Below are 167222 nucleotides of genomic sequence, written 5' to 3'. Positions count from 1 at the left end.
TGTGCTTTTCCGATTTGGGCGGCCGGCAACCAGCCGGCCGCCCGCCGTCGCGTGGTTAACTCCGGGTTCACTGAAGGCGTAGCGGCAGCCGGATTAAACCGGGCCATTCTGCGGTTCCATAGTGAGCAAGCAAAGCTCCCGGAGGTGGGCCGTGAACACGATCCCGGAACCGCATGCCGACCCGCAGGCGGCGCACGCCGCCCAGGACCCGCTGGACTCGTATTCGGCGTCCGTGGTGCGCATAGCGGAGACCGTCACGCCGCACGTGGCGGGCATTCAGATGGACGTGCGACGCCGGGACAGGAGCTTCCCGTCCGGCGGCTCGGCCGTGGTGTTCACCGAGGACGGCTACCTGCTCACCAACGCGCACGTCGTGGCGAACTCCGACGGCGGCCACGCGGCCTTCGCGGACGGGTCACGCACGGACGTTGACGTGGTCGGCGCGGATCCGCTCTCCGACCTCGCCGTTCTGCGCGGCCGGCTCACGGTGCCGCGCCCGGTCGAGCTGGGCGATGCGTCCAAACTGCGCGTAGGCCAACTGGTCGTCGCCGTCGGCAGCCCGCTGGGCCTCTCCGGCTCGGTGACGGCCGGGGTGGTCAGCGCGCTGGGCCGCTCCATCCCCGTGGCCGCGGGCAGGAACCGGAGGGTGATTGAGGACGTCATCCAGACGGACGCCGCACTGAACCCGGGCAGTTCCGGCGGCGCCTTGGCCGACGCCTCCGGACGGGTGGTCGGGATCAACACGGCCGTCGCCGGGATCGGGCTCGGCCTGGCCGTGCCGATCAACGCCACGACCCGCCGGATCATCTCCGCGCTGCTGGCCGACGGACGCGTGAGGCGCGCCTACCTCGGCCTGGTGAGTACGCCGCTGCCGTTGTCCCCGCGGGATATCATGCGGACCGGCGAGCGGAACGCGCTGCGGGTGGTCGAGGTGCTGCCCGGCTCCCCCGCCGAGCAGGCCGGACTGCGGCCGGGCGACCTCGTGATCCGGGCCGCCGGGCAGCCGGTGGCCAGTGCGCAGAGCCTGCAGCGGCTGCTTTTCGCGGATGCCATCGGCGTGGAGTTCCCGCTGGCCGTGCTGCGCGGCGGGTCCGTGGTGGAGCTGACCGCCTGGCCGGTGGAAATGTCAGCCGGTTAAAACGCGAGCCGCGGCCTTTGGCCCGCCGTGCGCGGCGCCCGTGCCTCGGATGCGGAATCGCAGGTGGCCGGGACACCGCCGTCGTCGTTGTGTCTGAACGGTCCACGTCCTACCGTTGGAGGAAGCACGCCTAACCAGCCGGCCCCCACTTCGGCCGGCGGACCAGGAGGGCAACCATGGCGATCACGGACGGCCTCGCCGGCTCACTCGAGCGGGAGCTGGGCTGGCAACGGGACCTGTACAAGGACCTGCACCGGAACCCCGAGCTCAGCATGGAAGAACACCACACCGCCGACCTGATCGCGCGGGAGCTGACCGGCTTCGGCTACGAGGTCCAGCGGATCGGCGGGACGGGCGTCGTCGGGGTCCTCAACAACGGTTCCGGCAGCACGGTGCTGGCACGGGCGGACATCGATGCGCTGCCGGTCGCCGAGGCCACCGGCCTGGACTACGCCGCAGAGACCACCGCGAAGCTTCCCGGAGGCGGGACCACCGGCGTCATGCACGCCTGCGGCCACGACATGCACATCGTGTCCCTGCTGGGTGCGGCAAAGCTGATGGCCGGACACAGGGACCGCTGGGCGGGCACCTACGTGGCGCTCTTCCAGCCGGGAGAGGAGACTGCCGCCGGAGCCCGGGCAATGGTCGACGACGGCCTGGCCGCCAGGATTCCTACACCGGACGTCGCCTTCGCCCAGCATGTGATGCCCACCGAGGCCGGGAAGATCGGCACCACGGCCGGCCCCATCCTCTCGGCCGGCGACTCCCTGAAAATTACGGTCTACGGGCGCGGCGCCCACGGCTCCATGCCGCACAACTCCGTGGACCCCGTGGTGCTGGCCGCATCGATCGTGCTGCGGCTGCAGACCATCGTTTCCCGCGAGACCAAGCCGGGCGAATTCGCGGTGGTGACTGTCGGCGCCTCCAACGCGGGCACCAAGTCCAACATCATCCCGGACCGTGCCGAGCTGCTGCTGAACCTGCGCACGTACGACCTGGGCCTGCGGGAACGGATCATGGCATCGATCGAACGGATTGTCCGCGGCGAGTGTGCGGCCGCCGGATCGCCCCGCGACCCTGAGTTCGAGTACTACGACCAGTTCCCGTTGACCAGCAACGACGCCGAAACGACCGAGCGCATCACGGCCGCCTTCAGCCGGCATTTTGGGGGCGATCAGGTCTACCGTGCCGAACCCGTCACGGCCTCCGAGGACTTCAGCCGGATTCCGGATGCCCTCGGGGTGCCCTACACCTATTGGACGGTCGGCTCCGTTCCGGCCGACGTCTACCGGGAAGCCGTGGAGAACGGCACTGTCTCCGAAGACATTCCGGCCAACCACTCACCGTTCTTCGCTCCCGCCATCGACCCGACGCTCTCCGTTGCCACCCAGGCGCAGGCCGTTGCAGCTCTGGAGTACCTGGCAAAGTAAGGCAAAGTAAGGGGTCGTTTGCCATGACCGAATCCACCACGACCACAGTCCGCACGGACTGGAAACCTACCGACAAGTGGCTGCTGGGCATCGTCCTGGCCGTCATCAATTTCTGGCTCTTCGCGCAGACTTTGCTCAACGTCATCCCGGGGATCCGGGACCAGCTTGGGGTCGAACAGACGCTGGCCAACCTGGCCGTCTCCATCACGTCGCTGTTTTCCGGGATCTTCATCGTCGTCGCGGGCGGACTCGCCGACCGGATCGGCCGGGCCAAGATCATGTACGCCGGGATCTACCTCAGCATTCTCGGCTCCCTGCTCATCGCGCTGACACCGGAAAACCTCGGCGGCCTCACCGACTTCATGCTGCTGGGCGGCCGCGCGATCCAAGGCCTGTCCGCCGCGTGCATCATGCCTTCGACCATGGCGCTGATCAAGAGCTACTACGAGGGCAAGGACCGGCAGCGGGCACTCTCGTATTGGTCCATCGGCTCCTGGGGCGGCTCGGGCTTCTGCGCCCTGTTCGGCGGCCTGATGGCCACCTCCTTCCTGGGCTGGCGGTCCATCTTCTGGATTTCGATCGTGCTGTCGGTGCTGGCGCTGTTCCTGCTGCGGGGCACGCCCGAGTCGCGGGCGGCCGCCGATCCGGAGGCCGCCGGGCACCGCTTCGACTGGGGCGGGCTGGCCTGCTTCATCGTCATGCTGGTGGCCATCAACGTGTACATCTCCCAGGGGCCGGCCATCGGCTGGTTCAGTTGGCCGGGGGTCGCGCTGGTGGCCGCTTTCGTGGTGTTCGGCCTGCTGTTCCTGCAGATCGAAAGCCGCCGCCACTTCGCGTTCGTGGACCTGAAGCTGTTCAGAAACGGCACCTTCACCGGCGCGACGCTGTCCAACTTCCTGCTCAACGGAGCCGCGGGCACGCTGATCGTTTCGCTGGGACTGGTGCAGGTGGCCGCCGGATTGAGCTCGCTGCAATCGGGCCTGCTGACGCTCGGCTACCTGATCGCCATCCTCGCCACCATCCGGGTGGGCGAGAAACTGCTGCAGCGCTTCGGCCCGAAGAAGCCGATGCTGTGGGGCAGCATGATCACCGGCGTCGGCATCCTGCTGTGCTCCACCACGTTCCTGCACATCGAAGAGTACATAGTGCTCACTGTCATCGGGTTCACCCTGTTCGGCGTCGGCCTGGGGTTCTACGCCACCCCGTCCACCGACGCCGCCCTGTCCAACGTCCCGGACGCCCAGGTCGGCGCGGCATCCGGCATCTACAAGATGGCGTCCTCGCTGGGCAATGCCATCGGCGTGGCCATCTCCGCGGCACTGTATGTGGCCGCGCAGGCGGTGAACCCGGAACTCATCCAGTCCTGGGGCCTGTTCATCGGCCGCCAGGACAACGTGGCGCTGCGCTTCGGCGGGGCGGTCGGCCTCCTGTTCAACGTGTTCATGGTCGTGGTCGCCATCGCCTCGATTATCGTCACGGTCCCCGCCACCAGGAGCAAGGAGGAGGAAGAGGCCCGGCCGGACGTGGTCCCGCCGCCGGCCTTCGGCAACTAGGCATCGTTGACCCCACCGGCGTCGCGGAGTATAAATGGCCGTTCAAGGCGCCGGTCCCACACCTTCCAGCGGAGGCACTGCCATGTCGGTCCATGCATCCAGCGGTTCAGACATCCCCGGCTACGAGTACGGCACGGTGGCGCATTCACCGGTCACGTTGGCCGAGCTCGATGAGCTCAAGGCCAGCGCCATGTTTGGCGACGAGGACGCCGCCCTGCTGCACCGGGCCGGCGAGATCCTTGACGGCCAGGTGGAGGACGTGCTCGACGTCTGGTACGGATTCGTCGGCGGCCAACCCCAGCTGGTCGCGCACTTCTCCCGGCCCGACGGCCCGCCCATTGAGGACTACCTGAATGCGGTCCGCCGCCGGTTCGGCCAGTGGATCAGGGATACCTGTACCAAGCCCTACGACCAGGAGTGGCTGGACTACCAAAACGAAATCGCCCTGCGGCACACCCCCGAACACAAGAACGAAACCGACCACGTGGGGTCTACTCAGGTCGTCCCGTTGCGCCACCTCATCGCGCTGATCGGGCCGGTGGTCACCACGATGCGGCCGTTCCTGGCCAGCGGCGGGGATCCCGTCGAGAAGGTCGACGCCATGATGCAGGCATGGCTGAAGGCAGTGGTCCTGCAGATCGCGCTCTGGTCCCGGCCCTACACGCTGCCGGGCGAGTGGTGACGGCGACCGGCGGAAGGATCAACGCCAGGGCAACTCCGGTTCTGCCCCGGCCGATACCCAGCCCCAGCGGAATGGTGATGCAGGGCGCCTGAAACTTCAGCGGCGCCTCGATCACCGACATGCCGACAATCAGGCCCAGAGGGCCCGGCAGCACCAGCCGCGCCGCCATGCGCAGGCAAACCGTGTTGTGCCTCCCAGTCCACGCTCCGTCCTACGTTTCCGCGGGAGCGGCACGGCCAACCGCGCACGTTCCTCAAGATTTGCTCAGGGATGTTTGCTCACGACGGATTGCTATCGACACGGACCCGTGGTGTCCATACACTCCAAACTCTAGTGACTTACTAGGGTTTCGGGGGAAAGGCACTCACATGCGCAATCTGTTCCTCATGGCCATCGTCGGCCTCCTCGCCCAGATGGTCGACGGCTCGCTCGGCATGGGATACGGCGTGACCTCGTCCAGCCTCATGATTGCCGTGGGCATCGCTCCCGCTGCGGCCAGCGCAGCAGTCCACCTCTCCGAGGTCGGCACGGCGCTGATCTCCGGCTTCGCCCACCACAAGTTCGGCAACGTCGACTGGCGCATCGTCGGGATCATGGCGGTCCCGGGGGGCATCGGCGCCTTCATGGGAGCCAACTTCCTGGTCAGCCTGCCGGCCGACGTCGCCAAGCCGTGGGTTGCCCTGCTGCTTTTCCTGCTCGGCGCCTACGTCCTGTTCCGGTTCCTGATCCTGTCCGGCCGCCGGCCGCAGTTCAAGGGCCAGGTCAAGGCCGTCGTCCTGATGCCGCTTGGCCTCGTCGCCGGCACGATGGACGCCATCGGCGGCGGCGGCTGGGGGCCGATCGGCACCACCTCGCTGCTGTCCACCGGCAAGATCGAACCCCGCAAGGTCATCGGCTCGATCTCCGCCACCGAGTTCATCGTTGCGGTCAGTGCCTCGCTGGGCTTCCTGCTCGCGCTCGGACGGGAGGGCATTAACTTCGCCTGGGTTCTGGCCCTGCTCGCCGGCGGCGTCATCGCGGCCCCCGTCTCGGCGTGGCTGGTTCGGCACCTGGCCGCGGCGGTCCTCGGCGTAGCAGCCGGAAGCCTCATCATCCTGACCAACGCCAAGACCATGATGGAGACGTGGGGCGGGGCGGAAAAGAACTCCGCCCCGGTGTGGCTCACGCTGGCAGTCCTGGCGGTCGCGGCCGGCCTGTTGATCACGCAGGCCGTCCGCAGGGAGTTGCGCCGACGCCGCGAGGAGGAGCCCGAGCTGGAGCTCGCCGGCGCCTGAGACAATGGGCGGGTGCACATCACCGCCAAATCCGACTACGCCCTGCGCGCGCTGATCGTCATCGCCCGGTCGTCCGAAGCGCAGACCGGGACGCTGGCGGCCGAGGCCATAGCGGCCGCCCAGGACATCCCGCACAACTACTTGCTGTCGATTCTCGCCGACCTGCGGCGCAGCGGCATTGTGCGCAGCCGCCGCGGCCAGGGCGGCGGTTGGCACCTGGCCCGCACCGCGGTGGAGATCACCGTCGCCGACATCATCCGCGCGGTCGACGGGCCGCTGGTGAGCGTGCACGGGGTGCGGCCCGAAGCGGTTCAATACGAGGACCCGGCAGCGGTTCTCCAGCCGGTCTGGATTGCCGCGCGCAGCAGCCTGCGCGAAGTTCTGGAGTCGGTTACCCTGGACCAGCTTGCCTCCGGTCAGCTGCCCGCAGAAGTCACCGGGCGCAGTTCGCGCGACGATGCGTGGGAGCCCAGGTAGACATGCCTCATCGCCTTGCCTTCCCGCGGCGGGCGACGATCAGTGGCCCGGCCTGAGCCGGGCCCGGCGAAGGCGGCCGCCCTCTAGCCTGCCCGCCCTGTTCCCCCATTGCCGGCCGACGCAGCCTTCGAGGGCACCCTGCCGTCCACGCGGTAGCGCGGGTTCCTGCGCCGGCCGCCGACCACGGGCGGGTCTTCGATGTTCCTGGGCCCGTTGATCATGACGGCGCCGACCAGCATCACCACGATGCAGGCGCCCAGCATGGCGAACGAAGCGGTCCAGGAGCCGGTGGCCTCGTGCACCACGCCGAACAGCAGCGGGGCGACGCCCGCGCCGGCGTAGCCGATGCCCTGGCTGAAGCCGGACAGCACCGCCGAGCCGTGCGTGGTGCGCGAGCGCAGGTTCACCATCAGCAGCGCGGTGGCGAAGGTGCCCTGGCCCAGCCCGGAGAGGGTCATCCACCACCAGGTGCCGCTCTCCGGCGAGAGCAGCAGGCCCAGATGCCCGCCCACCCAGCAGGCGGTGAACACCAGGATGGCGGCGATGGGGTGCCTCAGCCGCGGCACGATCAATGGCACCAGCAGGCTGGCAGGCAGCCCCAGGATGGCGAAGTACGCCAGCGCCGACCCCGCCGTCGCGGCGTCAATGCCGTGTTCGGTCAGGTACGGCGGCAGCCACGCGAAGTACACATACGTCTGCGCGGAGTTGCCGGCCAGGAAGATGGCCAGGCCCCAGGCCACCGGCGAACGCCACGGATTCAGCTTCACCGGCCCCGCCGCGGCTTCGAAGGCGCGAACGGCAGGCCGCCCGCCGGCGCCGTCCATCCGTCGCTTGCGGCGGTCCCGTGCCGCCTGCACCGCCCACGGGATGAGCACCACGGCGCTGACCGAGGCCCAGAGCGCGATCGATGTCCGCCAGCCCGCGGCGTCCGCCACCGGGACCGCCAGCTGCGGGCTCATCGCGGTGCTAACCGCCAGCAGGGTCACATAGCCCGCGGTCACCACGCCCACCCGGTCCGGGAAGTATTTCCGGACCAGCGGCGGCAGCACGACGTTGCCGATTCCGTACCCCGCCATCACCACCGCGCTCAGGGAAAGGAACGGCCACACGCCGTCGACGGCGGCGCGGCCTAACTGGCCGGCGACCGCCAGCAGCACGGCGGCCACCAGCACCTTTTCCAGCCCGAGCCAGCGGATCAGCGCCGGGGTGCCCAGGCCGGCGGCGGCGAACACCAGCGGCGGCAGCATCGCCAACACGCCGATGCTGGTGGCGTCGAAGCCGAGTTCGGGGCCAAGCCGGCCCAGCAGCGGACCGACCGCGGAGACCGCGGCGCGCAGGCTCAGCGCCATCAGCAGGATGCCCAGCAGCGCGCCGATCCGCCCGGTCCACGGCCTGCGGAGGAAGTAGTTCACCCGCCTACCCTAGCCGCGGCCCGCCCCTTACCCGGCCGGATACGGTTTGCGGCGCAACAGCCGGGCCAGATGAACGGCATTGCGCGCCGCGGTGGCCGTCGTTGCCACGGTCACGTCCGGGGTTTCCGGCAAATCCTGGAAGTCGGTACCGTGCATCGCCTCCCCCACCCAATACGTGGACCCCTGCGCCGGCAGGCTGAACCCGATATCGCCCAGGCCCTGGTACAACTCGGCGGTCACGTGATGGGCGCCGTCCTCATTGCCGACGACGGCCACCAGCGCGACCTTGTTGAACATGCTGGGCCGGCCCTGCTCGTCGGTTTCGGACAGCTCCGCGTCCAGGCGTTCGAGCACGAGTTGCGCCTGGCTCGCGGCGTGGCCCAGCCAAATCGGTGTCGCCAGCACCAGGATGTCGGCGGCCAGGACTTTGGCGCGGATGGATGGCCAGGCGTCGCCGTTGCCCATGTCGGTCTGCACGCCGGGTTTGACGTCGTGGTCCACAACCCGCAAGAGGTCACACGTGACGCCGTGTCCCGATAATTGCGTGAGCACCTGCCGGGCCAGCAGTTCGCTGCTCGACGGCTTAGGCGACGGTGTCAGGGTGCAGACCAGTGCCAGTGCGTTAAGTTTTGTATCCTCCATAGCGCCATTCTGCGGCTTCGGGCAGTTAATGGACAGGCCGCCGGCCGCACCACCGGCCGTCGACGATCTTCCAAAACCCGTTCCGGGCCGCCACCGTCCGCTCCCCCTGTAACCAACTTCCGGGCGGTGACAGGCGCCGCCGTAAGATGGTGCTGGCGCCCTTCCCGTGCGGCGCCGCGGACTGCCGAACGCCCGCCCCGGGCGGCTGCGGCCTGCGAAGAACTAGGAAGTGGTGCCAAGGATGCTTGACCCGTCAACGATCGAGTCCATCGCCGACGAGCTGGTGGAGGCCGGCCGGACACGGACGCCGGTGAAACGGCTGACCGCCCGCTACCCGGAGATGACCATTGAGGACTCCTACAAGGTGCAGAACCTGTGGCGCGAGCGCAGCGAGGCCGCCGGCCGTACGCTGGCGGGCCGGAAGATCGGCCTGACGTCCAAGGCCATGCAGTACGCCACCGGCATCAGCGAGCCGGACTACGGGATTATCTTCGATGACATGATCCTGGAGAACGGCTGCACGGTGAAGTGGGACCAGTACACCCACCCACGCATCGAAGTGGAACTGGCCTTCGTGCTCAACCGCGACGTCAAGGGCCCCAACGCCACCATTTTCGACGTTTTGAACGCCACCGAGTACGTGGTTCCCGCGCTCGAGATCCTGGACTCGCGGATCGAGATGGAGGGCCGCACCATCGTTGACACCATCTCCGACAACGCCGCCATGGGCGCCATGGTCATCGGCGGCAACCCGGTCCGCCCGCAGGACGTGGACCTGCGCTGGATCTCCGCCATCCTGTACAAGAACCAGACCGTGGAGGAGACCGGCGTCGCCGCCGGCGTGCTCAACCATCCGGCCGCCGGCGTCTACTGGCTGGCCAACAAGATTGCCCCGCACGGCGACCACCTCAAGGCCGGTGAAACCATCCTCGCCGGCTCGTTCACCCGCCCCATGTGGGTACACAAGGGGGACACCGTCTTCGCCGACTACGGGCAGTTGGGAACCATCACGTGCCGTTTCGAGTAGAGCCCGATCCGTCCTTCAAGGACGCCCTGTCCACCGCCGACCGGCCGCTGGCCGGCATCTGGGTCTGCTCCGGCTCGCCCCTGGTGGCCGAACTCTGCGCCGGGGCCGGCTTCGACTGGATCTTCATCGACGCCGAACACTCCCCCAACGGGCTGGAGTCTGTGCTGGCGCAGTTGCAGGCCGTGCGCGGCTACCCCGGCATTCCCGTGGTTCGCCCGCCCGTCAACGACACCGTGCTGATCAAGCAGTACCTGGACCTGGGCGCGCAGTCACTGATCATTCCGATGGTGCACACGGCCGAACAGGCCCGCGCCGCCGTCGCGGCCACCCGCTACCCGCCGGCCGGCGTGCGCGGCGTCGGTTCCGCGCTGGCCCGCTCGGCCCGCTGGAACCGCATCCCGGACTATCTCACCCGCGCGGAGGAGACGCTCACGGTCATTGTCCAGATCGAGTCCGCCGAGGCCGTGGAGAACGCTGCGGAGATTGCCGCGGTGGACGGCGTGGACGGCGTGTTCATCGGCCCGTCCGACCTGGCCGCCTCGATGGGCGTGATTGGCCAGCAGGAGCACGCGGACGTGGTCGCCGGCGTGGAGAAGGCGCTGAAGGCCGCCAAGGCGGCCGGCAAGTTCGTGGGGGTCAACGCCTTCGCCGAAGCCTCCGCCCGCCGCTACATGGAGTGGGGCGCCGATTTCGTCGGCGTCGGGGCGGACGTGGCGCTGCTGGCCCGCGGCTCCGAGACCCTCGCGGCCAAGTACATCCCCTCCGACGGGGACGGCACGGCCGGCACCCCGGCCAGCTACTGATCCTCCGCAGAACGACGGCGGTGCTTGGGCGGGTTTCGCAGCCCACCTAAAGCGCCGCCGTCCTACGCGGCGAGGTGCAGCAACTGCTGGTTGGGGAAGCGTCCTTCGGCTAAAAATGCTAAGACTTGAGCATGGCTGCTTCATTCAAGGTTGGGGATAGAGTGCGCTGGAATTCAGAGGCCGGCGAAATCCACGGCAGAGTCACCAAGGTCCACACCAAGGACTTTGAATTCCGGGGCCGCACGAGGCGCTGCTCCGAGGATGAGCCACAGTACGAAGTCCAGAGCGACAAGACGGACCACTTGGCTGTCCACAAGGGCTCGGCGCTGCGCAGAACGGACTAACCGGCGACGCCGCCAAAGGCTCTTAGGCCTGAAACTGCACGGCCGTTTGAGGCTCCACCGAAGTTCAAGGAAACAAGACGTGGCAACTGTCTCCAGCAATCTTTCCGGCCGGCAACCAACCGTTCGGGCGCTGGCGCGGATTTCCCACACGCACGGGGGCGTCGGGCTGATCGACCACCCGCTGCGGGCGCCGACAGCGGACGAGGTGGAACTGCGGGTCAGCCTCTGCGGGCTGTGCGGCTCGGACGTAATTGTCTACCGCGCCGACGCGGCAGCAGCGCCGGTTCCGCTGGGCATGGTGCTCGGGCATGAGTCGGTCGGCACGGTGGTCCGCACCGGGCTGCTGGTTCCCGAATGGCTCGCGCCGGGCACCCGGGTAGTGCCCATTTCCACCGTGGGCTGCGGCCGCTGCGAGGCGTGCCGGGCGGACCAGCCGCATCTTTGCGCCGAGCGCTCCGGTCTGGGGCTGACCCAGCATGGCCAAGCCACTTCACGGGCTCTCGTTCCGTGGCGCAATCTGGTGCCGGTGCCGGAGTCGGTTCCGGACGCCACGGCAGTTCTAGCAGAGCCCGCGTCCATCGCCTGGCGCGCGGTCTCTACTGTCGCCCGCATCCAGCCCGGCGAGCGCGTGGCAGTCTCGACCACCCGCAGCATCGGCCTGCTCGCCGGCCTGATGGCGCAGCGCGCCGGCGCCGAGGTGACGATGATCGGCCGCGAAGGTCCCGGCCACGCGGCTCGGGTTGAGTTGGCCCAGGGCCTTGGCTTGCGCAGCACCACCGAGCAGCAACCCAACACCTACGATGTGTGGGTTGAAGCGACCGGTGCTGGTATCAACCTGGCACGTGCCGTTCAGGAACTGCGGCCCTTGGGCCGCCTGGTCATGGTGGCGATGTACGCCACCGGGACCGCCCCGGCGCCCGTGGTCCGGACCAGCAAGAACCTTGCGGTCCGGAACAGCTTCATCTCCACCCGGCCGGATTTCGAGCAGGCCCTGGCGTTCCTTGCCACCAGTCCGGATTTGGGCGAGCGCCTCATCACGACCTACCCCATGGGCCGGGCCGTCGAAGCGCTACGGCTGACAGCCGGAGCCGGCACCGACGCCGCCGGGCGGCCGCTGGTCAAAGCGGTCCTCATCCCCGATGCCTGAGCGGACCCTCTCGACATGTGACTAAACAGTCACCTATTATGGGCGCATGGATGCCGTGTTCAAGGCCCTGGCGGATCCCACCCGGCGCGGGCTGCTGGACGAACTGTTCCGCGAGGACGGGCAGACCCTCACCGCACTCGAAGCGCGGTTCGGCATCACGCGCTTCGGCGTCATGAAGCACCTGAAGCAACTGGAAGAGGCCGGCCTGGTGGTGACCCGCCGCCGCGGCCGGGAGAAACTGCACTTCCTAAATCCGGTGCCCATCCGGCTCATCCACGACCGCTGGGTGAGCAAGTATGCACAACCATGGGCCGCTGCCCTCAGCGACCTCAAATCCCGATTGGAAAGTCCCATGGAGAAAATCTTCGAGATCTATATCCGCACCACCCCGGAACAGCTCTGGGAAGCCATCACGGACAGCGAGACCAGAAGCAAGTACCAGTTCGGCAACCGGATCGAGACGGACTGGACGCCAGGGTCCGGGTACGCGGTGACCAACCCGCGGGCCGATGCGCCGCTGAGCGAAGGCGAGAACCTGGAAGTCGATCCGCCGCGCCGGCTGGTCCAGACGATGCGCGCACTGTGGGGCGAGGACGTCGCGGCCGAAGGCACGTCCCGGGTGACGTGGGAGATCGAACAGGTGGAGGACTCCTGCCGCCTCACCGTGACGCACGATCAGCTGCGCGAGGGGGCCAACGAGCAGGTGTACGGCGGCTGGCCGATGGTCCTGTCCGGCCTCAAGACGTGGCTGGAGACCGGCGAGAAACTCACCACACCCGGCTCGCTGATGTACACCTGATACCGGCTAGAGAGCACTTCGGACATCAGAGCGCCCCGGAAGTTCTGGCTGGCCGGCGCTCTCACCCCCTAGTCCCATCAAAGAATCAGCAGGCGCCCTTTTCACGACTGGAAAGGGCGCCTGCTGAATAGTCAGTCCGGAGTCAGTGTCCGGGAGCGGGATCGGAGCGGAATCAGGAGAGCTTGGACGCCACCAGCGAGGTCAGGTCCACCAGGCGGTTGGAGTAGCCCCATTCGTTGTCGTACCAGCCCACGACCTTGACCTGGTTGCCCATGACCTTGGTGAGGCCGGAGTCGAAGATGGCCGAGGCCGGGTCGGTGACAATATCCGAGGAGACGATGGGGTCCTCGGTGTAGGTCAGGATGCCGGCCAGGCGGGGATCCGCGGCTGCCGCCTTGAACGCGTCGTTGACTTCCTTCACCGTTACCTCGCGGCCGACCGTGACGGTGAGGTCCGTGGCGGAACCGGTGGGCACCGGCACGCGGATGGCGAAGCCGTCCAGCCGGCCCTTGAGCTCGGGCAGCACCTGCCCGATCGCCTTCGCTGCCCCGGTCGAGGTGGGAACCATGTTGATCGCGGCGGCCCGGGCCCGGCGCAGGTCGCGGTGCGGCCCGTCCTGCAGATTCTGATCCGCGGTGTAGGCGTGGATGGTGGTCATTAGGCCCTGCTCGATCCCGAAGTTCTCGTGCAGCACCTTCGCCAGCGGGGCCAGGCAGTTGGTGGTGCAGGAGGCGTTGGAGACGAGGTGGTGGGCACCGTCGTCGTACTCGCCGTCGTTGACGCCCATTACAACGCTGAGCACATCGCCCTTCGCGGGAGCGGAAATGAGGACCTTGCGGGCGCCGGCGACCAAATGCTTTTCGGCATCCGTGGAGCTGGTGAAGCGCCCGGTGGACTCGATCACGATGTCTACGCCGAGCTCGCGCCAAGGGAGGTTTCCGGGGTCGCGCTCGGCCAGCACCTTGATGGTCCGTCCGTCAACCACCAGGTCGCCGTCGGCGACCTTGACGTCCGCGCCCAGCCGGCCGACCACGGAGTCGTACTTGAGCAGGTGCGCCAGGGTTTCCGGCGAGCCGAGGTCATTGATCGCCACGATCTCGAGGTCTGCACCGATCTTGCCCTGCGCCATGGCCGCCCGGAAGTAGTTGCGGCCAATGCGCCCGAAACCGTTGATGCCAATCCGTACTGCCATGGGAACTCCTTTTATTTAGCCTCTAAATTTATGTTCCATTATTATTATCCTGATACTGCCGGACGAGGTCAAGGGGATCGATGTGAGCACCACCGCCACCACTCCGCAGGTCCTGCGGCTGACCAACCTGAAAGCCGTCCTGTCGGTGATGCGCGAGAACGGCGCAGTGACCGGGAGCGACCTGATCGAGGCGACCGGGCTGACGCGTGCCACGGTCATCGCGGTCTGCGACGACCTGGTGTCCCGGGGCTGGGCCCGCGAGGTGGCCGGCGAACGCGTGCTCGGCACGGCGAAGGGCAGGCCGGCCCGGCGGTTCCAGTTCAACCCCGGGGCGGGCTGCGTGCTGGGACTGGACGTCGGCATGGCCACCGCCACCGTGCTGGTGGCGGACCTGAACGGCCTGGTGCTGGCCCGCATCTCAGAGCGGTTCGAGAAGCCGCCGGCTCCGGCGGACTCGCGCCGCTCCACGATTAAGCGGGCAGTAGCCGCCGCCCTGGCCGAGGCCGGACTGCCGCCGGAATCGGTGCTGGCGACGGCCATCGGGGTGTCCACCGTCGTCGATCGCCACGGCAACGTGGCACCCGGACATGAACTTTCCGAGCACTTCGACATTGGCCTGCAGACCGAGGTCTTTGCCCGCTACGGCTGGCCGGTGCTGCTGGAGAACGACGCGAACCTGGCGGCCCTGGCGGAGCGCTGGAGCGGCGCCGGCAAGGGCGTCGACGACTTGGCCGTCATGCTGGCCGGCGAGCGGCTGGGCACCGGCCTGATCGAATCGGGCCGGCTGCTGCACGGCTGCAACGGCGGCGCCGGCGAAGTGGGCACCCTGGAACTGGTGGACGGGGTGGGCAGCCAGGACGGCATCGCGCGGCTGGCCCGCTACTGGGGCAACGAGGCTTTGGCCTCCGGCAGGCCCACCTTGATCCGCGAACTGGTGGGGCGGGGCACCACGCGCGTGTCGGCCCGTTTCGTCTTCGAGGCCGCGGCCCGGGGAGACGCGGTGGCGCAGGAAATCCTGGAGCGCATCGGCCAACGGATGGCCCGCGTGGTCGCGATACTGGGCACCTTCCTCAACCCGGAGCTCGTGGTGATCGGCGGTGCGGTGGCCGCCTCGGCGTCTGCCCTGCTGCCCACCATCAACCGGGAACTCCCCAAGCTCACCGCGACGCCGCCGCGGGTGGCGGTCTCCGGGTTCGGCGACGCGATTGTGGCCACCGGAGCCGTGCGGCTGGCCCTGGATTACGTGGAGGAGCACGCCATGGAACTTGTCCCGGCCGGCATGGCGGCGAGCTAGGCGCGATCCCGTCGGGGACCCACCGGACGCCCGGCGGAAACGACGGCCTCCCGCGTGCCGCCGCCGGTCAGGTGAGGACGTTTATGGGAGCCCCGTCGAGGTAGGCCAGGATGTCCTCGAGCATCTGCGTGTACCCCAGCCTGTGGGCCTCCTCGGTGACGAAGCCGACGTGCGGGCTGAGGATCAGGTTAGGCACGCCGCGCAGCGGGCTGTCCTGCCGCAGCGGCTCCACATCGTAGACGTCGAGCGCGGCGCCGGCGATCCGCCGTCCCGCCAGCGCAGCCACCAAGGCGTCCTCGTCCACCAGCGGTCCGCGCGAGGTGTTGACCAGCCGGCCGCCGGAACCGAGGAGGTCCAGCTCGGCGGCGCCGACAATCCCGCGGGTGGACTCCGCCAGCCTCAGGTGGACGCTGACGATGTCCGAGCGCCGGAACAGGTCCTGCTTGGACACCCACTCCGCCCCGTGGCCGGCCGCGCGCTCCCGGGTCAGGTGCGGGCTCCACGCCAGCACGTCCATCCCGAACGCCTGCGCGTAGCGGGCCATCAGCTGCCCCAGCCTGCCCAGGCCCAGCAGCCCGAGGGTGGACCCGGCCAGGTCGAGCCCCATCCGGGCCTGCCAGATCCCGGCCCGCACGTCCCTGTCGTTCTGTGGGATCTCCCGGGCCACAGCCATCACCAGCGCCCAGGCCAGCTCGGCCGGAGCCTGCGTCGTTTTCTGCGTTCCGCACACGGTCACCCCGCGGGCGCGCGCGGCGTCCAGGTCGATCGAGGCGTTGTGCATGCCGGTAGTGGTCACCAGCTTCAGGCCGGGCAGCAGGTCCATCAGCTCGGCGGTGATGGGCGTCCGCTCGCGCATGGTGACCACCACCTGCGACCCTTCCAAGCGCTCGGCGAGAGCGCCGACGTCGTCACAATGGTCCGTGAAGCGTTCGACGGCGATGCCCGCCGGCAGTTGCTCCCACGGGGCGCAGCCCAGTGCCACGTCCTGGTAGTCATCGAGGATGGCGATCTTCACGATGCCAGCGTATCCGCCCGGGGCCCGGGAGAGCCGGGGAGCCCCGGCTTGGCGGGCGCGGTGCCGGGTGCTTTAAGCTGCGCAGCCGGGCAAGCTCCGGATCAGCGCAGTTACGCCCAGGGCGTTAACGCAGCAGGCAGGGCCCGGAGCGGATCCGGGCCCTGCCTTTGGGTGTCGCGTGGGTTAGTTGGCCGGCAGCACGAAGGCCGAGTCAACCGTGATGGTGACCTTGTCGCCCACCAGCACGCCGCCGGCTTCCAGGGCGGCGTTCCAGGTGATGCCGAATTCCTTGCGGGAGATCTGCGTGGTGGCAGAGAAGCCGGCGCGGGTGGCGCCGAACGGGTCAACCGCCATGCCGCCGAATTCGACATCGAAGACCACCGGCTTGGTGGTGTCCTTGATGGTCAGCTCGCCGGCCAGCCGGAACTCTTCGGGAGTGCCTTCGACGCTGGTGGCCTTGAAGGTCATCTCCGGGTACTGCTCCACGTTGAAGAAGTCTTCGCCCTTGACGTGGGCGTCGCGGTTGTCATCGTTGGAGTCGAACGAGGCGGTCTTCACGACGGCTTCGACGGAGGAAGTGGCCAGGCTGTCGCCGACCACGAGGGTGGCGTCGGCGTCGGTGAATTGGCCGCGCACCTTGCTGATGCCGGCGTGGCGGACGGAGAAGCCGACCTCGGTGTGGGACTGGTCGAGATTCCAGGTTCCGGGGGTGAGCTGTACGGCCATTTAGTGCCTCCTGGTTGAAGTTAGGATGTGAAGCCCGGGTGAACTTCATGCTTATGCATCTACCGTAGCAGCTGATAGTTGAAGAGTCAACTAATGGCCGGTGAACGGCAGGCAACATTGCTTCGCCCGCCGCGGGAGGCCGCCCTGCCAACACCCACGGTGGTTGTCCTGCGCCCTGCTTCGGGTAGATGATCGGAGCAGGGCACGATGCCACCCGTTCGGAGACATCCGGCCCCGTCATCGAGCGAAGGACACGGCATGGCAGCACCGCCAGCCACGAAGGCCACGCTGACCGGGTGGTCGCCGGCCCTGCTGGCGGGCGTCGCGTCCGCGGCCGCGCTCTTTGGCACGGCTGAACTGGCGGCAGCTTTTTTCGGCCCGGCCGCCTCCCCCTTCGGCTCGGTGGGCGCCGCCGTCGTGGAACTCTCCCCGACCTGGCTGACCGAATTCGCCATTTCGACTTTCGGGACGGCGGACAAACTCGTGCTGTTCATTGCGATGGCGATCGTTGCGGTGCTGATCGCCGCCGCGGCCGGCCTGCTCGCAGCCCGGCGCTGGACCGCCGGCGCGCTGGTGGTGGTGATGCTCGCGGCGGGCATGGCGGCCTGCGTGCTCACCCGCGCCGGGGCTGTGCCGGCCGATGCCATTCCGACGGCGCTGGGAACCGCGGCTGGCCTGCTCTGCCTGCGCCGGCTGATCAGGCTCCTGCCCCGGCCCGCGCCCTTGTCCGTGGGCGACGCGGCCGTCATGCCGGAGGTTCCGGACCGCCGCCGCTTCCTGGCGAACGCTGCGGCGATGGCGGGTGTCGCCGTCGTCATGGGGATCGCGGCCGGCGCAGTTTCGGCGGCGCGGAACAGCGCACGGCAGGTGCGCCAGGCATTGGGGCTGCCGGTCCCCGCGCGGCCTGCCGGGCCATTGCCGGAGGATGTGCAGGCACCGGTGGACGGGGTGGTTCCCTTCGTAACCCCCAACGAGGAGTTCTATCGCATCGACACTGCGCTCATCGTCCCGTCGGTAGATCCGGGGCAATGGCAGCTGCGCGTTCACGGACTGGTTGAGGAAGAGTTCAGCATTAACTTCGAGGAGTTGCTGGAGGCCGACCTTGTGGAGAGCTACACCACGCTGACGTGCGTTTCGAATCAGGTGGGCGGGAACCTGGCCGGCAACGCCCGCTGGCTGGGGTATCCGCTGCGCGACTTGCTGGCGCGTGCGCGCCCCCTGCCGGAGGCGGACATGGTCCTGTCCACCAGCGTCGACGGCTTCACTGCTTCGACCCCCTTGGAAGTGCTCACCGACGGGAGGGACGCGCTGCTCGCGGTCGGGATGAACGGGGAGCCCCTGCCACTGCAGCACGGTTTCCCCGTGCGGATGGTGGTGCCGGGGTTGTACGGATACGTGTCCGCGACCAAGTGGGTGGTCGACCTGGAGCTCACGCGGTTTGCGGACAAGGCCGCCTACTGGACCACCCGCGGCTGGTCGGACCGCGGTCCGATCAAGACGGCCTCGAGAATCGAGGTGCCGCGGCCCGGAGCCCGCCTGCCGGCCGGGACGCTGGCCTTCGGGGGAACGGCCTGGGCCCAGCACCGGAGCCTGTCAAAGGTCCAGGTGCAGTTGGACGACGGCGACTGGGTGGACGCCCAACTGGCGGCGGAGGCTTCCGTGGACACCTGGCGCCAGTGGTACTCGGTGCAGGACGAGGTTCCGGCCGGGCCGCACCGGCTCCGGGTGCGCGCCTGGGAGGCCGACGGAACGCTCCAGACCGAGGCGGCGGCACCGCCTGCTCCGGATGGCGCCACCGGCTGGCACAGCGTTGATTTCACCGTTGCTTAACCGCCGGGTCATCTTCGTCACAGGACCCGCGCCCGATGCCCGGGATTCCGCCGCCGGTCTGCAGGAGGCGCCCAGCTTCGGTTGCTATGCTCAATAGCCGCCTCCCGTCGCCGCAGGCGGCTGCCCGTTCCCACGGCGGCACCGCCGTCGTTCCCCGGCGCACCGATTTCCTACCGTTCACCTTCCCTTCCCTCCAGGAGACCCGCACCCCGATGACCAGCCCGGCAGTATCCGATCAGCACAAGGACCTCATGGACCGCAGGTACGACTCTGGCGTCGCCGACATTAACCGTCTCTGCGACGAACTGCGGGACCTGAAGCCGGGTACCGAGGTCCCTTACGTGGATCCGATCCACGACGCCGATGAATGCCGGATCGTCTCGCTCTACTCGAACATCGGGCACGCCTCGGACACGGGTTTCATCTGGCCGGGAGACCAGGAGGCAACGACGCGGATGCTCGGGCTGCAGTGGCAGCTCGGCCTGCGGCCCCAATACGTGATGCCGTGGAACGTGCATCCGTGGTTCACCCCGGGCGAGGCCAACGGCAAGCTCACCCCCGACCAGATCAACGCCGGCCTCAAGCCGCTGCTGAAGATGCTGACGCTGGTGCCGCGGGCCTCGGTGCTCGTGGCACACGGAACCGAAGCCCAGCGGCTGGCCGGCTTGCTGCTGAAGACCGAGAACCCGCTGCTCTGGCGGCGCGGCTTCAAGACCTACAAGGTTCGGGCGCTCAGCGGCCGGGCCTTCGCGGGTTCGCCGGCCCGCCAGCAGGAATGGCTGGACGCGATGCACGAAGCCTATGCCGACGCCATGGCGCGCACCGGATTGGGCCGGCCCGCCAAGTAGCACTGCGACCCGGCTCGCCGGACCGCGGGCGCCCGGCCGTCCATCCCGCCCATCCGGCTGAACAATCCCTCTCCCGCCATGGCGGCTGCGCCTTCCCGCGGCTAGCCTGAGCCTGGACGGGAGGAACAGCCATGCCGTTGTGGATGACCGCGTTTTCCGTAGGGGCGATGGGCGGTGCCGCGCTGGTGCTCGGCTGTGCCGTCGCTTGGAAATGGGACATTCCCGTCAAGGTTGTCTCGACGGTCATGGCCTTCGGCGCCGGCGTCCTTATTTCGGCGCTCGCCTTCGAACTGGTCGACGAAGCGGTAACGACCGGCGGGATCGGCGCGACCATCGGAGGTTTCCTCGTCGGCGCCTGTCTCTTCGTGGCAACGAACGCCCTGCTGGCCACAAAAGGGGCCAGGCACCGCAAACGGTCCGGCAATCAGCAGCCCGCCGAAGGAGATACCCCGGGCAGCGGCCTGGCGATCGCCGCCGGCGCCCTGCTGGACGGTATCCCTGAATCCCTCGTGCTGGGCCTCGGCCTCGTCGCCGGGGGAACAGTCAGCCCCGCAATGTTGGGAGCCGTGTTCATTTCCAACATCCCCGAAGGGCTCTCCAGCAGCGCCGGCATGAAGAAGGCCGGGCGGGGTGCGGGCTATGTTTTTGGCGTGTGGGGCACCATCGCCGTGCTCTCCGGAGCCAGCGCACTGGTCGGCTACCTTGCGCTGCAAGACGCACCGGAAGAGCTCGTGGCGTTCATCAACGCGCTGGCGGCGGGCGCCATCCTGGCCATGGTCGCCGACACCATGATCCCCGAGGCCTTCGAAGAGCATCACATCCTCACCGGCCTCACGGCAGCGCTCGGGTTCGTCACGGCCCTGGGCCTCGATGCGCTGTAACCCGGCCCCTGCGGCCATCCCGGCCACGCTGCAACCAGGACCAATCACGGTGAGAATCAGCAGGTTCGCCATTGCGGGGAACCGGATGCGGAATCCACAAAATTTTCTCGTTCCCCGTCAATGACGGATCTATACTGTGGGAGCGCCCTGCGACAGGGCCCCGGGCAACGGGGCCCGCCCGGCCGGGGCGACAGGAGAAAATCGGTGCGCTGGTCGCTCGAACATACGGTCCCGGCTGTTGTCCCGAGGCCGGCTCCCCCGCCGCCGCTTCGCCGCGCGCTTAGCCGCTGGCTGTTGATGGACAAAGTTCCGCCGGTGGGCCGCGAAAGCGCAGCGCGCGGGACGCCCCATCCCTGGTGGAAGGTCGTGTGCCTGACCGGCGTTGACTACTTCTCCACGCTCTCCTACCTGCCCGGAATTGCCCTGATCGCTGCGGGACCGCTGTCGCCGCTGGCAACGCTGCTCATTGTGGGGCTCACCTTGCTGGGAATGCTCCCGCTCTACCGGCGCGTAGCGGCGGAGAGCCCGCACGGGGAAGGCTCGGTGGCCATGCTCGACCGGCTCCTGCCGTTTTGGAAGGGGAAAGTTGTTATCCTCGTCCTGCTCGGTTTCGTTGCCACATCGTGGATCATCACCATCACACTCTCGGCCGCCGACGCAACGGTGCATTTGCTCGAGAATCCCTACTCTCCCGGCTTCCTGCAGGGCCACCCGGTTCCAGTCACCGTCGTGCTGCTGTTGGTCCTCGGGGGCATCTTCCTGATCGGATTCGGCGAGGCTGTAGCCATTGCCGTGCCCCTGGTGACCGCGTTTGTGATCCTGAATGCGGCCGTCATCATGGCCGGCCTGTCGCTCATCGCGCAGGACCCCGGCCGCATCAGCGACTGGGCGCAGGCCATGGCCGTTGCCAGCCCCGGCCCCGGCAACCTAACCTTGTCCCTGCTACTGGCATTTCCTCTGCTGATCCTGGGCCTGTCTGGATTCGAGACCGGCGTGAGCATGATGCCGCTCGTGGCGTCCGAGGGGCACACTCCCGCACAACGCCTCGCCTCACGGGTCCGCAATACCCGGAAGATGCTGACGTGTGCTGCGGCTGTTATGAGCGGATTCCTGATGGGCAGCAGCTTCGTGACGGCCGTCCTCATCCCGCCCGAGGCCTACGCCGCAGGCGGCCCCGCGGATGGCCGGGCCCTCTCCTATCTTGCGCACGCACTGCTCGGCGAGGGGTTCGGCACGATCTATGACGCGGCAACGGTCTTGATCCTGTGGTTCGCCGGAGCCTCGGCGATGGCCGGGCTGATCAACATCGTCCCGCGTTACCTGCCGCGCTTCGGAATGGCCCCCGAATGGACCAGTGCGATCCGGCCCGTCGTCCTGGTTTACACCGGGGTCAGCATCCTGCTCACCGTGGGTTTCGGGGCGGATGTCAACGCCCAGGCCGGAGCCTACGCCACAGGCATCCTGGCCATGATGGTGTCGGCGGCCGTCGCTGTCGCCGTCACGACTGCACGCCGCCACAAACGCCGCACCGCTGCCGGGTACGGCGCCCTCAGTTTGGTGCTGCTCTACGCACTGCTGGCCAACGTCCTGGAAAAACCCGAGGGCATCGGCATCTGCGGGCTGTTCATCGTCGGCATGGTCGGCGTCTCGCTCGTCTCCCGCGTCGCCCGCACCATAGAACTCCGCGCCGAACGTATCGAATTCGACCAGACTGCCCGGCGGTTCATCAGCGATTCCTTGGACAACGACGGCTCGCTGAACATCATCGCCAAGCGCCGGCCCGGCAACCACGACGATTACAGTGCCAAGGAAGACGCGCAGCGGCACATGAATCCGGTCCCGGGGACGGCGGACGTCCTGTTCCTCGAAATCGACATCGTGGACCCTTCGGCCTTCGCCAAGGTGCTTCGCGTCCGCGGCATCGACGTCGGCGGGTACCGGGTGCTTCGTGCGGAAAGCCCCGCGGCCCCGAACGCTATTGCCGCCATCCTCCTGGCCGTGCGGGACGCAACGGGTGTTCGCCCCCATGCCTATTTCGAATGGTCTGAAGGCAATCCGCTCGGCCACCTCTTCCGCTATCTGCTCCTGGGAGAGGGAGACACGGCTCCCGTAGTGCGCGAAATCATCAGGCAGAATGAGCCTGACCCTGCCCACCGGCCCGGGATCCATGTGGGCGGATAGCGGCGGCGGAAGCCCGCCCTGACCGCTGAGATGCCGCACGCCGCCGTCGTCGTGGGCACGGCGGCCGGAGGGCGGTCACGCCCGGGCACGAGCATTGCGGTCGCTTTGGGTGGCGGCTAGATTATCTCCATGTCTCAGGAACCAGGGATGGGGGCGCCTGGAGCTCAGGGAACCGGGGGAATGTCCGGCGAACCGGAACGTCCCGCGCCACCGCGTCCGCAGATGTCCGATCTCACGCCGCCTCCGATCATCGGGACTTTGGTGCCGCCGCCTGCTGTCAAGAGGGTTCGCGCCTTGTGGATCCTCAGTTTTGTTTCGGGACTGATTGCGGGGATCTTCGCGTATTTCGCGCAGGAGGAGATCCTCAAGCACCTGCGCGGGCTCATCGACGGTTTGGAGCAGGGCGCCGACGAGGAGACCGTGGAAGCGCTCGCGGTGGTGGTTTTCTGGGGAACCCTGGGCGTGCTGGCGCTCGTCATGCTGATCGAGGCCGTGCTGCTGCGGGCCCTTATGCGCCGGCATGGCAAAGTGCGCTTCGTGCTGCTCGCCATGCTGTTCGTCCACGGGGCGGTGACCCTGCTGGCCGACGAATTCCTGGCCGCTCCCGGCGATCAGGAATTGGGCATCAGGATCATGCTGGTTCTGCAGCTGGTGCTAGCCGGCGCGGCGGTAATCGCCAGCGTCCTGAGCGGGGCCAACCAATGGTTCCGTGCCGAGCACCAGGGGCGGCGAGGCAGGCCGCCTGCCTGAAGCAGGCTGCATTCCGGCCAACAGTTCCTCGCAGCTGCGAATGACGGTCTGGCAGACCTCGGCGACGGCACGGCCGCGCAGCGGGTCGCCGGCCACGGCGTGCCAACGTCTCAGGCACGCCACGGCGTGCTCCCGCAGGACCTCGCCCGGGGCGTCACGCGGAAGCCCCAGGCGTTCGGGCGCCGAGACGCCTTCGCCGCCGATCATCCGTTCAGCTTCGGCGGCCAACTCCGGCTCCAGCGGCAGCCCGGTGGTGCGGGCGGCCGCCAGCAGACGCAGTTCACGGAAGGCGTGGGCGCTGGCGAGCAGCCGTTCCAAGCCGGCCGCGACTCCCGCGGCGCCCGGGCGGGGGTGATCGTTCAGCAGCTTTTCGACGCCGACCAGGGCCGTCCGGGCTTTCAACTGTCCGGCCCGGGCTTGGAACTGCCCGGTCATCACGGCCAGCAATTCGTCCAGCCCGCTGCGGCGGGCCAGTTCGTGGGCCAGCGCGGTCGGCTCCGAGATGCCTCCACGGAGCAGCGCGGCTGCCAGCCGGAGCCCGAAGAGCCCGAACCTGTCCAGCAACTTGGCCCGCGCTTCCGGCGTGGCGGACAGCGGGCCTCCCGGACGGACGAAGCGGTCGGCGGACAGCAGGAGCAGCTCCCGTTCCCGCCTGTCCAAGGAAGCGAGCTCGGCGAGGACGGCGTATTCCGCCTGCCGCAGGCTGCGCGCCGACTGGGCCAGCAGGCCGGCGATCGGCACTACCCCGAGGGCCAGTGAACGCAACGCCCCGTCACGGCGGTACCGCGCAGCGATGTCCCGGGCGGAGAGCATGGCGTCGATCCGGCCGGACCCAACCTCGTCCGCACGGGACAATACCGCCAGTGCGTTGACGGTACCGCTCTGGCCGGCCGCGGTATCACGGAAGGACTCCAAGAAACCCAGGTCGGACGCGTGCAGGTGCCGCAGCAGGTAGATGATCGCGTCGGCCTCCGAGGGCGCGTCGGCCGGCGTCAGGAAATCGGTGGAGCGGGCCGACACGTCCCGGGAGAGCGAGGCAATGCCCGGCGTGTCGATCAACGTCACGTCCCGCAGGGTTCGGGACGGCCAGTCCACCACGAGCCTGTCGACGTCCTCTGCCTGGACCCCGCCGAGCTCGAACACCAACCGGCCGTCGGTGCGCTTGGTCGGCAGGTCCCGGGGCGCTCCAGAACGCGGGTGCAGGGTAATCCGCGGAGTGTCGCCGAAGCGGTACCAGGTGACCACCCGGGTGCACTCTCCCGTGTCGGTCGGGGCAATCTCTTCGCCGATAATGGCGTTGAGCAGGGTTGACTTGCCCGCTTTGACCATGCCCGCAATGGCGATCCGCAGCGGCTCGTCGAGGCGGCGGGCATACTCCTCCAGCACCTGACGCACGGCCGGTTCGTCGCGGTAGGCTGCAATCGCTTCCTGGACCAGCCCGCGCGCCGCTTCGACATCCGCTCCGGCTGCCGCGGTATTCATGCCTGTCCAGCCACTTGCCGTGCAGCGTCCAGCGCCAACGCCTGCTTGCGCAGCGACTCCACGAGTGCGAGGGACGCCTTAAGCTCCTTGATCCGCAGGTCGCGTTCCTGGTGGAACCGGCTTGCCGCCTTCTGTGCCGCCAGTACCGAATCCGCCAGCGAGCGATGGTGCTCTTCGGCCAGTTCGGTGAAGTGGTCGCGGGTGGCCCGCTGGACGATCCTGAGCCGGTCCTTGAGCTGCTTGCCCACCTGGAACACGACCTCATCGACTTGTTTCCGGACCAGGGCCTTGGCCTCCGATTGGCGGCGCTTCAACCGGGCTTCCTTGTCTTCACGGTAGGCCTTGCCTCCCAGCAGCAGGCCGGCGCCGACCGAGATCGGGTTGATCAGCGCCATGCCCGCGATCCCGGTGAGGAGGCCGAACATCAACACACCGCCGTACGAACCCCGCATGCCGATCAGTATTTTCTGGACCGTTCCAAGGCGTCCTGCATCCAGATCCGGGATTTCCTCGACCGGGTCGAGCACGTTCTCCGTGGAATCGACCTGCAGCAACGGCAGGGTCACGTCGTCCTGGTTGAAGTGCTCGGCGACCTTTTCCGCCAGCCACAACGACCGTTCGTTCGTCCACACGAAGGTGTCGGACACGGCCGCGGCCACACGCTGTTCCAGCCAGTGCACAAACTGTTCCCACTGCGGACCGGGATCCCCGGCATCAATGGACTGCTCGGCGTCCCGCAAAATGCTGCGCAGCCGGTCTCGCAAGTCGTATTCCATATCGGCGATGAGATCGCTCATGCCGTCATTGAGCGTGACCTGCCAGCGGGAAGAACGACGGCGGAGCTCGTCGGCGCGTTCCTTGGCCGTTTCCAGCTCGGCCAGCATCTCCGGGGTGCCGTCCGGATTCTCCAGCGCGCTCAGTTCGGACTTCAGCGACAGCCGCAGATGGTCCATGGCGGAAATCAGGTCCTGCGCCACGGACCGCCGCTGGAGCCGCTCGGTCTGGCCCAGGATCTTTTGCCGGAGGTAGGCCACCAGCTCCGGAAATCCCGATTCGGCGTTCAGTTCGCTGTCACGCATTTCGGCCGCCCGGAGGCGAAGTTCCGAGGAGACCGGAATCAGCGGCACGTCTGCCCCGATCCGCTTCAAATGGCCCCTGTCCAGTTCGGCCACGCGGCGCCATTGCGGGTACAAATCCGTCTTGGACAGGACGCCGGCCACATTGGGGCAAATCCGTTGCGCCTGCCGCAGGAACCGGATCTCCGGTTCGGTGAACTCCTGGGATGCGTCCGAGACCAACAGCACGGCGTCCGCCGTCGGCAGTGCTGTCAGCGTGGTGAGGGTATGGGCCGAGTCCAATCCCCCGACCCCCGGCGAGTCCACCAGGGCGAGTCCGCCGTGCAGGACCTTCCGGGGCAGGGAAACTTCCGCTGCTGCCAGCCGGCGCTCGTTGCCCGGATTCCCCCGTTCCGAGACGTGCTCGGCGAGCTCGTCCAAGGCGACCGGGAGACGCTCCAGTTCAACGTCCCCGTCGCCGGAGTCGGTGCGTTCCTTCGGAACCAGGATCACGGCTGAGGCAGGCTCCCCGTGCTTTACCACCGTCGGCACCGAGGTGGCGACGTCGTCGTCGATGGGACAAACCGGCGCATTTACCAGGGCGTTAATGAGCTGGCTTTTGCCCTGCTTGAATTCACCGACGACGATCACCCGGGTGGCCGGATCCTGCAATCGCTTGCGGGTCTGTTCCAGGCGCCGCTGCAAGTCTGCGCGCTCACCCTTCTTGGCCAATTCCTGGCCCTGATCCACCAGCTTGACGAGCTCGACCACCGTATCCCCTTTTGACTTCCGGCCCCGCGGCCGGACCGTGACACTGTCCAGCAGGAGGTCCCCCGGCCTCCTGCTGGACAGCTGATCTGTCGTGATTCAGTTATCGGGTCGGTTAGAAGTCGACCTCTTCGGCAACAACGCTGTCTTCGATGTCCACTTCGTTGTCCGCGACGATGACGGAGTCGTTGACGGAGTTGTCGGTGAACTCGGCGTTGATGTCGTCCACCTGCACGTCCGTGTTCGTGGAGCTGTCGTTGAACGAATCCTCGACCTCGACCTCGTTGAACGAATCCTCGACCTCGACCTCGTTGAAGGAATCCTCCACGTTGATATCGGTGGTGGAATTGTCCTCGTTGAACGAGTCCTCGACCTCGATCTCGGTGGTATTGCCGTTGTACGAGTCCTCGATCTCCACGTTGGTGGAGTTGTCGGTCGAGTAATCCTTCGAATGGTCGGAGTTGTCGTTGAAGGAGTCTTCCACCTCGACGTCCAGGTCGACATCCGTGTTGTAGGAGTCCTCGTTGTAAGAGTCCTCGTTGTAGGAATCCTCATTGTAGGAATCCTCGACGTTGAAGGAGTCCTCGACGGAGATGTCGGTATCCCCGACGGTCACATCGCCCTCAATGTCACCGGTTGTCACGGTGGTGGAGTTGTCGGTCGAGTAATCCTTCGAGTAGTCGTTGGAGTTATCCGTCGAGTTATCCACGGTGGCGTCCCCGCCAGCCGCAACAGAGTCGTCGCCCGAGGCGATCACGGCGTCGTTGTCGAACCACTGATTCACGTCGCCGTCGGCCCAGATGTTTTGGTTGACGGACTGGTCCGTGATGGTGTCCCGATCGTCGATCGTAGAGGTGTACGAGTAGTTGTTTACGATGTGCGTCAGTTGCTGCACAGCGTGGGCGTGGTCATCATGGTCGTTGCCCCTGCCGCCGCCGTGACCGTGGTCATCGTCGTCATGGCCGCCACCCCCGTGGCCGCCTCCGCCGTGGCCCCCGCCACCGTGGCCGCCGCCGCCCCAGCCACCGCCATTGTTGCCGGAGTTGTCGCTGGACCAGTCGCCGGTGTCGCCGCCGGAGTGGTTGCCGCCGGTGTTGTACTCGCGGTCGAAGGACGAGCTGGCATCCACGGGAGCGTAGTCGAGGATGACCGGCATGATGGCGTCCACATCATCGGAGCACACGTCGCCCAGGCCGGCCTCGGCGAGGGCGGCCTCCGGGTCTGCCTGGAATTCTGCGGCTGCGCGCGGATCACGGAGCAGATTCATGATGAATTCGAGAAGAGAGCTTGCGAGCGTAGGCATTATGTGAATCCCCATTCTTATTCCTACTGGATCTGGCCAAAATTATGGATGGTGGCCCGCCGAGCTGAGTTGCTTGGCTTGGTTCAAAGCTACGGCCGGGCTGCTGTCGCCCGCATCGGGGCTTCCTCCCCCGCCGCCCGCCCCCTCCAGGGGGATCGCGGTGGACGGGGACTAGGTAGGGAGGGGCCCAGGCCCGGATATCCGCGGACTTACTGCGGGGAACTGTCTTCGCCGAGCGCAAGCCGCAACTGGGTCAGGAGTTCGGCGCGGTTCGAAGCCCCTAGCCGCCGTCGAATACGCGCTATGTGGTGCTCGGCGGTACGCGGCGAAATGAAAATCGCGGCCCCGATTTCCCGGTACGTCTTGCCCTCCAGCACCAACCGGGCGACTTCGCGCTCCCGTTCGCTCAAGACGGCGCTTTCTTGTCCCTGTGCTGCTCCGGCGGGGACCGCTGCCTGCCCGCCGGGCTCGGTGACGGTGACGTCGGCAGGCGCGTCCATGGTCCCGCGCGTGCCGGGATGCAGGTCTCTGGCGCAAGCCAAGAGGCGGCTCATGTCCTTGCGCTCGTCCGCGTGCGCTGCCGCGTGCCCGGCGAGGCGCGCCCCGTCCCAGGTGAGGCCGACGGTTGCGAGCGCGCGGGCGGACTCCTCCACCAACTTCGGATCGATCCTGCCGGCCAGCACCGTCACCCACGCCCGGCCGGCCGCCGCGAGCACGCCCGCCAGTCGGTACGTCCCCGAGGCCCGGACCAGCGCCGAGGCATGCGGGGCGAGCTCGCTGGGGCTGTCCGCCAAAAGGGCTGCCTGGACCGCAGACCAATGCAGCGAGGTAGACCACAGCACCGGTTCGCCCAATCTCCCCAGCAGCGCCCATGCCTCCGTCAAATGCGGCTGCAGCCTCGCGGAATCACGCAGGCGGGCAGCGGCCACTGCCAGTTCGCCCAGCGGCAAAAGGCTGTAGAGATCGACGGCGACGTGCAGCAGCCGGCCCCGCGCCCGCTCCCAGGCGCGCACCAAGGCAGCGGTGTCATCGGTTCGCCGCGCCAGCCCGACCTGCAGGGCGTCCAGCAACAATTCGTCGCGCGGGGTGGGACGGATTCCGCTGGCGGTCGCCTCTGCGATGGCAGCCCCGGCGCTGTCCGGGTGGTCCTGCAGCATGGCGACCCAGGCCCGCAGGAGCAGCAGCCTCAAGCGGGCGGCCGGGCCTCCCTGGCGGCCGCGCAGAGCGTCGTCGAGGACGGCTGCCGCTACGGGGAGCTCACCGCTGTGCAGGGCCACCAAGGCCGCGAGGGCCGCAGGGCTGTCCGGCAGCGGAATGGCGGCGCCGGAGGCCGTGAGCATGTCGGAAGCCCGCACCAGGGCCGGCAGCGCCTGCTCGGTGTGCTCGCCGATCGACGCGACGATGCCTTGTCCCATCAACGAGACGGCCACGTTCGTCAGGGTTGGCGAGTTGTCGGCGTGGTTGCCGGCAAGCAGGCTTCGAGCCCCGTCGGGGTCACCCGTACCGATCATGACGACGGCGGCCAGAGCCCTCGACGCCTCCGTGGCGGGTGATCCGAGCCACCGGTAGACCTGGGCGCTGCGCGCCAGCATGCCCCGCTGCGCCCACAGCGACGCCGCCACGTCCGCTCCGCGGAGCCTGTCCGGTGCCTCCGGCTGAGCCAGGAGACGGTCAAGGATGCGGCCGGCTGCTTCGAGGTCTCCGGAGGCCAGTGCCGCCTGGGCCCGGCGCGCCGCCGTTGCCGTTTCATCGGCGCCGGCTGCCGCCGCTTCACCGTACAGTGTCGCGGCCACCCGGGGCTCGGAAGCCAGGGCGCCGTCGCCGGCGTCTTCAAGGACGCGGGCCACGCGTGGATCCTGGAGTCCGCCCCGAACCAGTCCGCGGGCCACCTCCACGGACTCCGGTGCGGTGTTGTTGGCTAAACAGTCGGCCAGGGCCCGCTGGAAGGCCCGGACGTGGTGCTGCGGGGTGACATGAAGCAGGACGTTGCGCATGAGCGGAGCAAGGTTTCCCTCGGGCAGCACCAACCCTGCGGCCGTGGCCTGCGACATCAGCGGCCCGATTCCGTCGGGCAGCTCCCGCAGTCCGGAAGGCAGCGGCCCGGCTGGATCGAAACCGACGGCCAGGGCCAGCAGCAGCTCCCGAAGGTTGGGTTCCAGCCGGTCGAGTTCGTGGCCCACATGGTTGACCAACCCGCCGAACTTCACCGGATCTGACGGTATTGGGCGGGCATCGTCGATCGCTTCCAACACATGCTGGACCAGCCAAGGCAGGCCCCCGGTCAGCCGGAAGACCTGATCGAGGACGGGAGCAGGAAGCCGGTCAGAGCGGACAGCTGCTGCGTGCCGGGCAATATCGTTACGGGTCCAGGGGCCCAACAACACCGGCCGCCGGTGCGCCTCCATCACCGCCGTCAGCCGCTGCAGGGCGGGCAACTGCGGCCACGTCCGATACGCGACCACGAGGTTCACGTTCTGCCCGTCGGCCAATCGATGGACGCGCTCCAGTCCGGCGTCGTCCAACTGGTGGGCGTCGTCGATCAGTACCGTGGTGCCTTCGTCCACAGGGTCTTCCCCCAGTGCGGGCCTGCCCGAGCTGACGGGGACTCCTGCTTCCTCATAGGCCGCCGCCAAGTTTTCCAGCAGCAGGCTCTTGCCCGATCCTCCCGGACCGGACACGGTAGCCAGTAAACGCGACTCGGATTCCGTCGCGGCTTCCGTCAGCAGTTGCGCGGCATCCCGGTTCACCAAACGGCGTGCCGCCGGCTGCGCCGGTGTCGCACCTGTCATGCCGGCCCCGGAGCAGGCGCATCGGTGGGGTCACCCGACGGTGCCGGCGGCTGCGTCGGGTCCACCCAGGCTGGCGCGGTCGGCGGAGGATCGACAACCACAGTCTCTGACGGTGTTGATGAGGGCTCCGGCGCGGGTTCCGGGGCGGGTTCCGGCGCGGGGTCGGGGGCGGGAGGCGGCGCGGGGTCGGAGGCGGGAGGCGGCAGCACCGGGTCCGGTTCCGGTGCCGTTGTCGGCACAGCCGGAACACTCGGTTCCGGCTCAGGGGCGGGAGGTTGGGGAGTAGTGCCTGGCTGTGGAGCCGCGGGCGGCACGGGGGTTCCCGTCGGTCCCGGGGCAGGAGTGTTGGTGCCGTTGTCCGGCTTCGATCCCGGGCCCTGCCCGGAATCGCCGGCCGGCGTAGACACGCCTCCCGGACGGGTCGACGGTTGGCCGTTCGGCGTCGTTGCCCGGTCCTGCGCGTAGGTCGCCTGGTCCTGCGCGAAGCCCGCGGTGCCGCCATAGCCCGGCGAGCCTTCCGGGCTCGGAGCCGCTGCGCCGGAGGACGTTGCAGCTAAGTTCTCCCAAAAGACCACGGGACTCATGCCAGGCTGCGCCGGTTCAGCCGCCATCACGGAATTGGCCGGCCCGGCCCCTTCGCTTCCCTCCGGAGCTCCCCCGGGTACGTGGCCGTTCCGCTCCGCGGCGCTGCCTTGGGCGACGCCCGGTTGGGAACCGAACAGGCCGAATTCGTGAGGGCTCTGGGCGGCGGTTGCCGTCAACGCCGTGAGGGCCGCGACCGCCACTGTTACGGCAGCGGCGCGCATAGCCAGCACGGGTTTCCGTGCGTTGCCGGCGCCTTCCACCGCGGACGCGGCGTGGGCGTGGAAGTGTGGTTGCGGAAAGGCGCGGCCTTCGGCCGCGACGGCTTCCGGCACCGGCCGGGGCTCAGGCTCCGCAGCGTGTTCGGATGGCAGCGCGAGCCTGTTTCGGGCCGCGAAGTACGCGGCCCCCAGGCTGATGGCGGCCTTCGGGTCCGCATCCACGGCGAGGGGACGGTTCAGTTCGGCGGACAGCAATTGGGCAACCAAGGGGATGCGGGACGAGCCGCCGGTCAAGAGGACGGCGGTGAGGTCCTCGGCAGCCACTTGCGCTGTGTCGAGGGCCCGGCGCAGGGAGAGGAGCGTGTCCCGCACCAGATCCTCGATCATGCCCTCAAATTCGGACCGCACCAGGCGGACGCCTGTCTGCAGCTCCGGCAGCAACGCAGGGATCGTTGCCTCGGAATCGGCCGAAAGCGCTTCTTTGGCTTCCACGCATTCCCGCCGGATACGGTCCAGCGCCACGCGTGCTTGCGTCGAGGTGGGATCCACCGCGCTCAGCCCGCCGTCCAGGCTGGCGACGACGTGCGCGAAGACGACGTCGTCGACATCAGCTCCACCCACCCGCTCCAAACCTTCCGGTTTGCCCAGCAGCGTGAATGAGGCTGCGTCACCCTTGTGCAGGACTGCCGCGTCGAAGGTACCGCCGCCAAAGTCATAGACGGCGACCAGGCTCCCCGTGCCCACGCGGTTCTGGGAGGCGTAATGGAGCGCGGCTGCTTCCGGCTCGCTCAACAACATGACGTCGGCGAGCCCGACGCCGGCCAAGGCGTCACGGATCAGTCCGGTCTTGTAGTCACCCCAGCTGGCCGGATGCGACACCACTACCGCTTCCGGAGCTTCGCCTTCACGTTCCTGGGCGCGGTCTACGACCCACCGGACCACGGCGGCGAAAATGTCCTCAGGTGCGACAAACAGGTCTCCGACCATCATCGGCACCGAGTCGCCGATCCGCCTCTTGAATTCTCGAACCACCCGGTCAGGGGACGTCGTGCCCCGCCGTTCGGCTGCCTCTCCGACCAGAACTGCGCCGTCTTCGCCTACATAGATCACCGACGGCACGGCCGCCGCACGTGAACCCAAGTGGACAGCCTGCGGCTGCTGAGGCTTTCGGTCTCCGCTCCCGTATCGCGCTGTCGCTGCTGCCGTGAAACTTGTGCCGACATCGACACTCAGTACATAAGCCATGAATCCCCTCAGGTACGTCCAGCAAGGAACGTCCCCCACCGCTTCTTTATACTGTCTCCAGAGTCATGCTCTGATTCCCCCTAGGCGGGCGGTATCCATCCGCCCGTGTCCCCATGAAGCCGCTGCGGAATGACGCCCTCAGCCGCCGCCAACCGCAGTTCCCCACACTTGGATCCGGCGTCCTTCAGAAAGCCGTTCCGTTACATTCAGCCTAGGAGGGGTGACGTGCTTAGACAAGGGAATGGATCCCCCGTTTAACAAGCATGAGCAACACGAAAATTTGGTGAATGGTTTAGTCCTTCGACGGCCTATTTCCTCGATTTTGCGCCTCCCTGGTGATACATATGCGAAGTCGCGTACCTTGCTTCGCCTAGTCCCTCAATGGGTAGACCGTGAAGCGATCACGGCCGATGCATACAATGATTTCCTGTCCATCCGACCCCGGAGCACCATGAAAAATAAATACGGCGAATCCGGTTCCTTACGGACTTATGGCGTGTTTTTGCGCGGCATCAACGTTGGAGGCGTCCGGATTGCCATGAAGGACTTGCAGCGGGTCCTCACCGAAGCCGGTTTCGGGCAGGTGGAGACCGTCCTCGCCTCGGGCAACGTCGTGCTGCGCGCGGAGACCCAAGACCCCGGCGTGGTAAAGCAAAGAGTCGAAGCGAGCTTGCGGACGGCTTTCGGCTACGACGCCTGGGTCATAGTCAAGACTCCCAGCGAGCTGGCCGCCATCGTCGAGGGCTACCCGTTCACCCCGGCCGACGACGGCGTTCCCCGGCACGCTTACGCGGTGCTCACCACGGGTGAGGATGTTGTGGAACAACTGCTCGAGGACTGCCCGGAACTTTCGCCCGAAGAACGGGCGTCTCCGGGGGGCGACGTCCTGTACTGGGAGGTGCCCAAAGGCAACACTTTGGAGTCCAAACTGTCCAAGCAAATGGCCAAAACGATGTACAAGCCGGTGTCGACCACCAGGAACCTCAACACGTTGCACAAGATGCTGGCCAGGTTCCGCACGGAGGGCTGAGGCGGCCCCTGCTACCGGGGGAGGAGTGGAACCGCCCGAACTCATCCTCCCGGCGGATAGCCGCGGCGCCGGTGCAATTCTAGACTCGTGATTGTTGGGGCCTTTGTTATGGCCGGCGGCCGGGCACGGCCAAGGAAGGGGGATCCTATGCTGTTCGACTCGGTCACGTGGATATCGGCTGCCGTCTGTGCCGGTCCATTTGCCCTCTTCCTGGCGGTCGGAGCGCTGGTCAGCATCGGGCGGAGCAAACGGCAGCGGTCGGCGAAAGCCGGCTGGTCCCTGCTGGTGCTCGCGGTGCCCATCCTTGGCCCCCTGGCGTGGTTCCGGACGGCATCGCGCCGGGCCGCCGCTCATACGGCCCAGCCGGACACCGGGCCGGTGAAGCAGGCGACGGGGCCCCTTGTTCCCTAAAGGCCCGCCCGCGAAAACGGCCAGCGGTTCCGCGGGACGGATGGAACGTGTCCCGCCGGGTATCGGTCCATGCAGTATCCGTGTTGGACGCGCCTCCGCGAAGGTCCTTACTCTTCTGGCATGACTACCCGTACGGCCGTGCGCGCCGCTGCTTCCACACCCTCCAACGGCCGGCAGGTCCTTCAGATTGGACCGGTGAACCCCGTTGTCACCGCCGCCTTGGCGGATGAGTTCGGCGCACTGTTGCTCCCGGACGGCCCGGAACGCGGCGATTTCCTGCTGCGGCACGCCCCCGGCATCCGCGTGGCGGTGTGCTCCGGCCGCCATGGTGTCGGCTCCGACCTGATGCGCCGGCTGCCGAACCTCGAAGCCATCGTAAACTTCGGCGCCGGCTACGACGCCACCGACGTCGAGCAGGCAAACGAACGCGGCATCCACGTCAGCAACACCCCGGATGTGCTCACCGATTGCGTGGCCGACACCGCGCTGGCCCTCTATCTGGATGTACTGCGCCGAACCAGCGCCGCCGACCGGTTCGTCCGCCTCGGCGGATGGGCCTCAACCACGTCCTACCCACTGACCACGCGGGCCTCCGGCAGAAAGGTCGGCATCCTCGGCCTGGGCCGGATCGGCCAGGCCATCGCCAAGCGGCTGGAAGCGTTTAACTGCGAGATCCACTACCACAGCCGCCGCGCCGTCGAAGACTCGGGCTACGCGTTCCACTCCTCCCCCGCCAAACTGGCCGAGGCCGTCGAGGTGCTCGTCATCGCGGCTGCCGGAGGACCGGAGACGGTGAACCTGGTCGACGCCGGGGTGCTGGCCAAGCTCGGCGTGGGAGGCTACCTGATCAACATCGCCCGCGGCACCATTGTGGACGAACATGCCCTGGTCTCCGCCTTGGCCGGAGGACGCCTGGCGGGCGCAGGGCTGGACGTCTTTGCCGACGAACCGCATGTGCCGGCCGAACTGATGGAGCTGGAGAACGTGGTCCTGTTACCGCACATCGGCAGCGGCACCCGTGAGACCCGCGCCGACATGGCCGCTTTGACATTGGAGAACCTGCGCAGCTACCTGCGCGACGGCTCGTTGGTAACCCCGATCGGCTAACCCCGTGCCCGGCCCGGCGCCGGGAAATCCGGGGGGTCGACGCGGGGTAAAACCGGGGTTGGCTCTGGCAAGCGTCGCCCTGAAGCAATACTTGTATGACAAGTGCGCGACTTGTACAATCAGTCGCAGTAGCCATCCCCGCGTAAGGACCGCCATGCCCTACACCGCCGATGCCATCCGGCACGTCAAGCTCTCCACTGCCACGCTGCCGCTGGCCACGCCCATCTCTGACGCCAAGGTCTTTACCGGGCGCCAGAAGCCCATGACGGAAGTCGTCTTCCTCTTTGCCGAAATCACCACCGTGCAGGGACACGAGGGCCTGGGCTTCAGCTATTCGAAACGGGCCGGCGGCCCGGCGCAATACGCCCACGCGACGGAAGTCGCCGAGGCGATGCTCGGCGAGGACCCCAACGACATCGCCAAGCTCTACAACAAGCTGCTTTGGGCAGGCGCGTCGGTGGGCCGGTCCGGCGTCGCCACCCAGGCCCTGGCCGCGCTCGACATAGCGCTCTACGACCTCAAGGCCAAGCGGGCAGGGCTCCCGCTGGCCAAGTTCCTCGGCGCGCACCGGGACTCGGTCCGGACCTACAACACCTCCGGTGGCTTCCTCAACGCCTCCATCGACGAGGTCAAGGACCGCGCGAGCCGTTCCCTTGCCGACGGCATTGGCGGCATCAAGATCAAGGTCGGCCTGCCGGACTCGGCCGAGGACCTGCGCCGTGTCGCCGCGGTCCGCGACCACATCGGCGACGGCGTGCCGCTGATGGTGGACGCGAACCAGCAGTGGGACCGGGCCACCGCCCTCAGGATGGGCCGCCGCCTGGAGCAGTTCGACCTGGTCTGGATCGAGGAACCGTTGGATGCCTACGACGCCGAAGGCCATGCCGCGCTGGCCGCTGCCCTGGACACCCCGATTGCCACCGGCGAGATGCTGGCCTCGGTGGCCGAACACGAACGCCTGATCGCCGCCCGCGCGTGCGACATCATCCAGCCCGACGCTCCCCGGGTCGGCGGCATCACGCAGTTCCTGCGCCTGGCCACGCTGGCGGACCAGGCCGGGCTGGACCTCGCGCCGCACTTCGCGATGGAGATCCACCTCCACCTGGCCGCCGCCTACCCGCGCGAGCCCTGGGTGGAGCACTTCGACTGGCTGGACCCGCTGTTCAACGAGCGCCTCGAGACCCGCGACGGCCGGATGATCGTCCCGGACCGTCCGGGCCTCGGCTTCACCTTCAGCGAACAGGCGCGCGCCTGGACCACGGACAGCGTGGAGTTCGGCCGCGCCTAGCCTTATCCCATGACGACGACGGTGCCGCGCACCGTCGTCGTTCCCCTCTCACCCTGCCCTGGAGAAAACGGGAGCGATTGTTGAAACCGAACCTGACGGTCACCTTGGTTGACGACCTGCGTCGGCGCATTGTCGACGGCGATATCGCTCCCGGCGACAAGCTGCCCAGCGAGAACACGCTGATCGCAGAGCACGGCGTGAGCCGCACAGTGGTGCGCGAGGCCATCACCCGGCTGCAGGCGGAGGGACTTGTGCATACCCGGCGCGGCAGCGGGAGTTTCGCGCTGACGCCACCGGCGGAAGCGGAAGGCCCCCGCGGCCTCCGGCCCGTGCGGACTCTGGAGGACCGGAGGGCGCTGGTGGAGTTCCGCACCGGCGTGGAAAGCGAAGCCGCTGCCTTGGCCGCCGTCCGGCGGACCGACCAGCAGTTGGCGGCCCTGCGCGCCGCAAACGCTGACTTCTCTCGCTCCGGTTCCAACCCGGCCGCGGCCTTATCCCACGACTTCGAGTTTCACCGCACCGTCGCCGAGGCCAGCGGCAACCCCTACTTTCTGGATGCGATCGCGGCCCTCGGCCCGGCCATGATTGCCATGCCCCGCTACCGGCTGGAGGCCAGCGGATCCGAAGCCGAAACGTCCCGCCTCTCGGCCGTGGCGTCCGAACATGCGGCGGTGCTGGCCGCAGTGGAAGCCGGCGATGCACTGGCCGCGGCTGCCGCCATGCGCACCCACCTGGTCAATTCGCGGCTGCGGTTGGAGAGCGAATCCGGGCACTGATTACCCCGGGAACTGCACCCGCCGTAAGATCACTGGGTCCGGATACGGAAGCGGCAGCAGACAAAAGTCTGCTGCCGCTTCGCTGTTGCGAGGGTGAACCGGCTGTGGCTACTCGGCTGCCTTGACGGCCAACACCGGCCGGTCTGCCTGCAACAGGATGCGCTGAGCGTGCGAACCCATGATGAATTTGCCCACCTGCGTGCGCTGGCGCAGACCGATGACAATGAGCGAGACCTCGCGTTCGCTGGCGAGCTCAAGGATCTCGTCGGCCAGGTCGTCGCGGTGGGTGGGGCGAAGCACTTCTGCGGCCACGCCCGCCTCATTGGCTGCCGACTTCAGGCGGAGGAGGTCGTTCTCCGACGCCACGGTTTTATCCACCAGCACCCCTTCACGGGTGGAGTTGACGATCAGCAGGTCTTCACCGCGGAGCTTGGCTTCCGCGATGGCGGCGGACACGGCTGCCTCTCCCACGGGGGTGGGTACATAGCCGACGAGGATGCTCATGCGTTCTCCTTGGTTTCGGTGCGAGCTTGGGTACGGGAGTTTTTCCGGCGCTCTATGGCGGACTTGACCATCGGCCAGACAGCGACCAGCACGAACAGAACTACCAGCGTGCCGGAGATCGGCCGGCCCATGAATCCGGCGACGTCTCCGTCGAGCACCAACAGCGAACGCCGCAGGCTGGACTCGAGCAGCGCACCGAGCACGAAGGCCAACACCAGCGGTCCAGGCTCGAATCCGAATTTTTTCATCAGGTACCCGACGGCGCCGAAGAGGACCACCAGCAGCACGTCGAACATCGAGTTGCGGATGGTGTAGGCGCCAAGCAAGGTGATCAGTGCGGTGATCGGAGCGAGGATGGCGGCGCGCACCCGCAGGATGCGGACGAACAAGCCGACCAGCGGGATGGACATGATCAGCAGCAGGATGTTGCCGATGTACATCGAGTTGACCACACCCCAGAACAGATCCGGGTTCTCGACAATGAGCTGCGGGCCCGGGGTCACGCCCTGAATGAGCAGCGCGCCGAAGATGATCGCCATGGTGGCATTGGCGGGAATGCCCAGGGTCAGCAGCGGAATAAAGGAGCTTGTCGCCGCGGCGTTGTTGGCGGTCTCCGGACCGGCAACACCCTCCACGGCGCCCTTGCCGAAGCGTTCCGGGTTCTTGGCGCGCTTCTTCTCCACGGCGTAGGCGGCGAGCGAGGAGATCGTGGCGCCGCCGCCAGGCAGGATGCCCAGGAAGAAGCCGAGCACAGAGCCGCGCCCGATAGCCCCGGCCGACTGCTTGAGGTCCTTCTTGGACGGCCAAACGTTTGCCACTGTTGCCGGCGCTTGGGCCGCGCGGTGGCGTTCTTCCAGGTTGTAGAGAATCTCGCCGACGCCGAACAGGCCCATGGCCACCGGGACAAAGTCGATGCCGTCGGCCAGACTCAGGTTGCCAAACGTGAAGCGTTCGGCACCGGTGAAAATGTCGCGGCCCACGGTGGCCAGCAGAAGTCCGAAGGCGGCGGCGATCAATGCCTTGATTTTGGCGCCGTTGCTGATCGTGGCGACCAGCAGGATGCCGACCATGGCCAAGGCTGCGTACTCGGGCGGGCCGAAGTCCAATGCGAAGCCTGCCACCAGCGGGGCGAGGAAGGTCAAACCGATGATGGCCACCGTGCCGCCGATGAAGGAGCCGATGGCGGCGATGCCCAGCGCCGTTCCGGCTTTGCCCTTTCTGGCGAGCTGGTAGCCGTCGAAGACGGTGACGACGGAGCTGGCTTCGCCCGGAAGTCGCAACAGCACCGAGGTGATAGTGCCGCCGTATTGTGCGCCGTAGAAGATGCCCGCCAACATGATGATGGCCGTGACGGGCTCGATCCCGTAGGTCAGCGGCAGCAGGATTGCGATGGTGGCTGCCGGACCGAGGCCAGGCAGTACGCCGATCAGCATGCCGATAACAACGCCCAGCAGGCAGTACAGCAAGTTGGAGGGCTCTAGGACGACGCCGAAGCCGTCCATGACCGGTTGCAGGAAATCCATGCGAGAACCTTTGGATCAGTGGGCGAGGGTGGGGCGCGAGGGTCCCACGTTGGCGGCAAAGCCGACACCGTGGGAGTGCACAACCCGCTAGAACAGGTGGGGAATCGACGTTCCCAGGGCAAGGATGAAGATGGCGTAGAACGCGGCAACAATCAGCAGCGAGTAGATGATGGCGCCACGCCAGGATTCACCGCCGAGGAACTTCATCCAGACCAGGCAGAGGAGCAGTGCAGGGACCTCGAAGCCGATCAGCGGCATCAGCAACACCATGATCAGCAGGGTCACAAACCCAATGGCCGCAAGCCAGGACAGTTTGGAGAATTTTTCCCCGTCGCGGCCCCCACGCCGCCCAACAACCAGTTGGGCGAGCGCGAGGACAGCGATGATCAGGCTGACCACGAACGGCCACATGCCGGGCCGGGGCTGGGAGGGCGTTCCCAGCCCCAGACCGAGCGACATGACGAGCCCCGCCACGCCCAGCGCGAGCACCACGAGGGATGATGCGAGGTTGGCAATGGGTCCTGCCGGCGGTGCGGCCTCGGCTTCCCATTGGGCAGCCAGTTCCTCCGGTGTCAGGTCATCGTCGACGACGTCGACTGACTCAGTGCCTTCTGCTGGCGTCTCGCGGTGGGGCGTCATGGTTTAACTCGATTCGCTGTGGAGGCCGGACGGCCTCACGTGGGTGTTGCTACTCGCCGGCCAGCGAGATGTCGTACTTCTCGGTGAGCTCCTTGTACTTGGCAGCCAAGTCGTTCCACTGCTGGACGACTTCCTCGCCGGAGATTTCCTTGGGGGTCAGCATGTTCTTCTCGTTGAAGGCCTTGTACGTGTCGGTGGCCTGGGCGGCCTCGACCGACTCGACCAGCTTGGCCTTCACATCCTCGGGCAGTCCCTTCGGGGCAGCCAGGGCGCGGTACTGGGAGACCGGGACTTCGTAGCCTTCTTCGATGGCGGTGGGGACGTCCGGCAGGAAGGTGTTGCGCTCGTCGGAGAAGACAACGATCGGCTTGACTTTGCCGGCGTCGATCTGCGGCTTGGCTTCGCCCAGCTGGATGGTGGCCAGCTGGACCTGGTTGCCCATGACAGCGGTCAGCGCGGGGGAACCCGAATCGAACGGCACCGCGGTGCCCTTGATCTCGGCCTGGGCGAACAGGATGGCTTGGGACAGCTGCGAGCCGGTGCCCACGCCGGTGGTGCCGAAGGTCAGCTTCTTGGAGCTGTTCTTGATATCGTCCAGGTTTTCAAAACCGGATTCGGCGCTGGCAACCAACACGTAGTCGTCCTGCGAGAGGCCCTTGATGACATCCAGGTCGTCAAGGCTGACGGCTTCGTCTTCAGATACTGCCAGCGGAGTGATCGTGATCAGCGAGGCATTCAGCAGGACGAGGTTCTGTCCGTCGGGCTCCATTGCCGCGACTTCCTGCGTTGCCAGGGCGCCGTTGGCACCGGGCTTGTTCACCACCGGAACAGCGACGCCGAGCTCGTCGGCCATGCCTTCGGCCGCGGTGCGCGCGATCAGGTCCGTCGACCCGCCCGGAGCCTGGCCGACGGTCAGAGTAATGGGGCCGTTGGGGAAGCTGTCCCCCTCGGCGGCAGTGCCGCCCCCAACGTTGCCGCCGCAAGCGGTCAACGCCAGCGCAGCAGAGGCAGCGGTCAGACCTAGAACGGTCCGGCGGATGGAGAGTGCTTTCACTTCGGGCTCCTTGCTCGATGAACAGCGATGTTCGAACGGGTCTCGGCCGTGACCCGACTCATATGAGACAGGTCACTAGTGGCTCGGACATCGAGCTTAGAAAGAGACTATGATGCATGTCCAAGCCCATTAGTGCATTGAATGATACTTGAAAGGCATCATGTTCACCTTGGACCAGGCCCGAAGTTTCATCGCTGTCGCCGAAGAGTTGCATTTCGGCCGCGCCGCCGAACGGCTGAGCATGACCCAGCCCCCGCTCAGCAGGCAGATCCAGAAACTGGAGCGCAGCATCGGCGTCGAACTCTTGGAGCGGGACAACCGCAAGGTGGCATTGACCGCCGCCGGACACGCCTTTCTCTCCGAGGCGCGGAAGCTGGTGGTGTCGGCAGACCGGGCGCCCCGAACGGCACGCCGCATCGCCGCCGGCCGGGCGGGTGAGATCCGGATCGGCTTCACTGCCGCCACCGCCTTCAGCGTACTCGGACCCCTGCTCGCCGAGATTGCACTGGAACTGCCCGATGTCGACGTCGAACTCGAGGAACTGGTGACCGGGGAGCAGGTCCAGGCCATTATGGACGGCGACCTTGACCTGGGGCTGGCCCGCCCGCCCTTCGACACAGACCTCTTCGAATCGCACCTGATGCTGTCGGAAAACCTGATGCTCGCAGTTCCCAGCGGGCACCCGCTGGATCAACTGGCACGTCCGCTGGCCGTGGCCGACCTCAAAGACGTGCCGCTCATCATGCATTCACCGATCAAGGCGCGCTATTTCTACGATCTGGTGGTGCGCCAAATCCCGATCGAGCACGGCAACGTCGTGCACACCGTCAGCCAGATCCTGACCATGGTGGCGCTGGTGGCGGCCGGCCGAGGTGTGGCCTTCGTGCCCGAATCGGCACAACTGCTGGGAGTCGATGGCGTCAGCTACTTGCATCTGCCCGAACTCGCGCCGGACTCGGTGGAACTGCATGCCATTTGGAACCGGAACTCGCACAACCCCGCGCTACGCAGGATGCTGGAGAGCGTGTGGGCCAAAGCCTCCTAGCTGCCAGCCGACCACCACCGCGTCTCCAAACGTCAATACTCTTAGTGCATCAATCCATACAAAAGAGGGCTTGGACAGGCATCACGTTGTCTTCCTAGGGTGGAGCCAACGCATTCAACCCGCCGCCCGCGGCACCATCGCAAAGGAAGATGCACGTGGCCCAGTACACGCCCCATGAACTCGCAGACAAGCTCAAGGACGGGCTGTTGTCATTCCCAGTGACGGCGTTTGATGCAGAGTTGAATATCGACGAAGCCGCCTACCGCAACCACCTGGACTGGCAGTCCAGCTTCGATGTCGCAGGCCTGTTTGCCGCCGGCGGCACCGGCGAAGGCTTCAGCCTGACTCCGGCCGAGTCCGCCCGCGTGGTCCGGATGGCCGTTGAGGAAGCCGGCAGCCGGGTTCCGGTGCTTGCTTCGGCCGGCGGCTCCACCGCCCAAGCCATCCAGAACGCCAAGGACGCAGAGGCCGCGGGAGCCGAGGGCCTGCTGCTGCTGCCGCCGTACCTGACCGAATGCGACCAGGCCGGCCTGCTGGCGCACGTTTCGGCCGTATGCGCCGCCACCAACATCGGCGTCATCGTCTACAACAGGGCGAACGCCATCTACGCCGCGGACACCGTGGCGGCCCTGGCCGACCGGCACGCGAACTTCATCGGCTTCAAGGACGCCCTGGGCGACATCGAGCACCTCACCAAGGTCTACGCCAAGAACGGCGACCGGCTGTTCTACCTGGGCGGGCTGCCGACGGCGGAGACCTTTGCCCTGCCGCTGCTGCAGCTGGGCATGAGCACCTACTCCTCGGCGATGTACAACTTCGTGCCGGAGTTCGCCCTGCATTTCTACCGCGACGTCCGCAACCAAGACCGCGATGCCGTGACCGAGAAGCTCAACCGCTTCGTGCTCCCCTACCTGGACATCCGCGACCGGGTTAAGGGATACGGTGTTTCCATCGTCAAGGGCGGCCTGAAGGCCGTCGGCCGCGACGCAGGCTTCGTCCGCCCGCCGCTGCAGGACCTGACCGAGAAGGACATCGCCGACCTGTCGGCCCTGATTGAGGCCGCCGGCATCCGCCCGGCAGACGTCCGGCAGAACGCCTAGGTTCCGCGCCCGGGAAGCGGCCGCCCTGCACGGGGCGGCCGCTTTCCGCCCAGCAGCCACCGCAGACCATCCCCAGTCCAGAAGGAGCATCCGATGCCCAGCACGCAGACAACTCTGACAGGCCATTCGATCATCGCCGGCGAAGCCGTGACCGGTACCGGCGGCACTGTCAACGGCTTCGACCCTGCCACCAACGAAGTCCTCGAACCGGCCTACAGCCTGATCGACGCGGCCCAGCTGGCGACCGCCACTGCCGCGGCGGAGGAAGCTTTCGCCTCCTTCAGCACGCTGGAGCCGGAAACGCATGCCGCCTTCCTGGAGAAGATCGCCGAGAACATCGAAGCCGTCGGTGACGAGCTGGTGGCACGCGCGATGGCCGAAACCGGTCTCCCCGCCGCGCGGCTGAACGGGGAACGCGGCCGCACCACCGGCCAGCTGCGCCTGTTCGCCGCGGTAGTGCGCCAGGGCGACCACCGCGGCGTGCGCATTGATCCGGCCCAGCCGGACCGCCGGCCGATGCCGCGGGCCGACATCCGGCAGCGCAAGGTCCCGCTGGGCCCGGTCGCCGTGTTCGGTGCCAGCAACTTTCCGCTGGCCTTCTCCACCGCCGGCGGAGACACCGCCTCCGCCCTGGCCGCGGGCTGCCCGGTGGTGTTCAAGGCGCACAACGCCCACCCGGGCACCAGCGAAATCGTCGGGCACGCCATCGCCGACGCCGTGGCCGAGGCCGGCCTGCATCCGGGCGTGTTCTCCCTGGTCTACGGCCCCGGCGCCAGCATCGGTCAGGCGCTGGTCTCCGATCCGGTCATCAAGGCGGTCGGGTTCACCGGGTCCCGCTCCGGCGGCACCGCCCTGGTGGCCACCGCCGCGGCACGGCCGGAACCGATCCCCGTCTACGCGGAGATGAGCTCGATCAACCCGGTGTTCTTCTTCGACGGCGCGCTCAAGGGCGACCTGGACGCGCTGGCCGCGGCCTACGTCGGCTCGGTCACCGGTTCCAGCGGCCAGCTGTGCACCGCTCCCGGGCTTGCCTTCGTGCCCGCCGGGGAGGCCGGGGACGCGTTCGCGGCCGCGGTGGGACGGGCCCTGGCCCCGGCCGCCGGCCAGACCATGCTGACCCGCGGCATCGCCGACTCCTGGACCGCCGGCGTCGACTCCCTCGGCAAGCAGGACGGGGTGGACCTGGTGGCCCGCGGCCAGGAAGGCGCCACGCAGAACGCCCCCGCGCCGGCGGTCTTCGGCACCGACGTCCGCACCTTCCTGACCAATGAGGTGCTGCACGAGGAAATCTTCGGCGCGGCCTCGCTGCTGGTCCGCTACACCTCCACCGAGGACCTGCTGGCTGCGGCCAAGCGGCTCGAGGGGCAGCTGACCGCCACCCTGCACATGACCGACGAGGACCACGCCACGGTGGCCCCGCTGCTGCCGGTGCTGGAGCGCAAGGCCGGCCGCATCCTGGCCAACGGCTGGCCGACCGGCGTAGAGGTCGGGCACGCGATGGTCCACGGCGGCCCCTTCCCGGCCACCTCCGACACCCGCACCACCTCGGTGGGCACGCTGGCGATCGAGCGGTTCCTGCGCCCGGTGGCCTACCAGAACATTCCCGATGCCCTGCTGCCGGCACCGGTGCAGCAGGAGAACCCCTGGAAGCTGAACCGCCGGATCGACGGCGCGCTGGAACTGGCCGGAGGGCAGGCATGAGCAACCAACCCACCATTGCCGCCGTCGAGGTGGTCCCGGTCGCCGGGCACGACTCGATGCTGCTGAACCTCTCCGGCGCGCACGGGCCGTTCTTCACCCGCAACGTGGTCATCGTGACCGACTCCGACGGCCGCACCGGCCTGGGCGAAGTCCCTGGCGGGGAGAAAATCCGCACCACCATCGAAGACGCCGGCGCCCTGATCACCGGCCGCCCGGTGGCCCGCTTCCGCAGCCTGCTGCGGGAAATCGCCGCGGCCTTCGCGGACCGCGACGCCGGCGGCCGCGGGCTGCAGACCTTCGACCTGCGCACCACCGTGCACGCCGTGACCGCGATCGAATCCGCGCTGCTTGACCTGCACGGCCAGTTCCTGGGCGTTCCCGTGGCCGAACTGCTCGGCGACGGCCAACAGCGTGACGCGGTGCCGATGCTCGGCTACCTCTTCTACGTGGGCAACCCGGACGCCACCGACCTGCCGTACCTGCGCGAGCCCAACGGCGCGGACGACTGGGAACGGGTGCGCCGCGAAGAGGCCATGACCCCGCACGCCGTGGTCCGCCTGGCCGAAGCCGCGCAGGCCCGCTACGGCTTCCAGGACTTCAAGCTCAAGGGCGGCGTCCAAGCCGGGGACCTGGAAGTCGACGCGGTCACCGCCCTCAAACAGCGCTTCCCCGACGCGCGCATCACGCTGGACCCGAACGGCGGCTGGCTGCTGCAGGACGCCATCCGGCTGGGCAAGCGCATGCAGGCCGTGGTGGCGTACGCCGAGGACCCCTGCGGCGCCGAAGGCAAGTTCTCCGGCCGCGAAGTGATGGCCGAGTTCCGCCGCGCCACCGGACTGCAGACCGCCACGAATATGATCGCCACCGACTGGCGCGAAATGGCCCACGCGGTGCGCACCAACGCCGTCGACATTCCGCTGGCCGATCCGCACTTCTGGACCATGGCCGGCTCCGTCCGCGTGGCACAACTGTGCCACGAGTTCGGTCTGACCTGGGGCTCGCACTCGAACAACCACTTCGACATCTCGCTGGCCATGTTCACCCAGGTCGGCGCCGCGGCTCCCGGGCAGATCACCGCGCTGGACACGCACTGGATCTGGCAGGACGGCCAGGGCCTGACCAAGGAACCGTTGCTGATCCGCGACGGCGAGATCAAGGTCCCGCAGGCCCCCGGCCTCGGGATCGAACTGGACGGCGAACGCCTGGCCGAGGCCAACGCCCTGTACCTGGAACACGGCCTCGGCGCCCGCGACGATGCCGTCTCCATGCAGTACCTGGTGCCCGGCTGGGAGTTCGATCCCAAGCGCCCCTGCCTGGTCCGCTAGTACCCGCCGCCCGCTCCGCACCCCCGCGGGGCGGGCGGTCTTCTTGTGTCCCGCCGTTTGACCTCTGCCCGGCCGCGCGTTTTGCGCTGGCCCGGGCAGAGCCGTGAGTTCTGGAGGTTCCGTGGAAGGTGTGCTGCTCGGCTTCGGCGTGGTGCTGGTGATTGTTGCCGTCGGCTTTGCCGCCGCAGCCATCGTCCCGCAGAAGGCGCCGGAGATGCAGCGCGGACTGACGCCGGTGATCTACTACATCACCAATCCGGCGCTGATGCTGGTGCTGCTGTCCGAGGCGGATCTCGCGTCGGTCGTCGGCGTCTACACTCCGATCGCGCTGATGACCGCCGCCCTCGCGGGAGCGGTCTATGCGTTGTTCAGCCGCTTCCTGCTGCGGCGGTCGGCCGCACAAACGGCCGGCGGTGCCATGGCTTCCACCTACGTGAACGCCGGGAACATCGGCGTACCGATCGCCCTCTATGCAGTGGGCAGCGCAGATCCGGTGGTTTCGGTGCTGCTGGCCCAACTGCTGGTCATCGCGCCCGTGTACCTGACCGTCTTCGCCTGGTGCCAGCGGAAGGCGGCTGCGGGAAAGCTTTCACCGGACGACGGCGGTGCTGCCGCGGCTGTCCCGCTCTGGCGCACCGTGATCAAGTCCATCCTCAATCCGGTCACCGTCGCCACCGCCGTCGGGGCGCTCATCTCCGTGACCGGGCTGCGCCTGCCGGAAGTGCTCTGGACGCCGGTGGAAATGCTCGGCAACGCGTCCATTCCGTTGCTGCTGATGCTGTTCGGCATGAGCCTGCGCGGGCAAAAGCCGCTGACCCAGCGCGCCCTGCGGGCCGACGTCGCGCTGGGCTCCGTGGTCAAGCTGGCCCTGATGCCGGCCATCGCGTGGGCGCTGGCGCACTTCGTGTTCGATGTCGGCGGCGTCCCGCTGCTGGGCGTGGTCGTCATGGCGGCCTTGCCGACGGCGCAGAACGTCTTCCTGTTCACCAGCCAGTTCCGCATGCAGTCCACGCTGGTGCGGGACATCATCTTCCTGAGCTCCCTGCTCTCGCTGCCCGCCGTCCTGCTGGTCGCCCTGCTGCTGGGCTGAGCCCTCCGGCGGAACTCGGACGCTCGTGGACTCGGCGAGGCGTTGGAGGTTCAAGACCTGACGGGTCTGCATGACCCAAGGGGAGCCGGCGTGGCCGCACAACTGACGGGTAGCCGGCGGTGAAACCGGCTGCAGCCCGCGCTGCCCGTAGCGCTCCCTTCAGGCTGCGGTATGTCATCGCGCTTCCCCCCTCAGGCCAGGGTGCAGGCGTTCCTGGAAAAAGGCGAGGATGCGCCTGCGCGCGTCCTCGGCAGACGGCTCGTGATAGCCAGCGGCAACCAGCTTGGCGAGCACCTTGTCCCCGAATGTCAGCTCCGACGGGCCATGGTTGTTGAGGAAGCCGCGGCCGGCGCCGGGATAGACCTTGATGTCATGGTCTGGTCTATCCCGGCGTCGGCGAGCAGCGGCTCAAGGGGCGGAACCTTAGGCACTCCAGGCCAGCGGTCCCTACCTCAGCTGCGTCTGGTCTTTGCTCGCCAACGCCCGTGTAGCCTTCACCGTAGTCACAGCGGCCCACTTCTCGGCTTTCTCCTTTTCTTGGTTTGGGGCCTCCTTCATTGCGGCCGCGGAACCGGTTTTCCGGACAATTATCGGGACCGGTTTTCTGCAAGGTTGAGCGGTGGCGCCCACTGTCCGGTGGTCGAAACCAGACGGCGGCGCCGCGTCGTATTTGGCTGGCGGCTCAGCCCCAGGGGATGGCGCCCAGCAGGACACCGACGGCCAGCATCACCAGCGAAACGACGGTGGCACGCCACAGCACCTTCTTGTGGTGGTCGCCCAGTTCCACGCTGGCCAGCGACACCAGCAGCAGGATCGCAGGGACGAGCGGGCTCTGCATGTGTACGGGCTGGCCTGTGATGGAGGCCCGTGCCATCTCGGCGGGGGCGATGCCGAAGTGGGCGGCAGTTTCGCTCAGCACCGGCAGCACACCGAAGTAGAACGCGTCGTTGCTCATGAAGAAGGTCATGGGGATGCTGAGCACCCCGGTGATCACGGCCATGAACGGCCCCATCGAGTCCGGAATGATGTCCACCAGCCAGGCTGCCATGGCGTCGACCATGCCGGTGCCGTTCAGCACGCCGGTCAGGACCCCGGCTGCCATCACCATGGAGACGACGGCGACGATGCTCTTGCTGTGCGCGACCAACTGGTTGGCCTGTTCCTTGACGTTCGGGAAGTTGACCACCAAGGCAATGGCGGCCCCGACCATGAAGACGTAGGCCAGCGGAACGACGTCCAGCACCAGGATCACCATGACGGCCACGGTCAGGGCCAGATTGAACCAGAACAGATGCGGACGCAGGGTGGCCCGGTTGGGGTCCAGGGCGGAGTCGGTCAGGGATCCGCCCACCGGGCCTTCCTCTGCAGCCTCCAGAACAGCGACAGAGCCACCGGCCGGAGCGCCGACCGGCGAGGTACCCGGGACGGGCTTCCCGGACCCGGCTCCGCGCCTGCCGCGGCCCCTGCCAACGCCGGAGTTTCCAGCGGAGCTGCCGGCACCGCCGTCGTCGTCCCGGGCAGCATCCGTCCACAGATCGGGCTTGCCCTTGGCGGTGGCCTTGGGATTGCCGCCCGCCAACCGCTTGCGCTCGCTCAAACCGAGCGTCCAGGCGAAGACCATCACGACAAGGATGCCTGCCAGCAGGGATGGAATCATCGGCACAAACACGTCGGTCGGGGAGACATCCAGGGCGGCAGCAGCGCGTGCCGTCGGACCTCCCCATGGAACAATGTTCATGGTGCCGTTGGCTAGGCCGGCGACGCAGGTGAGCACCACCGGGCTCATGCCCAGCCGCAGGTAGATCGGCAGCATGGCCGCCGTCGTCAGAATGAAGGTGGTGGAACCATCGCCGTCCAGCGAGACGACGGCGGCCAGCACCGCGGTGCCGAGCACAACCTTGGCCGGGTCGTTGCCCAACGTGCGCAGGATGAAGCGCACCAGTGGGTCGAACAGTCCGACATCGATCATCAGGCCGAAGAAGATGATGGCGAACATCAGCAGCGCCGCTGTGGATGTCAACGACTTCATCGACTCGAGGATCATGTCGCCCAGGCCGAGGCCGGCCCCTGCGAAGAGGCCGAAAACAGTCGGCACAATGATCAGGGCTAAAACAGGCGTCAGTTTCTTGGTCATGATCAGCGCCATAAAGACCGCGATCATTGCGAAGCCGAGGAAAACCAGCACAGCAACTCCTTTGTCTAATGCAGCCGGTGTGACCGGCTTTACAGACATTAGGGTGGTCCGGGTCACGAATGGCGGTTAAACGCCCTTCAGGTGCATACTGCTTATTGAGCACGTTTTGCTCATTTAGCTCACAGGCCGAGGGCCGCACCCGGGAGGCACCATGGAGAACGGGGGCAGGCGACCGCCCCGGATGGGCTTTTCGGCCCGCATGCTGTTCCTCCAACTGGCCGTCGTGGCCGTGGTGCTCCTTCTCTCCGCCGCCGTTCTGGGCTGGCTGACCTACCAGCGGCTGGGCGAAGACGCCGAAGGCCAGGCCCTCGCCGCGGCACGGGCCGTCGCGGCGTCCGGCGACGTCCGCGCCGAGACCGCCGCGCTGGTCGATGCCGGGCCCGATCAGCTGTCCGCAAGGGCGCTGGAGAACGGACCGCTCCAAGCACTGGCCGAGGACGTCCGGCTCCGGACCGGAGCCCTGTTCGTTGTGATCACCGACGACACAGGCCTGCGGCTGGCCCACCCCAATCCGGCCGAGCTGGGCCGCATGGTCAGCACCGACCCATCGGAAGCACTGGCCGGCCGCGAGGTCACCGAACAGGAACAGGGCACGCTGGGGCATTCCGCGCGGGCCAAGGTTCCCGTGTACGCTCCCGGGTCCGCATCCGTGGTGGGCGAAGTCAGTGTGGGCTTCTCCAGCCAGGACGTGCTGCAGTCCCTGGCCCGGAGCATCCTGCCCATCGCGCTTACGACTGCCGGGGCTCTGGCGCTGGGGATGGCCGCTTCCCTGCTGCTGGGCCGCAGGCTCAAGCGCCTGACTCTCGGACTCGAACCGGAGGAGATCGCGGCGCTGGCCCAGGACCAGGAGGCGGTGCTTCGCGGCGTGGACGAGGGCGTCATCGGTGTTTCCGCGGACCGCAGGATCACCGTGTTCAACCGCGAGGCCAAACGGCTGCTGGGCTTTCCCATCGACGCGGACCTCGTCGGCCGGCCGCTGGCCGAGCTGGAGATCCCCGGCGCCGGGGCATCTGTGCTGCCCGATGCCTTGGCCGGGCTGCTGGACGCCGCCGATCCGCAATCGCCCACCGTGGAGCTGGTGGTTGGTTACCGGGTGCTGATCCTATCCGCGCGCGAAGTCCAGGCCAGCCGCACCCCGGGCAGGCGCGGCTACCGTCCCGGAACGGGCACCGGCGCCGTAGTTCCGCGTGCACCCGAACTGGGCTGGGTGATCATGCTGCGCGACCGCACGGCCGTCCAGTCGCTGACCCGCCAGCTGGACGCCGTGGGCGCGTTGAGCACCGCGCTGCGGGCACAGCGGCACGAATTCGCCAACCGGCTGCACACCATTTCCGGCCTGCTCGCCACGGGGCACCCGGACCGCGCCCAGGAATACCTCACGTCCATCATGCAGACCGGACCGCTGAACTACCCGGCCGAACAGGCCGACCTGCTGCGGGACGCCTACCTGCAGGCTTTCATCGGAGCGAAGAGCATGGAGGCGGCCGAGCGCGGCGTGGTGCTCCGGGTCGGTCCCGAGACGCTGGTGCGCGGCCGGGTCACCGACCCGCAGGATGTCACCACGGTGATCGGGAACCTGGTGGACAACGCCGTCCGGGCCGCTGTGCTCGGGAGCAACCCGGACCGCTGGGTGGAAGTCGAGGTCATGGACGAGTTAACGGAAGACGGTGGAACGCTGCACCTGGTGGTGGCAGATTCAGGAGACGGGCTGTCCGGCCTCGCCGCCGACCACCCGGCCGCCGGAGAAGCGGCCGCCGGCATTGACCAGATCTTCGCCGAGGGCTACTCGACGGCAGACCCTTCGAGAGACCACCCATCGATCAAGACCGCGCCGCCGGACGACGTGTCGGGCCTGCCCGACATCCACGGCCAAGGCTTCGGGCTGTCGTTGAGCCGCCGGCTGGCTCGGCGCCGCGGCGGGGACGTCTGGGTGGCAGATCCAGGGCGCACGTTCGGGCCGGGAGCCGTATTCTGCGCGAGGCTGCCGGGCACGGTCGAACCTGTACCACCAGGAGGGAACCATGACTGATCTACAGGTGCTGATTGTCGACGACGATTTTCACGTGGGGCGCCTGCATGCCGGATACGTTGATTCCGTCCCCGGGTTCAGCGCGCTGGCGCCTGTCGGAAGCGCCGAGCAGGCGCTGCGCTCGGCTCACGGCCAGGCACCGGACCTGATGCTGCTGGATGTGTACCTTCCCGATGCGTTGGGACTGGACCTGCTGCGGAAAGTCGACGTGGACACGATCATGCTGACCGCCGCAGCTGACGCGGCGTCCATCCGCAAAGCACTGCGCCGCGGCGCGCTCGGCTACCTGATCAAGCCGTTCACGTCGGAGCAGCTGGCGAGAAAACTGCGTGCCTACGCGCGCTACCGCCGCCTCTTGGCTGAGCAGCCGGCCGTGGACCAAGATACGGTGGACCGCGCGCTGCACGCCCTGCACCCGGCCGAGGCCGCCGTGGCGGCCCGGACCCGGTCGGCCACGGAGGCCGCCGTACTGGAGTCGTTGGCACCCGGGCTGCAGCGGTCCGCGGCGGAAGTAGCGCAGACCGTTGGCATCTCCCGGGCCACTGCCCAGCGGTACCTGTCTGCTTTGGCGGACGACGGCGCCGTCGAAATCCATTTGCGCTATGGCAGCACCGGGCGCCCAGAGCACCGTTACGGCCGGGCCGGGTGACTCAGGGCGGGGCCGTCGGCCGGTCCGGGGCACCACCGGACTGGTTTTTGTGGCCGCGCAACGGCGGGCAAAGGCAGGAACAGGGGCGGGCAATGATTGGATGGCAGGCATGACCGTTGGCTTGGTACTGGATCTTTTCGGCACCTTCTTTTTTGCCATGTCCGGTTGCCTGTTGGCGGCCCGCCGGAAATTCGACATCATCGGTTCCGTGTTCCTTGGCTCCCTGGCCGGTCTGGGCGGCGGCATCATCAGGGACGTAATTCTGGATACCGTCCCCAGTGCCTTCAACAATCCGCTGTACTTCGTCCCGCCGGTGGTGGCAGCGCTGGTGGTCTTCTTCCTGTTCCGCAGCGTGGAACGCATGCAGCGTCCATTGCTGATCTTCGACGCCGGCGGGCTGGCACTGTTCTGCATCACCGGGACGGTCAAGGCCCTGAGCCTGGGCATGAACCCTGTCGCCTCGGCGCTGCTGGGCCTGACCACTGCCGTGGGCGGCGGCATACTGCGTGACGTCGTGGCCAACCGGGTGCCCCAACTGTTCAGCCCGGACGATCTGTATGCCGTGCCCGCCATGTTGGGTTCGGCCTTGGTGGTGGTGCTGTGGTTTGCCGGGGTCTACGGAACGCTGGCCGCCGTGGGCGTGGCCGCGGTGGTGTTCGGGCTCCGTGTGGTCTCCCTGCACTATGGCTGGCACATTCCGCACGCGGCCCCGGTATCGCGCCTGCCGCAGGACGACGGCTGATCAGGGAACACCCGCGGCTGGGCGGAAGCCGCGGCTGGGCGGAAGCCGCGGCGGGGCGGAAGCCGCGGCGGGACGGCTGCGGCGGCTGGACGGAAGCGGCGGCGGGACGGCTGCGGCGGCTGGACGGAAGCGGCGGCCCTGGCCCCACGCGGCGGCCGGACGGAAGCCGCGGCTGGGGGCCCACGGACTGGGGCATCTTGTGTCGGCGCCGCTGCCCGCCCTTATGTCCAGTTTTGCCGGTGGATTTCCTCGATGATGCGGATGGCCGCCACGGCGTCCGCGGGCTCGACGGGAACCGGGGCGCCCTCGTGGATGGCCGCGGCCAGCTGCCGGTAGTACTCCGGGTAGGCGCCGGCGACGGAGCGAACCCTGCGGGTGTGGCCCGGCGTGCCGAGGGTTCCCCAGCGCTCTTCGGGCTCCTCGCCGTATCCGGCTGCCCCGGGAACCGCGCCCGCCGCCAGCGCGGCCTCCTGGCTGTCCAGCCCCCAGGAGGTGAAGGCGGCGGCCGAGCCGAGCACATGGAACCGCGGCGCGGGCAGCGCTGAGATGAGGTTTATCGACAACCGCGAGCGCACCCCAGATTCGTGCAGCAGGGAGACGAAGGCATCCTCGTCGGCGGCGGATGCTGCGGGGGCGGTGTGGCGCGCGATTTCGCCGTAGACCGTGGCGGCCGGCCCGAAGAGCGTGAGCGCCTGGTCGATCAGGTGGACGCCGAGGTCGAAGAGGATGCCGCCGCCACCGGCGACGCCGGCCGTTGCCTTCCAGGCCCGCAGACCCTCCGGCTTCCAGCGCTCAAAGCGGGACTCGAAGGTGTGGACCCGGCCGAGTTCGCCGTCGCCGATCAGCTGTTTCAGGGTCAGGAAATCCGAATCCCAGCGGCGGTTGTGGAAGACGGAGAGCACCACGCCGGCCCGTCCGGCCTTGGCCAGCAGGGCGTCGCCCTGGGCGGATGCGGGGACGAAGGGCTTGTCCACCACCACGTGCAGGCCGCGGTCCATCGCGGCGTCGGCGAGCGCGTAGTGGCTGGCCGGCGGGGTGGCCACCACCACGACGTCGAGCGGCTCCGGCGCGTTGAAGAGTTCTTCCGCCGTTGCCACGATCCGCGCGCGCGGGTGCCCGGCCGCCGCCTGTGCGGCCCGCTCGGGGTTGGCCGTGACGATCGCGTCCAGCGAGTACCCGCCCGCGGCCTCCAGCAACGGCGCGTGGAAGACCCTGCCGGAGAGTCCGTAGCCGATCACGGCGGTGCGCAGCGGGTGGTGCCCGGCCATCGTTGCTCCTAGGGTGTTCTGGTGCCGGCCGAAAGTGCCCGGCTGCCTCGAGCCTAACGGCGGACCTGGGGCTGTTCACGCAACTGCTGCGTGAGGATGTGCGCCTCCTCCAGGAGCAGCTTGCCGAGGAACTCCTGCCGGTCGGACCGGAACCGTTGTTCGATGCCGGTCAGCGACAGCGCCCAGGCCGGCTGGCCGTGCCGGTCGAAGACGGCCGCGCCCATCCCCCAACTGCCCTCCAGGATCAGCCCCGGGTTGACGGTATAGCCCCGCTGCCGGGTTTCGGCCAGGTTCGCGCGGATCTTGTCCGGCGCATGCGCCGGGCCGAAGCGCTCAACCCGGGCACCGCCGTCGTCGAGCAGCCGGTCGATTTCCCCGTCCTCCAGAAAGGCCATGATGGCCAGCCCGGCCGAAGCGATGCCCAGCGGGAAGCGGACGCCTTCGTGCAGCACAAAGGAGCGGACCGGAAAGCTGCCTTCCACCCGGACCAGGCAGACGGTTTCGTCGCCCCGCCGGATGGACAGAAAGGCGCTCTCGCCCGTTTCGTCCGCCAACCGCTGCAGGCGCGGCCGGGCCAGGTCCTCGATCGCAAAGCGGCCAGCGGCCACCGACCCGAGCACATAAAGCTCCGGGCCCAGATGCCAGGTGCCGGTCTCCGCATGATGGTCCAGCAGGCCCTCGGCGGCGAGGGAGTTCAGCAGCCGGTAGACCGTGGGCCGGGTCAGGCCCGAGGCCCGGACGATGTCCGCCAGGGCCGCGCCGGTCTCCGGGGCGCGTCCGACGATCCGCAGCAGCCGGGCTACCCGGCCGACCACTTGGGCTCCTTGTACCTGCTTGTCCGGCAATTGTCCTCCTGGCGGTCTGGCGGCCGGGCCGGGTCGGTTATGCCGCCCCGCCGATCCACAATGTGGACAGTCTACCCGCCGCTGTCCACACTGTGAATGCAGTTCTTGGCCGCCCGTTGACGGTTGCGCCGCGGCACCACTAGTCTGCCGGATAACAGCTGTCCACAAGATGGACAAGTTCCGCGCCAGGTCAGGACGAGTGGCTGCGGACGGCACTCAACGAGGAGGAAGCAATGTCCAAACTGACGGCAGGACCGGCCGCCGCGCTGGCCGGCGTACTGCATGACGGGATGACGATCGCGGTGGGAGGATTCGGGCTCTCCGGCATCCCCGCGGACCTGATCGACGCGGTGCGCGATTCCGGCGTTAAGGACCTGACGGTGGTCTCCAACAACATGGGCGTCGATGGCAAGGGCCTGGGCGTGCTGATCGAGGCCGGGCAGGTCCGCAAGGTGCTGGCCTCCTACGTGGGCGAGAACAAGCTGTTCGCCCAGCAGTTCCTGGCCGGCACGCTGGAGGTCGAATTCAACCCGCAGGGCACGCTCGCCGAGCGCCTCCGCGCGGGCGGCGCGGGCATCGCGGCCTTCTACACCAAGACCGGGGTGGGCACGGTGATCGCCGAAGGCAAGCCGCACGAGGAGTTCGACGGCGAGCTTTACGTGCAGGAGCGCGGGATCGTGGCCGACCTGTCCCTCGTCCACGCCCACACCGCCGACACGGACGGCAACCTGGTCTACCGCTACACCGCCCGCAACTTCAACCCGGTGGTGGCCACGGCCGGCCGCGTCACCATCGCCGAGGCCGAGGTGATCGTGGAGCCGGGTGCGCTGGACCCGAACCACATCGTCACCCCGGGCGTGTATGTCCAGCGCCTCGTGCAGGCCTCGGACCGCACCAAGGACATCGAGCAGCGTACCGTCCGCCCCCGCCCCGCCGCCGTCGGCGCCTGAAATTTCAGACCAGAAGGAGCACATCATGGCTTGGACACGAGACGAGATGGCGGCCATCGCGGCCGCCGAACTGAACGACGGAGACTACGTCAACCTGGGCATCGGCATCCCCACGCTGGTGGCCAACAACCTGCCGGACGGCGTGCGGGTGGTGCTGCAGAGCGAAAACGGCCTGCTGGGGATGGGCCCGTTCCCGTACGAGGGCGACGAGGACGCGGATCTGATCAACGCCGGCAAGCAGACCGTGACGGTGCTGCCCGGCGGCTCCATCTTCGACTCGGCCACCAGTTTCGGCATGATCCGCGGCGGCCACGTGAAGACCGCTGTCCTGGGCGCCATGCAGGTCTCCGCCGCGGGCGACCTGGCCAACTGGACCATCCCCGGGAAGATGGTCAAGGGCATGGGCGGCGCCATGGACCTGGTCGCGGGCACCCCGCGCGTGGTGGTGCTCACCGAGCATGTGGCCAAGGACGGCACGCCCAAGATCGTCAACGAATGCTCGCTGCCGCTGACCGGAGTGAAGGTGGTCAACCGGATCATCACGGACCTCGCCGTCTTCGACATTGACGACGACGGCGGTGCCCTCCCGCTGCGGCTGGTCCGCCTGGCGCCGGGCGTCACCGTGGCCGAGGTGCGGGAGAAGACCGAGCCGGACTTCGCCGTCGCCCCTGAACTGGACGAAGCCGCCGCCGAACCGGCCGGCGCACGGGAAACAGCGCTGGAAGGAACTCACTGATGAGCCTGAAGCAACATTTCGGCCGGGACATCCTGCTGACCGGCTGGGGGCACTCCCCCTTCGGCAAGCTGGCCGACGAGACGCTGGAATCGCTGATTGTCGGGGTGGCCCGGGAGGCCATCGCCAACGCCGGGTTGGAGCCGGGGCAGATCGACGAGATCTACCTGGGCCAGTTCAACTCCGGCATGGTGCCGCTGGGCTTTGCGTCCTCGCTGGCCCTGCAGGTCTCCGACGATCTGGCGAACGTGCCGGCCACGCGGGTGGAGAACGCCTGCGCCTCCGGTTCGGCGGCCGTGCAGCAGGGTGCCAAGTCGCTGCTGGCCGGCACGGCGCACAACGTGCTGGTGATCGGCGCCGAGAAGATGACCCATGCCGGCGCCGACGTGGTGGGCGCTGCCCTGCTGGGCGCCGACTACGAGGCCGCCGGCAAGCCGAGCTCCACCGGGTTTGCCGGCCTCTTTGCCGAGACCGCCAAGCACTACCAGAAGCGCTACGGCGAGGTGGGCGACGTCCTCGGCTCGATTGCCGCGAAGAACCACCGCAACGGTGTGGCCAACCCCTACGCGCAGCTGCGCAAGGATCTGGGTGAGGAGTTCTGCCGGACGGTCTCGGACAAGAACCCCGTGGTCGCCGAGCCGCTGCGCCGCACGGATTGCTCGCCGGTCTCGGACGGTGCCGCCGCCGTGGTCCTCAGCACCGAGTCGCCGCGTTCCGGTGCCGCGGCCGCCGCAGTCCGGCTGGCAGGGTTCGGCCACGCGAACGACTTCATGCCGGCCGAAAAGCGCGATCCCACCGCCTTCGCCGGCAGCCGCGCCGCCTGGCAGCGCGCCCTGGAAATGGCCGGGGTGGGGCTGGAGGACCTTGACCTGGCGGAGGTGCACGACTGCTTCACCATCGCCGAGCTGATCATGTACGAAGTCATGGGGCTGACCCCGGCCGGCGAGGGCCGCCGCGCCATCGAGGAAGGCTGGGTATACCGGGACGGCAAGCTGCCGGTGAACCTGTCCGGCGGGCTGAAGGCCAAGGGCCACCCGGTCGGCGCCACCGGCGTCTCGCAGCACGTGGTGGCCGCCATGCAGCTGTCCGGCACTGCCGGCGACATGCAGTTGGCCGGCGCCCGGCGGGCGGCCGTGCACAACATGGGTGGCCTGGCGATCGCCAACTACGTCAGCGTGCTCGAGGCCGTCTAGCCCGACCGGCAGTCCCCCATCCATTGACTGCGCCGATCTGGCCCTTCCGGAAGCCCTGGATGGGCCAGATCGGCGCAGTCCTTTTGGTCGTCACCCGGGCGGCCGATTCATTGACCGCAGCGCCGGAGCGCCCGCAGAGCATCCGGGCCCGGAGCTGCCGACGGTGTCATTGGTTCCTCCGGATGACGCCGGTGTCCAGCAGGTCCTGCAGGCCTTGCCGGAACAGTTCCTTGCCGCCATGGGCGGGGTGGCGGATCTTGGGCACGTCCAACCCGCTGGCGGTCACGCTCCGGTGCCCGATGTTCCCCACTGCGACGACTGCGTCAATGCTGAACAGCCGGGCCAGATCCTGCCAGTAGAGCGTGCCGGCCGCGATCTCCGGCGCCGATGGGGTGCGGTTGGACTGCGGCCGCCCGGGCTGGTGCGGATGGAACGGGTAGGCACTCCACAGCAGCGGCAGGAAGTCCAGTTCAGCCAGCACGTTCCACATCACCGTTGCCGTCGGCTCCGCCGGCACGGTCAGGACCTCCGGCGGAACCACGTAACCGTTGCCCGGGCCGAACATGCCGAACGGGTCACGCCCTGAAATCAGCGCCTTGTTGGTGAAGGGGACTCCGGTCACCGTCATGCCGCGGTACCCGGGGGCCTCCCCGACCAGCAGGACCTTGGGCCGGCGTTCCAGCATCTGTTCCAAGTACCTGGCGATGTTGTGCCGGCGCGGTGCGTTCGCCGGCACCGATGCCGAGAAGAAGTTGCGGCTCGCCGGGCCCGTCTCGAACTCCCCCAGCCGCACCACAAAGTCCCTGATTTCCTGCTGCGCCGTCACCATCCCAACCTATGCGATCAGCGAGGCGACGGTGGAACCTGGACCCGCGAACCCGGATCGCTCACCATCCAGTGGCGGGAAGATGCAGCGAAACGGCCCGGTTCGCTGCATCTTCTCACCACTCGAGTGTGCAGGGAGAATAAGTGTCCCAGTGCGCGGGAATGCGTGTCGAGTGCGCATGGGAATCATGTCGGTGAACGCTGGTGGGACCAGGCGTGGGAGAGGGAAAACCGGTGTCACCCGGCCCGCCGGCCGACACCACAGACAACGACGCCGGTGCCCGGGCGAGGAAGAATCCCCACCCGGGCACCGGCGTCGCGCTGTGAAGTTGTCAGGCTGCAGCGCGCGAAAGCCCGCCGCCCGCCGCCCAGGCGCTTAGCCACCCAGCCGCTAGGCGCGGGCGGAGTCCTTGGGCAGTCGGGCCGCCAGCTTCCACGCTGCCGGCATGGCGGCTGCCGCGATCAACGACTTCACGATGCCGCCGATGATGAACGGGTACAGGCCCCACTCGAGCGTCTGCTGCAGGTCGGCGCCCAGGGAAATGGCCAGCCAGGCCATGCCGAAGACGAAGGTGATCACGGTGCCCGCCAAGAATGAAACGGTGGCGCCCAGGAACTTTTTGTCCCAGTTGCGCTTGGCCAGCCAGCCGGTCAGCCCCGCGGCGGCGATGAAGCCCACCAGGTAGCCGCCGGTCGGGCCAACGGCGGCGGCCAGGCCGGAGGATGCATCGCTGAACACCGGCATGCCGGCCACGCCGGCCACCCAGTACAGTGCCATCGACAGCATGCCGCGGACCGGGCCCAGCGTGCTGCCGACCAGCAGGACGGCCAGGGTCTGGCCGGTGATCGGGACCGGCCACAGCGGCACGGCCAGCTGCGCCATGACGGCGGTCAGGCCTGCCCCGGCGAAAACCAGCGCGGTGTTGGCCAAGGCGGTGCTCGGGACCAGGGCGTCGGCCAGGACACCCTGTCGCGCAACGGCGGCTGAACTCATGTTTGCTCCTTCTCGGGGACATTTCCTTGCGGAAACTGTGGTCCGGTTTCGGCACCACTGTACCGGCAGCCCTCCGCTGCAAAGCCGATTATGGCGATGATTACGCAGTTCCCTGCCGGCTGCGGGAGGACTACCCTGAAATGCAGGAGCGCTATGGAGCCAATCGAAACACTGCTGGCTACTGCACGCGATGCCTACGCGCGCGGTGAATGGCGCCCAGCCTATGACGGATTCGAGCAGGCCCGCAGCCTCTCGCCACTGGACGTGGAGGATCTGGCCCGGCTGGGCGACGCCGCCTGGTGGGTGGGGGATGTCCGCGAATCGGTAATGGACTCCGAGGAAGTCTTCCACCGCTACGAGAACGACGGCGAAAAACTCGCTGCCGCCATGAAGGCTCTGGATCTGGGTCTGCTGTGGACGCTGCGCGGGGACCTGATGATCGCCTCCGGCTGGATCAACCGCGCCAGGCGCATGCTGCTGGATGCCCCGCAGAGCCCCGTCCACGGCTACCTGCTGTATCTGGACACCGTCAACGCGCTGCTGTTTGCCGAAGACCCGGAGCCGGCCTTGGCCGCCGCCGAGGAGCTGCAACAGATGGGGCGGAGGTTCAACGCGCCCGTGCTGCATTCCTTCAGCCTCACCCTGACAGGTTTGGCCGATCTGCGGGCCGGGCGGACGGCCTCGGGCTTCGCGGCCTTGGACGAGGCGATGCTCCCGGTCCTCGCCGGGCAGGTGCCCCCAACCTGGTCGGGAGACATCTATTGCACGGTACTCCACGCCTGCTACCAGCTGGCCGACCTGCCGCGGATGCGGGCATGGACCGAAGCCACCGAGCGCTGGTGCGAGCAATTGGCGGGCGGCATGGTCTTTTCCGGCGTGTGCCACATCCACCGGCTCCAAATCCGCAGCATAGAAGGCAATTGGGACGGAGTGGAACGCGAGATTGCCCAAAGCAGCTCGGAACTGGCGGACCGAAACGTGTGGGCCGCCGGTGAAGGGTACTACCAACTCGGCGAGCTGCGGCGGCTGCGCGGTGACCTGCAGGGCGCCGCCGACTCCTACGCCAGGGCGCGGGACTTAGGTGTTGAGCCACAGCCCGGCGAGGCCAAACTGCTGGCCGCGCGCGGACATCTCGACGCCGCGTGGGCCGGCCTGTCGGCAGCACTGGAGTCCAACGATCGGCTGACCCGGGCACAAATGCTGCTCCCCGCGGTAGAACTCGCCGTGCAACTGAAGTTGACGGCGGAAGCCGAGGAATACTGCCGCGAACTGGAGCAATCTGCCGGTGACTTCAGCAGCCCCGGTTTCCTGGCCTGGGCACGGCATGCCCGCGGGGTCCTGCTGTTTTCCGGCGGCCAGGCCGCGCAGGCCCTCTCCGTGCTGAGGTCCGCGCTGCAGGGTTATCGTTCCCTGCATCACCGGCACGACACCGCGCGGGTGTACGAACTGCTCGCGGCCGTGCACCGCGAGCTGGGCCAGCCGGAGACCGCGGCGTCGGAAGAGGCGACGGCCCTGGCCATCTACCGGGAGCTCGGGGCGGAGCCGGATGTGCGCCGCCTGGACGGCCAAAGGTCCCCGGGCGGCCTGACGGATCGGGAAGCGGAGGTACTTGCCTGCATCGCCCGCGGTGCCACGAACAAGGAAACGGCAGCCGCACTGTTCATCAGCCAGAAGACGGTCGGCAGGCATCTGGCCAATATTTTCCTCAAGATCGGTGTCTCGTCCCGCACCGCGGCCGCCGCGTGGGCCCACGAGCACGACGTTACCGCTCCCTTGACGCGGCGCTGACGCCTGCATCGTTGGCTAGACCCTGACGCCTGCAACGGAGGCAGGCACTGACGCCCGCATGGCTGGCCCGAGCCTGACGCCTGCATCTTTTGCCCCATCCGCGCCGCCCGAGCCCACAGACCTTGCCCGATGTTCCCGGTGCCGCCGGCTCCCTACCGTGAGATTCAGCAGGCAACAGGTGCCTGCTTCCGGACCACGGGAGAAGCCATGACCACCATCCAGGAAGCTGCCGGGCAGTTCGACACCGAGGCCGCCGAAGCGTTCGCGCAGCGCTGCCTGACCATCCTGAACGACGGCGCGCTGGCCATGCTGGCCAGCATCGGTCACCAGACCGGGCTGTTCGACACCCTGGCGGCGTTGCCGCCGGCCACCAGCCAGCAGATCGCGGACGCCGCAGAACTGGACGAGCGCTACGTGCGCGAATGGCTCAACGGCCTGGCCGCGTCGCAAGTGGTGGCCTACGGCCCGGTTTCCCGCACCTACCGGCTGCCGGCCGAACACGCCGCCTCGCTGACCAGGGCCGCCGGCCCGGACAACCTGGCGCGGCTGCTTCAGTACATCCCGCTGCTCGGCGGCGTGGAGGAGGGGGTCGTCGCCGCATTCCGCCAGGGCGGCGGGCTGTCCTATGCCGACTATCCGCGCTTCCACCAGTTGATGTCGGAGGAAAGCTCGGCGGTTTTCGACGCCGGACTGATCGAGGAGATCCTGCCGCTGGCCGACGGGTTGGTCGAACGCCTGCGCCGGGGCATCGACGTGGCCGACGTCGGCTGCGGCAGCGGGCACGCCATCAACCTGATGGCGCAGGCGTTTCCCGCCAGCCGGTTCACCGGCTATGACTTCTCGCCGGAGGGAATCGCCCGGGCACGGCAGGAAGCGGCGCGCATGGGCCTGCACAATGCCTCGTTCGAGGTCCGGGACGTCGCCGAGCTGAATGAACCGGGACGGTTCGACCTGGTCACCGCCTTCGACACCATCCACGACCAGGCCCAGCCGGCGCGCGTGCTCGGCGAGATCCATGCGGCCCTGCGGCCCGGCGGAACCTTCCTCATGGTGGACATGAAGGCCTCCAGCAATGTGGAGGACAACTTGTCGCTGCCCTGGGCGGGCTTCCTCTACACCATTTCGGTGATGCACTGCATGAGTGTTTCGCTGGGCCAGGGTGGCGCGGGACTGGGCACCGCATGGGGCCGGCAGCTTGCCCTGTCCATGCTGGCGGATGCGGGCTTTTCCGGGACGGTCGTCAAGGACGTCGAGCAGGACCCGTTCAACGCCTACTACATCGCGGCCAAACGGTAACCCGACGACGGCGGCTCAGGCGGCCAGCCCGGCGGCCTGGGCCGTCAGTTCCAGCGCGCGCAGCCGCTGCGCGACGGTCGGCGCCTGGAACGCCACGATCAGCTCGTCGGCGCCGGCATGCTTGGCGAAGCCTTCCAGGTACTCCGCCACCGCCTCGCGCGTCCCGACGGCCGAGTACTTGACCATCTGCTCCACGTGCTGGCCCTGCGGCGAGTCCAGGATGAGATCCGCTTCCTCGTCGGTAAAGGTCCGGTCGCGGCCGAACAGCAGCGAGACGCGGCTGCGCCGGACAACCCGGAACTGCTCCTGCGCTTCCTCGTTGCTGTCCGCGGCGATGGCGTTCACACCGGCGATCACGTACGGTTCGGCGAGTTGCTCCGACGGCTGGAACTCGCGGCGGTAGACGGACACGGCGTCCTGCAGCGCGTTGGGCGCAAAATGCGAGGCAAACGAGTATGGCAGCCCCAGCGCCGCGGCCAGCTTCGCGCCGAACAGCGAGGAGCCCAGGATGTACAGCGGCACGTTGGTGCCCTTGCCCGGTGTCGCATCCACGCCCTTGATGCGCGACTTTCCGGTCAGGTAGCCCTGCAGCTCCAGCACGTCCTGCGGGAAGGATTCGGCGCTCATCGGATCGCGGCGCAGCGCCCGCAAGGTGTTCTGATCGCTGCCCGGTGCGCGGCCCAGGCCCAGATCGATCCGTCCCGGATGGAGCGCCTCCAGCGTGCCGAACTGCTCGGCGATGGTCAGCGGGGCATGGTTCGGAAGCATGATGCCGCCGGCGCCCAGGCGGATGCTGTTGGTGTGCGCCGCCACGTGGGCAATCAACACGCTGGTGGCCGAGGACGCGATCGACGCCATGTTGTGGTGTTCGGCGTACCACACCCGCCGGTAGCCCAGTTCCTCCGCCCGCTGCGCCAGGGACACACTGCCGGCCAGGCTTTCACCCACGGTTTCGTTCGTGCCGATGGTTGCCAGGTCAAGGATGGACAGAGGTACGTTCACGTCGGCGGGGCCTTTCGTCGCGGGACGCCCGGGGTGGTTGCCGCGGGCACACATCCTGCACAACGACGGCGGTGCCCGTCTTTATTTCTTCCCTCCCCGCCCGTGGGGGCCGGCTGCCGGGCCATCGCCGCCGTCACGTCGCGGGCGTAGAGTCTGCAGGCATGGAGCATCATCACGACCGCCGGGAAGAGCCCGACCAGTTCTGGGAGTCCTTTTACAGCCAACGGGACCAGGTGTGGAGCGGCCGGCCGAACGCCATGCTGGTCCGCGAGGTCTCCGGCCTGCCGCCCGGCACCGCCCTCGAGCTGGGTTGCGGCGAGGGCGCAGACGCCATCTGGCTCGCCGGCAAGGGCTGGACGGTCACCGGCCTCGACATGTCCGGGCTCGCGCTGCAACGGGCGGCCAAACACGCCGACGAAGCCGGCGTTGCGGACCGCATCCGGTGGCTCCGACAGGACCTGGCCCGCTGGGAACCGCAGGAAAGCTACGACCTGGTCTGCGCCCAATTCCTGCACTCGCCGGTCGAGCTGCCGCGGAACGCCATTCTCACCACGGCGGCCCGCGCGGTAGCACCCGGCGGCACGTTGCTGGTTGTCGGCCACGAGTCGTTTCCGCCGTGGTCGGGACATCCGGAACCCGAGGAACCGCTGCCCACGGCCGGGGAGCTGGCCGATGCACTGGGACTAGGTTCCCCGGGCTGGGCCCTCGACACGCTCGACTCCGTCCCCCGCGAGGTCACGGGCCCGGGCGGGCAGAGCGCCACGATCACGGACAGCGTCCTGCGCGCCCGCCGGCTGGCCGTTTAGCCGGCATCGGCCCTGGCCTGCATCCGGCTTCTGACCCGGCAGCGGCTTCTTACCCGGCGGCGTGCTCGATGCTGCAGTCCGTGCCGGGGAAGACGACACTCTCATGCCCGTCGTCGAACCTCACGTAGTAGGGCGGGGCTCCGCCGTCGCCCCTGACCTCGATGACTTCGCCGTGCCGGTCAGCCGAGTCCACCGTCCTGCCCCTGATGACGATGCGGTCTCCGGGTGCTGCGATCATGACCGCTCACCTCCTTTCCCATAGCCTAGGGGAACGGGCTGCGGCCGACCAGAGTCAGCGCACCCAGCGGTGCGGGGCGGGCCGGCGGGTGCTGGGCAGGGCGTTGTTCTCCCGCCACTCGTGCAGCCATTCGGGCAAAACCAGGTCCGCCGGCGGCCGCTGGCCGACGGCGGCGAAGATCTCCTCATTGGAGACCGGGCCCTGCTTGGAAACCAGCCGGGTGGCGATGTAGGCGCGGGCATGGATTTCGCCGTCGGCCACCATGCGCTGCTCGAAGAAGATGGCGCGGTCGTCAAATCCGATGATCCGGGTTTCGATGCTGTATTGCTGGCCGAGTGTGAGCGATTTACGGAAGGAAATGGTCTCCGCGCCGACCACCGGCGACCAGCCCTTGCGGCGGAAGGTGTCCCACACGCCGGCGCGCACCATCAGCTCGAAGCGGCCGAGGTCCATCAGCGAGAAATACATCCCGTTGTTGACGTGCATGGCGATGTCGATGTCGGTGGGCAGCACGCGCAGGGACAGCGTGGACGAATCCCATATGTCCAGGGCAGGACGGCGGCGGGCCGTCAGCAGCAGCAGGAGGGTGCGGAAGATCAGGTGCATGCCGCCATGTTACCCGGAGGTAACTTGCCGGGCGGGCGGGACCGGCTAAGCCGCGCCGGTCCCGCCACTTTCCAGCTAGTCCCGGCTACGCGTGGTGTCCGTGTTTTTTGCCGTCCCCGAGGTCCTCCGGCAGTCCCCCCGCGGGATGGTCGGGGCCGCCGGAGCCATTGATGCGCCCGGCTTGGCCAGGCTGGACGACCGGCGTCTCGGACGTCACCGGCACCGCGAACGGCACGGTGCTGGGGACGCTGACGGCTCCGCGCACCGGGCCCATGCGCCGCTGCCGCAGCGGATCCCGGCGCAAGTCCACGTACAGCGAGAGGCAAAGCCCCACCATGATCAGCACGAAGGGCGTTGACGCCAGGATGGTGAACGTCTGCAGCGCGTCGAGCCCGCCGACGAACAGCAGCACGGCCGCGACGGTACCGGTGAGAACGCCCCAGAGGATGACCAGCGGCTTCCACGGCTCCTTTCGGCCGCGGGAGGAAAGCGTTCCCAGCACGACGGCGCCGGCGTCGGCGCCGCTGACGAAAAACACCGCCGTCAGCACCATCACCACGATGGCCGCGCCGAAAAAGAACGGATAGTTCTGCAGGGTTGCGAAGAAACCGGCCGCCTCGTCTCCGGTCCCGGCAATATCTTCACCGCCCAGCTGGAGGTGGATGCCCGCACCGCCGAACACCGAGAACCAGACCACGCTCACGGCGGTGGGGACCAGCAGCACGCCCAGGACGAACTCCTTGATGGTCCGTCCGCGGGAGATCTTGGCGATGAACGTGCCCACGAAGGGGGTCCAGGAGATCCACCACGCCCAGTAGAAGATGGTCCAGTTGGCCAGCCACTCGGTGCCGCCGAAGACGGCCGAGTGGAAGCTCATGGGGACGATGTTGGCCAGGTAGTCGCCGATCGCGGCGGGGACCAGATCCAGGATGAAGACGGTGGGACCCACCACGAAGACGAACACCAGCAGCACCGCGGCCAGCACCATGTTCGTGTTGCTCAGCCACTTGATGCCGCGGGCAACGCCGCTGGCCGCCGAAATCACCACACCCACGGTCAGCACGCAGATGATCAGGATCGGAGCCACGACGCCGGGGTTCTCCTCGAACCGGCCGGTCCGCAGCAGTGCCAATCCGGCGGCAATCTGCAGCGCCCCCAGGCCCAGCGAGGTCGCTGAACCGAATTTCGTACAGATGATCGCCAGGATGTCGATCGGCTTGCCCCAGCCCTTTTCCTCAATCCGCTCCTTGCCGAAGATCGCCTGGAAGGGCGAACTCATCAGGTTGCCGCGGCCCATCCGGTACGTCGAATAGGCCAGGGCCAGGCCAACCACCGAGTAGATGGCCCACGGGTGCAGACCCCAGTGGAAGAGCGTGTAGGCCATCGCGCTGTTCGCGGCCTCGGGGGATCCCGGAGCGGCATCCACGAAGGGCGGCGGCGAGGCAAGATGAGTGACCGGTTCGTAGACGCCGAAGAACATCAGGCCGATGCCCATGCCGGCGCTGAACATCATGGCAATCCACGACAACGTGGAGAATTCGGTGGTTTCGCCCTCCTGCGCGAGCGGAATGTTGCCATACCGGCCGAAGGCCAGCACCAGCGAAAAGATTACGAAGCCGGTGGCGCCGAGGATGAACAACCAACCGAAGGAGTTGGTCACCCAGCCGAGAATTGATCCGGTTACTTCGGTCACCTGCTGGGTAAAGAAAACACCCAGCAGGCAGATGGCAACAATAATGCTGCCTGAAACGAAGAAAACCGTCTTGTCGACGGTATTCCAGCCCCGCTGCCCGTCATCACCCGTATCCCGGGAGACAGTCGGCAAGGGGCCGGTAAATTCGCTGCTCATCACTGATCCTCACTGTTGTCACCGGCTGTACGCGTGCGGCGCTCCGGGCTTGCTGCGGCTCTTCGATGTCAAACGTCCCGTCAGTATGATGGCAGGCATGAGTGGAGATGGCGACTTTCAAAGCGATGATCAGACCCGGATGGACCACTATGGCGACACCGGGTACACCGCCTTCGGCAGCCACGGCGAGGTGTCCAAGAACGACCCGAGGGTGGTCGCGCATGCCGAAGTGGATGCCGCCAACGCCGCTGTGGCCGTGGCCATGGCGAGCGGGGGTGTGTCCCCGGAGGTCAGCGCCATGCTGGTCAGCGTCCAAAACGACTTGTTCGACCTGATGGCCGACCTGCTGGTGCCGTATCGCGGCAATCAGGCGGCGGACGCCCGCATCATCCCCGAGCATGTGGAGCGGCTGGAACGCGCCATCGAACACTTCAGGCAGGAAGCCAAGGACCTCAGCGGCATGCTGCTGCCGGGCGGAACCCTCTCCGCTGCGCTGCTGTACCAGGCCCGCACGGCGGTGCGCCGCGCCGAACGCGCGGTCTGGGCGGCCCTGGATGAGTACGGCGACGTGGTGAATTCCGAGACCGGCCGCTACCTCAACCGGCTCTCCGGGCTGCTCTTCGTGATGGCCCGGGTGGCCAACGCCGAGCACGGGGACGTGATGTGGGTTCCCGAGTCCTCCGTCCGCGGCGTCCTCGAGGACCAGTCCGGCACCACCGAGTAGCGCTGCGCAGGCAACCGCCGTCACGATCCGGCGGCCTGCCGGGTATCCTCGACGGTGATGAGCATCACCTCCGACGCGCCCGCGACCAGGGCCTTGACAGAGCAGTCCGCGCGCACCCTGGCGCGCGGCCTCTCGGTGTTAAGCGTCTTCGACGACGGTCATCCGCAGATGCGGGCGGCCGAGGTTGCCGCCCGCGCCGGCCTGAACCGTGCGGCTACCGCGCGGGTGCTCCGGACGCTGGTCAGCCTTGGCTATGTGCGCTGCCGGGATGATCTGTTCTCGCTGGCCCATCAGGCCCTGGAGCTGGGCCACGGCTACGTCGCGGGCTCTCCGCTCGTCCGGGCCTCCCGCGGGGCGGTCCAGTGGCTGACCGGGGAATTCAACGAACCGTGCACGGCGGGCGTGCTGGCCGGCGGCGACGTCATCTGCATCGCGGCCACCCGCGTGCCGCGCATGATCCGCGCGGGGCTGACCGTCGGCGCCAAGATTCCGGCGCACGCCTCGTCGATGGGCAAGGTGCTGGTGGCCGGGCTGTCCGAGGACGGCCTCCGGTCCGCCGTCGACGGCGGCCTCAGCAGGCTGACCGAGCAGACCATCGACAGCACCTGGCGTTTCCGCCAGGAGATCGAGCAGGTCCGGCGGCAGGGCTACGCGGTCAGCAACAGCGAACTGCAGCAGGGCCACCGCACGCTGTCCGTGCCCGTGAGGGACAGCGGCGGCACGGTGCTCGCCGCCGTCGGCGTCAATATGCTGGCCACCCCCGACACGTTGGAGACGGCCATCGCCAGCCACCTCCCGCTGCTGCGCCGCGCGGCGGAGCGGATCGCCGAAAGCGCCTCGCGCTAAGAGCCCGACGGCGGTGCCTGCGCGCGGGGCCTGTGGGCGGGGCCTGTGGGCGGCGCTTGGCGGCGGTGCCTGCGCCTGAAACCTGGGGGCGGCGCCTCCGGGCGGGCCCGCACGCGGTGCGGGACCCGCCAAAGCGGGCGCCGCCCTCGTCGTCCTCCCGTTCAGGGGATCAGGACACCGGATCCGCGGCCGCCGCGAACTGCGACATGTAGAGCCGGAAGTACGGGCCTTCGGCCGCCAGCAGCTCCGTGTGGTTGCCCTGCTCCACGATCTTGCCGTCCTCCATCACCAGGATCACGTCGGCGTCCCGGATAGTGGAGAGCCGGTGCGCAATGACAAAGCTGGTGCGGTCCGTGCGCAGCGCTGCCATGGCGTGCTGGACGAGCAGTTCCGTGCGGGTGTCCACCGAGCTGGTCGCCTCATCCAGGATCAGGAGGGACGGGTTGGCCAGGAACGCGCGCGCGATGGTGATCAGCTGCTTCTCACCGGCGGAGACGTTGTTGCCCTCTTCGTCAATCACCGTGTCATAGCCGTCCGGAAGCGCCCGCACGAAGCGGTCCACGTAGGTGGCCTTGGCGGCCGCCATCACTTCTTCCTCGGTGGCGTTTAGGTTGCCGTAGCGGATGTTCTCGTAGATGGAGCCGCCGAACAACCAGGCGTCCTGCAGCACCATGCCCACCTTGGACCGCAGTTCGGCCCGGCTGAGGGCGGTGATGTCCACCCCGTCGAGGGTGATGCGGCCGGCATCCAGTTCGTAGAAGCGCATCACCAGGTTCACCAGGGTGGTCTTCCCCGCGCCCGTCGGCCCCACGATCGCCACCGTCTCGCCCGGCCGCGCGGCGAAGGAGAGGTCCTCGATCAGCGGCTTGTCGGGGCTGTAGCTGAAGCTGACGTTGTGGAACCGGACCTGCCCTTCGGTTTGGGCGGGCAGCGATTCGGTGGCGGTGTCCGGGGCCTGCTCGTCGGCGTCGAGCAGTTCGAAGACGCGCTCGGCCGAGGCGACGCCGGACTGCAGCATGTTGGCCATGCCCGCCATCTGGCCCAGCGGCTGGTTGAATTCACGCGAGTACTGGATGAACGCGGTGGCATCGCCCAGGGTCATGGAACCGGATGCCACGCGCAGGCCGCCCACCACGGCGATTCCGACGTAGCTCAGGTAGGAGATGAACTGCATGACCGGCATGATCATGCCGGAGACGAACTGCGCGCCGAACGAGGCCTTGTAGAGTTCCTCGTTCTTTTCGTCGAACTGTTCCACCGACTGCTGCTCGCGGCCGAAGGCGCGGACCAGATCATGGCCGCTGAACGATTCCTCGATGTGCCCGTTGAGCGCTCCGGTGTTCTTCCATTGCGCGGTGAACAACTTCTGGCTGCGGGTGCCGATGAGGCCGGCGCCCACGGCGGAAAGCGGCAGGGCGATCAAGGCGATCAGGGCCAGCTGCCAGGAGACGATGAACATCATGATGGTGATGCCCAGCAGGCTCAGCGCGGACATGATCAGCTGCGCGAACGCCTGCTGCAGCGCCTGCTGGATGTTGTCGACGTCGTTGGTCACCCGGGAGAGCATGTCGCCGCGCTGGCGGGTGTCGAAGTAGTTCAACGGCAGCCGGTTCAGCTTGGCTTCCACGTCGCGGCGCAGCCCGAAGACCACCCGCATGACGATTTGGTTCAGCAGCCAACCCTGCAGCCACATGAACAGCGACGCGACCACGTACATCCCCAGCACCAGCAGGATCAGGTTGCCCAGCAGTTGGAAGTCGATGCCGACCCCGGGAACCAGTTCCATGCCGCTGAGCATGTCGGCGAACTGGTCCTGGCCCTGGGCGCGGAGCCCGGCGATGACTTCTTCCTGGCTGGCGCCGGCGGGCAGGTTCGCGCCGATCGCGCCGCTGAAGATGACGTCCATGGCGTTGCCCAGCACCTTGGGCGCAATCACGTTAAGCACCACTGCCACCAGCACCATGGCCAGCACCAGGATGATCCCGGCCTTCTCCGGCTTCAGCAGCCCGAACAGGCGCTTGGCGGACGGCCAGAAGTGCTGGGCCTTGCGGACCGGCGTCCCGGTCATGAAGTCCTGGTCGGCCTCGCCCGGCTGGAACTGTTCGTCCAGCACCTCGGCCTCGGCTTCAGCGGCGGCTCCCGGCGTTGGCGCCGTCACGGGGTCCGGCCCGGTGGCCACCTCGGCCGGGGCTTCCTTGTCCGGCGTCATGCCGCTTCCTCCACCGCAGTCTGGGATTGAACAATTTCCTGGTAGGTCTCCGAGCTCTCCAGCAGCTGCCCGTGGGTGCCGCGGGCCACGATCTGTCCGTGCTCCATCACCAGGATCTGGTCCGCGTCGATGATGGTGGCGACGCGCTGGGCGACGATGATGACTGTCGCGTCGCCGGTGGTCCCCTTGAGGGCGGCCCGCAGCCTGGCGTCGGTTGCCACGTCCAGCGCGGAGAACGAGTCGTCGAACAGGAAGACCTTGGGCTTGGCCACCAGGGCGCGGGCGATGCACAGCCGCTGGCGCTGGCCGCCCGACACGTTGGTGCCGCCCTGCGAGAGCGCCGACTGAAGCCCCTTGTCCTTGGCACGGACGAAGTCCTCGCCCTGGGCCACGCGCAGCGCCTCCCAGAGTTCTTCATCCGTGGCGTCCGGATCGCCGAACCGCAGGTTGTGTGCCACCGTGCCGGAGAACAGGTACGGCCGCTGCGGCACCAGCGCCACGCGGTCCGTGATGTCGGTGCGCTCCATCCGGGTGACCGGAACGCCGTCGATGAGCACCTCGCCGCTGTCGGCGTCGAACAGCCGCGGGAGCATGCTGATCAAGGTGGTCTTGCCCGCGCCGGTGCTGCCGATGATCGCCGTCGTCTGCCCCGGCCGCGCCGTGAAACTGACGTTGCGCAGCACGGGTTCCTCGGCGCCGGGATAGGAGTAGGTGACGTCGCGGAACTCGACGACGCCGGCCGGTTCCCGGGCTTGCTGCGGCTCGGCGGGTTCATGCACGGAGGGCTCGACGTCGAGCACCTCGCCGATGCGTTCGGCACAGACCGAGGCCCGGGGAATCATCATCGCCATGAAGGTGCCCATCATCACCGCCATGAGGATCTGCAGCAGGTACTGGAGGAAGGCCGTCAGGGCACCGACCTGCATCTCGCCCGCGTCCACGCGAAGTCCGCCAAACCACAGCACCGCCGCCGTGGCCAGGTGAAGGATCATGCCGATCGAGGGGAACATCAAAACGAACAGGTTGCCGACCGAGACCGAGACATCGGTCAGTTCGCGGTTGGCCTTCTCGAAGCGCTTGGCCTCGTAGGGCTCGCGGACAAACGCCCGGACCACGCGGATGCCGGTAATCTGCTCACGGAGCACCCCGTTGATGTTGTCGATCTTCGTCTGCATCATGCGGAAGAGCGGCATCAGCTTCCAGACCAGCAAACCGACGACGACGAACAGCAGCGGCACCGATGCCCACACCAACCACGACAGTTGCAGGTCCTCGCGCAGTGCCATGATGATGCCGCCGACGCACATGATGGGTGCCATCACCATGAAGTTCAGGCCCATCAGCACGAGCATCTGCACCTGCTGGACGTCGTTGGTGCCGCGGGTGATGAGGCTCGGCGCGCCGAATCGTCCTACCTCCCGGGCGGAGAACCCGGTGACCTTGTGGAAAATGCCGCGGCGGAGGTCGCGGCCCATGGCCATCGCTGCCTTCGAGCCGAAATAAACCCCGGCGATCGCGGCCGCCACCTGGATAAAGCTGACCACCAGCATGAGGCCGCCGGTGCCCCAGATGTAGTCGGTGTCGCCGCGGGCCACGCCCTCGTCAATAATCTGGGCGTTCAGGCTGGGCAGGTACAGCGCGGCGATGGTCGCAATCAGCTGCAGCACCACCACGGCGAACACGTAGGGAAGATAGGGGCGGCCGTAATGGCGGATGAGGCGGAGCAGCATCGGGACGTGACGCAACTTTCGGCGAAAAGGTGGATTGAGGCCAGATAGAGGCTACACCTTGGCCCGAGCCGCTGTAACCCACGGCAGATGAACTTCTCCCCCGGCCTTCAGCGGCCCGCCGGTTCCCCCGCTGTTCTTCGTCCCGGGCGACACAAAGCGGCGGCAATTGGCCACGCCTGTACCCCGCTGGAAGACTGAGGCGCACCAAACCGAGACACGGCGGAGGAAACCTCGTGAACGACCAGATGTTCCAAATCATCGCCATGCTGATTTACATGGCAGGCATGCTGGCCATCGGCTGGTGGGCCTACCGGCGCACGACCGATTTGGACGACTACATGCTTGCCGGCCGCGGCCTCAAGCCCGGCGTCGCGGCACTGAGCGCCGGCGCCTCGGACATGTCGGGCTGGCTGCTGATGGGCCTGCCCGGGGCGCTCTACGTCGGCGGATTGTTCGAAGCCTGGATTGCCATCGGCCTGACGATTGGCGCCTGGCTCAATTGGAAGTTCGTGGCCCCGCGGCTGCGCTCCTACACGGAGGTATCCAATGACTCCATCACCGTTCCCAGCTTTCTGGAGAACCGGCTCAAGGACCGCTCGCGGCTGCTGCGGATAGTCTCCGGCGTGATCATCCTGGTCTTTTTCACCTTCTACGTCTCCTCCGGCATGGTGGCCGGAGGCGTCTTCTTCGAATCTTCCTTCGGCTCCACCTATGGGGTCGGCATGCTCGTGGTCGGCGGCGTCACCGTCCTGTACACGTTGTTCGGCGGCTTCCTCGGCGCCAGCTATACCGACGTGGCCCAAGGGCTGTTGATGTTCGCTGCCCTGCTGCTGGTTCCGATCGTCGGTGTGTTCGCCACCGGCGGCCTGGCTGCGACCGTCGAATCCATCCGTGAAGTGGATCCGAGCCACCTCAGCCTGTTCACCGGGGGTGCGGTCGCCGGCATTTCGGCTGCGGCCTGGGGACTGGGCTACTTCGGGCAGCCGCACATCATCGTCCGCTTCATGGCCTTGCGCACGCCCGGCGAGGCCAAGGCCGCCCGCCGGATCGGCATCGGCTGGATGCTCATGACGGTATTCGGCGCCGTTGCCACCGCGCTGGTGGGCGTGGCCTACTTCCAGCAGAACCCTGGCACCACCCTCACTGACGCCAAGTCTGCCGAATCGGTGTTCCTGGACCTCGCGCAGATCCTGTTCCACCCGTTCATCGCCGGCTTCGTGCTGGCCGCGGTACTGGCGGCGATCATGAGTACCATCTCCTCCCAGTTGATCGTGTGCTCGTCTGCCCTGGTGGAGGACCTGTACAAGATCTTCGCCCGCAAGGACGCCCCGGCGAAGACCCAGGTGATGCTTGGCCGCCTGGGCGTGCTGGTCGTCGCCCTCGTGGCGGGCCTCCTGGCCTGGAGCCGCAACGACACCATCCTGGGGCTCGTGGCCTTCGCCTGGGCCGGCTTCGGTGCATCGTTCGGGCCGACCATCATCCTGTCGCTGTTCTGGCGCAAGCTCACCGTCGCCGGCGCGCTCTCCGGCATGCTGGCCGGCGCGGTCACGGTGTTCATCTGGGGCACCTCGGCGCTCTCGGCCACCATGTACGAGATCGTTCCGGGCTTCATCCTCAACGTCGCCGTCGCCGTCGTCGTCAGCCTCTTCACGCACAAGCCGCAGCCGGACATCGAGACGGAGTTCGCCGAAGCGGTCAGCCGCGCAACCGCGGGGAAGCCGTTCGTGGCTGCCGGAGAGCGCTGACCCACCCGGTCAACGGACCGCAAAGGGTGCCCTTTCCGACGTCGGGAAGGGCACCCTTTCGCGTTGCACACCATGCGCTGCCCGGCAGGCTAAGCGCTCCGCCGCCCGCCCTCGTGATTTCCAGCGCCGGCGAGAACCAGCGGCCGGCCGGCAGCCGTCGAAGCTCCGCAAAAATCCCGCGTTAAACCGTCGACATAACTATCTCCATAGGTATAGAGTCGGAGTATCTTGGAAATGTGCAATGCGTCACACTCCGGCCCGCCATCGAGGAGGACAAGAACCCATGAGCGCCAAGAATCTTCAGGAAGTTTTGGACCAGTCCGGCAACACCGTCGAGATGCTGCGCAACTCGCAGATCGGCGCCTATATTTACCCCGTCGTCGCCCCGGAATTCACGAACTGGCGCAGCGAGCAGCGCGCCTGGCGCGAGTCCGCGGTCCTGTTCGACCAGTCGCACCACATGGACAACCTGTTCATCAGGGGCAAGGACGCCCTGAAGCTGATTTCGGACACCGCCATCAACTCGGTAGCCAACTTCCCCGTGAACAAGGCCAAGCAGTACGTACCCACCACGCCGGCCGGGCACGTCATCGGCGACGGCATCCTGTTCCACGAAACGGAGGACCAGTACGTCTACGTGGGCCGCTCCCCCGCCGCCAACTGGCTGATCTATCACGGTGAGACCGGCGGCTACGACGTGGACATCGAGGTGGACCGGCGCTCCCCGTCGCGGCCCATGGGACAGCCGGTGAAGCGCAAGTACTGGCGCTTCCAGATCCAGGGCCCGAACGCCTGGAAGATCATCGAAAAGGTCAACGGCGGCCAGGTTGAACAGCTGAAGTTCTTCAACATGGACCAGATGCAGGTCGCAGGCCGGCAGGTCCAGACCCTGCGCCACGGCATGGCCGGCGCACCGGGGCTGGAGATTTGGGGACCGTACGAGACGTACGACCAGGTCCGCGACACCATCCTGGAGGCCGGCCAGGAGTTCGGCCTGCTGGCCGTCGGTTCGCGCGCCTACCCGTCCAACACCCTGGAATCGGGCTGGATCCCCTCCCCGCTGCCCGCCATCTACACCGGCGAGGAGCTGCGCCCCTACCGCGAATGGCTCGGCGCCGACAGTTACGAGGCGGTCAACGCTGTCGCCGGCAGCTTCGTTTCGGACAAGATCGAGGACTACTACCTCAACCCGTGGGAGCTGGGGTACGGCCACATGGTGAAGTTCGACCACGACTTCATCGGCCGCGAGGCGTTGGAGAAGATCGACCCGGCCGACCAGCGCAAGAAGGTCACGCTCGAATGGAATGCCGAGGACATGGCGAAGATTTTCGCCTCGCTCTTCGACACCGAGGGCACGCCGTACAAGTACTTTGACCTGCCGCTGGCCAACTACGGTTCGTCCAATTACGACGCGGTGTTAGATGCCGCCGGCGAGACGATCGGCCTGTCCATGTTTACCGGCTACTCCGCCAACGAAAACCGGGGGCTGTCCCTGGCCACGGTGGACGCCGACGTGCCGGAGGGCACCGAGGTCACGGTGCTCTGGGGCGAGCCCGACGGCGGGACCCGCAAGACCACCGTGGAGCCGCACCAGCAGCTGAACGTGCGGGCCATTGTCAGTCCCGTGCCGTACTCCCAGGCGGTCCGCCAGGACTACCCCGGCGGCTGGCGCTCCGGCCGGAAGGCCTGAGCCAGGCTGCGTTAGGCCGCGACGGCGGACGGCGGGGAAGGTGCCAAGGGCACCTTCCCCGCCGTTTTGCCGCTCTCCTGGCGCCGCCGCCGCTCAGGCGGGACGCTCGTCAGGCGCCCTTGTCCTGGCCGCCGGTCTCTTCCACGTACCGCTCGCCCGACTCGGTCTCGCCGACGCGGAAATTCTGCTCCATGTGCTCGATCGCCGCGGCGTCTTCGGGGCCGGGCGCGCTGACTGGATCGTCAATAGCCGTCCGGTCGGCATCGCCGTAGACGTTGGCCAGGCCCTTCTTGGCATCCGCAGGCAACTCACCCGGCGGGAGCAATTCCTCGTCCCGGGAGGTTTCGCCGCCCTGGTTCTCTTCCCGCTCCGTACGGTCGTAGCGGTCCGGGTTGTTGATTTCCTCGCTCATGAATCTCCTTCCCTCAAGCGCTGGTGCGCCCTGTCTTCACCTAATCACAGAGCGGCGGCGCGCAACAGGGCCGGGAACCGCGCACCACGCCCTCAAGGGCTCCATCAGCCAACCTCGGCGGGGCCACGCCGGTGGCCCGATCCGGCTCTGACTCCGGCCGGCGAGCGCCGCTCAGGGGCGGCGCTGTCCAGGTATTAAAACCTGCTCACGCATCGTCCCTTGTCAGGGCGCCATGGCGCACCAAAAGATGGACATTTCCGTCTGAACGTGGACAGCGCAGCCGCCGGAAGCCGGCTGCCATGGCCGCGGCGCGGAGTCACCGTCCCCGATGAGCTTCCGTTCGTGCAGCGCTACCGTCCGGCGCGGAAGTCTTTGACCCAGTCGGCCGTGGCCTTCATTCCGCCGAACGTGTAGAAGTGAAGCTTCACCGTGCCGTGCACCGATGGGTCATAACGGCCGGCGAATTCCTCCAGGAACTTGTCCGGCCCGGCGGTCCCCAGCAGGTTGGTCAGGGAAAAGCCGTACTTGTGCACGATCCCGGCCGACGAGGCCACTCCGAACCGCTTGGCATAGTTCAGCAGCCTCTTGACCCCGGCCGGCCCGGGGATGCCGATGCGCACCGGCGCGTGGATTCCGCGGCGGCGGGCCTCGGCCAGCCAGTCGAAGACGGGATCCGTGTCGAAGCCGAACTGCGTGATGATGACCGCTTCAAGGTCTTGCCGCTGCAGTTCGGCATGCTTGTCTTCCAGCGCCTTCCACAACACCTCGCCGGAAATGTCCGGATGCCCCTCCGGGTAGCCACTGATGCCCACGCGGCGGATTCCGTACCGGGGCAGGAGCCCGCTGCGGATGACCTCGAGCGAGTCCGGATAAGGCCCCATCGGCTCGGCCGGGTCGCCGCCGACCACGAAGACGTCCTCCGGTGCCGCATCGGCGGACAACGCCTGCAGGAAGTCTTCCAACTCGGCCCGCGACGCCAACCGCCGGGCAGAGACATGGGGTACCGGCAAGAAGCCGTGCCGTTTGACGGCGGCCGCCGCCGCAACCCGCGTCGGCAGGTCCTCGTTCCCCAGGAAGGTGACGTTGATCCGCGTTCCCGCCGGAATCGTGCCGGCGGCATCTTCCAGCGCGGGAACATCCTTGCCGGTCATCTCGAGCGAGAAGTCGTCGAGCAATGTCCGGGCCGCCTGGGACGGCGCGTGCTTGGGGTCGGCCATAGTCGGAATTCCTTCCTCGTGTGGTGCCGGTCACCCTTGACCGACCTGCAGCGAGTCTAGCCGGAAAGCCACTACCAACATAGGGGGTGATAACTGGTTTGCATTTCTCAATCACTGGGTGGATACTATGTGAGCCTTTCCTTCTAATCCCAGGAACAACCATGTCCACGCCCCGCGCGCTGCGGCCCTTCGCCCATCGCAACTACCGCATCCTCATTTCGGCCCTGGCCATCTCGGTCTTCGGCGCCGGCATGTGGGCCGTGGCCATGGTGTATCAGGTCATCGCCCTAGGCGGCGGACCCATTCAGCTCTCGCTCGTCGCCACCTGCGCCAGCGTCGGCTTGTTGGCGTTCGTGCTGCTCGGCGGCATCGCGGCGGACCGTCTTCCGCGCCGCCGCCTGATTATCAGCGTGGAGGCGGCCAACCTGGTGGCCATCGGCGCGGTGGCCCTGCTGGCCATGACCGGGCTGCTGCAACTGTGGCACCTGGCCGCAGCCGCCTTCCTGCTGGGAGTCGGTGCCGCGTTCTTTTTTCCCGCCTACTCGGCCATCCTGCCGAGGATCCTGCCGGCCGAGGACCTGCTGGCGGCCAACGGCATGGAGGGCACCATGCGGCCGTTGCTGCAGCAGGCCGCCGGACCGGCGGCAGCTGGCATGATCGTCGCCTCCTTCTCCCCCGGGGCGGCCATCGGGTGGATCACGCTGTGCCATCTGTCCGCGTTGATCATCCTGAATTTCCTCGGACAGGAACTGGCTCCGGATGCAGGGACGACGGCGTCGGTCGCCGCTGCAGACGAGCCACCGGGCAAGCGCGGCTCCGTGCTGGCGGATCTGCGCGAGGGCGTGGCCTACACGCTAAAGACTCCCTGGCTGCTCTGGACGCTGCTGTGGGCCGTCGTGAGCGTGCTCATCTTCATTGGCCCCATTGAGGTACTGCTGCCGTTTGCGGTTGCAGACCAACTGGGCGGGGACTCGCGCACGTTTGGCTTCCTGCTTGGCATCTTCGGCATCGGCGGCGCCACCGGGGCGATGGCCACCGCCTCGTTGCGGCTGCCCCGGCGCTACCTGACCGTGATGCTGCTGTTCTGGGGCGCCGGCGCCCTGCCGATCGCCGTCATCGGCTTCACCGGCAGTTTTTGGTGGATGGCCGCAGCACTGTTCGTAGTCGGCGCGACCGGCAGCGCGGGCCAGGTCATCTGGGGCACGCTGCTGCAGCGCCGCGTGCCGCCGCACCTGCTCGGTCGGATCTCCAGCCTGGACTTCTTCGTCTCGCTGGCGTTGATGCCGGTCTCCATGGCGCTCGCCGGGCCGTTGGGCGAAGTCGTGCCCATCTGGCTGATTTTCCTGCTGATCGGCCTCGCCCTGCCGCTCCTGGCTGTGCTGGCGCTCATTTTCGGCGGAATGCTGAAGGACGAGCTTGAGCACCCGCTGGACCGGACTTTGGAACCGGTTGGGCCGGCGCGCACTTAGCGCGGCCGGGTGCCTGCGGAGGGGCAGGCGCGGAGCCGGCCGGGCGCGCCCGGCGGGGCACGGAGGTCGGGCGCCTGGCATCCCGTAAACGACGGCTTCGGGACCACGATCCTTGATCAACATCGATTTTCGCGTGGCCATCCGACTACCGATGGATATAGTGATTGGCAACACAACACTGAAAAGGAAGTTGAATCAGTGAGTCTCCGCTACGCCTTGCTGGCGCTGCTCAGCGTCGAACCCATGACCGGTTACGACCTCTACAAGGAATTCGAGTCGTCCGTCGGGAATGTGTGGCACGCGCCCGACTCCCAGATCTATCCGGAGCTGCGGCGGATGGAGCAGGAAGGGCTGCTCGACGGGGAGGAGGTCATCTGGGGCCAGCGCGGGAGGAAGCGCCGCTACCACATCACCGCCGCCGGACTACAGGCCTTCCGGGAGTGGATGAACACCACGCTCGACTACACCCGGGTGCGGGATCCAGCCCACCTGAAGGCGGCCTACCTTGAGTGGGCCGAACCGGACGCTGCGCGCGAACAGATGCGCGCGCACATTGAGCACCACACCGCGCTCCGGCAGCAGTGGGAGCAGCGGATCCGTGAGATCGACGACGACAGCAGCGAGATGCTCAATCGCCGGTTGGCTGGCACCCCGGCGAGCGAACGGACGCGGGTCAAGGCCTTCAAGCGCTTTACCTATGAAGGGCTCGTGGCCCGTGCGGAACAGGAGATTACCTGGGCCCGCCGCGGCCTCGCGCTCATCGACCGGCTTTCCGACCAGCCGGGCGTCCAGCAGCCGCAGTCGCCGCAGCCGGCCGGCGCCCGCAAGTAGCCCGGGCCCGCAGGCAGTTCGGCGCCCGCAAGTAGCCCGCGCCCGGGGGCAGCCCCGTCTAGTTCGAGTATTCCTTCCGCAGGTCGGCCTTGCGGATCTTTCCGCTGGCCGTCCGCGGCAGGTCCTCCACGAACACCACGGACTTGGGGATCTTGTAGCGGGCCAACCGCCCGTCCAGGTGCTGCTGGATCTCCTCGGCGGACACCGAGAAGCCCTCGCGGACCGTGACCACCGCGCGCGGCACCTCCCCCCATTTCTCGTCCGGGACGCCGATGACCGCGGCGCTGCTGACGGCCTCCAGCTCCAAAATGACCTGCTCCACCTCGGCCGGGTAGATGTTCTCGCCGCCGGAGATGATCATGTCCTTGAGCCGGTCGGAGATAAAGAGGAAGCCTTCGTCGTCCACGTAGCCCATGTCGCCGGACTTGAACCATACGCCGTCGGCATAGCTCTCGGCCGTGGCATCGGGCCGGTTCCAGTACTCGCGGATGACGTTGGGACCCGAAATCTGGATCTCACCGACCTCCCGCGGGGGCAGGACCTCGCCCAGCGGATCGGCGATCCGGATATCCGTGAAGAAGTGCGGGAGCCCGGCGGAACCGGCCTTCGGGCGGGACTTCTCCGCCGCCAGCGTGGTGGCTCCCGGCGCCGTTTCGGTCATCCCGTAGCCGTTGGTGAAGGACAGCCCGCGGGCCTCGTAGGCCTCCAGCACCCGCATGGGCACGGCCGATCCGCCGCAGGTCAGCTTGTTCAGGGAGCTGATGTCCGTCTTGTCCCAGTCCGGGTGCTCGCACAGCAGCTGGTAGGTGGTCGGCACGCCGCTGATGCTGGTGGCCTTGTACTTCTCGATCAGCATCAGGGTCCGCCCCGGATCGAACTTGGGCTCCAGCACCACGGTGGCCCCCTTGAGCAGGGCCGGCAGCACGCCCATGCCCAGGGATGCCACGTGGAACATCGGGGCGATCATCAGGGCCACATCGGTGCTGGCCATGTCGAAGTCCACGAGCACATTGATGCTGTTCCAGGTCATGTTGCCGTGCGTGAGCAGCGCCCCCTTGGGCCGGCCCGTGGTGCCGGATGTGTAGAGAATCATGGCCGGGTCATCCAGCGACACTGCCTCATCACGGCGTTCTGTGCCGCCGGAGGCAATGACTTCCTCCAAAAGTTCGACGACGGTGCCCGGCTCGGCCGCCTCGGCAACGGTTCCCGCCGGGGTATCTTCCACCACGATCCGCCGGTTTAGCCCCAGCAGCGCACTGCCGCGGTCAGCCAGCGTCTGCAGGCTGCGGGCGTGGACCAGGATGCGGCTGCCGGAGTCCTGCAGGGCGAACTGGACCTCGGGCGGGGCCAGCCGGGTGTTCAGCGGAACAAAGATGGCGCCCAGGGTCCCGCACGCAAAGAAGGTTTCCAGGAACGCCGGGTGGTTCTCCCCCAGGTAGGCCACCCGGTCACCGCGGCCGACGCCGCGGTCCGCCAGGGCGTTGGCCAGGCGGTCCACCCGCCCGGCGAACTCCCCGTAGCTCAGTTCACCCGCGCTGCTGATGACGGCGGTTTTCGCGGCGGACTTCATGCGGCGCTTGTGGATCCAGGCCCCAAGACCTTGATTGTGCATGGTGACATACCTTCCGACGTACCCGGCGAGCGGGTCTGGACAGCCCCGCGAGCGGCCCCGACCCTCAAGCCCGCGGGCTGGGGCCGGACTCACGGCTCAGCGGTGAATCAGATCACAGCGAACATCTCCAACCTAGGGCGTTTTAGTTGAGAAAGTCAATAGTTGAAGATATGGGTGTACCATCGGCCTTCACCGCACCACAACCGGCGGTGTCCCGCCACAAAAGGCAGCCGTTCGACCCGCCCGGGAACAGTGAAACGCCCCTCCGCGAGCGCGGAGAGGCGTTTCCGCCGACGGCCCGCCCCTAGCCGCACCGCCAGACCCTCAGCAACACGTCGGCCAACGCAGGCCGGTGGACGCCTATTGCCGCGGCAGGAGCGCCTCCATGTCCGGGATCTCCTCGATCAGGCCGTTCTTCAGGGAGATGTCGGCGATCTCCTGGATGGACTCGGCATTGACCTCCTGCGGGAATTTCGGCAGGGTCAGCTTTTCGATGACCGCGGGATCAAGCTGCGTGTACTCGGGCAGGATCTCGCGCACCCGGTCCGGATTCTCGTCGGCGAACGCCAACGACTTTTTCATCGCCCGAACAAAGGCCTGGGTGACGTCCGGTTTCTCCCCGGCAATGTCGTCCGAGGTGAAGTAGGTCGCGACCGTAAGGTTTTCCACCGGATAGGCATAGTTGGAGAACACCGGCACTGCACCATCGCCTTCGACAATGGTCACGAACGGCTCGACGGCGGCGATCGCGTCCACGTTGCCGTTGGCCAGCGCCGCGGGCATGTCCGGGAAGGGCATCTCGACGAAATTCAGGTCCGACGAGTCCGCGCCGGCCTGCTCCACCGCCTCACGGATCGTCGAGTCGCTGATGTTGTTCAGGGTATTCACGCCGATGCGCTTGCCGGTCAGGTCAGCAATCTCCTTGATCCCGCTGTCCGGCTTGACCATCACGGCCGCGAAATCCTCATCCTGGTTGCCGATGGTTGAAGCGCCGTTGGCCACCATCTGCATGTTCAGCCCCTTGGAGCGGGCAATCACCAGCGACGTGACATTGCTGAAGCCGAAATCCATCTGACCGCTGGTGATGGCCGGGATGATGGCCGCGCCGCCCTGTGCCGGGACGAGTTCGAGATCCAGCCCCTCTTCTTCGAAGAATCCCTCCTGGTCACCCAGATAGATGGGAGCCACGTCGACGATCGGGATGACCCCAACCTTGATGGGAGTCATTCCGCCGGCGGCTTCGGTGCCGCCAGTCGGGGCCGCATCACCGCCACCGGACGGGCTGCCCCCACCGCACCCCGTCACCGCCAGCACTGCCGCCAGCGCAACCGCCGTTCCAATTCTCTTCACGGGTCCCTCTCCCACTCACCGCCCCATGCAGCAAGAGTGTGCCTTAGGTCACAGTATCTACGGACATAGTGGAGGCCGTCAACGACGGGAACCCCTGCAACAGGCCGCAGGGCGGCTCCCGCATCCCGGGAACCGCCCCGCCGCCTGAGGCCAAGAACGAAGGCTACTGGACGGCCATGGCCGGCACGTCCGGAGCCTTGTCCACGTACCCGTACTTGACCATCAGCTCGCCCATGTCGCTGAGAACATCCACCGGGAGCTCGGCGTCGAACGTTTCCATCTTCAGGCCCTTCGCCACTTCTTCGGGCATGCCCATGAAGTCCGGCAGGACGGCACGGACGCCGGCCGGATCCGCTTCCGCGGCCGTCAGGGTTTCCGAAACGGCTGCCTTGAAGTCGGCCACGATCTCCGCGTTCTGGTCGGCGTAGCTGCCGCTGGTGAAGGTCACCATGGTGGGCAGGCCCGGCAAGGCCTTCTGGTTCGGGTAGCCCAGCAGCTTGTAGTCCTTGTTGGCCAACGCCTTCGACTGGAAGGGTTCAGGCACCCAAATGGCATCAACGTTTCCGCGCTCCAGCTGGGCTTCCATGTCCGGGAACGGCATTTCGCTGAACTTCAGCTTGGACGGGTCGCCCCCGTCGATCGCCGCCGATTCCATGATGGTGAGGTCGCCCTGGGTCTTGAGTGTGTTGACCGCGGTGGTCTTGCCCTCCAGATCGGCGAAGTCCTCGATCCCGGAATCAGCCTTGACGATCACGGCGTTGATATCCTCGCCCTCGGCCTTGGAGTTGCTGTAGCCCGTGACGATCTTCATATCCAGGCCCTTGTCCACCGCCGTCATCACCGACAGCGGATTGCCGACAGCGAAGTTCAGGGTGCCGGTGGAAACGGCAGGTAGCATGGCAGCGCCGCCCTGCCCGGCCTGCAACTCCAGTTCCAGGCCGTGCTTCTCGAAGATGCCCTCATCGATGCCGTACTGCATGGCTCCCGACGGGGCGATCGGCAGCACGCCTACGGTGAGCTTGGTGAGCCCGGAGCCGGCGGCGCCGGACTGTTCCGCCGGCGCTTCGTTCGACCCGGAGGGGGAACCGGAGCCGCAGCCGGTCAGTGCCATCGCGGCAATCGCGCCACCGGCCAACAACTTCGCCAAGTGCTTCTGCATGAAATGCTCCTCGCGGTCCTGGGCGCCGCCGCCCCCGCCGCCGGGAGACTGACTGTGATCGACGCCACACCTAATTACAATGTAGATACAATAGTTGAATAAATCAACAGTTAGGTTGGATTTGTGCAGCCGGCAGGACAAGGAGCGGCCCGGCGTCAGGCGTAAAAGCGGGCCAGGAACTCCGCGATGACCGCGGGGCGCTCCTCGCCTTCGATCTCGATGGTGTTGTTGGTCTTGATCTGGACCCCGCCCTTCACCTCGGTGACCTCGGAAATCACCGAATGCAGGCGCACCTTGGAGCCGACCTTCACCGGGCTGGTGAACCGCACGCGGTCCAGGCCGTAGTTGACCTTGGTCGTGACGCCTTCCACATCGAACAATTCGCTCCACAGCGGGATGACCAGCGACAGGGTCAGGAAGCCGTGGGCGATCGGCGCGCCGAACGGTCCTTCCTTGGCCTTTTCCGGGTCGGTGTGGATCCACTGGTGGTCATCGGTGGCATCAGCAAAGGTGTTGACCTGGTCCTGGGTAATTTCACGGTAGTCGGTGTAGCCCAGGTCCTTGCCGACCAGGTTGGGCAGTTCTTCGAGGTTGACGACGGTGTTGCTCATAGAGGGCTCCTTGGAAAGATGGATGCTTCTAGCGGAATGCGCCCGTGCCGGTGATTGCCCGGCCGACTATCAGGGCGTTGATCTCGTGGGTGCCTTCATAGGAATAGACGGCCTCGGCGTCGGCATGGAACCGCGCGACGTCGGTGTCCAGGGTGATGCCGTTGCCGCCCACAACTTCCCGGGCCAGGGCAACGGTCTCGCGCATGCGGGCGCTGCAGAACATCTTGGCCAACGCCGAGTTCTCGTCCTTGTAGATGCCGTCCTCCTGCTGCTGGGTCAGCCGCACCGCCATGCCGAGCGAGGCCGTGAGGTTGCCGAGCATGGTGGCCAGCTTCTCCTGAACCAGCTGGAATCCGGCCAGCGGCTTGCCGAACTGCCGCCGCTCCTTGACGTAGCGCAGCGCGGCCTCGTAGGCGCCGGCCTGGACGCCCGCGGCGATCCAGGCGACGTCGGAGCGCATGTTGCGCAGCAGCGAGGCCACGTCCGCGAACGAGTTGACGTTCTGCAGCCGCGCGGAGTCCGGTACGCGGACACCGGCCAGCGCGATGTCGGCGTTCTGCATCATGCGCAGCGAGGTCTTTCGCATGATCTTGGCGATGCCGACCCCGGGGGCATCGGTCGGGACGAGGAAGCACTTGACCTGTCCGTCCGCCTGGTCGCGGGCGAAGACGGCGAGCACGTCGGCAGCGGCGGCCCCGCCGATCCAGCGCTTGGCGCCGTCGATCACCCATTCGCCTCCCTCGCGGCGGGCGCTGGTCTCAAGCCCGCCGGCAATGTCCGATCCGTGTTCCGGTTCGGTCAGCGCAAAGACGCCCTTCAACTCGAAGCTGCGGATCTTCGGGTCCAGCTCGGCAGCCTGCCCGGCGCTGCCGCCCAGAGTCACGGCCGTGCGGAACAGTCCTGACTGGGCGTTGTAGAAGGTGGCGACGGAGGCGTCTGTTCGGGCGAGCTCGAAGTTGCGGAAGCCCTCGTAGAGTCCGGAGGGCTTCGCACCGCCGTCGGTCAGTTCGGCCGGCGCCATCAGGTTCAGGTCATACAGCGGCTGGGCAATCTGATACGGAAACTCACCCTGTTCCCAGTAGTCCGCCAGCAGCGGCTGAACCTGCTCCTCGAGCACGCCGCGCAGCCGGCCGAGCACGGTGCGTTCGGCGTCGGTCAGCAGCGCGGCGTAGCCGTACTGGTCGGAGGGATAGAAGGGTCCGGCCGCGGTGCCGGCCTTCTCCTGGGCCACCGTGCTCATGCCTGCCCACCGCCCAGCCCGAGCAGGCGCACCGCGTTGTCCTTGAGGATCTTCGGCCGGACCTCGTCCTTCATCGGCAGGTCCGCGAACGCGCCCAGCCACTTCTGCGGGGTGATCAGCGGGTAATCGGTGCCGAACAGCACCTTGTCCTGCAGGACGGAGTTGGAGAGTTTCACCAGGGATTCCGGGAAGTACTTTGGCGACCAGCCGGACAGGTCGATGAACACGTTCGACTTGTGCGTGGCAATCGAGTTGGCCTCGTCCTGCCAAGGCACCGAGGGGTGCGCCATGATGATGCGGAACCCCGGGAAGTCGGCCGCGATTTCGTCCAGCAGCAGCGGGTTCGAGTAGGCAAGTTTAATCCCGGAGCCGCCCGGGGTTCCGGCCCCCATGCCGTTCTGGCCGGTGTGGAACACCGCCGGCAGGCCAAGCGACTGCAGGGCTTCCCACAGGGGGTAGAACCGCTCGTGGGCCGGGTTGAAGCCCTGCAGGCTCGGGTGGAACTTGAAGCCCCGCACCCCGTAGTCCTCGGCGAGGGACTTGGCCCGGTCGATGGCCTCCGGACCCGTCAGCGGATCGACGGAGCCGAACGGGATCAGCACGTCGTTGTTGCGGGCGGCGCCCTCGGCGATGTCCTCGATGCTGTTCGGCTCGTGCTTCAGGCGGGTGCGGGCATCCACGGTGAACACCACGGCCGCCATCTTCAGTTCCCGGTACGTTTCGGCGATCGCATCCAGCGACGGCGTCCGCTCCTCCGCCTTGAAGTACGCGCTCGACGCGTCCATCAGCTCCTGCGGCAGCGAGAGATGTCCGTGGCCGTCGATCTCGATGTGAACATGCATGTCGATCGCCGCCAGCGACGCGACATCGAGCGCCGGTTCGTAACGCGTGGCAGGCATGGCTATTTCGCCGCCGACTCGGGCTGCAGGTCCGCCGGCAGCTCGGGGAACGTCTCGCCCACGCTCTGCAACCGGCCGCCGAACAGGTCCTGGAAGCGCTCGCTCAGCGCTTCGTAGTTCCAGCCGCCGTCCAGGAACTCGGTGGCGACGGGCTCCGGATGGGACCACAACTGCAGCCGGTCGCCGCCCACCCCGATCGCCTGGCCGGTCACGTTGGCTGCCGCATCGGAGGCGAGGTAGGCAACCAGCCCGGCAACGTCGTCGGCCGTTCCAAAGCCCAGCTCCTTGCGGAAAAAGTCGGGCATCGCCTCGCCGCGCTCGTCCGCCTCCACGGCCTTCTGGAAAAACGGCACGGTCTTCGTCATCGCGGTGGCTGCCACCGGAATCACGGCGTTGGCGGTGACGCCGGCCTTCTTCATCTCCAGCGCCCAGGTCCGGACCATGCCGACGATGCCGGCCTTTGCCGCGGCGTAATTGGTCTGGCCGAAGTTGCCGCGCTGGCCGGTAGGCGAACCGATCGTGATGATCCGTCCCGCGACAGCGTTATCCTTAAAGTAGGCGTAGGCCTCGCGCACGCAGGTGAAGGTGCCGCGCAGGTGCACGTTGATCACCAGGTCGAAGTCCTCGTCGGTCATCTTCAGCAGCGACTTGTCCCGCAGCACTCCGGCGTTGGTCACCAGGATGTCCAGGCGGCCGAAGGTCTCGACGGCGGCGGCCACCAGCTGGCGGGCAGTTTCGGTGGGCCCCACCGGGGCCACGACGGCCGTGGCCTGGCCGCCGGCGCCGGTAATACTGGCGACGGCTTCCTCCGCGACCTGCGCGTCCACGTCATTGACCACAACGAAGGCACCCTGGCGGGCAAGCTCCTGCGCGTAGGCCAGGCCGAGGCCCCGGCCGCTTCCGGTGACGATCGCTGTTTTTCCGGCCAAAGACATCTGCTGCTCCTTCGTCCCGCACGGTGGAGGTGCGTTGCGGTTTATGCTGGTCTAGAACCCATGACAACCCATATGATTGAAAAAGTCAATCATTTTGGGCAGCACCTACTTCTAGCGAGGAACCATGTCCGCAGCAACAACGGCCGTCCGCCCGTCGGCGACCGCCGGCCTTGAACGGCTGTACGGCACCGATCTGGCCAACGAAATCGAGTTCCTCACGGCGCGGGCGCGTTCGCTGGGGTCCGGCCTGGCCAACAACATGCTGGCCGAGCTTGACCTGAAAGTGCGGTCCTACTCGGTGCTGTCGCTGGCGTGCAGCGGGGAGAACCCGTCGCAGCGCGAACTCGCCGACTTCCTGAGCCTGGACCCCAGCCAGATCGTGGCCCTGGTGGACCAGTTGGAGCGGCGCGGCGCCGTCACCCGTGAAGCCGACCCGCGCGACCGCCGCTCCAAGGTCATCGTTGCGACGGCATCGGGCCGGAAGCTGTACAAGCAGGCCGAAGCGATCATCCGCGAGGCGTCGGACGAGTCCTTGGCCCGGCTGAACGAACAGGAACGGGAAACGCTGCGCGACCTGCTGCGCCGCATCGCCTTCTGACCGGCCGAGACGCGCGCCGCGTTCTGCGCGACCTGCTGCGCCGCATCACCTTCTAACCGGCCGCGAAGGGCGCCGCGCACCGGGCGCCGCAGGCCGGCTCTCCCCTCTCCCAAACCCCTCCCTCAACCCCACCCCAACCCCACCCAATCGGCTACTCAGATAAGGCCCTTTCAGCTGAGAAGGGCGTTATCTGAGCAGTCGATCTCGGAGGGCGGGCGGGACCGGGGAGCTGGTTGAGGATCGGAGCCGGCCGCACCCTTGGCCAGGATGCGTCCGGCGCCCCACAGCCTCCCGCTAGCCGGCGCCGGCCTGGGTGGCGGCGGCGGGGCGGTGGCCCTGCTTGGCAAGCTGGATCTGTTCGTAGACGTGGTGGCGCAGTTCGGTGAACCGCGGCAGTGCCCGGGTGTTTAGCTGGTCGCGCTCGTCGGGCAGGTCGATCTCGAGGTCTTCCTGGATCACGGTCGGCGAGGAGGACAGGATAATCACGCGCTGGCCCAGGTAGACCGATTCGTCGATGTCGTGGGTGACGAACAGGACGGTGACGCCCAGTTTCTTCCAGACCGTGCGGATCAGGTCCTCCAGGTCGGCCCGGGTCTGGGCGTCGACCGCGGCGAACGGCTCATCCATGAGCAGCACCTCGGGCTGGTAGGCCACTGCCCGGGCGATGGCCACGCGCTGCTGCATGCCGCCGGAGAGCTGCCACGGGTAGGACTGCGGCACGTGGTCCAGGCCCACGGCCTCGAGGGCGTCGTCCACGAGCTTGTCGCGCTCGGCCTTGCCCATGCCGGCGTTCTTCAGCGGCAGCTCCACGTTCTCGCGCACCCGCATCCAGGGGAACAGCGAGCGGCCGTACTCCTGGAACACCACGGCCATCTTCTTGGGCGGGCCGGTCACCCGGGCGCCGTCCAGCAGCACCTCACCCTCGGTTGGGGCCAGCAGGCCGGAGATGCACTTGAGCAAGGTGGTCTTGCCGGACCCGGACGGGCCGACCAGGCAGGCCAGCTCCCCCGCCCGCAGGTCGAAGGTAAGGTTGCGCACCGCCTCAATGTCGCCGCCGTCGGTGTGGTAGACCTTCTTGACGCCGCGCACCGAGAGCATGGCCTGGCCTTCGGGCAGGGTTTTGCCGGTCGGAACCGGGGTGGTTTCAGGCTGCATTTTCTACCTCTCGCAGGCCGTGGTACCAGCGCAGGATCTTGCGCTCGGTCCATTGGAAGATGAATGACATGGCAACACCGATCAGGCCCAGCACCACGATGCCGGACCACATTTCGGGGATCGCAAAGGAACGCTGGAACTGCACGATGGTAAAGCCCAGCCCCGAGGACGAGGCGAACATCTCGGAGATCACCATCAGGATCAGCCCGATCGACAGGCACTGGCGGACGCCGGCCATGATCTGCGGACCCGCAGAGGGCAGCACCAGGTGGCGCACGCGGGCCATGCCGCCGATGCCGTAGGTGTGCGCCGAGTCCGAAAGCACCGAGTCAATGGCGCGGACGCCTTCGATGGTGTTCAGCAACACCGGCCAGATGCAGCCGGAGATGATGACCACAATCTTCATCGTGTCGGTGATGCCCATCAGCAGCATCAGTACCGGAATCAGCACCGGCGGCGGGATGGCGCGGAAGAACTCCAGCACCGGCTCGGTGAAGTCGCGCAGCCACTTGATCGAGCCGATCAGCAGGCCGGCGACGATGCCCAGGATGATCGCCGCGGCCACCCCGATGATCAGCCGCCCGATCGAGGGCAGCACGTCGGACAAAAGCCGTTCTCCGAACCAGGTCTCGGCGAACGCGTCGACGAGCAGTGCCGGCGTGGGCACGAAGAAGTTCGTCGCGCCCAGCGTCAAGGCCCACCAGATCAGCACGAGGATGACCGGCAGCGCCAGCGCGTAGGCAATGCTTTTCAGGACTTTCACGCGATCACCTCGGAACGGATCGATTCATGCCACGACAGGGTCTTGCGCTCAATGAAGCGCATCACCAGGTTGACCAGCACGCCGATCAGCCCCGTGGCCAGCACCAACGCATACATGCCCGCGATCGCGCCGCCGGACTGCGCCAGCGCGATTTCCCGGCCCAGGCCCGGGGAACCGATCACCAGTTCGGCCGTGATGGCGAGGATCAGCGCCACCGCTGCGGCCAGGCGCACCCCGGTCATCAGGTACGGCAGGGCGGTAGGGAACACCACGTGGCGGACCCGGGCGAATCGGCCCAGGCCGTAGGACTTCGCCGTTTGCATCGCCACGTTGTCCACGTCGGCCACCCCGTACAGCACCTGGATGAAGACCTGCCAAAACGATGCGTAGACAATCAGCATCAGCGAGGACTCGATCTTCACGCCGAACAGCAGCACCGCCAGCGGAATCAACGCGACCGACGGGATGGGGCGCAAAAACTCCACCGTGGAGTTGGTGAACTTCCGCAGGAAGTTTGACGAACCGATGATGAAGCCAAGTACCACGGCCAGCAGCACCGCCATCAGCAGGCCAAGGAACCACGCGAGCATGGTCTCGCCCACCGCGAGCCAGAACGCCGCCAGGCCGAAATCGTTGAACAGCACGGCGAGCACCTCGGAGGCAGGAGGCAGGAAGCGGGCCTCAACAATCCCCACCCGCGGCACCAGTTCCCACACCAGCAGGAATGCAAGGATCCCGGCAAGGCCCAGCAACTGCTTGGTGGGACGCTTCTTCGACGGGCGCCGGCGTGACCGGCTGGCCGCCGGACCCTTGCTGTCAGTTGTCACCGCGGGCGCGCTCACGGGAGCATCCCGACGAGGTGCGGCGCCCTATACAGCGCACATTTCATTTCCACTCCTTCTGCCCCGAGGAGAACGGGGATACAGACCGCCCTGTTCGCTAGCCGAACATGCGTTCACTAGCTCAAGTGTGGTCGACGCCACTTGGTGACGTCAAACACTCTAGGCCATCGTTACGCAGGCAACACTGCGCGACGGTCTCTAACACCCCTGAATTGAATAGATCAACGGTTTGTGCAGAGGAGTTCAGCGCTTTCGCCCGAGCAGGAAGTAGGCCGCCGGGCCGATGAAGTTGAGGAAGGACGCGGCAAACCACACCGGCTTCGGCCCGTTGACCAGGGCGGCCGGGCGCTTCTTCAGGTCCTTCAGAGCGGCCGTCTGCAAGACAAGCTGCAGCCCGGCCATTGTGGCTACACGCAGCCGCTGCCCCCCGCTCAAATCCCTCAAGGACTTCTTCTTCATGGCTTTCTTCATGGCGGCCTCCCGGTCGGTTGTGGCAGCAGGTGCCTCAAGTGTAGGCGTGCCGGGCCGGCGGCGCAGGGGCCTAGCGATGCCTTTCGTACCGCCAGGGCAGCGAGGCGGTGGAGAGTCGGTGCCTGGCCCCGGCGGCCGCAGCCGGCCCGGGACCGGGGTAGGCAGCGTCGCCCGCCCACACGATGACCTGTCCGCTGGCCGGGTCATCAAGCACGTGGCTCTCATAGTTGAAAGGCTCCGTGTTCCGAGCGGCTTCCAGTGCGTCCGCAACGGTGTTGAAGCGGCCCAGTTCATGCAGGGTGACCCAGGTCGGCGGGACCAGCCGCATCAGCCCCGTCTCATGCCGGCGGAGCGCTTCGCCGGGCCGCATCCAGGCGAAGCCGGCCAGCTCGTCGTCGTTGAGCACGACCTCGCCGACCGGCGCCGCTGCCGCGAAAAACCATGTTTGGAAGCGGCGAACCAGGCTGTGGCGGGGTACCCAGTTGGATAGGTGTACCAGGTCCTGACCGGCGATCCGCAGGCCGGTCTCCTCGAAGGTCTCGCGCGCCCCTGCGATCCTTGCCGCCGCCAGCTGCCGACCCTGGTCACGTTCGACGGCGCCGCCGGCCTCTGTGCCGGTGCCCGCTTCGGCGTCGGCGTCGGGTTCGGGTTTGGCTTCGGCTTTGGCTTCGGCTTCGGCTTCGGCTTCGGCTTCGGCTTCGGCTTCGGCTTCGGCTTCGGCTTCGGCGTCGGCTTCGGCGGCACGGTAGTCCCCCGGGTCCACCTTGCCGCCGGGGAATACCCAGGCCCCCGCGAAGGATCCACCGCCGGGGCGTTCCAGCATCAGGACTTCCAGTCCCTCCGGGCCGTCGCGCAGCAGGATGACTGTTGCCGCCAGCTCTGCCTGGTCCGTTTGTCTGTCCACCGCTTTATCCACGCCCTTAGCTTAGGACGGCGGCGGAGGCGTCGCTTCGAGCCGCGGATAGATATGGCCAGCGGGGCGCGCCGGCGGCGTGTCGTGCCTACTTCCGGGACAGCAGCCGCTCAACCCGCGGCTTGACCTCGGTGGCCAGCAGCGTGATGGAGTCGATCAGGTGCTCGTGCGGCAGCCCGCCGATGTCGGTCTGCAGGAAGTGGCGCACATGTCCGAGGTATCCGTGCAGGTGGGCAATCCGCTCGGCCACGTCGTCCGGATCGCCGACGTAATAGGCGCCCGGGGCCTCGGCCTGGGCCAGGAAAGCGCGCTTGTCGGGCGCGGGCCAGCCGCGCAGCCGGCCCATTTCCACGTTGAGGTTATGCCAGCCGGGGTAGAACCGGTCGAGGGCCTCCTGCTTGCTCGGCGCCACCAGCCCGAGGGCGGCAACGGAAACCTTGATCTGCGGACCGCTGTGGCCGGCCTGGGCCGCGGTGCGCCGGTAAAGCTCGGCCAGTGGAGCGAACCGGTGCGGGGCTCCGCCGATAATCCCGTAGGAGACGGGCAGTCCGAGCTGCCCGGCCCGGGCGGAAGAACCGGCGTTGCCCCCGGTGGCCAGCCAGATGGGCAGCGGCCCGGCGGCAGGGCGCGGCACGACGGCCAGGTCCGCGATGGGCGGCCTCCGGGATCCGCTCCACGTCACTTCGGGGGTGCGGCTGTTGTTGATGGCCATCAGCAGATCCAGCTTCTGCGCATATAACTCGTCGTAGTCGCCCAGGTCGTAGCCGAACAGCGGAAATGTTTCCACCGAGGAACCGCGGCCCGCGGTGATCTCGACGCGGCCGCCCCCGGAAATCGCGTCCGCCGTGGAGAACTGCTGGAACACACGAACGGGGTCGTCCGTGGAGATGATGCTGGCGGCGCTCCCGAGCCGGATCTGTTGCGTGGCGGCCGCGGCCGCGGCGACGATCGCGCCCGGCGAGGACGCGGGCATGCTGGTGGTGTGGTGCTCGCCGATCCCGAAGTAATCCAAGCCAACCGTGTCGGCGTGGAGGATCGCCTCAAAGAGGTTACGGATGGCCTCCGACGTCTCCCGCTGGCTGCCGTCCGGATTGAGTTGCGTGTCGCCGAAGCTGTAGGCACCGATTTCCATGTCTTGTCCTGTTCTGCCTGTTGATGCCGTCATCGACACGCCGGTTCGGTGGCCTCCGCCAAGAGGCCTCGGAGCTCGTCGGCGGCATGGGCGGCGTTGAAAATGCGGGTCCCCGGCTGGAAAGCGCGGCCGGCCGAGAGCGGGCCGGCATCGACCGGGTCGTAACCCAGGCGATCGATGAAGGCCGCGACCAGGGATTTGGCGTCGTCGTGATCGCCGGCAAGAGCCAAGGCTCGGCGGTCGGCGGAACCCGGATCGCGGCCCTCCTCTTCGAGTTCCCGGTACCCGATGTGGTTCAGGGTTTTCACCAGTCGCGCTCCCGCCAGGAAATCCTGGACGACCTCGCTGCTGCCGCGCGGGTCGTTCTCGAAATCGCGGATCACGCCGTCGGTCGGTGCCCAGTAGTTCATCGCATCGATCACGGTCTTGCCGGCCAACCGGCCCGGATCCAGCGTGCGGTAACGGTGCAGCGGGATCGCGGCGAGAACCAGGTCCGCCTCCCCCACTTCTGCGGCGTCGACCGGCTCCGCCCCCGGCGTGATGATTTCGGTCAGCAAGGCGATCTCTGCGGCCGGCTTGGACGTCGCGATCTTCACCCGGTAGCCGGCTGTGAGCGCCTGCCGCGCGACGGCGGTGCCCACCCGGCCAGCCCCCAGGATGCCAACGGTGCCACGCTTCATTCCAACTCCAGTCTGCAAATATGCTGTCCGACAGACTATATTCATTGCAGATTATCTGTGCAACTTCGCATGATTCGTTATCATGAGAGTCATGACAGGAGAAGAACGAGCCGCCACAGCGGACAGGACGCACAGCCCGGTTCCCGGCGACTTCGGCTGGAACCTCGGCATGGTCCTGCGCGGGTACCAGTCAAAGTTCGAGGAGGCCGTCACCGGAATGCCGGAAGGCATCCGCGGCTACCAAATCCTCTCCGCCGTCGTTCATCGGGACCCGCCGAACCAGCAGGCCCTCGGGTCCCACTTGGCAATCGACCGCACTGTCCTGACCTACATTCTCGACAAGCTCGTGGCCGCCCGGCTGGTGGAGCGCGTCCCCGCCGCGAACGACCGGCGTGCACGGAAAATCGTTCCCACCGCGCAGGGACGCGCCGCACTCTCGGAGCTCGAGGTCCGCGTCGCACGTGCTGAGCAGGACCTGCTCTCCGGCCTCTCGCCGGAGGACGTGCGCACGCTTTCCGCCCTGGTCGAGGTGTTGGCCATGGGAATCCACCGCGCGCAGCCGAACTCCAGCCCGTGCGAGGCGATGGATCACCTGCCCTAGACTCGTCAGCATGTGGATCGGCTGGATTGAGTTCGACCTGCTCCTGGGCGACGTGCATTCGCTCAAGGAAAAGCGATCCGTGCTGCGGCCGATCATCGCCGAGGTGCGGAAGCGGTTCGATGTCTCAGTGGCGGAAGTCGGCCAACAGAACCTCTACCGGCGGGCCGAACTGGGCATCGGGCTGGTAGGCGGCGACCGGGCCCATGTGGTCCAGGTGCTGGACACGGCCGAGAACTACATTGCCTACCGCCCCGGCGTGGACCTGCTCAGCACGCGGCGGAAAATACACTCCAGCGACGACTGAGCCCGCACCGCGCCGCTGCAAACCGGTTTTGCAGCCCGCCGATGAGCATCGACCGGTGTGGATATTGGTAGCGTTGGTCACGCCCATGATCCGTGCCACATCCGGAGGCTCTGTTGACTACCCCCGCCACCGACGAGCAGTTTTCCACCGTCGAGGAGCTTGTCCGCCACCGCTATGCCTCAGACAAGGCGTCGCAGCACCTTGGCATCGAGGTGCTGGAGGCCGAAGAAGGCCGTGTAGTAATGTCCATGGGCGTCCAGGACTACATGCTGAACGGTCACCACATCCTGCACGGCGGCTACCTGTTTACGCTCGGCGATACGTGCTTCGCGTTCGTTTGCGAGTCGCTGGGCCGGCCGTCGGTCTCCCGTCAGGCGGAAATAACGTACATCGCGCCCGGCGCGGCCGAAGCCCGCCTGGTGGCCACCGGCGTCGAACGCACCCGCTATGGCCGCAACAACATCGTGGATATCTCCATTCACGACCATGACGGCCAGCATCTGGCCGAGATGCGCGTCTACGGCGTGCTGGTCCCGAAGAAGTAGTTCCGCCCCCCTGCACCGAAGGAGCATTCCCGATGGCCGTAGTGCCCGCGATCGATCTCAATAACGGCGTCAGCATCCCGCAGTTGGGCTTCGGCGTTTTCAAAGTGCCGCCGGCTGAAACGCAGCGGGCCGTTGAAGCTGCGCTGGAGGCCGGTTACCGCCACATCGACACCGCCGCCGCCTACCGCAACGAGTCCGGCGTGGGCGCGGCGATCAGATCCAGCGGGATCCCGCGCGAGGAACTGTTCATCACCACCAAGCTCCGCAACGGCGAACAGGCCGACGCCCGCCGGGCTTTTGATAACAGCCTGCGCGAACTCGGCTTGGACTTCGTGGACCTGTACTTGATCCACTGGCCGGTGCCCTCGCAGAACCTGTACGTGCAGGCATGGCAGGCGCTCGAAAAACTCTACGCCGAAGGCCTCAGCCGGGCCATCGGCGTCTCCAACTTCCTGTCCGAGCATCTACAGACCCTGCTGGCCGCCGGAGGCATGGTGCCGGCGGTCAACCAGATCGAGATCCACCCGACCTTCCAGCAGCGCGAAGTGGCGGCGCTCAGCCGCCGGCACGGCATCGCCGTCGAGGCCTACAGCCCTCTGGGCCAGGGCGCCGATTTGGAGAGCCGGACGGTCACCGCCATCGCGGCAAAGTATCTGGCGACACCGGCCCAAGTGGTGCTCGCCTGGCATCTGGCCAACGGCAACATCGTGATCCCCAAGTCCGCCAACCCGGGCCGGATAGCGAAAAACCTGACCGCGGCACGGCTCACGCTCGATGCGGAGGACCTGGCCGCGATCACAGCGCTTGACGCCGGCGGTCGCATCGGCGCGGACCCGGCCACGGCCGCCTTCACGCAGCTCTAGAAACGACGGTTGCCGGTGTCCGCGTTGGACACCGGCAACCGTTGGGAACCTGCTGAGCGCTAGAGCCGGCGGTACTGCGAGACCATCGGGCAGTCGAACGGGTCCCGCGCCGACAGGCCCACCTTGTTCAGGTACCGGACCACGATGCCGTAGGACTTGGGCAGCGACGTTTCGGTGTACGGGATGCTGTGGCTGGCGCAGTATTCGCGCACGATCCGGGCGGCCTTGGCCAGGTTGGGCCGCGGCATGCTCGGGAACAGGTGGTGCTCCACCTGGTAGTTGAGCCCGCCCATAAGCGCATTGATGGCGCCGCTTCCCCCGGGGGTGCGGCCAACGATGTTGCGGCTGGTCAGGACCTGGCGGCTGAGGAAGTCCACCTTCGAGTCCTTGGGGATCAGCGGCATGCCCTTGTGGTTCGGCGCGAAGGACGCACCCATGTAGACCCCGAAGACGGCCAGCTGCACTCCGAGGAATGCGAACGCGATGCCGGGCGGGAGGAAGAAGAAGATGGCCGCGACATAAAGAGTGAGCCGCGCGAACAGCACGGAAATTTCCCTCTTGCGGCCCTTGACGGGGCCGCGCGCAAACAGCGACCTGATGGAGGTGGCGTGCAGGTTGATGCCCTCGAGCATCAGCAGTGGGAAGAACAGGTAGCCCTGCCGGCGGGTGAACCAGGCCATCAGGCCGCGGCGTTCGGCAGCCTGTTCGGGCAGGAAGGAGACGGTGTCCTGCTCGATGTCCGGGTCTTTCCCGATGGTGTTCGGGTTGCCGTGGTGCCGGGTGTGTTTGTTCATCCACCACTGGTAGCTGATGCCCACGACGGCGTTGGCCAGGAACCTTCCGGCGCGGTCGTTGGCCGGACCGGTTTCGAAGACCTGCCGGTGGGCGGCCTCATGGGCCAGGAACGCCAACTGCGTGAACAGGATGCCCAGTGCGCCGGCAATCAACAGCTGGAACCAGCTGTCGCCAAGCAGTACGAATCCGGTGACCGCGCCCGCCAGCCCCAGCGCCAGTGCAACAAAGAGGCTGATGTAGAACCCCCTGCGCTTTCGCAGCAGACCTGCATCCCGCACGGTGCTCAACAGCTGGGAGTAGCCGCTGGCGGCGGAAGAACCGCGCTTGCTACGGGTAGAAGTTGTCGGTGGAGATACAGATATGCTCATGCAGCCTTCAGTGGTTCGGGTCCGACTTCCCAGCCGCGGAATAGGGCGAATGCCCCGTAGATGAAGATCACTTTACGATAACAACCTGAACGCGCCCTGAACAGGGGGTGCCGTGGTAGCGCCGTTCGGATTCCCGGCCAAAGTCCTGTACAGTAATTTTTGTAGTTGTTGTGTTGCGCATTTGATTTTGAGCAACAGGCCCTTCACCGAAGGGTTTGTGCTTCTCTGAACGGCGGACGAAAAACACCGCTGCAAGCGACCCGTGAAGTCCGCGGGCCGTGTAAATACTCGGAGGAGTACAAAATGGCAACTGGAACCGTCAAGTGGTTTAACTCTGAAAAGGGCTTCGGCTTCATCGCTCCGGACGACGGCTCGGCCGACGTCTTCGCTCACTACTCGGCTATCGAGAACAGTGGCGGATACCGCGAACTGCGTGAAGACCAGAAGGTCGAATTCGAAACCGTGCAGGGCCCCAAGGGCCTGCAGGCTGCCAACATCCGCGGCCTCTAAGACGGCAGCGGCAACGCCGCTCTAGTCTTTTCCAATGGAGCCGGTTCCCGTACGGGAACCGGCTCCATTGTTGTGCCCGGCTGTTTTGCCCCGCCGTTTTACCCGGCAATTCACTCCCACTGGCAGGAATCGCTCATCCGGGGGCAAACTTGAGGCATGCCCTTGACACCAGTGCCCGCCAGTACCGGAACCTTTTTGGCCGACATGGTCATGCAAATCCTGATGTTCACCGGCATCGCCGTGCTGTGCGTAGGGACGGCCGCGGCGGTGACCGTTTGGCTGGTGATCCGCAGGATCCGGCGCTCCCGCCGGTTGCGGAACGGGCTGCGCCGGGGGTCGCTCACCGTCCGCAGTTTCAGCAAGGATGCCGCCGGCCGCCGCCTGGCCCGCCAGCGGCTCGGATTGCAGCGCTCGGCGGAAGCGACGGAACGGACACTCGCCTCCGCCCGGGCGGAGGGCCGCCCCGTCGGGGAGCTGCCGCTGGTGGCCGCCAGGCTTGAAACGGCTTCCCGGTCCCTGGACGAACAGCTGAAGTTGGCGGAAGGCGAGCCGGTCCCGGAGGTCAAACGCTCCCTCGCCGCCAGCCTGGGCGGGCGGACCGAACAACTCACCCGGCTGTCGGGCCAACTGCGGCAACACCTGGTTGAAGCCGGGTACTCTGCCGACGCCGAACAGCTGGAACTGGCCGGCCGGCATTTGTCCCGGGAGATCGAGGCGCTGCACGCATGGTCCTCGGCCTACCGCGGTGTCCGCGACGGGCGCAGCCCCGCCGTCCCGCCCCACCCCCGGTCCGGCCCGCCGCGCCGCCAGCCCGCCCCGGCGCGGCGTCGGCCCGATCCCATGAGGAGCTAACGTGTCCATCAAGCACCGCCTTGGACGCATCATCCGCGCCAACCGCGCGGCCAGGGAGACTCCGGTCGATCCCCTGGCGGCCATAGAGGCCAGCCAGCAGCAGCAGTCCGAAGCGGTGGACCAAGCCCGCCGCAGCGTCGCGGACATCGCGGCCGACTGCCGCCGCATCGGGCTGCTGTTGGATGAGGCCAAAGCAGAGCAGGCGTACTGCGACCGCCAGGCCGAAGAGTGCGTGGCCCGCGGCGACGACGACGGGGCCCGCGAGTTCCTGCACCGGAGCATTACGGCGTCGAAGCGCGTGGAAACCCTCGCCCGGCAATATGAGCGCATGGCCGATCAGTGGCGCCGGTTGGACGGGGAGCTCGCCCGCCTGTCCTCGCGGATAGACGAGAGCCGCCTGCGGTACCAGACCCTCCAGGCACGCCACAACGTCGCTCAGGCCACGCTCGGCATGCAGCAGGCCGCCTCGGCGGCAGCCGGCAGCGCAACCGGGATGCAGTCCGCTGCCCGGGATGCCGAACGGGAGACCCGTCGCATCGAGGCCGAGGCATCCGCCCGCAACGAAATCGCATGGTCGAACCCGGACTCGCCGCAAGTGCAGGAGGCCTTCGAATGGCTGGAGGCCAGCACGGAAGTTGACGACCAGCTGGGCGCGCTGAAGTCGCGGCGCAACAAGGCGCCGGAAGCCTGATGGCCGCAGCCGCCAGGCCCGTCGTCACCGTCCTGTACAAAGACCACCTGCCGCCGGGCATGGAGGACGTGGAGGCCGCCGCGGAGGTGCGTTATGCCACCGCGGACGGCTTGGAGGAAGCCTTGAACGGCGCCCAGGTGCTGTTCCTCTGGGATTTTTTCTCCCCCGCCCTGGAGGATGCCTGGCATGCGGCCGGCTCGCTGGAGTGGATTCATGTGGCCGCCGCCGGCGTGGACAAGCTCCTGTTCCAGGAACTGCGGGATTCAGGCGTGGTGGTTACCAACGCCCGCGGCATCTTCGACCGGCCGATCGCCGAATTCGTCCTCGCCGGGATGCTCGCCTTCGCCAAGGACCTGCCCGGCCTGCTGTCTTTGCAGCGGGAGCGCACCTGGCGGCACCGTGAGACCGAACGACTGGAGTCCGGCCGCGCCCTCATCGTGGGCACCGGTGCCATCGGACGCGAGATCGCGCGTGTGCTCAAGGCCCTCGGCCTGCACGTTGCCGGGGCCGGGCGCACTGCCCGCAGCGATGACGCGGACTTCGGCGAGGTGTACGCGTCGTCGGAACTCGCCGCCGTCGTCGGAACCTTCGACTGGGTGGTGATGGTGGCACCGCTGACCGAAGAGACCCGGCACCTCGTCGACGCAGCCGTGCTGGAGGCCATGAAGCCCACGGCCCGGCTGGTGAACGTGGGCCGCGGGGCGTGCGTGGACACCGACGCCCTGGTGGCGGCGCTGCGATCCGGCGCCATCGCCGGAGCCGCCCTGGACGTGTTTGAAACCGAGCCGCTGCCGGCCGACCACGCGCTCTGGAAGATGGACAACGTGATCATTTCGCCGCACCTCAGCGGTGATGCCCGTGGCTGGCTGCCCCAGCTGGCCGGGCAGTTCGCGGACAATTTCGCCCGCTACACCCGGCAGCAGCCGTTGGAGAACATCATCGACAAGACGCTGGGTTTCGCGGCGCCCGCAGAATCCTGAACGAGCAGGGCGCTACACGGCTAAGCGGGCTTCAATGCCGTCAAGCAGCAGGTCCAGCGAGAATAGGAAGTTCTCGTCGTCGTCGATAGCTGACATGGAGGCTGCAGCAGCCGCAGCGTTCGGGAAGCGGCCGGCCGGAGCTTGGGCGTAGGCTTCTGCCCAAGCCCGAACGTCCGTTGCCGACTTCTCGCCCAGTAACTTCAGGGCAGCACTGAAACCTGTCCAGGCGAGCATAAAGTCGGCGCAAGCCCGGTAAATTTTGACAACGTCGTCACCCTCGAATCCTGCTTTTCGTAAGGTGGCGAGGATCGTCTCCACGAAGCGCATCTCGGACTCTTGCCGCGTCACACGCACGGCGGCGAGGGCAGCCACTTGGGGATGTGCCAGGTAGGCCCTGCGCCCGCGAATGAGCAACTCCCGGATGTCCTCTCGCCAGGATTGGGTTGGCTCAAAATCACGGAGGGCTTCGCCGATCAGACGGTCTGTCAGCGCCAGAAGCAGTTCGTCTTTGTCTTTAAAGTGTCTGTACAGTGCGGTGGGGTCCGCGCCCAGGGCTCGCCCGATGCGGCGGAACGTTAGTGCGGAAGCACCGGACTCGTCAGTCAGCTGCAGGCAGGCATCGATGATGATTTCGCGATTGAGCCCTTTTGCCCGCTGCCGGGGATTAGCGAGTTCCGCCTCTGCCCCCATTAGGTTTCCCGCCCCAAGATGTGCGCCACACCTGTAGCCTCGCACATCGGATGCCGTGGTGTCAGGTGGAGGAGGGCGGAGACGGATTCTCGCAATTCACTGTTCCCCAGCTACACGACTGCGTCCTGTTGGGTCCTCACTGACTCGACGATTTCACCACCACGCTCCGCAACACCGCTGGCGCGGGATACTGCGTACAGCAGCACTCCGAAAATGAGGCTGGGAATACCGATGGCCAGTCCCAAAGCATCCGTGCTGATGATACCGATCAGGCTGCCGCCGACGACCGGTCCCAGTGCAACGCCCACAATGTAGACGCCGGTGACCAGGGTTGCCACGCGGCCTGATAGATCCATCCGCGCGGCCAGCGCGAAGACCAGCGCCAGCACGGCGCCGTACATCGTTCCAGCCACGACAATGCCTGCCGACATTGTGGTTGCTTCGTCGGCTGTCAAGACCAGGTATTTGCAGATGGATCCGATGGTGATTATCAGTCCGATGGCCAGCGATCGGCCCAGGAGCTTCAGGGCAAGCGGGGAAAGCAGCGCGCCCGCGAGACCGCCGACAACGCTGAGCGAAAGGACGAGGGAAAGGTCCTCGAGTGTCATCCCGGCATATTCAGTGCCAATCACACCGGAGATGGCGTAGACGAGGTCTTCGGTCATGCTCCAAAGCCCAAAAACCAACGCCAAAATGATGGCCTTGCTCCCGAACTGGCGCCCCGAGACGGGTTTCTGGGCTACCTCGATGGGCACGTTGGGCAATCCTCCAGCGGCGAGCAGTCCGACCAGCCCTACTGCCGTCAGGATGAGCAGAATCGTGCGGAGGTCGCTGCCGAGGACCGGCACGATAGCCAGAAGTGCCGCCGCAGCCAGGCGGTTGACGATCATGACTATGTTGACCGTCTTGTCCGGATCACGGGTAGCAGCGGAAGCTGCGGTACCGGCAGCCACCACTGTGCCGGCGCCGATACCCGCAAGCACAATACCGATGCCAACGGCGGTCTCGTTCAGAGTCGCGGCGCCCACACCGAAACCGAGGGCCATAACCAGCAGGCCTATTCGCGCAACTCTGGGACGGTCTCCCTTAGCGACCAACTTGGTACAGGCGAAAATGCTTGCTGCGGTGCCCAGTGACATTGCCGTGGCCAGCGCAGAGGCCGCAGTGATGGACATGCCGAGGTCCGCAATGAGCGCCCCGATCAGCACGGGTACAAGGTTGGCCGCAAGCAGAGCCATTACCCAGGTACCAAGAAATCCAATGACTACCCTGGGCGTGAGAGGTGGGATGGAACTGGTCGGAAGCATGTGTTTCCCTTCGAGGGGCTAAGGCTAATGGAGCGATCGACACCTGTCGGTAAAGTCAACGGCGTTGTCAACGGCGCTGACTGAAGAGTGGCATAGTGGCCCACCTCACCACAACAGTCCCAGCTGTGATCTGGATCACAGTAGTGCCCCGGGGGCGCCGCGGGCCCGAAGAGTGTCACGCAAGCAAAGTCAACGATGTTGACTTTGCGGCTGATTGCCTGTCTCATGATGTGCACCTGCTCATCATTCGCACCTGACACCATCCCCGGCGGAGACGAGCAGCGGGTCGAGGAAAAGCCGCCGGCCCAGGAAAGGACCGCAAAGGAGCAGCATGACCGACTGGGTATTCCACTCCGGCAGGATCTTCGACGGGGTGCGCCTGCGACCGGACGTTACGGCAGTCGCCGTGACCGGCGGGCGGATCACGGACGTCGGCACGGACGATGAGGTGCGTGCCGCGGCCGGGAAAGCGGCGGAAACGGTAGATCTGCGCGGAAGGCTGCTGTGCCCGGGTTTTACCGACGCCCACGTACACGCCGTTTACGGCGGGATTGAACGACTCAGCTGTGACCTGTCGGAGGTCTCAGGGGCAAAGGCCGCGCTCGCGACTGTGCGGGAATACGCCGCAGCTAATCCCGACAAGGAGTGGATCACCGGTGGTGGTTGGTCCATGGCCGACTTCCACGGCGGCGCCCCTCGCAAGGAGCAGTTGGACGAGGTCGTTGCAGACCGGCCGGTGTTTCTCCTTAACCGAGACCACCACGGGGCCTGGGTCAATTCCCGGGCCCTTCAGCTGGCCGGCATCGATGCCCGAACACCGGACCCTGCTGATGGGCGGCTGGAGCGGGACAGCGACGGTAACCCCACCGGCACTCTGCATGAGGGCGCCATGGACCTTGTGGGCAAGCTGGTGCCGGAACCCACCGATGCGGAACTGGCCGAAGCACTGCTCGAGGCACAGCGATTCCTGCACGCGCAAGGCGTCACGGGCTGGCAGGAAGCGATCCTTGGGGACTATGCAGGCTACCCGGACGTCAGCCGGATATACCGGCAGCTGGCCGGAAACGGCACGCTCACCGCACGGGCCACAGGAGCTTTGTGGGTGCCGCGCACCACAACGTCGGGCAACCTCGCGGAGCTGGTGGAAGGATTCGAAGAACGGCGACGGGAGAACGGAGCTGCGGGCTTCACCACCACGAGCGCCAAGATCATGGTGGACGGGGTGGCTGAGAATCAGACAGCGGCGATGCTGGATCCCTACCTGCGCCCGTGCACCTGCACCGGAGGTTCCAACGACCACGGCGCAGCGGACTCCCGCGGCCTGACGTATATGCCCAGGGAAGTGCTCCTCGATGCGGTCGCAGCATTGGACGGTGCGGGCTTTGACCTGCACATGCACGTCATTGGAGACCGCGCGGTGCGCGACGGGCTCGATGCCATCGAGCACGCCCGCAACACCAACACAGGCGGCACCGCCAGACGGCACCATATGGCACACATCCAGATCGTCCACCCGCAGGATGTGCCGCGCTTCGCCAGGCTCGGAGTCACAGCCAACGCCCAGGCCTTCTGGGCGCAGAATGACGAGCAGATGACCGAGTTGACCTTGCCGATCCTCGGACTCGAGAGGGCTGGCTGGCAATACCCCTTCAACTCCCTCGTCTCCTCCGGCGCCGCTCTGGCAATGGGATCGGATTGGCCGGTCTCCACCCCCGACCCTTGGCAGGCTATCCATGTGGCCGTCAACCGCCGCGGCCCCGAAATGTCGGGGGAAGGGCCTCTCATACCAAGCGAGGCCCTGGCCTTGGAGATTGCCATGGCCGCCTATACTTCCGGTTCAGCAAGGCTGAACCGCCTTGATCAGGGCGGCCTGCTCCGGGTGGGCGCGTTGGCGGACCTGGTGGTACTGGACCGCCAGCCCTTCGATCTGGCTTCAGAAGACCTGCACACCGTGGCTGCCGCCATGACCATGGTGGGCGGACGCGCCGTGCACTACCGCCAGCAGGCATGGGCATAAGAGGTGGCCACCACTACAGATTCGGCCCCGGGTACAAGGAGCATCATTCCCGAGGGCAATGATGCACCCGAATGGCCTTCGAAAGGTTCGCCCTCTAGCGGATCTGCTCACCGGTGACGGCGTCGATCAACACGTCGGCGCTGGAGCCGTCTTCGCGGTCGATTTCGATCTCCCACACCGGGAGGCCGTCCTCATCCCCCAGCGTCACTTCGTCCACGTTCCCCGGTTCGGCTTCCGCGGCGGTGACAAGGGCCTCGGACATGGAAACCCTGGTTTGCTCCAACTCTCGGGCCTGCTCCGGTTCGGCACCCCCGGATTCCCGTTGCTCAAGCACCTCGCTGCCGTCCGGCGAGACCTGCACCTCGAGCTCGGCATCGACGTCGAAGACGTCCACCTCCCAGGCCTGAAGCCGGTCGCTGTAGTCGAGTTCGATCGCGGAACTGCCGCGGACGGCATTCACCGCGGTTTCGACCGCGGCCCGCGCATTGCGTTCACCGGGCATGGCAGATCCTGTGCCGCCAGGGCTCGGGTTGCCGGCCCCGGCCGGGGTTTCGGCCGGCTGGGCCTGGCCGGGTTCGGGCTGGGACACGTCGTCTCCGGTGGCGTCACAGGCCGACACTGTAACGGCCAGCCCGGCAGCCATCGAAAGGGCGATGAAAGTCTTCCTCAGCTGTTCCATAGACCGATTCTCCGCCCCGGCAACCGGCTTGGCCATCCCCGGGCCCTCCGCCGCCCCGGCAAGCACGACAACATGTGTCGCTGTCCTAGACTGGCATCGAATGCCCCCGAGTGATCAGGAGTAGGATTTTGGCCGACAACCCGACGTACCAGAACGTCACCTTCGAATCCGCAGGCACCGAGGCCCATGGTTATCTGGCCGTACCCGAGTCCGGGTCCGGCCCCGGCGTCATCGTCATCCAGGAGTGGTGGGGCCTGGTGGACCACATCCGAGATGTTGCCGACCGCCTCGCCGCCGAAGGTTTTGTCGCGCTGGCACCGGACCTCTACGGCGGACGTATCGCCCACGACGGCAAGGAAGCCGCCGCAATGATGTCGAAGCTGCCGGAAGAGGAAGGCGCCCGGCTGCTGGCCGGCGCCGTGGACTACCTGCTGGCCCACGAGTCAGTCACCAGTTCCACGGTGGGTGCCATCGGTTTCTGCATGGGCGGCGGCTTTGTGCTGGCGCTGGCCGCGCAGCAGGGAGAGCGCATCAGCGCGGCCGTGCCGTTCTACGGTGTGGGCCAGGGCGTGCCCACATCGTACGAAGGGGTCCGCGCCGCCATCCAGGGCCACTACGGCGAACAGGATAAGTCCTACCCGGTGGAGAAGGCCAAGGCGCAGGAGGAGCAGATCCGCCGCGAGTCCGGCGCGGAAGTGACCTACTACTTCTACGACGCCCCGCACGCCTTCCACAACGACGAGAACCCGCAGGGCAACTATCGTCCCGAGGAGGCCAAGCTGGCCTGGAGCCGGTCCGTGCAGTTCCTCAAGGACAAGGTCAAGTAGCTTCGGGGATTATGGGACGACGTCGGTGCTCACCCGGGCACCGACGTCGCCTTCCTTCTCTCGCAAGGCTCGGACGGCCGCCGCACACTGCTTCAAGACCATCTCCGACGGAGAAGCCGACCGGCAGGATGGGGCAGTCCGATGCATCACTCCGCTTCGGATGACTCCCGCTCTGGCGTGAGATAGAGCTTCCGCAGGGTTTCGTGCACCGTCCACGTGGTGCGCATCCCTGCCGAAAGCAGCATCAGGGAGCCTGGGGCCAACGGGACCGCCGTCCCGGCGGCGTCATGGGCGTCGTCGTGGTGGAACGCCACGGTGGCGCTGCCGGAGACGACCAGAAACAGTTCATCGGCTTCCGTATCGTTCATGCTGCCGGTGGACATTTCCCAGACGCCAACGCCGAGGTCGCCCAGCCGGCCCAGGCCATGCAGGCCGCTAGTCGGCGCGCCCTCGGCCACGTGGGCAGCCGGCACGGGCAGATGGTCCAGGGTCAGGTCGGTAATATTCAGCGGCAGCCCGGGAATCAGTGTGTTCATCAGGAATCAAACCCCAATCCGAGCGCATCCAATGTTTTCAGCCATAGGCCCCGCCGGCCTTCGTTGCGGTCGGCGCGTGCCAACTCGTGCCGGGTGAGGTTGATCCCCGCGGCGCGCACCGGTTCGGGCGGGAAGGGAATGGCGGGGCGCCGTACCATTTTCAATTCGGTTCGCTCCGTTCGCATGTTCGCCAAAAGGTCCAGCATAGTATCGGCCGCGAAGCGACTGGCCCCGACGCCCAGTCCGGTATGGCCGATGGCGTAGGCGACCTTCTGTCCGCAGGCGGTGCCGTAGGCCGCGGAGAACCGGGTAGATGTATCGATGACCCCGCCCCATGCGTGGCTGAACTCCACGTCCAGTTGTGGAAAGGTCTGAAAGAATTGCTCGGCGAGCAGCCGAAAAGTCTCCGGACGGCGTTCCAGCTCCGGCGATATCCGGCTGCCGTAGTGATAGATCGCGTCATAGCCGCCCCAGAGGATCCGTCCGTCCGCGGTAACACGTGAGTAGTGGAACTGATTGGCCGCGTCGGTCAGCCCTTCACGCCCCGCCCAGCCGATAGCTTCGAACTGCTCTGCGGTCAGCGGTTCGGTGGCCAGCGCATAGTCGTACACCGGGACCGAAGTGAGCCGGTTGCGTCGCAGCAGGGACGGGAAGGCGCTGGTGGCGAGGATGACACGGGCGGCCGTCACGCAGCCGTACGGGGTTTCGACTTCCATCCGGTCGCCGGCCTCTGTCAGTGCCTCGGCAGGAGTGTGCTCGAAGAACGTCACTCCCTCCCCTTCCAGGTGTTGCCGCATGCCGCGGGCCAAGCGGTACGGCTCCACCAAATACGTTCCTACCGGGTCGAAGACGCCGCCGATGAATACCGGCGAGTTGATCCGCTCCCGAGTCTGCTCCGCGGACAGCAGTTGAAGCGGCCGGCCGAAGCGCCGGGCGGGTTCCACGGCTGCCTCCAGGTCCCGCAACTCGTGTGGTTGGAGGGCCACCTGGAGCTTGCCGGCGGTGCACAGACCGCCGTCAATGCCGGCCTCGTCCAGCTCCGCCTTGAAGTCGCGGAGGTTTTGCAGGCCGAGTCGTTCCAGCACGTCGGCTTCCTGGGGCCAGCGCGCCAGGGCGTTTGCCAGGCCGTGGGTGATGCTGTATGAAACAAATCCACCGTTGCGCCCGGAGGCCGCATGGCCAACGCCATGCGAATCTACTACCGTGATGGCCCAGTCCGGATGCCGTTTTCTCGCGCGCATCGCCGCCCAGAGCCCGCCGAAACCGGCCCCGACCACCAGCAGGTCGCAGCGGTGCTGTCCGACCATCTTCTCTCCGGAGGATTCCTCCACGCCCTCGAACCAAACGGAGGAATACTTCGCCTGTGCCAGGGACCGCTCCGCCCGATGGCTGCTCGTGACGGTGGCCGTCATGCCTGCACCAATCGTCCGTCACGTTCGTCGGCCGCTGCCAGCTCGGCCGGCCGCTCGGCTGCCGGCCCGAAGCCACCGCCACCGGCGGTCTCCACACGGACAATGGTGCCTGCCTGCAGCGTGGTCGAGGTTTTGGTGCCGACCACAGATTCGGTGCCGTCCGGGGCGACGACGGTGATGCGGGTCGGTTGTGCAGCTGTTCCACCGGCTGCCCCCTGCGGGGCGAAGCTGCCGTTGGTCTGCTCGGCGTAGAAGGTGGCACGCTGAGGGTGGTCGAGGATCTCGTATTCGCGGCGCAGCCCCATGCCGCCGTTGAACTTGCCCGTGCCTTGGGAACCGGGCACGAACTCGTTCCTTAGGATGCGGATCCGGTAGTTCGTCTCCACGACCTCCGCGGGCATGACGCCCACATTCGACATGTAGGTGTCCACGCCGTCGACGCCGTCGCTGAATCTGGTGGCTCCGGTGCCGCCGCCGACCACGTCTGCCATGACCGCGGGGCGGCCGGTGACGGGTGACGTGCTGCCCACGTTCATGCAGAAAAAACTGACGGTGCTGCTGCCGACGGCTTCTTCCGGCCAGAGATCGGTCAGCGCACGGATCAGCGTGTCCGCAAAGCGCTGGCACGTGTTGTGGCGGATCGACACCGCTGCGGGAGCCTCCGGGTTTAGCACGCTGCCCTTGGGCGCGATCACCTCCACGGCCCGCAGCAAGCCGTCATTGGCGCCCAGATCCGGGGCAACAACGGCGCGGACAGCATAGACGATGCCGGCGCGGGCGCTTGCCCAGGGAACGTTCATCGCTCCCCGGACCTGTGCGCTGGAGCCGCTCAGGTCGATGGTCAAGGTGTCGCCCCGCTTGCTGACCTTTGCATGGATCCGGGTGGGTGGCCCGTCGATCCCGTCGTCGTCCAGGAAGCCCTCGGCCTCGCCGGTACCGTCCGGCAGATCCGACAGTGAGTTCCGCACGGCCTTCTCGACAACGTCGAGGGATTTGACCATGACGGTGGAGACAACCTCCATGCCGTACTGATCCGCCAGTTCGTTGAGCCGCTGGTATCCGAGCACGCAAGCCGCCCGCTGCGCCCGCAGATCGCTGACCGTGCTCAGCGGATCCCGGATATTGTCCGTAATGATGGAGATGACGTCGGGGTTTTCCTCTCCGGCGATCGACAGCCGGACCGGGGGCAGGATGAGGCCCTCGGCATAGATGTCTTCCAGTTCCGAACCTTCGCTGCCGGGATTGACCCCGCCAACGTCGATATGGTGTGCTGCCGTGCCGCTCCAGCCTTCGATTTTGCCGTCGATAAAAATCGGCGTGACCACGTTGACGTCGGGCAGGTGCATGGCACCCAGGAAGGGGTGGTTGCAGATGAACGCGTCGCCGTCGCTGATTCGCCCCTCCCAACGCTCAATAATTGCCTTGACCACTAGCGACATTGCGCCGAGTTGCGCCGGAATATAGTCCGCCTGGGCCACGAGGTCCCCCTCCGGGGTGAACAAGGCACAGGAGAAGTCGTCCATGTCGCGGATGATCGGGCTGTAACTTGAGCGTTTGAGGATCACCCCCATTTCCTCGGCGATGGAATGCAGCGCCGAGGAAATGACTTCGAAAGTCACGGTGTCTACTGTTGTCTGCTGCTTGGTTGATGTCATGGCTACTTCTGGTCCTCCGTGATGACGATGTCGCCGTTGGCGGCGACCGTGCCGGTCTGCCCCGCGAGCATGACGGTCGTGGCGTCCATTTGCGTGATGATGGCGGGGCCGGCGATGACGTTGCCGGCCCTGAGCTTGGTCCGGTCCAAAATGGCGGTTGGTATCTCTCCGCTGCCGGGCAGGCGGACCAGCCGGGACCCGACGACGGCGTCCGGCTCGGGCTGTTCGGGCCCCTCGGGGATAACCGGGCCGTCTTCCTGGTGCTCGAAGCGGCCGGTAACGGCGATGCGTACGGTCACTATTTCCACGGTTTCTTCCGGCGAGCTGTGACCGTAGAGTTCACGGTGCGCCGGGTGGAACCTGTCCGCGATCTGCGCGAGGCTCTCAACGTCCGTGCCCTCCAAATTCACCGTCAGTTCATAGCCCTGCCCCAAGTAGCGGGCATCCACAGTCACCAGGACTTCGACGGTGTCCGCGGAGGCCCCGTCCTCGACGACCTGCGCGGTCAGGGCCTGCCGCCGATCTTGCAGCCAGTCGGCGATTGGCGGCAGTGCCGCGGGGCCGAAGGGCTTAAGCACCGTCTGGGCATCATCGACGCGCAGCCCGGCGGCGAGCAGTCCGTCCGCAGAAAAGAGCCCCGGTTGCAACGGCACCACCACGCTGGCCAGCCCCAGATGGCGCAGGAGCATGCCCGCGTGCAGCGGACCGGCGCCGCCAAAGGGGAAAAGCGTGAAGTCGCGAGGGTCCAGTCCGCGTTCGACACTGACCTTCCGCACCGCTCGAACCATATGGGCCAGCGCGATGGCCAAGATTGCCTCGGCGGCCTCGCTCACGTCCATGCCCAGTTGCCCGGCGATCTCCTTGACCGCCCTTTCCGCGGCAGCCTTGTCCAGGCGCAGGTCCCCCGCCAGGCTTTCGGTGCCCAGCGTGCCCAGCACCACGTGGGCATCGGTAAGCGTCGCCTCGGTGCCGCCGCGGCCATAGCTGGCGGGCCCAGGGACTGCCTTGGCGGATTGCGGGCCCACACGCAGGCGCTGGGCGCGGTCCACCCAGGCGATGCTGCCGCCGCCGGCTCCAATGGTGTGGATGTCTACGGTGGGAGCGATCAGGACGTGGTCCTGGACATGCTGCATGCTCGTGTAGGGCGCCTGGGAGTCGCGGATCAGGCACACGTCGACGCTGGTGCCGCCCATGTCGAGGCTGATGACGTTTGCCAGTCCATGCTGTTCTGCTGCGCGGATCAGCCCGCTCACGCCGCCGGCCGGGCCCGAAAGAATCAGCCGGTGCGCCTGGCGTCCTGCCCGTTCCGCGGGCACGGAGCCTCCGTTGGACTGCATTACCTGGAACGGGGACGTGACGCCCCTGTCCGCCAGCGCGTCGGCCGCGCGTTGCAGGTAGGCGGCCACCACGGGACGTAGCGCGGCATTGATCACGGTGGTTGCCGTTCGCGGGTACTCGCGAAACTCCCGCGCGATGTGGCTGGAAATGCTGATAGGGGTGTCCGGGAACCGTTCTGCCAGCGCGGCCAGAAGTTTTTCCTCGTGCGCCGGATTGAGGTAGCTGAACAGCAGGCTGACGGCGATGGCTTCTGGCTCCACTTGGGCCACGGCGTCGACGACGGCCGCGACGTCATCGTCTCGCAAGGCGGTCAGGATGTTGCCGTCGCTGCCGATCCGCTCGTCGACTTCAAACCGCGAGAAGCGGTCCACAAGTTCGCGGGGACGCTCGGGGGAAAGACTGTACACGTTCGGGCGGCTGCCTTGGCGGTAGGCGAGCACATCCCGAAAACCCTTCGTCGTGATCAGGGCGACCTTCGCCAGGTTTCCGGTCAGCGTGGCGTTGGTGGCCACGGTGGTGCCGTGGCAGATGAGGGCGACGTCGTCCAGGTTCAGGCCCTGCGCCTCCAGCTCCGCCACGGCGTTGGTCAGGCCCCGGGACGGGTCTTGGGGAGTGGAGGCAGTCTTGGCCACAAGCGAGGCACCGTCGGAGGAGCGGGCGATGGCATCGGTGAAAGTTCCGCCGGCATCGATGCTGACGGTCCAGGACGGGTGTGGAGACATGAAGATCCTTATTTTTTGGGCGTGCTCGAGCGGCACGGAGGCCGTGAGGCCACTGTGAATATGGGAAAGCAGTGATGGTTCCTGCCGGCCTAGGCTTCAGCCAGCTCCAGCGCAGGCGGTGCCTTGCGGAAACCGCGGGTTATGACGGCCAGGTACAGGGCGCCCACGATCATCCATGCGATGCCCACGGTGAAGGCCGTACCGGAAAGGCTCGTCCAGAGCCAGGCGCACAAGGCGACGCCAACCAGCGGCGCAGCCAGGTAGCGGAGGGCGTCATATCCCGAACGACGGCGTTCGTCGACAAAGTAGTGTTTGACGACGGCGATATTGACCATGGTGAAGGCGGCCAAGGCACCGAAGCTGATCAGCGAAGACGCCAGCGTCAGATCGATGAACAGTGCGACCAGGCCGATGGCGCCGACGATCAGAATGGCATAAACCGGAGTGCGGAACCGTGGGTGAAGGTAGCCAAAGACTTTTCTTGGCAGGAGTCCGTCGCGCCCCATGGAATAGAGGATGCGCGACACGGTCGTCTGTGAGGCCAGGACCGCACCGAAACAGCCGGCTATGTAAGCGGCTGTGAAGAACGCCTCGAGGAAGCTGCCACCGGCGACTGCCATGACATCCAAGGCCGCGGAGTCCACGCTGGAGTAAGCGTTCCAGTCCGGGAAGGCCAGATTGGCGATCAGCGATATGACCACAAAGAGCAGTCCGCCGGTGAGGGTCACCAGAATGATGGCCTTCGGGATGACCCGGCGCGCATCGACAGTCTCCTCTGCCAGCGCGGAGACCGCGTCGAAGCCGAGGAACGACAGGCACAGGATGGCGGAACCGGCGAAGATGACCGCCGTACCGGGGCCCTGGCCGATCAGCATATCCACGATGGACGGCATCGGATTGCCGGACGCAGCGCTTAGCGCCATGACGGCGAACACCACGAGGAAGACCGCCTGCACGCCCAGCAGGATGCTACTGGTCTTGGACACGAATTTGATGCCGAGGACGTTAAGGACCGTGACCAGGACAAGGGACAGGATGATCCAGACGGGCTGCGGAATGGACGGGAAACTGGCGCTCATGTAAATCCCGATCACCAGGTAGGTGATCATCGGCATCAGCAGATAATCCAGCAACAGCGTCCAGCCGCTCAGGAAGCCGACGTTGTCGCCGAGTGTCCTGCGCGTGTAGGTGTACGCGGAACCCGCTTGGGGGAAGGCCCGGACCATCTTTGCGTAACTGGCCGCCGTGAACAGCATCGCCGCCAAAGTGACCAGATAGGAGGAAACGATGTGACCCTCGGTGAGCTGGTTCACGATGCCGTAGGTGGTGAATACGGTCAGCGGGATCATGTACGCGAGACCAAACAGAACGGCCGAAGGCAGGCGAAGGACTTTCTTCAGTCCCGTCCCTTGTTCGGTGCTTGTTGCAGTGGACATGTTTTTCCTGACGATCAGAGGTGACAATTGCCGCGCGGATGATTTCCCATTCTTGGGATCGCCGACTCGTCCGTCATGCGTCATTCGACGTATTGCGTCAAGACGGTCGCGGCGGCACGAACCGTGAGATGGCGCCGTAGGGCGCGGGCGTCAGGGCCACCGATGCGCCGTTTTGGAACTGGTAAGTGACCAGCACCTGCCCCAGGGTGGGATCGTTCGTCCCATCGGGATAGCTTTGTGCCGACTGGCCGTCGCCGAAATAATAGATACCGTTGAGCCCCCGGTAGGCGCTGGTGCGCAGGAGCGCCGCAGTCTGTTTCGGGTCGGCTGAGCCCAGCTCCGCCCATGCCAGTGCCAACAGCCGTACCTGGTCGTAGGCAGCGCTTGCCTGCGAAAGGCCCGGCTCGATTCCGTAACGCAGCGTGTATGCCCGCAGGAAGTTTTCGGAGAACGCATCGTTGTAGCGGGACGTGACCGAACTCCAGACCGCCCCGTCGGCGCGGGGGCCCAACAGTTCGGCAAACCGGGGAATAGAAGCACCGTAGATGTAATAGGTAAGGCCGTCGAAGCCGCTCGCCCGCAGTAGCGCCTGAAGGCGTGCAATTTCTTCTGGAATAAAGTGGGCGACCAATACCAGTGATACGTTCTCGTGTTTGATGTGTTCCACGATTTTTTCCCAGGCGGGATTATCGAGAGGGACTGAAAAGTGGGAGGAAATAGCCCAATCGTTCTTCGCTGCTGAGTCCACGAACTCGGTCGTGGCAATTCTCGTGCTGTCGGATTCCAATTCAACGACCGCAATTTTGCGGAAGTCGGGGCGCCAGGCCGCTGCCGATTCCAGTTCTCCAAGAAACCTGATAAATGCCTTGGCATAGTAGGTTTCAGACGGGCAGGTTTGGAAAACCATTCCGTATCTGGTGGGATTCCTGCGCACCATGTCGACCTGCTTTTCAAATGTGGCCGTGTGCAGGAAAGGACGGCCATAGTCGGCCGCCATCTCGATCAGGAAAGGGTTCTCACCGCTGGCATAACTGGTGGTGATGGCCTGAACATTTAATGCGCACAGTTCCGCCATCGCCTCCCGGACCCGGCCGGGGTCGAAGATGTCAGCGTCGACGACCGCGTGCTCAAGCCGTCGTCCCGCTATTCCTCCCTGGCTGTTGAGATTCTCAATAGCCAGGGCGGCCCCGCGGACCAATTCTTCGCCGTCTGCGGCGGCACGCCCGGACAGGGGCGCCAGCGTGCCGATGATGAACGGCCGCTTCTGCGGCGACAGCTCCTGCAGCAACCTGCTTGATATCTGGGTCTGGTCCATACTGTGAGCAAATCCCTGGACAGCCGCAGGGGTAATTTGCGCGACGCCGGAGATGCCGCCGGGGATTGGCAGGACTATGAGGTCGGCGTCCACCACCAGTGAGGCCAGACCTGCCCGCCCGGCCTGGCCCAGCTTCTGCAAAAGCCGTTCAATCTGGGTCGAGACTGTACGCGGGCGCGTACCTAAGCGCGCCGCAATTTCAGCGTTCGTCAATCCCAGGGCGACCAAGGTCAGGACTTCCAACTCGCGAGCCGTGATGCCTTGCGGTGGTTCCGTGGGCCCGTAGCTGAGCTGTGTGTGGTCCTGCCTGCCGGCATCTTTGCGTACTCGTTCCAGCGACACCGCCAGCCACTGGCCCCGGTGGCGGTACAGGAATTTCACGGACGACCGATTGGTGAGCAGAAAACCACGGGCGTACCGCACCAGCTCAGCCGGGATCTCTTGGTTTGCCGTTTGGAGAGACAACCGTCCCGCATTGTCCACGGTGGCTTCAACATGCTGCCCCGGCCGGGCCTCCCACCTCTGTGATCGCATTCACCCATTGTGACCGCCTCGGGCCCACTTTTCCGCGGCGGCGGTCTCCGGCCACGACGTCGTGCCCGCCCAGCGCAGTCCTTCGGTTCCCCTCCCCGAGCGGCGCGGGGAACCGAAGCCATGTTGTTCTTTTACGGGGGCCGCTACTCTGTTGATCATGAAGCCCGAGGCGGCGTTGGTCGGCTGGCTGCTCGACTCCGATCCGGCACTGCGCTGGCAGGTCGAACGGGACCTCGCACATGCGCCCCCCGAACAATGGGCCGCGACAAAAGCGAAGGTGGCCACCGAGGGCTTCGGCGCGCGGCTGCTCGCGCACCAAGACCCCGATGGACAGTGGGCGGGCGGGGCCTATTTCCCCAGCGACTTCGACTTCCAGGGGCCGGAAGCGGCCGAGGGCGCCGGACAGCCGTGGACCGCCACCACCTGGTCGCTCAATTACCTCCGGGACTGGGGCCTCGACGCAACAGCGCTCGCCGGCACGGCCGACCTGCTCGCCGCCAACAGCCGCTGGGAATACGAGAACCTGCCCTACTGGGACGGCGAGGTGGACTGCTGCATCAACGCCTTCACCCTGGCCAACGGCGCCTGGCTGGGTGCGGACGTGGGCGGGATCGCCACCTGGTTCATCGAGCACCAACTGCCCGACGGCGGCTGGAACTGCGAATGGATCGAAGGTTCCACCCGCTCGTCCTTCCATTCCACACTCAACACCTTGAAAGGGCTGCTGTACTACGAGTCCGTCGCCGGGGGCTCCGACGATCTCCGCGCCGCCCGCCACGCCGGAGAGGAGTACCTGCGGGAACGCCGGCTGCTGTACACCCGGTCGACCGGCGAACTCGTCGGGCCTTGGGCCGCGCATTTCGCCTACCCGTTCCGCTGGCTCTACAGCGCACTGAATGCCGTGGATTACTTCAGGTCGGCCACGCTCCACGACGGCACGGCTCCCGATCCCCGGCTCGCCGACGCCGTGGAGGTGATCCGTGCCGCGCGCCAGCCGGACAGCACCTGGCTGCAGGAACGCCGCCACCCCGGCCGCGTATGGTTCGACGTCGACGTGCCGCCGGGTGAGCCGTCCAAGTGGCTTACGTTCTACGCCACGCGCGCGCTCGCTTGGTGGGACGGGGCGGAAGCCCTCCCGCCTGCTCCGGGCTACCGGTCCGAGACCGTGTGACCTTGGTCGCGGTCGCTTCAGCAGGATGAGCCGACCGGGTGTGAAGGACACCGGGAAGCTCGATGTCAATCAATTGTGAGGCGGTGATGCCACCGGATTCCCACCAATTTGCCGGGTGCAATCTCCGTGGCTATCCTTGCCTTATCCACGGGCCTCCCGGTCTAGTCTCTGACCGGTTGTAGATAACGGGTGGACACTTCTTTTTGTTACGAACTAGGGAGTTCTACATGCATTTAACGCCCCGTGAGCACGAAAAACTCATGATTGTGGTCGCCGCCGACCTTGCCCGAAGGCGCCGGCAGCGCGGCCTGAAACTCAACCATCCCGAAGCGGTGGCCCTGATCACCTATGAACTGATCGAGGGCGCCCGCGACGGCCGGACCGTCGCGGACCTGATGAGCTACGGGACCACGATCCTCTCCCGCGGCGACGTCATGGATGGCGTGGCGGAGATGATCGCCGATGTGCAGGTCGAGGCCACTTTCCCCGACGGCACCAAGCTGGTCACCGTCCATAACCCGATCCGCTGAGCCTGAGGAGAGACCCATGAAACCGGGAGAATACATCCTGCGCGGCGAGCCCATCATCTGCAACGAGGGCGCCGAGACCCGCATCATGAACGTGACCAACCGGGGCGACCGGCCGGTTCAGGTCGGTTCGCATTACCACTTCGCCGAGGTTAATCCGGCGCTCGATATGGACCGGGTCGCCGCGCGCGGCTTTCGGCTGGACATTCCGGCGGGCACGGCCGTGCGATTCGAGCCCGGCGATGCGCGCAGTGTGCACCTGGTGGAGATCGCCGGGAACCGCGAGGTCTACGGCTTCCGGAACCACATGAACGGGTCGCTGGGCGCCAGCGTCCCCCCGGCCTACACCGACGCCATCGGCGGCACCGCCGGCATCAACGCCGAGGCTGAGCCCGAACTGGCGGCCGAATACGACATCGACCTGCCCAACGTCGGCGTCGAGGCGGCCGGCTTCCACACCACGTACGGCATGGACCTGGTCGACGAATCCCGCGGCCCGAAGGCCGGCGGCGCCGCCAAGAAGGCGGGCGGACGCGGCGAGGCCGCGGAGCAGACCGAGCAAAATGCTGCGGAGAAGACCGACGGCGGCGGGGAGGAACAGCGATGAGCTTCGAGATGAACCGCAGGCACTATGCGGAGATGTACGGGCCGACTACCGGCGATGCGATTCGGCTGGCGGACACCGACCTGCTGCTGGAGATCGAACACGACTACACCCGCTACGGCGAGGAAGTTGTCTTTGGCGGCGGGAAGGTCATCCGGGACGGCATGGGCCAGAACGGACAGCGCACCCGCGACCAGGATATTCCGGACACGGTCATCACCAACGTCGTCGTGCTGGATTACAGCGGCATCTACAAGGCCGACGTGGCACTGCGGGACGGGCACATCTTCAAGATCGGCAAGGCCGGCAACCCGGACATCTCCGACGGCGTCGACATCACCATTGGTGCCGCGACGGACGTGATCGCCGGGGAGCACAAGATCCTCACCGCCGGCGGCATCGATACGCACGTGCACTTCATCAGCCCCGACCAGGTGCCGGTGGCCCTGGCGAACGGCGTCACCACCCTGATCGGCGGCGGCGCCGGGCCGTCGGATGCCTCCAAGGCGACCACCGTGACGCCGGGGCCGTGGCACATCGGCCGGATGCTGCAGGCGGTGGACGACCTGCCGATCAACATCGGACTGCTTGCCAAGGGCCACGCCAGCGCGCGCGGTCCGCTGGCCGAGCAAATCCGGGCCGGGGCCATCGGCTTCAAGGTGCACGAGGACTGGGGCGCCACAACCTCCTCGATCGACATGTCGCTGCGGATCGCCGACGAGTTCGACGTGCAGGTCGCCATCCACGCGGACACCCTCAACGAATGCGGTTTCGTGGAGGACACCATCCGCGCCATCGACGGCCGCGTGATCCACACCTTCCACACCGAAGGCGCCGGCGGCGGGCACGCCCCGGACATCATCCGCGTCGCCGGGCTGCCCAACGTCCTGCCGGCTTCGACCAACCCGACCCTGCCCTACACCACCAACACGCTCGACGAGCATCTGGACATGCTCATGGTCGCCCACCACCTGAACCCGGACATCCCCGAAGACGTAGCCTTCGCCGACTCCCGGATCCGCAAGGAGACCATCGCCGCCGAAGACGTGCTGCACGACCTCGGCGTCTTCTCGATCACCAGCTCGGACGCGCAGGCCATGGGCCGCGTCGGCGAGATGGTGCTGCGGACCTGGCAGGTGGCGGATGCCATGAAGCGCCAGCGCGGCAAGTTCGAGCAAGACCCGGAAATCGGCGACAACTTCCGGCTCAAGCGTTACGTCGCCAAGTACACCATCAACCCCGCGCTCGCCCACGGCATCGCCGACTCCGTCGGCAGCGTCGAGGTGGGTAAGTTCGCCGACCTGGTGCTGTGGGACCCGGCCTTCTTCGGCGTCAAACCGGAAATGGTGATCAAGGGCGGACAAATCGTGCAGTCCATCATGGGCGATGCGAACGGTTCCATCCCTACCCCGCAGCCGCGGACCCTGCGGCACAACTTCGGGGCGTTGGGCAGCGCCGTGCACTCGTCCTCGATCACGTTCATGCCGAAGATCGCCATCGACGAGGGCATCCCGGACCGACTGAACCTGCGCCGGACCGTCCGCGCGGCCCACGGCATCCGCACCCTGACCAAGGCAGACCTGAAGTACAACGGGGAGACGCCGGACATCCAGGTCGACCCGCAAACCTACACCGTCACGGTCAACGGTGAAGTAGCCACCTGCGAGCCCTCGACCGTGCTCCCCATGGCCCAGCGCTACTTCCTGTTCTAAACCGAGCCATACCTTGAAAGGACGTAGTCAATGATTATTGAGCGCGTCATCGCCAACCGGCACGATCTTCCGCACACGGAGCTTGCCGGCCTGCACGAGGAGAAGGTAGCACTTCCCAGCAGCGAACTGGTCAAACGCGTCCAGCGCGTGACCACCGATCACGGCCGCGAAATCGGCATACGCCTGGCCACCCCGGGAGACCTGCGCGACGGCGACATCCTGTTCCGCGACGAGTCGAACGTCATCGTCGTCAGCGTCCTGCCCACGGACGTGCTGGTGATCGCCCCGCGCACCATCCGGGAAATGGGCGTGGTGGCCCACAGCCTGGGCAACAGGCACCTGCAGGCGCAATTTTTCGACGCCGGAAGCGACTACCGGGCGGAGGTCATGGTGGTGCAGTACGACCACACCGTCGAAGACTACCTGCAGCACGTGCAGGTGCCCTACTCCCGGCAGGAGCGGGTCATGCCCGTGCCGTTTCGACATGCCGAACACACGCACTGAGGCACCCGGGCGCCACCCGTCGTCGTACCTGCTGCCCCTGCTGCAGCTGGCCGACTCCGCCCTGCCCACGGGCGCCTTCAGCCACTCGTTCGGGCTGGAGACGTTCCTGTCACGCGGGCTGGTCCGCGACGAGAAGACCTTTGCGGTCTGGCTCGGCCAGTTCATCCACACCCAGCTGACATACAGCGACGGCCTTGCCATCCGGCTGGCCCTGGAAGCCCGCTCGACGGCGGAACTGCGGGAGCTGGACGCGATGCTGGCGGCGCAGGCCCTGCCGCGGCAGGTGCGCGAGGCGGGCGTGAAAATGGGTGCGCGGATGCTCCAGATTGCCTCGGTCATCCTCGACAGCGACGAGATCGAGCAGTACCGCGAGGACGTCGCGAGCGGCGAATGCAGCGGACATCCGGCGCTGGCGTTCGCCATCGCCGGGCGAAGCCTGCACGTTCCGCTGCCGGAACTGCTGGGCACCTACCTGTTTTCGACGGCGACCTCGCTGACGCAGAATGCCATCCGCGGCATCCCGATCGGCCAGGACGCCGGGCAGCGGGTGCTGCGCCAGGCCCATCCGGAGATCACCGTCGCAACGGCGAGGATCGCCGGACTGGGACGCGGCGACTTCGGCGCCGCCGCCCCGGGACTGGAAATCGCCCAAATGCGCCACGAGCGCCAGCGCGCCCGCATGTTCATGTCCTGACCCGCCGTCGCACGCAACAGACCCGGCCGCACCGCGGCCGGCCCACGGAACAAGGAGTAAGACAATGGAACCCATCAAGATCGGTATCGGCGGCCCCGTCGGCGCCGGCAAGACCCAGCTGGTCGAACGCCTGACCCGGCACCTGTCCGGCGAAATCTCCATGGCCGCCATCACCAACGACATCTACACCATTGAAGACGCGAAGATTCTGGCCGCCAACGGCGTGCTGCCGCTGGACCGGATCATCGGCATCGAAACCGGCGGCTGCCCCCACACCGCCATCCGCGAGGACACCTCGATGAACTCCTCCGCCGTGGAGGAATTGATCAAGCGGCACCCGGACCTGCAGGTCGTGTTCATCGAAAGCGGGGGCGACAACCTCTCGGCGACGTTCAGTCCGGAACTGGTGGACTTTTCCATCTACATCATCGACGTGGCGCAGGGCGAAAAGATCCCGCGCAAGGCCGGCCAGGGCATGATCAAATCGGACCTGTTCATCATCAACAAGACCGATTTGGCGCCGCACGTGGGTGCAGATTTGTCGGTAATGGAGTCCGACTCGAAGGAATTCCGTGGAGACAAGCCGTTCTGCTTCACCAACCTGAAGACGGACGAGGGCCTGGACAAGGTCATCGACTGGCTGCGCCGCGACGTGCTCATGCAGGACCTGGCGCAGTGAGCGCGGCCCAGCCGGCGGGCGTGCAGCTTCCCACCGGTGAGCTGCGCCTGACGGTGGGCCTGCGCGGCGGCCGCGGCGTCGCCACCTCGCAATACCACCAGGGCGCGCTGCGGGTTATCCGACCGCATTACCTGGACGCGTCCGCGCAGGTCGCTTACACGATCGTGAATCCGGGCGGCGGCTACCTTGGCGGGGATGTCTACGAGGTCGACGTCCAGGTCGAGGACCAGGCCCGCCTGTTGCTGACCACCCAGTCCGCCACCAAGATCTATCGGACGCCGGGCGAACCGGCCGTGCAGCGCACCCGGTTCCGCCTCGGCCCCGGCGCCAGCCTGGAGTACCTGCCCGACCAGCTCATCGCGTACCGGGAGGCCACCTACCGCCAGGAGACCGTCGTCGAGCTCGCCGCGGACTCCTCCCTGGTGATGTGTGACGTGGTCACTCCCGGCTGGTCCCCGGACGGCAGGCCCTTCCGGTACGAGGAGGTGCGCATCCGCAACGACATCTACCGCGACGGCCGCCTGCTCGCCCTGGACAACCTGCTGATCCGCCCCGGCGATCCGGACGCGCCGCTCTCCAGCATGCTCTTCCTCGAAGACTATTCGCACCTGGGCTCGATGCTCGTGGTGGACCCGCGGGTGGACGGCGACCTGGTGCGCGAGTTGCAGGACCGGTTGGCCCCCATGGATCCCGGCGGGCAGCTCGGCCTGTCTCTGCTCAACGGCCCCGGATTCGCCCTGCGCGCCCTGTCCCGCAGCACCGACACGCTGAACGCCATGCTGCACGCCGCCGTCGACCTGCTCCGCCACCGCTGGTTCGGCCAGCAACCACTGAATCTTCGCAAGTACTGACCCAGCCTTGTTGGAGGCACTGATCATCTTTCCGTCATCGGACCCTACCCCACGCGCACGCGACGTGCGCGACGGCCAGACCCCACGCGGCGCGGACCCGCTGCTGCGGGCAAGGCTCCGGCGTCGTCATCTCTTCTGGGTAGTGGCGCTGGCCGCGCTTCTCGTCGCCGGAATGGTGCTGTCTGTGGCGACCGGGCCCGTCATGCTGAATACCGCGACCGTGGTCCAAGTGATCCTGTCGCATATGCCGGGCCAGCCGTCCGGGTATCAGCCCGATCCGACAGCCTCGACGATCGTCTGGGACGTCAGGACGCCTCGCGTGCTGCTCGGATGCGTCGTAGGTGCCGGATTGGCGGTGTGCGGAGCAGCGCTGCAGGCAATGGTGCGCAACGTGCTGGCCGACCCCTACCTGCTCGGCATCAATTCCGGAGCCTCCAGCGGTGCGGCAGCCATGATCCTGTTCGGCGTCGGTCTGGGGGTGGGCGAACACGCCCTGCCCGCCAGCGCCTTCATCGGCGCGCTGGCCGCGTCGATGATGGTCTTCCTTATCGCGCGCTCGGCCGGACGGGTGACCTCAATGCGGCTGCTGCTGGCCGGCGTTGCGATCGGATACGCGCTGACCGCCGTGACCAGCTTTCTGGTCTTCGCCTCCGGCTCGGCAGAGGGCGCCCGGTCCGTCATGTTCTGGTTGCTTGGGTCCCTGGCTTTGGCCCAGTGGGGAAGCCCCTTGGCCATCGTCGTCGTGGTGGTCCTGATTACCAGCTGCCTGCTGACCCTTGCCGGAAGGCGCTTGGACGCGCTGGCCATCGGCGACGAAACCGCTCACATCGTCGGCGTTGCACCCGGCCGGTTCCGCACCCAGCTGCTGATCGTCATCTCCCTGTGCATCGGTGTGGTCGTCGCTGCCTCCGGATCGATCGGATTCGTTGGACTGGTAGTTCCGCATCTCGCCCGCAGGCTGGTCGGTGCCGCCCACTCCCGGGTCATCCCGGTCTCTGCCCTGCTCGGCGCAATCTTCCTGATCTGGGCCGACCTGCTCGCACGGATGCTGCTGCAGCCGCAGGAGTTGCCGATCGGGATCATCACGGCTTTCATCGGCGCTCCCTTCCTGCTCTACCTCATCCGCAGGATGCGCCCGGCGGGCTGAGTGTCACCCCACGTCCGCGTTATCGCCCACATCCACTAGCCCGAGGAGAATTCATGAAAGCTGCCGCCCACCTGCTGTCCGCTGCAGCCGCGGCGGCAATCGCCCTCGGCCTGGCCGGCTGCGCCGGCATTTTCGGGAACGCCGGGAACGCCGGAACACCTGCAGCACCCGAGGCCGATGGCTACCCGCTGACCATCACCAATTGCGGCGCCGCGGTCACCCTGGACGCGCCGCCGGAACGGGTTGTCATGCTGGACAGTTCACCGGTCTCCTACTTGGCCGCACTCGGTGTCATGGACACAGTAGTGGCCCGCGCAGGCGTCTACCCGGCCGAATACTTCGACCCGGCCACGCAAGGCGAACTCGCCCGCATTCCGCTCTTGACCGACCGCCTGGACACCACGGGCCACCTGCAGATTTCGCAGGAAGTCGTGTTGGCGCAACAACCGGATCTGGTCCTCGGCACGGCCGAAAACCTTAACCGTGAAACACTAGCCGCCGCGGGCATCCCCATGCTGCAGGAACCGTCCTTTTGCCCCAACGCCTCGGAAACCCCGGAATTCAGCACCGTTGCGGATCAGCTGCGCACCTACGGCAAGATCTTCGGCGTCGAAAAACGGGCCGAAGAAGCAGCCCGCGAGCTCAAGGCCCAGGTGGAGCAGATCACCTCCGAGACGGCCAATACCGGCCGCCGCACTGCGGCCGTCCTTTACCCGACGGTCGGCGGCGGAAGCACCTACGCCTACGGCACAAGGTCCATGGCCCAACCGCAGTTGGAGGCCGCCGGGCTGAAAAACGTTTTCGACGACGTCGACCAGCGGGTCTTCGAGGTCACCCGCGAGGAACTCATCGGCCGCAACCCCGATGTCCTGATCCTGCTCCACTCCGCCGGGGACCCAAGCAGAGTGGCCGACGCCGTCACATCTTTGAAGGGAGCCTCCTCCATGACCGCGGTGGCCAACGACGACATCCTCGTGCAACTGTTCAACTTCACCGAGCCGCCGTCACCGCTGTCGGTCACCGGACTCGAGCGGATCGTCGAGCGGTTCGGCCAGTGATTTCCGGCTCCGGCATCTCCTTCTCCTACGGCTCCCGCGACGTCCTGGACCGCGTTGACCTCCACGCCCGGCACGGCGAAGTCCTGGGCCTGGTGGGACCGAACGGCAGCGGCAAGAGCACCCTGCTGCGGATCCTGTACGGATCGCTGGCCCCGCACACCGGAACGGTCATGCTGGACCGTAAGGAACTGCGCCGGCTCAACGCGCAGGAGCGCGCCCGGACGGTCTCAGTGGTCGTGCAGGAGACACCGGGCGACCTGCCCCTGCTGGTTTCCGACATGGTGCTGCTTGGCCGCACCCCGCACCAACCGCGGCTGGGCCGGCGTAAGGCGCGGGACGAACAGGCCGCGGCCCGGGCACTGGAACGGGTCGGCATGCTGGGCCGGGCGGACCAGGGCTTCGACCTGCTCTCCGGCGGGGAACGGCAACGGGTTTTGATCGCCCGGGCGCTGGCGCAGGAAGCGACGCACCTGCTGCTCGACGAACCGACCAACCATCTGGACATCCGCTATCAGCACGAGATCCTCAAGCTGGTGCGCGACCTGGCGGGGACCAGCAACCATGCCGTCGTCGTGGTCCTGCACGACCTCAACCTCGCCGCTGCCTACTGCGACCGCGTCCTGCTACTCAACGAAAGCCGGGTGGTTGCTGCCGGCACACCGTCCGAGGTGCTGGTCCCGGAGAACCTTGAGCCGGTGTACAAGATCGGGGTCAGCCGTTTCCAGTTCGACGACGGCTTTCAACTGGTATTCAGACCATTCCCTTCAGCTAATCCGCCAGGCTGAGGGCGTCCGTGCTCCACGGCCATCGGTCAAGATCATCGGAGGCCCAACCGCACCAGCCACGGAAAGGTTCCGTCGTTGGTCCGCCGGTTTAGCCGGGGCGCAATGGCCTCTTGGTGCCGAACCTGTCGTTGCCGAGGTCCCGGACGACACCGATGAGTTGATTCTTGAGTTGCTCGGTCTCGTCGTCCTCGCCCAGAAGCTCTTGTCCCAATTTCACCACCTGGTGGAAGGTCTCCTTGCCGCGTTCGGAGATGTTGACCCGTTGCTCGCGCCGGTCGTTCTCGCCGCGGACGCGGGATATGTGACCAGTCGCTTCCAGCCGTGCCAGGGTCTTGCCCACGGTCTGTGGCTGCACCCGCACCCGCTTCGCCAGTTGTGCTTGGGCCATCGCCCCCTCCGCGGCAAGGATCTCCAGGACAGTCGCACCCGCATGGGTCAAGCCGAGGGAGGCCAGCCGCTCGTTCCACTCGTATTCGACAAGCCTCGCTGCTGTGGAGAGAAGCCGGGGCATGTGCCACTTGGATAGATCAGGCATGCAGAATTATAAGCAAACTGATCTTCCGCAGGTCAATGGTTTATCCACCGCGGAGGGCAGAATAGGCCTTTATTTCTGCCCAGCGCGTTGCCCGGCGACCCCGCCGGCCTCGCAGGACCCTGTCGAAAGGCCAACCCGTACGGCCCCTGGAGGACAAGCCGCAGTCAGGTCGCCGTCGCGCCGCTCCGCCGGGGCCAGGCCGGGCCCGGCACCCGTCGTATTGCAACGGTGCTGTAGGCTTCGACTCAGGAGGCAGGTCTGTCTGTCTCCAGAACGCAGCAGGCGCTCTCTCACCGAGGGGCCAAGCGCTGCTTTTTTCCCTTGGAAAGGGACTTTGATGGATTCCGTGAACGATACCAATACGCTCCCCCTGTCCATCGCGGAGTTGGACTCCACAATTTATACCGGGCGGCCACCTGCAACAGACGCACTGCCTGAAGGGCAGGTCCAGACAGTTTCCGACCTGACCCCCGGGCAGAAGAAAGCACTGGAGGCCGTTACCGTGCGGGCGGGACAGGTCGAGGCGGCGGAATGGGCCCTGGACCAGGCGAAGGCCGTCTTCCAGGAGCAGACAGCCGCCGCGCTGGCCTCCGGAGTACCTGCCGAACTGGTTGCCGCAGCTGCCGGAACATGCGCCTCCGCCCTCCCGGCACCGACCGACGGGGCGGCAGCGAACCCGCCGGATCTGGTGGCCGTCGGCTGACCTGCTTCACCCGCGTCCCGCCCTCATGGCGCGCCGCTACACCGTCCCGTCATAACACTGTCGTGGGCGGCCCGGATTGGCTCCGAGGCGCCATCCCCTACCCGTTCTCCGGGCTGTTCGCCCCCTCAGCCCCGGGTGGGGTTTTCGGGGTAGTCCATCCTGAGAATACTGGTCCCATGAGCCTCTTTCGGACCAAATCAATCGAGCAGTCCATCGCGGACATGACGGAGCCAGGGCGCGAGCTGAAGCGCACGCTGAGCACCTTCGACCTGATGGTCCTCGGCGTGGCAGTGGCCGTCGGGGCCGGCATCTTTTCCGTCGGTGCGAAGGCCGCCGGCAGTTATGCAGGCCCGGCCGTGACCGTGTCCTTCGTGCTGGCCGCCATCACCTGCGCGCTGGCCATCATGTGTTACGCCGAGTTCGCGTCAGCCATTCCCGTGGCCGGCAGCGCCTACACCTATACCTACGCGACCCTGGGCGAACTGCTGGCCTGGATCATCGGCTGGGACCTGATTTTGGAGCTGTTCACGGCGGGGGCCGTCATCGCGAAGTATTGGGGGATCTATCTCAGCAACGTCTTCCTGCTCTTCGACATCAATGTCCCGACCACGGTGAATGTCTTCGGCCTGGAGCTCACCTGGGGCCCGCTGCTGATCGTTGCCGTCTTCACGACCCTGCTGGTTCTTGGCACCGAGCTGTCGGCGCGGGTAAACAATGTCTTCACCATCATCAAGGTCGCCATTGTCCTGTTCGTGATCGTTGTCGGCTTCACGTACGTACGGGCAGAAAACTACACGCCGTTCGTGCCGGAGCCGGTCGCCACGGCGAGCGCCGGGGGGAACGTCTGGACGCAGTCGCTGTTCTCCTTCCTCAGCGGCGCCGAGCCCCAGCAGTACGGCGTGGTGGGCATCCTGGCGGGTGCGGCATTGGTGTTCTTCGCCTTCATTGGATTCGACGTCGTGGCTACGAGCGCCGAAGAGGTGCGAAACCCGCAAAAGACGCTGCCGCGGGGCATTTTCGGCGGCCTGGCAATCGTGACCGTCCTGTATATCCTCGTCACCCTGGCCCTGACGGGCATGGTGTCCTACCGGGAGCTGGCGGAAGCCGACGAGGCCTCGCTGGCCACGGCGTTCATCGGAGTCGGGGCGGACTGGGCCGCGCAGGTCATTTCGATCGGCATCCTGATCGGGCTCACCACCGTCATCATGGTCCTGTTGATGGGCCTCGCCCGGGTTGCCTTCGCGATGAGCCGTGACGGCCTGCTGCCGCGATGGCTCAGCCACACCACCGAGCATCAAAAAACCCCGGCGCGGGTGCAGATCCTGGCCGGGGCCCTGGTTGCCCTGGTGGCGGGCTTCACCAACGTGGACGTTCTGGAAGAAATGATCAACATCGGCACCCTCTCGGCCTTCGTGCTGGTGAGCATCGGCATTGTCGTGCTCAGGAGGAAGCGGCCGGATCTGCCCCGCGCCTACCGTGTCCCGGGCTCGCCCGTGGTGCCGATTCTCTCCGCGGTGCTGTGCTTCTGGCTGATGCTGAACCTGACCACGCTCACATGGGTGCGCTTCGCTGTCTGGCTGCTTATCGGCTTCGCCATCTACTTCCTCTACGGCCGCCAGCATTCTCGGCTGAACCATCCGGAGCTCATATCACTCGAACACGAGCGCGAGGAACACCGCCGACTGGAGCACGAGCAGCGTGTACGCGACCGGAAGGACCACCGGCACAACCCGGAGCCCTAGCTCCGGGCCGCCGACCATTCCGCTGGAAATATGCCATGCCCGCACGCCAGGCGGACCACCGGTGACCCCGTCCTCCGCAAGCCGTCAGCGTAACCAGCGCCTCAACCCGGAAACCCGATATCAGCGATGGCGGTTAGCCGGGGTGGATCGGGGTCGTCCAGTAGCTTGGATCGGAGGAAGTGGCTGCCAGATCAGTAAGAAGGGCAATGCCGGACACAGCCCAATCGATCTCGCCTTCCGCTCGGGCTATGAGGCCACGGTAGACATGGGCCTTAAAAGCCACAATGGCCGCATGCTCACCTTCCGGGGAGCGTGCAAGGCGGCGGCGCATGAGGTCTGTTCTGGCGTTTTCTATATCTTCCAAATGCGCAACGTATCCATCGCGAAGCTGTCGGTAATGATCGGCGTGTGCTTCGAACTGCCGTCGCGCGTTGGAGGGAGTGGAGAACTCCAGGTACAGCGCTTTGAGGTACTGCGGATCCCTAAGCGGTGGCTGGGGGCCGACCTCCTCAACCCACCGGTTCAGCTCCGCTCTGCCTATATCAGTCAGGTGGTAGGCGATCTTCGTCGAACGGGAGCTATTCGAACGCTGTACGACCTCGGCGGAAATCAAGCCTGCGACTTCCAGTTTCCTCAACTCGGGATAGATCTGCGTGTGCCCGGCGCGCCACACGTGCTCGACGCTGCGAGCGAATTTCTGCGTCAAGTCGTAGCCGGTGAACGGGCCCGATTCTATGAGCGCCAGTAGCGCGTGACGCAAAGACATCTCCGGCTTCCCTTCTCCGCGGACTTCCCACCATCCTACTGAGTAAATACATATGTAAGTGTTGACAGATGTACGGATTGGCTGTTCCATTCTTTCTAACACCAGCGTGACGAGCATCAGTCAAACGACAGAAGGGCCGGCGACATCCTCAGGGCCGGGTCACCAGTTGGTGAAACTACATCCAGACCAAGCGAGGCCAAGCCAGCACAAACACAGGCATCCGCAAAACCGGCACGGAAGCAAAGGATCCGAACATGCACTCCAAGGCGATCCCGTCAACGCCCGCATCGCAAAGATCGACCGAGATTTCCGACCTCGTGGACGCCAATCACATACTGTTCGACCAAGGCGTTTTGGACGCGTTTGGACACGTAAGTGCACGCGCTTCGTACGATTTCAACAAGTTCCACCTGTCACGAAATCTCGCGCCTGGCATGGTCACCGAAGAGGACATCCAGGAATTCGACCTGGACGGAAACACCAAAGACTCCCGACCGGCCTACCTTGAGCGGTACATCCACGCTGAAATCTACCGCGCCCGCCCGGATGTCCGGGCAGTGGTTCACAGCCATTCTCCCGCGGTTGTCCCTTTCAGCGTCGTGGATACGCCGCTGCAGCCGGTGTTGCATATGGCTGGCTTCCTGCCCCTGAAGACGCCGGTGTTCGAGATCCGGCAGACCCTTGGAGACGGCTCCGATTTGCTGATCCGAGATGGAAGGTCCGGCTCCGACCTCGCGAACGTGCTTGGTGCCGGTTCGGTAGCACTAATGCGCGGACACGGATCCGTCGCGGTGGGCGATTCACTGAAGATCGCCGTGTACCGGGCCATCTACACAGAGATAAACGCAAGGGCCCAAGCAGAAGCCATGCGTCTGGGTTCCTACACGTGCCTGACCGCTGAAGAGGGGGTAGCAACAGTTATCACCATGGCATCACAAATTGAACGTGCATGGGGTGTGTGGCGCGCACGCGCTCAGTCACGGGTGAGCGGCAGCTAACTCCTTCTGCCCTCCCGATCCTGCCCAAGCAAAAATCCATGAAGGAAGAAACAATGGGACGCTCATCAATCGCTGTCGCCGCCGCCGGACTACTCAGCCTCGTCCTCTCGGGGTGCGGTGGTGCGGAACCCGAACAAGCGGACAATCCGTCCGCCGGAGAACCAAGGGAAGTAGTCATAGCAACCCAGGCAATCGTGGACTCCGCCCCTCTATACCTGGGCGCCGAAAAAGGCTTGTTTGAAAAGCAGGGCATTGACCTGACAATCGAGACTTCCGCAGGTGGAGCGGCCGTAGTGCCCGGCGTGGTTTCGGGCGATTTTGATTTCGGCCGTGGAAACTTGCTTTCCACTATGCTCGCCGCCGACCGTGGCCTGGACCTCAAGTGCATTGCAAATGCCAACACAACCGCAGGCGACCCCGATTTTGGCGCAGTCGTCGTCCTCAAAGACTCTCCCATTAAGACAGTCGCAGATCTCGCCGGGAAAACGGTGTCAGTGAACACGCTGGCAAATATCGGGGACACCACAATCCGCTCGGTCGTCGAGGACGCGGGCGGGGATCCCTCCAGCATCAACTTCGTGGAGGTCGGTTTTTCGGAAGCGCCCGCTGTACTGGAGAACAAACAGGTAGACGCGGCCTGGATTCTTGACCCTTTCCTGACGGAAGCGCTTGATCACGGTGCCCGGGTGGTGTCGTATAACTTCTCGGAGTTCCATCCCGAGCTCGATATCTCGTGCGTCTTTGCCTCCCAGGCACTCATCGAAAGTGATCCGGAACTGGTCAGCAGCTTCCAAACGGCTATGAACGAGTCGCTTGAGTACTCCCAGGAGCACCCCGACGAGGTCCGCGACATCGTGAGCTCCTACACCAAAATCGACCCCGAAGTCCTGGACCGGATCGTGCTGCCAGTATTCAGAACCGAGTTCAACCGCGAAGCCGCCCAGAAGCTGGGTGAAAAAGCGACGCAATACGGCACTCTCTCCAAGGAGCCTAATCTCGACGAACTGCTGCCCCCGCAGTAGGAAGGACACCTGTGACGAAACTAAGTCTTTCCCTCGCAGCCGTTAACTACGACAGATTGCGGGCCATCGAGGACGGCCGCATTCGACCGGAAGGTATCGACCTCAACTTCATTTCTCTACCTGTGGAGGAAACCTTCTACCGGCAACTGAAGTACCAGGAATTCGATGCCAGTGAGATGAGCCTGTCCTCGTATGTCCTGACCCTCAACGAGCCCGATCCTCCCTACATCGCCCTTCCCGTCTTTCCCTCGCGCTACTTCCGGCACCAAACGATGTTTATTAACAGCAGGTCCGGCATCAACGAGCCCGCTGACCTCATGGGCAAGAGAGTAGGCGTCCCCGAATATCAGATCACCGCCGGGGTGTGGCAGCGAGGGATGCTCCAAGACAAATACGGGATCAACCCGGAAGACATGGCTTTCTATTCAGGCGGGGTGGAGAACACCGGCCGAGCAGAAAAGCTCGAACTGGATCTGCCGCCTGGGGTTAACGTGGAACCGATCCGCCCTGACCAGACACTGTCGAAAATGCTCGTCAACGGTGAACTGGATGCTCTCTTCACCGCGCACGTCCCCTCCGGATTCTATGAGCACGAGCACATTAGGCGGCTATTCCCCGATTACAAAACGGTTGAACAGCAGTACTTCATTGAGACCGGGATTTTTCCCATCATGCACGTTCTGGTGGTGAAACGGTCGCTCTATGACCGGCACCCGTGGCTTGCCGCTTCCCTGATGAAAGCATGCGACGAAGCCCTTCAGATAGCACGGGCTGACTTGATGTACAGAAGTTCACTGAAGATCATGCTGCCGTGGCTTTCAGACCACGTGGAAGAAACGCAACGGGTCTTGGGCGATGACTATTGGACCTACGGTATAGAACCCAACCGGAAAGTGCTCGAAACCTTTCTTCGCTACTCCCATTCACAGGGCCTGGCAAAAAAGCTTTGGGATCCGGCAGAAATTTTCGCTCAGAACGTGGCGAGCTCCTATGTCATCTAACAATGCAATCCGGCCCCCTGGAGAGGTTGGGCACCGTCCCGCTGCGGCGCGACCGGCACGGGAGAGGCATGCCCAGGGACCCGTCGGACGGGTGGGAACCGTCCGAGGAACTGGAACAAGGCTGGCAGCAGATCCATCCGGACCTGCTCATCCGCCGGCTACGCGAACGCGCGCAGCTGGCAGACACGAGCAGGCGGCGTCGGCGCCCGCTTGGGCACCGACGCCGCCTGTCGCTTTGCTAGCTGCTGGCTTCGCCGGTGCGGGAACCGAGCTGCTCGTCCAGGCGCAGCAGGCCGGGCCCGTCGTCGTTGACCAGCTTGACCCGGCCGATGATCTCACCGACCGTGGCTTCTTCCTCCAACTGCTCGTCGACGAACCAGTTGAGCAGCGGGATGGAGTCGATGTCGCCCTCCTGCTGGGCGAGCCGGTACAGGTCGCGGATCGACTCGGAGACCTTCTTCTCGTGTGCCAGCGAGGCTTCGAACGCCTGCAGTACAGTCTCGGCGAAAATTGTCGGAGCCGTGATGGCCTGGATCTTGGGGTGGGCGCCGCGGTCCATCATGTGCTCGATGAACTTGTTCGCGTGGACCACCTCTTCCTCGGCCTGGGCGCGGAACCAGCCGGCGATCCCGGGCAGGTCGATGGCATCCATCTCGATGGCGAGCTGGCGGTAGACCACGGAGGCCTGGAGTTCCAGCGTGACCTGGTCGTTAAACGCTTCTGCGAGTTTTCCTGTGAGTCCCATGGCACCAGATTAGGCGCCGGCCTGTATCCCCGCCAGCAAGGTAAGGCAAGCCAAGATTAGGGAAGCCTCTGCTACCCGTTCCCTGAACTGTCGGTGGCGCTGAGCGGCACGCCGGGCTTCGCCAGCCCTTCAATCACGACGGCGAGGGGCAGCTTGGCCAGCTCCTCCGGCTTGAGCAGCAGCTTGCTGGAGCGGTTGCCGCCGCCCATCACCACGCGTTCATGGTCCAGCACGGCCGCGTCGATGTAGATCGGGTGGCCGGAGGTCCCGACGGCTGTCACTCCCCCAATCTCCATGCCGGTCACCGCCTGCGTGGTCTCCGCGTCGGCGAAGGACGCGCGCTTGACGCCCATCAGTTCGCGGACCGTCTTGTTCACATCCAGCCGGGCGGTCCCCAGCACCACGCACACCGCGTACCTGGCCGGTTCCACCTTTTTCGACGCCACCAAGATGGTGTTGGCCGACTGCTCCAGGGCGAAGCCGTAATGCGCACAAAACGCCGCCGTGTCCGCCAGATCCGGGTCGCAGTCGAGGACCTCGTAAGCGAGCCCGTTCCCGGCGAGCGCTGCCTCGACGGCGGGCAGCAGTTTGGCCGTGCTCACTGCGCCCCGGTTGCCTCAACGGTCTTGGTCACGGCGGCCAGGATGGCTTCGCCGAGCTCGGCCGGTTTGGTGAACTGAGGCCAGTGCCCCGTGGGCAGGTGCACGTACTCCACGTCCCGGATTCTGGCCAATTCAACCACCTGAAGTGCGCCGGCGTCGATCCAGCCCTGCAGCTGTTCGGGCGTGAACTCGCAGGTGATCACCGTGACCGGCACGTTAAAACGCCGCTCGTCAAAGAGGTGCTGCGGATCGGAGGCGACGCCCCTTGGCTGCGGGATGGCCCGGGCACGGAACGCGGCGCGGAGCTCCTCGTCGAGGTCCACCAGGTCTTCCTCCTCGAAGAGGCTCCAGTCCGGCAACGGCACCTCGTCCCCTTCGGCGGGCAGCTCGTCATTAATCACGCCGCCTTCGCCCAGCGGGCCGCTGTCCACGTAGACGGCACGGGCGATCCTGTCCGGCCGCTGGTCCACCACGCCGTGGATGATGGCCCCGCCGCCGGAGTGGCCCACGAGGACCACCGGCCCGTCCAAGCCGTCCACTGCCTTGACGGTCGCGTCGATATGGTCGCGCAGTCCGATCCCCGACCGCGGCGCATCCGGCGCTTCCAGCCCGGGCAGCGTCAGCGGGTGTACCCGGTGCCCGGCCGAGACCAACGGTGGGGTCACCTCCGCCCACGAGGACGCGTCCAACCAGAATCCGGGTACCAGGATGATGTCCATGTCAGGTGACTCTAGTGCCCGACCGTGGCCCCGAACACCCTTCTGGCAGAATTCAGGACAACGACGGTCCCTGAGGGGGCCACGGTGGAGCACGGCGGCGGGCCCACCTGCCCGAAGAGCCATAGGCTGGCTTCGGAAAGCTTATTGGCCCGACCCGGAGGACCGCATGGGAATCATGAACGACCTGCTGGGGCCGGCTGCCGTCGAACAACTACGCACTTGCCTGACCGGAACCGGCGACCAATCTGCGTGGCCGGCGCTTCGGGAAGCGGGTGGTCGGCTTGAGCCGCTGCCCCTGCGGGCCCGCGCCGACTTGCTGGCGGAAGCGCTCCTCGTCGACCTGGCTACCGGCTACGAACCGGCCGCCGCCGTGATCCGCGCGGCGCTGGACGACGGCGCCTTCACCGGCTGGATGCTCTGGCCGGTAGGCGAGGCGGCCGTGACCCGCGCCTTGGAAGACGGGAGCCAGCCGGCCTTCGACGACGCGATGGCACTGCTCGCGGAACTGACTCCGCGGATGACGAGCGAGTTCGCCATCCGCCGGCTGTTGATCCAGGACCTGGACCGGGCGCTGGGAATCATCCGGGACTGGACGGCCCACCCGGATGACCAGGTGCGGCGGCTGGCCAGCGAAGGGACACGGCCGTACCTGCCGTGGGCCGTCCGGGTACCCGGCATCGTCGACCGGCCGGCATCCACCTTGCCGATCCTCGACGAGCTGTTCCAGGACGAGAGCGACGCCGTCCGCCGCTCGGTAGCCAACCACCTGAACGATGTCTCGCGCCACGCCCCGGAGGACGTGGTGGCGACCGCGGCCCGGTGGAACGCCGCACCGGGTGCCCACACCGCCCGGGTGGTACGGCACGGGCTGCGCACCCTGGTGAAGAAGGCCCACCCCGGTGCCCTCGCAGCGCTGGGTTTCACCTCCAACGCCCTCTCGGTGGCCGTCCCGCAACTCGAGCGGGACACTGTCCACCTGCCCGGGGAGCTCGGCTTCGCCGTCGAGATCCGCAATGAAGCGGACGCCCCGGCCCGGGTGGCGGTGGACTATGTGGTCCACTACGTCAAGGCCAACGGTTCGCTGGCTCCGAAGGTCTTCAAGCTGGCGGTGGCCGACCTCGCCGCGGGCGAGGCCCGGCAGTTCCGCAAAGCCCACGCCTTCCGCCAGATGACCACGCGCGTGCATTACCCCGGCCGGCACCTCGTCCAAGTTCAGGCCAACGGAACGCTGTCGCCCAAGGCGGGCTTCGACGTCGTGCTCTGACACATGCGCCGTGCGCACACGTTGGAATTCGCTCTCGGCATGGTGCGCCCGCATCTACCGGCTTGGGCCGGTGGCATCCGGTAATCTTGCTCCAACGTTTCTCCGGGGTGCAGGCCCTGACGGCACACCCGGAGGCTCCGACCCGTCCCACAAGGAAAAGCGCATGAAGTTTGACTTGCCCTTGCCGCAAAGCACGTGCAGCGCGGCGCGCATCCGTCCAGGCGGACTCATCCGACAGACAGGACTCCTATGACCCCGTTGGCCGAGCAGGAACGCAAGCTCCAGGTTTCGCACCACGACGCTGAAGACATCGGCGCGCTGGCCGCCGACATCGTTGCCGGCCTCCTCGACGAGCTGCCCCGTCCCGTCATCGGGCTGGCCACCGGGTCGTCGCCGCTGCCGCTGTATCAGTCCTTGGCGCGGCGCCGCCTGAATCTGTCCGGGGTCCGCTGGTTCGCGCTGGACGAATACGTGGGACTTCCGGCCGGGCACCCGGAGAGCTACGCGCAGGTGATCGACCGGGAAGTGATCCGGCCGCTGGGGCTCGACCGGGCGTCGGTCCTGCTGCCGGACGCCGACCGGGCCGACGTGGACCGGGCCGCGGCGGACTATGAAGCGGCCATCGCGTCGGCGGGCGGAATCGACCTGCAGATCCTGGGCATCGGCCACAACGGCCACCTGGCCTTCAACGAGCCCGGCTCGGCCCTGGATTCCCGGACCCGGGTCGAGGAGCTGACGATGACGACGCGCCGGGCCAATGCCCGGTTCTTCCCGTCGCTCGACGACGTCCCCACCCGCTGCATCACGCAGGGCCTGGGCACCATCCTGGATGCCAGGCGGCTGCTGTTGTTGGTGCAGGGCCGGGACAAGGCCGACATCCTTCACCGCGCGCTGACCGGGCCCGTCGACCCCGACTGCCCGGCCTCGGTGCTGCAGCTGCACCCGGACGTCACCGTCCTCACCGATGTCGAGGCGGGCTCCCGGTTTTCCGCCGGATAGGCCTCGATTCCGCCATGACACGCCACGGCGCCGGCAGCACCAACGGCTCCCCGGCCGCATTCCGCGAATTGGAACGGGCGCCGCTGCCGGGCGGCAGGATAATCCTCAGGGGCAGAATCCACACCGGGGAGGTTGAACTGCGGGACGGAGCCGTTGCGGTGTCCGGCGCGGAGATCAGCTACGTCGGCCCGGCGGAGACCCTGCCGCCAGGCGAGGACGACACCGCCGTCGACGTCCCCGCCGGCCAGAGGGTGATCCCCGGACTGGTCGACCTGCACTGCCACGGTGCCTTCGGCGTCGATTTCACCACCGCCACCGAAGCGGACGCGCGACGCGCGGCGGCCGGCATCCATGCTGCTGGCACCACCACCCTGCTGGCGAGCCTGGTGACCGCTCCGCCCCGGGATCTGCTCGGCGGACTCGACGTCCTCGCGCGGATCGCCGCCGACGGCGAGATAGCCGGCATCCACATGGAGGGGCCGTTCCTGTCACCTGCACGCTGCGGCGCCCAAGACCCGCGCTGGCTGCTCGAACCGGACCTCGGCCTGGCACGGGAGCTGCTCGCCGGCGGCCGCGGCTTCCTGCGCACCATGACGTACGCGCCGGAGCTGCCCAGCGCCGACGAACTCGTGGAACTGCTCGCCGGCCACGGCGTGGTGCCCTCGCTGGGACACACGGCGGCGCAGACCGCGGTCGCGGCCGGCTCCCTGCGCCACGCACAAATCGCCCTCGCCCGGCGGCCTGTCGAGGGGCCGGCGGTGCCCACGGTGACGCACCTGTTCAACGGAATGGAGCCGCTGCACCACCGCTCCCCCGGCGCCGTGGTCGCGTGCCTCCGGGCCGCCCGGGCCGGCGATGCCGTCGTGGAGCTCATCGCGGACAATATTCACCTGCACCCCGACCTCGTCGTGACCATGTTCGAGCTGCTGGGCGCGGACAACATCGCCTTGGTCACCGATTCGATGGCGGCCGCCGGACTATCGGACGGCGTCTACTCCCTGGGACCGGCGGAGGTGCGGGTGCACTCGGGAGTGGCCCGCCTGGCCTCCGGAGCCATCGCCGGAGGCACCGCCGGCATGATGGACGTGTTGCGGAACGCCGTCGAGGCCGGAGTGCCCTTCGACAAGGCCCTCCGGTCGGCCACCGTGGTCCCGGCCCGGACCATCGGCCTGGCCGGCAGCGTCGGCACCCTCGCTCACGGCAGGCTGGCCGACCTCGTGATCATCGATGAGGCGCTGGCGGTCACCGGCGTCATGCGCCGGGGCCGGTGGCTGGGCCGTTACTGAGCGCGGCAGGACCGGGCGGGGATGGAATACCAGCCTGCCGGCCACGTTGTGACTGGTATGCAGCCTGCCTCCCTTCCGGTCTCCATCCTGGACCGCGCCAACGCCCGTGAGGGCACCTCGGCGTCCGCGGCCCTGGGCGCCACCATCCGCCGGGCCCGGCATGCCGAGCAGTTGGGCTACCACCGCTTCTGGGTGGCCGAGCACCACGGTGTGCCGGGGATCGCCGGTTCGGCTCCGACGGTGCTGATGGCCGCGGTGGCATCGCAGACCGAACGCATCCGCGTCGGCTCCGGCGGAGTGATGCTGCCCAACCACCAACCGCTGGTGGTGGCCGAACAGGCCGCCACCCTGCAGGCACTTTTTCCCGGCCGGATCGATCTCGGGATAGGACGCTCCGTCGGATTCACGCCGGCGGTACGCTCGGCGCTGCGGCAGGAGAAGGGCGCCGCGGACCGCTTCGGCGAGGACCTGGCAGAACTGATGGCCTATCTCGACGGCAGCGCCGCCGTCACCGCCCGCCCGTACGACGGCGGTGCGACGCCGCTTTTCGTGTTGGCCACCGGCAAGGGGGTGGACATTGCCGCCCAGGCCGGCCTCGCCGTCGTGGTGGGCGGTCCTGCCTTTACCGGTAGTAATCCGGAACCGGCCCGCGGGGTTCTGGCTCGCTACCGGAAAAATTTTCGACCCTCCGCCTCATGCCCCGAACCGTACGTGATCGCCTCCGCCACCGTGGCCGTTGCCGAAACCGCCGACGAGGCGCGGGACCTGCTGCTGCCGGAGGCGTGGGCAATGGCGCAGTCCCGCACGCGCGGGGAGTTCCCGCCGCTGGCGCCCGCCGACTCCGTCCGGTCAGCTCCGATGACCTCCCGGCAGGAGCGCCTGGTGGCCGAGTCTCTGGCCGCCTCGGTGCACGGAACCGCCGACCAGGTGGGCCGGCGGCTCGGACGCTTGCTGGAGGTGACCGGTGCCGACGAGCTCATGGTCACCACCAACACCTTCGACACGACCGCGCTGGCCGACACCGACCGGCGGCTTGCCGCGCTGTTGGGCCTCCGGCGTCAACTCAGTTGAACTACTTGGCGGCGGGTGCGGGTCAGGCCCCGGACACGGTTTCGACTTCCACGCGGACGACGTCGAGGAACTTCTGGAACCCCGGTTCTTCCACTGGAAAATGTCCGCATCCCTCGAGCTCAACCAGTCGATGGTTCCCGGCAAGCCGGCTCAGGAACCGGCTGCTGATCCCTGTGGGGGTCCACCGATCCTCGCCCGGATGGACCAGCAGGACGGGCGGTCCGCCGTATGACTCCGGCGGCACTGCCGGGCCGGCCTCCAGGAACGACCGGAACCAGCTCAGTGGCATGGAACCTCCCCCGCCGCGCGAATCGCGCAGGACCTGGGCGGATAGTTCGGGGTCGTTGGAAATCTTCCGCATCGGAGCGACCCACCGCAGCGGAAAAGGCATCCGCTCAGGCGGCCCGCTGATGGCCTTGAAGAAGGGCGCCGCGAGACGGGCCATCCACGGGGCACGCACGAGGGCCGAGCGAACGCCGGGGTCGGTGCCGTCGAGCAGGCACGTCACGATCACCCGGTCGCCCCTGCCGCTCAAGGCAGCCGCATCCAGCGCCAGCATGCCGCCCATACTGGCCCCCAGGAGCAGCAGCGGCCTCTGATCGGCGATGCGCGCCGCCAGGTCCGCCAGAAGCCGCTGCCAATCCTGATACGAAATGCGCGCGCTTCCGCGGGGACGCGTACGTCCATAGCCCGGAAGGTCAACGAGCGTGACGAGGGCTCCCAGTTGCGACAGATGCGCCGCAAAGGGCCACATGGCCGCAGCGTTCCCTCCCCCGCCGTGCACCAGAAGCATCCGCACCGGCGCTTCAGGGGCCCCGACGTGTTCCACGTGTACGTCCCACCCGCGCCAGGCCCAGGTCTCTGCGCGCCGTTCAACCGACGGATCGATTGGACGAACGTAGGGCTCGTACCTACGGTCGGCCGCTGTGAAACCCACGCCCTGATCCTTCCCGACGACGCTCATTTACGCGTGCCCGCCAAACCCAGGTCCGGGCGGAGGGCTTCGGCGGGTGTAGGCGTCAGGGACAAATAGCCGATTCCGGGAAGCGCCTCGCGGAGTCCGGCGGTCAGACGTCGCCGGAGAAGATGGTAACCGTCGACGGTCATGGCAGGGTTCACCACAAGCGTGGCGGAAACATTGAGCCGATGGCCATTCCAGCGAAGCCGCACCTCCGTCAGTCCCTTGACTTCGCTCTCGGCCAGCAGAATCTGTTCGGCACGGTCGACGAGTTCAGGCTCCACGCCGTCGAGCAGGCGGCGGCCGATGTCCCGGGCGGTGCCCCAGAGCAGGACAATGATCGCGGCGGTGATGACCAGGCCAACGATGGGGTCGGCCAGCGGGAAACCGAGCCAGACCCCAATGACACCCAGAACCACGGCCAGCGACGTGAAGCCGTCGGTGCGGGCGTGGATGCCGTCGGCCACCAAGGCGGCCGAGCCGATGCTCCGCCCGACCCTGATCCGGTAGATGGCCACCAACTCGTTGCCGGCAAAACCGACGAGCCCTGCCGCGAGGACCCAACCCAGGTTGTGCAGGGGCTGCGGGTTCAGCAGCCGGTCAATGGACTCCCAGCCGGCACCCAGGGCCGAAAGCGCGATCATGGCCACGATGAACAGTCCGGCAAGGTCCTCGGCCCGGCCAAAGCCAAACGTATAGCGGCGGGTGGGCTGCCGCGTCCCCAGAATGAAGGCGATCCACAGCGGGATGGCGGTCAGCGCATCGGAGAAATTATGGATCGTGTCGGCCAACAGGGCGACCGAGCCGCTGATCACCACGACAACCAGCTGCAGCACGGCGGTGGCGCCGAGCCCTGCGAGGCTCAGCTTTACCGCGCGGATGCCCTTTGCACTGGATTCCAGCGCATCGTCGATGGAGTTGGCGGTGTCGTGGCTGTGCGGGACAAAAAGCCCGTGAAAAAACCCTTTCAGCCCCGTCGGATGATCGTGGTCGTGGCCGTGCGGGTGCTCGCCGTGGCTGTGGCCGTGCCCGTGGTTGCCGTGGTCGTGGTCATCGTCGCTGGGCCCGTGACCGCCGTGGTCGCGCCCGTGCTCGTCTGCGGTCTCTCCGCCCTCTCCGGCCTCGCCGGCTGCAGAGTGTCCGGCCTGCGGATGCGCGCTCATGATGCCTGCGGCCGGGGGGCGCTGTGATGTGCCGGAAGACCACCGAGGGAGTGCTCCGCCTGGAAAACAGCATCGGCAACCAACTGCCGGGCATGTTCGTTCTCCAGCCGGTAGTACACTTTGGTGCCCTCCTGCCGCGCCGCCACGATGCGCCCCAGGCGCAATTTCGCGAGATGCTGCGATACCGCGGCCGGCGACTTTCCCACCGTCTCGGCCAGTTCGTTCACCGGCAGCTCGGTATCCCGCAGGGCCAGGATGATGCGCACGCGGGTGGCGTCGGCCAGCATCGCAAAGACCTCGACGGCCAGCTCAACATACTGGCTGTCTACGTCGAGCCTGCAACCCTTCTTATCTGCATTCATACGCAGATAATTGCACAAGGCGTCCCGGGCGGCAATGGGTCACCGCCGGGAGAGCTGTCAAAGGCTGGCCAACAGGTCCTGCATTTCCTGGGTTTCGCCTTTTTGGTCCTCGATGATGGTGCGTGCCAGTTCCTTGGCCTGCGGGTACCCTGTTTCACTTCCTGCTCGGCCTATTTCACGTTTCCGCGCAGGCAGAGGCTTTGGCTACTGTATTCGCTCCGGGTTTAGGTCAATCCGCCGCAGCACCTGGGCGTTGAGGGCGACCACGATAGTGGAAACGGACATCAGGATCGCCGCGATGGCCGGGGAGATGGCGACCCCGGCGAAGGCAAGCACACCCGCGGCCAGCGGCACGGCGATGATGTTGTAGCCGGTAGCCCAGATCAGGTTCTGGATCATCTTGCGGTAGCTGGCCCGGGACAAATCGATCATCGACAGCACGGACCGGGGGTCGTTGCCCGCCAACACGACGCCGGCAGATTCCATCGCCACGTCGGTGCCGGCTCCGATGGCGATGCCCACTTCGGAGCGGGCCAGGGCGGGCGAGTCGTTGACTCCGTCGCCGACCATCGCCACTTTCAGGCCGCGTTGCTGCAGTTCGGTGACCTTCTTGTCCTTGTCCTGCGGCAGGACCTCGGCGAAGACCTCGTCGATGCCCAGGTCGCGGCCCACGGAGTTTGCGACCTGGCGGGCGTCCCCGGTGATCATGGCGACCTTGAGCCCACGCTCCTGCAGAGCCCTGACTGCCGCCCGAGACTCGGGACGGACCTTGTCTTCCAGGGCCAGCGCCCCGATAATCTTGCCGTCGCGGACCACGTGCAGCACGCCGGCACCCCGATCCATCCAGGCCGAAGTTTCTTGGGCTACGTCCGCCGCCTCGGCCAGATTCAACTCCCGGAGCATGTTCGGCCCGCCCACGGAGATGTCGGCCCCGTTCACCACGGCGCGCACGCCCCGGCCAGTGCTGGAGGTGAAGTTGCGGCCGGTCAGACCCAGTCGTGCCGCCTCGGCGTGTTCGGCGGCAGCCCGGACGATCGCGCGGGCGACGGGGTGTTCGCTATCGGATTCGGCGGCCGCAGCCAGGGCCAGCAGCTCGCCTTCAGTCACGCCCTCCACTGCGGCGACGGTGGTGACCGCGTGTTCGCCTTCGGTCAGCGTGCCGGTCTTGTCGAACAGGACGACGTCGATGGTGCGCATCCGCTCCAGGGCGATGCGGTTCTTGATCAGCACGCCAGAGCGGGCGGCGCGTTCGGTGGAGATAGCGATGACCAGCGGGATCGCGAGGCCCAGCGCATGCGGGCAGGCGATGACCAGAACGGTCACCGTGCGAACGACGGCCTCGTCAGGACTTCCGAGCAGCAGCCAGGCGCCAAAGGTGATGATGCCGGCCACCAGCGCGAAGTAGAACAGCAGGGCAGCAGCCCGATCGGCCAGGGCCTGCGCCCGGGACGACGATGCCTGGGCCTCGGCCACGAGGCGTTGGATGCCCGCCAGCGCCGTGTCGGAGCCAACGGCAGTGATTTGGACCCGCACCGAGTTGTCCGTGGCGACCGTACCGGCCACCACCGTATCGTTGGTCGCCCGGCCGACGGCTTTGGATTCCCCGGTGATCATCGATTCGTCGAACTCGGCCCCGCCGTCGATGATCTGCCCGTCTGCGGGCACGCGGGCACCTGAGCGCACCAGCACGATATCGCCGGTGGCGAGGGACCCGACCGGCACGGTTCGGACACTTCCATCGCTGTTGACCACGTCCGCCTCGTCCGGCAGCAGGGCAGCCAGCGCGTCGAGCGCTCCCTGCGCGGAGCCCAGGGCACGCATTTCCATCCAGTGGCCCAACAGCATGATCACGATCAGCAGGGCCAGTTCCCACCAAAAGTCCAGGTCGAACCCGCCGATGCCGAGGGTCGTGATCCAAGAGGCGGCGAAGGCGACCGTGATGGCCATCCCAATCAGCAGCATCATGCCCGGCTGCCGGGACCGCAGTTCCTTCATTGCGCCCTTCAGGAAGGGGGTGCCGCCATAGAAGAAAATAATGGTGCCAAGTACCGGCGGGACCCACGCCGCCCCTGGGAACCCCGGGACGGTGTACCCCAGGAGCATGGCAAACATTGGGCTGAAGAACACCACCGGGACCGCAAGGACCAGGGACAGCCAGAACTTGTTCTTGAACATGGCCGTGCTGTGCCCGGCGTGCTGGCCATGCGTATGGACGGCATGTTCTTCGTCCACCGCCGAATGTGCGGGTCCGTCCGGCATGGCCTGCCCGTGCGTTTCATGGTCGGTCATCATCGGACCCTGGCCCTGATGCCGGTGCTCCGGGCCAGGTCTTTGGGTGTGCTGGCCGGAATTGTCGAGGTGCTGCGAATGCTCGCTTTTCATGGCTCTTCTTTCGCGGGCGCCCCTGCCTTCAAAGGCGGGGCGGCCCTTCGCGGGAAACCTGATCTTCAAGAGGCAATAAGCTCGTAGCCGGCGTCGGCGATGGCCGACCGAACGGCGGAGTCGCTGACGGGCGATACAGCCAGAAGGGTGACGGTGGAAATGCCGCCGGGAACGAGGGCGACCTGAACGTCCCTCACGTCGTCGAGAGCGCCCAACGCGTCCGTAACGCTGGAGGCGCAGTGTCCGCAGGTCATGCCGGCCACCCGGTACTCTGCCTGAACGGCCGACACCTTCGGGGAGGCCTCCGGCTCGCGGCGCGCGGTCCGTTCTTTCGAGACGCCGGTCGGGGCGCAGCAGGAGCATCCTTGGGCGGACTTGGCGGTCAGGGACAGTTCCCGGTTTAGGGACTCGGCCATGGTGTTCTCCTCACACATCATCGGTGCTGGCTGCGGGAAGTGGGAACGCCAGACCCTTGGAATGACGCTCCGCCGCCGAAGCCGGTGAGGACCTTCACTGCGTTAAAGCCCTGTCGGGCTCGTGACGCTTGTTCCGGTGAGACTGAAGGTATACCCCCCGGGGGTATCTGTCAAGGTGACGGCGTAACACGTGCCTTTCGAAGGACATGGTTGCCGACCTCACCAAGTGCATCCGCACCAATCTGGACTGCGCCGACATCTGCGCAGCCACCGGCCGCGTCCTCTCGCGCCACACCGGCTACGACGCCAATATCACCAAAGCACTTCTGGAGGCCTGCCGGACTGCCTGCAAGGCCTGCGCCGATGAATGCGGGCAGCACGCGGAGATGCACGAACACTGCAAAGTCTGTGCGGAGGCCTGCCGCCGGTGTGAACGCGCCTGTGACGAACTCTTGGCCTCGCTGGGAAGCGGCGCTTCCAAATAGGCCGGCCCACCTCTTATCTCGCTGCAGGCGGCAGCCGCCTGCCGCCGGCCCGGGACTCGGGGCCCGGCGCACTCCCAGCTAGGAGCCGATCTTCAGGCCGTTCCAGCCGCCTACACCTACAGTGATTCGCTGTTGGATTTTCTTCGAGGAGACCGGGTAAAAGTGCAGGTTGCCTTTCCTGTCGCGGGCGAGGATGCCGGACTGACCGGCGGTCACATGATCCTCGACAGCGGACAGGTGCGTCATGGCATTCCAACCTGACTTGGCGATCACCTTCCGGGTCTCGCTGATGAGGTTACCTTTGCCGTTGGAACGGTAGAGCTTCAACTGCCCGACCGCGGTGCGGGCGATCAGATCCATCTTCTGGTCCGCGTCGAAGTCCAGAGCCATCACGTCCATGCCCTTCCAGTTGCCGGAGCTCAGCAACTTCCGCCGCTCGGGCTTTGTGCCGGCGGGATTCGCGTAGGAGTACAGCTTGCCGTCACGGTTCTTGGCGATGATGCCCGGGTACTTGTCGGCGGTCCTCCACCTGGTGACGAGGATGGTGTTGTGCTGCCATCCGCTCGTGCCCACAGTGGAGCGTTTGAAGCCACCGTTCTTCTGCCCGTAGTCGACGGTGAGCCGGCCGTCCTTCCAGTTGGCGATCAGGTCCTGGATGCCGTCGCCGTTCCAGTCGGCGATCGCCACCGCTCGCGCTGCTCCCCATCCGGCCGAAACGTAGGAGCGCTTGTTCAAGTCCCTCCCCTTGGCTGAGGGGTATAGGTAGAGCTTGCCTGCGGAGTCCACGGCTGCGACATCGCCGGAGTTGGCCTTGGCTGGGGCGACGGCGGCCGGCATGGCCTTCAGGTCGTTGGCGATCAACTTCGGCATGTCATAGGTGTAGTGCGTGACACCCGGGAGGATGGTCATCTTCGTATTGATGAACCCGAGGCTCTTGTATTTTTTCTCCGCGCTCTTGGCTGTGCCCAGGGCTGACCAGGTTTTCAGGCTGGTGCCGCCGCGTCCGTCGCGGCTGCCGCAGATCCAGTGCAGCTTCATCTTCTTCACCGCCGCGGGAGCGGCTGTCTCCATGCCCGTGTATCCGCCGCCGCCGACGATGGTGGCCCCGCCGCCCTTTATCCACTCCTGGCGGTCTGTGAGGAGCTCATAGGTGATGAACTCGGCTCCGCCGGAGTAGCCGTGGAACCAGATGCGGCGGGCATCGAGCTTGTATCCGGCGATCAGTGTTCCGGCCAGGGCCCGGAAGTAGTCACCGTTGCGGTCGGCGTCCTCCCACCAAGTGATGCCGCCCTTCTTGTCGGGGGTGATGACGGGAACCATGATCATGTTCTTCTTGGCGGCCTCGGCCGCCATCTTCTTCATGATGGACCCATGGGGGTGGTGGACATAGGACTGCGCCGGGTAGGAGTAGTCGCCGTGGAAGACGAATAGGACGCCGACCGGCTTCTTCGTATCGATGCCGTTGGCGTAGACGTGGTATTTGCTGCTGACACCGTTTGGAGCGGTGTAGGTCTGGTAGGTCGCGCTGCGCGGTGCCGCGGCTTGGGCCGGAGTGCTGACAACCAGGGCTGATGCGAGCATAGTCGTCCCGAGGACTGCTCCCAGGAGCGCGCGGATGAGGGCCTTCATCAAACTGGATCCGTTCATAGTGCTGCCGCACTGCGCGAATGCGGGCACGGGTGCTAAGGGATGCAATCGGACGTAAGGGCTCATCCGTAAGGAATCTCGGGAAAGCGTGCCAGTTGCCGCTATCGAACCGCTCTATCCGAACGTCATAACGAGGCTGGCTCGCAAATACCGGCCAGAACCGCTCCGTCCTGTCGGCAGCGGTCCGGCCGCCTGTATCCTGCCTCGCTGCGAGATACTCAGGCCCGTCCCTTCAGGATCAGATGCCAGTAGACCTGCGGGAGGATCCGCCGGTCCATCACCCACTGCCAGCGCCGCTCCTTGGCCATCCTCAGGCCCGGGTAGCTCGGTTGGGGGCGATATTGGTCGTCGAACTCAGCAAAGAACGCGGTGCGGCGGCTCAGCGTGAACGGGCAGACTGAGTAGCCGTTGTAACGCGCGTCAGGCGCGCGCCCGCCCAGAACAGCGGTGAGGTTCTTCGCCAGTACCGTGGTCTGTTTGCGGAGCGCCCCGCCGGACTTGGAGTTCCGTGTTCCGGCGGCGTCGCCGAGGGACCAGACGTTGGGAAACCGCGGATGGCGCAGGGTCTCCGGATCCACCTCGACGAAGCCGCCACTGCTCCCTTTCTGCGGCAGCGACGTGGCCTTCAACCAGTTCGGCGCCGACTGTGGCGGAACCGCGTGCAGCAGGTCGTACCGGACCTCCCGGTTCCCCGACCCGCCGTCCAGCACCAGTGTCTGCGCCGCGGGGGCGACCGAGGCGACGGTGGTGGAGGTCCTCAACGTGATTCCGTACTCGTCGATCTTGCGCTGCAGCTCCCGGTCCACCTCCGGCATCCCGAAGACGGTAGGAGTCGGGACCACCATTTGGACGTCGATGTCCTTCAGCACGCCCTGTTGGCGCCAGTAGTCACAGGCCATGTAGGCAATTTTTTGGGCGGCGCCTGCGCACTTTGCGGGCCCCGGCGGCTGGGTGAATACCGCCGTGCCGGAGCGCAGCCCTCGCACCAGGTCCCATGTCTTGGGGGCAAGTGCGGCGTCGTAGTTGGACGAGCCGTGCGGCGAAACCATGGCCTCGGCCAGCCCCGGGACATCGCCCCAGTCCAACTGCAGGCCCGGGCAGACCACCAAGTGCTCGTAGCCAACACGATCGCCTCCGGCCAGGACGACGACGTTCTCCTCCGGCCGCACATCGGCCGCCTCCCCGCGGATCCAGTCAACCCCCTGCGGCATGACATCTGCCTGGGGTCGGACCGCTTCGGCCATCCGTGCAGCCCCGGCTCCTATATGGGAGAACAGCGGTTGGAAGTAGTGCTGATCCCGAGGTTCGATGATTGCGATGTCCTCGACCTTCCACCGGCGAAGCCGCGCGGCCAGCGAGATTCCCGCATTGCCGCCGCCGACAACCACTATTTGATGGTGCTTGTCCATGTTTCGGCCTTCCGTCGTTGGCGGCCGCGCCCCCGCCGCTGCCGCATCCGCCCAGTCCACAGCGCCCAGGGCCGTCCGTCAAGGGCTGGAGCGAGCAGGGACCGGGTCATGAAACGTCGAACGTCGATCTCCAAGTCCACCGGTCCGCGCAGGGTGTGGCTGGGAGATGGATGCTGCTGCCAAAACCGAGATGTCCGTTGGCGCCCTAATCCTGCGGCATGACAAGAGAAAGCGTTAGCCTCAAGGCGCTTATCGCTGCCAAGGCGCGTGTGGCAAGCGTCTTGTCTGGGAACCGGGACCAAACAAATCCCGAATCTTCAGTGGAGCTTAGGGGAATCGAACCCCTGACCTTTTCATTGCGAACGAAACGCTCTACCAACTGAGCTAAAGCCCCGAATGCGCGAGTTCACGCGCAATCACACGTGTGTAAGGGTAACGCATCCCCCCGCGTGCACACCAAATGATCTGGACTTTTTTAAGGTGCCGGCCGCGTCGAGCTCCTACTATTACTTCTCCTGCAAAACGGACAGTACGTTCCCGGAGGGGTCCTTGAACCATGCGATGTAGGGGCCTTCTTCGCGGAAGATGCCCTTGTCGTCCTGGGCAAAACCCTCATAACGCTCGAACCGGACTCCCTGAGAGGCCAGTCCTGTCACGGCGGCATCGATGTCCTCCACTTGAAAGTTGAGGATCGTGAAGCTCGCCGGAACGGCGTCAGGCTGTTCATAGACAAGCGTGTCCCGGCCGCCGGCCAGATGCAGCCACATCAGCCCGTACTCCTCGGACGTTTTCAGGCCGAGAGTCTCACCGTAAAAGCGTTGCGCCTCCTGCAGATCCTGAACGGCGATACCGCTGTATGCCTTGCTGTTGGTGAGCTTCATGGCTACCCCTTCCCGGGTTGACCCGGCCGTGAATTTGCAGGGCTTGTCCCCACGTTCCGGCCGTCGACGCTGCCCGGGGCGATCCATCACAGCGAAGGTTCCTGCCCAACAGTGTTGCAGGCCGGGAAAGTTTGGGGAAGGCGCATGTTCACCACGCTCCGCAGCCAAGTGAATGAGGAGACCGCTTTTTCCGCTCCAGCATGACGTTCCTCCAACCGAGGGATCCGCGTCGTCAAGGCAGCGTAAGGCGCGAGTGGCAAACAGCAAGACCCCTGGCGGTCCGGCAACCGGACTGGCAGGGGTCTTCAGCTGTGTGAACAACAAGGTCGGGGCTTCGCGGGCCCGCAAACACTGCTCCGGCTTCGTGGGCCTGAACTGTGTACCTCAACGGACTAACAGCTTGTGGCTTCGCCCGATCTGATAGGTATCAGAGCACCTTTCCGACAATTCGTGCAAGCGCTCGGCTTACAATTGATCAGACTGTTCAAGCAGGAGTACGGCATTCGACAGGAAGTGGTCATTTTGCAGCAACTCGATGCGACGGACCGGCGGATCCTGCTGGCGCTGGATGAGGACCCGCGCATTCCGGTGATGATGCTGGCCCAGCGGCTCGGCTTGGCCCGGGGCACGATCCACTCGCGGCTGGAGCGCCTGGCGGCCTCGGGTTGCCTGCGCACGCACTCGGCCCGAGTGCTGCCGGAAGCCTTGAACCGCGGGGTGATGGCGATGGTGAGTGCGGAACTGGATCAGAGCAAGCTCAACGATGCGGTGGAAGCGCTCCGGACGATTCCGGAAGTGCTGGAGTGCCACGCCCCTGCGGGCGATACGGACTTGCTGATCCGGGTGGTGGCCAGCAGCCCGGACGATCTGTACCGGGTAAGCGAAGAAATCCGCTTCTGCCCTGGCATCACCCGCACCTCCACGCAGATGTTCCTGCGCGAGGTGATCCCCTACCGCACCACGGGCCTGTTGGAGCAGGACTGATCGCCTGAAGCCAGAGCGGCACCGCCGCGCCGGTGTAAAAGAGCCGGTGGCTGGGATTGCCGGCCCGGCGCCCGCTAGAAGAAGAAATGCGCCAGCACACCGATCACCCAGACGGCGCCGGCGGTAAACGCGCAGCCGAGCTCCACCAGCATGCCCAGGCCCACGGCCTTGAGCGCCGCCCAGCTGGCCCCGACCGCCTGGCCAAAGTCCCGCCGCCGTGCGTATTCGCTGAGCAGGAGCCCGGCGGCAAACCCGATGAACAGCCCGACGACGGGAATCACGAACATTCCGACCACGCCCACCAGTACGCCCGCCAGGATTGACCAGTTGGGCACCTGCCTTTGTTTCAGCCGGCGCCCGGTGAGTACCAGGCTGGCCAGCATGCCGGCGGCCACGAACACCATCCCGATCGCGAAGACCACCCAGCCCAAAGTGCTCTGCAGCACGATGGCCCAGACGAGCAGGCTGATGCCGATGGTGATGGTGCCGGGCAGGACGGGGACGACGATGCCGGCAATGCCGACCGCGATGAGCAGACCGCAAAAGACGGTCGCGAGTATCTGGGCTTCCACCCACCCAGCCTACTGGGGTGTGCCGGGCGTCCTGACAGGCCGGCCCAGTCGAGGGTGAACTGCGCGCAGTAGTCGCAGGACCTCCGGTGTGGGCGGCGCTTGCGCGGCTGGCTGGGTGTGTCACTAAAACGTGGCGCGCACCTCGTTTCCCCTTCGATCCCCGTTCATTCGCACGGGCAACAGTTGAGGGGCCGGCCACCTCCAACGGCCGGCCATCACTCAACCGGAGGTCCAATTCGTGCACGCGTCCCCAACTCCGAAACCAGCCTGGCTGTCCCGGCCCCTGCGCCTGACCGGCGGGGCTCTGGCCCTGCTGGCTGCCGGCTCCATGCTCGGCCCCGCCGCCACCGCCGCTCCCGGCCCCGTCGACACTGACTGGGCCGCCTCGGCCTACCGGGGAGGTATCGACGTCGTTGATGCTCCGGATGCCGACCAGCAGACCCTCGACGGCACCGTCTTTGATGACAGGAACCAGAACTCCAGGCAAGACGCCAACGAACCGGGCCTGCGCGGTGTCACCGTCTCCAACGGCCGCGACGTTGTCACCACGGACAGCCAGGGCAGCTACGAACTGCCGGCGTTCGACAACATGACCGTCTTCGTCACCCAGCCCCGCGGCTACCAGGTGCCGGTGGACGACGACAACGTCGCCCAGTTCTTCTACCACCACCTGCCGGAGGGATCCCCCGAGCTGAAGTTCGGCGGCATCGCCCCGACCGGGGCGCTGCCTGACAAAGTCAACTTCCCGCTGGCCAAGAGCAAGCTCACCCAGTCCCCGGAGCAACACTGCGCATTCGGCGCGGACGTCCAAACCTATAACCAACAAGAGGTGGAGTTTGCGCAGAACGGTGCCTTCGCCGACCTGGCCGCCCGCTCAGACTATGCCGGCTGCGGCGCGCTCTTCATCGGCGACATTGTGGGCGATGACCTGTCCCTCTTCGAGCAGACCCGGGAACTGACCGCCAAGCTCAACGGCCCGGCCCGCTTTCTGCCCGGCAACCACGACCTCGACTTCGACGCCCTCGACGGCGAGCACGAGTTTGACACTTACCGCAGCCAGTTCGGCCCGGAATACTACTCGTACGACGCCGGCAAGGCCCACGTCGTCGCCATGAGCAAAATCGAATATCCGACGGCGATCCCCGCGAAGAAGAGCAATTACACGTACGCCTTGGGCGAGCGCCAGCTTGAATGGCTGCGCCAGGACATCGCGAAGGTGCCCAAGGACCGGGTGATCGTGCTGGCCGGCCACAGCCCGCTGCTCGAGTTCTACTACAGCGACTCTCACACCACGAAGCAGCTGCAGGCGATTTACGGGATACTCGAGGGCCGCGAAGTCGTTTCCCTGGGCGGGCACACCCACATGTCGGAGAACCTCCGGGAGGGCGACCTCATGGCCGGCTGGCGCGACGAGCTCGGCGACACGGGCCTGCCGTTCACCCACTTGACCGTCCCGGCAGTGTCCGGCCATTGGTACAACGGCCGGGTGCTCGCGGAGGGCTTCCCCACCGCCATCCAGCGTGACGGGACCCCTCCCGGCATCCTGACCCTGGATATCAAGAACACGGAGGTCCGCGAGCGTTTCACAGCCACCGGCGACGACGGCTCCGACCAGATGGCTCTGGGCATCAACTCCCCCGCCTACCGTGCCTGGTTCGACGAATACAAGAACCAGCGTGGCAAAGCCCCGTCCCCGGAGAACCCGAACGCGGTGGCCCAGGGCGAACTCGGGGAGACCTGGCTGACCACCAACTTCTGGATGGGCTCCACCGGCTCCACCGTGAAGGTCTCCATCGATGGCGCCGAAAGCGCCGAAGCCACGCGCACCCAGTCGATGACCGCCGACGACGTCCCGCTAATTGGTGCCGAGTACACCGATCCCACCGCCACCATCGAGCAGTTTGTGCACGGCGGCGGCCTGCACGACCGCACCTCCCACCTGTGGCGACTCGAACTGCCGGCCGGCCTGGCCGTCGGCGAGCACACCGCCACGGTCACCGCAACCGACGTGCACGGCCGCGAGTTCACCGAGACCATCACCTTTGAGGTCGTCGAGTAACCCTGCCTCACATCCGACGGCGGGTGGTCGCCTCACGCAGCCACCCGCCGTCGCTGGTTTCCGCTGGTCGGAGAGGGCCCTCAGGCGGTCGCGGCCTTGACGAGCGCCCCGACCTTTTCTTCCACTGCCGGGGTCCACTCAACTATTGCAAACGAGACCGGCCACATCGGTCCGTCGTCGAGCGAGGCCGCATCGTTGAATCCGAAGGTCGCGTAGCGGGCCTGGAACTTGGCCGCGCCCTGGAAGAAGCAGACGACCTTGCCGTCCGTGTTGGCGTATGCAGGCATCCCGTACCAGGTCTTGGGCAGAAGCCCGGGCGCGTTCGCGGTGACGAGCGAGTGAATGCGTTCCGCGAGGACGCGGTCGGCGGCGGGCATCTCGGCGATGGCGTTGAGCACGGCGCGCTCGTTGTCGGCCTTCTTCTGGCCGCTGCGCCCCTGCGCCTTCAGCTCCTGGGTCCGCTCCTTCATGGCGGCACGCTCGGCCTCCGAAAAGCCGCCCGCATCGGACTTCTGGTTGGCGCTCATCTCGATCTCCCTTGTACGAATCACGACCGACAGTAGCAGCCACGCAGGGCCCCGGCTTCTCGAATCCTGCTCGGTCCGTGAAAAAACGTAGCCCTCGACGGGCAATCTGATATACGGTGCAGCGATACCTCGCGGCTACAGGGGCGGGGCTGGTTAACGGAAGGCGCGGGGACATCATGGACGACGCACAGAACCGTCAGGACCTGACCCGGCAAATCGACCAGCGCCGTGATGAGATCAGGGCTTTTCTTCGCCGCGCCCGTCCCAAACGCAACCGCCTAACCAACGTCAGCGTCGTCGGGAGCTCGGTCGTCGCCGCGTTGACGGCGGGCCCGGGCTTCGGCCAGAACAATTTCAACACGGCGGTGGCGGGCGCTTTCTCGCTATCCAGCACCTCGATCGTCTGGCAGGTCATCTGCATCCTGGCGTCGATCCTCTCCCTTACCGCCGCGATTGCGTCCGGCCTCGCCAATTCCCGCAACAGCGCGGAGCAGATCTCGACGGCCGAGTCCGCCAGCGCGCAACTCGACGGGCTGCTGACCGCCCTGAAGTATGGACAGCTGCCGGTCGGCGACGCAGCGCGGCTCTATCAGGAGTACAGCTCGAAGGCAGCCTTCATCGACTAGCCGCTCCGCGGCCAACCCGCCGACCCGGCCCTGCACGGGGCTGCCTGAGGCCGCAGAGGCGGCGGTGTCGGCGCAGCGACGTGCGCTCGCGGCTACCGCACGCCTTTGATTTTGACCACGAAGACCGCGCCGAGCAGCCCGATCACGGCGGAGAGCACGAACAGCGCCGTGTAACCGCCGAGGTAGAGCACGGTGGGCGCGGCGATCAACGGGGCGATCACCTGAGGCGACGAGGCGGCGATGTTGATGACGCCCATGTCCTTGCCCCGGTCGGCTGCGCTCGGCAGCACCTCCGTGAGCAGGGCGAAGTCGACGGCCAGGAACATGCCGAAGCCCGCGCCGAGGACCATGGCCGCGCCGACCACGGCCGGCCACGCGGGCGTGATCGCCACGATGACCGAGGCCGTTGCGATGGTGACCGAGGACGCGATGACGAACGGCTTGCGGCGCCCCACCCGGTCGCTCAGAGGTCCGCCCACGACCGCCATCACCACCACCATGGCCGCATAGACCCCGGTCAGCAGCAGCACGCCGGCGGCCGGGTCCGGATGCCCCACGGCGTCCTGGAGGAAGAAGAACAGGTAGAGGGTGAAAATGTTGTTGCCGAGATTAACCAGGAAGCGGGTCAGCCACGCCCAGCCGAAGTCGGGGTGCTTGGCCGGGGAGATCCAGAAGCCCTTCAGGAAGCCGGACCAGGCGAAGGGCGGGCGGTCGGCCTTGCGCAAGGGGGTGTCCCGGCCCGCGATCACGAACGGAATGATGCTGGCCAGCAGGAACACGGCACAGTAGATGTAGCCGAGGACGAAGCCGCCGGCCAGATTGGCCAGCACCGCGCCCATCACAATACCCAGCGTCTGCCCGATGGCGGCCAGACCGCCGATCTGGCCGCGCTGCCGCCGCGGCACGCGGTCCGGAATGCTGGCCGTAACGGCCGCGTAGGCGCCATTGCACCCGGCCTGCACCAGGCACCAGCCGATCACCATCACCGCGATGTTGGGGGCGCCGGACAGCAGCAACAGCGCGGCGAAGCCCAGGACGCCGCCGGCCAGCGCCCACGGCACGCGTCGTCCAAACCGGGAGGTGGTCCGGTCGCTCAGCGCCCCGAAGACCGGATTGGCGACCAGTGACACGGCGGCGCCGAAGCCGGTGGCCATCGCCAGGACGGCTTCCTTGTTCACGGCATCGAACGCCTGCGACTGCTGGGCCAGCAGCACCTGCAGCGGGCCGAAGAACGCCGCATTGATGCCAAGATTGGTCAGCACGACGGCGGTGACCCAGCCGGCCCGGACCTTGATGGTGGGTTCCCGGAACGCCGCGGGAAGGTCGAGCGCCGGCACGGGATCGCGCGGTTCCTGGACGGACATGGCCACAACCCTCCTCACCGACGGCGCGGCCTGGCCGCGGTCCCCTGTTGTTGCAACAGCGTACAGCCGCCGCCGCGCAGGCCGGTAAGAACTGCGGGGAGGTCAGCCGTAGGTCAGCCGGGCCAGAGCCCTGCCGGGACGTCAGCCGGCGGAAGCAGCGGCACGCTGTCTGGCCAGCTTTTTCAGCCCGTGCGAGACCTGGACCGGCTCCGGCCAGCGCGGCGCCAGATTGTCCCCCAGCGTGACGCCCCTGAGCTTGCGGCCGAACATCGGGACCACCCATTCCTGCAGCCAGTCGCGCTCGCGCCGGAGTGCCGCGCGCCAGCCCGCCCGCACCGGAGCCTCCGGCCGCTTCAGCCTGAGTGTGTGCTCCACGCCGAGGGCCTCCAAGACCCTGGCCGCCATGTACTTGTGCCCCAGCGCGGACATATGCAGCCGGTCCGTGTCCCACATCCTCCGGTCCTGATAGAGGTCGAACGCCCAGTGGTCCACCAGCACCGCCCCGTAACGCCGGGACAGGTCCCGGACGGCCTCGTTGAACACCCAGTTGCGCCGCCGCATCGGCTCTAGGACGGGCGGGAGCATGACCTCAAAGCCGGTGAAAAGGATCAACCGCGCACCCGTTTCGGCCAGCCGGCGGACGGCGGATTCGTACTCCGCCAGGAGTTCCGGCATGCTCCGCTTAAGCTCCAAAATGTCGTTGCCGCCGGCATACAAGGAGACCAGGGTTGGCTGCATCTCGATGGCCGGTTCCAGCTGGTCCGCGATGATCTGGTGGAGCCGCTTGCTGCGTACCGCCAGGTTGGCGTAGCGGAAGTCCGGGTCCTGCTTGCCCAGCTGCTTGGCCACCCGGTCGGCCCAGCCGCGCACGCCATTGGGAAAATTGGCGTTGTAGTCCCCCACGCCCTCGGTAAAGCTGTCGCCCAGCGCCACGAATAGTCCGCCCATCTGCCGAAGACTAGCGGCGCCGGGCGACGCACCGGCAAACACGCGGTGAAGTCCGCCGCTGTGCCGGCCAGGTTGTCCGCGGTTATGAGTCCCGGGCGAGCGGGCAGTTTCCCGCCTGCCGTCAGCTGGGGTCGGGAACCAGCTCCGGCGGCTCGAAGATCCACGGCTCAACCGGCAGGGCATCGGGCCGGAACTCGGACAGCAGCTTGGGCAGCGGGACGTCCGGCAAGCCCAGCGAGGCCAGCAACAGGCCGCGCACCGCGGCCGCGTCCAGCCCGGCCAGCTCGAGTGCGCCCAAGGTCACCGCGCCGTCGCGCTTGGCCAGGCGCCGCCGTCGTTCGTTGAGGACCAACGGCACGTGCACGTATTCGACCGGCGGCAGCCCCAGCAGCGACCCGAGGTATGCCTGCCGTGGGGCGGAGGTCAGGAGGTCGTCGCCGCGCACCACTTGGTCCACGCCCTGTGCGGCGTCGTCCACCACCACCGCCAGGTTGTAGGCGGGTACCCCGTCGTTCCGCCGCAGCACGAAGTCGTCAACGACGCCGGTGTAGTCGCCGTGCAGCCGGTCGGGCACCGTGTAGCTGGCCGTGTCGGCGCGCAGCCGCAGTGCCGCGGGGCGGAGCTGGCGGCGTTCCTCGCGTTCGGCGTCGGTGAGGTTGCGGCAGGTTCCCGGATACGCGCCCTCCGGAGCATGCGGCGCGCTGGGAGCCTCGGCGATCTCGCGCCGCGTGCAGAAGCACTCGTAGACCAGGCCGGCCTCCGCCAGCTGTCCGAGCGCGTGGCGGTAGACCGCGGCGCGGTCGGTCTGGCGCACAACCTCGCCGTCCCAGTCCAGGCCGATGGCCGCGAGATCCGCCAGCTGCCGGGCCTCGAACCCGGCCCGCGCACGGTCCAGGTCCTCCACGCGGATGAGGAAGCGGCGGCCGGTGCTGCGGGCGAAGAGCCAGGCGAGCAGCGCGGTGCGCAGGTTGCCGACGTGCAGTTCACCCGAGGGGCTGGGCGCGAACCGACCGGCGGGACTCTGGGCTGCTGGCACGTCCCCACGGTAGCAAAAACGTCCCCGCCCGCGGGGTGTTGCCGCGCCTATTAGGCTGGTGCTATGAGCACACCCGTCTCCCCCATGGAAACCCCGATTGCCGTCACCGGCGCCACCGGCGAGCTGGGCGGCATGGTCGCCAGGATGCTGGCGGAGAAGAACCTTCCACAGCGGCTGATTGTCCGCGACCCGTCGCGTGCGCCGCAGCTGCCCGGGACGACGACGGCGACTGCCGGCTATGGCGACAAGGCCGCCGTCGCCGCCGCGCTGCAAGGCATCGAGACAGTGTTCATGGTGTCCGCCGCCGAAGCCGAGGACCGGCTGCAGCAGCATTTCACCTTCATCGACGCCGCCATCGACGCCGGCGTGCAGCACATTGTCTACACCTCGTTCATCGGCGCCACCGAGGACGCAACGTTCACGCTGGCCAGGGACCACTACGCCACCGAGGAGAAACTGCGTGGAACCGGCCTGAAGCACACGCTGCTGCGCAACAACTTCTACGCAGACGTCCTGCCGTCGTTCGCCGACGAATCGGGCGTGATCCGCGGCCCGGCGGGGGACGGAAAGGCGGGCTTCGTGGCCCGCGAGGACGTAGCCCGGGCGGCCGCGACCATCCTGGCCGAACCCATGCCCCACGCCGGCTTTACCTATGAGCTGACCGGCCCGGAGTCGGTGACCCTGGCCGAGGCGGCAGCGGCCATCGCGGAGGCCACCGGCCGGCCGACGTCGTTCCTCAACGAAACGGTGGAGGAGGCCTACGCAAGCCGGGCGCACTACGGCGCCCCGGACTGGCAGCTGGATGCCTGGGTCAGCACCTACACGGCCATTGCCGCCGGGGAGCTGGACCTGGTGACCCACGACGTGGACCTGCTGACCGGGCGGCCGGCGCTGAGCCTGCGGGAGCTGTTCGGCGGCCGGGACTAAGCCTGCGGCCGGGACTGAGCCCGCGTCCGGGTCGGCGCCGACGGTGCGGCCCGGACGGAGTTCCGCGGCCGGACTGCGGAACCTAGGCGTTCCAGAGTCCGTAGGAGTCGGCGAGCGAAGAGATCTTCTCGGCGCGGGCGAGGCGCGGCAGGTAGGAACCGTCGCCCACCACCGCGCCGGCGGCGTGCGCATCGAGGAGTTCGTGCGCCCACTTGATCTCCGACTCGCTGGGCGAGAGTCCCTTGTTGATGGTGTCGGCGGCATCGGTGAGCAGGCAGAGCTTGCCGGTCATGCCCATGGACGCCGTCACCTTGCAGGCTTCCAGCAGTTCTTCGCCGAGCGCCCCGACGGTCGGGCCGTCGATGGGGCCGGGCAGCTGGCCCACGCGGGAGGCAACCACGAGCCGGGAGCGGGCGTATGCCAGGGCCATCGGTGAATCGCTGGCCCCGGTGTCGCGGCGGAAGTCGCCCACGCCGAAGGCGAGGCGGAAGGTGCCCGGCGCGCGGGCGATGTCGGTGGCGTTCTCAATCCCGATGGCGGACTCGATCAGGGCCAGCACCGGGGTACCGGCCTGCAGTCGCATCGCGGTGTGCGTAACCTGCTCGGGTTTCTCCGTCATCGCCAGCATGACGCCGCGCAGGCCCGGCGCCTTCGACAGGGCGGCCAGGTCGTCCGCCCAGTACTCGGTTTCCATGCCGTTCACCCGGACCCAGGCGGTCATGCCGGTGGAGAGGGCCTCCACCACCCGCTCCCGCGCCGCTGCCTTGCCCGCCGCCTGCACGGCATCTTCCATGTCGAAAATGACGGAGTCTGCTTCAGAGGCCAGTGCCGGCCCGAAATTCGCTTCATCAGCCGCCGAGGCCAGAAGCCAGGAGCGGGACAATTTTGCGGGAAGGGCGGCGGCACGACGGTTTCTTAGAGCGGACATACTCCTAGCCTAATGTTTTCGCCGCCGGGGCCACTAACGTAAGGGGCGAATGCCGATTGAGGCATGCGCCACCTCCGTCCGTGGCGGGAGGCAAACCGGCGTCAGAGCGATGCCGGATGGCGCCGCCGACGGCGCCGGCGGGCCACAACGACGGCGGCGACCACCGCCGCCACCAGCAGCACCACGACGGCGATGCCCAGCGGGGACCCCGCGGCCGCGGCCAGCCAGGCGTTGAGGGCGGCCAGGCCCACGGTGGCATACAGCACCGCCCACAGCACCGAGCCGACCACGACGGCCGGCATGTACCTGCGCAGCGGCATCCGGCCAAGGCCGGCCGTCGCGTTGACTGCGGTCTGGACGCCAACCGTCAGGAAGCAGAGCGCGACGGCGAGGGCTCCCCAGCGGGCGATGACCGCCTCCGCGCGGCGCATGGCCGGCGAGTCCAACTGGCGGACCAGGCGGGTGTGCCGCCCGCCGGCGGCCACTCCCCTGCCGGCCCAGTACGTGGCATTGGCGCGCAGCATCACGATCACGAACAGCACGCTGACCGCGTATCCGAAGGGGAGGCTGGCGATGTGCTCCATGTCAGGCCGCGGGCTCCGGCCGGTGCGCGGCGTGCGCAGCGCACTGTAGTTCGGCGCAGAACGGTCTGCCCACGATGGTCTCCTCGGAGTCGGCGGATGTTCGCTTCCGCGGACGGCGCACGCTGTCCGTCGAGAACAGCAGTTTACGCCTACCCGACGCCGGGCCGTCGGCGAAGGTCAACGGCCGCCGCCGGGCCGTCGGGGAATGTTAACGGCCGCCGCCGGGCACGTCCGCGGCACCAACGACGGCGCAGCACGCCTTCCCCGGTGCGGGCCGGGAAGTGTCTTACGCTGTCCCCATGGCCCAGCTGACTCCCCGCACCACCGATGCCCTCCCGGCAGCCCAGGCGCAGCGACTGCAGCGGGCGCTCGACGAGAGCGCCGACGTCACCGTCTTCGTCAACGGCACCACGGTGAAGCTGCCCGCCCAAGCGGCGGACGCCGTCGTCGATATGCTCCGCCGCTTTGCCCACGGCGACGCGGTGATGGTCAGCTCCGCAGTCGAACTGCTGAACACCTCGCAGGCGGCGGAGGTGGCCGGCGTGTCCCTGACCTACATGCGGCGCCTGACCGACGCGGGGACCATTCCGGTCCAATACCGCGGGACCCACCGGCGGATCCTGCTCTCCGACGTGCTGGCCTGGCTGGAAACCCGGACCGCCGCACCCGACGCAGGTTCGGCGGACGCCGCCTCCGCTGCCGGTTAGCGGACTCTTCCCGCGGGGCCCCGCGAATCCGCGGCCGCGGCATCCCCTTCTCCGGGTGCCGCCCTGGCTGCGGCAGGCACCCGGGGTGCACAGCCGGCGCGATCACCCCTAGGCTGGGTGCCACGGGCCCGGGACCGGGTCCTGAAGGACAACCAGAGGAGACTGTGATCGTGGCCGACCTGCTTGCTCCGCTCGTGACCCTCCGCAACGGGGCCAAGATGCCGCTGCTGGGACTGGGAACCTGGCCCCTGGACAATGCGGAAGCCGCCCGTACGGTCGAAACTGCACTCAACCTCGGCTACCGGCTGTTCGACACCGCGGAAAATTACCGTAACGAGGAAGGCGTCGGCGAGGGGTTGCGCCGCGGCGGGCTTGACCGCGCGGAAATCTTCATCACCACCAAGTTCAATAAGCAGTGGCACAGCGTCGACGGCGCGCGGCAGGCCTGCGAGGCCAGCGCCCGCCGGCTGGGCGTCGACTACGTGGACCTGCTGCTGATCCACTGGCCCAACCCCGGGCAGGACCGCTACGTAGAGGCGTTCGAGGGGCTGACCCGTTTGCTGGAGGACGGGAGCGTTCGGGCCATCGGCACGTCAAACTTCAAACCCGCGCACCTGCAACGGCTGTTCGACGCCGGGCTGGTACCGGAGGTCAACCAGATTCAACTGGATCCCCGGCATACCCGCGCGGACCTCGTGGAGATACACCGCCAGCGCGGCATCGTCACGGAGTCTTGGAGCCCGCTCGGGAAAGGCGGCGACCTGTTGCGGGAACCGGCGGTTCTGTCGCTGGCCGGCAAGTACGGCAAGAGCCCGGCCCAGATCGTGCTCCGCTGGCACACTCAGCTGGGGCACGTGCCCATCCCCAAGTCCGCGCACCCGGACCGGCTGGCCGAGAACTTCGCCATCTTCGACTTCATGCTGGAGGCCGGTGAGCTGGCCCGGCTCTCCGCGCTGGACCGGGGCACCGCGGACATCACCGACGCGGACGTTTTCGGCCACTAGGCGGCCGCTGGACGGCCGCTGGACGGCCGCTGCGGCGCTGCTTCGGCTTGGCCTGCCCCGGCACGCTTTAACATGCAAAGGAATGAATCCTGACGGGTCTGTGTTACGCCTAGTGACACCGGTTGTAATTCGACGGTGTCCACCGCAGCCGGCCGTGGCGCTGGATAAACGCAACGGCGGGCTGGAAGCAGTACAAAGGAGACATCAATGACTGTGCAGGACAAGGTCGCTCTCGTAACCGGCGCCGGCCAAGGCATCGGGCGGGCTATCGCTCTTCGCTTGGCCGAAGACGGCTTCAACGTCGCCATCGCCGATATCGAGCCGCAGCGCGCCAAGGGCGAGGCTGTCGCGGCGGAGATCGAAGGCCTCGGGCGCAAGTCCGTTTTCGTGGCAGCTGACGTCGCCAAGAGGGACGACGTCGTTGCGGCTGTCGACACGGCAGCCGACCAGCTCGGCGGATTCGACGTCATCGTCAACAACGCAGGCATTGCCCAGATCAAGCCGGTCCTTGAAATCAGCGAGCAGGAACTCGACCAGATTTTCAATGTGAACGTCAACAGCGTGGTCTGGGGCATCCAGGCCGCGGCCGCCAAGTTTGACGAGCTCGGCCACGGAGGCAAGATCATTTCGGCTGCCTCCATCGCTGCCATCCAAGGCTTCCCGATCCTCAGCGCCTACTCCGCCTCCAAGTTCGCCGTGCGCGGCTTCACGCAGGCGGCGGCGCAGGAGCTGGCACCCAAGGGGATCACGGTCAACGCGTATGCGCCCGGCATTGTCGGAACCGGCATGTGGGAGCTCATCGACAAGGAACTCAGCAAGATCAACGGTAAGCCGATCGGTCAGAACCTCAAGGAGAACGTGGAGGGCATCGCCCTCGGCCGGATCGAGACGCCGGAAGACGTGGCAAAGATCGTGTCCTTCTTCGCCGGCCCCGACTCCGATTACGTCACCGGCCAGGTGCTGCTGGTAGACGGCGGCATGCTCTACAACTGATCAGGGCCGCCCCCATCACGGCGTGAGGGGTAGAAACAGCCCCTGAGGGGCAGCACCCGCGAAGACAGGACCAGGCCGGAGCGTTGGGGGTCGCTCCGGCCTGATCCTGTTGGGGGAGGAATGATGTGGGGGCCGACGCAGATGCCGGCGGGCATTCTCCTATTGCCAAGCCTGGTCTGCCCACGCGGCGTCGCGCGAGTAGTTGCTGCCGGTGAGGTTCCAGAGGTCATCATCCTGGGCGTGCGCTCCCAGGACCCCGACCTGATCCAGGGATGATGCTGTTCCTTCGTTCGAAACATCCGGAACCTTGCTGGATTCGGGTCCAACCGACGAGAAACCGAACGGGCTCATTTTGTCCTCTTCTCCAACAGCGAAGATTCGACTTCGGGCGACCAAGCCCTGGCGTAGACGCCGAGTGCCGCCTCTTCCCACGTGGTGAACCCCAACCGGTTCATCAGCAGGTGGGCCTGGGAAAACGTTAATTGCTGCGCGCTGCGGCTAACGCGCGCACGGTCCGCCCGGTACAGGTACGAGTCAAGGGTCCTGATCCAGCGGCGGCGCCAGTTCTGGACGCTGCTCTCGTCCGCCGTCGCCGCCATCAGGCGGTGCATCGGTGCGGTGCGGGCAACCAGTCCTGCGGTGAGGCTGTGCCGCGCCTTCGGAGCCGAACGGCCCAGCTCGGCCGTGGACACCCGAAGATGGTTGTCCCAGCAGTAGTCCCAGGACAGCCTGCCCCGGTCCGGCCACTGTTGCGCCTTCGGCCCGTACATCATGGCCCACGCCGCATCGCAGAGGAGCAGGGAGGCGAGCGCCGAACGTCCTTGGGCCTTGCTGAAACGCTGCGTGGCCCACATGGCCAGCTCGGAGGACAGTTCGAATACCTCCTCCGCGAGATCCAGCCCATCGGGTCCCCCAAAACGGTCCAGGTCCGCTTCGGGTACGGGGACGGCGGCATCGGCCGGCGAAAGCTGAATGGAATCCTCGCTGCCGAAAGGCAAGACGAAAGTTTCCTGGGTCGTGATGCCTGGCAGGATGTCGAGGACCCGGTCCCGGGCCGCCAGCTCGAACCTTTGGAGGCTGTCGAGGATTGGGCGGCGGCCCAGGAACCGGACCTTCAGGTGAGGCCCCATCTGGTCGGCACTGTGGTTGAAGTACCAGCGGCCCACGCCTTCGCGGCGAGCGTGGGCGACCAGCGGTGTAACCAGTTCTCCTATGACTGCGTCGACTACGTCCTGCCTACCCGTGTAAATAGACAGAACCCACCAGTACGATTTAACGTTCACCGAACTTGTTGGGCGGATGGCTGTCAGCTGGCTCATGCGCTACTCCTGGTTCGATGTTGTGGTGGTTGGGGAGGGATAGCCGGCGTCATCCTGGTTACGGAATCAGCACAATGCCGATGAGATGGGGCGGCTTTTTACCAGTCCCAGATATAGGCGGAAGCGGTGGCGTTTTCAGAATGGGGAACCGGTCCTAGATCGGCGGCTACTGCCGGAGTGGCCGCAGAGACCGCCCCCAAGGCAACCAGCAGACCTGCCGCGATGCTTGCGATCTTCTTGAACATGTCATTCCCTTCACATGGCTTAGGTTCGTACAGTGACAAATCCAGCCGGGTTGCTCGCCCCCGACATGTTCAAGAGTTCCGTGCTTCTGCTGCGCCTGTCCAGCCAATCCCGTTGCAACATCCGGACATGCCATGATCGTGCCTCCCGGCTTGCTCTGTCACGTTCCGGACAGGTGGTCAAAACCGCCTGCCGCCCCGGAAATCCGGGGAAAGGAGCGCCCCCTCGGGATCATCGGCCGCAGACCGCCAGGCGATGGCATAATGTGGCCATGGCAGGATGTGGCCGCCGGCAAATGGCGCAAGATGGGCCCAAGAAGTGCTTTAGACTGGCCAAAGAGCGGCCGCACCGCACCAGAAACAGCAGGCCCTGCGTGATACGTAAATGGATCAACCGGAGGAGCGCCCTATGCTGAGCGGGACGGCATTCGAGGTCTATGAATTCGCCGTGGCCCATCCCGGCTGGACCAAAGAAACCATGTCCACGGCACTCGGCTACACCATCCGTGACCTCAACATCGCCATCGGCGAGCTGGTCAGCAGGCAATTGCTGCAGCAGCCGGCACCCGATGTCGAATGCTATGTCGCCATCTCCCCCGACGTTGCCCTGTCGCAACTGGTGGACTCCGACGAGCGTCTGCTGATCGACCTGCGCACCAAGATCAGCGGACACCGTGCGGACATGGCGGCTCTCGTGCCCACCTACCTGGCAGCCCGCAAACGGGTGTCGCTGGACTCCTCCGTGGAGGTCCTCGAAGACCCCGGGGTAATCCGCAAGCTGCTGGTGGACTATGGCCGTGACGTTTCCGAGCAGGTGCTGATCAGCCAGCCGGGCTCCGGCGCCTCCGCCGATGTCCACGAAGAGGGCATCCAAAAGGACATCGAACTCCTCAACCGCGGGGTCGTCCGCAAGAACATCAGCCACGCCAGCACCCTGGACCATGTGCCCACCCGCAAAGCGGTCGCCGCGATCTCCCCGGCCGGCGGCGAGTACCGAACCCTGCCCTACGTGCCGCTCAAGATCATGATCTTCGACCGCAACCTCGCACTGATCGGGCGCCAGCTGCATCCGGAAGACCGCGGCGCTCTGGTGGTACGCGACTTCAACCTGATCCAGGTCTTCATCAACCTGTTCCATGTGGCCTGGGAGCTGGCCGATCCCTACGTTTTGGACGGGCAGGATAACGGCGCCTCGGATCTCAACGGCATCCAGCATTCCATCCTCAATGCCATGGCCGCCGGTTACTCCGACGAGGTGATTGCGCGGAGGCTGGACATCAGCGTCCGCACCTGCCGGCGCCACATCGCCTGGATGCTGGAGCAGCTCGGCGCGGAAAGCCGTTTCCAGGCCGCGCTCAAGGCCAGGGACGCGGGCTGGCTCTAGCCCCGGGCAGCACCAATAGAAAACTTCTGTTTCCTATCCCGTAACGCCCCGGGCTATCCTGTGTGAGTGACTTCACAGGACGCAGACCTTTCCGAAACCCTGCCCATCGAAACGGAAGTGGCGCTGGAACGCGCCACTGCGGCGCACCGGCACCAGCACCTGTTCTCGCAGCGCGCCGCAAACATCAAACAATCAGCCGTCCGCGACGTCTTCGACATCTCGATGCGCCCCGGACTGGTTTCCCTGGCCGGCGGAAACCCCTACCTGCAGTCCCTGCCCCTGGAGAAGATCGCCGGCATGGCGCAGCGGCTGATCGCCGAGCATGGGATGACCGCCCTGCAATACGGCGGCGGCCAGGGTACCCCGGACCTGCGGCGAAAGATCTGCGAGGTCATGGCGCGGGAAGGCATCACCGGCGTGGATCCGGAGAACGTGGTCGTGACGGCGGGTTCACAGTCCGCCCAGGATGTGGCCGCCAAAGTCTTCTGCAACCCCGGCGATGTGGTGCTGTGCGAGGATCCCACCTACGTGGGCGCACTGAACACCTTCGAGGCCTACGAGGTCCAGGTGGAGCCGGTGTCGATGGACGAACACGGTCTCGTGCCCTCGGAACTCCAGCGCCGCATTGAAGAGCTGCAGGGCGAGGGCCGCAGCATCAAGTTCCTCTACACCATTCCCAGCTTCAACAATCCCTCCGGCATCACGCTGGCCGCCGAGCGCCGGCAGCAGATCGTGGACATCTGCCGCGAGGCCGGCGTCCTGGTGCTCGAGGACAATCCGTACGGACTGCTGCGCTTCGACGGCCAGCCCTTGCGGCCGCTGCGCGCAGACAATCCCGACGACGTGGTCTATTTGGGTTCGTTCTCGAAGATTTTGGCGCCGGGCCTGCGGATCGGCTGGGCGCTGCTGCCCGACCACCTGCAGCGGAGCTTCTACCTCGCCAACGAGGCCGTCACCCTGTGCCCGCCCACCCTGAACCAGATGCTGATCTCTGCCTACCTGGACGAGCACGACTGGGTGGGGCAGATCGATACCTACCGCCGGTTGTACGCCACCCGGTGTGCCGCCATGTTGTCGGCGCTGGAGGAGTTCATGCCGGCCGGAGCCAGCTGGACCGAACCCGACGGCGGCTTCTTCGTCTGGATCACCCTCCCGGAGGGCGTCGACACCTACCCGCTGCTCTACGACGCGATCGAGGCCGGCGTGGTCTTCATCCCGGGGGCGGCGTTCAGCCCCTCCGAGGAGCCGTCACGCCAGCTGCGGCTGGCTTTCAGCGCCGTGCCCGAAGAGGCCATTCGCGAGGGCGTGCGGCGACTGGCGCCCGTCCTCGCAAAGGCTATGGCCGGCGCCGGTTCTTGAAATAGCGGTAGTACGCGTAGCGGCCGGCAAAATACAGGCCGATCACGATGAGGATCCGCAGGATGGGGTGCAGTCCCGGCATCAGCCAGATCATGACGTAGCTGAGCAGGAAGACGGCCGCCATGGCCCACAGGGTGCCCTTCCAGTCGATCCTGGGCACGCCGGAGTCGTTGCGCTGACCCGAGGGCCTGTTGTTACTCATGCTCCCAGTCTTTCACAGCCGGAACGCCTCCCTTGGTGGTCCGTTAGGGCATGAGGTCGTTGATCACTGCAGAGCGGATCCCGGACGCCGTCCTCCGAGCAGACACCACGGCCGCGGTCAGGCGCCTACCAGGATGCCGTCCAGGTCGGCGTGGACCGTGGCTCCCGGCCGGAAGAGCACGCCACCGATTTCGACGGGAACGTCTGTTTCCCCGCTGGCGTCCTTGGCGCTCTTCCGCGGGTTGCTGCCGAGCGCCTTGACGCCGAGCGGCAGCTGCGCGAGGGCCGCCCGGTCCCGGACCGCCCCGTTGATGATCACCCCGGACCAGCCGTTGGCCACGGCGGCCGCGGCGATCATATCCCCCATCAGGGCTGTCTCCAGCGAGCCGCCGCCGTCGACCACCAACACGGCGCCGTGGCCCGGGGAGTTGAGGACGGATTTCACCAGCCCGTTGTCCTGGTAACACCTGATGGTGCGGACCGGCCCGCTGAACGACGCCCGGCCGCCGAAGTTGCCGAACTGGAGCGACAGCGACGCCAGTTCGTCGCCGCGCTGGTCGTACAGGTCCGCCGTCGGGATCACTGTAGGTTCTGCGCCGTGGGTCGCCGCGTTGCCCGCTGTCTCAATCACCTGATGGTGCTCCTCCTCGCCACACCGCGATCATAACCAACCGTGGCCCGGCGGGCATCTGCGCGCAGGGCAATGTCCGTCCGGCATGCGGCAGCGCACGTCTCGTCAATTGCGACGACGACGCCGTCAATCCAGCATGCCGCGGCGCACCGTCAATCCAGCAGCAGGGCCGGTTCTTCCATGATCGCGGCGACGTCTGCCATGAACCTGGCGGACAGGTCGCCGTCCACCACGCGGTG

159 protein-coding genes, 1 tRNA gene and 2 pseudogenes (1 of these 162 running past the window's edge) are annotated in these 167222 nt (G+C 66.7%); 83 read left to right on the top strand and 79 right to left on the bottom strand.

What is annotated here, in order from left to right; genetic code table 11:
- Positions 1-151 precede the first annotated feature (151 nt).
- The 6 genes from AC5RVG_RS10135 (at position 152) to AC5RVG_RS10110 (ending at position 6554) form a co-directional block, all read left to right on the top strand.
- Positions 152-1138: a S1C family serine protease gene (locus AC5RVG_RS10135; protein WP_494013749.1), complete on the top strand. Its 987-nt coding sequence runs from the start codon at positions 152-154 to the stop codon at positions 1136-1138.
- Positions 1139-1314: 176 nt separating this feature from the next.
- Positions 1315-2568: an amidohydrolase gene (locus tag AC5RVG_RS10130; protein ID WP_494013748.1), complete on the top strand. Its 1254-nt coding sequence runs from the start codon at positions 1315-1317 to the stop codon at positions 2566-2568.
- 23 nt (positions 2569-2591) lie between these two features.
- Positions 2592-4121, top strand: coding sequence for an MFS transporter (locus tag AC5RVG_RS10125; protein ID WP_494000836.1), 1530 nt, complete (start codon positions 2592-2594; stop codon positions 4119-4121).
- Between the two features lie 82 nt (positions 4122-4203).
- On the top strand, positions 4204-4803 hold the full coding sequence (locus AC5RVG_RS10120; RefSeq protein WP_494013747.1) for a protoglobin domain-containing protein: 600 nt from the start codon (positions 4204-4206) through the stop codon (positions 4801-4803).
- Positions 4804-5171: 368 nt separating this feature from the next.
- The gene (locus AC5RVG_RS10115; RefSeq protein ID WP_494013746.1) at positions 5172-6077 is read left to right on the top strand and encodes a sulfite exporter TauE/SafE family protein; all 906 of its coding nucleotides are present in this window, start codon (positions 5172-5174) and stop codon (positions 6075-6077) included.
- A gap of 12 nt (positions 6078-6089) precedes the next feature.
- Complete coding sequence (locus AC5RVG_RS10110; RefSeq protein WP_494013745.1) at positions 6090-6554, top strand: RrF2 family transcriptional regulator; 465 nt, start codon at positions 6090-6092, stop codon at positions 6552-6554.
- 83 nt (positions 6555-6637) lie between these two features.
- On the opposite strand, the gene AC5RVG_RS10105 is transcribed toward AC5RVG_RS10110, so the two are convergent.
- Both AC5RVG_RS10105 and AC5RVG_RS10100 read right to left on the bottom strand, forming a co-directional pair.
- Complete coding sequence (locus AC5RVG_RS10105; RefSeq protein WP_494013744.1) at positions 6638-7966, bottom strand: MFS transporter; 1329 nt, start codon at positions 7964-7966, stop codon at positions 6638-6640.
- Between the two features lie 27 nt (positions 7967-7993).
- Complete coding sequence (locus AC5RVG_RS10100; protein WP_494013743.1) at positions 7994-8608, bottom strand: flavodoxin family protein; 615 nt, start codon at positions 8606-8608, stop codon at positions 7994-7996.
- Positions 8609-8849: 241 nt separating this feature from the next.
- On the opposite strand from AC5RVG_RS10100, the gene hpaH reads away from it, so the two are divergent.
- From hpaH to AC5RVG_RS10075, 5 genes are all read left to right on the top strand, one after another.
- A complete protein-coding gene (gene hpaH / locus AC5RVG_RS10095; protein WP_494013742.1) occupies positions 8850-9635 on the top strand; it encodes a 2-oxo-hept-4-ene-1,7-dioate hydratase in 786 nt (261 codons plus the stop codon).
- Positions 9620-10438, top strand: a complete 819-nt coding sequence (locus AC5RVG_RS10090; protein WP_494013741.1) for an HpcH/HpaI aldolase family protein — start codon at positions 9620-9622, stop codon at positions 10436-10438. Before hpaH ends, AC5RVG_RS10090 begins: the two co-directional genes overlap by 16 nt.
- 131 nt (positions 10439-10569) lie before the next feature.
- Positions 10570-10782, top strand: a complete 213-nt coding sequence (locus AC5RVG_RS10085; RefSeq protein ID WP_494013740.1) for a hypervirulence associated TUDOR domain-containing protein — start codon at positions 10570-10572, stop codon at positions 10780-10782.
- Between the two features lie 79 nt (positions 10783-10861).
- Complete coding sequence (locus AC5RVG_RS10080) at positions 10862-11929, top strand: alcohol dehydrogenase catalytic domain-containing protein (protein WP_494013739.1); 1068 nt, start codon at positions 10862-10864, stop codon at positions 11927-11929.
- A 46-nt stretch (positions 11930-11975) separates the two neighbouring features.
- Positions 11976-12728, top strand: coding sequence for an ArsR/SmtB family transcription factor (locus tag AC5RVG_RS10075; RefSeq protein ID WP_494000846.1), 753 nt, complete (start codon positions 11976-11978; stop codon positions 12726-12728).
- 172 nt (positions 12729-12900) lie between these two features.
- Here AC5RVG_RS10075 and gap read toward each other — a convergent pair whose 3' ends face one another.
- Complete coding sequence (gene gap / locus AC5RVG_RS10070) at positions 12901-13920, bottom strand: type I glyceraldehyde-3-phosphate dehydrogenase (RefSeq protein WP_494013738.1); 1020 nt, start codon at positions 13918-13920, stop codon at positions 12901-12903.
- An 82-nt stretch (positions 13921-14002) separates the two neighbouring features.
- On the opposite strand from gap, the gene AC5RVG_RS10065 reads away from it, so the two are divergent.
- Complete coding sequence (locus AC5RVG_RS10065; protein WP_494013737.1) at positions 14003-15214, top strand: ROK family protein; 1212 nt, start codon at positions 14003-14005, stop codon at positions 15212-15214.
- Between the two features lie 67 nt (positions 15215-15281).
- Here AC5RVG_RS10065 and AC5RVG_RS10060 read toward each other — a convergent pair whose 3' ends face one another.
- Together AC5RVG_RS10060 and AC5RVG_RS10055 are read right to left on the bottom strand one after the other, a co-directional pair.
- Positions 15282-16229: a D-2-hydroxyacid dehydrogenase family protein gene (locus AC5RVG_RS10060; protein ID WP_494013736.1), complete on the bottom strand. Its 948-nt coding sequence runs from the start codon at positions 16227-16229 to the stop codon at positions 15282-15284.
- A gap of 183 nt (positions 16230-16412) precedes the next feature.
- On the bottom strand, positions 16413-16955 hold the full coding sequence (locus AC5RVG_RS10055) for a YceI family protein (RefSeq protein WP_494000850.1): 543 nt from the start codon (positions 16953-16955) through the stop codon (positions 16413-16415).
- 258 nt (positions 16956-17213) lie between these two features.
- On the opposite strand from AC5RVG_RS10055, the gene AC5RVG_RS10050 reads away from it, so the two are divergent.
- The 5 genes from AC5RVG_RS10050 to AC5RVG_RS10030 all read left to right on the top strand — a co-directional run bounded on the left by AC5RVG_RS10050 (position 17214) and on the right by AC5RVG_RS10030 (position 23445).
- Entirely contained in the window at positions 17214-18785 is a 1572-nt protein-coding gene (locus tag AC5RVG_RS10050) for a molybdopterin-dependent oxidoreductase (protein WP_494013735.1), read from the top strand.
- 212 nt (positions 18786-18997) lie between these two features.
- Positions 18998-19633, top strand: a complete 636-nt coding sequence (locus tag AC5RVG_RS10045) for a uracil-DNA glycosylase family protein (protein ID WP_494001311.1) — start codon at positions 18998-19000, stop codon at positions 19631-19633.
- Between the two features lie 131 nt (positions 19634-19764).
- On the top strand, positions 19765-20514 hold the full coding sequence (locus tag AC5RVG_RS10040) for a ZIP family metal transporter (protein ID WP_494013734.1): 750 nt from the start codon (positions 19765-19767) through the stop codon (positions 20512-20514).
- Between the two features lie 315 nt (positions 20515-20829).
- Positions 20830-22695: an APC family permease gene (locus AC5RVG_RS10035; protein ID WP_494013733.1), complete on the top strand. Its 1866-nt coding sequence runs from the start codon at positions 20830-20832 to the stop codon at positions 22693-22695.
- Between the two features lie 180 nt (positions 22696-22875).
- Positions 22876-23445, top strand: coding sequence for a hypothetical protein (locus AC5RVG_RS10030; RefSeq protein WP_494013732.1), 570 nt, complete (start codon positions 22876-22878; stop codon positions 23443-23445).
- Here the strand turns inward: AC5RVG_RS10030 and AC5RVG_RS10025 are convergent.
- The 5 genes from AC5RVG_RS10025 to AC5RVG_RS10005 all read right to left on the bottom strand — a co-directional run bounded on the left by AC5RVG_RS10025 (position 23350) and on the right by AC5RVG_RS10005 (position 32785).
- A complete protein-coding gene (locus AC5RVG_RS10025) occupies positions 23350-24927 on the bottom strand; it encodes a dynamin family protein (RefSeq protein WP_494000855.1) in 1578 nt (525 codons plus the stop codon). The two genes, AC5RVG_RS10030 and AC5RVG_RS10025, sit on opposite strands and share 96 nt — an antisense overlap.
- The gene (locus AC5RVG_RS10020) at positions 24924-26753 is read right to left on the bottom strand and encodes a dynamin family protein (protein WP_494013731.1); all 1830 of its coding nucleotides are present in this window, start codon (positions 26751-26753) and stop codon (positions 24924-24926) included. Before AC5RVG_RS10020 ends, AC5RVG_RS10025 begins: the two co-directional genes overlap by 4 nt.
- A gap of 112 nt (positions 26754-26865) precedes the next feature.
- Entirely contained in the window at positions 26866-28053 is a 1188-nt protein-coding gene (locus AC5RVG_RS10015) for an IniB N-terminal domain-containing protein (protein ID WP_494013730.1), read from the bottom strand.
- Between the two features lie 209 nt (positions 28054-28262).
- The gene (locus tag AC5RVG_RS10010; protein WP_494013729.1) at positions 28263-30842 is read right to left on the bottom strand and encodes a LuxR C-terminal-related transcriptional regulator; all 2580 of its coding nucleotides are present in this window, start codon (positions 30840-30842) and stop codon (positions 28263-28265) included.
- Positions 30839-32785 (bottom strand): Hsp70 family protein, encoded by a 1947-nt coding sequence (locus tag AC5RVG_RS10005; RefSeq protein WP_494013728.1) that lies wholly within the window; start codon positions 32783-32785, stop codon positions 30839-30841. The genes AC5RVG_RS10010 and AC5RVG_RS10005 overlap by 4 nt, the downstream gene beginning before the upstream one ends.
- Before the next feature lie 346 nt (positions 32786-33131).
- Here AC5RVG_RS10005 and AC5RVG_RS10000 point away from each other — a divergent pair, with 346 nt between their 5' ends.
- From AC5RVG_RS10000 to AC5RVG_RS09980, 5 genes are all read left to right on the top strand, one after another.
- Complete coding sequence (locus AC5RVG_RS10000; protein ID WP_494013727.1) at positions 33132-33920, top strand: DUF1697 domain-containing protein; 789 nt, start codon at positions 33132-33134, stop codon at positions 33918-33920.
- Between the two features lie 147 nt (positions 33921-34067).
- A complete protein-coding gene (locus AC5RVG_RS09995) occupies positions 34068-34331 on the top strand; it encodes a PLD nuclease N-terminal domain-containing protein (protein ID WP_494000861.1) in 264 nt (87 codons plus the stop codon).
- A 120-nt stretch (positions 34332-34451) separates the two neighbouring features.
- Complete coding sequence (locus AC5RVG_RS09990) at positions 34452-35438, top strand: 2-hydroxyacid dehydrogenase (protein ID WP_494013726.1); 987 nt, start codon at positions 34452-34454, stop codon at positions 35436-35438.
- 154 nt (positions 35439-35592) lie between these two features.
- Positions 35593-36726 (top strand): L-talarate/galactarate dehydratase, encoded by a 1134-nt coding sequence (locus tag AC5RVG_RS09985; protein WP_494013725.1) that lies wholly within the window; start codon positions 35593-35595, stop codon positions 36724-36726.
- Positions 36727-36806: 80 nt separating this feature from the next.
- Positions 36807-37502: a FadR/GntR family transcriptional regulator gene (locus AC5RVG_RS09980; protein ID WP_494000864.1), complete on the top strand. Its 696-nt coding sequence runs from the start codon at positions 36807-36809 to the stop codon at positions 37500-37502.
- 108 nt (positions 37503-37610) lie between these two features.
- On the opposite strand, the gene AC5RVG_RS09975 is transcribed toward AC5RVG_RS09980, so the two are convergent.
- The 4 genes from AC5RVG_RS09975 to AC5RVG_RS09960 all read right to left on the bottom strand — a co-directional run bounded on the left by AC5RVG_RS09975 (position 37611) and on the right by AC5RVG_RS09960 (position 41222).
- A complete protein-coding gene (locus AC5RVG_RS09975; RefSeq protein ID WP_494000865.1) occupies positions 37611-38006 on the bottom strand; it encodes a universal stress protein in 396 nt (131 codons plus the stop codon).
- Positions 38003-39529 carry a tripartite tricarboxylate transporter permease gene (locus AC5RVG_RS09970; RefSeq protein ID WP_494000866.1) on the bottom strand — a complete coding sequence of 509 codons (1527 nt, stop codon included), beginning with the start codon at positions 39527-39529 and terminating at the stop codon, positions 38003-38005. Before AC5RVG_RS09970 ends, AC5RVG_RS09975 begins: the two co-directional genes overlap by 4 nt.
- A gap of 87 nt (positions 39530-39616) precedes the next feature.
- Entirely contained in the window at positions 39617-40168 is a 552-nt protein-coding gene (locus AC5RVG_RS09965; protein WP_493939986.1) for a tripartite tricarboxylate transporter TctB family protein, read from the bottom strand.
- A 49-nt stretch (positions 40169-40217) separates the two neighbouring features.
- Positions 40218-41222 (bottom strand): tripartite tricarboxylate transporter substrate binding protein, encoded by a 1005-nt coding sequence (locus AC5RVG_RS09960; RefSeq protein ID WP_494013724.1) that lies wholly within the window; start codon positions 41220-41222, stop codon positions 40218-40220.
- Positions 41223-41382: 160 nt separating this feature from the next.
- Between AC5RVG_RS09960 and AC5RVG_RS09955 the strand changes: the two genes are divergently transcribed.
- The 5 genes from AC5RVG_RS09955 to AC5RVG_RS09935 all read left to right on the top strand — a co-directional run bounded on the left by AC5RVG_RS09955 (position 41383) and on the right by AC5RVG_RS09935 (position 47483).
- Positions 41383-42267 (top strand): LysR family transcriptional regulator, encoded by an 885-nt coding sequence (locus AC5RVG_RS09955; RefSeq protein WP_494000868.1) that lies wholly within the window; start codon positions 41383-41385, stop codon positions 42265-42267.
- A gap of 155 nt (positions 42268-42422) precedes the next feature.
- A complete protein-coding gene (kdgD, locus tag AC5RVG_RS09950) occupies positions 42423-43367 on the top strand; it encodes a 5-dehydro-4-deoxyglucarate dehydratase (RefSeq protein ID WP_494013723.1) in 945 nt (314 codons plus the stop codon).
- A 93-nt stretch (positions 43368-43460) separates the two neighbouring features.
- Entirely contained in the window at positions 43461-45068 is a 1608-nt protein-coding gene (locus tag AC5RVG_RS09945) for an aldehyde dehydrogenase (NADP(+)) (RefSeq protein WP_494013722.1), read from the top strand.
- Positions 45065-46393 carry an enolase C-terminal domain-like protein gene (locus AC5RVG_RS09940; protein ID WP_494013721.1) on the top strand — a complete coding sequence of 443 codons (1329 nt, stop codon included), beginning with the start codon at positions 45065-45067 and terminating at the stop codon, positions 46391-46393. The genes AC5RVG_RS09945 and AC5RVG_RS09940 overlap by 4 nt, the downstream gene beginning before the upstream one ends.
- A gap of 121 nt (positions 46394-46514) precedes the next feature.
- Positions 46515-47483 (top strand): AEC family transporter, encoded by a 969-nt coding sequence (locus AC5RVG_RS09935; protein WP_494013720.1) that lies wholly within the window; start codon positions 46515-46517, stop codon positions 47481-47483.
- 174 nt (positions 47484-47657) lie between these two features.
- Here the strand turns inward: AC5RVG_RS09935 and AC5RVG_RS09930 are convergent, their stop codons facing one another.
- Together AC5RVG_RS09930 and AC5RVG_RS09925 are read right to left on the bottom strand one after the other, a co-directional pair.
- Complete coding sequence (locus tag AC5RVG_RS09930) at positions 47658-47852, bottom strand: hypothetical protein (protein ID WP_494013782.1); 195 nt, start codon at positions 47850-47852, stop codon at positions 47658-47660.
- A 313-nt stretch (positions 47853-48165) separates the two neighbouring features.
- Positions 48166-49668 (bottom strand): CitMHS family transporter, encoded by a 1503-nt coding sequence (locus AC5RVG_RS09925; RefSeq protein ID WP_494013719.1) that lies wholly within the window; start codon positions 49666-49668, stop codon positions 48166-48168.
- A gap of 160 nt (positions 49669-49828) precedes the next feature.
- Here AC5RVG_RS09925 and AC5RVG_RS09920 point away from each other — a divergent pair, with 160 nt between their 5' ends.
- The 3 genes from AC5RVG_RS09920 to AC5RVG_RS09910 all read left to right on the top strand — a co-directional run bounded on the left by AC5RVG_RS09920 (position 49829) and on the right by AC5RVG_RS09910 (position 53097).
- Entirely contained in the window at positions 49829-51706 is a 1878-nt protein-coding gene (locus AC5RVG_RS09920; RefSeq protein WP_494013718.1) for a sensor histidine kinase, read from the top strand.
- Positions 51699-52355, top strand: a complete 657-nt coding sequence (locus tag AC5RVG_RS09915) for a response regulator (RefSeq protein ID WP_494000877.1) — start codon at positions 51699-51701, stop codon at positions 52353-52355. Before AC5RVG_RS09920 ends, AC5RVG_RS09915 begins: the two co-directional genes overlap by 8 nt.
- Positions 52356-52464: 109 nt before the next feature.
- Positions 52465-53097 carry a trimeric intracellular cation channel family protein gene (locus AC5RVG_RS09910; protein ID WP_494000878.1) on the top strand — a complete coding sequence of 211 codons (633 nt, stop codon included), beginning with the start codon at positions 52465-52467 and terminating at the stop codon, positions 53095-53097.
- A 221-nt stretch (positions 53098-53318) separates the two neighbouring features.
- On the opposite strand, the gene AC5RVG_RS09905 is transcribed toward AC5RVG_RS09910, so the two are convergent.
- The gene (locus tag AC5RVG_RS09905; protein ID WP_494013717.1) at positions 53319-54365 is read right to left on the bottom strand and encodes a Gfo/Idh/MocA family protein; all 1047 of its coding nucleotides are present in this window, start codon (positions 54363-54365) and stop codon (positions 53319-53321) included.
- A gap of 53 nt (positions 54366-54418) precedes the next feature.
- Entirely contained in the window at positions 54419-55180 is a 762-nt protein-coding gene (locus tag AC5RVG_RS09900) for an IclR family transcriptional regulator (RefSeq protein WP_494013716.1), read from the bottom strand.
- A 263-nt stretch (positions 55181-55443) separates the two neighbouring features.
- On the opposite strand from AC5RVG_RS09900, the gene AC5RVG_RS09895 reads away from it, so the two are divergent.
- Genes AC5RVG_RS09895 through AC5RVG_RS09885 form a run of 3 tightly spaced genes read left to right on the top strand, consistent with a single transcriptional unit; the run spans position 55444 to position 58086 of the window.
- Positions 55444-56160 (top strand): CoA transferase subunit A, encoded by a 717-nt coding sequence (locus AC5RVG_RS09895; protein WP_494013715.1) that lies wholly within the window; start codon positions 55444-55446, stop codon positions 56158-56160.
- 25 nt (positions 56161-56185) lie between these two features.
- The gene (locus AC5RVG_RS09890; protein ID WP_493978990.1) at positions 56186-56896 is read left to right on the top strand and encodes a CoA transferase subunit B; all 711 of its coding nucleotides are present in this window, start codon (positions 56186-56188) and stop codon (positions 56894-56896) included.
- Positions 56896-58086 carry an acetyl-CoA acetyltransferase gene (locus AC5RVG_RS09885; protein WP_494013714.1) on the top strand — a complete coding sequence of 397 codons (1191 nt, stop codon included), beginning with the start codon at positions 56896-56898 and terminating at the stop codon, positions 58084-58086. Before AC5RVG_RS09890 ends, AC5RVG_RS09885 begins: the two co-directional genes overlap by 1 nt.
- 166 nt (positions 58087-58252) lie before the next feature.
- On the opposite strand, the gene AC5RVG_RS09880 is transcribed toward AC5RVG_RS09885, so the two are convergent.
- Together AC5RVG_RS09880 and AC5RVG_RS09875 are read right to left on the bottom strand one after the other, a co-directional pair.
- A complete protein-coding gene (locus AC5RVG_RS09880; RefSeq protein ID WP_494013713.1) occupies positions 58253-58912 on the bottom strand; it encodes a uracil-DNA glycosylase in 660 nt (219 codons plus the stop codon).
- Between the two features lie 390 nt (positions 58913-59302).
- Positions 59303-59905, bottom strand: a complete 603-nt coding sequence (locus AC5RVG_RS09875; protein WP_494013712.1) for a biotin transporter BioY — start codon at positions 59903-59905, stop codon at positions 59303-59305.
- Between the two features lie 153 nt (positions 59906-60058).
- Here AC5RVG_RS09875 and AC5RVG_RS09870 point away from each other — a divergent pair, with 153 nt between their 5' ends.
- Together AC5RVG_RS09870 and AC5RVG_RS09865 are read left to right on the top strand one after the other, a co-directional pair.
- On the top strand, positions 60059-61693 hold the full coding sequence (locus tag AC5RVG_RS09870; RefSeq protein ID WP_494013711.1) for a LuxR C-terminal-related transcriptional regulator: 1635 nt from the start codon (positions 60059-60061) through the stop codon (positions 61691-61693).
- A 207-nt stretch (positions 61694-61900) separates the two neighbouring features.
- Positions 61901-62989, top strand: coding sequence for a class I SAM-dependent methyltransferase (locus AC5RVG_RS09865; RefSeq protein WP_494013710.1), 1089 nt, complete (start codon positions 61901-61903; stop codon positions 62987-62989).
- Between the two features lie 15 nt (positions 62990-63004).
- On the opposite strand, the gene AC5RVG_RS09860 is transcribed toward AC5RVG_RS09865, so the two are convergent.
- Positions 63005-63991: an LLM class flavin-dependent oxidoreductase gene (locus AC5RVG_RS09860; protein ID WP_494013709.1), complete on the bottom strand. Its 987-nt coding sequence runs from the start codon at positions 63989-63991 to the stop codon at positions 63005-63007.
- Between the two features lie 161 nt (positions 63992-64152).
- Between AC5RVG_RS09860 and AC5RVG_RS09855 the strand changes: the two genes are divergently transcribed.
- Positions 64153-64797, top strand: a complete 645-nt coding sequence (locus AC5RVG_RS09855; protein ID WP_494013708.1) for an SAM-dependent methyltransferase — start codon at positions 64153-64155, stop codon at positions 64795-64797.
- A gap of 49 nt (positions 64798-64846) precedes the next feature.
- Here the strand turns inward: AC5RVG_RS09855 and AC5RVG_RS09850 are convergent, their stop codons facing one another.
- The 3 genes from AC5RVG_RS09850 to AC5RVG_RS09840 form a co-directional block, all read right to left on the bottom strand.
- Positions 64847-65035: a DUF1918 domain-containing protein gene (locus AC5RVG_RS09850; RefSeq protein ID WP_494000889.1), complete on the bottom strand. Its 189-nt coding sequence runs from the start codon at positions 65033-65035 to the stop codon at positions 64847-64849.
- A gap of 54 nt (positions 65036-65089) precedes the next feature.
- Positions 65090-65641, bottom strand: coding sequence for an acyl-CoA thioesterase (locus AC5RVG_RS09845; protein WP_494000890.1), 552 nt, complete (start codon positions 65639-65641; stop codon positions 65090-65092).
- An 85-nt stretch (positions 65642-65726) separates the two neighbouring features.
- Positions 65727-67490 carry a BCCT family transporter gene (locus AC5RVG_RS09840; protein ID WP_494000891.1) on the bottom strand — a complete coding sequence of 588 codons (1764 nt, stop codon included), beginning with the start codon at positions 67488-67490 and terminating at the stop codon, positions 65727-65729.
- A gap of 97 nt (positions 67491-67587) precedes the next feature.
- Between AC5RVG_RS09840 and AC5RVG_RS09835 the strand changes: the two genes are divergently transcribed.
- Both AC5RVG_RS09835 and AC5RVG_RS09830 read left to right on the top strand, forming a co-directional pair.
- A complete protein-coding gene (locus AC5RVG_RS09835; RefSeq protein ID WP_494013707.1) occupies positions 67588-68214 on the top strand; it encodes a cob(I)yrinic acid a,c-diamide adenosyltransferase in 627 nt (208 codons plus the stop codon).
- Positions 68215-68271: 57 nt separating this feature from the next.
- Entirely contained in the window at positions 68272-69060 is a 789-nt protein-coding gene (locus AC5RVG_RS09830) for an IclR family transcriptional regulator domain-containing protein (protein ID WP_494013706.1), read from the top strand.
- 169 nt (positions 69061-69229) lie between these two features.
- Here AC5RVG_RS09830 and AC5RVG_RS09825 read toward each other — a convergent pair whose 3' ends face one another.
- On the bottom strand, positions 69230-71269 hold the full coding sequence (locus AC5RVG_RS09825; protein ID WP_494000894.1) for an ABC transporter ATP-binding protein: 2040 nt from the start codon (positions 71267-71269) through the stop codon (positions 69230-69232).
- A complete protein-coding gene (locus AC5RVG_RS09820) occupies positions 71266-72999 on the bottom strand; it encodes an ABC transporter ATP-binding protein (protein WP_494013705.1) in 1734 nt (577 codons plus the stop codon). The genes AC5RVG_RS09825 and AC5RVG_RS09820 overlap by 4 nt, the downstream gene beginning before the upstream one ends.
- Positions 73000-73232: 233 nt before the next feature.
- Here AC5RVG_RS09820 and putP point away from each other — a divergent pair, with 233 nt between their 5' ends.
- Positions 73233-74744, top strand: coding sequence for a sodium/proline symporter PutP (gene putP / locus AC5RVG_RS09815; protein WP_494013704.1), 1512 nt, complete (start codon positions 73233-73235; stop codon positions 74742-74744).
- A 283-nt stretch (positions 74745-75027) separates the two neighbouring features.
- On the top strand, positions 75028-76434 hold the full coding sequence (ligM, locus tag AC5RVG_RS09810) for a vanillate/3-O-methylgallate O-demethylase (RefSeq protein WP_494013703.1): 1407 nt from the start codon (positions 75028-75030) through the stop codon (positions 76432-76434).
- A gap of 109 nt (positions 76435-76543) precedes the next feature.
- Here ligM and AC5RVG_RS09805 read toward each other — a convergent pair whose 3' ends face one another.
- Positions 76544-76846, bottom strand: coding sequence for a hypothetical protein (locus tag AC5RVG_RS09805; protein ID WP_494013702.1), 303 nt, complete (start codon positions 76844-76846; stop codon positions 76544-76546).
- A 350-nt stretch (positions 76847-77196) separates the two neighbouring features.
- Positions 77197-78063, bottom strand: coding sequence for a methylenetetrahydrofolate reductase (locus AC5RVG_RS09800; protein WP_494013701.1), 867 nt, complete (start codon positions 78061-78063; stop codon positions 77197-77199).
- Positions 78064-78224: 161 nt separating this feature from the next.
- Here AC5RVG_RS09800 and AC5RVG_RS09795 point away from each other — a divergent pair, with 161 nt between their 5' ends.
- Together AC5RVG_RS09795 and AC5RVG_RS09790 are read left to right on the top strand one after the other, a co-directional pair.
- The gene (locus AC5RVG_RS09795) at positions 78225-79532 is read left to right on the top strand and encodes an MFS transporter (RefSeq protein ID WP_494013700.1); all 1308 of its coding nucleotides are present in this window, start codon (positions 78225-78227) and stop codon (positions 79530-79532) included.
- Positions 79533-79730: 198 nt separating this feature from the next.
- The gene (locus AC5RVG_RS09790) at positions 79731-80363 is read left to right on the top strand and encodes a PadR family transcriptional regulator (protein WP_494000901.1); all 633 of its coding nucleotides are present in this window, start codon (positions 79731-79733) and stop codon (positions 80361-80363) included.
- A 58-nt stretch (positions 80364-80421) separates the two neighbouring features.
- Here AC5RVG_RS09790 and AC5RVG_RS09785 read toward each other — a convergent pair whose 3' ends face one another.
- From AC5RVG_RS09785 to AC5RVG_RS09755, 7 genes are all read right to left on the bottom strand, one after another.
- Positions 80422-81975 carry an acyl-CoA synthetase gene (locus AC5RVG_RS09785; protein WP_494013699.1) on the bottom strand — a complete coding sequence of 518 codons (1554 nt, stop codon included), beginning with the start codon at positions 81973-81975 and terminating at the stop codon, positions 80422-80424.
- A gap of 360 nt (positions 81976-82335) precedes the next feature.
- Positions 82336-83289, bottom strand: coding sequence for an ABC transporter substrate-binding protein (locus AC5RVG_RS09780; protein ID WP_494013698.1), 954 nt, complete (start codon positions 83287-83289; stop codon positions 82336-82338).
- 199 nt (positions 83290-83488) lie between these two features.
- On the bottom strand, positions 83489-84484 hold the full coding sequence (locus tag AC5RVG_RS09775) for an ABC transporter substrate-binding protein (protein ID WP_494013697.1): 996 nt from the start codon (positions 84482-84484) through the stop codon (positions 83489-83491).
- Positions 84485-84639: 155 nt separating this feature from the next.
- Complete coding sequence (locus AC5RVG_RS09770) at positions 84640-85095, bottom strand: MaoC family dehydratase (RefSeq protein WP_494013696.1); 456 nt, start codon at positions 85093-85095, stop codon at positions 84640-84642.
- A gap of 28 nt (positions 85096-85123) precedes the next feature.
- Positions 85124-86335, bottom strand: coding sequence for an acyl-CoA dehydrogenase family protein (locus AC5RVG_RS09765; protein WP_494013695.1), 1212 nt, complete (start codon positions 86333-86335; stop codon positions 85124-85126).
- The gene (locus AC5RVG_RS09760) at positions 86332-87234 is read right to left on the bottom strand and encodes an amidohydrolase family protein (RefSeq protein ID WP_494013694.1); all 903 of its coding nucleotides are present in this window, start codon (positions 87232-87234) and stop codon (positions 86332-86334) included. Before AC5RVG_RS09760 ends, AC5RVG_RS09765 begins: the two co-directional genes overlap by 4 nt.
- Positions 87235-87236: 2 nt before the next feature.
- Positions 87237-88169, bottom strand: a complete 933-nt coding sequence (locus tag AC5RVG_RS09755) for an SDR family NAD(P)-dependent oxidoreductase (protein ID WP_494013693.1) — start codon at positions 88167-88169, stop codon at positions 87237-87239.
- A gap of 124 nt (positions 88170-88293) precedes the next feature.
- Between AC5RVG_RS09755 and AC5RVG_RS09750 the strand changes: the two genes are divergently transcribed.
- The gene (locus tag AC5RVG_RS09750; RefSeq protein WP_494000909.1) at positions 88294-88767 is read left to right on the top strand and encodes a MarR family winged helix-turn-helix transcriptional regulator; all 474 of its coding nucleotides are present in this window, start codon (positions 88294-88296) and stop codon (positions 88765-88767) included.
- Between the two features lie 294 nt (positions 88768-89061).
- Here AC5RVG_RS09750 and AC5RVG_RS09745 read toward each other — a convergent pair whose 3' ends face one another.
- From AC5RVG_RS09745 to AC5RVG_RS09715, 7 genes are all read right to left on the bottom strand, one after another.
- Entirely contained in the window at positions 89062-89922 is an 861-nt protein-coding gene (locus AC5RVG_RS09745; protein ID WP_494013692.1) for an ABC transporter ATP-binding protein, read from the bottom strand.
- Positions 89912-90685: an ABC transporter permease gene (locus AC5RVG_RS09740; protein WP_494013691.1), complete on the bottom strand. Its 774-nt coding sequence runs from the start codon at positions 90683-90685 to the stop codon at positions 89912-89914. The genes AC5RVG_RS09745 and AC5RVG_RS09740 overlap by 11 nt, the downstream gene beginning before the upstream one ends.
- Positions 90682-91527 (bottom strand): ABC transporter permease, encoded by an 846-nt coding sequence (locus AC5RVG_RS09735; RefSeq protein WP_494000912.1) that lies wholly within the window; start codon positions 91525-91527, stop codon positions 90682-90684. The genes AC5RVG_RS09740 and AC5RVG_RS09735 overlap by 4 nt, the downstream gene beginning before the upstream one ends.
- A gap of 243 nt (positions 91528-91770) precedes the next feature.
- The gene (locus AC5RVG_RS09730; RefSeq protein ID WP_494013690.1) at positions 91771-91998 is read right to left on the bottom strand and encodes a PLDc N-terminal domain-containing protein; all 228 of its coding nucleotides are present in this window, start codon (positions 91996-91998) and stop codon (positions 91771-91773) included.
- Between the two features lie 70 nt (positions 91999-92068).
- Positions 92069-92902 (bottom strand): NUDIX hydrolase, encoded by an 834-nt coding sequence (locus AC5RVG_RS09725; RefSeq protein ID WP_494013689.1) that lies wholly within the window; start codon positions 92900-92902, stop codon positions 92069-92071.
- Positions 92903-92999: 97 nt separating this feature from the next.
- Entirely contained in the window at positions 93000-94043 is a 1044-nt protein-coding gene (locus AC5RVG_RS09720) for an LLM class flavin-dependent oxidoreductase (protein ID WP_494013688.1), read from the bottom strand.
- A 29-nt stretch (positions 94044-94072) separates the two neighbouring features.
- A complete protein-coding gene (locus AC5RVG_RS09715; RefSeq protein ID WP_494013687.1) occupies positions 94073-94723 on the bottom strand; it encodes an NADPH-dependent F420 reductase in 651 nt (216 codons plus the stop codon).
- A 91-nt stretch (positions 94724-94814) separates the two neighbouring features.
- Between AC5RVG_RS09715 and AC5RVG_RS09710 the strand changes: the two genes are divergently transcribed.
- The 4 genes from AC5RVG_RS09710 to AC5RVG_RS09695 all read left to right on the top strand — a co-directional run bounded on the left by AC5RVG_RS09710 (position 94815) and on the right by AC5RVG_RS09695 (position 97036).
- Positions 94815-95324 carry a MarR family winged helix-turn-helix transcriptional regulator gene (locus AC5RVG_RS09710; protein WP_494013686.1) on the top strand — a complete coding sequence of 170 codons (510 nt, stop codon included), beginning with the start codon at positions 94815-94817 and terminating at the stop codon, positions 95322-95324.
- Between the two features lie 10 nt (positions 95325-95334).
- On the top strand, positions 95335-95628 hold the full coding sequence (locus tag AC5RVG_RS09705) for a DUF503 domain-containing protein (protein WP_494000918.1): 294 nt from the start codon (positions 95335-95337) through the stop codon (positions 95626-95628).
- A gap of 113 nt (positions 95629-95741) precedes the next feature.
- Positions 95742-96173 (top strand): hotdog fold thioesterase, encoded by a 432-nt coding sequence (locus tag AC5RVG_RS09700; protein ID WP_494013685.1) that lies wholly within the window; start codon positions 95742-95744, stop codon positions 96171-96173.
- A 32-nt stretch (positions 96174-96205) separates the two neighbouring features.
- Positions 96206-97036, top strand: a complete 831-nt coding sequence (locus AC5RVG_RS09695; protein ID WP_494013684.1) for an aldo/keto reductase — start codon at positions 96206-96208, stop codon at positions 97034-97036.
- 59 nt (positions 97037-97095) lie between these two features.
- On the opposite strand, the gene AC5RVG_RS09690 is transcribed toward AC5RVG_RS09695, so the two are convergent.
- Positions 97096-98199 carry a fatty acid desaturase family protein gene (locus AC5RVG_RS09690; RefSeq protein ID WP_494013683.1) on the bottom strand — a complete coding sequence of 368 codons (1104 nt, stop codon included), beginning with the start codon at positions 98197-98199 and terminating at the stop codon, positions 97096-97098.
- A gap of 303 nt (positions 98200-98502) precedes the next feature.
- Here AC5RVG_RS09690 and AC5RVG_RS09685 point away from each other — a divergent pair, with 303 nt between their 5' ends.
- From AC5RVG_RS09685 to AC5RVG_RS09670, 4 genes are all read left to right on the top strand, one after another.
- Entirely contained in the window at positions 98503-98709 is a 207-nt protein-coding gene (locus AC5RVG_RS09685; RefSeq protein ID WP_127512299.1) for a cold-shock protein, read from the top strand.
- A gap of 156 nt (positions 98710-98865) precedes the next feature.
- Positions 98866-99561, top strand: coding sequence for a hypothetical protein (locus AC5RVG_RS09680; RefSeq protein WP_494013682.1), 696 nt, complete (start codon positions 98866-98868; stop codon positions 99559-99561).
- A 1-nt stretch (position 99562) separates the two neighbouring features.
- Complete coding sequence (locus AC5RVG_RS09675) at positions 99563-100252, top strand: PspA/IM30 family protein (protein WP_494013681.1); 690 nt, start codon at positions 99563-99565, stop codon at positions 100250-100252.
- Complete coding sequence (locus AC5RVG_RS09670; protein ID WP_494013680.1) at positions 100252-101232, top strand: D-2-hydroxyacid dehydrogenase; 981 nt, start codon at positions 100252-100254, stop codon at positions 101230-101232. Before AC5RVG_RS09675 ends, AC5RVG_RS09670 begins: the two co-directional genes overlap by 1 nt.
- Before the next feature lie 12 nt (positions 101233-101244).
- Here the strand turns inward: AC5RVG_RS09670 and AC5RVG_RS09665 are convergent, their stop codons facing one another.
- Both AC5RVG_RS09665 and AC5RVG_RS09660 read right to left on the bottom strand, forming a co-directional pair.
- Positions 101245-101922 (bottom strand): TetR/AcrR family transcriptional regulator C-terminal domain-containing protein, encoded by a 678-nt coding sequence (locus AC5RVG_RS09665; RefSeq protein WP_494013679.1) that lies wholly within the window; start codon positions 101920-101922, stop codon positions 101245-101247.
- A 110-nt stretch (positions 101923-102032) separates the two neighbouring features.
- On the bottom strand, positions 102033-103229 hold the full coding sequence (locus AC5RVG_RS09660; protein ID WP_494000926.1) for an MFS transporter: 1197 nt from the start codon (positions 103227-103229) through the stop codon (positions 102033-102035).
- 331 nt (positions 103230-103560) lie between these two features.
- Between AC5RVG_RS09660 and AC5RVG_RS09655 the strand changes: the two genes are divergently transcribed.
- The gene (locus tag AC5RVG_RS09655) at positions 103561-105246 is read left to right on the top strand and encodes an amidohydrolase (protein WP_494013678.1); all 1686 of its coding nucleotides are present in this window, start codon (positions 103561-103563) and stop codon (positions 105244-105246) included.
- A 94-nt stretch (positions 105247-105340) separates the two neighbouring features.
- On the opposite strand, the gene AC5RVG_RS09650 is transcribed toward AC5RVG_RS09655, so the two are convergent.
- On the bottom strand, positions 105341-105925 hold the full coding sequence (locus AC5RVG_RS09650) for a PepSY domain-containing protein (protein ID WP_494013677.1): 585 nt from the start codon (positions 105923-105925) through the stop codon (positions 105341-105343).
- 125 nt (positions 105926-106050) lie between these two features.
- Here AC5RVG_RS09650 and AC5RVG_RS09645 point away from each other — a divergent pair, with 125 nt between their 5' ends.
- Positions 106051-106752, top strand: coding sequence for a dienelactone hydrolase family protein (locus AC5RVG_RS09645; protein ID WP_494013781.1), 702 nt, complete (start codon positions 106051-106053; stop codon positions 106750-106752).
- A gap of 146 nt (positions 106753-106898) precedes the next feature.
- Here the strand turns inward: AC5RVG_RS09645 and AC5RVG_RS09640 are convergent, their stop codons facing one another.
- The 6 genes from AC5RVG_RS09640 to AC5RVG_RS09615 all read right to left on the bottom strand — a co-directional run bounded on the left by AC5RVG_RS09640 (position 106899) and on the right by AC5RVG_RS09615 (position 115700).
- Complete coding sequence (locus tag AC5RVG_RS09640) at positions 106899-107288, bottom strand: cupin domain-containing protein (protein WP_494013676.1); 390 nt, start codon at positions 107286-107288, stop codon at positions 106899-106901.
- Positions 107288-108700 (bottom strand): NAD(P)/FAD-dependent oxidoreductase, encoded by a 1413-nt coding sequence (locus tag AC5RVG_RS09635; RefSeq protein ID WP_494013675.1) that lies wholly within the window; start codon positions 108698-108700, stop codon positions 107288-107290. Before AC5RVG_RS09635 ends, AC5RVG_RS09640 begins: the two co-directional genes overlap by 1 nt.
- Positions 108697-110355, bottom strand: a complete 1659-nt coding sequence (locus AC5RVG_RS09630) for a hydantoinase B/oxoprolinase family protein (RefSeq protein WP_494013674.1) — start codon at positions 110353-110355, stop codon at positions 108697-108699. Before AC5RVG_RS09630 ends, AC5RVG_RS09635 begins: the two co-directional genes overlap by 4 nt.
- A 2-nt stretch (positions 110356-110357) precedes the next feature.
- Positions 110358-112415, bottom strand: coding sequence for a hydantoinase/oxoprolinase family protein (locus tag AC5RVG_RS09625; protein ID WP_494013673.1), 2058 nt, complete (start codon positions 112413-112415; stop codon positions 110358-110360).
- A gap of 89 nt (positions 112416-112504) precedes the next feature.
- Positions 112505-113935 (bottom strand): APC family permease, encoded by a 1431-nt coding sequence (locus AC5RVG_RS09620; protein WP_494013672.1) that lies wholly within the window; start codon positions 113933-113935, stop codon positions 112505-112507.
- A gap of 13 nt (positions 113936-113948) precedes the next feature.
- Positions 113949-115700 carry an ABC transporter substrate-binding protein gene (locus tag AC5RVG_RS09615; RefSeq protein ID WP_494013671.1) on the bottom strand — a complete coding sequence of 584 codons (1752 nt, stop codon included), beginning with the start codon at positions 115698-115700 and terminating at the stop codon, positions 113949-113951.
- Between the two features lie 157 nt (positions 115701-115857).
- On the opposite strand from AC5RVG_RS09615, the gene AC5RVG_RS09610 reads away from it, so the two are divergent.
- The 11 genes and pseudogenes from AC5RVG_RS09610 (at position 115858) to AC5RVG_RS09560 (ending at position 125432) form a co-directional block, all read left to right on the top strand.
- Positions 115858-116871, top strand: a complete 1014-nt coding sequence (locus tag AC5RVG_RS09610) for a squalene cyclase (RefSeq protein WP_494013670.1) — start codon at positions 115858-115860, stop codon at positions 116869-116871.
- A gap of 227 nt (positions 116872-117098) precedes the next feature.
- Positions 117099-117401, top strand: coding sequence for an urease subunit gamma (locus AC5RVG_RS09605; RefSeq protein ID WP_494013669.1), 303 nt, complete (start codon positions 117099-117101; stop codon positions 117399-117401).
- A 16-nt stretch (positions 117402-117417) separates the two neighbouring features.
- Positions 117418-117852, top strand: a pseudogene (locus AC5RVG_RS09600) (urease subunit beta); the annotation flags it as partial.
- A 149-nt stretch (positions 117853-118001) separates the two neighbouring features.
- On the top strand, positions 118002-119714 hold the full coding sequence (gene ureC / locus AC5RVG_RS09595) for an urease subunit alpha (RefSeq protein WP_494000933.1): 1713 nt from the start codon (positions 118002-118004) through the stop codon (positions 119712-119714).
- Between the two features lie 30 nt (positions 119715-119744).
- A complete protein-coding gene (gene ureE / locus AC5RVG_RS09590; protein WP_494013668.1) occupies positions 119745-120218 on the top strand; it encodes an urease accessory protein UreE in 474 nt (157 codons plus the stop codon).
- A complete protein-coding gene (locus AC5RVG_RS09585; RefSeq protein ID WP_494013667.1) occupies positions 120199-120912 on the top strand; it encodes an urease accessory protein UreF in 714 nt (237 codons plus the stop codon). The genes ureE and AC5RVG_RS09585 overlap by 20 nt, the downstream gene beginning before the upstream one ends.
- 64 nt (positions 120913-120976) lie before the next feature.
- Positions 120977-121591 (top strand): urease accessory protein UreG, encoded by a 615-nt coding sequence (ureG, locus tag AC5RVG_RS09580; RefSeq protein WP_494000936.1) that lies wholly within the window; start codon positions 120977-120979, stop codon positions 121589-121591.
- On the top strand, positions 121588-122442 hold the full coding sequence (locus tag AC5RVG_RS09575; protein ID WP_494000937.1) for an urease accessory protein UreD: 855 nt from the start codon (positions 121588-121590) through the stop codon (positions 122440-122442). The genes ureG and AC5RVG_RS09575 overlap by 4 nt, the downstream gene beginning before the upstream one ends.
- 7 nt (positions 122443-122449) lie before the next feature.
- The gene (locus AC5RVG_RS09570; protein ID WP_494013666.1) at positions 122450-123589 is read left to right on the top strand and encodes a FecCD family ABC transporter permease; all 1140 of its coding nucleotides are present in this window, start codon (positions 122450-122452) and stop codon (positions 123587-123589) included.
- Positions 123590-123642: 53 nt separating this feature from the next.
- Complete coding sequence (locus AC5RVG_RS09565) at positions 123643-124647, top strand: ABC transporter substrate-binding protein (protein ID WP_494013665.1); 1005 nt, start codon at positions 123643-123645, stop codon at positions 124645-124647.
- Positions 124644-125432, top strand: coding sequence for an ABC transporter ATP-binding protein (locus AC5RVG_RS09560; protein ID WP_494013664.1), 789 nt, complete (start codon positions 124644-124646; stop codon positions 125430-125432). The genes AC5RVG_RS09565 and AC5RVG_RS09560 overlap by 4 nt, the downstream gene beginning before the upstream one ends.
- Positions 125433-125520: 88 nt before the next feature.
- On the opposite strand, the gene AC5RVG_RS09555 is transcribed toward AC5RVG_RS09560, so the two are convergent.
- Entirely contained in the window at positions 125521-125967 is a 447-nt protein-coding gene (locus tag AC5RVG_RS09555) for a MarR family winged helix-turn-helix transcriptional regulator (RefSeq protein WP_494013663.1), read from the bottom strand.
- A gap of 346 nt (positions 125968-126313) precedes the next feature.
- On the opposite strand from AC5RVG_RS09555, the gene AC5RVG_RS09550 reads away from it, so the two are divergent.
- A complete protein-coding gene (locus tag AC5RVG_RS09550; protein WP_494013662.1) occupies positions 126314-126670 on the top strand; it encodes a hypothetical protein in 357 nt (118 codons plus the stop codon).
- A gap of 176 nt (positions 126671-126846) precedes the next feature.
- Positions 126847-128412, top strand: a complete 1566-nt coding sequence (locus AC5RVG_RS09545; RefSeq protein WP_494013661.1) for an amino acid permease — start codon at positions 126847-126849, stop codon at positions 128410-128412.
- A gap of 133 nt (positions 128413-128545) precedes the next feature.
- Here the strand turns inward: AC5RVG_RS09545 and AC5RVG_RS09540 are convergent, their stop codons facing one another.
- Positions 128546-129178 carry a PadR family transcriptional regulator gene (locus AC5RVG_RS09540; protein WP_494013660.1) on the bottom strand — a complete coding sequence of 211 codons (633 nt, stop codon included), beginning with the start codon at positions 129176-129178 and terminating at the stop codon, positions 128546-128548.
- A gap of 254 nt (positions 129179-129432) precedes the next feature.
- Here AC5RVG_RS09540 and AC5RVG_RS09535 point away from each other — a divergent pair, with 254 nt between their 5' ends.
- Genes AC5RVG_RS09535 through AC5RVG_RS09525 form a run of 3 tightly spaced genes read left to right on the top strand, consistent with a single transcriptional unit; the run spans position 129433 to position 132199 of the window.
- A complete protein-coding gene (locus AC5RVG_RS09535) occupies positions 129433-130176 on the top strand; it encodes a class II aldolase/adducin family protein (RefSeq protein ID WP_494013659.1) in 744 nt (247 codons plus the stop codon).
- A gap of 38 nt (positions 130177-130214) precedes the next feature.
- A complete protein-coding gene (locus AC5RVG_RS09530) occupies positions 130215-131198 on the top strand; it encodes an ABC transporter substrate-binding protein (protein WP_494013658.1) in 984 nt (327 codons plus the stop codon).
- An 11-nt stretch (positions 131199-131209) separates the two neighbouring features.
- A complete protein-coding gene (locus tag AC5RVG_RS09525) occupies positions 131210-132199 on the top strand; it encodes a substrate-binding domain-containing protein (protein WP_494013657.1) in 990 nt (329 codons plus the stop codon).
- Positions 132200-132437: 238 nt separating this feature from the next.
- On the opposite strand, the gene AC5RVG_RS09520 is transcribed toward AC5RVG_RS09525, so the two are convergent.
- From AC5RVG_RS09520 to AC5RVG_RS09510, 3 genes are all read right to left on the bottom strand, one after another.
- Positions 132438-132944, bottom strand: a complete 507-nt coding sequence (locus AC5RVG_RS09520) for a ferritin (RefSeq protein ID WP_494000945.1) — start codon at positions 132942-132944, stop codon at positions 132438-132440.
- Positions 132945-133015: 71 nt separating this feature from the next.
- Entirely contained in the window at positions 133016-133546 is a 531-nt protein-coding gene (locus tag AC5RVG_RS09515) for a YbaK/EbsC family protein (protein ID WP_494000946.1), read from the bottom strand.
- Positions 133543-134265, bottom strand: a complete 723-nt coding sequence (locus tag AC5RVG_RS09510) for an alpha/beta fold hydrolase (RefSeq protein ID WP_494013656.1) — start codon at positions 134263-134265, stop codon at positions 133543-133545. Before AC5RVG_RS09510 ends, AC5RVG_RS09515 begins: the two co-directional genes overlap by 4 nt.
- Before the next feature lie 166 nt (positions 134266-134431).
- Here AC5RVG_RS09510 and AC5RVG_RS09505 point away from each other — a divergent pair, with 166 nt between their 5' ends.
- From AC5RVG_RS09505 to AC5RVG_RS09490, 4 genes are all read left to right on the top strand, one after another.
- Positions 134432-135529, top strand: a complete 1098-nt coding sequence (locus tag AC5RVG_RS09505; protein WP_494013655.1) for a DNA alkylation repair protein — start codon at positions 134432-134434, stop codon at positions 135527-135529.
- 249 nt (positions 135530-135778) lie between these two features.
- Positions 135779-136528, top strand: coding sequence for a glucosamine-6-phosphate deaminase (locus AC5RVG_RS09500; protein ID WP_494013654.1), 750 nt, complete (start codon positions 135779-135781; stop codon positions 136526-136528).
- A 14-nt stretch (positions 136529-136542) separates the two neighbouring features.
- Positions 136543-137814 carry an N-acetylglucosamine-6-phosphate deacetylase gene (gene nagA, locus AC5RVG_RS09495; protein WP_494013653.1) on the top strand — a complete coding sequence of 424 codons (1272 nt, stop codon included), beginning with the start codon at positions 136543-136545 and terminating at the stop codon, positions 137812-137814.
- Positions 137815-137835: 21 nt separating this feature from the next.
- Positions 137836-138885, top strand: a complete 1050-nt coding sequence (locus AC5RVG_RS09490; RefSeq protein WP_494013652.1) for an LLM class flavin-dependent oxidoreductase — start codon at positions 137836-137838, stop codon at positions 138883-138885.
- Between the two features lie 22 nt (positions 138886-138907).
- Here the strand turns inward: AC5RVG_RS09490 and AC5RVG_RS09485 are convergent, their stop codons facing one another.
- The 5 genes from AC5RVG_RS09485 to AC5RVG_RS09465 form a co-directional block, all read right to left on the bottom strand.
- Positions 138908-139822, bottom strand: coding sequence for an alpha/beta hydrolase (locus tag AC5RVG_RS09485; protein WP_494013651.1), 915 nt, complete (start codon positions 139820-139822; stop codon positions 138908-138910).
- Between the two features lie 23 nt (positions 139823-139845).
- Positions 139846-141006, bottom strand: a complete 1161-nt coding sequence (locus tag AC5RVG_RS09480) for a cation diffusion facilitator family transporter (protein WP_494013650.1) — start codon at positions 141004-141006, stop codon at positions 139846-139848.
- Positions 141003-141368, bottom strand: a complete 366-nt coding sequence (locus AC5RVG_RS09475) for an ArsR/SmtB family transcription factor (RefSeq protein ID WP_494013649.1) — start codon at positions 141366-141368, stop codon at positions 141003-141005. Before AC5RVG_RS09475 ends, AC5RVG_RS09480 begins: the two co-directional genes overlap by 4 nt.
- Before the next feature lie 204 nt (positions 141369-141572).
- On the bottom strand, positions 141573-143750 hold the full coding sequence (locus AC5RVG_RS09470; protein ID WP_494013648.1) for a heavy metal translocating P-type ATPase: 2178 nt from the start codon (positions 143748-143750) through the stop codon (positions 141573-141575).
- A 65-nt stretch (positions 143751-143815) separates the two neighbouring features.
- On the bottom strand, positions 143816-144166 hold the full coding sequence (locus tag AC5RVG_RS09465) for a heavy-metal-associated domain-containing protein (RefSeq protein WP_494013647.1): 351 nt from the start codon (positions 144164-144166) through the stop codon (positions 143816-143818).
- A 185-nt stretch (positions 144167-144351) separates the two neighbouring features.
- Here AC5RVG_RS09465 and AC5RVG_RS09460 point away from each other — a divergent pair.
- Positions 144352-144651, top strand: a pseudogene (locus AC5RVG_RS09460) (four-helix bundle copper-binding protein); the annotation flags it as partial.
- Positions 144652-144729: 78 nt separating this feature from the next.
- Here the strand turns inward: AC5RVG_RS09460 and AC5RVG_RS09455 are convergent.
- The 4 genes from AC5RVG_RS09455 to AC5RVG_RS09440 form a co-directional block, all read right to left on the bottom strand.
- Positions 144730-146280: an alpha/beta hydrolase family protein gene (locus AC5RVG_RS09455; RefSeq protein ID WP_494013646.1), complete on the bottom strand. Its 1551-nt coding sequence runs from the start codon at positions 146278-146280 to the stop codon at positions 144730-144732.
- Positions 146281-146516: 236 nt separating this feature from the next.
- Complete coding sequence (locus AC5RVG_RS09450) at positions 146517-147707, bottom strand: NAD(P)/FAD-dependent oxidoreductase (RefSeq protein ID WP_494013645.1); 1191 nt, start codon at positions 147705-147707, stop codon at positions 146517-146519.
- Between the two features lie 321 nt (positions 147708-148028).
- Positions 148029-148101: transfer RNA gene (locus AC5RVG_RS09445), tRNA-Ala, on the bottom strand.
- A 112-nt stretch (positions 148102-148213) separates the two neighbouring features.
- The gene (locus tag AC5RVG_RS09440) at positions 148214-148588 is read right to left on the bottom strand and encodes a VOC family protein (RefSeq protein ID WP_494013644.1); all 375 of its coding nucleotides are present in this window, start codon (positions 148586-148588) and stop codon (positions 148214-148216) included.
- A 522-nt stretch (positions 148589-149110) separates the two neighbouring features.
- Here AC5RVG_RS09440 and AC5RVG_RS09435 point away from each other — a divergent pair.
- Positions 149111-149572, top strand: coding sequence for an Lrp/AsnC family transcriptional regulator (locus tag AC5RVG_RS09435; protein ID WP_494013780.1), 462 nt, complete (start codon positions 149111-149113; stop codon positions 149570-149572).
- A 74-nt stretch (positions 149573-149646) separates the two neighbouring features.
- On the opposite strand, the gene AC5RVG_RS09430 is transcribed toward AC5RVG_RS09435, so the two are convergent.
- Positions 149647-150144, bottom strand: a complete 498-nt coding sequence (locus AC5RVG_RS09430) for a DUF456 domain-containing protein (RefSeq protein ID WP_493979983.1) — start codon at positions 150142-150144, stop codon at positions 149647-149649.
- 238 nt (positions 150145-150382) lie between these two features.
- Between AC5RVG_RS09430 and AC5RVG_RS09425 the strand changes: the two genes are divergently transcribed.
- Positions 150383-152203, top strand: a complete 1821-nt coding sequence (locus AC5RVG_RS09425) for a calcineurin-like phosphoesterase C-terminal domain-containing protein (RefSeq protein WP_494013643.1) — start codon at positions 150383-150385, stop codon at positions 152201-152203.
- 80 nt (positions 152204-152283) lie between these two features.
- Here AC5RVG_RS09425 and AC5RVG_RS09420 read toward each other — a convergent pair whose 3' ends face one another.
- Entirely contained in the window at positions 152284-152730 is a 447-nt protein-coding gene (locus AC5RVG_RS09420) for an iron chaperone (protein WP_494013642.1), read from the bottom strand.
- A gap of 176 nt (positions 152731-152906) precedes the next feature.
- Here AC5RVG_RS09420 and AC5RVG_RS09415 point away from each other — a divergent pair, with 176 nt between their 5' ends.
- A complete protein-coding gene (locus AC5RVG_RS09415; protein ID WP_494013641.1) occupies positions 152907-153356 on the top strand; it encodes a hypothetical protein in 450 nt (149 codons plus the stop codon).
- A 92-nt stretch (positions 153357-153448) separates the two neighbouring features.
- Here AC5RVG_RS09415 and AC5RVG_RS09410 read toward each other — a convergent pair whose 3' ends face one another.
- The 3 genes from AC5RVG_RS09410 to gluQRS form a co-directional block, all read right to left on the bottom strand.
- Complete coding sequence (locus AC5RVG_RS09410; protein ID WP_494013640.1) at positions 153449-154720, bottom strand: MFS transporter; 1272 nt, start codon at positions 154718-154720, stop codon at positions 153449-153451.
- Positions 154721-154861: 141 nt separating this feature from the next.
- Positions 154862-155668 (bottom strand): SGNH/GDSL hydrolase family protein, encoded by an 807-nt coding sequence (locus AC5RVG_RS09405; RefSeq protein WP_494013639.1) that lies wholly within the window; start codon positions 155666-155668, stop codon positions 154862-154864.
- Positions 155669-155789: 121 nt separating this feature from the next.
- On the bottom strand, positions 155790-156704 hold the full coding sequence (gene gluQRS / locus AC5RVG_RS09400) for a tRNA glutamyl-Q(34) synthetase GluQRS (protein WP_494013638.1): 915 nt from the start codon (positions 156702-156704) through the stop codon (positions 155790-155792).
- Positions 156705-156767: 63 nt separating this feature from the next.
- Here gluQRS and AC5RVG_RS09395 point away from each other — a divergent pair, with 63 nt between their 5' ends.
- Positions 156768-157631: an SDR family oxidoreductase gene (locus AC5RVG_RS09395; RefSeq protein WP_494013637.1), complete on the top strand. Its 864-nt coding sequence runs from the start codon at positions 156768-156770 to the stop codon at positions 157629-157631.
- Positions 157632-157713: 82 nt separating this feature from the next.
- Here AC5RVG_RS09395 and AC5RVG_RS09390 read toward each other — a convergent pair whose 3' ends face one another.
- Together AC5RVG_RS09390 and AC5RVG_RS09385 are read right to left on the bottom strand one after the other, a co-directional pair.
- Positions 157714-158559 (bottom strand): HpcH/HpaI aldolase/citrate lyase family protein, encoded by an 846-nt coding sequence (locus AC5RVG_RS09390; RefSeq protein WP_494013636.1) that lies wholly within the window; start codon positions 158557-158559, stop codon positions 157714-157716.
- A 101-nt stretch (positions 158560-158660) separates the two neighbouring features.
- A complete protein-coding gene (locus AC5RVG_RS09385; protein WP_494013635.1) occupies positions 158661-159143 on the bottom strand; it encodes a DedA family protein in 483 nt (160 codons plus the stop codon).
- A gap of 299 nt (positions 159144-159442) precedes the next feature.
- Between AC5RVG_RS09385 and AC5RVG_RS09380 the strand changes: the two genes are divergently transcribed.
- The 3 genes from AC5RVG_RS09380 (at position 159443) to AC5RVG_RS09370 (ending at position 161847) form a co-directional block, all read left to right on the top strand.
- Complete coding sequence (locus AC5RVG_RS09380; protein WP_493980005.1) at positions 159443-159850, top strand: helix-turn-helix domain-containing protein; 408 nt, start codon at positions 159443-159445, stop codon at positions 159848-159850.
- Between the two features lie 170 nt (positions 159851-160020).
- The gene (locus tag AC5RVG_RS09375; protein ID WP_494013634.1) at positions 160021-160854 is read left to right on the top strand and encodes an aldo/keto reductase; all 834 of its coding nucleotides are present in this window, start codon (positions 160021-160023) and stop codon (positions 160852-160854) included.
- Positions 160855-161061: 207 nt separating this feature from the next.
- Positions 161062-161847, top strand: coding sequence for an acetoin reductase (locus tag AC5RVG_RS09370; protein ID WP_494013633.1), 786 nt, complete (start codon positions 161062-161064; stop codon positions 161845-161847).
- 159 nt (positions 161848-162006) lie between these two features.
- On the opposite strand, the gene AC5RVG_RS09365 is transcribed toward AC5RVG_RS09370, so the two are convergent.
- The 3 genes from AC5RVG_RS09365 to AC5RVG_RS09355 form a co-directional block, all read right to left on the bottom strand.
- Complete coding sequence (locus AC5RVG_RS09365; RefSeq protein ID WP_494013632.1) at positions 162007-162198, bottom strand: hypothetical protein; 192 nt, start codon at positions 162196-162198, stop codon at positions 162007-162009.
- Positions 162195-163166: a lantibiotic dehydratase C-terminal domain-containing protein gene (locus AC5RVG_RS09360; RefSeq protein WP_494013631.1), complete on the bottom strand. Its 972-nt coding sequence runs from the start codon at positions 163164-163166 to the stop codon at positions 162195-162197. The genes AC5RVG_RS09365 and AC5RVG_RS09360 overlap by 4 nt, the downstream gene beginning before the upstream one ends.
- 98 nt (positions 163167-163264) lie before the next feature.
- Complete coding sequence (locus tag AC5RVG_RS09355) at positions 163265-163411, bottom strand: hypothetical protein (RefSeq protein WP_493979969.1); 147 nt, start codon at positions 163409-163411, stop codon at positions 163265-163267.
- A gap of 406 nt (positions 163412-163817) precedes the next feature.
- Here AC5RVG_RS09355 and AC5RVG_RS09350 point away from each other — a divergent pair, with 406 nt between their 5' ends.
- The gene (locus tag AC5RVG_RS09350) at positions 163818-164792 is read left to right on the top strand and encodes a helix-turn-helix transcriptional regulator (RefSeq protein ID WP_494013630.1); all 975 of its coding nucleotides are present in this window, start codon (positions 163818-163820) and stop codon (positions 164790-164792) included.
- Positions 164793-164858: 66 nt separating this feature from the next.
- On the top strand, positions 164859-166151 hold the full coding sequence (locus tag AC5RVG_RS09345; protein ID WP_494013629.1) for an aminotransferase-like domain-containing protein: 1293 nt from the start codon (positions 164859-164861) through the stop codon (positions 166149-166151).
- Here the strand turns inward: AC5RVG_RS09345 and AC5RVG_RS09340 are convergent.
- The 3 genes from AC5RVG_RS09340 to AC5RVG_RS09330 form a co-directional block, all read right to left on the bottom strand.
- Positions 166129-166353, bottom strand: coding sequence for a hypothetical protein (locus AC5RVG_RS09340; protein WP_494000977.1), 225 nt, complete (start codon positions 166351-166353; stop codon positions 166129-166131). The two genes, AC5RVG_RS09345 and AC5RVG_RS09340, sit on opposite strands and share 23 nt — an antisense overlap.
- 117 nt (positions 166354-166470) lie before the next feature.
- On the bottom strand, positions 166471-166983 hold the full coding sequence (gene rraA, locus AC5RVG_RS09335) for a ribonuclease E activity regulator RraA (protein ID WP_494013628.1): 513 nt from the start codon (positions 166981-166983) through the stop codon (positions 166471-166473).
- 152 nt (positions 166984-167135) lie between these two features.
- Positions 167136-167222: the end of a dihydrolipoamide acetyltransferase family protein gene (locus AC5RVG_RS09330; RefSeq protein WP_494013627.1), read on the bottom strand. It continues 1440 nt past the right edge of the window; 87 of the gene's 1527 nt are visible here — the last part of the coding sequence; the start codon falls outside the window, past its right edge; the stop codon is at positions 167136-167138.

Source organism: Arthrobacter senegalensis, from assembly GCF_059091765.1.
Note: the sequence above shows the minus strand (reverse complement) of the source record. Positions and strands in the feature narration are given on the sequence as shown.

What these genes read in the sequence shown, in the direction of transcription:
- AC5RVG_RS10130 (WP_494013748.1), top strand. Translation starts at nt 1,315, where the DNA reads ATGGCGATCACGGACGGCCTCGCCGGCTCACTCGAGCGGGAGCTGGGC.
- AC5RVG_RS10125 (WP_494000836.1), top strand. Translation starts at nt 2,592, where the DNA reads ATGACCGAATCCACCACGACCACAGTCCGCACGGACTGGAAACCTACC.
- AC5RVG_RS10120 (WP_494013747.1), top strand. Translation starts at nt 4,204, where the DNA reads ATGTCGGTCCATGCATCCAGCGGTTCAGACATCCCCGGCTACGAGTAC.
- AC5RVG_RS10115 (WP_494013746.1), top strand. Translation starts at nt 5,172, where the DNA reads ATGCGCAATCTGTTCCTCATGGCCATCGTCGGCCTCCTCGCCCAGATG.
- AC5RVG_RS10100 (WP_494013743.1), bottom strand. Translation starts at nt 8,608, where the DNA reads ATGGAGGATACAAAACTTAACGCACTGGCACTGGTCTGCACCCTGACA.
- hpaH (WP_494013742.1), top strand. Translation starts at nt 8,850, where the DNA reads ATGCTTGACCCGTCAACGATCGAGTCCATCGCCGACGAGCTGGTGGAG.
- AC5RVG_RS10085 (WP_494013740.1), top strand. Translation starts at nt 10,570, where the DNA reads ATGGCTGCTTCATTCAAGGTTGGGGATAGAGTGCGCTGGAATTCAGAG.
- AC5RVG_RS10075 (WP_494000846.1), top strand. Translation starts at nt 11,976, where the DNA reads ATGGATGCCGTGTTCAAGGCCCTGGCGGATCCCACCCGGCGCGGGCTG.
- gap (WP_494013738.1), bottom strand. Translation starts at nt 13,920, where the DNA reads ATGGCAGTACGGATTGGCATCAACGGTTTCGGGCGCATTGGCCGCAAC.
- AC5RVG_RS10055 (WP_494000850.1), bottom strand. Translation starts at nt 16,955, where the DNA reads ATGGCCGTACAGCTCACCCCCGGAACCTGGAATCTCGACCAGTCCCAC.
- AC5RVG_RS10050 (WP_494013735.1), top strand. Translation starts at nt 17,214, where the DNA reads ATGGCAGCACCGCCAGCCACGAAGGCCACGCTGACCGGGTGGTCGCCG.
- AC5RVG_RS10045 (WP_494001311.1), top strand. Translation starts at nt 18,998, where the DNA reads ATGACCAGCCCGGCAGTATCCGATCAGCACAAGGACCTCATGGACCGC.
- AC5RVG_RS10040 (WP_494013734.1), top strand. Translation starts at nt 19,765, where the DNA reads ATGCCGTTGTGGATGACCGCGTTTTCCGTAGGGGCGATGGGCGGTGCC.
- AC5RVG_RS10030 (WP_494013732.1), top strand. Translation starts at nt 22,876, where the DNA reads ATGTCCGGCGAACCGGAACGTCCCGCGCCACCGCGTCCGCAGATGTCC.
- AC5RVG_RS10025 (WP_494000855.1), bottom strand. Translation starts at nt 24,927, where the DNA reads ATGAATACCGCGGCAGCCGGAGCGGATGTCGAAGCGGCGCGCGGGCTG.
- AC5RVG_RS10015 (WP_494013730.1), bottom strand. Translation starts at nt 28,053, where the DNA reads ATGCCTACGCTCGCAAGCTCTCTTCTCGAATTCATCATGAATCTGCTC.
- AC5RVG_RS10010 (WP_494013729.1), bottom strand. Translation starts at nt 30,842, where the DNA reads ATGACAGGTGCGACACCGGCGCAGCCGGCGGCACGCCGTTTGGTGAAC.
- AC5RVG_RS10000 (WP_494013727.1), top strand. Translation starts at nt 33,132, where the DNA reads ATGGATCCCCCGTTTAACAAGCATGAGCAACACGAAAATTTGGTGAAT.
- AC5RVG_RS09995 (WP_494000861.1), top strand. Translation starts at nt 34,068, where the DNA reads ATGCTGTTCGACTCGGTCACGTGGATATCGGCTGCCGTCTGTGCCGGT.
- AC5RVG_RS09990 (WP_494013726.1), top strand. Translation starts at nt 34,452, where the DNA reads ATGACTACCCGTACGGCCGTGCGCGCCGCTGCTTCCACACCCTCCAAC.
- AC5RVG_RS09985 (WP_494013725.1), top strand. Translation starts at nt 35,593, where the DNA reads ATGCCCTACACCGCCGATGCCATCCGGCACGTCAAGCTCTCCACTGCC.
- AC5RVG_RS09975 (WP_494000865.1), bottom strand. Translation starts at nt 38,006, where the DNA reads ATGAGCATCCTCGTCGGCTATGTACCCACCCCCGTGGGAGAGGCAGCC.
- AC5RVG_RS09970 (WP_494000866.1), bottom strand. Translation starts at nt 39,529, where the DNA reads ATGGATTTCCTGCAACCGGTCATGGACGGCTTCGGCGTCGTCCTAGAG.
- AC5RVG_RS09965 (WP_493939986.1), bottom strand. Translation starts at nt 40,168, where the DNA reads ATGACGCCCCACCGCGAGACGCCAGCAGAAGGCACTGAGTCAGTCGAC.
- AC5RVG_RS09955 (WP_494000868.1), top strand. Translation starts at nt 41,383, where the DNA reads ATGTTCACCTTGGACCAGGCCCGAAGTTTCATCGCTGTCGCCGAAGAG.
- AC5RVG_RS09945 (WP_494013722.1), top strand. Translation starts at nt 43,461, where the DNA reads ATGCCCAGCACGCAGACAACTCTGACAGGCCATTCGATCATCGCCGGC.
- AC5RVG_RS09940 (WP_494013721.1), top strand. Translation starts at nt 45,065, where the DNA reads ATGAGCAACCAACCCACCATTGCCGCCGTCGAGGTGGTCCCGGTCGCC.
- AC5RVG_RS09920 (WP_494013718.1), top strand. Translation starts at nt 49,829, where the DNA reads ATGGAGAACGGGGGCAGGCGACCGCCCCGGATGGGCTTTTCGGCCCGC.
- AC5RVG_RS09915 (WP_494000877.1), top strand. Translation starts at nt 51,699, where the DNA reads ATGACTGATCTACAGGTGCTGATTGTCGACGACGATTTTCACGTGGGG.
- AC5RVG_RS09910 (WP_494000878.1), top strand. Translation starts at nt 52,465, where the DNA reads ATGACCGTTGGCTTGGTACTGGATCTTTTCGGCACCTTCTTTTTTGCC.
- AC5RVG_RS09905 (WP_494013717.1), bottom strand. Translation starts at nt 54,365, where the DNA reads ATGGCCGGGCACCACCCGCTGCGCACCGCCGTGATCGGCTACGGACTC.
- AC5RVG_RS09895 (WP_494013715.1), top strand. Translation starts at nt 55,444, where the DNA reads ATGTCCAAACTGACGGCAGGACCGGCCGCCGCGCTGGCCGGCGTACTG.
- AC5RVG_RS09890 (WP_493978990.1), top strand. Translation starts at nt 56,186, where the DNA reads ATGGCTTGGACACGAGACGAGATGGCGGCCATCGCGGCCGCCGAACTG.
- AC5RVG_RS09885 (WP_494013714.1), top strand. Translation starts at nt 56,896, where the DNA reads ATGAGCCTGAAGCAACATTTCGGCCGGGACATCCTGCTGACCGGCTGG.
- AC5RVG_RS09875 (WP_494013712.1), bottom strand. Translation starts at nt 59,905, where the DNA reads ATGAGTTCAGCCGCCGTTGCGCGACAGGGTGTCCTGGCCGACGCCCTG.
- AC5RVG_RS09870 (WP_494013711.1), top strand. Translation starts at nt 60,059, where the DNA reads ATGGAGCCAATCGAAACACTGCTGGCTACTGCACGCGATGCCTACGCG.
- AC5RVG_RS09865 (WP_494013710.1), top strand. Translation starts at nt 61,901, where the DNA reads ATGACCACCATCCAGGAAGCTGCCGGGCAGTTCGACACCGAGGCCGCC.
- AC5RVG_RS09855 (WP_494013708.1), top strand. Translation starts at nt 64,153, where the DNA reads ATGGAGCATCATCACGACCGCCGGGAAGAGCCCGACCAGTTCTGGGAG.
- AC5RVG_RS09850 (WP_494000889.1), bottom strand. Translation starts at nt 65,035, where the DNA reads ATGATCGCAGCACCCGGAGACCGCATCGTCATCAGGGGCAGGACGGTG.
- AC5RVG_RS09845 (WP_494000890.1), bottom strand. Translation starts at nt 65,641, where the DNA reads ATGCACCTGATCTTCCGCACCCTCCTGCTGCTGCTGACGGCCCGCCGC.
- AC5RVG_RS09840 (WP_494000891.1), bottom strand. Translation starts at nt 67,490, where the DNA reads ATGAGCAGCGAATTTACCGGCCCCTTGCCGACTGTCTCCCGGGATACG.
- AC5RVG_RS09835 (WP_494013707.1), top strand. Translation starts at nt 67,588, where the DNA reads ATGAGTGGAGATGGCGACTTTCAAAGCGATGATCAGACCCGGATGGAC.
- AC5RVG_RS09830 (WP_494013706.1), top strand. Translation starts at nt 68,272, where the DNA reads ATGAGCATCACCTCCGACGCGCCCGCGACCAGGGCCTTGACAGAGCAG.
- AC5RVG_RS09825 (WP_494000894.1), bottom strand. Translation starts at nt 71,269, where the DNA reads ATGACGCCGGACAAGGAAGCCCCGGCCGAGGTGGCCACCGGGCCGGAC.
- AC5RVG_RS09820 (WP_494013705.1), bottom strand. Translation starts at nt 72,999, where the DNA reads ATGCTGCTCCGCCTCATCCGCCATTACGGCCGCCCCTATCTTCCCTAC.
- ligM (WP_494013703.1), top strand. Translation starts at nt 75,028, where the DNA reads ATGAGCGCCAAGAATCTTCAGGAAGTTTTGGACCAGTCCGGCAACACC.
- AC5RVG_RS09805 (WP_494013702.1), bottom strand. Translation starts at nt 76,846, where the DNA reads ATGAGCGAGGAAATCAACAACCCGGACCGCTACGACCGTACGGAGCGG.
- AC5RVG_RS09800 (WP_494013701.1), bottom strand. Translation starts at nt 78,063, where the DNA reads ATGGCCGACCCCAAGCACGCGCCGTCCCAGGCGGCCCGGACATTGCTC.
- AC5RVG_RS09795 (WP_494013700.1), top strand. Translation starts at nt 78,225, where the DNA reads ATGTCCACGCCCCGCGCGCTGCGGCCCTTCGCCCATCGCAACTACCGC.
- AC5RVG_RS09785 (WP_494013699.1), bottom strand. Translation starts at nt 81,975, where the DNA reads ATGCACAATCAAGGTCTTGGGGCCTGGATCCACAAGCGCCGCATGAAG.
- AC5RVG_RS09775 (WP_494013697.1), bottom strand. Translation starts at nt 84,484, where the DNA reads ATGCAGAAGCACTTGGCGAAGTTGTTGGCCGGTGGCGCGATTGCCGCG.
- AC5RVG_RS09770 (WP_494013696.1), bottom strand. Translation starts at nt 85,095, where the DNA reads ATGAGCAACACCGTCGTCAACCTCGAAGAACTGCCCAACCTGGTCGGC.
- AC5RVG_RS09765 (WP_494013695.1), bottom strand. Translation starts at nt 86,335, where the DNA reads ATGAGCACGGTGGCCCAGGAGAAGGCCGGCACCGCGGCCGGACCCTTC.
- AC5RVG_RS09760 (WP_494013694.1), bottom strand. Translation starts at nt 87,234, where the DNA reads ATGCCTGCCACGCGTTACGAACCGGCGCTCGATGTCGCGTCGCTGGCG.
- AC5RVG_RS09755 (WP_494013693.1), bottom strand. Translation starts at nt 88,169, where the DNA reads ATGTCTTTGGCCGGAAAAACAGCGATCGTCACCGGAAGCGGCCGGGGC.
- AC5RVG_RS09750 (WP_494000909.1), top strand. Translation starts at nt 88,294, where the DNA reads ATGTCCGCAGCAACAACGGCCGTCCGCCCGTCGGCGACCGCCGGCCTT.
- AC5RVG_RS09745 (WP_494013692.1), bottom strand. Translation starts at nt 89,922, where the DNA reads ATGCAGCCTGAAACCACCCCGGTTCCGACCGGCAAAACCCTGCCCGAA.
- AC5RVG_RS09730 (WP_494013690.1), bottom strand. Translation starts at nt 91,998, where the DNA reads ATGAAGAAAGCCATGAAGAAGAAGTCCTTGAGGGATTTGAGCGGGGGG.
- AC5RVG_RS09720 (WP_494013688.1), bottom strand. Translation starts at nt 94,043, where the DNA reads ATGGAAATCGGTGCCTACAGCTTCGGCGACACGCAACTCAATCCGGAC.
- AC5RVG_RS09715 (WP_494013687.1), bottom strand. Translation starts at nt 94,723, where the DNA reads ATGAAGCGTGGCACCGTTGGCATCCTGGGGGCTGGCCGGGTGGGCACC.
- AC5RVG_RS09710 (WP_494013686.1), top strand. Translation starts at nt 94,815, where the DNA reads ATGACAGGAGAAGAACGAGCCGCCACAGCGGACAGGACGCACAGCCCG.
- AC5RVG_RS09705 (WP_494000918.1), top strand. Translation starts at nt 95,335, where the DNA reads ATGTGGATCGGCTGGATTGAGTTCGACCTGCTCCTGGGCGACGTGCAT.
- AC5RVG_RS09695 (WP_494013684.1), top strand. Translation starts at nt 96,206, where the DNA reads ATGGCCGTAGTGCCCGCGATCGATCTCAATAACGGCGTCAGCATCCCG.
- AC5RVG_RS09690 (WP_494013683.1), bottom strand. Translation starts at nt 98,199, where the DNA reads ATGAGCATATCTGTATCTCCACCGACAACTTCTACCCGTAGCAAGCGC.
- AC5RVG_RS09685 (WP_127512299.1), top strand. Translation starts at nt 98,503, where the DNA reads ATGGCAACTGGAACCGTCAAGTGGTTTAACTCTGAAAAGGGCTTCGGC.
- AC5RVG_RS09680 (WP_494013682.1), top strand. Translation starts at nt 98,866, where the DNA reads ATGCCCTTGACACCAGTGCCCGCCAGTACCGGAACCTTTTTGGCCGAC.
- AC5RVG_RS09670 (WP_494013680.1), top strand. Translation starts at nt 100,252, where the DNA reads ATGGCCGCAGCCGCCAGGCCCGTCGTCACCGTCCTGTACAAAGACCAC.
- AC5RVG_RS09665 (WP_494013679.1), bottom strand. Translation starts at nt 101,922, where the DNA reads ATGGGGGCAGAGGCGGAACTCGCTAATCCCCGGCAGCGGGCAAAAGGG.
- AC5RVG_RS09660 (WP_494000926.1), bottom strand. Translation starts at nt 103,229, where the DNA reads ATGCTTCCGACCAGTTCCATCCCACCTCTCACGCCCAGGGTAGTCATT.
- AC5RVG_RS09655 (WP_494013678.1), top strand. Translation starts at nt 103,561, where the DNA reads ATGACCGACTGGGTATTCCACTCCGGCAGGATCTTCGACGGGGTGCGC.
- AC5RVG_RS09650 (WP_494013677.1), bottom strand. Translation starts at nt 105,925, where the DNA reads ATGGAACAGCTGAGGAAGACTTTCATCGCCCTTTCGATGGCTGCCGGG.
- AC5RVG_RS09640 (WP_494013676.1), bottom strand. Translation starts at nt 107,288, where the DNA reads ATGAACACACTGATTCCCGGGCTGCCGCTGAATATTACCGACCTGACC.
- AC5RVG_RS09635 (WP_494013675.1), bottom strand. Translation starts at nt 108,700, where the DNA reads ATGACGGCCACCGTCACGAGCAGCCATCGGGCGGAGCGGTCCCTGGCA.
- AC5RVG_RS09630 (WP_494013674.1), bottom strand. Translation starts at nt 110,355, where the DNA reads ATGACATCAACCAAGCAGCAGACAACAGTAGACACCGTGACTTTCGAA.
- AC5RVG_RS09625 (WP_494013673.1), bottom strand. Translation starts at nt 112,415, where the DNA reads ATGTCTCCACACCCGTCCTGGACCGTCAGCATCGATGCCGGCGGAACT.
- AC5RVG_RS09620 (WP_494013672.1), bottom strand. Translation starts at nt 113,935, where the DNA reads ATGACGCATGACGGACGAGTCGGCGATCCCAAGAATGGGAAATCATCC.
- AC5RVG_RS09615 (WP_494013671.1), bottom strand. Translation starts at nt 115,700, where the DNA reads ATGCGATCACAGAGGTGGGAGGCCCGGCCGGGGCAGCATGTTGAAGCC.
- AC5RVG_RS09610 (WP_494013670.1), top strand. Translation starts at nt 115,858, where the DNA reads ATGAAGCCCGAGGCGGCGTTGGTCGGCTGGCTGCTCGACTCCGATCCG.
- AC5RVG_RS09605 (WP_494013669.1), top strand. Translation starts at nt 117,099, where the DNA reads ATGCATTTAACGCCCCGTGAGCACGAAAAACTCATGATTGTGGTCGCC.
- ureC (WP_494000933.1), top strand. Translation starts at nt 118,002, where the DNA reads ATGAGCTTCGAGATGAACCGCAGGCACTATGCGGAGATGTACGGGCCG.
- ureE (WP_494013668.1), top strand. Translation starts at nt 119,745, where the DNA reads ATGATTATTGAGCGCGTCATCGCCAACCGGCACGATCTTCCGCACACG.
- AC5RVG_RS09585 (WP_494013667.1), top strand. Translation starts at nt 120,199, where the DNA reads ATGCCGAACACACGCACTGAGGCACCCGGGCGCCACCCGTCGTCGTAC.
- ureG (WP_494000936.1), top strand. Translation starts at nt 120,977, where the DNA reads ATGGAACCCATCAAGATCGGTATCGGCGGCCCCGTCGGCGCCGGCAAG.
- AC5RVG_RS09565 (WP_494013665.1), top strand. Translation starts at nt 123,643, where the DNA reads ATGAAAGCTGCCGCCCACCTGCTGTCCGCTGCAGCCGCGGCGGCAATC.
- AC5RVG_RS09555 (WP_494013663.1), bottom strand. Translation starts at nt 125,967, where the DNA reads ATGCCTGATCTATCCAAGTGGCACATGCCCCGGCTTCTCTCCACAGCA.
- AC5RVG_RS09545 (WP_494013661.1), top strand. Translation starts at nt 126,847, where the DNA reads ATGAGCCTCTTTCGGACCAAATCAATCGAGCAGTCCATCGCGGACATG.
- AC5RVG_RS09540 (WP_494013660.1), bottom strand. Translation starts at nt 129,178, where the DNA reads ATGTCTTTGCGTCACGCGCTACTGGCGCTCATAGAATCGGGCCCGTTC.
- AC5RVG_RS09535 (WP_494013659.1), top strand. Translation starts at nt 129,433, where the DNA reads ATGCACTCCAAGGCGATCCCGTCAACGCCCGCATCGCAAAGATCGACC.
- AC5RVG_RS09530 (WP_494013658.1), top strand. Translation starts at nt 130,215, where the DNA reads ATGAAGGAAGAAACAATGGGACGCTCATCAATCGCTGTCGCCGCCGCC.
- AC5RVG_RS09520 (WP_494000945.1), bottom strand. Translation starts at nt 132,944, where the DNA reads ATGGGACTCACAGGAAAACTCGCAGAAGCGTTTAACGACCAGGTCACG.
- AC5RVG_RS09510 (WP_494013656.1), bottom strand. Translation starts at nt 134,265, where the DNA reads ATGGACATCATCCTGGTACCCGGATTCTGGTTGGACGCGTCCTCGTGG.
- AC5RVG_RS09505 (WP_494013655.1), top strand. Translation starts at nt 134,432, where the DNA reads ATGGGAATCATGAACGACCTGCTGGGGCCGGCTGCCGTCGAACAACTA.
- AC5RVG_RS09500 (WP_494013654.1), top strand. Translation starts at nt 135,779, where the DNA reads ATGACCCCGTTGGCCGAGCAGGAACGCAAGCTCCAGGTTTCGCACCAC.
- nagA (WP_494013653.1), top strand. Translation starts at nt 136,543, where the DNA reads ATGACACGCCACGGCGCCGGCAGCACCAACGGCTCCCCGGCCGCATTC.
- AC5RVG_RS09490 (WP_494013652.1), top strand. Translation starts at nt 137,836, where the DNA reads ATGGAATACCAGCCTGCCGGCCACGTTGTGACTGGTATGCAGCCTGCC.
- AC5RVG_RS09480 (WP_494013650.1), bottom strand. Translation starts at nt 141,006, where the DNA reads ATGAGCGCGCATCCGCAGGCCGGACACTCTGCAGCCGGCGAGGCCGGA.
- AC5RVG_RS09475 (WP_494013649.1), bottom strand. Translation starts at nt 141,368, where the DNA reads ATGAATGCAGATAAGAAGGGTTGCAGGCTCGACGTAGACAGCCAGTAT.
- AC5RVG_RS09470 (WP_494013648.1), bottom strand. Translation starts at nt 143,750, where the DNA reads ATGAAAAGCGAGCATTCGCAGCACCTCGACAATTCCGGCCAGCACACC.
- AC5RVG_RS09465 (WP_494013647.1), bottom strand. Translation starts at nt 144,166, where the DNA reads ATGGCCGAGTCCCTAAACCGGGAACTGTCCCTGACCGCCAAGTCCGCC.
- AC5RVG_RS09455 (WP_494013646.1), bottom strand. Translation starts at nt 146,280, where the DNA reads ATGAAGGCCCTCATCCGCGCGCTCCTGGGAGCAGTCCTCGGGACGACT.
- AC5RVG_RS09450 (WP_494013645.1), bottom strand. Translation starts at nt 147,707, where the DNA reads ATGGACAAGCACCATCAAATAGTGGTTGTCGGCGGCGGCAATGCGGGA.
- AC5RVG_RS09440 (WP_494013644.1), bottom strand. Translation starts at nt 148,588, where the DNA reads ATGAAGCTCACCAACAGCAAGGCATACAGCGGTATCGCCGTTCAGGAT.
- AC5RVG_RS09420 (WP_494013642.1), bottom strand. Translation starts at nt 152,730, where the DNA reads ATGAGCGCCAACCAGAAGTCCGATGCGGGCGGCTTTTCGGAGGCCGAG.
- AC5RVG_RS09415 (WP_494013641.1), top strand. Translation starts at nt 152,907, where the DNA reads ATGGACGACGCACAGAACCGTCAGGACCTGACCCGGCAAATCGACCAG.
- AC5RVG_RS09410 (WP_494013640.1), bottom strand. Translation starts at nt 154,720, where the DNA reads ATGTCCGTCCAGGAACCGCGCGATCCCGTGCCGGCGCTCGACCTTCCC.
- AC5RVG_RS09405 (WP_494013639.1), bottom strand. Translation starts at nt 155,668, where the DNA reads ATGGGCGGACTATTCGTGGCGCTGGGCGACAGCTTTACCGAGGGCGTG.
- AC5RVG_RS09395 (WP_494013637.1), top strand. Translation starts at nt 156,768, where the DNA reads ATGAGCACACCCGTCTCCCCCATGGAAACCCCGATTGCCGTCACCGGC.
- AC5RVG_RS09390 (WP_494013636.1), bottom strand. Translation starts at nt 158,559, where the DNA reads ATGTCCGCTCTAAGAAACCGTCGTGCCGCCGCCCTTCCCGCAAAATTG.
- AC5RVG_RS09385 (WP_494013635.1), bottom strand. Translation starts at nt 159,143, where the DNA reads ATGGAGCACATCGCCAGCCTCCCCTTCGGATACGCGGTCAGCGTGCTG.
- AC5RVG_RS09380 (WP_493980005.1), top strand. Translation starts at nt 159,443, where the DNA reads ATGGCCCAGCTGACTCCCCGCACCACCGATGCCCTCCCGGCAGCCCAG.
- AC5RVG_RS09370 (WP_494013633.1), top strand. Translation starts at nt 161,062, where the DNA reads ATGACTGTGCAGGACAAGGTCGCTCTCGTAACCGGCGCCGGCCAAGGC.
- AC5RVG_RS09365 (WP_494013632.1), bottom strand. Translation starts at nt 162,198, where the DNA reads ATGAGCCCGTTCGGTTTCTCGTCGGTTGGACCCGAATCCAGCAAGGTT.
- AC5RVG_RS09360 (WP_494013631.1), bottom strand. Translation starts at nt 163,166, where the DNA reads ATGAGCCAGCTGACAGCCATCCGCCCAACAAGTTCGGTGAACGTTAAA.
- AC5RVG_RS09355 (WP_493979969.1), bottom strand. Translation starts at nt 163,411, where the DNA reads ATGTTCAAGAAGATCGCAAGCATCGCGGCAGGTCTGCTGGTTGCCTTG.
- AC5RVG_RS09350 (WP_494013630.1), top strand. Translation starts at nt 163,818, where the DNA reads ATGCTGAGCGGGACGGCATTCGAGGTCTATGAATTCGCCGTGGCCCAT.
- AC5RVG_RS09340 (WP_494000977.1), bottom strand. Translation starts at nt 166,353, where the DNA reads ATGAGTAACAACAGGCCCTCGGGTCAGCGCAACGACTCCGGCGTGCCC.